The sequence below is a fragment of the Clostridium sp. B9 genome (assembly GCF_050509515.1).
Taxonomy (GTDB): Bacteria; Bacillota; Clostridia; order Clostridiales; family Clostridiaceae; genus Sarcina.
The window spans coordinates 2,702,715-2,933,400 of the sequence record NZ_JBNWKA010000003.1 but is presented as its reverse complement, the minus strand read 5'-3'; the positions used below and the strand labels follow the sequence as shown (position 1 = coordinate 2,933,400).

232 protein-coding genes, 4 pseudogenes and 2 other annotated features (2 of these 238 only partly in view) are annotated in these 230,686 nt (G+C 30.0%); of the genes and pseudogenes, 218 read left to right on the top strand and 18 right to left on the bottom strand.

Annotated features, from left to right (window positions below; translation table 11 throughout):
* From ACQZHJ_RS12995 to ACQZHJ_RS12960, 8 genes are all read left to right on the top strand, one after another.
* Nucleotides 1-728, top strand: the 3' portion of a protein-coding gene (locus tag ACQZHJ_RS12995; protein ID WP_430485978.1) for a DUF881 domain-containing protein. 4 nt of this gene lie to the left of the window's left edge; 728 of the gene's 732 nt are visible here — the last part of the coding sequence; its start codon lies beyond the left edge, outside the window; the stop codon is at nucleotides 726-728.
* Between the two features lie 96 nt (nucleotides 729-824).
* A complete protein-coding gene (locus ACQZHJ_RS12990; RefSeq protein WP_430485977.1) occupies nucleotides 825-1,484 on the top strand; it encodes a YggS family pyridoxal phosphate-dependent enzyme in 660 nt (219 codons plus the stop codon).
* A gap of 19 nt (nucleotides 1,485-1,503) precedes the next feature.
* On the top strand, nucleotides 1,504-1,962 hold the full coding sequence (locus tag ACQZHJ_RS12985; protein ID WP_430485976.1) for a cell division protein SepF: 459 nt from the start codon (nucleotides 1,504-1,506) through the stop codon (nucleotides 1,960-1,962).
* A complete protein-coding gene (locus ACQZHJ_RS12980) occupies nucleotides 1,962-2,723 on the top strand; it encodes an RNA-binding protein (RefSeq protein ID WP_430485975.1) in 762 nt (253 codons plus the stop codon). Before ACQZHJ_RS12985 ends, ACQZHJ_RS12980 begins: the two co-directional genes overlap by 1 nt.
* A gap of 12 nt (nucleotides 2,724-2,735) precedes the next feature.
* Nucleotides 2,736-3,353, top strand: coding sequence for a DivIVA domain-containing protein (locus ACQZHJ_RS12975; protein WP_430485974.1), 618 nt, complete (start codon nucleotides 2,736-2,738; stop codon nucleotides 3,351-3,353).
* A gap of 135 nt (nucleotides 3,354-3,488) precedes the next feature.
* Complete coding sequence (locus tag ACQZHJ_RS12970) at nucleotides 3,489-4,409, top strand: RluA family pseudouridine synthase (protein ID WP_430485973.1); 921 nt, start codon at nucleotides 3,489-3,491, stop codon at nucleotides 4,407-4,409.
* 4 nt (nucleotides 4,410-4,413) lie between these two features.
* Nucleotides 4,414-4,956, top strand: a complete 543-nt coding sequence (gene pyrR / locus ACQZHJ_RS12965) for a bifunctional pyr operon transcriptional regulator/uracil phosphoribosyltransferase PyrR (protein ID WP_430485972.1) — start codon at nucleotides 4,414-4,416, stop codon at nucleotides 4,954-4,956.
* Between the two features lie 13 nt (nucleotides 4,957-4,969).
* Nucleotides 4,970-6,097: a THUMP domain-containing class I SAM-dependent RNA methyltransferase gene (locus tag ACQZHJ_RS12960; protein WP_430485971.1), complete on the top strand. Its 1,128-nt coding sequence runs from the start codon at nucleotides 4,970-4,972 to the stop codon at nucleotides 6,095-6,097.
* Nucleotides 6,098-6,236: 139 nt separating this feature from the next.
* On the opposite strand, the gene ACQZHJ_RS12955 is transcribed toward ACQZHJ_RS12960, so the two are convergent.
* On the bottom strand, nucleotides 6,237-7,964 hold the full coding sequence (locus tag ACQZHJ_RS12955) for an Rqc2 family fibronectin-binding protein (protein WP_430486899.1): 1,728 nt from the start codon (nucleotides 7,962-7,964) through the stop codon (nucleotides 6,237-6,239).
* A 90-nt stretch (nucleotides 7,965-8,054) separates the two neighbouring features.
* Between ACQZHJ_RS12955 and dapF the strand changes: the two genes are divergently transcribed.
* The 44 genes from dapF to ACQZHJ_RS12735 all read left to right on the top strand — a co-directional run bounded on the left by dapF (nucleotide 8,055) and on the right by ACQZHJ_RS12735 (nucleotide 43,227).
* A complete protein-coding gene (gene dapF / locus ACQZHJ_RS12950; RefSeq protein WP_430485970.1) occupies nucleotides 8,055-8,873 on the top strand; it encodes a diaminopimelate epimerase in 819 nt (272 codons plus the stop codon).
* A 17-nt stretch (nucleotides 8,874-8,890) separates the two neighbouring features.
* Complete coding sequence (locus ACQZHJ_RS12945; RefSeq protein WP_430485969.1) at nucleotides 8,891-9,913, top strand: hypothetical protein; 1,023 nt, start codon at nucleotides 8,891-8,893, stop codon at nucleotides 9,911-9,913.
* A 98-nt stretch (nucleotides 9,914-10,011) separates the two neighbouring features.
* Entirely contained in the window at nucleotides 10,012-11,385 is a 1,374-nt protein-coding gene (locus ACQZHJ_RS12940) for a GspE/PulE family protein (protein ID WP_430485968.1), read from the top strand.
* Nucleotides 11,372-12,391 carry a type II secretion system F family protein gene (locus ACQZHJ_RS12935; RefSeq protein ID WP_430485967.1) on the top strand — a complete coding sequence of 340 codons (1,020 nt, stop codon included), beginning with the start codon at nucleotides 11,372-11,374 and terminating at the stop codon, nucleotides 12,389-12,391. Before ACQZHJ_RS12940 ends, ACQZHJ_RS12935 begins: the two co-directional genes overlap by 14 nt.
* Nucleotides 12,384-12,809 (top strand): prepilin-type N-terminal cleavage/methylation domain-containing protein, encoded by a 426-nt coding sequence (locus tag ACQZHJ_RS12930; RefSeq protein ID WP_430485966.1) that lies wholly within the window; start codon nucleotides 12,384-12,386, stop codon nucleotides 12,807-12,809. Before ACQZHJ_RS12935 ends, ACQZHJ_RS12930 begins: the two co-directional genes overlap by 8 nt.
* A 120-nt stretch (nucleotides 12,810-12,929) precedes the next feature.
* Nucleotides 12,930-13,376, top strand: coding sequence for a type II secretion system protein (locus ACQZHJ_RS12925; RefSeq protein ID WP_430485965.1), 447 nt, complete (start codon nucleotides 12,930-12,932; stop codon nucleotides 13,374-13,376).
* A gap of 80 nt (nucleotides 13,377-13,456) precedes the next feature.
* On the top strand, nucleotides 13,457-13,831 hold the full coding sequence (locus ACQZHJ_RS12920) for a hypothetical protein (protein ID WP_430485964.1): 375 nt from the start codon (nucleotides 13,457-13,459) through the stop codon (nucleotides 13,829-13,831).
* Nucleotides 13,821-14,258 (top strand): type IV pilin, encoded by a 438-nt coding sequence (locus ACQZHJ_RS12915; RefSeq protein ID WP_430485963.1) that lies wholly within the window; start codon nucleotides 13,821-13,823, stop codon nucleotides 14,256-14,258. Before ACQZHJ_RS12920 ends, ACQZHJ_RS12915 begins: the two co-directional genes overlap by 11 nt.
* Nucleotides 14,242-14,871, top strand: coding sequence for a hypothetical protein (locus ACQZHJ_RS12910; RefSeq protein WP_430485962.1), 630 nt, complete (start codon nucleotides 14,242-14,244; stop codon nucleotides 14,869-14,871). Before ACQZHJ_RS12915 ends, ACQZHJ_RS12910 begins: the two co-directional genes overlap by 17 nt.
* On the top strand, nucleotides 14,843-15,286 hold the full coding sequence (locus ACQZHJ_RS12905) for a hypothetical protein (RefSeq protein WP_430485961.1): 444 nt from the start codon (nucleotides 14,843-14,845) through the stop codon (nucleotides 15,284-15,286). The genes ACQZHJ_RS12910 and ACQZHJ_RS12905 overlap by 29 nt, the downstream gene beginning before the upstream one ends.
* A complete protein-coding gene (locus tag ACQZHJ_RS12900) occupies nucleotides 15,273-15,626 on the top strand; it encodes a hypothetical protein (RefSeq protein ID WP_430485960.1) in 354 nt (117 codons plus the stop codon). Before ACQZHJ_RS12905 ends, ACQZHJ_RS12900 begins: the two co-directional genes overlap by 14 nt.
* Nucleotides 15,627-15,797: 171 nt before the next feature.
* Nucleotides 15,798-16,355 (top strand): elongation factor P, encoded by a 558-nt coding sequence (efp, locus tag ACQZHJ_RS12895; RefSeq protein WP_430485959.1) that lies wholly within the window; start codon nucleotides 15,798-15,800, stop codon nucleotides 16,353-16,355.
* A gap of 62 nt (nucleotides 16,356-16,417) precedes the next feature.
* Nucleotides 16,418-16,780, top strand: coding sequence for a CD1247 N-terminal domain-containing protein (locus ACQZHJ_RS12890; RefSeq protein WP_430485958.1), 363 nt, complete (start codon nucleotides 16,418-16,420; stop codon nucleotides 16,778-16,780).
* 151 nt (nucleotides 16,781-16,931) lie between these two features.
* Entirely contained in the window at nucleotides 16,932-17,816 is an 885-nt protein-coding gene (spoIIIAA, locus tag ACQZHJ_RS12885; protein WP_430485957.1) for a stage III sporulation protein AA, read from the top strand.
* 60 nt (nucleotides 17,817-17,876) lie between these two features.
* Nucleotides 17,877-18,392 (top strand): stage III sporulation protein SpoIIIAB, encoded by a 516-nt coding sequence (gene spoIIIAB, locus ACQZHJ_RS12880; RefSeq protein WP_430485956.1) that lies wholly within the window; start codon nucleotides 17,877-17,879, stop codon nucleotides 18,390-18,392.
* Between the two features lie 118 nt (nucleotides 18,393-18,510).
* Nucleotides 18,511-18,708 carry a stage III sporulation protein AC gene (gene spoIIIAC / locus ACQZHJ_RS12875; protein ID WP_430485955.1) on the top strand — a complete coding sequence of 66 codons (198 nt, stop codon included), beginning with the start codon at nucleotides 18,511-18,513 and terminating at the stop codon, nucleotides 18,706-18,708.
* A gap of 192 nt (nucleotides 18,709-18,900) precedes the next feature.
* Nucleotides 18,901-19,287: a stage III sporulation protein AD gene (gene spoIIIAD / locus ACQZHJ_RS12870; protein WP_430485954.1), complete on the top strand. Its 387-nt coding sequence runs from the start codon at nucleotides 18,901-18,903 to the stop codon at nucleotides 19,285-19,287.
* 21 nt (nucleotides 19,288-19,308) lie between these two features.
* Nucleotides 19,309-20,481 carry a stage III sporulation protein AE gene (gene spoIIIAE, locus ACQZHJ_RS12865; protein ID WP_430485953.1) on the top strand — a complete coding sequence of 391 codons (1,173 nt, stop codon included), beginning with the start codon at nucleotides 19,309-19,311 and terminating at the stop codon, nucleotides 20,479-20,481.
* A 68-nt stretch (nucleotides 20,482-20,549) separates the two neighbouring features.
* Nucleotides 20,550-21,110, top strand: coding sequence for a stage III sporulation protein AF (gene spoIIIAF / locus ACQZHJ_RS12860; RefSeq protein ID WP_430485952.1), 561 nt, complete (start codon nucleotides 20,550-20,552; stop codon nucleotides 21,108-21,110).
* 8 nt (nucleotides 21,111-21,118) lie between these two features.
* Entirely contained in the window at nucleotides 21,119-21,730 is a 612-nt protein-coding gene (gene spoIIIAG / locus ACQZHJ_RS12855; protein WP_430485951.1) for a stage III sporulation protein AG, read from the top strand.
* A gap of 43 nt (nucleotides 21,731-21,773) precedes the next feature.
* A complete protein-coding gene (locus ACQZHJ_RS12850; protein ID WP_430486898.1) occupies nucleotides 21,774-22,274 on the top strand; it encodes a SpoIIIAH-like family protein in 501 nt (166 codons plus the stop codon).
* 84 nt (nucleotides 22,275-22,358) lie between these two features.
* Nucleotides 22,359-22,748: an Asp23/Gls24 family envelope stress response protein gene (locus ACQZHJ_RS12845; protein ID WP_430485950.1), complete on the top strand. Its 390-nt coding sequence runs from the start codon at nucleotides 22,359-22,361 to the stop codon at nucleotides 22,746-22,748.
* Between the two features lie 118 nt (nucleotides 22,749-22,866).
* A complete protein-coding gene (gene nusB / locus ACQZHJ_RS12840) occupies nucleotides 22,867-23,274 on the top strand; it encodes a transcription antitermination factor NusB (RefSeq protein ID WP_430485949.1) in 408 nt (135 codons plus the stop codon).
* 48 nt (nucleotides 23,275-23,322) lie between these two features.
* Nucleotides 23,323-24,156 carry a bifunctional methylenetetrahydrofolate dehydrogenase/methenyltetrahydrofolate cyclohydrolase gene (locus ACQZHJ_RS12835; protein WP_430485948.1) on the top strand — a complete coding sequence of 278 codons (834 nt, stop codon included), beginning with the start codon at nucleotides 23,323-23,325 and terminating at the stop codon, nucleotides 24,154-24,156.
* A 1-nt stretch (nucleotide 24,157) separates the two neighbouring features.
* A complete protein-coding gene (xseA, locus tag ACQZHJ_RS12830) occupies nucleotides 24,158-25,360 on the top strand; it encodes an exodeoxyribonuclease VII large subunit (RefSeq protein ID WP_430485947.1) in 1,203 nt (400 codons plus the stop codon).
* Nucleotides 25,361-25,483: 123 nt separating this feature from the next.
* Nucleotides 25,484-25,711, top strand: coding sequence for an exodeoxyribonuclease VII small subunit (locus ACQZHJ_RS12825; RefSeq protein ID WP_430485946.1), 228 nt, complete (start codon nucleotides 25,484-25,486; stop codon nucleotides 25,709-25,711).
* Nucleotides 25,701-26,573 carry a polyprenyl synthetase family protein gene (locus ACQZHJ_RS12820; RefSeq protein WP_430485945.1) on the top strand — a complete coding sequence of 291 codons (873 nt, stop codon included), beginning with the start codon at nucleotides 25,701-25,703 and terminating at the stop codon, nucleotides 26,571-26,573. Before ACQZHJ_RS12825 ends, ACQZHJ_RS12820 begins: the two co-directional genes overlap by 11 nt.
* A gap of 20 nt (nucleotides 26,574-26,593) precedes the next feature.
* Nucleotides 26,594-28,453: a 1-deoxy-D-xylulose-5-phosphate synthase gene (gene dxs / locus ACQZHJ_RS12815; RefSeq protein WP_430485944.1), complete on the top strand. Its 1,860-nt coding sequence runs from the start codon at nucleotides 26,594-26,596 to the stop codon at nucleotides 28,451-28,453.
* A gap of 11 nt (nucleotides 28,454-28,464) precedes the next feature.
* Nucleotides 28,465-29,283, top strand: a complete 819-nt coding sequence (locus ACQZHJ_RS12810) for a TlyA family RNA methyltransferase (protein WP_430485943.1) — start codon at nucleotides 28,465-28,467, stop codon at nucleotides 29,281-29,283.
* A gap of 35 nt (nucleotides 29,284-29,318) precedes the next feature.
* Entirely contained in the window at nucleotides 29,319-30,149 is an 831-nt protein-coding gene (locus tag ACQZHJ_RS12805; protein WP_430485942.1) for an NAD(+)/NADH kinase, read from the top strand.
* Nucleotides 30,150-30,169: 20 nt separating this feature from the next.
* Nucleotides 30,170-30,622: an arginine repressor gene (locus ACQZHJ_RS12800; RefSeq protein ID WP_430485941.1), complete on the top strand. Its 453-nt coding sequence runs from the start codon at nucleotides 30,170-30,172 to the stop codon at nucleotides 30,620-30,622.
* Between the two features lie 15 nt (nucleotides 30,623-30,637).
* Nucleotides 30,638-32,335: a DNA repair protein RecN gene (gene recN, locus ACQZHJ_RS12795; RefSeq protein ID WP_430485940.1), complete on the top strand. Its 1,698-nt coding sequence runs from the start codon at nucleotides 30,638-30,640 to the stop codon at nucleotides 32,333-32,335.
* A gap of 196 nt (nucleotides 32,336-32,531) precedes the next feature.
* Entirely contained in the window at nucleotides 32,532-33,701 is a 1,170-nt protein-coding gene (gene spoIVB, locus ACQZHJ_RS12790) for a SpoIVB peptidase (protein WP_430485939.1), read from the top strand.
* A 168-nt stretch (nucleotides 33,702-33,869) separates the two neighbouring features.
* Entirely contained in the window at nucleotides 33,870-34,700 is an 831-nt protein-coding gene (gene spo0A, locus ACQZHJ_RS12785; protein WP_430485938.1) for a sporulation transcription factor Spo0A, read from the top strand.
* Nucleotides 34,701-34,912: 212 nt separating this feature from the next.
* On the top strand, nucleotides 34,913-35,239 hold the full coding sequence (locus ACQZHJ_RS12780; RefSeq protein ID WP_430485937.1) for a hypothetical protein: 327 nt from the start codon (nucleotides 34,913-34,915) through the stop codon (nucleotides 35,237-35,239).
* A gap of 27 nt (nucleotides 35,240-35,266) precedes the next feature.
* Nucleotides 35,267-35,602: a DUF6054 family protein gene (locus ACQZHJ_RS12775; protein WP_430485936.1), complete on the top strand. Its 336-nt coding sequence runs from the start codon at nucleotides 35,267-35,269 to the stop codon at nucleotides 35,600-35,602.
* Nucleotides 35,603-35,644: 42 nt separating this feature from the next.
* Nucleotides 35,645-36,175 carry an NUDIX hydrolase gene (locus tag ACQZHJ_RS12770; protein ID WP_430485935.1) on the top strand — a complete coding sequence of 177 codons (531 nt, stop codon included), beginning with the start codon at nucleotides 35,645-35,647 and terminating at the stop codon, nucleotides 36,173-36,175.
* Nucleotides 36,176-36,416: 241 nt separating this feature from the next.
* Nucleotides 36,417-37,037, top strand: coding sequence for a stage II sporulation protein M (spoIIM, locus tag ACQZHJ_RS12765; RefSeq protein WP_430485934.1), 621 nt, complete (start codon nucleotides 36,417-36,419; stop codon nucleotides 37,035-37,037).
* Between the two features lie 49 nt (nucleotides 37,038-37,086).
* Nucleotides 37,087-37,959: a site-specific tyrosine recombinase gene (locus tag ACQZHJ_RS12760; RefSeq protein ID WP_430485933.1), complete on the top strand. Its 873-nt coding sequence runs from the start codon at nucleotides 37,087-37,089 to the stop codon at nucleotides 37,957-37,959.
* A 307-nt stretch (nucleotides 37,960-38,266) separates the two neighbouring features.
* Nucleotides 38,267-39,568, top strand: a complete 1,302-nt coding sequence (locus tag ACQZHJ_RS12755) for a pyrimidine-nucleoside phosphorylase (protein WP_430485932.1) — start codon at nucleotides 38,267-38,269, stop codon at nucleotides 39,566-39,568.
* Nucleotides 39,569-39,749: 181 nt separating this feature from the next.
* Nucleotides 39,750-41,033 (top strand): D-alanyl-D-alanine carboxypeptidase family protein, encoded by a 1,284-nt coding sequence (locus ACQZHJ_RS12750; protein WP_430485931.1) that lies wholly within the window; start codon nucleotides 39,750-39,752, stop codon nucleotides 41,031-41,033.
* A gap of 381 nt (nucleotides 41,034-41,414) precedes the next feature.
* Nucleotides 41,415-42,161, top strand: coding sequence for a segregation/condensation protein A (locus ACQZHJ_RS12745; protein WP_430485930.1), 747 nt, complete (start codon nucleotides 41,415-41,417; stop codon nucleotides 42,159-42,161).
* Nucleotides 42,154-42,744 carry an SMC-Scp complex subunit ScpB gene (gene scpB, locus ACQZHJ_RS12740; protein ID WP_430485929.1) on the top strand — a complete coding sequence of 197 codons (591 nt, stop codon included), beginning with the start codon at nucleotides 42,154-42,156 and terminating at the stop codon, nucleotides 42,742-42,744. The genes ACQZHJ_RS12745 and scpB overlap by 8 nt, the downstream gene beginning before the upstream one ends.
* A gap of 162 nt (nucleotides 42,745-42,906) precedes the next feature.
* Nucleotides 42,907-43,227 carry a DUF3784 domain-containing protein gene (locus ACQZHJ_RS12735; protein ID WP_430485928.1) on the top strand — a complete coding sequence of 107 codons (321 nt, stop codon included), beginning with the start codon at nucleotides 42,907-42,909 and terminating at the stop codon, nucleotides 43,225-43,227.
* Nucleotides 43,228-43,513: 286 nt separating this feature from the next.
* On the opposite strand, the gene ytfJ is transcribed toward ACQZHJ_RS12735, so the two are convergent.
* Both ytfJ and ACQZHJ_RS12725 read right to left on the bottom strand, forming a co-directional pair.
* On the bottom strand, nucleotides 43,514-43,939 hold the full coding sequence (gene ytfJ / locus ACQZHJ_RS12730) for a GerW family sporulation protein (RefSeq protein ID WP_430485927.1): 426 nt from the start codon (nucleotides 43,937-43,939) through the stop codon (nucleotides 43,514-43,516).
* Between the two features lie 98 nt (nucleotides 43,940-44,037).
* Complete coding sequence (locus ACQZHJ_RS12725; RefSeq protein ID WP_430485926.1) at nucleotides 44,038-44,613, bottom strand: DUF2953 domain-containing protein; 576 nt, start codon at nucleotides 44,611-44,613, stop codon at nucleotides 44,038-44,040.
* A 152-nt stretch (nucleotides 44,614-44,765) separates the two neighbouring features.
* Between ACQZHJ_RS12725 and ACQZHJ_RS12720 the strand changes: the two genes are divergently transcribed.
* From ACQZHJ_RS12720 to ACQZHJ_RS12705, 4 genes and pseudogenes are all read left to right on the top strand, one after another.
* Nucleotides 44,766-45,641, top strand: coding sequence for a D-alanyl-D-alanine carboxypeptidase family protein (locus ACQZHJ_RS12720; protein ID WP_430485925.1), 876 nt, complete (start codon nucleotides 44,766-44,768; stop codon nucleotides 45,639-45,641).
* A 244-nt stretch (nucleotides 45,642-45,885) separates the two neighbouring features.
* Nucleotides 45,886-46,867, top strand: a pseudogene (locus tag ACQZHJ_RS12715) (sulfide/dihydroorotate dehydrogenase-like FAD/NAD-binding protein).
* A 103-nt stretch (nucleotides 46,868-46,970) separates the two neighbouring features.
* The gene (locus ACQZHJ_RS12710) at nucleotides 46,971-48,248 is read left to right on the top strand and encodes an FAD-dependent oxidoreductase (protein ID WP_430485924.1); all 1,278 of its coding nucleotides are present in this window, start codon (nucleotides 46,971-46,973) and stop codon (nucleotides 48,246-48,248) included.
* 297 nt (nucleotides 48,249-48,545) lie between these two features.
* A complete protein-coding gene (locus ACQZHJ_RS12705) occupies nucleotides 48,546-48,971 on the top strand; it encodes a hypothetical protein (protein WP_430485923.1) in 426 nt (141 codons plus the stop codon).
* 141 nt (nucleotides 48,972-49,112) lie between these two features.
* Here ACQZHJ_RS12705 and ACQZHJ_RS12700 read toward each other — a convergent pair whose 3' ends face one another.
* Nucleotides 49,113-49,724, bottom strand: coding sequence for a hypothetical protein (locus ACQZHJ_RS12700; protein ID WP_430485922.1), 612 nt, complete (start codon nucleotides 49,722-49,724; stop codon nucleotides 49,113-49,115).
* A gap of 275 nt (nucleotides 49,725-49,999) precedes the next feature.
* Here ACQZHJ_RS12700 and ACQZHJ_RS12695 point away from each other — a divergent pair, with 275 nt between their 5' ends.
* The 65 genes and pseudogenes from ACQZHJ_RS12695 (at nucleotide 50,000) to spoVM (ending at nucleotide 117,370) form a co-directional block, all read left to right on the top strand.
* Entirely contained in the window at nucleotides 50,000-50,530 is a 531-nt protein-coding gene (locus ACQZHJ_RS12695; protein ID WP_430485921.1) for a PH domain-containing protein, read from the top strand.
* Between the two features lie 296 nt (nucleotides 50,531-50,826).
* Nucleotides 50,827-52,908: a molybdopterin-dependent oxidoreductase gene (locus ACQZHJ_RS12690; protein ID WP_430485920.1), complete on the top strand. Its 2,082-nt coding sequence runs from the start codon at nucleotides 50,827-50,829 to the stop codon at nucleotides 52,906-52,908.
* An 11-nt stretch (nucleotides 52,909-52,919) separates the two neighbouring features.
* Nucleotides 52,920-53,333, top strand: a complete 414-nt coding sequence (locus tag ACQZHJ_RS12685) for a 4Fe-4S dicluster domain-containing protein (RefSeq protein WP_430485919.1) — start codon at nucleotides 52,920-52,922, stop codon at nucleotides 53,331-53,333.
* Nucleotides 53,333-54,556: an NAD(P)/FAD-dependent oxidoreductase gene (locus ACQZHJ_RS12680; protein ID WP_430485918.1), complete on the top strand. Its 1,224-nt coding sequence runs from the start codon at nucleotides 53,333-53,335 to the stop codon at nucleotides 54,554-54,556. The genes ACQZHJ_RS12685 and ACQZHJ_RS12680 overlap by 1 nt, the downstream gene beginning before the upstream one ends.
* Before the next feature lie 107 nt (nucleotides 54,557-54,663).
* Nucleotides 54,664-55,161, top strand: coding sequence for a molybdopterin-guanine dinucleotide biosynthesis protein B (mobB, locus tag ACQZHJ_RS12675; RefSeq protein ID WP_430485917.1), 498 nt, complete (start codon nucleotides 54,664-54,666; stop codon nucleotides 55,159-55,161).
* Between the two features lie 398 nt (nucleotides 55,162-55,559).
* Nucleotides 55,560-56,777: a molybdopterin molybdotransferase MoeA gene (locus ACQZHJ_RS12670; RefSeq protein ID WP_430485916.1), complete on the top strand. Its 1,218-nt coding sequence runs from the start codon at nucleotides 55,560-55,562 to the stop codon at nucleotides 56,775-56,777.
* Nucleotides 56,778-56,855: 78 nt separating this feature from the next.
* Nucleotides 56,856-57,434 (top strand): molybdenum cofactor guanylyltransferase, encoded by a 579-nt coding sequence (mobA, locus tag ACQZHJ_RS12665; protein WP_430485915.1) that lies wholly within the window; start codon nucleotides 56,856-56,858, stop codon nucleotides 57,432-57,434.
* A gap of 82 nt (nucleotides 57,435-57,516) precedes the next feature.
* Nucleotides 57,517-58,530 carry a molybdopterin-binding protein gene (locus ACQZHJ_RS12660; protein ID WP_430485914.1) on the top strand — a complete coding sequence of 338 codons (1,014 nt, stop codon included), beginning with the start codon at nucleotides 57,517-57,519 and terminating at the stop codon, nucleotides 58,528-58,530.
* 125 nt (nucleotides 58,531-58,655) lie between these two features.
* A complete protein-coding gene (moaA, locus tag ACQZHJ_RS12655; protein ID WP_430485913.1) occupies nucleotides 58,656-59,627 on the top strand; it encodes a GTP 3',8-cyclase MoaA in 972 nt (323 codons plus the stop codon).
* A gap of 4 nt (nucleotides 59,628-59,631) precedes the next feature.
* Nucleotides 59,632-60,060 (top strand): MOSC domain-containing protein, encoded by a 429-nt coding sequence (locus ACQZHJ_RS12650; protein WP_430485912.1) that lies wholly within the window; start codon nucleotides 59,632-59,634, stop codon nucleotides 60,058-60,060.
* 236 nt (nucleotides 60,061-60,296) lie between these two features.
* Nucleotides 60,297-61,202 (top strand): GGDEF domain-containing protein, encoded by a 906-nt coding sequence (locus ACQZHJ_RS12645; protein ID WP_430485911.1) that lies wholly within the window; start codon nucleotides 60,297-60,299, stop codon nucleotides 61,200-61,202.
* A gap of 23 nt (nucleotides 61,203-61,225) precedes the next feature.
* Entirely contained in the window at nucleotides 61,226-62,473 is a 1,248-nt protein-coding gene (locus ACQZHJ_RS12640) for a replication-associated recombination protein A (RefSeq protein WP_430485909.1), read from the top strand.
* A gap of 372 nt (nucleotides 62,474-62,845) precedes the next feature.
* Nucleotides 62,846-63,307 (top strand): RrF2 family transcriptional regulator, encoded by a 462-nt coding sequence (locus tag ACQZHJ_RS12635; RefSeq protein WP_430485908.1) that lies wholly within the window; start codon nucleotides 62,846-62,848, stop codon nucleotides 63,305-63,307.
* Nucleotides 63,300-64,499 (top strand): cysteine desulfurase NifS, encoded by a 1,200-nt coding sequence (nifS, locus tag ACQZHJ_RS12630; RefSeq protein ID WP_430485907.1) that lies wholly within the window; start codon nucleotides 63,300-63,302, stop codon nucleotides 64,497-64,499. The genes ACQZHJ_RS12635 and nifS overlap by 8 nt, the downstream gene beginning before the upstream one ends.
* Before the next feature lie 2 nt (nucleotides 64,500-64,501).
* Nucleotides 64,502-64,936: a Fe-S cluster assembly scaffold protein NifU gene (nifU, locus tag ACQZHJ_RS12625; protein WP_430485906.1), complete on the top strand. Its 435-nt coding sequence runs from the start codon at nucleotides 64,502-64,504 to the stop codon at nucleotides 64,934-64,936.
* 25 nt (nucleotides 64,937-64,961) lie between these two features.
* Complete coding sequence (gene mnmA / locus ACQZHJ_RS12620) at nucleotides 64,962-66,041, top strand: tRNA 2-thiouridine(34) synthase MnmA (RefSeq protein ID WP_430485905.1); 1,080 nt, start codon at nucleotides 64,962-64,964, stop codon at nucleotides 66,039-66,041.
* A gap of 305 nt (nucleotides 66,042-66,346) precedes the next feature.
* Nucleotides 66,347-66,829, top strand: coding sequence for a PRC-barrel domain-containing protein (locus ACQZHJ_RS12615; protein WP_430485904.1), 483 nt, complete (start codon nucleotides 66,347-66,349; stop codon nucleotides 66,827-66,829).
* A gap of 14 nt (nucleotides 66,830-66,843) precedes the next feature.
* A complete protein-coding gene (locus ACQZHJ_RS12610; protein ID WP_430485903.1) occupies nucleotides 66,844-67,881 on the top strand; it encodes an AI-2E family transporter in 1,038 nt (345 codons plus the stop codon).
* Between the two features lie 52 nt (nucleotides 67,882-67,933).
* Nucleotides 67,934-68,106 (top strand) — a binding site (T-box leader).
* Between the two features lie 80 nt (nucleotides 68,107-68,186).
* The gene (gene alaS, locus ACQZHJ_RS12605; protein WP_430485902.1) at nucleotides 68,187-70,826 is read left to right on the top strand and encodes an alanine--tRNA ligase; all 2,640 of its coding nucleotides are present in this window, start codon (nucleotides 68,187-68,189) and stop codon (nucleotides 70,824-70,826) included.
* Nucleotides 70,827-70,968: 142 nt separating this feature from the next.
* Nucleotides 70,969-71,226 carry an IreB family regulatory phosphoprotein gene (locus ACQZHJ_RS12600; protein ID WP_430485901.1) on the top strand — a complete coding sequence of 86 codons (258 nt, stop codon included), beginning with the start codon at nucleotides 70,969-70,971 and terminating at the stop codon, nucleotides 71,224-71,226.
* A gap of 48 nt (nucleotides 71,227-71,274) precedes the next feature.
* Nucleotides 71,275-71,688 carry a Holliday junction resolvase RuvX gene (gene ruvX, locus ACQZHJ_RS12595; RefSeq protein ID WP_430485900.1) on the top strand — a complete coding sequence of 138 codons (414 nt, stop codon included), beginning with the start codon at nucleotides 71,275-71,277 and terminating at the stop codon, nucleotides 71,686-71,688.
* 16 nt (nucleotides 71,689-71,704) lie between these two features.
* Nucleotides 71,705-71,959 carry a DUF1292 domain-containing protein gene (locus ACQZHJ_RS12590; protein ID WP_003459598.1) on the top strand — a complete coding sequence of 85 codons (255 nt, stop codon included), beginning with the start codon at nucleotides 71,705-71,707 and terminating at the stop codon, nucleotides 71,957-71,959.
* Nucleotides 71,960-71,979: 20 nt separating this feature from the next.
* Nucleotides 71,980-72,432 carry a Fur family transcriptional regulator gene (locus ACQZHJ_RS12585; protein WP_430485899.1) on the top strand — a complete coding sequence of 151 codons (453 nt, stop codon included), beginning with the start codon at nucleotides 71,980-71,982 and terminating at the stop codon, nucleotides 72,430-72,432.
* Between the two features lie 70 nt (nucleotides 72,433-72,502).
* Nucleotides 72,503-74,170: a ribonuclease J gene (locus ACQZHJ_RS12580; protein ID WP_430485898.1), complete on the top strand. Its 1,668-nt coding sequence runs from the start codon at nucleotides 72,503-72,505 to the stop codon at nucleotides 74,168-74,170.
* Between the two features lie 156 nt (nucleotides 74,171-74,326).
* Nucleotides 74,327-76,159 (top strand): translational GTPase TypA, encoded by a 1,833-nt coding sequence (typA, locus tag ACQZHJ_RS12575; protein WP_430485897.1) that lies wholly within the window; start codon nucleotides 74,327-74,329, stop codon nucleotides 76,157-76,159.
* A 138-nt stretch (nucleotides 76,160-76,297) separates the two neighbouring features.
* Entirely contained in the window at nucleotides 76,298-77,326 is a 1,029-nt protein-coding gene (gene mltG, locus ACQZHJ_RS12570) for an endolytic transglycosylase MltG (RefSeq protein WP_430485896.1), read from the top strand.
* A gap of 15 nt (nucleotides 77,327-77,341) precedes the next feature.
* Entirely contained in the window at nucleotides 77,342-77,986 is a 645-nt protein-coding gene (locus tag ACQZHJ_RS12565) for an O-methyltransferase (protein WP_430485895.1), read from the top strand.
* A gap of 5 nt (nucleotides 77,987-77,991) precedes the next feature.
* Nucleotides 77,992-79,221 (top strand): peptidase U32 family protein, encoded by a 1,230-nt coding sequence (locus tag ACQZHJ_RS12560; protein ID WP_430485894.1) that lies wholly within the window; start codon nucleotides 77,992-77,994, stop codon nucleotides 79,219-79,221.
* The gene (udk, locus tag ACQZHJ_RS12555; RefSeq protein ID WP_430485893.1) at nucleotides 79,221-79,847 is read left to right on the top strand and encodes a uridine kinase; all 627 of its coding nucleotides are present in this window, start codon (nucleotides 79,221-79,223) and stop codon (nucleotides 79,845-79,847) included. The genes ACQZHJ_RS12560 and udk overlap by 1 nt, the downstream gene beginning before the upstream one ends.
* Before the next feature lie 100 nt (nucleotides 79,848-79,947).
* Complete coding sequence (locus ACQZHJ_RS12550; protein WP_430485892.1) at nucleotides 79,948-81,618, top strand: penicillin-binding transpeptidase domain-containing protein; 1,671 nt, start codon at nucleotides 79,948-79,950, stop codon at nucleotides 81,616-81,618.
* A gap of 88 nt (nucleotides 81,619-81,706) precedes the next feature.
* Entirely contained in the window at nucleotides 81,707-82,408 is a 702-nt protein-coding gene (sigK, locus tag ACQZHJ_RS12545) for an RNA polymerase sporulation sigma factor SigK (RefSeq protein WP_430485891.1), read from the top strand.
* A 180-nt stretch (nucleotides 82,409-82,588) separates the two neighbouring features.
* The gene (locus tag ACQZHJ_RS12540) at nucleotides 82,589-83,641 is read left to right on the top strand and encodes a type IV pilus twitching motility protein PilT (RefSeq protein WP_430485890.1); all 1,053 of its coding nucleotides are present in this window, start codon (nucleotides 82,589-82,591) and stop codon (nucleotides 83,639-83,641) included.
* A gap of 77 nt (nucleotides 83,642-83,718) precedes the next feature.
* The gene (locus tag ACQZHJ_RS12535; protein ID WP_430485889.1) at nucleotides 83,719-84,957 is read left to right on the top strand and encodes a cell division FtsA domain-containing protein; all 1,239 of its coding nucleotides are present in this window, start codon (nucleotides 83,719-83,721) and stop codon (nucleotides 84,955-84,957) included.
* A gap of 13 nt (nucleotides 84,958-84,970) precedes the next feature.
* The gene (gene ftsZ / locus ACQZHJ_RS12530; protein ID WP_430485888.1) at nucleotides 84,971-86,110 is read left to right on the top strand and encodes a cell division protein FtsZ; all 1,140 of its coding nucleotides are present in this window, start codon (nucleotides 84,971-84,973) and stop codon (nucleotides 86,108-86,110) included.
* A 310-nt stretch (nucleotides 86,111-86,420) separates the two neighbouring features.
* A complete protein-coding gene (spoIIGA, locus tag ACQZHJ_RS12525) occupies nucleotides 86,421-87,227 on the top strand; it encodes a sigma-E processing peptidase SpoIIGA (RefSeq protein ID WP_430485887.1) in 807 nt (268 codons plus the stop codon).
* A gap of 13 nt (nucleotides 87,228-87,240) precedes the next feature.
* A complete protein-coding gene (sigE, locus tag ACQZHJ_RS12520; protein WP_430485886.1) occupies nucleotides 87,241-87,948 on the top strand; it encodes an RNA polymerase sporulation sigma factor SigE in 708 nt (235 codons plus the stop codon).
* Nucleotides 87,949-88,022: 74 nt separating this feature from the next.
* A complete protein-coding gene (sigG, locus tag ACQZHJ_RS12515; protein ID WP_430485885.1) occupies nucleotides 88,023-88,796 on the top strand; it encodes an RNA polymerase sporulation sigma factor SigG in 774 nt (257 codons plus the stop codon).
* Between the two features lie 197 nt (nucleotides 88,797-88,993).
* Nucleotides 88,994-89,266, top strand: coding sequence for a YlmC/YmxH family sporulation protein (locus ACQZHJ_RS12510; protein WP_430485884.1), 273 nt, complete (start codon nucleotides 88,994-88,996; stop codon nucleotides 89,264-89,266).
* A 61-nt stretch (nucleotides 89,267-89,327) separates the two neighbouring features.
* Nucleotides 89,328-89,777: a transcriptional regulator NrdR gene (gene nrdR, locus ACQZHJ_RS12505; RefSeq protein ID WP_430486897.1), complete on the top strand. Its 450-nt coding sequence runs from the start codon at nucleotides 89,328-89,330 to the stop codon at nucleotides 89,775-89,777.
* Between the two features lie 163 nt (nucleotides 89,778-89,940).
* Nucleotides 89,941-90,645, top strand: coding sequence for a peptidoglycan editing factor PgeF (gene pgeF / locus ACQZHJ_RS12500; protein WP_430485883.1), 705 nt, complete (start codon nucleotides 89,941-89,943; stop codon nucleotides 90,643-90,645).
* Between the two features lie 18 nt (nucleotides 90,646-90,663).
* A complete protein-coding gene (pnpS, locus tag ACQZHJ_RS12495; protein ID WP_430485882.1) occupies nucleotides 90,664-92,379 on the top strand; it encodes a two-component system histidine kinase PnpS in 1,716 nt (571 codons plus the stop codon).
* A 363-nt stretch (nucleotides 92,380-92,742) separates the two neighbouring features.
* Entirely contained in the window at nucleotides 92,743-94,080 is a 1,338-nt protein-coding gene (locus ACQZHJ_RS12490; protein WP_430485881.1) for a DUF512 domain-containing protein, read from the top strand.
* 2 nt (nucleotides 94,081-94,082) lie between these two features.
* The gene (gene der, locus ACQZHJ_RS12485; protein WP_430485880.1) at nucleotides 94,083-95,399 is read left to right on the top strand and encodes a ribosome biogenesis GTPase Der; all 1,317 of its coding nucleotides are present in this window, start codon (nucleotides 94,083-94,085) and stop codon (nucleotides 95,397-95,399) included.
* Nucleotides 95,400-95,403: 4 nt separating this feature from the next.
* Nucleotides 95,404-96,399 (top strand): NAD(P)H-dependent glycerol-3-phosphate dehydrogenase, encoded by a 996-nt coding sequence (locus tag ACQZHJ_RS12480; protein WP_430485879.1) that lies wholly within the window; start codon nucleotides 95,404-95,406, stop codon nucleotides 96,397-96,399.
* Nucleotides 96,400-96,726: 327 nt separating this feature from the next.
* Complete coding sequence (gene spoIVA / locus ACQZHJ_RS12475) at nucleotides 96,727-98,205, top strand: stage IV sporulation protein A (protein WP_430485878.1); 1,479 nt, start codon at nucleotides 96,727-96,729, stop codon at nucleotides 98,203-98,205.
* A gap of 136 nt (nucleotides 98,206-98,341) precedes the next feature.
* Nucleotides 98,342-98,989 carry an N-acetylmuramoyl-L-alanine amidase gene (locus tag ACQZHJ_RS12470; protein WP_430485877.1) on the top strand — a complete coding sequence of 216 codons (648 nt, stop codon included), beginning with the start codon at nucleotides 98,342-98,344 and terminating at the stop codon, nucleotides 98,987-98,989.
* A gap of 265 nt (nucleotides 98,990-99,254) precedes the next feature.
* A complete protein-coding gene (locus tag ACQZHJ_RS12465) occupies nucleotides 99,255-100,238 on the top strand; it encodes an asparaginase (RefSeq protein ID WP_430485876.1) in 984 nt (327 codons plus the stop codon).
* A 257-nt stretch (nucleotides 100,239-100,495) separates the two neighbouring features.
* A complete protein-coding gene (locus tag ACQZHJ_RS12460; RefSeq protein ID WP_430485874.1) occupies nucleotides 100,496-101,896 on the top strand; it encodes an NCS2 family permease in 1,401 nt (466 codons plus the stop codon).
* A gap of 243 nt (nucleotides 101,897-102,139) precedes the next feature.
* Entirely contained in the window at nucleotides 102,140-103,024 is an 885-nt protein-coding gene (locus ACQZHJ_RS12455) for a YicC/YloC family endoribonuclease (RefSeq protein WP_430485873.1), read from the top strand.
* Between the two features lie 13 nt (nucleotides 103,025-103,037).
* Nucleotides 103,038-103,307 carry an extracellular matrix/biofilm regulator RemA gene (gene remA / locus ACQZHJ_RS12450; RefSeq protein WP_003458433.1) on the top strand — a complete coding sequence of 90 codons (270 nt, stop codon included), beginning with the start codon at nucleotides 103,038-103,040 and terminating at the stop codon, nucleotides 103,305-103,307.
* Nucleotides 103,297-103,947, top strand: a complete 651-nt coding sequence (gene gmk / locus ACQZHJ_RS12445) for a guanylate kinase (RefSeq protein ID WP_430485872.1) — start codon at nucleotides 103,297-103,299, stop codon at nucleotides 103,945-103,947. The genes remA and gmk overlap by 11 nt, the downstream gene beginning before the upstream one ends.
* Nucleotides 103,928-104,140, top strand: a complete 213-nt coding sequence (gene rpoZ / locus ACQZHJ_RS12440; protein WP_430485871.1) for a DNA-directed RNA polymerase subunit omega — start codon at nucleotides 103,928-103,930, stop codon at nucleotides 104,138-104,140. Before gmk ends, rpoZ begins: the two co-directional genes overlap by 20 nt.
* Nucleotides 104,141-104,145: 5 nt before the next feature.
* Complete coding sequence (gene coaBC, locus ACQZHJ_RS12435) at nucleotides 104,146-105,333, top strand: bifunctional phosphopantothenoylcysteine decarboxylase/phosphopantothenate--cysteine ligase CoaBC (RefSeq protein WP_430485870.1); 1,188 nt, start codon at nucleotides 104,146-104,148, stop codon at nucleotides 105,331-105,333.
* A gap of 38 nt (nucleotides 105,334-105,371) precedes the next feature.
* The gene (gene priA / locus ACQZHJ_RS12430; protein ID WP_430485869.1) at nucleotides 105,372-107,567 is read left to right on the top strand and encodes a primosomal protein N'; all 2,196 of its coding nucleotides are present in this window, start codon (nucleotides 105,372-105,374) and stop codon (nucleotides 107,565-107,567) included.
* A gap of 14 nt (nucleotides 107,568-107,581) precedes the next feature.
* Nucleotides 107,582-108,025, top strand: a complete 444-nt coding sequence (gene def, locus ACQZHJ_RS12425) for a peptide deformylase (protein WP_430485868.1) — start codon at nucleotides 107,582-107,584, stop codon at nucleotides 108,023-108,025.
* Between the two features lie 19 nt (nucleotides 108,026-108,044).
* Nucleotides 108,045-108,974 (top strand): methionyl-tRNA formyltransferase, encoded by a 930-nt coding sequence (fmt, locus tag ACQZHJ_RS12420; protein ID WP_430485867.1) that lies wholly within the window; start codon nucleotides 108,045-108,047, stop codon nucleotides 108,972-108,974.
* An 18-nt stretch (nucleotides 108,975-108,992) separates the two neighbouring features.
* Entirely contained in the window at nucleotides 108,993-109,688 is a 696-nt protein-coding gene (locus ACQZHJ_RS12415; protein ID WP_430485866.1) for a zinc metallopeptidase, read from the top strand.
* Nucleotides 109,689-109,698: 10 nt separating this feature from the next.
* Nucleotides 109,699-111,017, top strand: a pseudogene (gene rsmB, locus ACQZHJ_RS12410) (16S rRNA (cytosine(967)-C(5))-methyltransferase RsmB).
* Between the two features lie 39 nt (nucleotides 111,018-111,056).
* A complete protein-coding gene (gene rlmN / locus ACQZHJ_RS12405) occupies nucleotides 111,057-112,100 on the top strand; it encodes a 23S rRNA (adenine(2503)-C(2))-methyltransferase RlmN (RefSeq protein ID WP_430485865.1) in 1,044 nt (347 codons plus the stop codon).
* An 11-nt stretch (nucleotides 112,101-112,111) separates the two neighbouring features.
* Entirely contained in the window at nucleotides 112,112-112,831 is a 720-nt protein-coding gene (locus ACQZHJ_RS12400; protein WP_430485864.1) for a Stp1/IreP family PP2C-type Ser/Thr phosphatase, read from the top strand.
* 1 nt (nucleotide 112,832) lies between these two features.
* Nucleotides 112,833-114,962, top strand: coding sequence for a Stk1 family PASTA domain-containing Ser/Thr kinase (pknB, locus tag ACQZHJ_RS12395; protein WP_430485863.1), 2,130 nt, complete (start codon nucleotides 112,833-112,835; stop codon nucleotides 114,960-114,962).
* A gap of 111 nt (nucleotides 114,963-115,073) precedes the next feature.
* Nucleotides 115,074-115,937 carry a ribosome small subunit-dependent GTPase A gene (gene rsgA / locus ACQZHJ_RS12390; protein WP_430485862.1) on the top strand — a complete coding sequence of 288 codons (864 nt, stop codon included), beginning with the start codon at nucleotides 115,074-115,076 and terminating at the stop codon, nucleotides 115,935-115,937.
* Complete coding sequence (gene rpe / locus ACQZHJ_RS12385; RefSeq protein WP_430485861.1) at nucleotides 115,937-116,590, top strand: ribulose-phosphate 3-epimerase; 654 nt, start codon at nucleotides 115,937-115,939, stop codon at nucleotides 116,588-116,590. The genes rsgA and rpe overlap by 1 nt, the downstream gene beginning before the upstream one ends.
* 1 nt (nucleotide 116,591) lies before the next feature.
* Nucleotides 116,592-117,221 carry a thiamine diphosphokinase gene (locus tag ACQZHJ_RS12380; RefSeq protein ID WP_430485860.1) on the top strand — a complete coding sequence of 210 codons (630 nt, stop codon included), beginning with the start codon at nucleotides 116,592-116,594 and terminating at the stop codon, nucleotides 117,219-117,221.
* Nucleotides 117,222-117,286: 65 nt separating this feature from the next.
* Nucleotides 117,287-117,370, top strand: coding sequence for a stage V sporulation protein SpoVM (gene spoVM, locus ACQZHJ_RS12375; RefSeq protein WP_430486896.1), 84 nt, complete (start codon nucleotides 117,287-117,289; stop codon nucleotides 117,368-117,370).
* 92 nt (nucleotides 117,371-117,462) lie between these two features.
* On the opposite strand, the gene rpmB is transcribed toward spoVM, so the two are convergent.
* Nucleotides 117,463-117,654: a 50S ribosomal protein L28 gene (gene rpmB / locus ACQZHJ_RS12370; RefSeq protein ID WP_300346376.1), complete on the bottom strand. Its 192-nt coding sequence runs from the start codon at nucleotides 117,652-117,654 to the stop codon at nucleotides 117,463-117,465.
* 194 nt (nucleotides 117,655-117,848) lie between these two features.
* Here rpmB and ACQZHJ_RS12365 point away from each other — a divergent pair, with 194 nt between their 5' ends.
* The 6 genes and pseudogenes from ACQZHJ_RS12365 (at nucleotide 117,849) to ACQZHJ_RS12340 (ending at nucleotide 123,677) form a co-directional block, all read left to right on the top strand.
* Nucleotides 117,849-118,196, top strand: a complete 348-nt coding sequence (locus ACQZHJ_RS12365) for an Asp23/Gls24 family envelope stress response protein (protein WP_423237550.1) — start codon at nucleotides 117,849-117,851, stop codon at nucleotides 118,194-118,196.
* A gap of 13 nt (nucleotides 118,197-118,209) precedes the next feature.
* Complete coding sequence (locus tag ACQZHJ_RS12360; RefSeq protein ID WP_430485859.1) at nucleotides 118,210-119,856, top strand: DAK2 domain-containing protein; 1,647 nt, start codon at nucleotides 118,210-118,212, stop codon at nucleotides 119,854-119,856.
* Between the two features lie 129 nt (nucleotides 119,857-119,985).
* On the top strand, nucleotides 119,986-122,019 hold the full coding sequence (recG, locus tag ACQZHJ_RS12355; protein ID WP_430485858.1) for an ATP-dependent DNA helicase RecG: 2,034 nt from the start codon (nucleotides 119,986-119,988) through the stop codon (nucleotides 122,017-122,019).
* A 64-nt stretch (nucleotides 122,020-122,083) separates the two neighbouring features.
* A pseudogene (rsmD, locus tag ACQZHJ_RS12350) lies at nucleotides 122,084-122,642 on the top strand (16S rRNA (guanine(966)-N(2))-methyltransferase RsmD).
* Between the two features lies 1 nt (nucleotide 122,643).
* Nucleotides 122,644-123,138: a pantetheine-phosphate adenylyltransferase gene (gene coaD, locus ACQZHJ_RS12345; protein ID WP_430485857.1), complete on the top strand. Its 495-nt coding sequence runs from the start codon at nucleotides 122,644-122,646 to the stop codon at nucleotides 123,136-123,138.
* A gap of 8 nt (nucleotides 123,139-123,146) precedes the next feature.
* Nucleotides 123,147-123,677, top strand: coding sequence for an ATPase (locus tag ACQZHJ_RS12340; RefSeq protein WP_430486895.1), 531 nt, complete (start codon nucleotides 123,147-123,149; stop codon nucleotides 123,675-123,677).
* On the opposite strand, the gene ylbJ is transcribed toward ACQZHJ_RS12340, so the two are convergent.
* Both ylbJ and ACQZHJ_RS12330 read right to left on the bottom strand, forming a co-directional pair.
* Nucleotides 123,660-124,820 (bottom strand): sporulation integral membrane protein YlbJ, encoded by a 1,161-nt coding sequence (ylbJ, locus tag ACQZHJ_RS12335; RefSeq protein WP_430485856.1) that lies wholly within the window; start codon nucleotides 124,818-124,820, stop codon nucleotides 123,660-123,662. The two genes, ACQZHJ_RS12340 and ylbJ, sit on opposite strands and share 18 nt — an antisense overlap.
* A gap of 64 nt (nucleotides 124,821-124,884) precedes the next feature.
* Nucleotides 124,885-126,093: a nucleotidyltransferase gene (locus ACQZHJ_RS12330; RefSeq protein ID WP_430485855.1), complete on the bottom strand. Its 1,209-nt coding sequence runs from the start codon at nucleotides 126,091-126,093 to the stop codon at nucleotides 124,885-124,887.
* A gap of 226 nt (nucleotides 126,094-126,319) precedes the next feature.
* On the opposite strand from ACQZHJ_RS12330, the gene pta reads away from it, so the two are divergent.
* The 19 genes from pta to ACQZHJ_RS12235 all read left to right on the top strand — a co-directional run bounded on the left by pta (nucleotide 126,320) and on the right by ACQZHJ_RS12235 (nucleotide 143,366).
* Entirely contained in the window at nucleotides 126,320-127,321 is a 1,002-nt protein-coding gene (pta, locus tag ACQZHJ_RS12325) for a phosphate acetyltransferase (protein WP_430485854.1), read from the top strand.
* Nucleotides 127,322-127,432: 111 nt separating this feature from the next.
* Nucleotides 127,433-128,629 carry an acetate/propionate family kinase gene (locus ACQZHJ_RS12320; RefSeq protein ID WP_430485853.1) on the top strand — a complete coding sequence of 399 codons (1,197 nt, stop codon included), beginning with the start codon at nucleotides 127,433-127,435 and terminating at the stop codon, nucleotides 128,627-128,629.
* Nucleotides 128,630-128,748: 119 nt separating this feature from the next.
* Nucleotides 128,749-129,246: a YceD family protein gene (locus ACQZHJ_RS12315; RefSeq protein ID WP_430485852.1), complete on the top strand. Its 498-nt coding sequence runs from the start codon at nucleotides 128,749-128,751 to the stop codon at nucleotides 129,244-129,246.
* Between the two features lie 15 nt (nucleotides 129,247-129,261).
* A complete protein-coding gene (rpmF, locus tag ACQZHJ_RS12310; protein WP_003449428.1) occupies nucleotides 129,262-129,444 on the top strand; it encodes a 50S ribosomal protein L32 in 183 nt (60 codons plus the stop codon).
* Nucleotides 129,445-129,518: 74 nt separating this feature from the next.
* The gene (gene plsX, locus ACQZHJ_RS12305; RefSeq protein WP_430485851.1) at nucleotides 129,519-130,538 is read left to right on the top strand and encodes a phosphate acyltransferase PlsX; all 1,020 of its coding nucleotides are present in this window, start codon (nucleotides 129,519-129,521) and stop codon (nucleotides 130,536-130,538) included.
* Between the two features lie 76 nt (nucleotides 130,539-130,614).
* Nucleotides 130,615-130,845: an acyl carrier protein gene (acpP, locus tag ACQZHJ_RS12300; protein ID WP_430485850.1), complete on the top strand. Its 231-nt coding sequence runs from the start codon at nucleotides 130,615-130,617 to the stop codon at nucleotides 130,843-130,845.
* A gap of 86 nt (nucleotides 130,846-130,931) precedes the next feature.
* On the top strand, nucleotides 130,932-131,657 hold the full coding sequence (gene rnc, locus ACQZHJ_RS12295; protein ID WP_430485849.1) for a ribonuclease III: 726 nt from the start codon (nucleotides 130,932-130,934) through the stop codon (nucleotides 131,655-131,657).
* Nucleotides 131,636-132,709 (top strand): elongator complex protein 3, encoded by a 1,074-nt coding sequence (locus ACQZHJ_RS12290; protein WP_430485848.1) that lies wholly within the window; start codon nucleotides 131,636-131,638, stop codon nucleotides 132,707-132,709. Before rnc ends, ACQZHJ_RS12290 begins: the two co-directional genes overlap by 22 nt.
* Nucleotides 132,710-132,891: 182 nt before the next feature.
* Complete coding sequence (gene smc / locus ACQZHJ_RS12285) at nucleotides 132,892-136,449, top strand: chromosome segregation protein SMC (RefSeq protein ID WP_430485847.1); 3,558 nt, start codon at nucleotides 132,892-132,894, stop codon at nucleotides 136,447-136,449.
* A gap of 14 nt (nucleotides 136,450-136,463) precedes the next feature.
* Complete coding sequence (ftsY, locus tag ACQZHJ_RS12280) at nucleotides 136,464-137,378, top strand: signal recognition particle-docking protein FtsY (protein ID WP_430485846.1); 915 nt, start codon at nucleotides 136,464-136,466, stop codon at nucleotides 137,376-137,378.
* A 174-nt stretch (nucleotides 137,379-137,552) separates the two neighbouring features.
* Nucleotides 137,553-137,891 (top strand): putative DNA-binding protein, encoded by a 339-nt coding sequence (locus ACQZHJ_RS12275; protein ID WP_430485845.1) that lies wholly within the window; start codon nucleotides 137,553-137,555, stop codon nucleotides 137,889-137,891.
* 11 nt (nucleotides 137,892-137,902) lie between these two features.
* Nucleotides 137,903-139,261, top strand: coding sequence for a signal recognition particle protein (ffh, locus tag ACQZHJ_RS12270; RefSeq protein WP_430485844.1), 1,359 nt, complete (start codon nucleotides 137,903-137,905; stop codon nucleotides 139,259-139,261).
* A gap of 33 nt (nucleotides 139,262-139,294) precedes the next feature.
* Nucleotides 139,295-139,540: a 30S ribosomal protein S16 gene (gene rpsP, locus ACQZHJ_RS12265; protein WP_430485843.1), complete on the top strand. Its 246-nt coding sequence runs from the start codon at nucleotides 139,295-139,297 to the stop codon at nucleotides 139,538-139,540.
* A 44-nt stretch (nucleotides 139,541-139,584) separates the two neighbouring features.
* The gene (locus tag ACQZHJ_RS12260; RefSeq protein ID WP_430485842.1) at nucleotides 139,585-139,812 is read left to right on the top strand and encodes a KH domain-containing protein; all 228 of its coding nucleotides are present in this window, start codon (nucleotides 139,585-139,587) and stop codon (nucleotides 139,810-139,812) included.
* A gap of 56 nt (nucleotides 139,813-139,868) precedes the next feature.
* Nucleotides 139,869-140,366 carry a ribosome maturation factor RimM gene (rimM, locus tag ACQZHJ_RS12255; protein ID WP_430485841.1) on the top strand — a complete coding sequence of 166 codons (498 nt, stop codon included), beginning with the start codon at nucleotides 139,869-139,871 and terminating at the stop codon, nucleotides 140,364-140,366.
* Entirely contained in the window at nucleotides 140,356-141,066 is a 711-nt protein-coding gene (trmD, locus tag ACQZHJ_RS12250) for a tRNA (guanosine(37)-N1)-methyltransferase TrmD (protein ID WP_430485840.1), read from the top strand. Before rimM ends, trmD begins: the two co-directional genes overlap by 11 nt.
* A gap of 116 nt (nucleotides 141,067-141,182) precedes the next feature.
* Nucleotides 141,183-141,533 (top strand): 50S ribosomal protein L19, encoded by a 351-nt coding sequence (rplS, locus tag ACQZHJ_RS12245; RefSeq protein WP_430485839.1) that lies wholly within the window; start codon nucleotides 141,183-141,185, stop codon nucleotides 141,531-141,533.
* A gap of 147 nt (nucleotides 141,534-141,680) precedes the next feature.
* Nucleotides 141,681-142,526 carry a ribosome biogenesis GTPase YlqF gene (gene ylqF, locus ACQZHJ_RS12240; RefSeq protein ID WP_430485838.1) on the top strand — a complete coding sequence of 282 codons (846 nt, stop codon included), beginning with the start codon at nucleotides 141,681-141,683 and terminating at the stop codon, nucleotides 142,524-142,526.
* A 15-nt stretch (nucleotides 142,527-142,541) separates the two neighbouring features.
* Complete coding sequence (locus ACQZHJ_RS12235) at nucleotides 142,542-143,366, top strand: ribonuclease HII (RefSeq protein WP_430485837.1); 825 nt, start codon at nucleotides 142,542-142,544, stop codon at nucleotides 143,364-143,366.
* Here the strand turns inward: ACQZHJ_RS12235 and ACQZHJ_RS12230 are convergent.
* Entirely contained in the window at nucleotides 143,361-143,729 is a 369-nt protein-coding gene (locus tag ACQZHJ_RS12230) for a YraN family protein (RefSeq protein WP_430485836.1), read from the bottom strand. The genes ACQZHJ_RS12235 and ACQZHJ_RS12230 overlap by 6 nt on opposite strands.
* Nucleotides 143,730-143,983: 254 nt before the next feature.
* On the opposite strand from ACQZHJ_RS12230, the gene ACQZHJ_RS12225 reads away from it, so the two are divergent.
* From ACQZHJ_RS12225 to ACQZHJ_RS12015, 43 genes and pseudogenes are all read left to right on the top strand, one after another.
* Nucleotides 143,984-145,507 (top strand): YifB family Mg chelatase-like AAA ATPase, encoded by a 1,524-nt coding sequence (locus tag ACQZHJ_RS12225; protein ID WP_430485835.1) that lies wholly within the window; start codon nucleotides 143,984-143,986, stop codon nucleotides 145,505-145,507.
* A complete protein-coding gene (gene dprA / locus ACQZHJ_RS12220) occupies nucleotides 145,508-146,590 on the top strand; it encodes a DNA-processing protein DprA (protein WP_430485834.1) in 1,083 nt (360 codons plus the stop codon).
* A 44-nt stretch (nucleotides 146,591-146,634) separates the two neighbouring features.
* Nucleotides 146,635-148,737 (top strand): type I DNA topoisomerase, encoded by a 2,103-nt coding sequence (topA, locus tag ACQZHJ_RS12215; protein WP_430485833.1) that lies wholly within the window; start codon nucleotides 146,635-146,637, stop codon nucleotides 148,735-148,737.
* Nucleotides 148,738-148,879: 142 nt separating this feature from the next.
* Nucleotides 148,880-149,656, top strand: a complete 777-nt coding sequence (gene codY / locus ACQZHJ_RS12210) for a GTP-sensing pleiotropic transcriptional regulator CodY (RefSeq protein WP_430485832.1) — start codon at nucleotides 148,880-148,882, stop codon at nucleotides 149,654-149,656.
* A 318-nt stretch (nucleotides 149,657-149,974) separates the two neighbouring features.
* A complete protein-coding gene (rpsB, locus tag ACQZHJ_RS12205; RefSeq protein ID WP_430485831.1) occupies nucleotides 149,975-150,676 on the top strand; it encodes a 30S ribosomal protein S2 in 702 nt (233 codons plus the stop codon).
* 79 nt (nucleotides 150,677-150,755) lie between these two features.
* Entirely contained in the window at nucleotides 150,756-151,667 is a 912-nt protein-coding gene (tsf, locus tag ACQZHJ_RS12200) for a translation elongation factor Ts (RefSeq protein WP_430485830.1), read from the top strand.
* Between the two features lie 90 nt (nucleotides 151,668-151,757).
* A complete protein-coding gene (gene pyrH, locus ACQZHJ_RS12195; protein ID WP_430485829.1) occupies nucleotides 151,758-152,471 on the top strand; it encodes a UMP kinase in 714 nt (237 codons plus the stop codon).
* 13 nt (nucleotides 152,472-152,484) lie between these two features.
* The gene (frr, locus tag ACQZHJ_RS12190; RefSeq protein ID WP_430485828.1) at nucleotides 152,485-153,042 is read left to right on the top strand and encodes a ribosome recycling factor; all 558 of its coding nucleotides are present in this window, start codon (nucleotides 152,485-152,487) and stop codon (nucleotides 153,040-153,042) included.
* Between the two features lie 65 nt (nucleotides 153,043-153,107).
* Nucleotides 153,108-153,872 (top strand): isoprenyl transferase, encoded by a 765-nt coding sequence (locus ACQZHJ_RS12185; protein WP_430485827.1) that lies wholly within the window; start codon nucleotides 153,108-153,110, stop codon nucleotides 153,870-153,872.
* A gap of 14 nt (nucleotides 153,873-153,886) precedes the next feature.
* A complete protein-coding gene (locus ACQZHJ_RS12180) occupies nucleotides 153,887-154,681 on the top strand; it encodes a phosphatidate cytidylyltransferase (RefSeq protein ID WP_430485826.1) in 795 nt (264 codons plus the stop codon).
* Between the two features lie 177 nt (nucleotides 154,682-154,858).
* Entirely contained in the window at nucleotides 154,859-155,566 is a 708-nt protein-coding gene (locus ACQZHJ_RS12175) for a LytR/AlgR family response regulator transcription factor (protein ID WP_430485825.1), read from the top strand.
* Between the two features lie 13 nt (nucleotides 155,567-155,579).
* Complete coding sequence (locus tag ACQZHJ_RS12170; protein WP_430485824.1) at nucleotides 155,580-156,890, top strand: sensor histidine kinase; 1,311 nt, start codon at nucleotides 155,580-155,582, stop codon at nucleotides 156,888-156,890.
* 11 nt (nucleotides 156,891-156,901) lie between these two features.
* Entirely contained in the window at nucleotides 156,902-157,645 is a 744-nt protein-coding gene (locus ACQZHJ_RS12165) for a YhfC family intramembrane metalloprotease (protein ID WP_430485823.1), read from the top strand.
* Nucleotides 157,646-157,647: 2 nt separating this feature from the next.
* Nucleotides 157,648-158,040, top strand: coding sequence for a DUF3887 domain-containing protein (locus tag ACQZHJ_RS12160; protein WP_430485822.1), 393 nt, complete (start codon nucleotides 157,648-157,650; stop codon nucleotides 158,038-158,040).
* 62 nt (nucleotides 158,041-158,102) lie between these two features.
* Nucleotides 158,103-158,417, top strand: a complete 315-nt coding sequence (locus ACQZHJ_RS12155) for a DUF3784 domain-containing protein (RefSeq protein ID WP_430485821.1) — start codon at nucleotides 158,103-158,105, stop codon at nucleotides 158,415-158,417.
* A 369-nt stretch (nucleotides 158,418-158,786) separates the two neighbouring features.
* Nucleotides 158,787-159,941, top strand: a complete 1,155-nt coding sequence (locus ACQZHJ_RS12150; protein WP_430485820.1) for a 1-deoxy-D-xylulose-5-phosphate reductoisomerase — start codon at nucleotides 158,787-158,789, stop codon at nucleotides 159,939-159,941.
* 11 nt (nucleotides 159,942-159,952) lie between these two features.
* The gene (gene rseP, locus ACQZHJ_RS12145) at nucleotides 159,953-160,960 is read left to right on the top strand and encodes an RIP metalloprotease RseP (protein ID WP_430485819.1); all 1,008 of its coding nucleotides are present in this window, start codon (nucleotides 159,953-159,955) and stop codon (nucleotides 160,958-160,960) included.
* Nucleotides 160,961-160,976: 16 nt separating this feature from the next.
* Nucleotides 160,977-162,029, top strand: a pseudogene (gene ispG / locus ACQZHJ_RS12140) (flavodoxin-dependent (E)-4-hydroxy-3-methylbut-2-enyl-diphosphate synthase); the annotation flags it as partial.
* Nucleotides 162,030-162,093: 64 nt separating this feature from the next.
* Nucleotides 162,094-166,431 (top strand): PolC-type DNA polymerase III, encoded by a 4,338-nt coding sequence (locus tag ACQZHJ_RS12135; RefSeq protein WP_430485818.1) that lies wholly within the window; start codon nucleotides 162,094-162,096, stop codon nucleotides 166,429-166,431.
* Between the two features lie 232 nt (nucleotides 166,432-166,663).
* Nucleotides 166,664-167,128, top strand: a complete 465-nt coding sequence (rimP, locus tag ACQZHJ_RS12130) for a ribosome maturation factor RimP (RefSeq protein ID WP_430485817.1) — start codon at nucleotides 166,664-166,666, stop codon at nucleotides 167,126-167,128.
* A gap of 17 nt (nucleotides 167,129-167,145) precedes the next feature.
* The gene (gene nusA / locus ACQZHJ_RS12125; RefSeq protein WP_430485816.1) at nucleotides 167,146-168,261 is read left to right on the top strand and encodes a transcription termination factor NusA; all 1,116 of its coding nucleotides are present in this window, start codon (nucleotides 167,146-167,148) and stop codon (nucleotides 168,259-168,261) included.
* Nucleotides 168,262-168,289: 28 nt separating this feature from the next.
* A complete protein-coding gene (gene rnpM / locus ACQZHJ_RS12120) occupies nucleotides 168,290-168,553 on the top strand; it encodes an RNase P modulator RnpM (protein WP_430485815.1) in 264 nt (87 codons plus the stop codon).
* Nucleotides 168,546-168,848 carry a ribosomal L7Ae/L30e/S12e/Gadd45 family protein gene (locus tag ACQZHJ_RS12115; RefSeq protein ID WP_430485814.1) on the top strand — a complete coding sequence of 101 codons (303 nt, stop codon included), beginning with the start codon at nucleotides 168,546-168,548 and terminating at the stop codon, nucleotides 168,846-168,848. The genes rnpM and ACQZHJ_RS12115 overlap by 8 nt, the downstream gene beginning before the upstream one ends.
* Nucleotides 168,849-168,877: 29 nt before the next feature.
* On the top strand, nucleotides 168,878-170,917 hold the full coding sequence (gene infB, locus ACQZHJ_RS12110) for a translation initiation factor IF-2 (RefSeq protein WP_430485813.1): 2,040 nt from the start codon (nucleotides 168,878-168,880) through the stop codon (nucleotides 170,915-170,917).
* 21 nt (nucleotides 170,918-170,938) lie between these two features.
* Nucleotides 170,939-171,289 (top strand): 30S ribosome-binding factor RbfA, encoded by a 351-nt coding sequence (rbfA, locus tag ACQZHJ_RS12105; RefSeq protein ID WP_430485812.1) that lies wholly within the window; start codon nucleotides 170,939-170,941, stop codon nucleotides 171,287-171,289.
* A 2-nt stretch (nucleotides 171,290-171,291) separates the two neighbouring features.
* Nucleotides 171,292-172,245 (top strand): DHH family phosphoesterase, encoded by a 954-nt coding sequence (locus ACQZHJ_RS12100; RefSeq protein ID WP_430485811.1) that lies wholly within the window; start codon nucleotides 171,292-171,294, stop codon nucleotides 172,243-172,245.
* Nucleotides 172,246-172,248: 3 nt separating this feature from the next.
* On the top strand, nucleotides 172,249-173,133 hold the full coding sequence (gene truB / locus ACQZHJ_RS12095; RefSeq protein ID WP_430485810.1) for a tRNA pseudouridine(55) synthase TruB: 885 nt from the start codon (nucleotides 172,249-172,251) through the stop codon (nucleotides 173,131-173,133).
* 3 nt (nucleotides 173,134-173,136) lie between these two features.
* A complete protein-coding gene (locus ACQZHJ_RS12090; protein ID WP_430485809.1) occupies nucleotides 173,137-174,066 on the top strand; it encodes a bifunctional riboflavin kinase/FAD synthetase in 930 nt (309 codons plus the stop codon).
* A gap of 117 nt (nucleotides 174,067-174,183) precedes the next feature.
* Nucleotides 174,184-174,447, top strand: a complete 264-nt coding sequence (gene rpsO / locus ACQZHJ_RS12085) for a 30S ribosomal protein S15 (RefSeq protein ID WP_322502685.1) — start codon at nucleotides 174,184-174,186, stop codon at nucleotides 174,445-174,447.
* Nucleotides 174,448-174,537: 90 nt separating this feature from the next.
* Nucleotides 174,538-176,646: a polyribonucleotide nucleotidyltransferase gene (locus ACQZHJ_RS12080; RefSeq protein WP_430485808.1), complete on the top strand. Its 2,109-nt coding sequence runs from the start codon at nucleotides 174,538-174,540 to the stop codon at nucleotides 176,644-176,646.
* Nucleotides 176,647-176,780: 134 nt separating this feature from the next.
* Nucleotides 176,781-177,056, top strand: a complete 276-nt coding sequence (locus ACQZHJ_RS12075) for a YlmC/YmxH family sporulation protein (RefSeq protein WP_430485807.1) — start codon at nucleotides 176,781-176,783, stop codon at nucleotides 177,054-177,056.
* A 13-nt stretch (nucleotides 177,057-177,069) separates the two neighbouring features.
* Complete coding sequence (gene dapG / locus ACQZHJ_RS12070) at nucleotides 177,070-178,266, top strand: aspartate kinase (protein ID WP_430485806.1); 1,197 nt, start codon at nucleotides 177,070-177,072, stop codon at nucleotides 178,264-178,266.
* Nucleotides 178,267-178,320: 54 nt separating this feature from the next.
* Nucleotides 178,321-179,031: a ClpP family protease gene (locus ACQZHJ_RS12065; protein WP_430485805.1), complete on the top strand. Its 711-nt coding sequence runs from the start codon at nucleotides 178,321-178,323 to the stop codon at nucleotides 179,029-179,031.
* 130 nt (nucleotides 179,032-179,161) lie between these two features.
* Complete coding sequence (locus ACQZHJ_RS12060) at nucleotides 179,162-181,552, top strand: DNA translocase FtsK (RefSeq protein WP_430485804.1); 2,391 nt, start codon at nucleotides 179,162-179,164, stop codon at nucleotides 181,550-181,552.
* Nucleotides 181,553-181,620: 68 nt separating this feature from the next.
* On the top strand, nucleotides 181,621-182,955 hold the full coding sequence (gene rimO, locus ACQZHJ_RS12055) for a 30S ribosomal protein S12 methylthiotransferase RimO (protein ID WP_430485803.1): 1,335 nt from the start codon (nucleotides 181,621-181,623) through the stop codon (nucleotides 182,953-182,955).
* Nucleotides 182,939-183,529, top strand: coding sequence for a CDP-diacylglycerol--glycerol-3-phosphate 3-phosphatidyltransferase (pgsA, locus tag ACQZHJ_RS12050; RefSeq protein ID WP_430485802.1), 591 nt, complete (start codon nucleotides 182,939-182,941; stop codon nucleotides 183,527-183,529). The genes rimO and pgsA overlap by 17 nt, the downstream gene beginning before the upstream one ends.
* A 136-nt stretch (nucleotides 183,530-183,665) precedes the next feature.
* Complete coding sequence (gene recA / locus ACQZHJ_RS12045) at nucleotides 183,666-184,712, top strand: recombinase RecA (protein WP_430485801.1); 1,047 nt, start codon at nucleotides 183,666-183,668, stop codon at nucleotides 184,710-184,712.
* 360 nt (nucleotides 184,713-185,072) lie between these two features.
* Nucleotides 185,073-186,608, top strand: a complete 1,536-nt coding sequence (rny, locus tag ACQZHJ_RS12040; protein ID WP_430485800.1) for a ribonuclease Y — start codon at nucleotides 185,073-185,075, stop codon at nucleotides 186,606-186,608.
* A 218-nt stretch (nucleotides 186,609-186,826) separates the two neighbouring features.
* Nucleotides 186,827-187,087 (top strand): stage V sporulation protein S, encoded by a 261-nt coding sequence (locus ACQZHJ_RS12035; RefSeq protein ID WP_003459803.1) that lies wholly within the window; start codon nucleotides 186,827-186,829, stop codon nucleotides 187,085-187,087.
* A 236-nt stretch (nucleotides 187,088-187,323) separates the two neighbouring features.
* Nucleotides 187,324-188,517, top strand: coding sequence for a pyridoxal phosphate-dependent aminotransferase (locus tag ACQZHJ_RS12030; protein WP_430485799.1), 1,194 nt, complete (start codon nucleotides 187,324-187,326; stop codon nucleotides 188,515-188,517).
* Nucleotides 188,518-188,611: 94 nt separating this feature from the next.
* The gene (locus ACQZHJ_RS12025; protein ID WP_300350211.1) at nucleotides 188,612-188,872 is read left to right on the top strand and encodes an HPr family phosphocarrier protein; all 261 of its coding nucleotides are present in this window, start codon (nucleotides 188,612-188,614) and stop codon (nucleotides 188,870-188,872) included.
* Nucleotides 188,873-189,208: 336 nt separating this feature from the next.
* Nucleotides 189,209-190,639, top strand: coding sequence for an adenylosuccinate lyase (purB, locus tag ACQZHJ_RS12020; RefSeq protein WP_430485798.1), 1,431 nt, complete (start codon nucleotides 189,209-189,211; stop codon nucleotides 190,637-190,639).
* A gap of 263 nt (nucleotides 190,640-190,902) precedes the next feature.
* Nucleotides 190,903-191,241 carry a single-stranded DNA-binding protein gene (locus ACQZHJ_RS12015; RefSeq protein WP_430485797.1) on the top strand — a complete coding sequence of 113 codons (339 nt, stop codon included), beginning with the start codon at nucleotides 190,903-190,905 and terminating at the stop codon, nucleotides 191,239-191,241.
* 100 nt (nucleotides 191,242-191,341) lie between these two features.
* Here ACQZHJ_RS12015 and ACQZHJ_RS12010 read toward each other — a convergent pair whose 3' ends face one another.
* Nucleotides 191,342-191,956 (bottom strand): 3'-5' exonuclease, encoded by a 615-nt coding sequence (locus ACQZHJ_RS12010; RefSeq protein WP_430485796.1) that lies wholly within the window; start codon nucleotides 191,954-191,956, stop codon nucleotides 191,342-191,344.
* 218 nt (nucleotides 191,957-192,174) lie between these two features.
* On the opposite strand from ACQZHJ_RS12010, the gene ACQZHJ_RS12005 reads away from it, so the two are divergent.
* From ACQZHJ_RS12005 to ACQZHJ_RS11995, 3 genes are all read left to right on the top strand, one after another.
* A complete protein-coding gene (locus tag ACQZHJ_RS12005; protein ID WP_430485795.1) occupies nucleotides 192,175-193,554 on the top strand; it encodes a PhoH family protein in 1,380 nt (459 codons plus the stop codon).
* A gap of 281 nt (nucleotides 193,555-193,835) precedes the next feature.
* Nucleotides 193,836-194,459: a site-2 protease family protein gene (locus ACQZHJ_RS12000; protein WP_430485794.1), complete on the top strand. Its 624-nt coding sequence runs from the start codon at nucleotides 193,836-193,838 to the stop codon at nucleotides 194,457-194,459.
* A 181-nt stretch (nucleotides 194,460-194,640) separates the two neighbouring features.
* Nucleotides 194,641-195,864 (top strand): CapA family protein, encoded by a 1,224-nt coding sequence (locus tag ACQZHJ_RS11995; RefSeq protein ID WP_430485793.1) that lies wholly within the window; start codon nucleotides 194,641-194,643, stop codon nucleotides 195,862-195,864.
* A gap of 69 nt (nucleotides 195,865-195,933) precedes the next feature.
* Here ACQZHJ_RS11995 and ACQZHJ_RS11990 read toward each other — a convergent pair whose 3' ends face one another.
* The gene (locus ACQZHJ_RS11990; protein ID WP_430485792.1) at nucleotides 195,934-197,442 is read right to left on the bottom strand and encodes a Ppx/GppA phosphatase family protein; all 1,509 of its coding nucleotides are present in this window, start codon (nucleotides 197,440-197,442) and stop codon (nucleotides 195,934-195,936) included.
* A 222-nt stretch (nucleotides 197,443-197,664) separates the two neighbouring features.
* Nucleotides 197,665-197,865 (top strand) — a binding site (T-box leader).
* 102 nt (nucleotides 197,866-197,967) lie between these two features.
* On the opposite strand from ACQZHJ_RS11990, the gene argS reads away from it, so the two are divergent.
* Nucleotides 197,968-199,665 carry an arginine--tRNA ligase gene (argS, locus tag ACQZHJ_RS11985; protein ID WP_430485791.1) on the top strand — a complete coding sequence of 566 codons (1,698 nt, stop codon included), beginning with the start codon at nucleotides 197,968-197,970 and terminating at the stop codon, nucleotides 199,663-199,665.
* Nucleotides 199,666-199,790: 125 nt separating this feature from the next.
* On the opposite strand, the gene ACQZHJ_RS11980 is transcribed toward argS, so the two are convergent.
* The 3 genes from ACQZHJ_RS11980 to ACQZHJ_RS11970 are packed head-to-tail and all read right to left on the bottom strand — an operon-like array spanning nucleotide 199,791 to nucleotide 201,988.
* A complete protein-coding gene (locus ACQZHJ_RS11980; protein WP_430485790.1) occupies nucleotides 199,791-199,943 on the bottom strand; it encodes a FeoB-associated Cys-rich membrane protein in 153 nt (50 codons plus the stop codon).
* A gap of 19 nt (nucleotides 199,944-199,962) precedes the next feature.
* On the bottom strand, nucleotides 199,963-201,726 hold the full coding sequence (feoB, locus tag ACQZHJ_RS11975; RefSeq protein ID WP_430485789.1) for a ferrous iron transport protein B: 1,764 nt from the start codon (nucleotides 201,724-201,726) through the stop codon (nucleotides 199,963-199,965).
* A 43-nt stretch (nucleotides 201,727-201,769) separates the two neighbouring features.
* Entirely contained in the window at nucleotides 201,770-201,988 is a 219-nt protein-coding gene (locus ACQZHJ_RS11970) for a FeoA family protein (RefSeq protein ID WP_430485788.1), read from the bottom strand.
* Between the two features lie 186 nt (nucleotides 201,989-202,174).
* On the opposite strand from ACQZHJ_RS11970, the gene ACQZHJ_RS11965 reads away from it, so the two are divergent.
* On the top strand, nucleotides 202,175-202,858 hold the full coding sequence (locus ACQZHJ_RS11965; protein WP_430485787.1) for a ribonuclease H-like domain-containing protein: 684 nt from the start codon (nucleotides 202,175-202,177) through the stop codon (nucleotides 202,856-202,858).
* A 118-nt stretch (nucleotides 202,859-202,976) separates the two neighbouring features.
* Here ACQZHJ_RS11965 and ACQZHJ_RS11960 read toward each other — a convergent pair whose 3' ends face one another.
* Nucleotides 202,977-203,831 carry a ComEC/Rec2 family competence protein gene (locus ACQZHJ_RS11960; protein ID WP_430485786.1) on the bottom strand — a complete coding sequence of 285 codons (855 nt, stop codon included), beginning with the start codon at nucleotides 203,829-203,831 and terminating at the stop codon, nucleotides 202,977-202,979.
* A 205-nt stretch (nucleotides 203,832-204,036) separates the two neighbouring features.
* Here ACQZHJ_RS11960 and ACQZHJ_RS11955 point away from each other — a divergent pair, with 205 nt between their 5' ends.
* Entirely contained in the window at nucleotides 204,037-205,782 is a 1,746-nt protein-coding gene (locus ACQZHJ_RS11955; protein ID WP_430485785.1) for a phosphoenolpyruvate carboxykinase, read from the top strand.
* 112 nt (nucleotides 205,783-205,894) lie between these two features.
* Here ACQZHJ_RS11955 and ACQZHJ_RS11950 read toward each other — a convergent pair whose 3' ends face one another.
* Together ACQZHJ_RS11950 and ACQZHJ_RS11945 are read right to left on the bottom strand one after the other, a co-directional pair.
* The gene (locus tag ACQZHJ_RS11950) at nucleotides 205,895-206,098 is read right to left on the bottom strand and encodes a DUF378 domain-containing protein (RefSeq protein ID WP_430485784.1); all 204 of its coding nucleotides are present in this window, start codon (nucleotides 206,096-206,098) and stop codon (nucleotides 205,895-205,897) included.
* A 99-nt stretch (nucleotides 206,099-206,197) separates the two neighbouring features.
* Entirely contained in the window at nucleotides 206,198-206,668 is a 471-nt protein-coding gene (locus tag ACQZHJ_RS11945) for an Lrp/AsnC ligand binding domain-containing protein (protein WP_430485783.1), read from the bottom strand.
* A gap of 237 nt (nucleotides 206,669-206,905) precedes the next feature.
* Here ACQZHJ_RS11945 and ACQZHJ_RS11940 point away from each other — a divergent pair, with 237 nt between their 5' ends.
* Nucleotides 206,906-207,238, top strand: coding sequence for a hypothetical protein (locus ACQZHJ_RS11940; RefSeq protein ID WP_430485782.1), 333 nt, complete (start codon nucleotides 206,906-206,908; stop codon nucleotides 207,236-207,238).
* A gap of 25 nt (nucleotides 207,239-207,263) precedes the next feature.
* Here ACQZHJ_RS11940 and ACQZHJ_RS11935 read toward each other — a convergent pair whose 3' ends face one another.
* Entirely contained in the window at nucleotides 207,264-208,265 is a 1,002-nt protein-coding gene (locus tag ACQZHJ_RS11935; RefSeq protein WP_430485781.1) for a CehA/McbA family metallohydrolase, read from the bottom strand.
* Nucleotides 208,266-208,429: 164 nt separating this feature from the next.
* Between ACQZHJ_RS11935 and ACQZHJ_RS11930 the strand changes: the two genes are divergently transcribed.
* The 3 genes from ACQZHJ_RS11930 (at nucleotide 208,430) to ACQZHJ_RS11920 (ending at nucleotide 210,708) form a co-directional block, all read left to right on the top strand.
* The gene (locus ACQZHJ_RS11930; protein ID WP_430485780.1) at nucleotides 208,430-208,930 is read left to right on the top strand and encodes a gamma carbonic anhydrase family protein; all 501 of its coding nucleotides are present in this window, start codon (nucleotides 208,430-208,432) and stop codon (nucleotides 208,928-208,930) included.
* 15 nt (nucleotides 208,931-208,945) lie between these two features.
* Entirely contained in the window at nucleotides 208,946-209,788 is an 843-nt protein-coding gene (locus ACQZHJ_RS11925; RefSeq protein WP_430485779.1) for a CvfB family protein, read from the top strand.
* Between the two features lie 122 nt (nucleotides 209,789-209,910).
* Entirely contained in the window at nucleotides 209,911-210,708 is a 798-nt protein-coding gene (locus tag ACQZHJ_RS11920) for a hypothetical protein (protein WP_430485778.1), read from the top strand.
* Nucleotides 210,709-210,780: 72 nt separating this feature from the next.
* On the opposite strand, the gene spoVB is transcribed toward ACQZHJ_RS11920, so the two are convergent.
* Nucleotides 210,781-212,310, bottom strand: a complete 1,530-nt coding sequence (gene spoVB / locus ACQZHJ_RS11915; RefSeq protein WP_430485777.1) for a stage V sporulation protein B — start codon at nucleotides 212,308-212,310, stop codon at nucleotides 210,781-210,783.
* Between the two features lie 139 nt (nucleotides 212,311-212,449).
* Between spoVB and ACQZHJ_RS11910 the strand changes: the two genes are divergently transcribed.
* From ACQZHJ_RS11910 to ACQZHJ_RS11820, 19 genes are all read left to right on the top strand, one after another.
* Entirely contained in the window at nucleotides 212,450-213,742 is a 1,293-nt protein-coding gene (locus ACQZHJ_RS11910) for a hypothetical protein (RefSeq protein ID WP_430485776.1), read from the top strand.
* 121 nt (nucleotides 213,743-213,863) lie between these two features.
* The gene (locus ACQZHJ_RS11905) at nucleotides 213,864-214,442 is read left to right on the top strand and encodes a hypothetical protein (RefSeq protein ID WP_430485775.1); all 579 of its coding nucleotides are present in this window, start codon (nucleotides 213,864-213,866) and stop codon (nucleotides 214,440-214,442) included.
* Nucleotides 214,342-216,018, top strand: a complete 1,677-nt coding sequence (locus ACQZHJ_RS11900; protein WP_430485774.1) for a B12-binding domain-containing radical SAM protein — start codon at nucleotides 214,342-214,344, stop codon at nucleotides 216,016-216,018. The genes ACQZHJ_RS11905 and ACQZHJ_RS11900 overlap by 101 nt, the downstream gene beginning before the upstream one ends.
* Nucleotides 216,019-216,289: 271 nt before the next feature.
* A complete protein-coding gene (locus tag ACQZHJ_RS11895; protein ID WP_430485773.1) occupies nucleotides 216,290-216,616 on the top strand; it encodes a V-type ATP synthase subunit H in 327 nt (108 codons plus the stop codon).
* Nucleotides 216,603-218,549: a V-type ATP synthase subunit I gene (locus ACQZHJ_RS11890; protein WP_430485772.1), complete on the top strand. Its 1,947-nt coding sequence runs from the start codon at nucleotides 216,603-216,605 to the stop codon at nucleotides 218,547-218,549. Before ACQZHJ_RS11895 ends, ACQZHJ_RS11890 begins: the two co-directional genes overlap by 14 nt.
* 52 nt (nucleotides 218,550-218,601) lie before the next feature.
* Nucleotides 218,602-219,096: a V-type ATP synthase subunit K gene (locus tag ACQZHJ_RS11885; RefSeq protein ID WP_011592554.1), complete on the top strand. Its 495-nt coding sequence runs from the start codon at nucleotides 218,602-218,604 to the stop codon at nucleotides 219,094-219,096.
* A gap of 30 nt (nucleotides 219,097-219,126) precedes the next feature.
* Nucleotides 219,127-219,723 carry a V-type ATP synthase subunit E gene (locus ACQZHJ_RS11880; RefSeq protein WP_430485771.1) on the top strand — a complete coding sequence of 199 codons (597 nt, stop codon included), beginning with the start codon at nucleotides 219,127-219,129 and terminating at the stop codon, nucleotides 219,721-219,723.
* 12 nt (nucleotides 219,724-219,735) lie between these two features.
* A complete protein-coding gene (locus ACQZHJ_RS11875; RefSeq protein ID WP_430485770.1) occupies nucleotides 219,736-220,743 on the top strand; it encodes a V-type ATP synthase subunit C in 1,008 nt (335 codons plus the stop codon).
* Nucleotides 220,730-221,047: a V-type ATP synthase subunit F gene (locus tag ACQZHJ_RS11870; RefSeq protein ID WP_003449642.1), complete on the top strand. Its 318-nt coding sequence runs from the start codon at nucleotides 220,730-220,732 to the stop codon at nucleotides 221,045-221,047. Before ACQZHJ_RS11875 ends, ACQZHJ_RS11870 begins: the two co-directional genes overlap by 14 nt.
* A gap of 16 nt (nucleotides 221,048-221,063) precedes the next feature.
* Nucleotides 221,064-222,839 (top strand): V-type ATP synthase subunit A, encoded by a 1,776-nt coding sequence (locus tag ACQZHJ_RS11865; RefSeq protein ID WP_430485769.1) that lies wholly within the window; start codon nucleotides 221,064-221,066, stop codon nucleotides 222,837-222,839.
* Complete coding sequence (locus tag ACQZHJ_RS11860) at nucleotides 222,832-224,214, top strand: V-type ATP synthase subunit B (RefSeq protein WP_430485768.1); 1,383 nt, start codon at nucleotides 222,832-222,834, stop codon at nucleotides 224,212-224,214. The genes ACQZHJ_RS11865 and ACQZHJ_RS11860 overlap by 8 nt, the downstream gene beginning before the upstream one ends.
* A 2-nt stretch (nucleotides 224,215-224,216) precedes the next feature.
* Entirely contained in the window at nucleotides 224,217-224,861 is a 645-nt protein-coding gene (locus tag ACQZHJ_RS11855) for a V-type ATP synthase subunit D (protein ID WP_003449608.1), read from the top strand.
* A gap of 217 nt (nucleotides 224,862-225,078) precedes the next feature.
* On the top strand, nucleotides 225,079-225,645 hold the full coding sequence (locus tag ACQZHJ_RS11850) for a helix-turn-helix domain-containing protein (RefSeq protein WP_430485767.1): 567 nt from the start codon (nucleotides 225,079-225,081) through the stop codon (nucleotides 225,643-225,645).
* A 146-nt stretch (nucleotides 225,646-225,791) separates the two neighbouring features.
* A complete protein-coding gene (locus ACQZHJ_RS11845; protein WP_430485766.1) occupies nucleotides 225,792-226,751 on the top strand; it encodes an MraY family glycosyltransferase in 960 nt (319 codons plus the stop codon).
* A gap of 153 nt (nucleotides 226,752-226,904) precedes the next feature.
* Nucleotides 226,905-227,372, top strand: a complete 468-nt coding sequence (gene def / locus ACQZHJ_RS11840) for a peptide deformylase (protein WP_430485764.1) — start codon at nucleotides 226,905-226,907, stop codon at nucleotides 227,370-227,372.
* Between the two features lie 141 nt (nucleotides 227,373-227,513).
* Nucleotides 227,514-228,434 carry a ribokinase gene (gene rbsK / locus ACQZHJ_RS11835; RefSeq protein WP_430485763.1) on the top strand — a complete coding sequence of 307 codons (921 nt, stop codon included), beginning with the start codon at nucleotides 227,514-227,516 and terminating at the stop codon, nucleotides 228,432-228,434.
* A gap of 14 nt (nucleotides 228,435-228,448) precedes the next feature.
* Nucleotides 228,449-228,844: a D-ribose pyranase gene (rbsD, locus tag ACQZHJ_RS11830; protein ID WP_430485762.1), complete on the top strand. Its 396-nt coding sequence runs from the start codon at nucleotides 228,449-228,451 to the stop codon at nucleotides 228,842-228,844.
* A 73-nt stretch (nucleotides 228,845-228,917) separates the two neighbouring features.
* Nucleotides 228,918-230,423: a sugar ABC transporter ATP-binding protein gene (locus ACQZHJ_RS11825; protein ID WP_430485761.1), complete on the top strand. Its 1,506-nt coding sequence runs from the start codon at nucleotides 228,918-228,920 to the stop codon at nucleotides 230,421-230,423.
* Nucleotides 230,424-230,435: 12 nt separating this feature from the next.
* On the top strand, nucleotides 230,436-230,686 hold the beginning of the coding sequence (locus ACQZHJ_RS11820; protein WP_430485760.1) for an ABC transporter permease. Its footprint extends 685 nt past the window's final position; only the first 251 of its 936 coding nucleotides appear in the window; the start codon lies at nucleotides 230,436-230,438; its stop codon lies off the right edge, out of view.

Sequence of the window (230,686 nt, the reverse complement as noted above, 5' to 3'; positions counted from 1 at the left end):
AAAATAGGGAGTTTACTATTTTTATATTTATAGCTTCTATTATAGTTGGGCTTTTGATATCAATGAACATTAGTTTTGATGGTACAGAAACAACTAAGGTATTAAGTGCTAGGGAATATCAAGAAGCATATAATAAGAGAAATGATCTTTATAATGAAATATCAAAATTAAAGGAAAATAATCGAGACTTACAAAAGAAGATAAATAATTATTCAAGAAATGATGAAACTAGTAATAAAATCTCAAATGATATGATTGAGGAATTGAATAAAAATTTAATGCTTTCAGGGCTAACAGAGGTTAGAGGACCAGGACTTAAAATTGTATTAGAAGATGGTGGAGAAGCCTTTGATGGTGAGGTTGTAGATGACTTCATGAGACTTCTTAGAACAATTCATGATGATGACATGATTCAAGTTATAAGTGAGCTGAAAGCAGCTGGCGCAGAAGCAATATCTATAAATAATCAAAGAATTATTTACACTACAGAAATTTATTGTGGAGGGCAATTCTTAAGGATGAATGGTGTTAAAATACCAGCTCCATTCTATATCAATGTTATTGGAGATCCAGAAAAAATGGAAAACCAAATAATGAGAGATGGTAGTTATATGAAAAAACTTATGAGTAGAGGAATAAAGGTTCAAATAACTAAGAGTAATGATATTGTTATGCCAGCATATATAAGTGATATGGATCCAAAGTATATGGTTCCAAATGAAAAATAATAAAGTTTTTTTGTAAAAAAATTGTACAAAAAAGAGGATTTTCTATTCCTATAGAGAATAATATAATGTAATATATAATTAAAGGAGACAGTAAAAGTGGAAATTAAAGAAAACTTAGTAAAAGTAACACAAAAAATACCAGATAATGTTCAACTTATTGCTGTATCTAAAACAAAAACTATTGAAGAGATGGAAGAAGCTTATGATTTTGGCATAAGAAAGTTTGGTGAAAATAAGGTTCAAGAAATAATAAGAAAATTTGACGAATTTCATCAAGATGTAGAATGGCATTTGATAGGGCATCTTCAGACTAATAAAGTAAAATATATAGTTGATAAAGTCCATCTTATACAATCATTAGACAGTGTTAAATTATTAAAAGAAATAGAAAAAGTATATGGTAAACATAATAAAATTGCTAATACTTTAATTCAAGTTAACATAGGAAGAGAAGAACAAAAATATGGTATCTTGGAAGAGGAATTAGATGAACTTATAGAGGCTGTTGAAGATTGCAATAGCGTCAATGTTTTAGGTATTATGACTATAATTCCAAAGGGAACAGAAGATGAGAATAGAGCCTATTTTAAAAAAGCACATAAATTATTTTGTGAGCTTAAAGAAAGAAAATTAAAAAATATAAAAATGGATATTCTTTCAATGGGAATGTCAAATGACTTTGAAATTGCCATTGAAGAAGGAAGTAATATGGTTAGAGTTGGCCAAGGAATATTTGGTGCAAGAATATATAAATAGTGATTAGGAGGATGTAATTATGTCTAAAGTTGTTAGCAAAATGAAGAGTTTTTTAGGTTTTGATGAATTTGAAGATGATGAAGTTATGGATGAAGTAGTTGATGAAGAGGTAATGGAAGAGGACGAAGCTTTCGCTCCTGTATTATCATCTTCTAAAAAAGGAAGTAAAGTTGTAAATATACATACAGCTAATACAGCTAAATTAATGATAACTAAACCATTAGTTTATGATGATGCAACTGAAATTTGTACTGCATTAAAAAACAGAAAAATCGTTGTTATAAACACAACTTCACTAGAGCTTAGAACAGCTCAAAGATTAATAGACTTCGTTGGAGGAGCTTGCTATGCATTATGTGGAGAGCTTCAAGAAGTTGAAAAAGGTGTATTTATAGTATCACCTTCAAATGTTGAAGTAACAAATGAATTAAAAAGTGAATTAACTAATAAAGGAATGTTCAACTGGGCTTCAAAATAATGAATAAAAAAGATTTTTTAAATTTATTAAATTTAGAAGAATATGAAGCTGTAAAACTTTATGAGAAGTTTAATTTAGCAAGAACAAGAAATATTACTGTATTTACTGATGAATTTTATACTCCAGATGTATGGAGTACTCTGCAGGAAATTAAATTTTTTGATATAACTGTAGAGAGTTATGGTGTTTTTGAAGATGGGGATAGGAGAGTCATAGCTTTTAATAAAGAAGAATATGATCAATTCCCAATAAGTCTTTTGAAAATTCAATGCAATACTAAATTTTCTAAATTAGAACATAAGGACTATTTAGGATCTATTATGGCTTTAGGCATAAATAGAAATAAAATAGGCGATTTAATTTTAAAAGAAAATGGCTGTTACGTTGCGGTTCATCATAGTATAATTGATTATTTGATTGCTAATTTAAGTAAGGTAAAAAACTTAAATTGTAAGTGTGAAATAATTTATGATTTAGATGAAACACCTAAACCAAGCTATGAAGAAAGAAGCGTTATTGTAACTTCTAAGAGATTAGATTGTATAGTAGCAGCTTTAGGAAATATATCAAGAAGTAAGGCTTTAGATAACATAACTTCTGGAAGCGTACTTTTAGACTATAGGATAACTAAGGATAAGAGTAAAGAGGTTTCTGAAAACTCTAGGCTTACAATAAGAGGCTTAGGAAAATTCAAAATAAGTAATATTTTCGGAACCACTAAGAGTGGAAGATTAAAACTGACAGTATTTAAGTATACATAGGAGTGTGATTATATGAAGTTGACCCCAATGGATATTAACAATAAGGAGTTCAAAAGGGTTTTAAGAGGTTATTGTCCGGAGGAAGTAGATGAATTCTTAGACCAAATAGTCGAAGAATATGAGATTCTTTTTAAAGAAAACACTTCATTAAAAGAGAAGCTTGAAAATTCTACAGACAAAATAGAGCACTATACTAAGATTGAGAATACAATCCAAAATACATTGCTTTTAGCTCAAAATACTGCTGAGCAAGCTAAAGCTAATGCTCAAAAGGAAGCTGATGTAATAATAAAGAGTGCAAATGATACGGCTCAAAGAATACTAGATAAAGCTCATAACGATGTTATACAAATCAATGATGAGTATGATAGAGTTAAGCAAGAGTTTACTAAGTTTAGAGCTAAATTTAGAAGTTTTATGAACTTCCAAATAGATACTTTTGATGATTTAGAGAAAGATTTCGTTAAGAATTTTAATATAACTAAGCCAGAAGAGGAAGTAGAAGAGCAGCCTCAAAAAGGAATTAAGGTTGACTTTGAAGAAGAGAAAACTGAGCTTAAAGATATCTATGAAGAAGAAACTAACTTTGATGACGTAAATGAAATCAAAAGTTTCTTTGCAGAAGAGTAATCTATTAGAAAATCTCACTTTAATTAAGGTGAGATTTTTCTTTTTGTTATAATTAGTTGTTGAAATTTAATATGTAATTATATAATATTTAAGATATAGCTTTAAATATTTACTTTAGAATGGAGCAAATAAACTATGAGTTTAAATAAAGAAGTGATAAAAATAACAGAAGAAGAAAAAGGCATAAGAGCAGATAAATTTTTAGCTCTTAAAATTGATGGAGTTTCAAGAAACTTTATTCAAGGACTTTTTGATGATGGAAAAATTTTAATAAATGGAAAAGCGCAAAAAGGAAAATACAAGCTTTCAGTTGGTGATGTTGTAGAAGTAGAGATACCAGAACCAGAAGAATTAAAGGTTGAGGCTGAAGATATTCCATTAGATATAGTTTATGAAGATGAGGACGTAATAGTAGTTAACAAACCAAAAGGTATGGTTGTACACCCTGCACCAGGAAACTATAATGGTACTCTAGTTAATGCCTTATTACATCATTGTGATGATTTATCAGGTATTAATGGAGTTATAAGACCTGGAATAGTACACAGAATAGATAAAGATACTTCGGGAATATTAGTTGTTGCGAAAAATGATAATGCTCACCAAAAGTTAGCAGAGCAATTTAAAGACCATAGCATCAAAAGAGAATACTATGCTGTTGTTGAGGGAAGATTTAAAAAAGAAGGTGGCACAATTGATGCACCTTTAGGAAGACATCATAGAGATAGATTAAAGTATGCCGTGGTACAAGATGGTAAGAGAGCAGTAACTCATTATGAGGTTCTTAAGGTGTTTAATTCATGTTCATTAGTTAAATGTACTTTAGAGACTGGAAGAACACATCAAATAAGAGTTCATATGGCTTTCATAGGTCACCCATTACTTGGCGATACTGTATATGGATTAAAGAAGCAGAAGAAGTTAAGTCAGGAAGGGCAAGTTCTTCATGCTAAAACATTAGGATTTATTCATCCTACTACTGGGAAATATGTTGAGTTTACATCAGACTTACCAGAATCTTTTGAGAAAATATTAGAAAAATTAGGAGGTTGTTAGTTTTATGCATCTTAAGGCAAGTTTATTAGATGAAAATGCTATAAGAAGAGCACTTACAAGAGTTTCACATGAGATAATAGAAAAGAACAAAGGTGTAGATAATATTGTTCTTGTTGGGGTTAAAAGAAGAGGATATCCATTAGCTGAGAGAATATCACAGCTTATAGAGAAGTTTGAAGGAGTTAAAGTGCCTGTTGCTAGTGTTGACATAACATTATATAGGGATGATTTAACAAAGATTAGTGAAAAACCTAATATAAATGATCCTAAGATAGCCCTTGATATTAAGGGTAAAAAAGTTATTATAGTTGATGACGTTTTATATACTTGTAGAACAGTTAGAGCAGCTATTGATGCTATAATGGATCAAGGAAGACCAGAGTTCATTCAATTAGCTGTTTTAGTTGATAGAGGACATAAAGAGTTACCAATAAGGGCTGATTACGTTGGTAAAAATATTCCTACATCAAAGGATGAGATAATAAAAGTTCAAATTCAAGAGATAGATGGAAATGATTCAGTTGAAATATACGAAAATGAAAACTAAGGAGTAAAGTTTTATGGATTACAATTTAATAGCCACTGCAACATTTGGCTTAGAAGCTGTTGTTGCAAAGGAATTAAAAGCATTAGGATATGAAGATTTAAAAACTGAAAATGGAAGAGTTCACTTTGAAGGAGATGAGATGGATATAGCTATCTCAAACCTTTGGCTTAGAACTGCTGATAGAGTTTTAATAAAGGTAGCTGAATTCAAAGCTGAAAGTTTTGAGGAGTTATTTAATAAAACTGTTGAAATTGACTGGAGTCAATATATACCTATAGATGGTAAAATGCATGTTACAGGAAAATCTGTTAAGTCAACACTTTATAGTGTACCGGACTGCCAATCAATAGTTAAAAAAGCTGTAGTTAAGAGCATGAGCAGAAGCTACGGACAAGAATGGTTCACAGAAGATGGTCCAGTTTATAAGATTGAGGTTGGAATATTAAAAGATGTTGTTACTTTAACAATAGACACATCAGGAGAAGGTCTTCATAAAAGAGGGTACAGAGAGAACTCAGGTCAAGCGCCACTTAAGGAAACATTAGCAGCAGCAATGGTTTTATTATCTAAGTGGAGAGGGGAGCAAACTCTTATAGATCCATGTTGTGGTTCTGCAACTATATTAATAGAGGGTGCTATGATAGCTAGAAATATAGCTCCAGGATTACATAGAAAATTCGTTTCTGAAACATGGCCTTCAATAGATAAAGAGATATGGGATCAAGTTAGAGAGGGAGCAGAAAAATCAATTAAGAAAATTCCTCTAGATATAACTGGTTACGATATAGATAGCTGGGTATTAAGTACAGCTAAAAATAACGTAAGAAAAGCAGGATTAACTGACTGTATAACTTTAGAAAAAAGAAACTTCTTTGATTTCTCAACTAAAAAGAAATATGGATATATGATTGCAAACCCTCCATATGGTGAGAGAATAGGGGAGAAAGATGTAGTTTCTAAGCTTAACAAACACTTTGGAGAAGTTAAAGAAAAGTTAGATACTTGGGATTTCAATATTCTAACAGCTTGCCCAGACTTCCAAAAAGAATTTGGTAGAAAAGCTACTAAAAACAGAAAACTTTATAATGGTAGACTTTTATGCTACTACTACCAGTACTTAGATAATAATCTTAAAAAGTAATATGATGAGATAATTTAAATAAATGGCACTATTTTAAGTTTGGAGTGTATATCTTCAGACCTCACTTAAAAATAGTGCTAAATAAAAGGCTATAAATAGTAAGAAACTATTTATAGCTTTTTTGCATATGTTTTATGTTTTATTTTATTCTTTCAATAGTTATTTCTTTTGGTGAGTCCATGTAAACTGTTTTGTTAGTTGCGTATATTACCATTCCAGGTTTTGAACCAGATGGCTTTTTAACGTTCTTAACTAGAGTATAATCTACTGGAATCTTAGAGCCGCCTTTTCCTTTACTATAGAAAACAGCAAGGTTAGCAGCCTCTTCTAAAGTTTTATCTGGTACATCTGAAGTTTTAACAATTACGTGAGAACCAGGTATGTCTTTGGTATGAAGCCAAGTGTCATATTTATCTGCAAACTTTAATGTTAAGTAATCATTTTGAATATTATTTTTACCTACATAAATATCTATTCCATCAGATGAAACATAATGATAAGGCTTAGATTGTTTTTGTTTTTTCTTATCCTTACCATTTCTTCTGAATCTTACATATCCTGTTTCTATAAGTTCATTTTTTATTGCATCTATATCTTCATAGTTATCCGCAACTTGTATGCTTGATGAAACTGAGTTAAGATATTTAAGTTCATCTTCATTTATCTCTAATTGCACTAAAGCAGCTTCTTCGGCCTTCTTTAATTTATTATATTTTTTGAAGTAGAATTGTATATTCTCTGATGGAGTTTTATTTTCATCAAGTTGAATAGTTAAGTATTCTTCTTCCTCACTATAATAATTTAAAAGATCTACTGATTTATCACCTTTATTTATGCTATAAATATATGAAGTAAGAAGTTCACCTTTAATTTTAAAGTCTTCTTTTTTCTCGCATTCTTTTAAAGTGCTTTCTAAAACTCTAATTTTCTTCAAGCATCTATCTATATTAGTATTTATAAGTCTTTGTATATCAGCACTCTTAGCATGAAGTCTATCTTGCTTATCTTTATTAGCAAAGAAAGCATCTAAAAGACTGCTGCTATCCTCATAAACTTCTTTTCTACAATTACCTAATATTGATAAATTCTTAAAGTAGAAATCTATTATTTTATCATTTTCATAAAAAATAGTGTTTTGTTCATTTACAAATATATTTTTAAAGTATTCTGTTATGAAATTAAAGATATCATCAAAAACATAAGAGTCTCCAAATTTATTAGTAAATAAAGAATACATTTCTAGAGAAAGATTTTTACCAACACCAGTTAATATTCTAGAGAATACTTTATCATTGATTTCATTATCTATTTTTACTAATTCTTCTTTTAAATCATCTTTTGAAAAATCAAAAGGATTTAATTTATCAGAAGCTGGAGGGAATACGTAGCTGACTCCAGGATATAAAACTCTAAAGCTATTTTTATTAGCTGTTATATGTTTTATTGACTCCATAATTTTATTATCTCTTTTTCTAACAAGAGATATATTACTGTGTCTAGCCATAATTTCTACAACCAGCGTATAAACACTATCGAATCCCATTTCATCTTTGTTTGCTATATCAATTGAAACAATTCTATCTGTAGATTGTTGATATATGTCAATTATTCTTCCACCAGTTAAATATTTTCTTAAGACCATACAAAAAACTGGAGGTTGTAATGGATTATTCTTACTTATTGTAGTAAAATGTAATCTAGGGTACTTGGAACTAGAAGAAATTAAAAGTTTTTTATTTTCTTTTCCACGTACGTTTATTATTATTTCATCCTTTTCAGGTTGATTTATTTTGTCAATTCTAGAATTTATTAATGAATCTTTTAGTTCATTTATTAAGTTATATAAATAAATACCATCTAAAGCCATGATTTTCTTTCCTTTCTGATTGTTTAAACTTACAGTTAGTATACATCTTATGAACAAAAGTATCAATAATAGGTAAATTGAGGTGATAATATGGACTTTTCAAAAATGCATGGAAATGGAAATGATTTTATAGTTATAGAAGATTTGAATAATGAGTATTTAGGTAAAGAGGGAGAAATTGCTCAGAAAATGTGCCATAGAAGATTTGGAATTGGTGCAGATGGAATCTTAATAGTAAGAAAGAATGAAAATTGTGATATTGAAATGGTAATAATAAACTCAGATGGGTCTTATGCAGCTATGTGTGGAAATGGAATAAGATGCTTTGCTAAGTATGTTTATGAAAAAGGTATAGTTAAGAAACCTGTTTTAGATGTTTTAACTGGTGATGGAGTTAAGAGAATATTTTTAGAGATAGAGAATGATAAAGTAAAGACAATTAATGTGAATATGGGCTTTGGAGATTTTAATCCAAAGAAGATACCAGCTTTATGTGATGAAGAGATAATAGAAAAAAAAGTAAAAATAGGAAATGAAAATTATGTTTTAACATCTTTACTTATGGGTGTTCCTCATACTATCATATTTGAAAAGGAGAACTATCCAATAGAATTTGGTAGAGGAATAGAAAAGTATGAATTATTTCCTCAAGGAACAAATGTTAATTTCTGTAGAGTATTAGATAGAAACACTATGGAAGTTAGAACTTGGGAAAGAGGAGCAGGTCCAACTTTAGCCTGTGGAACAGGAAACTGTGCTTCTGTTATAGCAGCTAATAAATTAGGTTTAGTTGATAAGGAAGTAAAAGTAATAGTTCCAGGAGGAGAGTTAAAAGTTAATATCGAAGACGATGGAGTAAAAATGATAGGTGATGCATCATTTATTTGTGATGGCACATATTTATTTTAGAGAGGGAATGTAAGTAAATGAGGAAAGCTGCTGCTTTTAGTTTAGTATTAGTTATTTTATCAATGGCTCTTGTAGGATGTAATTTTAACAAAAAGGATGGAGATTCTAAGGAGAAAAAGTTGGAACTTCCTAAGAATATCATATCTGTTATTTCTGGTGATGATGTTGAATATTACGGAATAGAGGGAGAAAAGCTGAAAAAACTTAATATTGATTCAAAAAATCATATAGAGGTTTTCAGTGAAGAATTAGGTTTAATAATTTATAGGGATTTTACTGATAAGGGTACAGACTTAATAATTACTGATGGTGAGAAAGAACATAAAATATCAGTAGATGGAAATATAGAAGATTTACTTGTTAGCCCAGGGGGTACAAAACTTCTATATAAATATGATTCAGGGGATAAAATAGGATACAAGATTTTAGACTTACAGAATTTTAAGGAATTTGATTTTAACTCTAACTTAGCTATTTCTGGGGAAAATGTTGAGTTTTTAGGTGAGAATCAATTAGTTTTATATGGTGTTGACTTAGGTGAAAAGAAAAGTGGAATTTTCCTATATGATATAGAAAACGGTAAATATACTTTAGAAAAACCTATAGTTGGTGCATTTATTGACTATATTGACTTAATAGAGAATCAAGTTATCTTATACACTCAAAGCAGTCTTGAAGGAAATAAAGAATGTTACGTTTACGATTTAAATAGCAAAGAAGATTCTGCTATATCAACAGATATTATGCAGATAGAATATTCTATTAAATCAGGTGATAAAGTATATTTTATTGGAACTAAGAATGAAGGAATGAGAAGTTTATATTCTATAGATATAAAAACTCATAAGTTAGATAGATTAATTTATGATTTCCCTAAAAATATTTCTAAGGATACAAAGTTATTAGAAGTTGATGGGAATATATACTTTACTGGATTTAATGATGATGAAGAGAAAAATTCAGTGTATATGTATAGTCCAACTGAAAAGAGCGTTAAGCTTATAGATGGGGGAAAAGGACTATATATGATTATGGAATAATAAAAGTTCTAGATTATTAAAATTTTTTAATAATCTAGAATTTTTTTTGTTTAAAAATTAAATCAATTGTCAATTATTATTTATGTGGAGGTGAAGATATGAATTTTAAAATCAATGATATTGATATGTCACTTATGAGGGAGATACCAAGTAAAACTGCTTTAGAGATGAATATAATAGCCTTGAAAAGTAATGACGATGGAATTTTATTTTATACAGATGAGGATGGATATGAAAAGAAAGATTACCTTTCATTAATATTTAGAGGAAGAAATATCAATTTTGTTATTGGAGAAGGAAATGAAGTAAAGGCTTTAGTAGAAGCTTGCTATGGTAGAAAGGAAATATCAAAGGACAAGCTTGTGGAAGAGGAATTTATAAACTTAATTTTAAATGGCATAGAAAGTAGTACAAGTGATATACATATTGAGCCTTTAGGTGAATTTGCAAATGTTAGATTTAGAATTGATGGAACATTAAGGTTAGTTAAGAAGTTAAAGAAGGATATATATGATAATTTAGTAAATAAGATAAAGTTAAAAGGTGATATGAATATAGGGGATAAGTTAAGAGCACAGGATGGAAAAATAAATTTTAAGGAAGGTTATTGTGAGTGTGATTTAAGAATATCTACAATACCTACTATTTGGGGAGAAAAGGTTGTAATAAGAATTTTATATAAGAAAAATGAACTTATAAATATTGATAGTTTAAGTTTAATTAATGAACAAAAGGAGAAAGTTAAAAGATTATTAAAGCTTAGACATGGAATGGTAATTGTAAATGGACCAACAGGAAGTGGAAAATCTACAACATTATATGCATTATTAAATTCTATAGATAAGGATGGAATAAATATAAGCACAATAGAAGATCCTGTTGAGTTTAGTATAAAGGGGATAACTCAAATTAATGTTAATGAGAAGGTAGATTTAACTTTTGCTAATGGATTAAAGCATATTTTAAGACAAGATCCAGATGTGATATTAATAGGAGAAATTCGTGATGAGGACACAGCTAAGATAGCAATAAGGGCTTCAATAACTGGTCATAAAGTTTATTCAACTATTCATTCAAATAGCGGTAAGGAAATATATGATAGGCTGTTTGATATGGGGGTTGCAAAATACTTAGTCAAGGAAGGGGTTGTTGCCATAATAACTCAAAGGTTAGTGAGAAGAACTTGCGATAAGTGTAAACAAAAATTACCTTTAGAAGAAGTTGAGTTAAAGAGTAAAAAAATTGACTTCCATTTTAAAGGTATAGGATGTAGTGAATGTAATTATACTGGATTAAAGGGAAGAAAGGCAGTTTGTGAAATAATATTTCCTAAAGAATATAAATCTATTGAAGATATTCCATGGGGAGATGAACTTTTAAAATCTTGTTTAAATCTTGTTAGTGAAGGAGAAGTATCTTTAGATGAATATTATCTTCTAAAGGAGTGTGAGGGATTAGATGTTTGGTGTTAAAGATGAAGCTTGTTATATATGCTTGAATTTAAGCACTTATATAAAGTCTGGAATACCCATAAGTAGAGCATTACAACTTATAAAGGGAACTATAAAAAATAAAGATTATAGAAAATCTTTGGAACGTATAGAAGAGAAGGTTGCAAGAGGTGATAATCTGTCAGAAGCATTTAAACATGAAGGAAAGCTCTATCCAAGTATTATGGTTGATATGATAAAAATAGGAGAAGAAAGCGGAAACTTAGAAAATGTTTTAGAGAAGTGCTCTAAAAACATAATGAAAGAAAGAGAAATTAAGAATAAAGTTATTAAAATGCTTAAATATCCAGTAGGACTTTTAGGGGGATTAATAATAATGATATTTTGTTATGGAACATATATATTACCTCAATTTGTTGATATGTACGATTTAGATAAAGGCGATAGTTCAGCTTTAATAACTCTTTTAAACTCTTATGTTACTTTTGTTGAAGAAAATGAGAATATAGAGTTTATAGCTTTCTCATACTTGATATGTTTTTTTATACTGATTTATTTAGGAATTAAGGTTATTAATTTAGAAAAAATATTCTCTAAATTTGAAGCTTATAGAATGTATTATGAAATAAGAATTTTATTTTTAATAAATATGGTTATGGAAAGTGGAGTTTCTTTAACGAATACTTTAGAGATTTTTGGTGAAAACTTAAGTGATAAAAGGGTTAAAGTATATATATGCGATATAAATGAAGAGCTCATAAAAGGAGAAACTTTAAGTGATAGTATTGGAAAGATAGATGTAATATCAGATGTCTCTAGAGGATTCTTAGTAACTGGAGAAGAGAGTGGGATGTTTAATAAAAATGTAGAAGAGCTATTGGGCATAAGAGAAAAAGACTTTGATAGGAGCCTTAATAAGTTGGTGGGAATAATAGAGCCAGCTATGTTTGGAATTATAGGTATTGTTCTTTCTGCTATGATGTTATTAGTTTTAGTTCCTACTTTTGAAGGTATGAAGCATGTATAAGAATAAAGGCTTTACCTTGAATGAGTTAATAGTATATTTAGGAGTCATGAGTTTGGTTGTATCACTACCTACAGGATTTCTTGTTGTACGGGAACGTGGATATGAACTAAAAGTAGAAAATGATATTAATCTTATACATAGCTTTCTTATGGAAGTAAAACAGTTATCAAGAAATGATAACTCATATGGAGAAATAACAATTGATAGTATAGGCAGTGAGTTTATTTATAAAAATAAAGAGAGAATGGCTTATTTAAAATTAGAGAATGTAAAGGTAATGAATAATATGAATGGAACTATTGCTATAAGCAACATGGGAATGATAAAAACAGCAGGAACCCTAACTATTATAGATAAAAATAATAGGCAAAAGAAAATCACCATAGAAGTTGCAACTGGAAAAGTAAATGTTAAATAAGCTTATTAACTAGAATCTTTTTTTAGTTAAGATTAATCAGCTATATCTATAATCAATACTGGCTTAAAATATAGTCGTTAACTGAATAATTATTATGTTAAATCATGGTTTAGGAGTTTTATGAGAAGGAAAAGAAAAGGATATTTACTTGTTGATATAGCGTTGGCATTATCATTAATTTCACTACTATTTTTGGGTATAGGAAGAAGTTTTAGTATATACCTAAATAATAAAAAATATAGTATATCGCTCATTGAAGTAGGAGAAATAATGAATTCTCTTATTTTAGAACTTAAGCATAACATTGATTATGATATTTTGGATAAATATGAAAAAGGAATGTACTTATTTAGTGAGTTAACAATAGAGAATATTATTGATAATAGCATAGTGGAAATTTTAAAGGGTAGTACATATATAGGTAAAACAAAAAGCATAAAAGAGGGATGGTCCCTTGTTTTGAAAAATTATGATGAGCAGTCTATAGGATTACGAATTAATTATAGAGATGATAAAATTCCAATAAGTAAAAGTCAGGAGGAAGTTATATACAAATTTCTAGAGTAAATAAAAGAATAAAGAATAGAGGATATCTCTTAATAGAGTTATGTATATATTTAGGCGCTTTAGGTATTATAACTCTATCATTGACTAAAAATCTTATTTTTTATGTTAAAGAATATAGGAATGAATTAGAGAAGAATAAAGGATTTAATTACTTATTAAACGGAGAAATGTATATAGATTACAGAGTGAATGATAAAAATGTTGAAGAGATTATAATAAATGAAAATACAGATAGTATAACAATTAAGTTTAAGGAAAATGATAAACTATACGAAGATAGGATAGAAAAAGGAATTACGTCTTTAAGGGTTCTATATTCAAGATATGGAGAACATTATATACATTCAATAATAGATAATGTTGAATATTTTGATGTAGTTGATAAAAACAATATATTTTATATAAAGATTAAAGTGATTGGAGAAAAAGAAAGAATATATTGCTATGAAAAATAATATACTTTTTAATTTATTTAAAAATAAAACTTTTAAGAAAAAAGGATTTGTATCTATAGAGGTTATGATAATATCTTTAGTTTGTAGTATTCTAGTAACTATACTTATGGAGAATTCATTTAAAAATAGAGCTACTATGGAAAGAAGATATGACTTAATAGACACATCTTTATCAATAAATGATGAAGAGGAGATTTTTCTTAAAAAGTTAATAGAAAAAGATGTTATAAATAAAGAAACCATTAAGGGTTTAGATTTTAGTGAGGGAAATTTAAAGGCAACCTATGATGAGTCAAAGGATGCTTTAAGGGTAAGTAATAAAAATCAAGATAATGGAGTATATAAACAGAGCTATTATGATTATAGATTTGATAGAGAAAATAATATTTTATTAAAGAGAAGGAGATATTATGAATTTACTAACTAAAAAAATAATTTTAGATAGTACAAATGATATTTCAGTTTTGAAAAATACAAAAGAAGAGCGAATTAAGGTGATTCTTTTAAATGAACATATATTTATAAAAGTATTTAAGATAACTAAAGGAGAGAATAGTGAAAAGAAAATAGATGAACTAATAAAAAATATGTTTTCAATAGATAAACCCTTAGTACATTATGAAAGAATATGGGTAACAGGAAAATGCTATTTGATTGTTTATTTAATTAGATGTGATAAAAGATTTGAGAGGCTTATTAGAGGTAAAAAGAGCTTTAAGCTAATATTAGAAGACTTAATACTAAGTAGGTATATATCACTAAATAAAATTAGAATAGTAATTAGTAGTATGAAAGACTCTTTAAAAATAAAGGCTTATTTTAGGTGTAAGCTTGTTTCTTTAAAAATAGTTAGAGAAGAAAATTATATAGCTGATATAAAGGAAGAACTTGATAAGATTAAAAATGTATTTGAAATTAATATTGAAAAGTTTGATCTAATAGTTCCAAAGGAATATATCAGTGAAAATTTTAGTGAGAATTTTAAGGGCGCAAATATAAAAGAAGCTAGAGGTGATAAATATTTATATAGCAAAGTATAAAAATTTTCTGCCAATAGATTATGTTGAAAGAAAAAATATTGAGAATAAAAGAAAAATAAATATTTATATTTGGCTTATTATATTTTTGAATATAGTTATGTGTGTTGAGATTTCTAAGGAAAATAATAAGTTTGAGAAGTTAAAGTATGAATTTTTAAGAAATAGAAGCAAAAAAGAAAGCTCTTTGGCTGAAAAGGCAATAGATAAAGGTAAAAATATTGAAATATTGCTCAATAATTCAGGAGTATTAGATTTTAAAATAGAAAATGATAGTTTTGATATTAAAGTGAATGAGTTTAGTTTTAATTATGTAGTAAGCAAATTAAGTGATATTAATGGTGTTATAAATGAAATAACTTATGATGAAAATGTGGGAGTAAGAACTTTAAAGGGTGAATTCAATGAAAAATATTAAAATAAACATAGGTGTTTTTCTAATACTATTAATATTTGCTATATTACAAGCAGACAGACTTGTAACTTTGAGGAGTTATAATCAGATTGATTTTAACGAAAATGATAATAGAGAATTAAATTTAAATAAAATGTTATTTCTACTTGAAAATAAAGAATGTAATATATTAAATTTAAAGTATAGTGGTGAATACTGGCAAGGTGAGGTAGTTTTTGAAGGGAATTTAGAAGATTTTATAGTTTACATAAATAAACTCAAAGACAATAATATATATGTAAAGAGTTATAGATTTGAAAAAGTAGAGGAATTGAAGTGCTTTTTGGAGATAAAGGCATTCTAGTCTTGTAAATTTAATGAAAATAATTGCATTTATTATCTTGTTTTGATAAAATATGATTGTTCTTTTACGCTTTAAATAGTAGATAAGTAACAAGATAACCTGGGAGGGTATTAATTTTATCTAAAAAGGTTATAATATAAAATGAATTAATAGATTTTGGAGGGATACTTAATGATATCAGGAAGTGATTTAAGAAAAGGAACTACTTTTGAATTAGATGGACAAGTATACACAGTTATAGACTTCTTACACGTTAAACCAGGAAAAGGTGCTGCTTTCGTAAGAACTAAGTTAAGAAACGTTATAATGGGAGGAGTTACAGATAGAACTTTCAACCCAACTGATAAATTACAAGAAGCTATAATAGAAAGAAAAGAAATGCAATACCTTTACTCAGATGGAGAATTATACTACTTCATGGATCAAGAGACTTTCGAGCAAATTCCTTTAAACTATGAAAAAGTTGAAGATGCTATAAAATTCTTAAAAGAAAACATGAACGCTATAATCAAATTCTACAAAGGAGAAGCTTTCTCAGTAGAAGCTCCAAACTTTGTTGAATTATTAATAACTGAGTGTGAGCCAAGTGTTAAAGGAAACACTGCTACTACAGCTATGAAAACTGCTGTTGTTGAAACTGGTGCTACAGTTATGGTTCCAATGTTCGTTGAAGAAGGAAATACTATAAGAATAGATACTAGAACTGGCGAGTACATGGAAAGAGTTTAATAAAAATAAATTTATGCTAAGTCTTTTAGACTTAGCATATTTAGCATAAGGAAGTGATTTCAGTGAAAGATATTAGAGAAAACATTAGTACTTTACTTGAAGCTATGAACAAAAACACTGAGTTGGATAAAGAATTCAAGGATTCCTTACTTAATGTTATTTCATCTTTAGTTGAAAAGGTTGAAGAGTTACAAGTAAATGTTGAAACTTTAGATGAAAATATTGAATTATTAAATGATGATTTAAGTGGAGTGCAGGATGAGTTATTTGAAGAACTAACTTTAGAAGAGCTTGAAGAATACGAAGATGAATACTGTGAAGTAGTTTGTGATAAATGTCATAAAGCTATATACATAGAGAAAAATATATTAGATAAAGCTGAAAGTATACCTTGTCCTTATTGTGGAAATGAATTTGAAGTTTAATAGATTGTGCCTTTAAAAGGTACAATCTATTTTTTTGTCCTATTTTATTAATTTAAATAGGACTATTTTTATATTCATATCAAAAAAGTTTTTTTCAAAGTAATAATTTCTTATGTAAAGTAATAGATTTAAATAGAAAGGAGAGAGGGACTTGAAAGAAATATTTGCAGTGTTACCAGATAGAGTTAGTATGTGCCTTAAGGATAAAGATAGTCTTAATAAACTTCAAGAGGTTAGAGTTAAGATTGGTAAACCACTTAGCATTGTTATGGATAATAATGAAACAATCTTTAATTATGTAATAACAAGGGAAGATATCAAAACTATTATTCAGAAGATAAGTAATTATTCATTATATGCTTTTGAAGAAGATATAAGACAGGGATATATAACTATTCAAGGAGGGCATAGGGTTGGACTAGCTGGACAATGTGTTATACAAGATAATTCAATAAAGACCATAAGAAATATAACATCTTTGAACATAAGAGTATGCAGAGAAGTAATAGGATGTTCTAATAATCTTATGAATCATATTGTTGAAAATGATATAGTAAGTAATACTTTAATAATTTCTCCGCCTAAGTGTGGGAAGACAACTCTTCTTAGAGATATTACAAGAAATATATCAAATGGTGTTTCTCAACTTGGATTCAGAGGGAAAAGAACAGTGGTAATTGATGAGAGAAGTGAAATAGCAGCTTGTTATAATGGTATTCCTCAAATGAATGTTGGCATAAGAACAGATGTATATGATAACTGTATAAAAAGTGATGGAATGATGATGGCAGTTAGAGGATTATCACCGGAAGTTATTATATGTGATGAGATTGGAACATATAAGGATATGGAAGGGTTAATAATGGCATATAACTCTGGTGTAAGTATAATTGCAACTCTTCATGGTAGGAATATAGAGGAACTTTATAAGAGACCTGTGTTTAGAGAAATTGTGGAGAATAACATTATAAATAAGGTTGTTATTTTAAGTAATAAAAGAGGGGTAGGAACCATAGAGGATATCTATGATGTTTAATTCAATTGTTATATTTTCATGATTTTAAAAAGATAATAATTGATTTGAAAGGAGAGAAATATGAAAATTTTTTTTCTTATAGTTATAGTTCTACTTAGCTCTTTAATTGGATATTTATATGGTGAAGGATTTAGAAATAGATTGATTCAGCTGAGAGAGCTTAAGAGAACTCTGATAGATTTTGAAAATGATATAGTTTATGCCTATACTCCTTTACCAGATAGTATAGATAGAATTGGGGAAAAAGCAAAAAGTCCTATTAAAGAATTATTGATAACTATTTCTAAAAAGCTTAAAAATAATGAGGTTAATAATGTATATATAGCTTTTTATGAAAGTATAAATGAACATAAGAAAAATATGAGTTTAAAAAATAAGGACTATGAAATACTTTTAGATCTTTCAAAGTCTTTAGGAGAAACAAATATTGATGGACAAGTTAAAATATTTAATCTAGCAAAGGAAAAATTAGATTATGAACTTGCTATTGCGGAAGAGGAATGCAATAAGAATACAAAGGTATATAGATATTTAGGAGTTGGGGTTGGAGCTATGATAGCTATATTTCTTGTATAGTATATAGTTTTTGAGTTTAAATTTAACAATTCATTTGAATTAGATTTGGGTTAGTTAGTAGTTAAGTATTTAAAGATATGGAATTTTTTTGAGAGATTTTTATGTGGGGAGGAGAAATATGGCGGATTTATCTTTAATATTTCAAATTGCAGGTGTAGGAATAATATTAGTTATACTAGATAAAGTCCTAGATCAAAGTGGAAAGAAGGAATATGCAGCGTTAGCTAACTTAGTAGGAATAATAATAATACTTACTATGGTTATTCAATTAATAAGTAGACTCTTTTCTTCTGTTAAGACTATGTTTCTATTCTAGAAAACACTGGTTTGTAATTAACTTAAAAAGAATCTTGTTAATTCAAAGCATTAATTTTAAAAATTAAATTAATCTTTGAATTAAACAAGAAGGGTTTTGTAATAGAAACTTAATAAACAGAAGGAGGTGAACTAACACGGCAATATATACAATACATAATAAAATGTATGTATTTTACTGTGGATTATAGTTATGGATGTTTTGATTCAAGTAATTTGCTTTTCTTTAATAACAATGTTTTTATATTTGTTTTTAAAAGAAACTAAAAGTAACTTTGCGGTTATGCTTTTATTAGCTGGTGGAATTATAATTTTTCTATTTGTAATGCCTTATGTAAATGAAATAATAGCTTTTATGCAGGAGATTGCAAAAGAGTCTGGCATGGATTCAACATATATTTCTATAGTTATGAAAATTATTGCCATAGCATATCTTTCAACATTCTGTAGTTATATATGCAATGATGCTGGAGTATCAGTTCTAGGCAAGAAGGTAGAGTTTGCAGGGAAGATTATGATATTACTATTAGCTATACCAATAATGGTTAATATTTTGAATTCTATATTGAGCATAATGTAATTAGATTTTAGGGGCTAAGATATGAAAAAAATAATAAACATAATATTATTATCGATTACTTTTATAATTTGCTTCAACGTAAATGTTTTTGCAAATGAAAATTTAGAAAGCTCAAAAGAAAAAATAGAGAATGATTCAAGAATAGAAACTTTTTATGATTATATAAATAATCTAGAGACTGAAGAAGATGTGTTAGGGAATATGACGGCAAAGGAGTATATCAGTGCATATTTAGAAAGTGGAGAAGATCCAATAACTTTAAAAAAGATAGGCAAGTCTTTAGTTAGTTACATGTTTAGAGAATTAAGTTTAGTTCTTAAGTTTATAGCATCTATTTTAGTAATAGCTCTTTTAAGTGCTTTACTTAAAAATTTACAAGATGCGTTTGGACTAGATGAAGGAGTAACTCAGGTAGCATTTTTTGCGTGCTATGCCTTGCTTATAATGATACTTACTAAATGTTTCTTTATATCTTTAGACTTAGGAAAGGAAGTATTGCAATCAGTTATAGATTTCATGAATGTTATTGTACCAGTAATTATAATGCTTATAGCAACATCGGGAGGAGTAACATCAGCCGTTACAATAGATCCTATAGTATTAGGTGCTGTGACAATAACTCCTAGGATATATACGTATTTCTTATTTCCACTAATATTAGCTTACTTCACATTACAGTTTGTAAATAATCTTTCGAGTGAATTTAAGATTGATAGAATGTGTAAGTTTCTTAAACAAACAGTAATGGTTTCGCAAGGGTTTATACTTACAGTTTTTGTTGCCATATTAACAATAAGAGGCATGACGGCAGATACGTTAGATGCAGTTACTGTTAAGACTGTTAAGTTTGCAGTTGATAATTTTATACCTATTGTAGGGAAAGCTTTTTCAGATGCTATAACAACAGTAGCTGGATATTCTTTGGCATTGAAGAGTGTAATAACATCTTTGGGGTTAATTGTTTTAGTAGTTATTGTTCTTTATCCAATAATAAAAATTGCCTTGATGGGAATTTGCTTTAAGTTAACGGCTGCCGTAATAGAGCCAATGGTAGATTCCAAGATATCTAGTAGCGTAGAAGTTGTTGGTGAAGCATTATTTATGATTTTATCATGCATTATAAGTGTTAGCATAATGTTTTTCATAATGGCATCTATGATGGCTTCTGCTGGTAGTTTTATTGTAGGAGGTTAGAGACATGAAGCTTATAGTGACTGAAAGTATAGACTTTTATAATTTATGTATTAGGAGGGTGAGAGTTTATGATGGAGCTTCTTAAAAGTTGGATTTCTACCTTGTGTGTGGTAATAGTTATCGTATCAATAGCTCATATAATCTTACCTAATGCATCCATAAAGAAACATGTTAAGTTTACATTTTCTTTAATAATACTATCAGTGATGTTATCACCAATAATAAATATATTAACTTTCAATAAAGATATAGATGAAAAAATTTTTGATGAGCATATAAGTAGTGCATTTAAGGATGATGAGGAGAATCCATCTTTATATGATGAGGAGATTATGTGGGAAAGTGTTGAAGAGAATTTAGAGACTGTATTAAAAGATGAATTTTATGAAAATGACTTTGAGGTTAATTTAAAGGGAAATATGAATTTAAATTCTATGGATGTAAATATTCAAAGGGCAGAAATTAAGGTTTTTGATGAAAAAAAAGTGAAAAAGGTAGAGAAGGTTGTAATTGGTGAAGAAAAGCTTGAAAAAGAGGAGAGTAAAGATCCTTTCTTAGAGAAGGTAGAAAAATTTGTTGAAAAGGAGCTTGAAATTTCTCGTGAAAATATAATTGTTTCATATTCATAGGAGGTAATATGGGGGTAAATGGGTTGAAAGACGGTATGTCTAAGATTTTGAAGCAAAAGAATATTGGTAATTTAATAATAGCACTTTTAGTAGTCATAATGTTTTATTTAGTTGTGTCATATTTCACAAGTGTAAACAATATACCTAAGAGTGAGAGTACTAATTCAACCGATATGGTTGAAGAGGAAAGTAAAAATAAAAGTCCAAAGGACTCAGAGGTATTAAATTACCAAGAGAAACAAGAGAGCGACTTAGAAGAGATATTAGGAAAAATAAGTGGAGTTGGAGAAGTAGACGTAGTAATAAACTTTGAAAGCAGTGAGGTTAAGGTTCCTGCTATAGATAACTCTTCTCAAAAAAGTACAACTGAGGAAACTGATAGTGAGGGTGGAACAAGAGTTAATTCACAAGAAACAGAGGGAGATAAAATAGTTATGTCAAATAACTCAGATGGAAGTGCACCAGTTATATTAAGAACGGATAAACCAAATGTTATAGGAGTCATGGTTGTGGCTGAGGGAGCAGAGGATAGTAAAACAAAATATGAAATAACAAAAGCAGTATCTAGCTTATATAACATAAGTGTTGATAAAGTAAATGTATTGCCAATGGAGAAATAAATTAAAAGAGTTTTGGGAGGTTACTATGAATAAATTTAGTGGTATTAATGGAAAACAAGCAGGTATAATATTAACACTATTAGCATTAATAGTTTGTACTGGAGTTTTAGCAACTAGAGTTAACAATCAAATAAAAGAGAGTATGGGAGAAGTGCCAACAGCTTTTGGTGAAAGTGATGCGGAAGAGACTGTGGAAACATCTTCAGATTATTTTTATGAGTCAAGAAACTTAAGAGAGCAAAAAGATTCAAAAACTATTGCTAACTTAAAAGCTATTGTAGAAGATAAGAATACTTCACCAGAGCAAAAAGAAGAGGCTGAAAAAGAGTTAACTGAAAAGACTATGGCAAGAGATTATGAAACAAGAATAGAACTTAGCATAAAGAGTAAAGGTTATGAAGATGTAATATGCTTTATAGATGGAGATAATGCTAAGGTTGTAGTTAAAACTGATGAAGAATTAACTCAAGAGAAAATGGTTGAAATCCAAGACATAGTTATGAATGTATCAAAAGTATATGACGTTGATATAGAAAAAAAATAATTAATTGTATTGTATTTAGTTATTTGCTATAATGAACCTATAACTAATTAAGTTTCGTGAAAGATTAGTAGGAGGTTCAGCTTTATGAATGAATTGAATAGAGATGAAGCTAACTTAGGTATAGTTAATATATCTGATGAAGTTATCGGTGTCGTAGCTGGTATAGCTGCATCTGAGATAGATGGAATACTTGAGATAAATCATAACAATAGCACTGGAATAGGACATAAATTTTCAAAGAAAAGTTTAGGTAAAGGCATAAAGGTTCATGTAGAGAATGGTGAGGCCGTTATAGAAATGGGAGTTACTGTTCAATATGGAATCAAAATTCCTGATGTAGTTTCTCAAGTGCAGGAAAACGTAAGAAGGACTGTTGAAGCTATAACTGGACTTAAGGTGGCACTAGTGAACATATATGTGCAAAACATAATTATCTTAAAAGACGAAGATAAAAATGAAATAGTGAAAAAATAGTAGTCACCCTCTGATTTCAGAGGGTGTTTCATTGTGTTAAATCATTAACTATATGATTAATAATATAAATTAAGACAATAATACTAAAAAGAGTATTTTTAAAACATAGGAGGATATAATGAATAGAGTAAAATCAAGAGAACATTTATTACAATTAGCTTACCAAATGGAAATAACTTCAGAATCTGCATTAGAGACATTCAATGATTTCGTGGAAAATGAAGAAATCCTTAAAACAGATTTAGATTTAGCGTACATAAAATCAGGATTATTAGGAATCGAAGAACATAAAGAAGAGTTAAATGCTTTAATAGAAGCTCAACTTGTAAAATGGAAGTTAAACAGAATATCAAAGGTTAATTTATCAATCTTAAGAATTTCTACATATGAAATGTTATTTGCAGATGACGTTCCAGGAAAAGTATCAATAAACGAAGCTATAGAATTATGTAAGAAATATTCAGATAATAAATCAGTTTCATTTATAAATGGTGTTTTAGATAAAGTATACAAAAATATGAACTAGTAGAGGTTTTGATTTACTAGACTAAGAAGATTTGGAGGGGCAGGTATTTTGGATAAAATTTTAAGCGGAAAAACAGTTGCTGTAGACATAAAGGGGCAAATAGAAAGTTATACAGAAGCACTAAAAGCTGAAGGAAAGACTTTGAAAATATCGTCTATATTAGTTGGAAATGATGGGGGCTCCGTATATTACCAAAACTTCCAAGAGAAATTAGCAAATAACTTAGGAATAGAATTTAACAAAATAAAGTTAAATGAGGATATTTCAGAAGATGAATTGAAACTTAAGATAGAAGAATTAAATAGTGATGAAAGTGTAAATGGAATAATGCTTTTACTTCCATTACCAAAGCATATTGATGAAAGAGTTGTTACGAACTTAATAGATCCAGAGAAGGATTTAGATTGTCTTTCAGAAACTAGTGTAGGTAGATTTTATAAGGGAGAAAAATGCTTTAAGCCATGTACACCAAATAGTGTCATAACTCTTTTAAAATCTTATAATATTGAGATTGAGGGGAAAGAAGTTGTTATCATAGGAAGAAGCAACATTGTTGGAAAACCTCTTTTTCAAATGTTCTTAGATGAGAATGCTACAGTTACTATTTGCCATTCAAGAACTAAGAATCTAAAAGAAGTTTGTAAAAGAGCTGACATATTAGTTGTTGCTATTGGAAGAGCTAATTTTATAGATTCTTCTTATGTTAGAGAAGGAGCGGTTGTTATTGATGTGGGAACTAGTGAGGTTAACGGCAAGATAACAGGAGATGTTAACTTTGATGATGTTTATGAGAAGGCATCATTTATTACACCAGTTCCAGGAGGGGTAGGTTCTTTAACTACAACTCTTCTTTTAAAAAATATTTGTAAGGAGCTAGATTAGGATGAAACTAAAGACATTATCTGTAGGTGAAGTTAATGACTACGTAAAAAGAGTAGTTGAAAGTGACTTTATATTAAAGAATCTTAATGTCAAAGGTGAAATATCTAATCTTAAATTCCATTCAAGTGGTCATATTTATTTTTCATTGAAAGATGAAAATAGCAAGATTAACTGCATTATGTTTAAAAATAATGCAGTTAATTTAGATTTTAGACTAGAAGAGGGAATGAAGGTCGAAATAAAGGCTAGATTAGGTGTTTATCATAAAGAAGGAACTTATCAGCTTTATTGTGAAAATATAAAAAAGGCTGGTGTTGGAGAGCTTTTTGAGGAATTTCACAGACTTAAGAAGGAGCTTAGTGCAGAAGGTATATTTGACGAAAAATATAAAAGAGACTTACCAAAGTTTCCAAAAAGAATAGGTATAATAACAGCTAAAACAGGAGCTGCGGTAAGAGATATAATAAATGTTATACAAAGGAGAAATTCTACATTAGACATTGTATTATATCCAGCAAAAGTTCAAGGAATTAATGCAGCTGAGAGCATAATTGATGGAATAAGATATTTCAATAATGAAGATTCTGTTGATGTAATAATTCTAGGTAGAGGTGGAGGTTCCATAGAGGAACTTTGGGCATTTAACAATAAAGATTTAGCTTATGAGATTTTTAATAGTAGAATTCCTACTGTATCAGCTGTTGGGCATGAAGTAGATTTTACTATTAGTGATTTTGTTAGTGATATGAGAGCACCTACACCATCAGCGGCAGGGGAATTAGTTTCTCCATCACTTAATGAAATGCTTAATGATTTAAGCAATAAAAAAGAGTTTTTAACAAGAGCTATAGATAGAAAGTTTCTATATGCAAAAAATAATGTAGATTTATTATACAAAGAGTTAAAAAGTAATAATCCTAAAAGTATTATAGAAAAGAGAATTAAAGAGGTTAATAGATTAGAAGAAAAACTTAATTTCTTAGGAAAGAGAAAAATAGATAAAGCAAAAGATGAATTAATTACTTTAAACAGTGTGCTACAAACGTTAAATCCATTAAATACACTAGGTAGAGGATATTCTGTTATAATGGATAAAAACAGTAAGGTAATAAATGAAATAAGTGAATTAAAAAAGAATAATATGGTAAAAGTGATAATGAAGGATGGTTCCGTTAATATAGATATAAAAGTTCAACAGGACTAAATTAAAAATAATAAAATATTTATTTCAATTTAGTTTTATTTATGACTAAAAGGTTTTACTTAAAAAAGAGAAAATAATAAAATTTTAGTAATAAATAAATTTTTGTTAGTAAGGAGCGGGAAGATGGCTAGAAAAGAAACTAATTATGAGAGTATGGTTAGTGAATTAAATGAAATCGTAAGTAGACTAGAAAATGGAGATTTATCTTTAGAGGAGTCTATAAAAAGCTATGAAAATGGCGTTAAGATAGTAAATAAATTATATAAAAAGCTTAACACTTTAGAAGGAAAGATAAAGGTTGTTGAGGAAGAAAAAGAGGAAGACTTTGGAGGATACAGTAATGAATATTAGTAGCTTAAAAGTGGAGGTTGACCAGTCTTTAGAAGCGTATTTTGATAAAGAAAGAGAGTACAATAAAGTTTTATATGATTCAATGGCATATAGCGTTAATGTAGGTGGAAAGAGAGTTAGACCTATACTTATGCTTTTAACTTATAGTATATATAAAGATGATTATAAAAAAGTTATGCCTGCAGCTATGGCTATTGAAATGATACATACATATTCTTTAATACATGATGATTTACCGTGCATGGACAATGATGATTTAAGAAGAGGAATGCCAACTAATCATAAGAAGTTTGGAGAGGCTATTGCCGTTTTAGCTGGAGATGCACTTTTAAATGAAGCTATGAAAGTTTTAATTGATTATTCTTTAGAATATGGAAGAGATTCTTTAAGAGCAACTAAGATAATTGCTGATGCTGCAGGATCAGATGGGATGATAGGTGGCCAAATTGTTGATATAATAAATGAAGAAAAGGAAGAAATTTCTTTAGATGAATTAAACTATATGCATTTAAAGAAAACTGGTGAGCTTATAAAAGCATCTATAATGTCAGGAGCCGTTTTGGCAGGTGCTTCTGAAAGAGATATTACAAAATTAGAGGACTTTGGATATAAACTAGGCTTAGCATTTCAGATAAAAGATGATATATTAGATGTAGTAGGGAATGCTGAAGACCTTGGAAAGAATGTTCATAAGGATCAAGACTGTAATAAGAATAATTATATAACTATTTTTGGATTAGAAGAATGTAAAAATAAGTGTATAAGCTTAACAGAAGAATGTATAGAGATATTAAACTCAATAGAAGGCAATACAGAACCTATTAAAGAATTAACAAGAAAGCTTCTAGAGAGAAAATTTTAGAAATAAAGGATTTGGTTTTAATGAGTGATATTCTACAGAAAATAACTGATCCTAATCAGATAAAGGATTTTAGCGAAAAGGAATTAGAAATATTAGCTGGAGAGTTAAGAGAGTTTTTAATAGAAAGTGTTTCAAATACTGGAGGACATTTAGCATCTAACTTAGGTGTTGTTGATTTAACAGTTTCACTTTTTAAAAATTTTAATTTTAGTGAAGATAGAATTATATGGGATGTTGGACATCAATCATATGCTTACAAAATATTAACTGGAAGAAAAGAAAAGTTTGATACTTTAAGACAATATGAGGGATTATGTGGATTCCCAAAGAGAGTAGAAAGTACATATGACTTTTTTGCTACAGGACATAGTAGTACATCTCTATCAGCTGCAGCTGGTATGGCAAGAGCACAAAAATTATTAGGTAAAGATAATCAAGTGCTTGCTGTTATAGGAGATGGAGCTTTAACAGGTGGTATGGCTTTAGAAGCATTAAATGACATAGGATATAGAAAAGATAATCTTATAATAATATTAAATGATAATCAGATGTCTATATGCAAAAATGTTGGTGGATTAGCTACATACTTAAATAAGCTTAGAATGGGTCAAGGATATAACAAATTAAAGTCTGATATTGGTTCAACTTTAGATACAACATCTATAGGAAAGAGTATAAAGCATTCTCTTTCAAGAGTTAAAGATGGTATAAAGAAGTTTGTTGTACCTAGTATGTATTTTGAGGATATTGGATTAAAATATTTTGGGCCTGTGGATGGACATAATATTAAAGAATTGAATGAAGTATTAAGAACGGCAAAAAAAATAAAAGGACCAGTTATAATACATACTGTAACTAAAAAGGGAAAAGGGTATGAATTAGCTGAAAAAAATCCTAATAAGTATCATGGTGTATCACCATTTGATTTAGAGCAAGGCGTTGTATCTAAGTTTGCAAGTAGAAATTATTCTTCTGCATTTGGAGAAGAGATGATAAATCTTGCTAAGGAAGATAAAAGTATTGTAGCAGTTACAGCAGCAATGCCTGACGGAACAGGGTTAAAAGAATTTAGAGAGGTATTTCCAGAAAGATTCTTTGATGTTGGAATAGCAGAACAACATGCTGTAACATTATCAGCTGGAATGGCAGCAGAGGGATTAAAACCGTTCTTTGCTGTCTACTCGACATTTTTACAGAGAGCTTATGATCAGGTATTGCATGATGTTTGCATACAAAAGTTACCTGTTACACTTTGCTTAGATAGAGCTGGTATAGTTGGAGAAGATGGAGAAACTCATCAAGGTATTTTTGATATTTCATTCTTATCACCTATACCTAACATGACAATAATAGCACCAAAATGCATAGATGAAATGAAAGTTATGCTAAAGTGGGCTAGCGAATTTAATGCGCCTTTAGCAATACGCTATCCTAGAGGTGGAGATTTAGATATTAATTTAACACCTCTTAAAGCGATAAAGTATGGTAAGTGGGAAAAGATACAAGATGGAGAGAAAATAGCAGTTATAGCTACAGGAAAGATGGTTCAACACGCTATTTTAGCTGCTAAAAGATTAAAAGAAGAGAAGAACGTAGATGTTTTAATAATAAATGCAACCTTCATAAAGCCAATGGATACAGAAATTTTAAGAGATTTATCAAGAGATAAATTTAAAATATTAACTGTTGAAGATAATATTAAAAAAGGTGGATTTGGAGAAGGTGTTTTAGAATTCTTAAATGAAATTGGACACAAAGAAGAGGTTGTAACTTTAGCATTTAATGATAAATTCGTAGAGCATGGTAAGCCAGATATTTTATATAGAATAAATGGATTAGATGCAGATGGAATAAAGAACAAGTTGATTGAATTACTTTAAAGGAGAACGGTATGGCTGAAAAAAAAGAGAAAAAAGAAAGATTAGATGTGCTTCTTGTTGAGCAAGGTATTGCTGAATCAAGAGAGAAAGCAAAAAGATATATAATGGCCGGAATGGTATTTATAGGAGAACAAAGGGTTGATAAGGCGGGAGAAAAGGTTCCTGTAAGTTCAAATATAATATTTAGAGGAGAAAAATTACCTTTCGTTAGTAGAGGTGGATTTAAACTAGATAAGGCTATTAAGTCATTTGGAATAAATCTTGAAGGAAAAAGATGCTTAGATATTGGAGCTTCAACTGGTGGATTTACTGACTGTATGCTTCAAAATGGTGCAGTAAAAGTATTTTCTATAGATGTTGGGTATGGACAATTTGCTTGGAAACTAAGAGTAGATCCAAGGGTTGTTTGTATGGAAAGAACTAATGTAAGATATGTAACTCCAGAGCAGATTGGAGAAGCTTGTGATTTTGCATCAATAGATGTATCATTCATATCATTAACAACTGTAATGCCTGCTGTTTTAAATCTTCTAAATGAAGAGGGAGAAGTTATGGCACTTATAAAACCTCAATTCGAAGCTGGAAGAGAAAAGGTTGGTAAAAAAGGTGTTGTAAGAGAGGCTTCTACTCATAAGGAAGTAATCAAGAAAATAGTTGATTTTGCAATTGCTAACAAATTAAATATATTAGGACTAGACTTTTCACCTATAAAAGGGCCAGAAGGAAATATAGAGTACTTAATATACTTAAAGAAAACTAACAATAAGGTAGAAGAATTTGATTATAATAAAATAGATGAAGTAGTAGATAAATCTCATAGTGATTTATAAGCTAGAGTGAAATATAAAGGTTGTGAATATGGGGCATGAGAAATATAGGTATTATAATTAATAAAAAGAAAGATAAGGATAATAAGATTTTAGACCTAGTAACATCAAAGGTTAAGCAGCATTTAAATCCAAAGGAGATAAAGCTTATAGACCAATTTTTTGATGGTGATTATGAAACTATTAAGGATATAGAACTTTTAATTGTGCTTGGTGGAGATGGAACTCTTTTAGGTGTAGCAAGAAAGTTTTCAAGAGTTATAGATGCACCTATTTTAGGAATAAATATAGGAAATTTAGGATTCTTAGTTACAGCTGAGATAAATGAGTTAGAAGAGGCTTTAGAAAGAATAAAGCTTGGAGATTACAGTGTTCAAGAAAGAATGCTTCTATCATGTACAATTGAAGATGGCTGTTGTAAAGAAGATAGAGCTTTAAATGATATAGTTGTTGCAAGAGGAACTTTATCTAGAATGGCTCAATATGAGGTTTATATAAATGATGAACTTTATGCAACATTTAAAGGTGATGGAGTTATAATTTCAACTCCAGTAGGTTCAACAGCATATTCATTTTCTGCTGGAGGTCCTCTTATTATGCCAGATTTACAAATTATATCAATAGTACCTATATGTCCTCACACACCAAATTCAAGACCCATGATAATAGATGGAAACAATAAGATAAGAGTTAAACCTGTTATTCATGAATCAGATGTTTTTGTTACAATAGATGGACAAAAAGCAGTAAAGCTAGAAAAACATAATACTGTGTTAATAGAAAAAGCAAAAGAATTTTTCAAAATAATATCTTTTGATAATAAGAGCTATTTTAGAGTTCTTAGAAAAAAAATATTTAGAATAGAATAAAGTGTGAAGGTGAGTTGAAAATGAAATCTAAGAGACATTCTAAGATAATTGAAATAATAAAATCAATGGCGATAGAAACTCAAGAAGAATTGGCAGAAGAGTTAAAAAAGGCTGGCTTTGATGTTACTCAAGCTACAGTATCTAGAGATATAAAAAATTTAAAACTTGTTAAGAGACAAGATAATAATGGAAACTATAGATATACAGTTATTCAAGAAGAAAAAAATGAAATGGTTGATAGATTAAGCAGTATATTAACTAATACAGTGATTTCAGCAGAAAATGTTGATAAGATGGTTGTTGTAAAAACACTTCCAGGTTCAGCATCAGCAGCGGCAGAAGCTATAGATAGTTTACACTTAGGTGAGATAGCTGGAACTATAGCTGGTGATAACACAATATTTATAATGGTTAGAACATTAGAAAAAGCAGAAACTCTAGTTTCTAGAATACTAGAAATGATAGAAGGGTAGTTAAGGAGGGGGAGTATGCTTTTACAATTAACTATAAATAACTTTGCTTTAATAGAAAAAGCATCTTTAGATTTTAAAGATGGATTTACTATTTTATCTGGAGAAACTGGAGCAGGTAAGTCTATACTTATAGATGCTATAAATTACGTTCAAGGAAGTAAGTTCAATAAGGACTTAATAAGAACTGGAGAAGAAAAGACTTTTGTAGAGGCAATATTTTCTATAGATGATAATGAGAGATTGAAAGAGGTTCTAGATGAATTAGAGATTGAATATGATGATACTTTAATAATTGCTAGGGAAACTTTCACAAATGGTAGAAGTAACATAAAAGTAAATGGCAAGAGTGTAATTGTATCTACTTTAAAAAGAATAAGTTGTACACTTTTAGATATTCATGGTCAACATAATAATCAAAATTTATTAAATAAAGAAAATCATATAATATATTTAGATGATTTTGGAGATAGTAAATTAAGTGATGAATTAAAAGTGTATTGCGAAAAATTCTCAGAGCTTAAGGAGTTAGAAAGAGAAATAAATGAATTAAGTAATGAGGGTAAAGATGAAAAACTTTTAAATTACTTAGAATATCAGCTGAAAGAGATAGAAGACGCTAAACTTAAAAAAGGTGAAGAAGAGGAGTTAACTGAAAGATTTAACATTTTATCCAATGCAGAAAAAATAAAAAAATCTCTAGGAATCTCTTATAATCTTTTAAATGGTGTTGAAAGTAGCGTTCTAGATTCCTTATCAGTTGTAAATAGAGAACTTTCAAATGTTGAAGATCATTTAGAAAAAATAAAAAATATAAATTCTAAAATGATGGAAATGTATTATGAAATACAAGAAATAGCTATTGAACTTAGAGATATATGTGATGAAAGTGTTTATGATGATAATGAATTAGAGGATATAAATAGTCGTATGTTTAAAATTGCTGCTTTAAAGAAGAAGTATGGAAACAGCATAGAAGAGATATTAGACTATAAAAATAATATTGCATCTCAAATAAACAATATAAAAAATTCAGAAAAAATAATAGAAGAGTTATTACTTAAAAAGAAGAATATAGAGCTTGTATTAGATAAAATAGCTAGAGGAATACATGAGAAAAGAATAGAGCTTGGTAAGCTTTTAGAGGAGAATATACATAGAGAGTTAGCTTATGTTGGTCTTGGAAAATGTAGATTTGAAGTTCAGATTGAAGAGGATGAGAATTTTAACTCTAAAGGTAAGGACAAGGTTCAATTTCTTATTGCAACAAATCCAGGAGAGCCTTTGAAACCAATGGAGAGAATAGTTTCTGGAGGAGAACTTTCAAGAATAATGCTTGCTTTAAAAGCTGTATTTATAGATAAGGATAAAATTCCTACAGTTATATTCGATGAGATTGATACAGGTATAAGTGGAAGAATAGCTCAGTCTGTTGGAGAAAAAATGTATGAGATTGCAACAAAGCATCAAGTATTCTGTATAACCCATTTACCACAGATAGCAAGCATGTCTGACAATCATTATATGGTGAAAAAAGATGTGGTTGATAATAAAACATTTTCAAAGGTCGAACCTATAGGTTTTGACCAAAAAGTTGAAGAGGTTGCTAAAATGTTAGGTGGAGTTGAATTAACAAGCAATACTTTGTTAAGTGCTAAAGATATGATTGAACTTGCAAATACAAAAAAAGAAACAATTAAAACATTTCATACATAATAATGTGGATTTTAATACAAAATAGAACTGTTAAACAGTTCTATTTTTTTTATTTTAAAACTAATTATGAGAAATTTAGTATATAATATGAGAATTTTAGTATATTTTAAATTGATTTGGCTACAATAACAAAGTTAATACAGGATATTATGATTTTGAAAGGGGCAAATTAAGAATAGAAAAGGAGGAGATATGAATGAATAATATGAACAAAAGAATAAAAAGTATATTAATACTGATGGTTTCTTTAATATTACTTTTATCCTCTGTATTATTTGCAAAGGATTTTTGTGGAAGCGACAATGTTTTTGCAAGTAGTAATTTCTATTCCTTAAATTCTAAAACTAATAATAAGGATGAAAAATTTAAAAACAGATATGGCGTAGCACTTGTAAATAGTGAACAAGAGAAGAAAGATATGGAGCTATATGCTGGAGGAAATTCAGTTGGTGTAAGGGTATCTACAAACGGAGTTTTGGCAGTTGGGTATTCAGACTTAACAACAATTAGTGGCGAAATAACAAGTCCAGCCCAAAATGGTGGCATAGAAATTGGAGATAGACTTTTAGAGGTTAATGGCAAAAAGATAAAAAGTTCTAAAGATTTATCAAAGCAAATAAATGATAGTAAATCAGAAAATGTTGAAATATTGTTAGAGAGAGATGGAAAAGAGATAAGAAAAAATATAAGCTTAACTAAAAATAACGATGGTGATTATAAAATAGGATTGTGGGTTAGAGATTCTACAGCAGGAGTAGGAACACTTACTTTCTATGATAAAGAAAGTGGAAAATATGGAGCAATAGGACACCCTATTACAGATAGTGAAACAGATAAAATTTTATCTATTAAAGATGGAGATCTTTTAAATTCTTCAATAATTAGTATTAAGAAAGGTGTTAAGGGTAATCCTGGAGAATTAAGAGGTATTTTTTCTAGTGATAAAATTTCTATTGGAGATGTAACTGGTAATACTCAATGTGGAATTTTTGGTAGTATGAATAAAGAGCAATTTAGAAATGTTAATAGCACTAAAAAATATAAGGTCGGTTGGAAAGAAGATATTCAAGAAGGACCGGCTCAAATAATTACTACTATTGATGAAAATGGTCCTAAATTTTATGATGTTGAAATTGTTAAACTTACTAAACAAAATGATGTAAGTACTAAAAGTATGGTGATAAAAGTCACCGATGAAAGACTTTTAGAGAAAACTGGTGGTATTGTTCAAGGAATGAGTGGAAGTCCTATTATACAAAACGACAAAATAATTGGTGCTATAACTCATGTTTTAGTTAATAAACCAGAGGTTGGATACGGGATTTACATAGAATGGATGTTGAAAGATGCCGAAATTATACAATAGAAAATAAGTGTGATTACTGTAAATATGTGTTATAATAAATACTAGAAAATTAATTGGATTTTCTAGTATTTATTTTTTTTAGAAGGAAATGAATACGATTTGTCGAATATATTAATTGTAAATAAATGTAATTTAATGGATATAGTGAATTGTTAAGGAGAGGAAAGCATGAAAGAATCAAAAATATCTGTACTGATAGCTGATGATAACAAAGAATTTTGCAATATTTTAAATGACTATTTATTAAGTCAGAGAGATATTGTTGTTACAGGAATAGCAAAAGATGGATTAGAAGCTTTAAAACTTATAGAAGAAAAACAACCAGATTTAGTTGTATTAGATATAATTATGCCACATTTAGATGGATTAGGAGTTCTTGAGAGAATTAATTCTTTAGGATTAGAAAATCCACCAAGAGTAATAGTACTATCTGCAGTTGGACAAGATAAAATAACTCAAAGGGCTATATCTTTAGGTGCTGATTACTATGTTGTAAAACCTTTTGACATGGATGTTTTCACTGAGAGAATAAGACAAATGTTTAATAATACAATAACTGAAGAAGCAGTTTCTAATAAGCCTTCTGTTAGCATTGCTGATGGAAATAGGGGAGAAGATGCATCTTCAGAAGATAGTAAAGAGCCTATGGATTTAGAAGTTGAAATAACTAGTATAATACATGAAATAGGTGTTCCAGCTCATATAAAAGGATATATGTATTTAAGAGAAGCTATAACAATGGTTGTAAATGACATGGAGTTATTATCAGCTATAACTAAGGAACTATATCCTTCAATAGCTAAGAAATATAATACCACTGCAAGTAGAGTTGAAAGAGCAATTAGACATGCTATAGAGGTTGCTTGGGGAAGAGGACAAATAGATGCAATAAATAAAATATTTGGACATACTATCCACAATGATAAGGGCAAACCAACAAACTCAGAGTTTATAGCTATGGTTGCAGATAAATTAAGACTAAAGAATAAAGTATCATAATATAGCTTATGATAAAGTTAGGTTATAAATTGAAATTAAATTAATATTTAAGTTGATTTTGATGATTTATAACTAGCTTTAAAATAAGTGTAAAACACTTTTTATCATCTAAATTTTGCATGGTAAAAAGTGTTTTTCTTTATAATAATTTTTATTACTCTGTTTATAATGTATTGTAAAGAAAATTTGAATCTAGATTGGTGGGATTAAAATTGAGGAAGGCTTCATATAAATTTGGAGATAAAGAAGAAATTATACTGGCTAATTGTATAAGTAAGTCTCAATATGACAAAAAGTATAAAGGTAATATAACATGTCCTATGAAAGGGTGTAATGCTAAGTTAGGGTTTAGAGAAGTTAAAAAGCATAAAGATGGGAAATATTTTTATACATTACCTAAAAACAAACATATTGAAGGGTGTATAAATAAAGTAGAGAAAAAGAGCAAAAGAAGAAATAGACACTTAAAAATAAACACTCAATCTTTATATGAAAAGGAAATAGATATAAATTCAGAGCAGTTAATATTTGATATTTAATATCACTATGGTTTAGGAGGGTTAAAAATGGCTAAGGATAGTTTTTTAGTTAATATATCACCATTACAGGTTAAAAAGATCATTGAGAAAGAGTCAAATTTAGATAATTTTGATTGTGATGAATATGATTTAGGAAATGGGAAAAATATAATTGTAATAATACTTGAAAAATATTATTGGAGAAATAGTAGTAGAGCTGGGTTAGTCGTTGTATGTGATAATGTTAAGAATGAAAATACTTTAGTTAAGGTAACATCAACAGGAAGTTCTGAGGGGATTATATTTTCTTTTGATTGGGGAGCTGGAGAAAATTTTGTTAATCTTATAAAAAGTATTTTAGTTGATTATATAGTTGAGAATTAAGAGAATTTAATTTTTATGGATAATATAAGGGTGGTCGAAGATATGAATTTATATGAAAAAACTTTAAGTGAAGAAAGTATATTTAAATGTTCTTTTATGGAACTTGTAAAACAACAAGTTCTATTACCAGATGGAAATAAAGTTGAACGAGATTTGGTTAAACATTCTGATGGAGTAGCAGTAATTGCTTTTAATGAAAAAGGAAATGTTCTTATGGTAGAGCAATTTAGAAAGCCTTTTGATAAAAATTTATTAGAATTACCAGCCGGCAAGGTTGATTATGGTGAAGATATAGATAAGGCTGCCTTTAGAGAGTTAGAAGAAGAAACAGGGTATAAAACAGATAAAGTGACATACTTGGGAAAAGTTATACCTTCACCAGGATTTTGCGATGAAGTAGTTTATCTTTATAAAGCCCACGAGCTTAAAAAGAGTAAAACTAACTTAGATGATGATGAATTTTTAAATTTAAAAGAATATTCATTGGAAGAACTTAAAAAAATGATTATAGAAGGAAAAATAATAGATGCTAAAACAGTAGCTTGTTTATTTTTCTATGAAAATTTAAAGTGATTTAGATTTTAAAATAAAAGTTATGAAAGCTATAGGATGTAAGGTTTTATATTCTATAGCTTTTATTTTTTTGAAAGTTTACTCGTCTATAAAAAACAAAATTAAATAATAACCCTATCAAAATGAAAATAAGACTAATAAACATAAATGAAAAAAGTTTTTATGATTTTTAGAAATCATGTATCTTTTTATTATGTTAATCATATTCTTTAATAAATAGCTTAATGGGGGGAGAAAAAATATGAAAATGTTTTTAAATGGGCTTATGGAGTCTTTAAAAGAAAATAAAATAACTTTTTTATGGGTGCTTTTATTCTTTTTAGTAGGTATAGTACTAGGGTCATATACAGTTTATTATATGAATGATTTTAATAGAGTTGAAATTACAAGTTATTTTACAAACTTTTTAGGATTTCTTGATGAAAATTCAGTATCCTACACAAGCATTCTTATTGATAGTATTAAAGGGATAGTGCCTATGATAGCAGTAATAATTTTATTAGGTTACACTGCAGTTGGAATTCCTATAATACTTATGATGGATTTAGCTAAAGGTTATGTAATTGGATTTACTTTTTCCTTAATTATAAGCATATTAGGAAGCAAGGGATTAATGATAGTTTTAGCTGGACTTCTGGTTCAAAATTTAATATTTGTTCCAATAATAATGTTAATTAGTATTTTAGCTATAAAGAATGCAACAACTAAATTAAGAATTGGGGGTTCTAGAGATAGAATAAAACTTGATGTTAGTAAGACATATTTGAATTTTCAAGGGGCTTTGAGCCTGATAATGATAGCTGGAGTATTTATTGAAACATATATCTCACCTAATTTGATAAGATTAGTAATTAGTAGGTGATTTCTGTAATATAAATAATTATGTAATAACATTTTGGTTAGGAGTTAATATGAAAGAGTTAGTAAGCAAATACGAAGTATATCTAGGATCAATAGGAAAGAGAAAGAATACCGTAAGTGCATACATTACAGATGTTTCTATGTATTTAGATTTTGTAGATGAGAAGGGATTAAAAGTTAATGAAGACGGGTATCCTTTACTATCTTATGTACAATATCTAAAAGACAGTCACAAATCTCCATCATCAATCCAAAGAACAATCATATCTTTAAGAAATTTTTATAATTTCTTAGTTGCAGAGGAATATTTAAAGAAAGTTCCTGATTTAACAATGAAAAAGGAAAGAGTAGAAAAGAAGAAACCTTTAGTTTTAACTGTTGATGAAATTAATAAGATAATGAACTCAACAAATGCTTTAACTGAGAAAGGGATTAGAGATAAAGCATTATTAGAACTTATGTATGCAACTGGAATGAAGGTTTCAGAACTTATATCATTAAGAGTTGAAGATGTTAATTTGGATTCATCCTTTGTAAGCTGTAGAGACAGTAGAGGGTATGAAAGACTTATACCTATAGGAAATGCAGCTAAGGAATCCTTAAAAAGGTATATTGTTGTTAGAGAGGATAATTCAAAAGGTTCAGATAAGTTATTCTTAAATATGAGTGGAGAGCCTATAACAAGACAAGGAGTTTGGAGAATTGTTAAGGAATATGCTGTAATTGCTAATATAGGAAAGGACATAAACTTAAATACTTTTAGACATTCTTTTGCGGTGCACTTATTACAAAATGGGGCAAATGCTAAGGTGGTACAAGAATTACTTGGAAATCAAGTGATGACTTATATAGATATGTATTATGATATTATAAATAATGAGAAAATTAACAATATATATCGTAAGGCTCACCCTAGAGCATAAATTTTTAAGCAGTGATTTTCTGTAACAGTAAATATTTTATCTGTTATAGGAGAAAGCTGCTTTAAATTTTTAGCTATTAAGAAAAGGCTTTCACAAGAAAGTCTTTATTTTTTTAAATTTTATGTCTTATTGTAAATATAAGGGGGATTAAGTGTGAGATATTTATTTGGATTTACTTTTATATATAGTTAATTTTAAAGAAATATGCATAATTTCTAAAATGCTTGTAAAAAATCTTTTTATTTGTTAAAATTAAGTTGTGAAAAGGTTACCATAATATTAAAAGATGATATGGAGGAAAGAACTTATGAGAATGTATGATTTAATATTAAAAAAGAGAAACGGTGGAGAATTAAGTACAGAAGAAATTAATTTCTTTATAGATAAATATACAAAAGGTGAAATTCCTGATTATCAAGTATCAGCTTTATTAATGGCTATATACTTCCAAAAAATGAATAAGAGGGAAACTTCAGATTTAACTATGGCTATGGTTAATTCAGGTGATATATTAGATTTAAGTGAAATTCACGGAGTTAAAGTGGACAAACACTCAACAGGAGGAGTTGGAGATACAACTACTTTAGTTTTAGGACCAATGGTAGCAGCTTTAGATATACCAGTTGCTAAAATGTCAGGAAGAGGACTTGGACATACGGGTGGAACAATAGATAAGTTAGAAAGTTTTGATGGATTCTCAGTAGAAATGACTAAGGATCAATTTATAAATAATGTTAATACTATTAAATTGGCTGTTGGAGGACAAACAGGAGATTTAGCTCCAGCAGATAAAAAATTATATGCTTTAAGAGATGTTACTGGTACTGTAGATAATGTATCATTAATAGCTTCAAGTATAATGAGCAAAAAGATTGCAGCAGGGGCTGATGCTATAGTTCTAGATGTAAAAGTTGGAGATGGAGCATTTATGAAAACTCCAGAAGCAGCTAGGGAACTTGCAACTGAAATGGTTAATATAGGTAAGCATGTTGGAAGAAATACAGTTGCTATTATTTCTGATATGGATCAACCTTTAGGATTTGCAATAGGAAATGCTTTAGAAGTTAAGGAGGCTATTGAAACCTTAAAAGGAAATGGACCAAAAGATTTATTAGAGCTTTGCTTAACTTTAGGAAGTAATATGGTATTTTTAGCAGGAGCTGCTAAAGATACTGATGAAGCAAGAGAAATGTTACTTGGAACTATAAAATCAGGAAAAGCAATTGAGAAGTTAAAAGAATTTGTAACTGCTCAGGGAGGAGATGCATCAGTAATTGATGATACTTCAAATTTCCATAATGCAAAATATGTTATGCCAGTTAAGGCCAATAAAAATGGTGTAGTAAGCAAAATTCATGCTGAAAACATAGGATTAGTTGCAATGGAATTAGGTGCAGGAAGAGCTACTAAGGAAAGTATAATTGACTTAGCAGTTGGTATAGTGCTTGAAAAGAAAAGAGGAGACCAAGTTTCAGAAGGCGATATAATAGCATATGTTCATGCTGATGATGAGGAAAAAGGAAAGAAAGCTATAGAAGGAATATTAGCTAATTACGAAATTTCAGACTCAGTAAAAGAAATTCCTTTAATATATGATATTGTTAAATAATTCAAAATGATATAAAATGTTTTATATAAATTGAATTGAGTTTTGGGGAATTAAAAACTTCATAAGTAGAAGTCTATTGGATAAGATTAAATTTTTGTCTAATAGACTTTTTTATTATTTTCTTTTTTGCTTATAATTTATCTCTTTTAGGAGAAAATAAGCAAGAAAGGAGGAAGAGATTATGAAAAAATACATAAGAAAAATAGCAGCATTTACAATGGCTCTATCATTATTTAGCATATTTACATCAATTTCTGTAAAAGCAGAAGAAGCTATTGAGGTAGAAGCAAAATCAGCACTTTTAATGGAAGCTAGTACAGGAAAAATTATTTATGAGAAAAATGCTAATGAGAAATTTGCACCTGCTTCAGTAACAAAGATAATGACCATGTTACTTGCTATGGAAAAAGTAGATAGAGGAGAAATGAAGCTTACAGACCAAATAACAGTTAGTGAAACAGCTAAAAAAATGGGTGGAAGTACCATGCTTTTAGATACTGGTGAAGTTAGAACTGTTGAGGAAATTATAAAAGGAATTGGTATTGCATCTGGAAATGATGCAGCTGTAGCTATGGCAGAATATCTTGGAGGTAGTGAAAGTGGCTTTGTTGAAATGATGAATAAAAGAGCACAAGAGCTAGGAATGAAAAACACTACTTTTAAAAACTGCACAGGGCTTCCAATTGAAGGACATCTTTCAACTGCTTATGACATTTCAATAATGTCTAGAGAACTTTTAAAACATCCTACTATATTAAAGTACACAGGAACTTATATGGAAACTATATCAGAGGGAAGAAAGAGTCCTATAGAACTTGTTAATCATAATAAGCTTGTTAGATTTTTTAAAGGTTGCGATGGTTTAAAAACAGGCTTCACAAATGATGCTAAATATTGCATCTCAGCTACTGCAACTAGAGATGGAGTAAGAATGCTTTCAGTTATCATGGGTGCTCCTACTTTTAAAATAAGAAATAGAGATGCTAGTATGCTTATGAACTATGGCTTCTCTAAATATGAAAGTAAAAAAGTTGCAGAAAAAGATGGTGATGTAGAACAAATTCCTATGAGTAAATCAGGAGATAAGTTCATAATAGGAAAAGCTAAAGAAGACTTAGTTTTAGTTTGTCCTAAGGGAATGAGTGAAAAGATAGAGAAAAAAGTAGTTTTAGATGAAAGTAAAACTAAAGTTAAAGAATTTGAGACTGTTGGATACTGTGAATACTATTTAGATGGTGAACTTTTAGGAAAAGTAGAACTATATTCAGATAGAGATATGAAAAAAGGTGGAATTATTGACAGTGTTAAATTTAAAGTTAAAGAATTCTTTAATGATGGAGAAGAAAATGTAGAAGAAAAAGATAAGAAAGAAGATAAAGCTTCTACAAAAAAAGTAGAGGAAAAAACAGAGAATAAAGATTTAGAAAAAAAGACTGAAGATAAGAAAAATGAATTGAAAGAGTAAAACATACTATTAGAATAAACAAAAGGTATAAAATATTTGTAGATTTATATTTTGAAGATAGGATAAAGTTATGGTGAATAATAAAAAAGATAAATCAAAAGAAGAAATAGAAACTTTTGTTGAAATCTTAAATAAGAGATTAAAAGATAAAAGGATTTTAAGAGAAAAGTAATAATTTATGGTTTGATTAGGATTTTGAGTGATAAATAAGCTGAAAGAGAAGCAACTGGTATAATCCCCTTGTACTAGTTGCTTTTTTATATGGAAAAGTTTTTGCTAAACATCTTATAATATAGCTTAATAAGTGGTGTTCGTTGCTTTTTTTAGGGATAGTTGTTATGATATTATGTGAAGTTTTGAATAGTAGGAGAAAAATAATTTATGGAAATGCCAATTATCAAACTTAAAAACTTTGATGGACCTTTTGATTTGCTTTTGCATTTAATCAAAAAGAATGAAATGAGTATTACTGATATAAAGATTCATGAAATCACCAAACAGTATTTAGAATATATATCCTTAATGAAGGAGCTTGACCTGGAAATAACTTCAGAGTTTATAGTTATGGCAGCTACCCTGATTGAGATAAAGTCAAAATCTTTACTTCCAAAGGTAAAGGTTGAAGAAGAAATTGATGAAGAAGATCTACAAAAGATGTTAATGGAAAAACTTCAAGAGTATAAGAAGTTTAAAAAGATAAGTGCTTATTTAAGAGAAAGAGAACTTTCTACCGGAGAAGTATTTACTAAAAAGGCAGAGATAATAGAAGTTGAGATTGATAATAAACTTGATGAGGATTATTTCAAGAATATAACAATGTTAGATCTTTATCAGCTATATAACAATTTAATGAGAGTTTACGGTGAAAAACAAAACGTAAATGTAATGGAAAAGAAGATTAGTGTAGATAAGTATAAAATAACTGATAAAATTAACTTCTTAAAGGAGAGATTAACGACTAAAAGTGTTATTAGATTCTCAGAATTTGTTCATGAGTGTGAGTGTAAACTAGAAGTAGTTGTTACATTTATGGCTATGCTTGAGCTTATAAAAAGAAGTGAAATTAAAATTGTTCAGTATGAGAACTTTGGTGAAATTATAATGGAGAAGGTGGAAGTTAATGAGTGATATAAATCAAATAGAGTTTAGTGAGATTTCTAGAAAAGATGAGTTAAAGTCTATTATAGAATCTCTTTTATTCGTTAGTGGGGAACCATTAGCCTTAAGAGATATATGTAGAATTGTAGAAGAAGATTTTAAATATATTGAGGATTTAATGCATGAGTTTATGAATATATATAATGGAGATGGATTAAGAGGAATAAAGCTTATTAGCCTAAATGGAACTTATCAACTTGTTACCAAAACCAAAAATAGTGAATATGTTCAAAAGCTTCTTAAAAAGAATGTTAGACAATCACTTTCACAGGCTTCTCTAGAGAGCTTAGCAATAATTTGTTATAAGCAACCAATTACTAGAGTTGAAATAGATGAAATAAGAGGAGTTAAAAGTGAAAGTGCTATACAAAGGCTTGTAGAGAAGAATTTAGTAGAGGAAACAGGAAGATTAGAGGTTCCTGGAAGACCAATACTTTATGGAACTACAGATGAATTCTTAAGACACTTTGCGCTAAATGATTTGACTGATCTTCCATCAATAGAACTTTTTAGTGATGATGAAGAAGTTGCTTTAGATGAAGAAACTGAATAATTATGTGAGTTAAATATTTATATAAAAGAGTAGATTATGCAAAGATTTACTCTTTTATATATTAATAAGCTTAAAATAAAGTGTTAATAATATTGAAAAAATGTAATAAATGGTTTATAATTTCATTAATAACATAAAAAGTAAAAAATAGGGGATGATGTAATGGAATTATCAATAATAATTAATATTATAATAGTTATTCCATTTATAGTATTAGGCATTTATTTTATGAATGGAAAATGGGTTCATTTTCTAGAAAAGTATACAATTATTAGTGAAGACGAAAAAGAAGAGTATGATATGAAATCATTTGGAAAGTTTATAGGAGTAATTCTATTTGTTATAGCTTTATGTATAAGTCTTTGGGGAATTAGTGAAATAGAAAAAATAGAAGAATTATTTACATTGGGTACATGCCTATTTTTCATGACATTAATTTGCGCTTTAGTATATTTGAATGCTGAAGAGAGTTTTAAAAGATAGTTTTATGAAATCGTATTAAATGATACAGAGATTTAATAGAGTAAAATAATTCAAATTTATTATTTATTATTTAGAATATAATTTTAAACTTTAAATATTATAAAAGGTGGAGAAAACTCTCCACCTTTTTATCTTAAATAGCAATAACTTACTAAATATTCTTAATATAATGCTTTAAAATTAAGCAACATTTTAAGAAAGTTTTATTATGGAATTTGGTTAAGTGACTTCATTAGCGTAACAATAAGATTAATTAGTAAGTTATGAAAAGCTATAGCTTACGATACTATTCAAAATTACAATGATCTTTTTTTGATTCTTTATCATCACATTTTTTATTGCTCATATCTTTAAAAATATCTATTATTTGTGGAATATTATCAACAATTCTATCATATGTATTATTTTGATTTACTGGAAGAAGTCTTACAGAATCACCTTTAAGCACTAAAAATGCTACAGGTTTTACACTAACACCAGCCCCAGAACCACCTCCAAAGGCAAATCTATCCTCTAACTTTTCTAGTTCTTTATTAGGTATTTCTGATCCGCCTGAGGCGAAACCAAAAGAAACTCTAGATATTGGTATTATATAACTACCATCTTTAGTTTCTATAGCGTCACCTATTACAGTGTTAACATCTATCATGTTACGAAGATTTTCCATTGTTGTACCCATTAAATTTTCTATTGGGTGATTTGATTTAATCATGATTTAAACCTCCTAATCTCTTAAGTATTCTTAAGAGCCTATGTATTTTGTATAAGTTCTGAAAATAAGTATTTATTTTAAGCCTATAATAAGGCTAATTATCTCTTTCTTTGGGGAATTAGGTATAAAAAACCTATATATATAATTTGAGCAAAACTTATGGTGATTATACTATCAATTTCAAAGAATATTGAATTTATATCATTAAATTTAGGGTTAATTTCCTTGGAAAATTTTTTTAACCTGAAAAATGAGTCAAACATTAAATATAAAATTGAAAAAAATTGTTGTATAAGTCCATAGGATATAGCTGTTAAAGCAGCATCTTCTGTTGAATAAGTCATATCTAAAGAAAATTTAAGTGAAGGTTTAAATCTATTGTAGTAAAGTATGCTTATTAATTTTTTTACATTAAAGCTTATAGATTTCTTTAATTTTTCTTTCTTTTTCACTTTTTTATCTTCTTTAATTTCATTACAATTATCTTCACAGTTTTCATTACAGGATTTTTCTTTCTTTTTTTTTATTAAATTTGAAAGAGAAAAAATATTGTATTTATAGAAAAATACTTGTAAGTCTTTTTCAGAAAGTATTATTTTTATTTTAAATTTTATTGGGCAAAATATTAAAACTATTAGTAGGAATAATATAAAGAATAAAAAGAACTTAAGCACCACAAAAACCTCCTTAATACATATACATTATTGTCAATAATAGATTAAATTATCCAAGAATATACTAGGTTATTAAATTTATAACTAGGTAAGCTAAGAAAAGAGGGTTAATAAAGAAGTGATTAGTTTTTAGAGGAGGTAAATTTAGTAAGATGAAAAAGAGTATTGCTATTTTAATGACTACTTTAATGATTTTATCCATAAATATAAATGTTATGGCTTTAGAAAATATTAGTGAAATTTCAGAAGAATATTCTATTGAAACCATAGATATTAAGGATGGAGAAGGGAAACAGTGCAAAGATATTACACCGGATGCTCATTTTGCCATTGCTTATGATTCAAAAAACAAAAAAGTATTATATGAAAAAGGAGCATTTAGATGTGTACCAATGGCAAGTACAACGAAGATTCTTACAGCTTTAATAGCTATAAATTATTCTAATTTAGATGATGAGGTCACAATTTCAAAAACTGCTGCTAGTATTAGAGGTTCTAAGGTTGGGTTTAGGGCTGGAGAGAAGGTTAAAATGAGAGAGCTTCTTTTTGGTCTTATGTATAAGTCAGGAAATGATGCGGCTATTGCAATTGCGGAACATATTGGAGGAAGTATAGAAGGCTTTTCAATTATTATGAATGATTTTGCTAGAATGATAGGGTTAAAAGACTCTAATTTCCAATCACCTCATGGTCTAGATAGTCAAATGCACTTTTCATCAGCTTATGATTTAGCTATTTTAATGGCTAAAGCTATGGAGGAACCTTTCTTTAGAGAAATATCAGGAACAAAGGAAACACAAGCTGCAAAGTATGGATTTACTAGAAGCTATAATAATATAAACAAAATGCTTTGGAAACTTCCCAATGCTAATGGAGGAAAAACAGGATATACTGGTCAAGCAGGAAAGTGTTTGGTGAGCTCTGTTGATCATAATGGAAGAAATATAATTATTGTTGTACTAAACTGTCCTACTAGATGGGAAGCTACGGAAAGAGTATATAATTATGTGAAAGAAAATTATTCTTAATATATATTTATAAATAGATTTAAATCTTTTAGATAAAAGTATTTAAGTCTATTTTTTTGTGAGAATTTAAATTTAATAACTTGTTTTAAGATAGTATTAATTTTTAGCTAGGTCTAAAGATATGACTAGAAATCAACATTAACTTAAAAAGAGGAAATTTTAAAGAAATATTTATAAGTAAGGTGTAACAATTTTGTTTAATTAAGGATATTTTAGTAGTAAGAACTTATATGGGAGGGTTTTTATGGATTATGAAGTTATTGATTGTATAGATGCTGGTACGGAATTTTGCCCTTGTCATCTAGCAGAAGAAGGGGAGTGCATACTCTGTTCGCAACTTCATGGAAAATGCTTTTGTGATTGTGTGAATTGGAAGGGAGTTTGTATATATGAGGAGTTTGCTAGCAACGGCTATAAAGCTAAAGCAGGAAGAAAGACTTTTATCTGTGATGTAATAGATTCCTTAGAGGTTGAGGAAGGTCTTTTATATATTGAGTTTAGAGCACCTCACAAACTTTGCATCGATTTACTTGGACCGGGTAAATTTATTTTTATAAGAACTAAAGATAATCCATTCTTTGATGTACCTATATCTATTTTAGAATCAGATGCTGATAAAAATATAATAAAAGTACTTATTGAAGTTAGAGGAATAAAAACTAAAAGGCTCTTAAACACCGAGATTAATGGAGAAATAACTATAAGAGGGCCTTATTTTAATGGAGTTTTTGGGATTAAGAACATAAATGCTACAAAGAATGGTGATGTTTTAGTACTTTGTAGAGGAATTGGGTTAGCGCCGGCAGCTCCCTGTTATTAAAAAATTAGTTAATGATGGGAATAAGGTTAAGATTCTTTTAGATAAAGCACCTTTTAATAAGAGTTACTTAGAGGAATATCTTGAAGGATATGATGTTGAGTATGTTTATATGAATCTTATTAATAAAGGAGAAATATCAGAAGAGGGAAAAGAAGTTATTAAAAATGGAAACTTTGATTTGATACACTCAGCAGGAGCAGATATATTAACATTTAAGCTTATTGAATATTTAAATGAAATAGGAGATGAGGATACAAAGGTGTCTTGTTGCAATAATGCTAAAATGTGTTGTGGAGAAGGTGTGTGTGGAAGTTGTACTGCTAGGTTTGCAGGACATAAAGTTAAGAGACTTTGTAAGGTTCAAAGTGATCCAAGAAAGATTTTTGAGGACAGAAGGTTTATATAAATTTATTTTAAGTTGATTAATAGAAATAATGACTTTTAAAAATAATTTTAAATTATCTTTTTAATTATTTTCATTAAGAGAGAGTTTTGAAGGGAGTGTTTTTATGAAAGTTGTTGTAATAGGTGGTGGATGGTCAGGTGTAGCAGCTGCCATTGAAGCGAAAAAAATGGGTGCTGATGTTATTATTTTTGAGAAAACAGATTTGCTTTTAGGACTTGGTAATGTTGGCGGGATAATGAGAAACAATGGAAGGTATACAGCCTCTGAAGAGCTTATTGCTATGGGTGGAGGTGATTTAATAGAAATAACTGATAGAGTAAGTAGACACAAAGATATACCTTTCCCAGGGCATGAGCATGCTTGGTTATATGATGTAAATGTTGTTGAAGGGGAAGTAAAAAGATATGTAGAGAGTTTGGGGATTGAAACTAGGATGGTTTCTAGAGTTATAGATATTAAGCAAGAAGGAGACAAGATTTTAGGTATATATACAAGTGACGGGCAGTATTATCCAGGAGATGTATTCATTGAGGCTACAGGTTCTACAGGTCCAATGGGAAATTGTTTAAGATATGGTAATGGATGTTCTATGTGTATATTAAGATGTCCAGCTTTTGGCCCAAGAATAAGTATTAGTGAAAGATGTGGTGTGGAAGATATACAGGGAGAGAGAGTTGGAGATGAACTTGGAGCGTTTAGTGGTTCTTGTAAACTTGCTAAAGAAACACTTTCTGAAGAAATAAGGAAAGAACTTGAGGAAAAGGGGTGTGTAGTTGTAAAAATACCTCAAGAAGATATAAATTATGATAAGCTTAGTGCTAAGGTTTGTCAGCAATATGCGCTTAAAGAGTTTGCAGAAAATGTAGTGCTATTAGATACTGGACATGCTAAGCTTATGACTACGTATTATCCATTAGAAAAATTAAGAAAGATAGAAGGATTTGAAAATGCTAAGTATGTTGATCCATATGCAGGAGGTAAAGGAAATTCAATAAGATACCTTTCTGTAGCTCCAAGGGATGATAATATGAAAGTTAAGGGAGTAAGCAATCTTTTCTGTGCTGGAGAGAAAGCAGGGCTTTTTGTTGGGCATACAGAGGCTATAGTTACAGGAACTTTAGCAGGACACAACGCTATAAGACATTATCTAGGTATACCGTATTTGATTTTGCCTAGAGCTACGGTTTTAGGTGATATAATAGCTTTTGCTAATGAACAGTCAAAATCAAGGGAAGGTAAGAAGAGTAGATATACATTTGCAGGATCAGTTTATTTTAATAGAATGAAGTCTCTTGGAATGTATACAATAGATAAAGATAAAATTAAAAATAGAGTTGCTCAGCTTAATTTAGATGGCGTATTTAGTAAAAAGCTTATTTAGAAAAGATTATAACAATTACAATTAGAAATGCTTAGAAAGGTATTTAGGTGGTAAATTGAGAAGGTTAAAATTTTGTAGATTAATTAAGATTTTAGCTTTTTTAGAATACCATTTGGATACCTTTCTTTATATAAAATGAAGGAAAGAAAAATTAATAATAAATTTACCTAGGGAAATATGTAAAAATATTATTAAGTTTAGAAATAAATAGAGATTATAAAAGTAATATTAAGTAGAATTTAAATACAGGAAAATTTATTTTATACGTTGTGTGATAAATTAAAAGGGGGGGGTTTCTTGAAGGTATGTAGGAAGTGTAAGGAAGTTAATGAGGATGGAGCTCCTATTTGTAAAAATTCAAATTGTGCTAGTAGTAGTTTTGAAGATTACAAAGAGGTTAGCACTGAAGCTAATAAAGAACTAGAAAGAAAAAGAGCGATTAAAAATAAAATTGCCTTAGCAATTGTAACTATTTATACAATAGTCTTTCTAACAGGTATGGTTTTAAATATTAATAGGTTAGGAGTTATTGATATTATTGTAGCAGGGAGTTTAACTATTTTAGGTATTGCATGTCTAAAGTTCACTGGAGCAATATTCATGTTTAGACATATGTTTTCAGTTAAAGATGTGGATGAAAGTGATATGTCGGATATGTATGATACTTATATAAAATTATTAGGCGTTATAGCATTGATATATTCTTTATTTATTCTATTTTAGAAGATTAATGGTCATAAGATTAGCAAAAGGTTGTATAAATAATTGAAGCGACTTTAAGTATGATAGGGGCTTCATTATATACAACCTTTTTATATGTGCAACTAGAAAAAGAATAAGTTCTAAATATAGTTAATAAAAGTTCTAGTTATCTAAATCTCTTCTTTCAGCTTCTGATAAAGAAAGTAGATATACAACTATAAATGGAGTTATTATAAAGTTTAATAACTCTCCAACCATAGGTATTAAGTTAATCCAAAAAATAAATATCATAGATATAACTACATAAATATAATTCTTTTTATTAACAATAGCATGTCCTGATATAGAAATAATCATAAGTGGAGTTATAATTGAGGTTATAGCTAATGCGCTTAGTATAATTACTATAGGACTTTGAATTGATGGTACAAGTGAAATAACAATTCCAAGCATAGCGTTTAAAAATGCCATTAATAAATACCAAAATAAGCCTAGCTTTAACTTGGATTTACTAAGAATAAATATATCTAGTGGATTAAAGGAAGTAGTTTCTTTAATAGATTTATTTAAAGCAACAATTACTCCACAATTAATTGAAATTGTTAGTGCAATAACAAAAAGGCTAAAAACAATGTTCTGTATTCTTATTGAGCCACTTGCCAATATGTATAGGATAAAATAATCTAAAACACATGAAAAGAATATAGTTTTTTTATTATTTAGTATGGTTTCTTTGAATATGTTCATTATGTTTGAAAATTTAACTTTATTCATTTTTGTTCTCCTTAAAGTGAAAATTTGAGTTTGTTTATTATTAATTATAAAGTATTAAAAATAATAGTGCTAATATAATTTAAATTATATTTTAATAGCTTTTATTATAAAAATTAAATAAATGTAAAATTATACTTGTTTATAAATTTGCTTTATAAGAGTCATGAAGTTTAGCAAATATCAGAAAAATAATTATATTTTAGTTTTTATTAATTTAAAAAAATTCCATATAATGTTATAATAGTTAATAAAGAGTTAATAAAGGGGGCTATAGTATGAGGAGTTTTGGAGATGAACTAAAGAAGAGTGAATCTAAAAAAGATTTCTTTACTGAAAGTATTAAAAGAAGAGAAAATAATGAGGTGCTAATAAAAATTGAAAAGAGTCTTAATGAGGGTGAAAAGGTTCAACATTTTATATCAAATTTATATGGCAATAATAAAAAGACAATAGTTTTTACAACTTCAAGACTTATATATTTAGAACATGGCTATGGCAAAGAAGAAAAGAAAGAAGTTGTTTTGAGTCAGATTAAATACATAGAAAGTGATTTTGATTTGGGTTATGGAAAAATAAGAATATGTTCTGATGATTTGTTTTTAGAAATTGATGAAATTACAGAGAGTACTCTTAGAAGTATACTTTTTATGGTTAAAGAGTCAAAAGACTTTGAAGAAGAAAAAAGTAAAAATAAAAGAACTGCCTTTAATCTTGGGGAAGAGATTGAAAAGTTAAATATATTAAAGGAAAAAAGAATCATTTCTAATGAGGAGTTCAAAAAAGCAAAGATGGCGTTGATTCATTAAAGTAAATTATTATAGATGTATGGTAGTATAAATTAAAGCAAGTATAGGTTGAATTCTATACTTGCTTTTAATATTTTTATGATAAAGAGTTAGTTATAATAATGTTGTGATGAATTTAATATTAGAAAGTATTCTGTTTGATAAAATAAAAACAGGTAGAAATATAAAATTTAAGTCTATATACAGAAAAGTGTGATAATTATCATATTACTTTGGGTACTATAGTGTTATAATCCAATTAATTATGATAAAAAATTAACAAAGTTTAGTTATGTTTATGAACGGAGGAAGAAAGTATGAAAAGAATACAGTCTACTTGTAACTATTGTGCTCTTGCTTGTAATTTAGATTTTTACACAGAGGATGGAAGTATTAAAAAAGTAGTTCCAACTCCAAACTATCCAGTAAATAAGGGGTTTTGTTGTATAAAAGGGTTAAATTTAGATAAGCAATGTACTAAATTTAAAGGTTCAAGAAAACCATTAGTTAAAGGTGAAAATGGAGAAAGAAAAACAATGGAGTGGAAAGAAGCATTTGATTTATTCGCTAAAAAAATGACTTCTATCCAAGAAAAATATGGTAAGGAAAGTGTTGCTTATATAAGTACAGGACAATTACCAACTGAAGAGATGGCACTTTTGGGTCATGTTGGAAGAAGTTATATGGGGATAAATGGTGATGGTAATACAAGACTTTGTATGGCTTCAGCAGTTGTAGCATATAAACAAAGCTTTGGTTTTGATGCTCCTCCATATACATTAAATGATTTAGAACTTTCAGATACTATATTCTTTATTGGAGCAAATCCGGTTATAGCTCATCCAATAGCTTGGGGAAGAGTAAGAAAGAATAAAGATGCAAAGATAATAACAATAGATCCAAGAAAGTCTGAAACTGCTATAAATTCAGATATATGGGTAGATGTTAAGACAAAAGGAGATTTAGCATTATTTTATACTATAGCTAATGTTCTTATAGAAAAAGGTTGGATTGATGAGAATTATATAAATAATTATACTGAAGGATTCGAAGGCTTCAAGGAGCATGTAAAGAAATATACTTTAGATGATGTTGAAGAAAGAACTGGAATTTCTAAAATGAGAGTTTTAGAATTAGCAGAAATAATCCATGAAGGAAAAAGAGTTTCATTCTGGTGGACAATGGGTGTAAATCAAAGTTATGAGGCTGTTAGAACTGCTCAAGCTATAATAAATCTTGCTTTAATAACTGGAAATATGGGAAGAGAAGGAACTGGAGCAAACTCACTAACAGGACAATGTAATGCTATGGGATCAAGAATGTTTAGTAATACAACTGGTCTTTATGGTGGAGGAGAATATAATAATCCAGAAAGAAGAAAAGTTGTTGCTGATATTTTAGGTATGGATGAAGACATGCTTCCAGTTAAACCAACTTTAGATTATGAGCAAATAATAAGAAAAGTAAATAGTGGAGAGATTAAAGGATTATGGATTGTTTGTACTAATCCAAGACATTCTTTCTCAAATAATGAGGAATTTAAAAAAGCCATGGATAACTTAGATTTTTTAGTTGTTCAAGACATATATGAAGATACAGATACTTCTAAAGAGTGTGATTTATATTTACCAGCAGCTCCAGCTATTAAGAAAGAAGGTTTCTTAATAAATACTGAGAGAAGACTTTCAGCTTTAGTGCCTGTATTAGAAAAAGAAGATGATGAATTAAGTGATTATGAAATATTCTTAGGAATAGGTGAGGCTTTAGGTATGGGAAGTCTTTTAGATAAGTGGAGAACTCCTGAGGATGCATTTAAGTTATTAAGAGAATGTAGTAAAGGAATGCCTTGTGATATAACAGGAGTTACTTATGAAAGATTAAGAGATTCAAAAGGACTTCAATGGCCTTGTAGAGAAGGGGAAGAGTTAAAGTCTGATGAAAGAAGATTATTTGAAGATGGAAAATACTATACTCCTAGTAAAAAAGCTAAATTTATATATGAAGATGTTAAAGAAAATCCAACAATGAAAAATGAGGAGTTCCCATTTAACTTAAATACAGGAAGAGGAACAGTTGGTCAATGGCATACTGAAACTAGAACTAGAGAGATAGAGCCTGTTACTAAGATTGTTTCTGATAAGATTGCATATATAGAAATAAACAAAGATGATGCTAAGAATCTTGGAATAAATCAAAATGATGAGGTTTTAGTTCATTCATCAAATGGAATGACATCTAAGTTTATAGCAAAACTTACTAAGAATTTAAAAGAAAAAGATTTATATGCTCCAATGCACTATATAGAAACAAATGCATTAACACCTTCTATATTTGATCCATATTCAAAGGAGCCTTCATATAAGACAGTTCAAGTTAATATAGAAAAGGTGCAAAAATAGGGGGGATTACTTTGAAAAGAATTAAAATAGATAGAGATAAATGTGTAGGATGTTTAACATGTACAACTGCTTGCAGAGTTGCTCATGATTCTGAGGATACAAGAAGTAGAATTACCATAACAAGTGAAGGAAAATATACTCCTATATTTTGCAGACACTGTGATAGACCAGAGTGTGTTTATACTTGTATGAGTGGAGCTATGAGAAAGGATAAAGAAACTGGTTTTGTATTATATGATAAATCAAGATGTGCAAGTTGCTTTATGTGTGTAATGGCTTGTCCTTATGGTGTTTTACAAGCTGAACATGAAATGAATAAATATATCATGAAGTGTGACATGTGCATAAATACCCCAGAAAAAACTCCTCAATGCGTTGCAAAATGCCCAATGGGAGCAATAACTTTAGAGGAGGTAGAGGAATAATGAAATATGTTGTTGTAGGAGCATCAGCAGCTGGTATAAGTGGAGCTAAGTCACTTAGAGAATGTGATAAGGATGCAGAAATAATATTAATTTCAAAAGACGAAAATGTTTATTCAAGATGTATATTACATCATTATATAAGTGGACATAGAGATGTTAAGGCTTTAGATTTCACTGAGAATGATTTTTTTGAAAAATACAATATAGAGTGGAAAAAAGGACTTGAAGTTGTTTCTATTGATGCAATGGCACATAAATTAGTTCTTTCTAATGGAGAGGAAGTAAGCTATGATAAAGTATTATTAGCAACAGGGGCATCAGCTTTTATTCCTCCTATAGAAAATTTAAGAGAAGCTAAAAATGTAATTGGATTAAGAAATTTAGATGATGCTGTTAAAATAAAAGAAGAATCAGAGAAGGTTAAAAATATAGTTGTTTTAGGAGCAGGTCTTGTAGGAATAGATGCCATAGCAGGGTTAGTTGGAAAAGCGTTAAATGTAACTTTAGTTGAAATGGGAGATAGAGTTTTACCAATTCAGTTAGATAAATATTCTTCATCAAAATATGAAGAGAGATTCTCCAATGCTGGTGTAAGCTTAAAACTTGGAGTTAAGGCTGAAAAAGTTATTATGGACGAAAATAATAATCCAAAAGCTTTAAGAATAAATACTGGGGAGGAAATTCCTTGTGAACTTATAATAGTTGCAACTGGAGTAAGATCAAATGTAGCTTTCTTAAAGGATAGTGGAGTTGAAACAGATAAATTTGGATTAATCATAAATGAAAAAGGCGAAACAAATGCTAGAGATGTTTATGGTGCTGGAGATATAACTGGAAGAAATCCAATATGGCCAACAGCTGTTAAGGAAGGTATAATAGCTGCAAGCAACATGACTGGAACAGAGATTTTTATGGAAGATTTCTTTGGAAGTAAAAATACAATGAATTTCCTAGGGCTTACAACGATGTCTTTAGGTAATGTAAATCAAATAGATGATTCATATACTGTTGAAATAGAACAAGATGGTGAGAACTATAAGAAGATAATTCATAAGAATGGAATGATATATGGAGCTATAGTTCAAGGAGATTTATCTTATGTTGGAGTTTTAACTCAGCTTATAAAAGAAAAGATAAATGTTTCAAAGGTTAAGAAACCATTATTTGAAGTGGATTATGCTGATTTCTTTAATATAAAAGAAAATTTAGAGTACACTTATTAGTATTTTATAATTAAAGTTGTTTCTAGATGGAATAGACTAGCAAATACATGGGTTCTATATAAAAACTTTAAGTGAAACATAAGAGTGATAATTAGGAGGTGATAGCTTTGGCTAAGATTGTTAATGTGGTGGCTAGTTGTTCTAATACTGGGAAAACTGTGCTTATAGAAGGGCTTATCAAAGAACTTAAAAGTAGAGGAAATAGTGTCGCAACTATAAAACATGATGTTCACGGTTTTGATATAGATAAAGAAGGAAAAGATACTTGGCGTCATAGAAAATCTGGAGCTGAAGCTGTTATAATATCTTCTAAAAATAGAATGGCTCTTATAAGAGAGCTAGAAGAAGAAATTCCTTTAGAAAAATTAATAGAACAGGTTAAAAGCTTTGATTTTATAATTATAGAGGGATATAAGAATAGTGATTATAGAAAAATAGAAGTTTTTAGAAGTGGAGTTAGTAATGAGATTATTACTCCTAAGAGCAAACTCATAGCTATTGCTAGTGATGTTTCTTTAGATTTAGAGGATATAGAAGTAATTAATTTAAATGATTATAATATGATAGCAAATGTTATAAGTAATGAAAAAGATTTTGAGTTTTAAAATATAGTCTGAAAAAAGTATAAAGTTTTATTATAAAAAATTGAATATCTCCAAGCTTAAAATTTCTAAGGAGAAATCTATGAGGTTTAAGCCTGAATTAATAGTATTAATTCACATGGTAATATTTGAAAGGAAATTGCCACCACGTATTTTGGGAAGGAGAAGCAAAAAGATTAGCTTAGTATTAATAAGAATATATCTTATATATTTTCTTATTAATATAAGATTACCTTTTAACAAGGTTTATTTAAGTGAACTTAAACTGCTTGCCAATATTATTTTGAAATTATGGTAAGCAGTTTTTATTTTGATAAGAGATTAACTTAGAAATAAGATTCGAAATCAAAAAATAAAAGTAAACTATCAATAATAATTAGTAAGAGGGGAAGGTGTTGACTTTGAAAAAATTTATAACTTTAGAAGAGGCTGTTGAAATATTAGACAAAGAAAGCAATGTATTAAAAAGTGAGGTTGTTAGCATAGAGAATTCTCTAAAGAGAGTTTTATATGGTGATGTTAAATCGAAAATAAATAATCCCCCTTTTAATAAATCTGTTTTTGATGGGTATGCTTTTAGAGCTGATGATTCTATTGGAGCTTCAAGAGAAAATCCTGTAGAACTTGTTATTATAGATGAAATATTCGCAGGGAAATGGCCAAAGAAGGAAGTTTTAAAAGGAAATGCAGTTAGAATAATGACTGGAGCTCCAATTCCTATGGGAGCAGATTGTGTCTTAAAGCAAGAAGAGACATTAAGGGAAGGTAATTTTGTTAAGATTTTTAAGGAGATGAAAGTTTGTGAAAATATTTCTTTTATTGGAGAGGATATAAAAGAAGGTGAAGTATTAATCAATAAGGGGAAGAGACTAGATTATGCTGATATTGGAATAATGGCTAGTTCTGGAATAACGGAAGTTTCAGTTTATAGAAAGCCTAAAATTTCTATAATAAGCACTGGTGATGAAGTTTGTGATATTTATGAAAATTTAAGCTCTGGTAAAATTTTTGATAGTAATTTGTATAGCTTAAGTGCGAGAATAAAAGAACTTGGATATGAAGTGCTTTCTATGGAGCATGTTGGTGATGTTACAGATGAAATAGGAGAGGCTATATTAGAAGCTTTTAAAGACTCTGATGTAGTATTTACAACAGGGGGAGCTTCTGTTGGAGATAGAGATCTTATGCAAGAAGTTGCAGAAAGTATAGGCTTTGAAAAGTTATTTTGGAAAATAGAGATTAAGCCCGGATCAGCTGTGGTTTGCAGTAAAAGAGATAATAAATTTTTAATAAGTCTGTCAGGTAATCCTAATGCAGCATTAACAACTTTTGAACTTTTAGGAAAAACCCTTCTAAGAAAATTAGAGGGATGTGGAAAGATGGAAATAAAAAGAGAGAAAGCAATTTTAGATTGTGATTTTAGAAAAAGTAGTCCACAAAGAAGATTTTTGAGAGGAAATGTTATAAATGATGGATTAAGATCAAGAGTAAGTATAACTCAAGTAAAGAATGGAAATGGAATATTAAGTTCACTTTTAAATTCAAATTGCTTAATAGAAATAGAGTCTGGAAATGATGGGATAAAAAAAGATGAAATGGTTATCATAATAAGACTTTAAATTGAGTTATATATAATGTATATTTAAAATGTAGGAAATTTTTTGCAAAATAAAATACAAAAATAAGAGGGTGTAATTGTGATAAAGAAGACAGCAGCTATTTTAGCCGGGGGAAAAAGTAGTAGAATGAATTATAAAAATAAGGCCTTCTTGAGATATGAGAATAGTTGTTTTATAGAAAAAATAATAAAGGAATTAAGAGATTATGATGAGGTAATTATTGTTTCAAATAATCCAGAAGAATACAAGGGACTAGGTGTTAAAGTTATAAAAGATGTATATCCATCACAAGGGCCTTTAAGTGGTATTCACTCAGCTTTAAGCCATATGGAAAATGAGTATTGCCTAGTTGTGGCGTGTGATATGCCATTTATAAATAGGGATATAGTTGATTATTTGGGAAGTATTAGAGAAGATTATGAAATTTTGATTCCTAGAGTTAATGAAAGATTACAACCACTTTGTGGAATTTATAAGAAAAGCATAAAAGAAGAATTAGAAAAGAAGCTTTTAAAAAAAGAAAACAAATTAATTGCTGTTTGTTATGAATTTAAACTCAAGATTATTGGTAATCTTGATGGGGCAAATAAAGATTTAGAGAAAAATTTTCTAAATATAAACACTGAAGAAGAGTATAAAGCACTTATAAAAAAATAGTTTTTTTAGGATTGTTAGTAGGAGGTGAAACGGTTGTAAGAATTTGAATTTAATAGCAAATTTCTTATAGTACCGAATTAGTATGAAGAAAATTAGAGTTGAGGATGCAGTAGGAACTATTTTATCTCATGATGTAACTCAAATAATACCAGGGAAATTTAAAGGGAGAGCTTTTAAAAAAGGACATGTAATTAGAGAAGAGGATATAGAAAAGTTATTGTCTATAGGAAAGGAGCATGTTTATGTTTGGGAAAAAGAAGAAGGCATGCTTCATGAAAACGAAGGCGCAGAAAGACTTAAAAATTTAGTTTGTGGTGAAGGTCTAAGTTTTGGAGAAATAAAAGAAGGAAAGATAGAATTTATTGCGGCCAAAGATGGATTACTAAAAATAAATAAAGAGAAATTACTAGAGCTTAATATGCTAGGAGAAATAATTGTTTCTACTATTCACGGAAATTTCCCAGTTAAAAAGGGAGAAAAGGTAGGAGCAACAAGAGTAATACCTTTAGTTATAGATGAAAAGAAAATAATAGAAGCTGAAAACTTAATAAAAGAAAAGATAATAGAGGTTAAGGATATAAAAAAGAAAAAGACTTTTGTTATAACTACAGGTAACGAAGTTTACAATAAAAGAATAGAAGATGCTTTTGGTCCTGTTTTAAGAGATAAGTTAAAAGCTTTTGATATAGAGATGGAAAGACAAGTTATACTTCCAGATGATAAGGAAAGAATAACTGAGGAAATAAAAAAAGCACTAGATGAAGGAGCTGAACTTATACTTTGTACAGGGGGAATGTCAGTAGATCCAGATGATGTTACTCCTAGTGCTATAAAAGATTGTGGTGGAGAGTTAATAACTTATGGTTCACCAATATTACCAGGTGCAATGCTTTTATTAGCTTACTATAATGGCATACCTATATTAGGAATACCAAGTTGTGCTATGTATTCAAAAAGAACAGCTTTAGATTTAGTGTTGCCAAGAGTTTTAGCAGATGAAAGATTGAGTTTAAGAGATATTGCAGAATATGGACATGGAGGTTTGTGTTTAAATTGTCCAACATGTACATTCCCACATTGTTCTTTTGGTAAATAGGAGTTTTTATATAAATAAGTTTGTAAAATGTACTAGGTCTTTAAAATTATATGCTTAAAATAGTTTTACATACTTTACATAATAAATTATAAAGACATAAAAGATTTTGCTTAGTAGGTGATAAAGTGAAGGATAAATATGGGAGAGAGATTGATTATTTAAGAATTTCTCTTACAGATAAGTGTAATCTAAGATGTGCTTATTGCATGGAAAAAGATTTTAATAACTTTCTTGAAAAGGATAAGTTGATGACTTTAGATGAAATTCTTAAAGTTGTTAAAGAATGTGCTTCTCTTGGAATAAGAAAAGTTAGACTTACAGGGGGAGAACCTCTTGTTAGAGAGGGTGTTATAGAGCTTATAAAAGACATAAATAGGATTGAGGGTATAGAAGAAATATGTCTTACAACTAATGGAGTACTATTAGGAGATAAGGTTGAAGAATTAAGTAATTATGGATTAAGTAGAGTTAATATAAGTTTAGATACATTGAATAAAAAAAGGTTCAAGGAAATAACACGAGTTGGAGATTTAGATAAGGTATTATATTCAATAAATAAATGTTTGGAAAATAATATAAGAGTTAAAATAAATTCTGTTATTTTAGAGGATTTTAATAAGGATGAGATTTTAGACTTAGTGGGTTTAATAAAAGACAATCCTATTGATGTTAGGTTTATAGAACTTATGCCTATAGGTGAAGGTAAAAATTTCAAGGGTGTAAGTAATGAAGAAATTAAATCTATAATTAGTGATAAATACTCAATAGAGAATGAAGGTAGAAATCTAAGACTAAATGGGCCAGCTAAGTATATAAAACTAAATGGATGCAAAGGTAAAGTTGGATTTATAAGTGCTATTAGTGATTGTTTCTGCGAAGAGTGTAATAGAATAAGAGTAACTCCAGAAGGTTTTATGAAGCAATGCTTACATTGGAAATATGGAGTTAACTTAAAAGACAAAATTAGAAGTGGAATAAGTGGTGAGGAACTAAGAGAAATAATAAAGAAAAGTATCTTTGAAAAGCCTGAAAAACATAATTTTAAAGAGAAACAAGAAGATGAAGATAAGAGATTTATGTATGAAATAGGAGGATAAATAAATGAGTAAAGTTAGGGCAATATGTGTTAGTGAAAAGAAGGGAACAGCAAAGGTTCAAGTTGAAAAGGCTAACTTTATAAAGGATTTTGGAATAGAAGGAGATGCACATGCAGGTAAGTGGCATAGACAGGTAAGTTTATTAGCTTTTGAAAAGATTGAGGAGTTTAGAGCTGATGGGGGGGATGTGGATTTTGGCGCTTTTGGAGAAAATTTAGTTGTAGATGGAATAGAGCTAAATAAACTTCCTATAGGACAAGAAATAAGAATAGGTGATGTACTTTTAAAGGTAACTCAGATAGGAAAGAAGTGTCATGATAAATGTGCTATATACTATCAAGTAGGAAGATGCATAATGCCTGCTTATGGTATATTTACAGAAGTTATAGAAGGTGGAGCGATTTCACTTGGTGAAGAGGTTATTCTTTTGTAAAATTAAAATATTAGAGTGTATATAATACTATGTAGTTTAAAGAACAAATAAAGAAAAAGGATTCTAATAATTTTTACTAGAATCCTTTTTGTTGTATAATTGTTGATATATAGTATATGGTTGGAAAATATTTTAAAAGAAAATAAATATTTAATAATTGATCGATTTTCTTTTAAATAGTTTGTTAGTAAGGGGCAAGATTTTATACTTAAATTAAAGTATTGGAGGACGATTAATTGGATATTTTATTAGATATTAAGAATAGGTTGTCTTTATTCAAGAATTTTTATGATACTGTGAGAGTTGTTGACCCTATTAAAAATAAGGTATTATCAAATGATAAGGATGAAAAAATATGTAATCACATTGAAACAATAAGCAATGGTTTTTTAGTTGTTGATTGTCATGATATATGGAAAAAGAATTCGGTTTGTAAAAATTGTATATCAAAAAAGGCTTATTTAAATAATGATACATTTGTAAAACTAGAACATAATAATGGGAAAATATTTTTAGTTATAGCATCTCCTATAGAGATTGAAGAAAATAGATATGTGGTGGAAATTCTAAAAGATATAACAAGTAATGGAGAGATAGTTGATATGAGTGGAGAAATTGCTTGTCTAGATCTTAATATGGAAAATATAGGAGAAAGCATAGCGAGAGACTACTTAACAGGTGTATATAATAGAAGATATATAAGCCAAAGGTTAGAGACAGAAGTTGAAAGAAGTTTAAAAAGAGACATGCCAGTGACAGTGATAATGGCAGATATAGATTTTTTTAAAAAGATAAATGATACATATGGGCATATAATAGGTGATAAAATTTTAAGGGATTTTGCGCAAACATTAAAATTAAATATACGAGCTAGTAGTGATTGGATTGGTAGATATGGGGGAGAAGAATTTCTAATAGTTTTAAATAATACTGACCAAAGAGTAGGAACTATAGTTTCAGAGAAGCTTAGAAATATAATAGAAGAAAAGGATTTTATATATGATGGTATAAAAATAAATATTACTGCAAGTTTTGGAGTTTATGAGGTTGCAAAAGAAGAGGATGTATCTGATATAATAAAGTATGCTGATGATAAGCTTTATGTTGCAAAGACTACAGGAAGAAATAAGACAGCTTTTTAATTAGATATTGAGGTGGTGAAATTTTGAGACCTTTAGCAGATATAATGCGTCCTAAAAATTTAGAGGATATGGTTGGACAAAGACATATTGTAGGAGAAGGCACTCCTTTAAATAAACTTATAAAGAGCAAAAATATAATGAATTGTATATTTTATGGACCACCAGGAGTTGGGAAAACTACTTTGGCAAACATAATTTCAAATTATACAGATAAGAAGTTTTATAAGATAAATGCTACTACATCGTCTATAAAAGAAATTCAGAGTATTACATCTGATATTGATAATTTATTAAATTTTAAAGGGATAATACTTTATATAGATGAACTTCAACATTTTAATAAAAAACAACAACAGGCTTTGCTTGAATTTATTGAAGATGGCAGAGTTATATTGATAGCTAGTACTACTGAAAATCCATATTTTGCGATTCATAAGGCTATATTAAGTAGAAGTACAATATTTACTTTTGAGCCTGTTAGTACAGAGGATATAGTAATTGCACTAGAAAGAGCTGTAGTTAAGTTAGAAGAGGAAGGATATAAATTTGTAATAGAGGAAGGGGCTCTAGTATATATTGGAGAAATTTCTCAAGGGGATGTAAGAAAAGCTTACACTGTTTTGGAATTAGCAGTTAAATCGCAAAATAAAGAAGAAGTTGTAGTAAGCAAAGAGTATATAGAATCATTAGGACAATCTAACTTAAAATCAGATGCTTCTGGTGATGATTATTATAATCTTTTAAGTGCACTTCAAAAAAGTATAAGAGGAAGTGATCCAGATGCTGCTATTCATTATTTAGCAAGACTTATTAAAGGTGGAAATATGGATAGTATAGTAAGGCGAATAGGAGTAATTGCAGCAGAAGATATAGGACTTGCACACCCTAATGCTCTGCAGGTTGTAAATAGTGGAATAGATTTATGTTTGAAAATTGGAATGCCTGAGGCAAGAATAATACTTTCAGAGCTTGTGATATATTTAGCTACGCTTCCTAAGTCGAATAGTGCATACATTGCTATTGAGGAGGCAATGAGGGATCTAGAAAAAGTTAATGCTGGAGATGTTCCAAAACATTTAAAGGATGCTCATTATAGTGGAGCATGTAAGTTAGGGGGAGGTGGATATATGTATCCTCATAACTATCCTAATAGTTATGTACCACAAGAGTATATGCCAGATAATATGAGAAATAAAGAATACTATAAGCCAAAGGATAATAAGTATGAAAGCAGTATAAAGGCTTATTGGGGAAATATAAAAAGTAAATAAGATTAACATGATATATGGTTCTAGTAAGATAAAATTATACTAGGACCACTTTTTTGATTGAAAATAGTGAATTATTGATAGTGATAATTTTTAAGGATTTATATTGAAAAAAAGTAGCTTATAATACATAATAAAAAACGAAATTTATTATTTAAAGAGAAAAATAAATTTAAGGGTTTTATATTTTTATTTAATGATTAAAATGTTAGAAATCAAGGTATTTCAAGACTTAAGTATTAATAAAAAGCAGTTGGATATATACTGTAAAGTGCAAGTGAAAAATATGTGAATATTATTGTTGACAAAATTACTCGGTTTTGATATTATTATCACATAAAGTACATCGAATTAGTCAGATTTAGAGGTGATTAAATGAAATTATCTACCAAAGGAAGATATGGTGTAAAAGCTATGGTTGATTTAGCCATACATTATGGAGGATCACCTGTATCAATTAAATCAATATCACAGAGACAAAATATATCAGAATATTACTTAGAGCAATTATTCAGTTCTTTAAGAAAAGCTAAGCTTATAAAGAGTATAAGAGGTGCTCAAGGAGGATATATTTTAAATAGATTACCAGAAGAAATAACAGTTGCAGATATTATGGAGGTTCTAGAAGGACCGATAGAAATATCTGAATGTTTAGAAGGTGTAGTTTGTAACAATGTAGATTGTTGTGCAACTAGACTTTTATGGAAAAAGATAAAAACAAGCATAGATGAGGTTACAAATTCAGTAACTCTTAAAGATATAGTAGATGACTATAAAGTCATGAAAGAAAAAAATGACGCTTTAAAAATTGTTAGTAGGAGTGAAGAAAATGAATAATAACAAAGTAGTTTACATGGACTACTCAGCAACTACATATGTTAAACCAGAAGTATTAGAGGAAATGTTACCATACTTCACAAATAAATTTGGAAACCCATCAGCATTCTATGGAGTTTCAAGAGAATCAAGAATGGCTGTTGATAATGCAAGAGAACAGGTTGCTAAGGTTTTAAATGCAGATACAAATGAAATCTACTTCACTGGTGGCGGATCAGAGGCAGATAACTGGGCAATCAAAGGAATAGCTTTTGCTCATAGAAATAAAGGAAATCATATAATAACTACAAAAATTGAGCACCATGCTGTTTTACATACTTGCCAATGGCTAGAAAAACAAGGATTTGAAGTTACTTACTTAGATGTAGATAGCGAAGGATTCATAGATTTAGAAGAATTAAAAAATGCAATAACTGATAAAACTATCTTAGTTTCTGTAATGTTTGCAAACAATGAAATAGGAACTATAGAGCCAATAAAAGAAATCGGTAAAATCTGTAGAGAAAGAAAAGTATTTTTCCACACAGATGCAGTTCAAGCTGTAGGAAATGTTAAAATCGATGTTAAAGATATGAATATCGACTTACTTTCATTAGCTGGACACAAAGTTTATGCACCAAAAGGAATTGGAGCACTATACATCAGAAAAGGTGTTAGAATAGATAACTTAATTCACGGTGGAAGTCAAGAGAGAGCTAGAAGAGCTGGTACTGAAAACTTACCAGGAATAGTTGGATTAGGAAAGGCTATGGAGATAGCAGGAAACAATTTAGAAGCTCATGCTAAAAAGATGAGTGCTTTAAGAGATAGATTAATAAATGGATTATTAGAAATACCATTTACAAGATTAAATGGACCAAAAGATGGAAGCAAGAGATTACCAGGTAATGTTAATGTGTGCTTCGATTTCATAGAGGGAGAAGGAATACTTCTTTCATTAGATTTTGAAGGAATATGCGGTTCAAGTGGAAGTGCTTGTACATCAGGATCATTAGATCCATCACATGTGTTATTATCAATAGGTTTACCTCACGAAATAGCACACGGTTCATTAAGATTAAGCTTAGGTGAAGCTACTACAGAGGAGGATGTTGATTACGTAATAGAAAAATTACCTCCAATCATCGAGAGATTAAGAAGTATATCACCATTATGGAAAAATCATTTAAAAGAAGTTGAAGGAGAGAATTAATCATGATATATAGTGAAAAAGTTATGGATCATTTCAGAAATCCAAGAAATGTAGGAGAAATAAAAGACGCTAACGGAATCGGAGAAGTTGGTAATGCTAAATGTGGAGATATAATGAGAATATATCTTAAAATAGAGAACAACATAGTAGAGGATGTTAAATTCGAAACTTATGGATGTGGATCAGCTATAGCTTCATCAAGTATGGCTACTGAATTAATCAAAGGAAAAACTGTAGAGGAAGCTTGGGAATTATCAAATAAAGCAGTTGCAGAGGCTTTAGATGGTCTTCCACCAGTAAAAATGCACTGTTCAGTATTAGCAGAAGAAGCTATACACAAAGCTATAAACGACTATAGACAAAGAGAAGGCTTAGAAGCTTGGGATATGAAAGAACATTCACATGATATACATGAGCATGTTCACGGGGCAGAATAATAATTAAAATTAAAGTGGTGATTTTGTGACAAAGAAAAAGGTTGTTATAGGTATGAGTGGCGGAGTTGATAGCTCTGTTGCTGCTTACCTTTTAAAAGAACAGGGATATGATGTAATTGGTATTACAATGCAAATATGGCAGGAGGATAAGGAGTATGAGGAGAGAGAAGGCGGATGTTGTTCTCTATCAGCAGTTGATGATGCAAGAAGAGTTGCTCAGAAATTAGATATTCCTTTCTATGTTTTAAACTTTAGAGAAAGTTTTAAAAGAAATGTAATAGATTATTTTGTAGATGAATACATAAATGGTAGAACTCCAAATCCATGTATAGCATGTAATAAATATCTTAAATTCGATGAGCTTTTACAAAAAGCTAGAAGTATAGGTGCAGACTATGTAGCTACTGGACACTATGCTAAAATCGAAGAAAGAGATGGAAGACATCAACTTATCAGATCAAAAGATGATAGAAAAGACCAAACATATGCTTTATATAACTTAACACAAGATCAATTAGAGCACACTCTAATGCCTTGTGGAGAGTACACTAAGGATAAAATTAGAGAGATAGCTAAAGAAATAGGTCTTGATGTTCATAACAAAAAAGATAGTGAAGAGATTTGTTTTATTCCAGATAATAATCATGGAAGATACATATGTGAAGCTGCTCCGAACAAAGTTAGAGAAGGAAACTTTGTTGATAAGTTCGGAAATGTCTTAGGTAAGCATAAAGGTATTGTTTACTATACTATTGGTCAAAGAAAAGGCTTAGGATTAGCTCTTGGAAGACCAGTATTTGTTACAGATATAAATCCTGTAACTAACACAGTTGTTGTTGGACCAGAAGAAGATATCTTTAAAACTGATTTAGTATGTAAAGATATTAATTTAATTTCTATAGATAAACTTGAAGGGCCGATGGAGGTTGAAGCTAAGATAAGATACTCAGCTAGACCAGCAAAGGCTACAATAAGTCCTATGGAAAATGGAAGAGTTAAAGTTTCGTTTGAAGATAAGCAAAGAGCTATAACTAAAGGTCAATCAGTTGTGTTCTATAAAGATGATTTAGTTGTAGGTGGAGGAATAATCGAAAGCCTACTTTAAAAAAAACTCCCTTAGGGGAGTTTTTTTTGTTCTTAAAATTAGTATTTGAGTGTTGTTAAGTTCTATCTTTTATTATTTTTATTTAGGTTCTGTTTTAAATAAGTGTTGATATTTAGAAATCAATATTTTTAACAAAGCATTTATTTATAAATTTAAAAATAATGAATTTTTTGGAGTGATAGAGATAATAATAAAAGTATTAATAATATTTTCCAGTATGGGTAAGTGTTTATATGATAATGAGGAGTTAGTTAAAATGTAGATTGGGGTTTGATTTTATAATTTGGGAAAGGATGACTTTTAAGATGTATAGAGTTAGAGATTTAATTGGTCTTAAGGTTTTTGATTCTAATGGTAAGAAGTTAGGCATAGTAAGTGATTTATCTATTGATTATTTTAATGGGAAAATTATAGGATTCATAATGACTAAAAAGCTTTTTTCAAAGTTAGATTATGTTGATTTAAGCAATGTTATTTCTCTAAATGAAAACATAGTTGTTCAAGGAGTTCATGTTCATAGAGGGCTTAAGTTTAGTGAAATTAAGAACTTTGATCTTATAAATAAAGATGGTCATATGCTTGGGATACTTGAAGATATTCTTATAGATTATGACTTTTATATTAAGGGATTGATTATAGTGGGTGGATTTTTTGATAAGTTCAAAAGGGGGAAAAGAGTTATACAACTTAAAGAAACTATTTTAGGTGAAGAAAATATACTTTTCTTTGGTAATAAAAATATAAGTATGAGAATGCTTCCATCTGGGGTTAAGGAAGAGGAGTCATAAGGAGGAATTTATATATGCTTGAAACTTTAAAGAATAGAAGGAAGCTAATTGGAAATATAGGGATAGTACTATTATCTGCTTTTGTTATATATATACTTTATAAATTTGAAGCCTTAAGAGATATTATATTTATAATAATAGCATCAGGAGTTTTTGCATACATATTAAAACCTTTTTATAAATTTTTATGTAAGAAAACAAAGTGGAATAAAAAATTCTTGGCTATGCTTATAGTATGTGGTGTTATATTATTTATAATATTTTTTATATTTTTCTTGATTCCTAGTATGTTTAAGGAAGTAGAGAATTTTGAGGGATTAATAACTAATGTTGAAAATTTTATAAATGATTTAATAGTTAAGTTTAAAATTTTGGATTTGGGAATTTTTGATGCCGTTGAGAGTCAAGTTACAGAGAAGCTTAATATAATTATATTAACCTTCGCAGGTAACACTATAAATGCCTTGATAGGCTTTTCAGAGAATATATTAGCTTTTGCAGTAATTCCAGTTTTGGCATATTATTTTTTAGCATATGGGGATTTGGTGACTAATAAATTTTTATATTTTTGTCCAATGGATAAAAGACATTTAATAAAAAGTTTAGGAACGGATGTAGATAAAATTTTAGGGAAATATATTTTGAGTCAATTGCTTTTAAGTTTAGTGGTTGGGATTATGACTTTTATAGGTATGCTTTTGTTAGATTTAAGGTTGCCTTTATTATTGGCAGTGCTAAATGCCTTACTTAATATAGTTCCTTATTTTGGAGCAGTTTTAGGGGCGGTACCCGCCATATTAGTTGCTATGGTTGATGGTCCTAGTAAAATATTGTGGGTAATAATAACATTTATAATTATTCAGCAAATAGAAGGAAATTTGGTAGCACCTAAAATTACAGCAGAGAGTATAAATATGCACCCTATATTGATAATAATATTGCTTTTAATTGGTGAGCAAATAGGTGGTCTTATAGGGATGATATTTATAGTTCCTATAGCTGTAATTATAAAGGTGCTATATGAAGATTTAGATTATTATCTATTTGTTTAAATATATTGACATTAGTAGATTTTTTTTTTATAATTTGCCTATAATAACTAAATGAAAAGCGTTGACGAGAATGAGTAGACATTTTACTTTTATTCAGAGAGAAAGTGGTTGGTGTGAACTTTCTAAAAGGGATGTTGAAGCTATCTTTGAGCTATGATTTTTTTTGAGTGATGTAGTTTTACATAATTAGGGTGGTACCGCGGAGCATAGGCTTTCGTCCCTTTAGATTTAGGGATGTTTGATTTTATGTTCTTTTTTTATGTGTAAAACTAATGATAAATAATAAAATTTGGAGGTAAAGAATTATGAAATTCATGGGAGCAAATGAATTAAGAGAGAAGTATTTAAGCTTCTTCGAAAGTAAAGATCATTTAAGACTACAATCATTTCCACTAGTACCTAAAAACGATAAGAGTTTATTATTAATAAACGCTGGTATGGCACCACTTAAGCCTTACTTTACAGGTTTAGAGCAGCCGCCAAGAAAAAGAATAACTACTTGTCAAAAGTGTATAAGAACTGGTGATATAGAGAATGTTGGAAAAACTTCAAGACATGGTACATTCTTTGAGATGTTAGGTAACTTCTCATTTGGAGATTACTTCAAGGGAGAAATAATTCCTTGGGCTTGGGAGTTCATAACTGAAACTTTAGGAATTCCAAAGGATAAATTATATGTAACTATATACTTAGAGGATGATGAAGCTTTCGACATCTGGACTAGTAAGACAGATGTAGATCCAAGTAGAATTTTTAGATTAGGCAAAGATGATAACTTCTGGGAAATTGGAGTAGGTCCATGTGGTCCGTGTACAGAAATTCACTTCGACAGAGGAGAAGGAAAAGTTGAAACTGTAGAAGAGTTCTTAGAAGCAGCAGATGCTGATAGAATAGTTGAGTTCTGGAACTTAGTGTTCACTCAATTTGATAAAGATGAAGAAGGAAACTACAATGAGTTAGCTCAAAAGAACATCGATACAGGAATGGGTCTTGAGAGAATAGCTACAATAATGCAAGGTGTTGATAACATCTTTGAAATAGATACAGTTAAAAACATATTAAATAAAGCATGCGAATTAACTGGTGCTAAATATGGAGAAAATAAAGATACTGATACATCATTAAGAATAATAACTGACCATGGTAAAAGTGTTACTTTCCTAATCTGTGATGGAGTTCAACCATCAAATGAAGGAAGAGGATATGTTTTAAGAAGACTTCTTAGAAGAGCTGCTAGACATGGAAGACTTTTAGGGGTTAAGGGAATATTCTTAAATGAAATGGTAGATGCAGTAGTTGAAAATTATGGCGCAGGATACCCAGAACTAAAAGAAAAAGCTAGTTATATCAAGAAGATAATCAAGTTAGAAGAAGAAAGATTCAATGAAACAATTGACTCAGGTATGGATATATTAATGGGTTATATTGCTGAAATGGAAGAAAAGAATGAGATGGTTTTATCAGGATCTAAAGCATTCAAATTATATGATACATTTGGGTTCCCACTAGAGCTTACTCAAGAGATATTAGAAGAGAAAGGCTTAGAACTTGATATAGAAAACTTTAATAAAGAGATGAAAGAGCAAAGAGAAAGAGCTAGAAATGCTAGAGGCGAAAGCAGCTACATGGGAAGCGAAGAAAGTCCAATAAATAAAGTTGAAGCTTCAATAGTTACTGAATTTGATGGATATGTAAACTTAGAGCTTAACTCAAAAGTTATAGTTTTAGGAAACGATGAAGATTTCAAAGCAGAACTTTCAGAAGGCGAGGAAGGATTCTTATTAACAGAGAAAACACCATTCTACGCTGAAATGGGAGGTCAAGTTGGAGATAGAGGTAATATAACTTCAGAAACTGGTATGGCAATAGTAACTGACTGTAAGAAAAATGTTGGAGGAAAATTTGTTCACCATATAAAAGTTATAGAAGGAACTATAAAAGAGGGTCAAGAGGTTAAATTATCAGTAGATTCTTCAAGAAGATCAAACATCTGTAAGAACCATACTGCAACTCATATGTTACATGAAGCTCTAAGAGAAGTTTTAGGAGATCATGTAAACCAATCAGGTTCATATGTTGATGCAGAAAGATTAAGATTTGACTTTACTCATTTTGCTGCCCTAACTGAAGAAGAGTTAGAAAAAGTTGAATTATTAGTAAATGAGAAAATAATGACTGTAGCAGCTGTTAATACAGATGAAATGTCATTAGATGAAGCTAGAAATAGTGGAGCTACTTGTCTATTTGATGAGAAGTATGCAGAGAAAGTAAGAGTAGTTTCAGTTGGAGAGTTCTCAAAGGAATTATGCGGAGGAACTCACGTTGCTAACTCAGGAGAAATTGGATTATTTAAAATTGTTTCTGAATCAGGAGTTGCTGCTGGTATAAGAAGAATAGAAGCTGTTACTGGAATAAATGCTTTAAGATTCATGGAAATTAAGAATAATCTTCTTAAAGAAGCTGCTTCAATGCTTAAATGTAATGAAAAAGAAATAGCTAAGAAAATTTCAGCTCAAGCTCAAGAGTTAAAAGATAAAGAGAAAGAAATAGCTGAATTAAAAGCTAAATTAGTTCAAGGTGCTGAAGATGACATCTTAAACAATAAAGTTGATATAAATGGAGTAAGCTTAGTTACTGCAGAACTTAAAGATATCGATGGAAACTCATTAAGAGATTTAGCTGATAAAGTTAGAAATAAATTAGATAATGGAATAGTTGTATTAGCAAGCGAAATGGGTGGAAAAGTTAACCTAGTAGCAATGGCAACTAAAAATTCATTAGCTAGCGGAGTTCATTGTGGTAAGGTAATCAAAGAAGTTGCAGCTGTTGTTGGCGGCGGCGGTGGCGGAAGACCTGACATGGCTCAAGCAGGTGGAAAAAATCCAGAAAATATAGCTAAAGCTTTAGAAAAAGCACAAGAAGTTGTAGAAATACTTGTAAAATAGTTGTACTTTTATGCAAATATAGTTTATAATGATTATAAAGTAAAGCGTGAATAAAAACTAATTTAAAAGATAATAATAAATGTAGATATATAAATAAAATATATTTACTGTAAGGGGGTGAGCTGCTATAAGCAGCAAGGTTATGAGTAACAATTTTGACCACACAATGCAGTTCGATTTTAGTAAAAATAAGGAAGATTTAACTAAAACAATTTTAACTGATGTATACAACTCACTAAAGGAAAAAGGCTATAACCCGGTTAATCAGCTAGTTGGATACTTAATTTCAGGTGACCCTACTTACATCACTAATTACAACGGGGCAAGAGCTTTAGTAAGGAAACTGGAAAGAGATGAAATACTTGAAGAAGTTATAAAATCTTATCTAGAGATAAAATAACAAAGAGTGCCCATTAGGGTACTCTTTCGTTTATATAAGGAGATTCTAATGAGAATTTTAGGTTTGGATATCGGAAGTAAAACAATAGGGGTTGCGGTAAGTGATCCATTAGGATGGACGGCACAGGGTGTAACAACTATTAAGAGAGATTGCTATACTAAAGATGTAGAGGCAGTTATAAAAATATGCAAAGAATATGGTGTTGAAACAATAGTTGCAGGTATGCCAAAAAACATGAATGGAACAATCGGACCATCAGGTGAAATGGTAAAAGGATTATGTGAACAAATAGCCAAGTCTTTTGATGGGAAAATAGAGTTTTGGGATGAAAGACTTACAACTGTAGCAGCACATAGAGCGATGCTTGAGGCGGATTTATCAAGAGCAAAAAGAAAGAAAATAGTCGATAAAATAGCGGCTACTTATATATTACAAGGATACTTAGATAGAATATCAAAGTAAAAAAGGAGAAATTAATATGAATAACGATTTACAACCAATAGTTTTAGTTGATGAAGAAGGAATAGAAACAACATTTAATGTAGTAACTAAATTAGATATAGAAGAAAAAGAATATTTCTTATTATCACCAGAAGGTGAAGAAGATGTAGTTATAGCTATGCAAGTTGTTCAAGACGAAGATGGAGAAGAAACATTAGCTCCAGTTGAGAATGATTTTGAAATTGAAATGATAGAAGAAGCTTATGCAACTTTATTCGCAGAAGAAGAATAACGGTAAAGTGAGGTTTTAATATGACAAAGGTAGCTTCAGTAGATTTTGATGCTTTGAAAGAAGAATTAAAGAAAAAGGGATATAAGTTAACTCCTCAAAGAAGAGCTATAGTAGATACTATAATACAAAATGAGGGTAAGCACTTAACGGCTGAGGAAATTTATGACGAGGTTAAAAAGAACTGTCCAGAGATTGGATTAGCTACCGTATATAGAACAATAATTCTTTTAGAAGAAATGGGTGTAATTTATAAACTGGATTTAGAAGATGGATGCAGTAGATATGAGTTAGCACATGATGATGAACATCATAGACATCATCATCTAGTTTGTAATAAATGTGGAAAAGTTTTTGAAGTTGAAGCGGATCTATTAGATGAGCTAGAAGAAGAGATTGAAACTAAATACGGTTTTAAAATATTAGATCATACAGTAAAGTTTTTCGGAATATGCAAGGATTGTAAAAATGAATAGAGAAATTTTCTCAAATGAGGAAACCTCTTTTATACATAAGCGTACTACTACAAAAAAGAGGAGGGAAAATATGAAACGTGAGAAACTAAAGGTTAAAATAATACCTTTAGGTGGGTTAAACGAGATAGGTAAGAACCTAACTGTTATCGAGTTTAAAGATGATATAATCATAGTTGATTGTGGTCTTAAATTCCCAGATGAAGATATGTTTGGTATAGATATAGTTATTCCAGATGTATCATATCTAGTGAAAAATGCAGATAAAGTTAGAGGTATATTCTTAACTCATGGACATGAAGACCATATTGGAGCTTTACCATATGTGTTAAAGAATTTAAATGTACCTGTTTATGGAACAAAACTTACTTTAGGTATAGTTGAGACTAAATTAAAAGAACATGGCTTATTAAGCACAACTGAGCTTATAAGAGTTAAGCCAAGAGACATTATAAAACTAAATTCATCATCAGTTGAATTTGTAAAAACTAATCATAGCATAGCAGATTCAGTTGCTATAGCAGTACACACACCATTAGGAGTTATACTTCACACTGGTGACTTTAAGGTTGACTATACGCCAACTGATGGAGAAGTGATGGATTTTGCTAGATTTGCAGAACTAGGAAGAAAAGGGGTTCTAGCGCTTATGGCTGACTCTACAAACGTAGAGAAACCAGGATATACTATGTCAGAAAGAGCTGTTGGAGAAAATCTTAAAAAGATATTCATGGGAGCAAAAGGTAGAATAATAATAGCAACATTTGCTTCAAACATTCACAGAATACAGCAAATTGTAGAAGCTGCTCAAATGACAGGAAGAAAGATTGCTGTATCAGGAAGAAGTATGGAGAATATAGTTCAAGTTGCTATAGAATTAGGCTATTTAACAATAGACAGTGATTCTTTTGTTAGCATAGATGCTATAAGTAAATATCCAAGTGAGCAAGTAACAATAATAACTACTGGAAGCCAAGGAGAGCCAATGTCAGCTTTAGCTAGAATGGCATCTTCAGAGCACAAAAAAGTTAATATCATTGAAGGTGACACTGTAATACTTTCTGCTACACCAATACCAGGAAATGAAAAATTAGTTTCTAAGGTGATTAATCAGCTTTTCAAAAAAGGAGCAGATGTTATATATGGTAAGTTAGCAGATGTCCATGTTTCAGGTCATGCTTGTCAAGAAGAGTTAAAGCTTATGCAAGCTCTTACAAAGCCAAAATTCTTTATACCTGTTCATGGTGAGTATAGACATCTTAAACAACATGCAGAGCTTGCTGTTGATGTGGGTCTATCAGATAAGAATTTTATGATAGCTGAAAATGGAGATGTAATAGAAATCACTAGAGATTCAATTAAGAAAAATGGATCTGTTACTTCAGGACAAATCTTTGTTGATGGACTTGGAGTAGGTGATGTTGGAAATATAGTTTTAAGAGATAGAAAGCATCTTTCACAAGATGGAATACTTACAGTTGTAGTTACTATTTCAAAAGAGACTGCATCAGTTGTAGCGGGTCCTGATATTATCTCAAGAGGATTTGTTTACGTAAGAGAGTCAGAAGACTTAATGGATGAAGCTAAACAAATAGTAAAAGATGTTTTAAGAGACTGTGAGAAAAAAGGAATTTGTGATTGGGCTACTATGAAATCTAATATAAGAGATGGACTTAGAAGTTTCCTTTACGAAAAAACAAAGAGAAAACCAATGATATTACCAATAATAATGGAAATATAAAAATTTTTAGATAAGAATGTATAATGTAACTGTTTAAGTAAAAAATGTTGTGTTGACTTTTTTCAAGCTTAACAGTAGAATCTAATAAGGTAAAGAAAAATTGGGTACTTCAAAAGTATCCAATTTTTTATGCACATAAAATTGGAGGAATATATAATGAGTAACGAATTCGTAAGAGATGATATTAGAAATATAGCAATAATAGCCCACGTTGACCACGGTAAGACTACTTTAGTTGATGCATTATTAAGACAAAGTAATGTTTTTAGATCAAACGAAAAAATCGAAGAGAGAGTAATGGACTCAAATGACTTAGAAAAAGAAAGAGGAATTACAATCCTTTCAAAAAATACAGCAGTTCACTACAATGGAAAGAAAATAAACATCATAGATACACCAGGACATGCTGACTTCGGTGGAGAAGTTGAACGTGTACTTAAAATGGTTGAAAGTGTTTTACTTGTAGTAGATTCATATGAAGGGGCTATGCCTCAGACAAAATTCGTTTTAAGAAAAGCTCTTGAGTTAGGATTAAAACCAATCGTTGTTATAAATAAAATTGATAAGCCAGATGCTAGACCGGAAGAAGTTATAGATGAGATATTTGAATTATTCTTAGAGCTTGGAGCAGATGACGAGCAATTAGATTTCCCAATAGTTTATGCTTCAGCAAGAGATGGAGTAGCTACTATTGATATAGATGAGCCAAAGGATAACATGAAAGACTTATTCGATACTATAATTGAAAAAGTTGAAGCACCAAAAGGTTCAGTTGAAGAAAGCTTACAAATGCTTGTTACAACATTAGACTCAAGTGAGTACGTTGGTAAAATAGCTATCGGTAAGATTACTAGAGGAGTAGCTAAGAAAAACCAACAAGCTGCTGTTGTAAGACAAGATGGAACAGTAACTAAGTTCAAAATATCAAGCCTTTACACTCATGATGGATTAAAGAGAGTAGAAGTTGATGAAGCTCAATTAGGAGATATAGTTGCAATAAGTGGTATATCAGATGTAAATATTGGAGAGACTATAACAGATGCACAAAATCCAGAAGGATTACCATTTGTTAAAATAGACGAGCCTACATTAAACATGAATTTCATGGTTAATGATTCACCATTCGCTGGTAAAGAAGGAGACTTCGTAACTTCAAGACACTTAAGAGATAGATTATTAAAAGAGTTAGAAACTAACGTAAGTTTAAAAGTTAATGAGATAACTCCAGATTGTTTCGAAGTAAGTGGTAGAGGAGAATTACACCTTTCAATACTTATAGAAACTATGAGAAGAGAAGGATTTGAATTCCAAGTTTCTAAACCAAACGTTATAACAAAAGTTGATGAAAATGGTGTTAAGGTTGAGCCAATGGAGCACTTAACAATAGACGTTCCAGAAGAATTCATGGGACCTGTAATGGAAAAATTAGGACCAAGAAAAGCTGAGATGGTAAACATGACTTCAGCAGTTAATGGATACTCAAGATTAGAGTTCAGAGTACCTGCTAGAGGACTTATCGGATTCAGAAATGAATTCATGACTGATACTAAAGGTAATGGAATAATGAACCACGTATTTGATGGATTTGAGAAGTACAAAGGTGAAATTCCAGGAAGAAGTAGAGGATCAATCGTAGTATTCGAATCAGGAGAAGCTGTTACATACGGATTATTCAATGCTCAAGAGAGAGGAACTTTATTCATAGAGCCAGGTACAGAAGTTTATGCTGGAATGGTTTGTGGAGAATGTTCAAGAGCAGAAGACATAGATGTTAACATATGCAAAAAGAAACAATTAACAAACACAAGATCATCAGGAGCCGATGATGCTTTAAAATTAACTCCAGTAAGACAAATGTCACTAGAGCAATGTTTAGAGTTCATAAACAATGATGAGTTAGTTGAGGTTACTCCTGTAAATGTAAGAATGAGAAAGAGAATCTTAGATAGCGCAGAGAGAAAAAGAGCTATAAACAGAAGTAAAAAATAATTTCTTTTAAATTATATCTATAAATTACAATATTGAGATAAATTTTAGTAAAAACAAGTTTGTTTTTATTTAAAAAAGATTTATAATTAGATAAATGGCTTCCCGGCCATTTATCTTTAAATATAAGGGGGTACTACTGTGAAAAAGCTAAAAAGCTCGAAAAGTATAGTATTAATAACTATATTTTTGATTTTACTTTTAATTAACTTAGCTGTATTTGTAGTAAAATATAACTCTATAAAAAATAACCCTTTAGAATCTGATAAAGCCAATATAACATTTAATGTTGAAAAGGGAGAGTCACTTCATGGTCTTTTTGATAGATTAAACAATGAAAATGTTCTTAGAAGTTCATTTTTTTCTAAGATATACATAAAGTTTAATAATGTAACAGAAAGTATAAAACCAGGTACATACACTGTTAAAAGTGATATAACATTCCCAGAGTTTCTTACTGTGTTAACTGAGGGAAAAGTATCAGAAACTAAGGTAACCTTCCCTGAAGGATATACAGTAGAGGATATGGCTAAAAAGTTTGAAGAGAGTGGAGTGTGTACTAAAGAGGCATTTTTAACAGCGGTTAAAGAATATCCATTACCATCTTATATAAAACCTAATAGTGAGAGAAAATATGAATTAGAGGGATTTTTGTTCCCAGATACATATTCAATTCCAAATGGAACAACTCCTAAGCAAATCGTTGGGATGATGCTTAATAGGTTTGAAATGGTGATGAGTGAAATTCAGAGTGAATTAGGCATTACTATTCCAGATGCAGATTATGAGAAATATGTAACTATAGCTTCAATGATTGAAAAGGAAGCAAGAGATGATAGTGAGCGTCCAGAAATAGCTTCTGTTATATATAACAGACTAGAAAAGGGTATGCCAATGCAGATTGATGCAACAGTTTTATATGCTTTAGGAGAGCATAAGGATGTAGTTCTTTATAAAGATTTAAAGGTGGATTCACCATACAATACATATAAAATTAAAGGACTTCCAGTAGGACCTATATGTAATCCTGGAAAACCATCACTTATGGCAGCTATAAGACCGGCAAAAACAGACTACATATACTATTTATTGAATCCAAAGGATAATAAACACTATTTCACTAATAGTTACGAGGATTTCTTAGCTAAAAAGAAAGAGTTTGGATACTAAGATTTGGAGGAGCAAATGAGTGGAGTAACCTTTGACTATATGGAAACTTATTTAAGAGATTTGATTCCAGATAGAAATGACGAATTAAAAGAGTTAGAAGAATTTGCACAAGAAAATAAAGTACCTATAATTCAAAAAGAAGGTGCAAAGTTTCTTGAATTTATGGTAGCCATGAATAAGCCAAAGAAAATTCTAGAGCTTGGAACAGCGATAGGTTATTCTTCAATACTTATGAATAAGGCTGCTAATGGAGATTGTCATATTACTACAATCGAGAGAGATGAAAATATGATAAAATATGCTTCGGAGAATATCAAAAGATTTGGATATGATGATAAAATCAAGATTTTACAGGGAGAATGCTTAGAAGTATTAGAAAGTCTTGATGATCAATTTGATATGATCTTTATGGATGCAGGAAAAGGTCATTATAATCACTTCTTACCAGAATGTTTAAGATTACTTAAACAAGATGGGATTATAATAGCCGATAATGTTTTGTTTAGAGGAATGGTTGCTTCTGATGACTTAGTGAAGAGAAGAAAAATAACTATTGTTAAAAGAATGAGAAAGTATTTAGATATGGTCTCGAATGATGAAAATTTAATAACAACTGTTATTCCTATGGGAGATGGAATTGCGTTAACTAAGAGGAGGTAGCAAACATGAGAAAACCAGAAATATTAGCACCAGCAGGGAGCTTAGAAAAATTAAAAACAGCTATAGATTTTGGAGCAGATGCAGTTTATATTGGAGGAAGTAAGCTTAACTTAAGAGCTTTCGCTGATAATTTTACTAATGAGCAAATAGCTGAAGGAGTAAAGTATGCACATGATAGAGGAAGACTCGTTTATGTTACTATGAACGTATTCCCACATAATGATGATTTAGTTGGATTAGAAGAGTACATAGTTGGACTATATGAATTAAATGTAGATGCTATAATAGTTTCAGACCCATCAATCATAATGACTGCAAAAGAAGTTGCACCAGATTTAGAAATACACTTAAGTACTCAAGCTAATAACGTAAACTGGAAGTCAGCTAAGTTCTGGCATAGTTTAGGTGTTAAGAGAATAGTTTTAGCTAGAGAACTTGGATTTAGAGAAATTGAAAAGATTCATGAAAACTTACCAGAAGACTGTGATTTAGAAGCATTCGTTCATGGTTCAATGTGTATGGCATACTCAGGAAGATGTTTAATTTCAAACTACATGACAGGAAGAGATTCAAATAGAGGAGCTTGTTCACAAGCATGTAGATATAAGTACTACTTAATGGAAGAAAAAAGACCTGGAGAGTACTTCCAAGTTATAGAAGATGATAAAGGAACATACATAATGAACTCAAAAGATTTATGTATGATAGAATATATCCCAGAACTTGTTAAGAGTGGAATATACTCATTCAAGATTGAGGGAAGAATGAAGAGCCCATACTATGTTGCAGCAATAGTTAAAGCTTACAGAGAAGCTTTAGATAAGTATTGGGAAGATCCAGAAGGATATGAATTTGATCAAAAATTAATGGATAACTTATTAAAGGTTAGTCACAGAAGATATCACACAGGATTTTATTTTGGAAAATCAGGAGAGCAAGTTTATGAGTCATCATCTTATATAAGAGATTATGATATCGTAGGAGTTGTTAGAGATTATAACGAAGAAACTCAAGTTGCAACTATAGAACAAAGAAACAGATTATTCGAAGGAGATACTGTTGAAGTATTAAGCCCAGTTGGAGATTATTATGAAATCCAAATGAATGATATGAAAAACGAAAATGACGAAAAAATAGATGTTGCTAACAGAGCTCAAATGATATTCAAGGTTAAAATAGATAAACCTGTTAAGATAAATGATATGTTAATTAAGTGCAAGGAGGCAAACAGCTAATGAAGAGACCAATTTTTATAGGAATAACAGGTGGTACTGGTTCAGGTAAAAGTACAATAGCAAAAGAAATATACAGACAATTTGGTGAAGATTGCATAGCAATGATTGAGCAAGATTCATACTACAAAGATCAAAGCCATTTATCAATGGAGGACAGAGTTAAAACTAACTATGATCATCCAAATGCTTTTGATAACACACTTTTAGTAGAGCACTTAGACTCACTTTTAAATGGACAGTCTATAGAAAAGCCTAGCTATGATTTCTCAATACACAATAGAGTTGAGGAAACAACTACAGTTGAGCCAAAGGAAATTGTTATTGTAGAAGGAATTTTGATACTAGAAGATCCAAGAATAAGAGAACTTTTAGATATAAAGATTTACGTTGACACAGATGCTGATGTTAGAATCATAAGAAGAATGGTCAGAGACATGAATGAGAGAGGAAGAACTATGGAGTCTGTTATAAATCAGTACTTAAACGTAGTTAAGCCTATGCATAACCAATTCACAGAGCCTACAAAGAAATTTGCAGATATAATAATACCAGAAGGTGGACATAATAAAGTTGCTATAGATATTATTGTTGCAAAAATCAAAGAGGTTCTAGGACAATACGAATAATATATTAGTTGATTCCTAAGTCTTAGATTAACTAATAAGATATCGGTATGAATAAAACACCCCTAACTTGGCTAGAATTTAAGCCAGGAGGGGTGTTTTTATGTTTAGAAATAAAAGAAAGTTAGAACTTAAAAATAGATTAATAGGATTAGTATCATTATTTTTGTTAATTCTCATACTACTTAATGTGCGGATTTATTATGTTCAAAAGAAATATAGTACAAGAGAAACAGGTGCATTTAAAGGGAATCATAAACAATATGAAAAAATATCAGATTATAATTATTCACTTCTAGATACGAATGGTGAATCTTTATTTGAATATGAAACAAAATATAAGGTTGTAATAGATTCTATGGCATTTCAATTAAATAACTTAAATCAAAACATGGAGAATATAATAGCTTTTAACTACATAATGAAGAGAGAGGATGAGGATTTTTCTTTTGACTCAGTAGTTAAAAGCGGAGGAAAGCTTTATTATGATATTTCAAAAGAAAATTTTGATAAGATAAATAGTTTAAATGATATAAAGGGAGTATATACTTATTTTGCTAATGAGAAAAAAGTAGATGAAAGTTGGAAAGTAGAGAATATGATTACTGCTACTACTGGTTTTGCACAAGTTAAAACTAGTGGTATTACTGGAAAGGTAGAAACAAAGGAAGTTGAAAAAAGTAAAAATTCTTTGGAGATGCTTATAAACAATCAGTTGGAAGGTAATACTGATTCTAAAGTTATTTTCGAGAGAAATCATGATGGACTTTATGGTGATGGAATTTACTCAACTCCAGATAGTAATTTAAATGTTAAGCTAACATTGGATAGAGATATTCAAAAGATGATGAGGGAAGTTTTAAATAGAGAAGCTTATAAAAGCTTTAGTAATGCAGGGGCTATTTTAATAGATAGTGAAAGTGGAGAAATATTAGGGTTAGCTCAGAAAAATGAATCTATGCCTAATGTTGTTTTAGGAGCAGGCAATATAAATGGGTATGAAGCAGGTTCTATATTTAAAATACTTACATTAGAAGCTGCTATGGAGTTAAAAGGAGTTAAAATAGATGATAAACTTACTTGTGAAGGAATTGTATGTAAGGATGAAAAAATACATGGGAAAATAAGCATAAGAGAGGCTTTTGAAGTTTCATGTAATGATGTTTTTTCAAAGTTAGGGGCTGAGGTAGGTACAGAGAATTTATTAGATTTTGCAAAAAAGCAAGGTGTATTTTCAAGTGTATTAGACTTAGATAATTCCACAGGAATGGAGACTAAAGGATTTGTGCCTAAAAATGTAAGTATAACCAATCTATCTATAGGACAGTCTATGCAAACAAGTTTAATTCAGATGGCGGGAACTATATCTCCTATTGTCAATAATGGAATATATGTTAAACCAACTATTTTAGAAGGGTTTGAAGACCAAAATGGAAATATGAAAAAGAGGTTAAAAGGTGTTGAGAGAGAAGTTATTTCTAAGAGTACAGCAGATGAATTGAAAAGTGTTATGAATTCAACAGTAGAAAATGGAACAGCTATAATTACTCAAATAGAAAATGTTGAAGTAGGTGCTAAAACTGGAACCGCTGAAACTACAGGTGACCAACTTCATGGGTGGTTCTTAGGATATTTTAATTACGGAGGAAAGTATTATACTCTAGGAGTAATGGTTCCTAATATTAAAGGGGTTTATGAGGATAGAAAACCTGGTGGAGGAAATACTGCTGGTCCCATATTTAGAGATATAGTATTGGAATTTACAAAAAAATAGAGTTTTTATAAATAAAATAACTAGAAAAGGAAATATTTCAACTACCAACTCATATTATAATAATAAGCATTATTAGGGGGAACATCAATTGTTCATGTTACAATACTTATTAGAATTAGTTGGTAGTAAAATTTTTTTAACAGGCTATGTAACAGGAAATTCAACCTTCCCGAAGCCTTTAAATGAAAAGGATGAAAAGATGTATTTAGAAAGGTTGAAAACTGGAGATTTTGAAGCCAAACGAATACTAGTTGAGAGGAATTTAAGGCTAGTAGCACATATAGTTAAAAAGTATTCTTCAAATTATCAGAATACAAAGGAAGTTGATGACTTAATATCTATAGGTACAATAGGGTTGATAAAGGCGATAGATTCTTTTGATACAAGTAAAGGTATAAGGCTTGCTACTTATGCGGCTAAGTGTATAGACAATGAAATATTAATGTTATTTAGAAATAATAAAAAAATAAAGGGAGAAGTGTTCCTTCAAGATCCTATAGGTGTTGATAAAGAGGGAAATGAAATATGCTTAATAGATATTTTAAGTAGTGAAGCAGACTCAGTTTTAGAGACCGTTGAAAATTCATTACAAGTAAAGGCACTTTATAAAAAAATGTCTGATGTTTTAAGTGATAGGGAGAAAGAGATTCTTGAAATGAGATATGGTCTTTTGGATGGAGATATAAAAACACAGAGAGAGATAGCTGGAATACTTGGAATATCAAGATCATATGTATCAAGAATTGAGAAAAAAGCCCTAAAAAAATTAAATAAAGAATTCAAATATTAAATAGCACTTTAAATAGCAGTATAAATGAAAATAAGTTTTATAAAATTATGGAATTGAGATATCATATGGTTTATAATATTTATTATATGATAAAAAAGATGAATTCTTTAAAGTAGTTTGTTCATTTCGTTTTGAAATGGACAAATTACTTATATGAAGGATTACGCTTAGGAGGAGATTATGCAAAGTTTGACAGAACTTTTAGAATTGACAGTTAAAGAAGGAGCATCTGACTTGCATTTAACAGTAGGCATTTCTCCGATAATAAAGGTTAATGGAAAATTAATAAGATTAGAAGAAGAAATATTACGTCCTGAAGATACTGATGCTTATGCAAGAGAAATACTTCAAGAATCATATGAAAAATATGATGCTATTGGAGAGTATGATACCTCTTACTCATTGCATGGTAAAGGTAGATTTAGAGTTAATATATATAAGCAAAGAAATAGTACAGCTTTAGCTATTAGAGTTATTTCTTTAGATATGCCAACCCTAGATGAACTAGGATATCCTGATGTTTTAAGGGAAGCTTGCAATTTGAAAAGGGGTTTAGTTTTAGTTACAGGGCCAACTGGTAGTGGAAAGAGTACCACATTAGCTGCTTTAATAAATGAAATAAACACCAATAGAGAAGCACATATTATAACTGTAGAAGATCCAATTGAATTTTTACATAAACATAATAAATCAATTGTAAATCAAAGAGAAATTGGAAAAGATACTTTAAGTTATGAAAGAGCTTTAAAAGCTGCATTAAGAGAAGATCCAGACGTAATATTAATAGGAGAAATGAGAGATTTAGAAACTATATCCACAGCAATTACAGCAGCTGAGACTGGACACTTAGTTTTTTCTACGCTTCATACAATCGGAGCAGCTAAAACTATTGATAGAATAGTGGATGTATTTCCACCACATCAACAGGAACAGATAAAAATTCAATTATCATCTGTTCTTCAAACTATTGTTTCTCAACAATTAGTGGAAAAAGTTGATGGAAATAGAACTGCTGCTTTAGAAATAATGATTGCGACACCAGCAATAAGAAACTTAATAAGAGAAGGTAAAACTCACCAAATAGAATCATCAATACAAACAGGAAGTAAGTATGGGATGAAGACTATGGATATGGAGTTAGCTAACCTTTACAGAAATGGCGACATAACAGAAGAAACTGCGCTAAATTCTGCAATAGATAGGGAAATTTTAAGTCGATTATTGATGTATTAATTATAAAGGGAAAATGAAATAATAATAGAATATATATAATATTACAAATTTTAGATAGGGAGGTACACGGAGAGGAAATGCCTAAAAACATAGTTGGGCTAGATATTGGCAACAGAAGTGTGTGTGCAGTAATATCTAGTGAAAATGAAAATGGAGAATTTGAAATTTTAGATTTCGTTGTAACAGATGTAGATGGTGTATCTAAGGGTAAAATAATAGATGAAGAATCTGTTATAAAATCCGTAAAAGAATGTCTAAAAGAACTAGCAGATAAGACAGGACATAATATTCAGGGTGTTTACCTAAGTTTAAAGAATCAAGGGTGTAGAATAGTAGAAAACAAAGGGTATTCATATACAGACAATGAGGATTCTTTAGTATTTAAAGAAAATATAGAAGAAGCTTATATAGAAGGAAGAACTTTAAAAGTAGATGATGATGAATGTGTAGCAGATAGTACTATTAATTCATTTTATACAGAAGAAGTTGGATTTATTGAAAATCCAATAGGAATGAAAACAGAAAGAATAGAGATAAATGAAAATTTAATAGTGGCTTCAAGAGAACAAATAAGCATATTAAATAAAATAGTTTTAAGTGCTGGATATGAGGTAATTGGAACTGTTGGTTTAGGATACGGATTTAAAAATATATTTTTAAATGAAAAAACAGAAACAAGCAATGTTGTTATAATAGATGTTGGAGCAGAGGAAACACAAATATTTAGTTATAAAGGAAATGTTCTTAAGAATATGGAGTATATACCACTTGGTGGAAGAAATATAACTAAGGACTTAGCTATATGCCTTTCAATATCTGAGGAAGAAGCTGAAAGATTAAAATTGCAATATTCTTCAAAATATTATAGTATTAGAAAGGATTATAATAATATTTCCTTTGAAGAACACATATTAGATACCTATTTAATTCACGACATAATAGATGCAAGGTTAAGTGAAATGTTAGATATTGTTAATAATAAATTATCAGAAAATGATATTTTAAGTACTACAGATATGATAATATTAACTGGTGATGGAATTAGTTATTATGAGCATATTAGAGAGAGATTAGAATACATAAGTGATAAAGAGGTAAAGATTTTTACTAAAAAACAATTTTTATTTGATAATTCTTCGATAATTAATGCAATTGGTATTGTTAAAGAGGTATATGATAGGTTAAAATTAATATGTGATGAAGCGTTACTTTCAGGGAAAAAAGTGATTGTTGATAAAGAAACTAAATTTGAAAATAAAAGTGTAAAAAAGAGAGGGCTTTCAAAAATAATAGCATTCTTAGAGGAGCTTTTCTAAAGGAGGAATTGGTTTGTTAGATTTTGATGTAGATATACAGTCATTTACTAATATTAAGGTAATTGGATGCGGAGGCGGAGGCGGAAACGCTGTTAATAGAATGATTCAAGAAGGACTAAGAGATGTTGAATTCATAGCTATAAACACAGATAAGCAAGCATTAACATTATCTCACGCACAAAATAAAATACAAATAGGTGATAAACTTACTAAGGGATTAGGAGCAGGTGCTAATCCAGAAATAGGTAAGAAAGCTGCCGAGGAAAGCAGAGATGAGATAACTGAGGCTATAAGTGGTGCTGATATGGTATTCATAACTGCTGGTATGGGTGGTGGAACTGGTACAGGTGCTGCACCAGTAGTTGCTGAAATAGCAAAATCAATGGGAATATTAACTGTAGGTATAGTAACTAAACCTTTCCCATTTGAAGGAAGAAGAAGAATGACTCATGCTGAAATGGGTATAGCTAACTTAAAAGAAAAGGTAGATACTTTAGTTACAATACCAAATGAAAGACTTCTATCAATGGTTGATAAGAAAACAACATTATTAGAGTCATTTAAGAAAGCCGATGATGTATTAAGACAAGGTGTACAAGGTATATCAGATCTTATAACTAACCCTGGTTTAATAAACTTAGACTTTGCAGACGTTAGAGCTGTAATGTTAGATAAAGGTTTAGCTCATATGGGTGTTGGATATGGTAAGGGAGAAAGCAGAGCACAAGATGCTGCTAGAGAAGCTATCTCATCTCCATTATTAGAAACATCAATAGTTGGAGCTACTGGAGTTCTATTAAACGTAACAGGAGATTCAGAGCTTGGATTATTAGAAATAAATGAAGCAGCTGAAATTGTTCAAGAAGCAGCTGACCCAGATGCTAACATAATATTCGGTACTGTTATAGATGAAAATCTGAAAGATGAAATTAGAATAACAGTTATTGCTACTGGATTTGAAAAAGAGCGTCAAAGAATGGGAATGTCTTCACAAGGAACAGTTACAAGAGAGTCTCAAGTACAACAAGAAGTTGTTACTGAAAGAGCTCAAGAAACTGTTGCACAACAAGAAGTTGCATCAACTTCAGAACAAGAGAATAGATATAATGATGATTTAGAAATACCTATGTTCTTAAGAAGAGGAAGAAGATAATATTTTTAAATAAAAAACACTTCTAGTAATTATACTAGAAGTGTTTTTATTTTATTCCAGTTAAATATGGAAATTATTATTTAATAATATGTTCGAAACTTTAAGAAAATATGAAATTATATTTAATGGATATATTTTTATTACAAGAATAGACAAATGGAAAATAATTATAATGTTAAAAAACAAATATATACTAAATTATTGTAGAAAAATGTTGAAAAAGAGTGAAAGAAAATATGCATAATTCATATATAATGACAAAATTTTAGAAAAAGAAAGATTATAATTATAACTAGGGAGTGAGTTATTTATGACTGTGTATATAGATATTGTCATATTAGAAAATTTTTTAATTAATTTTTTTCTACTATATTTAACTTTGCAGACCTTAAAGGAAAGGATAATTTACAAGAGAATAATACTAGCAGCTTTCTTAGGTGCAATATACACTTTATTAGTGTTCGTTCCGAATCTAAATATACTAACATCGTTGCCTTTTAAACTGCTTTTTTCTTTAGGTATGATTTCCATTATCTTGGAAAAAAGAGATATTAAGTCAATAATTAAAAGTTTTATATCATTTTTAGTAATAACTTTTGCTTTTTCAGGAGTTTGTCTTATGTTTGCTTTAGCTGAAAATGAATATGATATTTTAGACTCTTTTATAATAAGTGATTATTCAACAAAGGCAGTTATATTTTCATTGATTATAAGCTATGTGCTTGTAAGTGGAGTTATGAATTATTTCAAAAATAGAGCAATAATAAATAATTTTATATATGATTTAGATGTTTGTATTGATTCAGAAGTTATAAGTCTAAGAGGTTTTTTAGATACAGGAAATGGATTGGTTGAACCAGCTACTGCGCTTCCTGTAATAATAGCAGAACGGGATAAATTTAAGGGGATAAACATTAAGGGGAAAAATCAATTTAAGATACCGTATAAGGTGGTTGATGGAAATTCAGGGTATATGAATGGGATTAAGATTGATAATATAAAGCTTTCTAATTTTAAGGGAGAAATAATGACTAGAGATGTTATATTATGCTTTTGTGATAACAAATTAAGTCAAGAAGGAGATTATGAAGCTTTATTGTCTAGAGGAATTATATAGGGGTGATTAGGTTATGTTAAATATAAGACTTTTACTTAATAAGTTATTTACTAAGTTAGATATTACAGTAGAACCAATATATTATGTTGGTGGAAACGATGTTCTTCCAGCTCCACTTAGCAAGGATGAAGAGGAGGAGCTTGTTAATAAGTTAGGAGAAAATGATGAAGCTATTAGAAGTATCCTTATAGAAAGAAATTTAAGGCTAGTAGTTTATATTGCTAGAAAATTTGAAAATACTGGCGTTGGAGTAGAGGATTTAATTTCAGTTGGGACAATAGGACTTATAAAAGCTGTTAATACGTTTAATCCAGAAAAGAAAATAAAGCTTGCTACTTATGCGTCAAGATGTATAGAAAATGAAATACTTATGTATTTGAGAAGAAATAGTAAGGTTAAAGCAGAAATATCTTTTTATGAGCCTTTAAATATAGATTGGGATGGAAATGAGTTGTTGCTATCTGATATTCTTGGTACAGATGATGATATTGTTTACAATATGATAGAGGATGAAGTGGATAAACAACTTTTATTTACTGCAATGAAAAATTTATCAAATAGAGAAAAAGAAATTGTTGAGTTAAGATTTGGATTACATGGTTATAAAGAAAAAACTCAAAAAGAAGTAGCTGATATGCTAGGTATATCACAATCGTATATATCAAGATTAGAAAAAAAGATAATAAAAAGGTTAAAGAAAGAAATTAACAAAATGGTTTAAAGGTATAAAATTAACCTCTACAGGTAATAATTAAAATGCGGAAGGGAATTACTTCGAAGGGGTTGATTTCAATTATGATGATAAATAAAGTAGAGATATGTGGAGTCAATACAGCTAAATTACCAGTTTTAAAAGAAAAAGAGATGAAAGAATTATTACTGCAGATGCAAGGTGGAGACAATAGTGCGAGAGAAAAATTCATAAAGGGGAATCTGCGACTTGTACTTAGTGTTATCCAAAGATTCAATAATAGAGGCGAAAATGTAGATGATTTATTTCAAGTTGGTTGTATAGGACTTATGAAATCTATAGATAACTTTGATTTATCACAAAATGTTAAATTTTCAACTTATGCTGTACCCATGATAATAGGAGAAATAAGAAGATATTTAAGAGACAATAATACAATTAGAGTTAGTAGATCTTTAAGAGATATAGCTTATAGGGCTCTATTGGTTAGAGATAAACTAGTAAATGAAAATAATAAGGAACCTACAGTATCTCAAATAGCAAAAGAACTTAAAATTCCAAGAGAAGATGTTGTTTTTGCATTGGATGCTATACAGGATCCAGTATCTTTATTTGAACCTATATATCATGATGGTGGAGATGCTATATATGTTATGGATCAAATTAGTGATTCGAAAAACCAAGATGATAGTTGGCTTGAAAACATAGCTATAAAAGAGGCTATGAAAAAGTTGAATGATAGAGAAAAGCTAATTCTTAATCTAAGATTTTTTAATGGAAGAACTCAGATGGAAGTGGCTGATGAGATAGGAATATCCCAGGCTCAAGTTTCAAGGTTAGAAAAAATAGCATTAAAGCACATGAGAAAATATGTATAGAGCTCTTTTGAGCTCTATTTTTTTGAGCATATTAAAAAATATATAACAATTATATAATTTAGTTTATATAATTTAATACAAGGTAATTGCATAAATATTTGTTATGTTATTTTAGAAAAAAGCTTTCTTCTATTAATAAATAAGAAAATAAAACATATAAATTAATTATAAGATATGTTTTGGGAGGAGAGTAATTTATGGAAGAAAGTTTGTTTTCACTTAATAATTTAAGATCTATGGAAGTTATTGATATAACTGAAGGAAAGAGGCTAGGGCTTATTTCAGATGTGAAGATTGATTGTGATGATAATAGGATATTATCTATAATAATACCGGGAGAAAAAACATCTTTTTTTAGTAAATCAGAAGATATAGAAATTGACTGGTCTGATGTTTATAAAGTTGGTATTGATGTTATATTAATTGACTCAAAGGGGAAAAATATACTAGATGTTCAAAAATATATATAGAAATTGGCTTGAAAAGAAGGTATAATGGTATTACAACTTAGAGAAAGGCGTGGAATTTAAAATGAGATGTCCTTACTGTTCTTATGAGGAAAGTAAAGTTGTGGATTCAAGATCTGCAGAAGATTATAATGCGATTAGAAGAAGAAGAGAGTGCTTAAAATGCTCTAAGAGATACACAACTTATGAAAAAGTAGAAGATATACCAATACTTGTTATAAAAAAAGATTTAAGCAGAGAAAGTTTCAATAAAGAGAAGATAATAAGTGGACTTATTAAGGCATGCCAAAAAAGACCTGTATCAAGAGCTCAAATTGAAGAAATTGCTGCTGATATAGAGCGAAACATAAGTAATAAAATGATGGTTGAAATAAAGTCTGATTACATAGGTGAGATGGTAATGGAAAGACTTAAATCTATTGATGAAGTTGCATATGTAAGATTTGCATCTGTATATAGACAATTTAAGGATATTAATACTTTTATGGAAGAAATAAAAAGTTTAATGAAGTAATTTATGAGCTATCTTAAAGGATTTCCTTTAGGGTAGCTTTTGTTATATGTAATAATATTTAACTAGAATTTAATTTAATAAAGAATTGAAATATGGTAATATGAAAAATAAATATAGTTTTTAGAAATGATTAATGAGATATATAAATATAAGAGGTGATAGTATGAATAGAGAAGTTATAAATGAAAAAGAATTTATTTCATATGAAGATGGAAATATAAAGGTTAAATTTTCTACAGCTTACAATAGTGTTAATTATAAAAAAGAAGATGAAGATGGAAAGAAAAATCTTGACGATTTAAAAGAGTTGTTTGATTTAGAAAAGGTTGTTTATGTAAATCAAATACATAGTAGTGATTTTATTGATGCTACTGGTGAAGATTTTAAAGGGGATAGAGATTGTGATGCTATAGTAACTAAGGATAAAAATACATTAGTTGGAGTTTTTACAGCAGATTGTGTTCCTGTAATTGCCTATGATAAAGAAAAAGAAGTCATAGCAGCTATTCATAGTGGATGGAAAGGTACTTTTAATAAAATAGTTAGAAAAACTTGTGAGTATATGAAAGAAGCTTATGGATGTAATGATATTAAAGTTATAATAGGACCTCATGTTAGAGAATGTTGTTATGAAGTTAGTGTTGAACTTGCAGATAAATTTAGAGAGGAATTTGGCACTAAAGTTTGTAATGGAAGAATGCTTAATTTAGAAAAATGTGTTGAGATTCAATTAGACGGAATAGTTAAAGATGAGAATATAACTTCAGTTAATTTATGTACTTGTTGTGAGAAGAAAGTAAAACTTCATAGCTACAGAATTAATCAGGAGAAGGCAGGAAGATTATTCTCTTCAGTTTTTATAAAATAATTTAAGGATGGAAATCAAATGAAGAAAAGAATTATTATATTTACAACATTGATAATAACCTTTTTCTTATCTATAATGACGGCTTTATATTTAGTAATATCAAATCATAAATATTTAGAAGAAACTAAAAGTGTTTTAAATGAATATAATAAGGTTATTGCTGTTTTATTAGAAAATGATAGAGGGAATATAAAAAGTGAATTGCAAAAAATAGAATTAAGTAGTGATATGAAAAATATAAGAATAACTTATATAGATAAAGAAGGTAATATAATATTTGACACTCATAAAAAACTAAAGCAAGAAGAAGAAAGTTATCTTCAAAGACAAGAAATTAAAGAAGCTTTATCAAATGGATCAGGAAGTAGTGTTAGATATAGTGATGATTTGCACAAAAATATGATATATAGTGCATTGAAGCTTAAAGATGGTTCAATAATAAGAACGTCTATCGCTGTTGAAAATACTAAGCTATTGGATGGATCTAATACTAAGTATTTAGCTGTGGGGATTATAGTAGCATTAGTTATAGCATTAGTTTTAACTGTGAAAATAACTAATATAATTTTAAATCCATTAAAAGAGCTAGAAGAATTAACAGCTACAATAGCTAATGGAGATTTTCACAAGAGAGTAGTAATAAACTCTAAGGATGATGAAATTGAAAGCTTAGGAAAAAGTTTTAATCATATGGCTGAACAATTAGAAATAACTATAGAACAATTTAAAGATAAGCAAAATGGTCTTGAAGCGATATTAAAGAGTATGGATAGTGGAGTAATTGCTTTTGATAGAGATATGAATATTTTAATGATAAACCCTTATGCTAAAAAAATATTTGGAATAAGTGGAGAGATTGTTGGGGACAAGCTTTTAGATTATATAACTGATAAAAAAATATTAAAAGCATTCTTTAATTCAACTGATAAGGTTGAAATAGAAGTTAATTATAATAATGACCCTAAGATTTTAAAGATAAGAACTGCAAGTATAATAAATGAACCAGAAATAATAGGAACAGTTGTGGTTATTCAAGATATAACTGATATAAGAAAATTAGAAAATATGAGAAGTCAGTTTGTTGCTAATATTTCTCATGAACTTAAAACTCCACTTACATCAATAAAAGGCTTTGCGGAAACATTGAGATATGTTGATGATGAAGAAACTAGGAATAAATTTTTAAGTATAATTGATGAAGAATCAGATAGACTTGCAAGGCTTTTAGAGGATATTTTATCACTTTATGAAATAGAACAAAAAAGAACTACAGAGCTAAAAGAATTTAATGTTGATAGAGAAATAGAAAAAGTTAATATGCTTTTAACTGAACAAGCAAAGAAAAAAGGGGTAGAAATATTCCTAGAGACTAATAGCGGTTGCACATTATTAGGTGATAAAGATAAATTCAAACAAATGCTTTTAAATATAATTAGTAATGCTGTTAAGTATACAGAAAAAGGTGGCAAGGTAAAAGTTAAGAGTTACACTAAAGATATGAATTTAGTTATGGAAGTTCAGGATAATGGGATTGGAATAAGTGAAGAGGATTTACCAAGAATATTTGAAAGATTTTATAGAGTAGATAAAGCTAGAAGTAGAGAAAGCGGAGGCACTGGTTTAGGACTTGCTATAGTTAAACATATAGTTAAGCTTTTCGAAGGGGATATAATTGTAACTAGTGAATTAGAAGTTGGAACTAAGTTTGTAATAACTATACCTATAAATTTTTAGTAGAAACTAAATGTATAGATTAAAATAAATTTATTTTATGGTGTTAACACTTTAAAATAAAAGTATTTATCTTGAAGTCTAAATTAGTAGATAGTTTTTAATTATTATAGTAGAATATACTTATAATTAAGATTAAAAGAAAAAAAGTAATCTTCTAAATATATTTGGAGGATTACTTTTTGACGTTAAGGTATTGTTGTTGTTTAGATAAATGATAAAAAGTCAATAATTAAAAAGATTCCTAAAGTAATTAGTTAAAAAATATACAAAATCTTATTATAGCAACATAATTCTAATTAAGTTGACTACGTTATTTAATTAAGGTAATATAACATAGATAGTACTAAAATAGGAGTGAAGCATATGAAGAGTAGAATTGCTGAAGTCTTACCAGGTGGAATTGGTGAGGAACTAGGCTTTGAAAAGGGAGATATACTATTAAGCATAAACGGTACTAAAGTTGAAGACATACTTGATTATAGATTTTTATTAGCAGACGAATATATTGAAGTGGAAATATTAAAACCAAATAAAGAAATTTGGGAGTTTGAAATAGAAAAAGATTATGGTGAAGATTTAGGAGTAGAGTTTGAAGAAGCTATCCTAGATAAGGCAAAAAGTTGTACCAACAAATGCATATTTTGCTTCATTGATCAATTACCAAAAGGAATGAGAAAAACTCTATACTTTAAAGATGATGACTCAAGACTTTCATTCTTACAAGGTAACTTTGTTACTTTAACAAATATGAAAGATGAAGATATAGACAGAATCATAAAGTATAGAATAAGCCCAATAAATGTATCTGTTCATACAACAAATCCAGATTTAAGAAAGAAGATTCTTAATAATAGATTTGCAGGAAATGTATATGAAAGATTACAAAGGTTAGCTGAAGCAGGAATAACAGTAAATGCTCAAATAGTTGTTATGCCTGGGATAAATAATGGGGATGAATTAGAGAGAACTATTAAGGATCTTTATAAATTACGTCCTTCAGTAGAGAATGTAGCTGCAGTTCCAATAGGAATCACTAAGTTCAGAGAAGGATTAGCTGAACTAGAAATATATAACAAGGAAACAGCTAAAGAAGAAATTGATAGAGTAAGAGTTCTTCAAGAGCAATTCATAAAAGAAACTGGAAGTCCATTTATTAGACTATCAGATGAATTTTATGTTATGGCTGAAGAGGAAGTTCCAAATGATGAGTTTTATGGTGGATATGAGCAATTAGAAGATGGGGTTGGAATGATAAGACTTCTAAGAGACACTATGGAATATGATATAAAAGAAAAGTTAACTAAAAAGGGAAAAGGTAAGTTTACTCTTATAACTGGAACATCAGCTTTTAAAGAATTAGATAAGGTGTGTACAGATATAAGAGAAGCAAATAATAGTATAGATATAAAATGTCAAGCTATATTAAATGACTTTTTTGGTCATACAATAACAGTAGCTGGACTTTTAACAGGCCAAGATGTTATTAATCAGCTTAAAGATACAATTGATAGCGATTATTTAATTATGGCAGATAACATGTTTAGAAAAGGCTATGAGCCAGGAGACACAAGTGTCAGAATAATGTTAGATGATTTGACAGCAAAGGATATTGAAGAACAATTAGGAGTTAAGGTTATAGTTTGTAACTATACAGGGGAAGACCTAATAGACTTAATAAATGAACACTGTGAGGAGGAATAAGAATGAGTAAACCAATAGTTGCTATGGTTGGAAGACCGAACGTAGGTAAATCGACTCTTTTCAATAAATTAGCAGGAAAAAGAATTTCAATAGTACAAGATACACCAGGTGTTACAAGAGACAGAGTGTATGCAGAATCAGAATGGTTAAATAGAAAATTCACAATGATAGATACAGGTGGAATTGAGCCAGCAAGTAGTGATATCATTGTTAAACAAATGAGAAGACAAGCGCAAATAGCTATAGAGATGGCAGATGTAATAGTATTTGTTGTTGATGGTAAAGAAGGAATGACAGCTGCTGACCAAGAAGTTGCACAAATGCTTAGAAAAAGCAAGAAGCCAGTTGTTTTAGTTGTTAATAAAATAGATAGATTAGCTTTAGAAGAAAATAGTTATGAGTTCTATAATCTAGGAATTGGAGATCCTGTAACTATATCAGCATCTCAAGGTCTTGGATTAGGAGATATGCTAGATGAAGTAGTTAAGTACTTTAATGATCCTTCAGAAGAAGAAGAAGATGATGAGTATATAAGAATAGCTATGATTGGAAAACCTAATGTTGGTAAATCATCACTTATAAATAGATTATTAGGTGAAGAGAGAGTTATCGTAAGTAATGTTCCAGGAACAACTAGAGACTCAATAGATAGTTATTTAGAAACAGAAGAGGGCAAGTTCATACTTGTTGATACTGCCGGTTTAAGAAGAAAAAGCAAGGTTAAAGAAGAAATAGAAAGATATAGTGTAATCAGAACTTACGCCGCTGTAGAAAAGGCTGATGTAGCTATACTTGTAATAGATGCTGAGCAAGGAATAACTGAGCAAGATGAGAAAATAATAGGATACGCTCATGAAATGAACAAAGCTATTATGGTTATTGTGAATAAATGGGATTTAATTGAGAAAGATGATAAAACTTTACTTAATTACCAAAAAGATTTACAACAAAAACTTAAATTTATGCCATATGCTAAATACTTATTCATATCAGCATTAACAGGACAAAGAGTACATAAAATATTATCAACAGCTAAGTACTGTTATGATAACTACTCAAAGAGAGTATCAACAGGATTATTAAATGATGTTATAAGTAGAGCGGTTCTAATGAAAGAGCCACCTATAGTTGCATTAAAAAGATTAAAAATATACTATGCAACACAGGTTGCTACAAAACCGCCTAAATTTGTATTCTTTGTAAATGATCCTAACTTATTACATTTCTCATATGGTAGATATTTAGAAAATCAATTAAGAGAAAGTTTTGATTTTGATGGTACAGGAATAGAAATAGAATATAGAGCTAGAAAGGAGTAATTTTATGAGTAAAGTGACTTTTATAGGAGCAGGTAGTTTTGGAACTTCTTTAGGAATATTATTGGGGAATAAAGGAGTTACGGTATCTCTTTGGGATAGAGATGAAAATGTAATACATGATATTAACGTAAATAGAAAAAATGATAGATATATTAAAGATCTAGTTATTCCTAAAAATGTCACTGCTTATAAAGACTTAGATGAAGCTTTAAGTGGGGCAGAATATGTAGTTCTTGCAGTTCCTTCTCACGTTATAAGAACTGTTTGTAAAACATTAAAAGGAAAAATCAGCGATGATGTAATTTTAATTAATATTGCAAAAGGAATAGAGGAAGGGACTAACCTAAGATTATCTCAGGTTATAAATCAAGAATTACCAAATAACAGAGTAGTAGTTTTATCAGGACCAAGTCATGCTGAAGAAGTTTCAAAAGGAATACCTACAACTTTAGTTGCAAGTTCAGAGTGTATGAAATGTGCAGAGAAAGTTCAAGACTTATTTATGGATAAAAACTTCAGAATATATACAAATGATGATATCGTTGGTGTAGAAGTTGGAGGCGCTGTTAAAAACATCATAGCTTTAGCTGCTGGTGTTTGTGATGGAATAGGGTATGGTGATAACTCAAAAGCTGCCTTAATGACTAGAGGTATGGCTGAGATAGCTAGAATAGGAATTAAGATGGGTGGAAGAGCTGAAACTTTCTTTGGCCTTACAGGTATGGGAGACTTAATAGTTACTTGTACAAGTATGCACTCAAGAAATAGAAGAGCTGGAATACTTATTGGACAAGGAAAAACTGCTGAGGAAGCTACAAAAGAAGTAGGTATGGTTGTTGAAGGTATAAAAGCCTGCAAAGCTTTCTATGAATTAAAAGAAAAAGAAGGCGTAAGAATGCCTATAACTGATATAGCTTATAAAGTTTTATTCGAAGGAGTAAATGCAGAAGAAGCTGTTGTTTTCCTTATGGATAGAGATAAGAAAAAAGAAGAAATATAAGTAAGTACGCTTAGAAGAGATAGAGTTTAATCTATCTCTTCTTTTTTATATTATTATTTAGTTACATAATTAAAGGTTGGATTTTAGATAAGTATTTATAATAAATAAAATAAATATATAAGTATTAAAAATAAATAGCATTTAAATTGCTGCTTTCGAATAAATAATATTAATACATAATATTAGAATAATAAAATCTTGTATAAAAAGAAAATATAGAAAAATATTAATGGGAATTAAAGTTAAAATATATTTTTCTAAACAGTATACTTTTTTCAGATTTCTAATATATATATAGTGTTAATAATATTTATAGGAGGTTGTATCTTGGAAGATTTCAATATATACAAAGATATAGCAGAGAGAACTCAAGGAGACATTTATGTTGGAGTTGTAGGACCAGTTAGAACTGGAAAATCTACATTTATAAAAAGATTTATGGACCTTATGGTTATACCTAAAATTGAGAATAGCTACAAAAAAGAAAGGGCTAAGGACGAACTTCCTCAAAGTGGTTCAGGAAAAACTATTCACACTACTGAACCAAAATTCGTTCCAAATGAAGCAGTTGAAATTTCACTTGATGATGGAATTAAATTTAATGTAAGAATGGTTGATTGTGTAGGTTATATTGTAAAAGGTGCTTATGGGTACTTTGATGAAGGAGAATCTAAAAAAGTTCATACACCTTGGTTTGACTATGAGATTCCTTTTGAGGATGCCGCTGAAATAGGTACTAGAAAAGTAATAACAGATCATTCAACTATAGGTTTAGTAATTACTACAGATGGTAGTATTACAGGGATAGATAGAGATGATTACTTAGAGGCTGAAGAAAGAGTTATAGCTGAATTAAAATCAATAGATAAGCCATTCATAATTGTACTTAATTCATTAGAACCAAGAAGTGAGGAAACTCAAGATCTAAAGCAAGAACTAGAAATAAGATATGGAGTTCCTGTTCAGATAATGGATGTTGCAAATATGAATGAAAGTGACATAAACGGTTTATTTACAAGAGTACTTAAAGAGTTTCCTATTAAGGAAATTAATATAGACATGCCTGAATGGATAGAAAAGTTAGAACCATCTCACTGGTTAAAGGCTAATTTCATAAACATAGTTAAGGACATGTGTAAAAACATATCAAAAATTAGAGACGTTAAGGATCTACTTAGTACTTATGGGGAAGAAGATTTCTTAGGAATGGCTGATATAAATGAGATGAATCTAGGAGATGGTACTGTTAGGGTTAAAATGTCTCCTAAGAACGGAATATTCTATAAGATAATTAGTGAAATGTGCAATGAGGAATTAAATAACGAAAGTGATTTAATTTCTTTAATAAAAGACCTTCATAAAGCTAAGGTTGAATATGATAAAGTTGCGGATGCTATAAATGATGTTAAAGAGACGGGTTATGGACTTGTTGCTCCTCAATTATCAGAAATGAAGTTCGAAAAGCCAGATATTGATAAGCAAGGTTCTAAGTATGTCGTTAAGCTTAAAGCTAGTGCTCCAAGCTTACATTTAATCAAGGCGGATATACAAACAGAGATTTGTCCAATTATGGGGACAGAAAAAGAGACTCAAGAAGTATTTAAAACATTACTTGAGCAATTTGAAAGTGATCCAGAAAAATTATGGCAAAGTAATATGTTTGGTAAGTCTTTAGAAACTTTAGTTCAAGAAGGATTAAGAAGTAAGCTTTATAAGATGCCAGATGATATTCAAACTAAGATACAGAAAACTCTTCAAAGAATTATAAATGAGGGTGAGGGGAACTTAATCTGTATTATATTCTAAATATAAATAATTTAAACAAGCATAGAAATTACTTCTATGCTTGTTTATTTTTTATAAATATTTTTTTTGTAAGTTAATTTTATTCTCAATAAAACATAAGTTAATTATAGAGAATGATTAAAAACGAGGTGATTTTATGTCTAGGTGGTTACTTGATCCAGGTCATGGTGGAACTAATCTAGGGGTAGCTTATGATGATAATGTTGAAAAAGATGACAACTTAAAAATAGCCTTAAAAGTTGGTCAAATCTTAAAAAATTATGGTGAAGATGTGTTTTTTACTAGGGTTGATGATTCAGAACTTAGTCTTAAAGAAAGAATAGCAATAGGGAATAGTACAGAGTTTGATTATTTTATATCATTCCATAGAAATAGTTTTTCTCCTGAGAGTAATAAGGGAGTAGAGATATTTTATTATAAAGGAACTCCTACGGTAAGAAGATTTTGTGAATCATTAAAGTTTGAACTTGAAAATATATTTGATTATAGAGGAACAAATCAAGCTGAATTATCTTTGTTAAAAAAGATAAATGCTAATGGGGTTCTTATAGAACTTGGGTTTATAGATAGTAGTTCTGATAATCAAATATTTAATAATAGGATAGATGAAATTTCAGGAGCTATATGTAGGGCGTGTTTAAAAGAGGTTGGCAAAGTTAATGAAGATAAGCTTATATGGAGAGTTTGTATAGGAGAGTTTGAAGGATATGAGGAAGCAGAAAAATTAATGAAAGAAGTTAAAAATTTAGGATATAATGCTTGTGTAATACCTCTTAATGAATAATAGTTTGCTTGAAAATCTTTAATTATAGTGATAATAATTAAAGATTTTCTTTTTGTAAATTTTGGAATAAAATATATATTTAACTTTAGGAATAAATTGAGTGTAGTTATTGAATAGTGATTTGGGGCTTAAAGAGTTAAAAGTTAGCTGTATATATTTTAGTAATGATAAATATCCAATCATTGAAGAAAATAAGTAAATTAAGTATAATAGGCAATAGGACGAATGATGTTAAATAAGAAATAAAATAGATTCGGAGGTACCTATGAAGAAGATAGCTGTAATTTTTAATGGTGGAACAATATCAATGAAGGTTGATGATAGAATAAAGGCGGCAGTTCCAAGTTTAACGGGTGAAGAAATAATGGCTATGGTAACAGGAATAGAAAGTTTTGCTACTATAGAGTCACATAGTTTCTCATCTTTACCAAGTCCGCATATTACTCCAGAAATAATGCTAGAGTTATCAAAGTTTATAAATGCATTAATAGATAGAGACGATATAGACGGAGTAGTTGTAACTCATGGTACAGATACTTTAGAAGAGACATCTTACTTTGTAAATTTAACTACTAAGACAAGCAAACCTATAGTTTTCACTGGAGCCATGAGAAGTGGTTCAGAATTAGGATATGATGGGCCAGCTAATTTAGCAGCAGCAATATGTACTGCGGCATCAGATGAAGCTAGAAATAGAGGTGTATTAGTTTGTTTTAATGGAGAACTAAATAGTGCATCAGAAGTTACTAAAGCAAATTCTATGGCTTTAAATGCATTTAGAACACCAAACTTTGGACCTATAGGAATAGTAGATAACAATAGAGTAATATTTGATAGAAGAGTTCCACAAGAGGATTTTATACCTTTAGAGGTTATTGATAAGAAAGTTGCAATAATAAAATGTGCAGCTGGAATTGATGGCGATTTTATATATCACTGTATAGAAAAAGGATATGATGGGATAGTATTAGAAGCGTTAGGAAGAGGGAATGTTCCACCAACTATGGTAGAGGGAATAAAGCTTGCTATAGAAAAGGGGATAGTAGTTGTATTAACTTCAAGATGTTTTGAGGGAAGAGTAGGAGATAGCTATGGATACCTTGGAGGTGGAAGAAACCTTAAAGAACTTGGCGTAATATTCGGAGAAAGTATGCCAAGTCAAAAAGCTAGAATAAAGCTTTTAACACTGCTTGGATTCAATAAAGACCATAGATATATAAAACATAGTTTTGAAAAAGAAAGATACTAAACACATATAATTTATTAATAAGTTATTAAAAATGTTCGATTTTACTTGAATATTAACCTTGCATAGTGTAGAATAACATTCGTAGACAAATAAAAAGCTCATAAATATTAAAAATGTTCGTGTTTTGGGTTTTGTATGGGAATGTTAGTAAACTTTAAAGGGTTATTATTCGAGAGAAATAAAAGCTATTTTAAGTTTACTAAGGCTTAAAATAGCTTTTTTATTTTTATGATCTTAAGATGAGTGTGGAGGTTTTTATGGAAAATAAGGTTCATGTTTTACATGATGAAAGTAATTTACGTATCTTACCAGAAAACAAGAGTGAGTACAAAAGAGAAATATTAGCGGGAACAACAAGTTTCTTAGCTATGGCGTACATAATAGCAGTAAACCCATCAATATTAAGTGCAGCTGGTATGCCCGCAGGGGCAGTGGTAACAGCTACTTGTTTATCAGCAGCTATAGCATGTATCTTTATGGGGATTTACGCAAAATTACCATTTGGACTAGCACCAGGAATGGGATTAAATGCTTTCTTTGCATTCTCAGTTGTTATAGGTATGGGAATATCATGGGAAGTGGCACTTACAGCGGTATTTGTAGAAGGTATTATATTTATACTTTTATCACTATTTAAGATTAGAGAAGCAGTAGTAGACGCTATTCCAATAAATTTAAAATATGCAGTTACTGCAGGTATAGGATTATTTATAGCATTTATAGGATTTAATGGAGCTGGAATTGTAATAGCAAATCCAGACACAATGGTTTCTATGGGACAAATTATAAGTCCTAAAGTTATAGTAGCAATGATAGGTCTTTGTATAATAGTAATTTTAGAAAAGAAAAAAATTAAAGGATCAATGCTAGTTGGTATAGTAGTTTCAACACTTTTAGCTTGGGGCTATGCAATGATTAATACAGAAGCAGCAGCTAGTATGGGGATTTATTTACCAAATGGAATATTTAAGTTTGAATCATTAGCGCCTATAGCAGGTAAAGTTGATTTTTCATACTTAACTTCACCACAGCACATATTTAATTTCATAACAATAGTTTTAACATTCTTATTTGTAGATTTCTTTGATACAGTAGGAACTTTAATAGGTGTAGCTTCAAGAGCTAACATGTTAGATAAAAAAGGTAGAGTACCTAATGCGGGAAAAGCTTTAATGGTAGATGCTGTAGGTACTACAATCGGAGCTTTATTAGGAACTTCTACAGTAACAGCTTATGTAGAGAGTGCTACAGGAGTAGAGGAAGGTGGTAGAACTGGATTAACAGCTATCACAATCGGAGCTTTATTCTTTATAGCAATGTTCTTTTCACCAATATTCGTAGCAGTGCCAGCTTGTGCTACTGCACCAGCTTTAATATATGTTGGATACTTAATGTTAAGCAGTGTATTAAAAATAGATTTTAGTGATATCACAGAAGCTGTACCAGCCTTCTTAATAATAGCTTTAATGCCACTAACTTATAGTATAGGTGATGGATTAACAATTGGAGTTTTAGCATATGTGTTCTTGAATCTTCTTCATAACATCTTTGTTAAAGATAAGAAAGATAAGAAGGAGTTATCAGTAGTAATGATGATACTAGCAGTAGTATTCATATTCAAGCTTTGTATGCCATTCGTAACAGCAATGGTTGGATAATTAATAAAAGCCATATAGAACCTTATAATATTAAAATCTGTAAGTGGATAAATATTCACTTGCAGATTTTTTTATTTATAAGTAATGTATTGTTATGATAAAGGTTTGAAGAAATTTAATTAAGATGTAAATTTGCATTATAAAGTTAAGAGAATAAATGTTAATATTTTGTTAACAAAATATTGTTATTAAGAGGAATTTATATTAAAGTATATCTATATTATTTTCAAGGAGGCTCTCTTTATGGTTAGAAGCATGACAGGTTTTGGGAGAGCAACTAGTGAAGAAGGAAAAGATAGAATATTTTCTTTAGAAATGAAAAGTGTAAATCATAGATATTTAGACATGAACATAAGAATGCCTAGAAGTATGGTTTCTTTAGAAGAAAAGATAAGAAATATAGTTTCTTCTAAACTTAGCAGAGGAAAAGTTGATATCTTCATAAATTATAAAGATTATGCTAAGAATCAAGGAGAGGCTGTTTTAAATGAAGAATTAGCAAAAAGCTACGTGAATTCTTTAGAACAGTTAAAATCTTTGTTTCCTAATATTCAAGATGATTTAAGCTTATCACTAGTAGCTAGATACCCAGAAGTAATAACAATAGAAGAAAAATCAGAGGATTTAGAATCTATTTGGGAAGAAATTAGCTTATTATTAAACGCTGCAGTAGAAAATATGATTTCTATGAGAAATGTTGAAGGCGAGAAATTAGCTGGTGACATTTTATTAAAGTGTAATGTTATTGAAGAGATAGTAGCTTGTATAGAGAAAAAAGCTGATGTGATTGTTGGTGCTTACAAGCAAAAATTAGAAGATAGACTTAAGAATTTATTAGGAGAAGTTCCTGTTGATGAAAATAGAGTAGCTATGGAAGTTGCTGTGTTTGCTGATAAGGCTTCAATTGATGAAGAAATAATAAGATTAGGAAGTCATATTAATCAGTTAAGAAAGACTTTAACTTTAAATGAGCCTATAGGTAGAAAGTTAGATTTCATAGTTCAAGAAATGAATAGAGAAGCTAACACTATAGCATCAAAATCTACAGATTTAGAAATAACTAACAAAGTTATTGATATAAAAAATATTATTGAAAAGATTAGAGAACAAGTTCAGAACATAGAATAAGAGGAGGTAGCAAATGAGTATAAAGTTAATTAATATTGGTTTTGGAAACATAGTTTCAGCTAATAGATTAGTAGCAATAGTAAGTCCTGAATCAGCACCTATAAAGAGAATCATACAAGAAGCTAGAGATAGAGGTATGCTTATAGATGCAACTTATGGTAGAAGAACAAGAGCCGTAATAATTACAGATTCAGATCATGTAATTCTTTCAGCTGTTCAACCTGAGACAGTGGCTCACAGATTATCAACTAAGGAAGAAGTAGTTGTAGAAGATGATGAATAAAATACATAAAGATAATAAAGGTGTATTAATAGTTATTTCAGGTCCTTCAGGTGCAGGTAAGGGAACTATTTGTAAAGCTTTATTAGAAAAGAATGATGATATATTCATATCAGTTTCAGCTACAACTAGAAGCCCTAGAGTAGGAGAAGTTGATGGAGTAAACTATCATTTTTTAACAAAAGAAGAGTTTAAGCAAAGAATAGCTGAAGATGATTTCTTAGAGCATGCTGAAGTTTATGGAAACTATTATGGAACTCCTAAATCAAGTGTTGAAAAAATGCTTAACGAAGGAAAAAACGTAATATTAGAAATAGATATACAAGGTGCTTTAGAAGTTAAAGAAAAAGCTACTGATGGTGTATTCATATTTATATTACCTCCATCAATGGAAGAGTTAAAGCAAAGAATAATTAAAAGAGGTAGCGAAACTCCAGAAAGCTTAATGACTAGATTTAAGTCAGCTTACAAGGAGATAAACTATGTTTCAAAGTATAACTACGCAGTAGTTAATGACAATGTTGAAGATGCAGTTGAAAAAATAGAAGCTATATTATTAGCTGAAAAATGTAGAGTAGACAGATTAAAAGAAAATATATTAGAGTCAAAGGAGGACGAAATGCATGAACAACTCTATGATTAATCCATCAATCGTTGAATTATTAAAAAGGGTAGAAGATAGATATTCTTTAGTATTATTAAGCTCAAAGAGAGCTAGACAAATAATTGACGGAGCAGAGACTTTTGTTGATGTTGAGTCAAACAAACCATTAACAATAGCTATAAATGAAATAGACAGAGGATATGTAACTTATACTGAACTTGGGGAGAAGTAAGAGACATGAAAGATAAGAAATGTGTTGTTGTAGGAGTAAGTGGAGGAGTAGCTGTTTATAAAGCTTTAGATGTTATAAGTAGGCTAAGAAAAAAAGATGTAGAAGTACATGTAATAATGACTAAATCCGCTACTGAGTTTGTAACACCATTATCTTTTCAATCATTAAGTCAAAACATGGTTATAACAGATATGTTTGCTGAACCAAAGGCTTGGGAAATTCAACATATTTCATTAGCTAAAAAAGCTGATTTAATGTTAATTGTTCCAGCTACAGCAAACATTATAGGAAAGGTTGCAAATGGAATCGCTGATGACATGTTATCCACTACTATAATGGCAACAAAGGCACCAGTGGTATTCTGTCCAGCCATGAATACTAACATGTATGAAAATCCTATAGTTCAGAGAAATATAAATCTTCTTAAAGAGTTAGGCTATGAATTTATAGAGCCTGCTAGTGGAAGATTAGCATGTGGTGATGAGGGAAAAGGTAAACTTCAAGATACCGAAATTATTGCAGAAGAAACAGTGAGAAGGTTACATTCTACTAGAGATTTAGTAGGTAAAAAGGTGGTTGTTACTGCAGGTCCTACTGTAGTTCCAATAGATCCAGTAAGAATTTTAACAAATAGATCTTCAGGAAAAATGGGATATTCAATAGCAGAGGAAGCTAGAGATAGAGGAGCTGAAGTTGTTTTAATTTCAGGACCAACTTCTTTAAGTAAACCTCATGGGATTAAAGTTATAAATATCAAAACAAATGAAGATATGTTTGAAGCCATAAAGGAAGAGTTTCATGATGCTGACATAGTTATAAAATCTGCAGCAGTTGCCGATTATAAAGCTAAAGAGTATAGCAATGAAAAAATTAAAAAAACTGGAGACGATTTAAGCTTAATCTTTGAGAGAGATAGAGATATTCTACAAACTCTTGGAGAAATGAAGAAAGATCAAATCCTAGTTGGTTTTGCAGCGGAAAGTAGTAATGTATCAGAAAATGCAAAAGGTAAATTAGAGAGAAAATCTTTAGATTATATTGTAGCAAATGATATAAGTGGAACAGAAACTGGTTTTGCTAGTGATGAGAACAAAGTTACTATATTTAGCAGATTTGGTGATGAAATATCACTAGAAAAAATGACTAAAAGAGAAGTTGCAAAAAACATATTTGACATTATAAAAGGGCGCTAATTGCGCCTTTTTATTCTATATGAACAAGGGTGATTATTTTGGAGAAATTTGCTGAAGTAATTGTAAATAGTGATGCTGTTACAATTGATAAGCCTTTTACATATAAGATTAAAGAAGATTTAATCCATAAGATAGAGGTTGGACATAGAGTTTTGATTCCTTTTGGAAATGGGAACAAAAAAATTGAAGGTTTTGTTTTAAAAATATTAGATGATGTTGAGAATAGAAATATACGATATAAGGCTATATATGCTATTTGTGATGAAGAACCCTTATTAAGTGATGATTCATTAAGGTTAATTGAATTTTTAAGAGAAAAGTATTTATGCAAGTATATAGATGCTATTAGAGTTATGATACCACCTAGGATAATGAGTGGTAATAAAGAAAAAACAAAGCAAGTAATTGTGTTTAAGGAATATAAAGAAGGGTTAAGTGAGCCACAAGAAAAAGCTTTATCCTTAATAGAAGAAAAGAGTGGCGGATTTACAAAGGCTGAATGGAATAAAATTTTTAGTGTATCAACATATATGATAAATAAGTTGATTGAATTAGAATGCGTTTCAAGTGAAGAAGTTAGAGTTGGAAGAGAAAACTTAAGAGAGTTTAAACCTTATCCACCAAAGAAATTAAATGAAGAACAAGTAAAAGCATATGATACTATTTTAGATAGTAATAAAAATATGTTTTTATTAAAAGGGGTAACTGGTAGTGGAAAAACTGAAGTTTATATGAATCTAGTAAGTTACATGCTTCTTTTTGAAAAAAGTTCTTTAATTTTAGTTCCTGAAATAGCTTTAACTCCTCAGATGATAGAGAGATTCAAGGGGAGATTTGGAAAAGATGTAGCAGTATTTCATAGTAGACTTTCTGATGGAGAAAGATATGATGAATGGTATAGGGTTAAAAATGACAATGTGAAAGTTGTTATTGGAGCTAGATCAGCATTGTTTTTACCTTTTAGTGATTTAGGATTGATAATTGTTGATGAGGAACATGAAAGTAGTTACAAATCAGATATGAACCCTAAGTATAATTCCATAGAGGTATGTGAATACTTAAGTTATTTAAAAAATTGCAAAGTTGTATTAGGGTCTGCAACTCCTAGTGTTGTAAGTTTTTATAAGGCTTTAAGAGGAATGTATGAGCTAGTTGAACTTAAAAATAGGGTTAATAATGTAGAATTACCTGAAGTTTCTCTTGTAGATATGAGAGAGGAATTGAGGGCAAATAATAAAACTATGTTTAGTAGAGATTTGTATCATAAGATAAAAGATAGGTTAGCGAAAAAAGAACAAATAATTTTGTTTTTAAATAGAAGAGGATTTTCATCCTTTGTTTCTTGTAGAAGTTGTGGATTTGTTTTTAAATGTAACAATTGTGACATATCTATGACTTATCATAATAATGGATACTTAGTTTGTCATTATTGTGGAAATACTGCAAGAATTCCAAAGACTTGCCCTAAATGTGATAGTACATATGTTAAACATTTTGGTGTAGGTACAGAAAAAGTAGAGGCAGCAGTTAAACATTACTTCCCAGAAGCAAGAGTTTTAAGAATGGATGTTGACACTACTAGAAAGAAGAATTCTCATGAAGAGATATATAATTCTTTCAAAAATAAGGAAGCTGATATTTTAATAGGTACTCAAATGATAGCAAAGGGATTAGATTTTCCGGATGTAACTCTAGTTGGAGTTATGGCAGCGGATATGTCATTAAACTTACCTGATTATAAGTCTAGTGAAAAGACTTTTCAACTTATAACTCAAGTAAGTGGAAGAGCTGGTCGTGGAGATAAAAAAGGTGAAGTAGTAATTCAAAGTTATTCTCCAGAGCATTATGCTTTGACTTGTGCTAAAAATAATGATTATGATGATTTCTTTAAAAGAGAAATTGCAATAAGAAAAGTTATGGGTTATCCTCCTTTTGATGATTTATTTTTAATAAATTTAAGTGGAAAAGGAGAAATAAAAATAAAGCTCTTTGCTAAAAAATTAGAGAAGTATTTACGTAAAATATTAGAAGAATATGATAATATATTTATATATGAAGCATGTCCTTGTTCTATAAGTAAAATAAAAAATGTTTATAGATGGCAAATATTAATCAAGGGAACTCTTGATTCGGAGGTATGCAACAAAATTAAAAAAGGGGTTTATGAATTATCTAAAGATGTTTATAATGAGATTAAGATTGGTTTAGACATAAATCCTAATAGTTTGATGTAAGGGAGGAAACTATTTTGGCAATAAGAAACATAAGATTTAATGATGATGAAATACTAAGAAAAAAATGTAGAGTAGTTGATGACATTAATGATAGAATGAAAACTTTAATAAATGATATGATAGAAACTATGTATGAGAACAATGGAGTAGGATTAGCTGCACCACAAGTTGGAATACTAAAGAAAATATTTGTTGTTGATGTTATGGATGGAGAAGGTCCAAGAGTATTCATAAATCCAGAAATAACAGAAATGGCTGGAGAACAAACAGATGAAGAGGGATGTTTAAGTTTGCCAGGAAGACATAAGCCTGTTAAGAGGGCCAATAATATAAAAGTGAAAGCTTTAAATATTGATGGTGAAGAGTTTGAGTTAGAAGCCGAAGGATTCTTAGCAAGAGCTATTCAACATGAGAATGACCACTTATATGGAGTTCTTTTCATTGATCACGAGATTTAGGACTTAGGAGGAAGAAGACATGAAGATAGTATTTATGGGAACACCAGATTTTGCAGTTCCATCATTAAAGAGTTTAATAAAAGAATTTGGAGTTGAGGCTGTTTTCACTCAACCAGATAGACCAAAAGGTAGAGGAAAGAAACTTGGTATGTCACCAGTTAAAGAGGTTGCATTAGAACATAATATACCAGTTTACCAACCTTTAAAAATCAAAAATGAGCCAGAAACTATAGAAGAATTAAGAAATATGGAGCCAGATTTCATAATAGTTGTAGCTTTTGGTCAATTATTACCTAAGGAAGTATTAGATATACCTAAGTATGGATGTATAAACTTACATGCTTCACTACTTCCTAAATATAGAGGAGCAGCTCCTTTAAACTGGAGTATAATCAAAGGGGAGAAGGTAACAGGAAATACAACTATGCTTATGGATGTAGGTCTTGATACTGGAGATATGCTTTTAAAAGATGAAGTTGAAATTACAGATACAATGACCTGTGGTGAGTTACATGATATCTTAATGGAAAGAGGAGGAGATTTACTAATTAAAACTATTTATGGAATAGTTAATAATGAAATAACTCCAGAAAAACAAAATCATGAAGAAACTTGTTATGCTTCAATGCTTAATAAGGAAATAGCTAAGATTGATTGGACTCTTTCAGCTCAAGATATTCATAACTTAGTTAGAGGATTAAACCCATGGCCAGTAGCTCTAACTTCATATGATGATGTAACAATGAAAGTTCATCAAACTAGAGTTGAAAAGGGAGAAAGTAACAAAGAACCAGGAACAATAATAGCTGTAGATAAAACAGGTATTAAGGTTTCAACAGGAAAAGATATTCTAGTAATAGAAAAATTACAATTCCCAAATAGTAAACAATTATTTGTTGAGCAATTTATAAATGGTAATTCAGTAGAAATAGGGAAAATATTAAAATAATTAATAGAAGGTGATGGTATGTTTTATCCTTTTTATTTTGATCCAACATATTTAATTCTTATACCAGCGATATTAATATCAGGATGGGCACAATTAAAGGTATCAAGTACTTTTAATAAATTCAGTACAGTAAGAAGTGTTAATGGATATACTGGAGCACAAGTTGCAAGGATTCTATTGAATGATGCAGGGCTTCAAGATGTTGAAATTCAACAAGTAGCTGGAAGGTTAAGTGACCATTATGATCCAAGGGCTAAGGTTTTAAGATTATCATCAGATGTATATGGAAGTACTTCAGTAGCATCTATTGGAGTAGCAGCCCATGAAGTTGGGCACGCTATACAGGATAAGGAAGCTTATGCAGCTTTAGTTTTTAGAAATACAATAGTGCCAGTTGTAAATTTTGCATCAAGTTTATCATGGATAATATTCTTTGTAGGAATATTATTTAGTTACTCAAGTTTAGTTAATATTGGTATAATATTATTCTCAGCAGTAGTTTTATTTCAATTAGTAACATTACCAGTAGAGTTTAATGCTTCTTCAAGAGCATTAAAGCTTTTAGAATCTAAGGGAATACTTTATGATAATGAAGTAGAAGGAGCAAGAAAAGTGCTAAGTGCAGCAGCATTAACATATGTGGCAGCAACACTTATGGCTATATTACAATTAGTAAGACTTATAGCTATAAGCAACAGAAATTCAAATGATTAGAGGTTAGAGTATGAATGCAAGAAAAATAATAGTCGAAATATTAGATAATGTTTTATTAAATGGAGCATATTCAAATATAGAAATAAACAAGCAATTTGCAATGAATGAGATAGATCCAAAAGATAAGGGATTAATAACAGAAGTTGTTTATGGAACAATAAAATACAAAAAGATGATAGATATAATTCTTTCAAACTTTGTTGCTGACATTGGAAAAATAGATGATAGTGTAGTAAATATACTAAGAAGTGCTATATATCAAATGAAGTTCTTAGATAGAGTGCCACCTTATGCAATAGTTAATGAGGCTGTTAATTTAACTAAGGAAAAGCATCAAACTTAACTAAGTTTGTAAATGGAGTTTTAAGAAACTACTTAAGAAATGAAAATAAAAACTTCAAAGTTGGATTAAGAAACAATGAAGCTTTATGTTATGACTTCTCATTTGATAGATGGATGATAGAAATGTTTACTAAGCAATATGGAAAAGAAGATGCTTTAAGAATACTTAGAGGATTAAATACAGTTCCATACATGACTGTAAGAGTAAACACTTTTAAAGCTGACTATGATGATGTTTATGATAGACTTGTTGAAGAAGGATATGATGTTGAAGAGGGAGCATTCTCTCCGGAAGCTATAATCATAAAAAAAGGTAGTGCAATAGAAAAGAATAAACTTTACCAAGAAGGATTAATAACAGTACAGGATGAAAGTGCTATGTTAGTTGCTCCATTATTTGATTTAGAAGGTAAAGAGCAAGTAATGGATCTTTGTAGTGCACCAGGAACTAAAGCTACTCATATAGCTGAGTTAATGATGAATGAAGGTAAGGTTATGGCGTTTGATGTGCATGAACATAAATTAGCTTTAATAAAAGAAAATGTAGATAGACTAGGTTTAACAAATGTTGAAGTTGAATTAGGAGACGCTACAAAAATAAGTTCTAAGTATATAAACTGGGCTGATAGAGTATTATTAGATGTACCTTGTTCAGGACTTGGAATAATAAGAAAGAAACCGGAAATAAAATGGAACAAGAAGAATAATGACTTAACAGAGGTTGTTAAAGTTCAAAAAGAAATCTTAAAGAATGCATGGAACTATCTAAGAGAAGGTGGAGAATTAATTTATTCAACTTGTACTTTAAATAAAAAAGAAAATGAAGAAGTTATAGATTGGTTCGTAGAAAGAAATTCAGATTGTGAAATAGAAAAAGTATTTTTAGGAAAAGCAGATAATGTAATATACAATGAAAATGGAAGTGTTACAATATTACCTAACAAATACATGGATGGTTTCTTTATTGCTAAGCTTAAGAAAAAATAATAAGTCAGCAAAAGAGATGAACATGGAAGGTGAGACTATATGAAAAACATCTTAGATTTTACATTAGAAGAGTTAAAAATATGGATGAAGGAAAATGGAGAAAGTGCTTTTAGAGCAAAGCAAATCTTTGATTGGATATATAAAAAAGAAGTATTTGATTTTGAAGGTATGAAAAATATACCTAATAATCTTAAAAGTAAGCTTTCAGAGAATTTTTATATAGGTATTCCCGAAGTTATAGATTCTTTATCATCTGGTGAGGATGGAACTAAAAAAATCCTTTTAGGATTAGGTGATGGAAACATAATTGAATGCGTTATTATGAGATATAAATACGGTAATTCAATTTGTGTTTCCACACAAATTGGTTGCAGAATGGGATGTAAATTCTGTGCGTCTACATTAGAAGGAATGGTAAGAAACTTAACAGCTGGAGAAATATTATCAGAAGTTTTAATAGGTCAAAAGCTTTTAGGAGAGAGAATATCTAATATAGTACTAATGGGAAGTGGAGAGCCGCTAGACAACTATGATAATGTCATGAAATTCTTAGAATTAGTAAATGCTGACTATGGATTAAACATAGGACAAAGACATATTACATTATCAACTTGTGGATTAGTACCAAAAATTAAGGATATGGCAGATAAGGAAATGCAAGTTACACTAGCTATTTCATTACATGCTGTTTCTGATGAAAAAAGAAAAACAATAATGCCTATAGCAAATAAGTATTCAATAAGTGAAATATTAGATGCTTGTAACTATTATATTGAGAAGACTGGAAGAAGAATAACTTTTGAGTATTCTTTAGTTAAAGGAGTAAATGATACTAAGGAAGATGCTAAGAGTTTAGGAAAATTACTAAAAGGCATGCTTTGTCATGTAAACTTAATTCCTGTAAATGAGATAAAAGAAAATGAGTTCAAGAAATCTTCTAAGAAAGATATAGAGGCGTTTTTAAATACTCTTAAAACATATGGAGTAGAAGCTACAGTAAGAAGAGAAATGGGTTCAGATATAAATGCAGCCTGTGGTCAATTAAGAAGAAGTTATATTAAGTCAAAAGGGTTAGAGCTGTAGGGGGAAATAATATGTTAGGATTTGTAACAGACAAAGGTAATATTAGAGAATTAAATGAGGATTTTTTATCTTATTCTAGAGAAAATGAATTTTCTATATATGTTGTAGGAGATGGTATGGGAGGACATAATGCTGGTGAGGTAGCTAGTAAGAGAGCTGTTGAAAGTATTATATCTTTTGTTAAAGAAAACTATGGAGTAGTATCTTTAGATGAGTTGTTAAAAGATGCTATATTATATGCAAATTCAAAAATATATAATATGAGCCAAGAGAGTAGTGGTTTATCAGGCATGGGAACAACAATAACTGCTATTTTAGAAGTTAAAAACATAATTTATGTTGCCAATGTAGGAGACAGTGCTTGTTTTGGTATAAATGAGAGTGGTATAAAGAAATTAACAAAGGATCACTCATTAGTTCAAGAACTTATAGATAGTGGATGTATTACTGAAGGGCAGGCAAAAAAACACCCTAGAAAGAATATAATAACTAGAGCTATAGGAACTAATTCAAATGTTGATGTTGACATATTTAAGTTAGATAAGCATGAATACAAAGCTTATCTACTTTGCACTGATGGGTTAAGTAATGATGTTGATGAAGAAGAAATATGGAATGAAGTAATAAAATCTGAAAACTTTGATAAAACATGCAAGGATTTGGTTGACATGGCTAAAGCAAGAGGAGGCAGAGACAATATTACAGTGTTAGTTTTTGGAGGAGAGAAATAGAATGATAGGTAAGATCTTAGGGAATAGGTACGAGTTACTTGAGCGCGTAGGCGAAGGGGGAATGTCCTTCGTATATAAGGCGAGATGCAGAAAATTAAATAGATTCGTAGCTGTTAAAATATTAAAAGACGAATTTAAAAATAACGAAGAAATTGTTAAAAAATTTAAAAAAGAAGCTACAGCTATTGCTAACTTATCCAATCCAAACGTAGTTAATGTATTAGATGTTGGAACACAGGATGATATGAACTATATTGTTATGGAATATATAGAAGGTAAAACATTAAAGGATATTATAAAAGATAAAGGTGCTTTACCATATGAAGTTGCCATAAGCATAGGTATAAAAGTTGCTAAGGCTTTAGAATGTGCACATAAAAATGGAATTGTACACAGGGATGTTAAACCACAAAATATTTTAGTTACTGAAGAAGGTGTTGTTAAAGTAACAGACTTTGGAATAGCTAAATCTATGGATTCATCAACAATAGCTCATACAAATAGCGTTATGGGTTCTGCACATTATTTTTCTCCGGAACAAGCTAAAGGAACTTATACTGATTATAGAACAGATTTATATTCTTTAGGAATTGTTTTATATGAAATGGTTACAGGAGTTGTACCTTTTGATGGTGATTCTCCAGTTACAGTAGCTGTAAAACATATACAAGAGAAAGCAATACCTCCTAAAAATATAAATAGGAGTATCCCAAATAGCTTAAATGATTTGATATTAAAGGCTATGGAAAAAGATGCAGTTAATAGATATCAGACAGCTAGAGAAATAATAAGTGATTTGGAAAAAATAAAGAATAATCCTGATGTAATAATTTCTCCTAAATCTTCAGAAGAAGAGGAGCAGTTTACAAGAGTTATGGCACCAGTAGTTGTACCTGATTTAGATGAAACTAAAAAGCCGTTAAGTGATATTGATGATGAAGATGAATATGATGAATATGACGAAGATGAAGATGAAGACGATGACTATGAGGAGCCACAAAAGGTAGTTGAAACTCCAAAGAAGCAAAATAATCCAAAGGGTAAGAAAAAGAGTTCAACAGCAGTAATTATTGTGGCAACTATTTTAGTTGTAGCCTTAGGTATATCTTTAGGTTTCTTTGGAATGAAGAAATTTGTTGAAGGTGGTAAAGGCGTAGCTGTTCCTAATGTTGTAGGAGCTAAAGCTGATGATGCGAAAGCTGAGTTAGAAAAACTAGGATTTAAAGTTCTAGAAGTTACTGAAGAAAGTGACCAAGAAAAAGGAATAGTTTTAAGCACAGATCCAGCTGCAAATACTTCAGCTAAAAAAGGTTCAGAAATTAAACTAACAATAAGCGGTGGTGTAAGCCAAGTAAAGGTTCCGAACTTTGAAGGTATGGATTTAGATTCTGTTAAAAATACTCTAGGAACATTAAACTTAGAACTTGGAAATGTTGATTATGAATATAGTAACAGTGTAGCTAAGGGACAGGTTATTTCACAAAGTCCTAGTGCAAATGTTGAAGTGGATAAGAATTCTAAAGTTGATATTGTTATAAGCAAAGGACCAGAAATTAAGGTTGCTAAGGTTCCTAATTTATCAGGAAAAACTGTAGATCAAGCTAAGAGTGAGTTAGAAGGTTTAGGGTTTAAAGTAAATGCTACTAAAGGTGATAATGCTGATAGTGCAGATAAATCAGGAAAAGTTTATAAACAAGATCCAGCTCCAGGATATGAAATGAGACAAGGAACAACTATAACAATAGTTTACTATGGAGATTATAGTAAACCTAAGCATAATGCAGGTGAGCTTGTTGGAATGACTGGAGCACAAGCTAAGGAGTGGGCTTCCAAGAATCATATAACTGTAAATGGTATTACAAGTGATACTGCTAAAGTTAAATCAGTAAGTAATTCTGGTGAAGTTGAAGAAGGTTCATCAGTTAGTGTAACTATGGAAGAGGAAAAGAAACCAGAACCAGATAAAAAGCCTGATCAAGGTGGAGACTCAACTGATGGTGGTCAAGGTGGCGATACAACAGATGGAGGCAACCAAGGTGGAGATCAAGGTGGAAACAGTGGTCAAGATCAACAAGGCAACAATCAAAATAATAATCAACAAGCAAGCCATAGTCCAAATAAAAAATCATAGTTTTTAAACTTTATAATAAGAAGCTTAAGGAAGAAAATCCTTAAGCTTCTTGCATTTTATATGAAAATCTGTTTATTATAAGAATATACAATTAAAAGATACGGAGGAAATATGGAAGGAATTATAATCAAAGGAATAGGTGGATTCTATTATATAAAAACAGAAGAGGGAGTTATTGAGTGTAAAGCTAGAGGGAAATTTAGATATAACTCATTAAAGCCCATGGTTGGAGATAGAGTTACTATAAAAGTTGAAAATGGAAAAGGTGTAATTGAAGAAATACACGAGAGAAGTTCGGAGCTTATAAGACCAACAGTTGCAAACGTAACACAAGCTTTTGTTGTTTTTGCAATTAAAAATCCGGATATCAATTTGGATTTGTTAAATAGATTCTTAACCCTTTGTGAGTACAATGATATACATGCTGTTGTATGTTTAAATAAAGAGGATTTATGTACTGAGGAAGAGAAGGATGAATTAAAGGCTATAATAAATGATATTGGATATGAGGTTCTGTTCATAAATGCTAAAGAGGGAAAGGGCTTTGATGCTTTAAAAGAGAGATTAGAAGATAATATAACAGTTCTTTGTGGTCCTTCAGGAGCAGGGAAATCTACACTTCTAAATTCATTTATTGATAGAGAACATATGGAAACAGGAAGTGTAAGTGAGAAGATTGGAAGAGGTAAGCATACAACTAGACATAGTGAGCTTATAGATATAGATAATGGATATCTAGTAGATACACCAGGATTCACTACTTTAGATGTTACTTTCATAAATAGAGATAGTCTTAAATATTGTTTCCCAGAGTTTAATGACTATAACAACCTTTGTAAGTTTAATGGATGTAACCATTATAAGGAGCCAAAGTGTGCAGTTAAAGAGGCTGTAGAAGAGGGTAAAATAAACAAGCTAAGATATGAATTTTATATAAAAACATTAGAAGAGATATTAAATAGGAGGGGTAATTAATGGTTAAAATAGCACCATCAATATTATCAGCAGATTTTAGCATTTTAGGAGAACAAGTAAAAAGAGTAGAAAAAGGTGGAGCAGAATTCTTACATATAGATGTAATGGATGGTCATTTTGTTCCTAATATAAGCTTTGGATTCCCAATAATGAAAGCTATAAGAGGAATGAGTAATTTAGTTTTTGACGTTCACTTAATGATAGAGGAACCAGGGAAGTATGTGGATGAGTTTATAGCTTCAGGAGCAGATTTAATAACAGTTCATTATGAATCAGATAGACACATAGACAGAACAGTAAACTACATAAAGAGTAAAGGATGTAAAGCCGGTATTGCTTTAAATCCAGGAACTCCAGTTTCGATGTTACAAAACTTAATACCTTCACTAGATATGGTATTAATTATGTCTGTTAATCCTGGTTTTGGAGGACAAAGCTTTATATCATATAGCTTAGATAAAATAAGAGAAGTTAAAGAGATGGCTAAAGCTTGTGGAAGAGAAGACTTATTAATCCAAGTTGATGGAGGAGTAGGTGCAAATAATATTAAAGAAATAGTTGAGGCAGGGGCTAACGTATTGGTTGCAGGTTCAGCTGTATTTAAAGAAGATAAGATAGAAGAAAATATAAAAGCTCTAAGAGAGGCTCTATAATATGAAAGCTCTTATAATAGCTGGAGGAGAAAAACCAAGTAAAGAGCTGTTAGAAAGTGAAGCAAAAAATAGTGATGTATTAATAGCAGCTGATAAAGGGGTTGAAGCATTTTTAATAAATGGATTTACTCCAGATTATGCTTTAGGCGACTTTGATTCAATTTCAGAAGAATTTAAAGAGCGATTAAAAGATTTAAATATAGAAAGGTTTAATCCAGAAAAGGACAATACAGATACAGAGATAGCGTTTTTAAAGGCGATTAACCTTGGAGCTACAGAAATAGCCTTTTTGGGAGTCACTGGGACAAGACTAGATCATGTTCTTGCTAATTTAGGTCTTTTAAGAAGTTCCTTAGAAAAGGGAATAGAGGCATATATTATTGATAATAATAATAAAATTATGTTAAAGAATAAAAGTACGATTCTAAAAAATGAATTTGGTGATTATATATCATTTCAAGCTTTTGGAGAATCTGTAGATAATTTTTCTATAAAAAGTTCTAAATATCCACTTAGTAATCATAAACTCTTATTAGGAGATTCATTATGTGTTTCTAATGAGTTTGTTGATGAATATATGGAGATATCATTTGAAAAAGGTGAGGTTCTAGTTATATATTCAAGAGATTAAACACAGTTTGAGATTCTTCTGCATAAAATATTTTGGGTAATAAATAAAAAGGTAGGAGATAGTTTATGAGAATAATGACTATTAAATTGCCAAAATTCTTAGGTAAGATTGTTAGGATTTTTAAAGGCAATAAAAAATCAAATACATAAGATGGAAAAACAAGGGATAAGCATAGCTTATCCCTTAATTTTGTGCAAAATAAAAATGCAGTCTAAATAACTGCATTTTTGCCAAAGATTTCTTATATAGCTCTTTGAACTTTTCCAGATCTTAAGCATCTTGTACAAACGTGAACAGTTTTTGGTGTTCCCTTAACTATTGCTTTAACCTTTTTTATGTTAGGAGCCCAAGTTCTCTTTGATTGTCTGTGTGAGTGGCTGTACTGTGTACCAGCAACAACTCCTTTGTTACAAATCTCGCATCTTCTTGCCATTAAAAACACCTCCTTTAAAATGAAGATAAAATCTTCAATAGGACAGATAATATTCTATCATAATATATATGAGTTGTGCAAGTATAATATTAAAATAAATCTTTAAAAATATGTTGCCATACATATATAGTTCTTGAATAATCAATGTATTTAATATAGAATATAGTATATGTAATAGTTGAGGAGGAATCGCCATGATAGGATATTCAAATGAATATGGAAATGTATCTTACACTGATGACGTTTTAGCAAAAATTGTTGGATTATCAACAATGGAGTGCTATGGAGTAGTTGGAATGGTTTCTAAAAGTGCAACAGAAGGTCTTTGGGAATTAATGAGAATAGAAAATTTAACAAAAGGCGTAAAAATAGATAATAAAAATAATAAGTTAACAATAGAAGTATTTGTTATGGTAGAGTATGGAACAAAAATATCTGTAATAGCAAACAATATAATTCAAAAGGTTAAGTACAATGTTGAAAATTATACTGGGCTTAAGGTATCTAGCATAACAGTAAATGTTCAAGCGGTTAGAGTCTAGGAGGTAAAATAGAATGAAATTTAATAAAATAAATGGGGAACATTTGTATTATATGATGAGTAATGCAGCAACTAAGTTAGAGTTACAAAGTGAATATGTAAACTCACTTAACGTTTTCCCAGTTCCAGATGGAGATACAGGAACAAATATGTCTATGACATTTAGAGCTGCTGTTAAGGAAATCGAAGGAATGAATAGCCAAAATATTGGTGAAGTTTCTAAGAAGTTAGCTAAGGGGGCACTTATGGGTGCTAGAGGAAACTCAGGAGTTATTCTTTCACAAATTCTTAGAGGTATTTCAAAAGGACTTGAAGGCAAGGATGAAGTAGATGCAGCAGAATTTGCTAATTCTCTTTTAGAAGGAAGTAAGTCAGCTTATAAAGCTGTAATGAGACCTACAGAAGGAACAATACTTACAATAGTAAGAACAGCTGGAGAGGTTGCAGTAGCTTTAAAAGAAGATGATATAACTGAACTTATGAGAGAAGTTTGTAGAGAAAGTAAGATAATGCTTGATAAAACTCCAGAGATGCTACCAGCATTAAAAAAAGCTAAAGTTGTTGATTCAGGCGGAATGGGATTATTAATAATCCTTCAAGGAATGCAAGAAGCTTTAGAAAATGATTTAAAAATAACTACAGAGAAACCACAAGCAGTTAAAACTTCAGTTGCTCAAACTCAAAGAGGAGAAGCTATGAGTGAGGCTGATATTAAGTTTGGTTACTGTACTGAGTTCATAATATTAGGAGATGCAACTCATGCAGAAGACTTTAGAGCTAAGGTTATAGAAAAAGGAGATTCTCTAGTTGTTGTTGGATATGAAGATGTAATAAAAGTACATATTCACACTAATAATCCAGGTAGCGTTTTAGAAGAAGCTGTTAAGTTTGGAGAGCTTTCTAAAATAAAAATAGACAACATGAGAGAAGAGCATAGAGAAATGCTTGAGGGAATGAGTGAAGGATACTCAGAACCAGAAGAAGATGTTGCGGCTAGTGAATTTAAAAAATATGCATTCATATCAGTAGCTATGGGTGAAGGTATGAAAAACATATTCAAGGACTTAGGTGTTGACTACGTAATAGAGGGTGGTCAAACTATGAACCCAAGTACTCAAGATATGTTAGCGGCTATAGACAAATTAAATGCTGAGCATATATTTATTTTACCTAATAATAAGAATATAATCATGGCAGCTAATCAAGCGGCTGAGATTTCAGATAAAGATATAAGAGTTATACCAACTAAAACAATTCCTCAAGGAATAACTTGTATAACTATGTTTAACCCAGAAGCAGAAGTTGAAGAAAATGTTGATGAGTTAAATGAAGCTATGGAAATGGTTAAGACAACTTCAGTAACATATGCTGTTAGAGATACTGAGATTGATGGAAAAGAAATCAAAGAAGGTAATATCTTAGGTTTAGTTGAAGGTAAGATTAAAGAAGTTGGAGAAGATCCATACAAGGTTGCAGAAGACTTAATAGGATCATTAGTTGATGAAGATTCAGAGTTAATTACTATCTTCTATGGTAAAGACTGTGATGAAGAAAAAGTTGATGCTTTAGTTGAAATGTTAGAAGAGAAATATGATGACTTAGATGTTCAGTGCTATAATGGAGAACAACCATTATACTACTTCATAATGTCAGTAGAATAGTAGTTTTTATTAAGAGTGATTAATTAAAGCTGATAGGAATAGAAATCTTATTAGGGGGTTATAGCTATATTTATTATGGTTATAATCCTTTAATTTTGCAATTTTATATTAGAGAAGGAGGGTAGAACTATGAACATATATGATGATATAGGTTTTGTAAAGGGTGTTGGGCCTAAGCTTAAAGAAAAGCTTAATAAGGTTGGAATATTTACAGTTTTAGATTTGCTATTATACTTTCCTAGAGATTATGAATTCTTAAATGATGAAGTCGATTTAAATAATCAAAATGGAGATGAGAAGGCAATAATAAAATGTACAGTTCAAAGTTATGGAAGTTCAGTTAGAACTAGAACAGGAAAAACTCTTACTTCTATTAATTTTACGTATAATAATTTTAAGGTTGTTGGGAAGTGGTTTAATCAACCTTATATAAAAAGAAATTTTGCTTTAGGAAAAGAATATAATCTTATGGGTAAATTCAAAAAGGTTGGAAATACTTTAGAAGTTATAAATCCAATAATACCTTGTAAGGAAGCTAATAAAAGTGAAATACTTCCTATATATGTGTTGAAAAATGGATTAACAAGCAAAGTTATAGTTAAAGTTATTAATGAAATATTAAAGAATATGATTATTAAAGAGAATTTACCTAAAGAAATTGTTGATAAGTATAAATTGATATCTTTAGATGAAGCCATAAGAAGCATACATTTTCCAACTGGGAGAGGAGAGCTTCAAAATGCTATAAATAGATTGAAGTTTCAAGAGTTATTTACATACTCATTAAAAGTAATAATGATGAAAGCTCATATAAAAAAAGAAAATAGTGGTATAAGTTTTAAAATGAGTCCTCTTCTTAAAGATTTAAAGGAATCATTACCGTATACATTAACTAATGCTCAATCTAGAACCCTTAGAGAAATACTTATGGATCAAAAGAGAAATATAGCAATGAATAGATTAGTACAAGGAGATGTTGGTTCTGGAAAGACTTTAGTAGCACTTATATCGATGTTTAATGTTTATATGAATGGATACCAAACAGTTTTAATGGCTCCAACGGAAATATTAGCAAATCAGCATTATGCTGAGGCTAAAAAGTACTTGGAACAATTTGGTGTTGATATAGAACTTCTTACTGGAAGTACTAAGGAAAAAGAAAAGAAAAGAATAAAGGAAAAGATTGCTACAGGAAAAGAGATAATGGTAATAGGAACTCATGCTGTTATACAAGATGATGTAGAACTTAATAATCTAGGACTTGTTGTAACAGATGAACAACATAGATTTGGAGTTGAGCAAAGAAGTAGACTTATAAATAAAAACAAGAGATCGGATGTTTTAGTTATGACAGCTACTCCTATTCCAAGAACTTTATCATTATACCTTTATAGTGATTTGGATATTTCAATCATAGATGAACTTCCGCCAGGAAGAAAACCAATTGATACTATATTAGTTGATATGAATAGTAGGATGAAGGCTTATAACTTTGCACTCAAGGAAGTTGAAAAAGGAAGACAGTTTTATATAGTTTCTCCTTTAATAGAAGAAAATGAAAAACTAAAGCTTAATTCAGTAGAAAAAATTTATGAAGAACTTAAAAATGGAATATTTAAAGATATAAATATCGAAATACTTCATGGAAAAATGAATGGAAAAGAAAAGGATGAAATCATAAATACCTTTAAAAATGGGGAAATAAAAGGTATAATATCTACAACGGTTATAGAAGTAGGTGTTAATGTTCCAAATGCAACTATGATGATTATAGAGAATGCGGAGAGATTTGGTTTAGCACAACTTCATCAACTTAGAGGAAGAGTAGGTAGAGGAGAACATAAGTCTTCGTGTATTCTTATAGCTAATACAAAAAATGATGTTACTAAAAGAAGAATGGAGATTATGACAGAGAGTTCAGATGGATTCTACATTGCGGAAGAAGATTTGAAACTTAGAGGTGCTGGGGAAGTATTTGGTATGAGACAGCATGGTGATGAAGGGTTTATCTTAGCTAATGTAGTTGATGATATAAAAATACTAAAGTGTGCAAATCATGAAGCAAAATTAATAGTAAACAACATTAATGAAGAGAATGAAAAACTTTGCTCTGAAATAATGAGAGGAATTGAAAGAAATAGCAAGTATATTTGTTTTAATTAGTAAATTGTTCAAAAACTAGTAATGTGATAAAATAATTAAGGAAAATCAAAGGAGGACGTTAAAAATGAGAATAATAGCAGGAAAAGCAAAAGGAAGAACTATATTATCTCCACCAACACATGAAACAAGACCAACACTAGATAGAATAAAGGAATCAATATTCAGTATGATTCAATGGGAAATTCCAGAAGCAGTAGTTATTGATGTTTTCGCTGGAACAGGAAGTTTAGGATTAGAGGCTGCAAGTAGAGGAGCAGAAGAGTGTTACTTAGTTGATAAAAGCCCAATAACTTTCCCAGTTTTAAAGAAGAATATAGAAAACTTAGGGTTTGGAGATTTCTGTCATGCTTTAAATACAGATGCTTATTCTGCATTAAGAAGTTTGGCTTCAAGAGGAAAAGTGTTTGATTTAATGTTTATAGTATCCTCCATATATGAAAAATCTTATTCCAGAGGCTATGGAAATAATAGATGAGAAAAAATTACTTCAAGAAGATGGATTAATAGTTACAAAGATAGATTCAAAAGAAGATATATTTGAAGGAACTGAGAATATAAAACTTACAAAAGTTAAAAAGTACGGAAATACAACAGTTTGTCTTTATAGAATAAAGGAGGACTAAAATGAGAATAGGGGTTTATCCTGGGAGTTTTGACCCTATTACTAAAGGGCACCTAGACCTTATTGAAAGAGCAGCAGGCAAGTTTGATAAGGTCATAGTGGCTGTTCTAATAAACATAAATAAAAAAGGTATGTTTTCTATAGAAGAAAGGGTTAATCTTATAGAGAAATGTGTAGCTAAATATGATAATGTTGAGGTTAAGAGCTTTAATGGACTTTTAATTGATTTTATGAGAAAAGAGAAGGCTGATGTAATTATAAAAGGTTTAAGATCAGTTACTGACTTTGAATATGAGTTCCAGATGGCGCTTATGAATAGAGAGTTGGCAAATGAGGTTGAAACTGTATTTATGGTTACAAGTCCTAGTTACTCATATATAAGTTCATCTGCTATAAAGCAGGTTGCAAGTTTCAATGGAGAGGTTAAAAACTTTGTTCCAGAAGAAATAGTTGAGGATTTACAAGAAAGGATTAGTTTATTGAGAAGGGAGGGATAATTATGAATATGGACTCAGAAGTTATGGATACTTTAGATTACTTAAGAGATACTGTTGAGGGAGCTTCAAAGGTTCCTATAACAGGAAAAGTTGTAGTTGATAGAAAAGAAATTCTTGAACTTATAGACCGAATAGCTAATTGTCTTCCAGATGAGATAAAGAAATCACAGTGGGTATTAAGTGAGAAAGAAAGAATCTTAGCTGAAGCAAGAAAAGAAAATGAGAATGTTAAACATGAGACTTATGAAATGATGAAAAAAAGAGTCGAGAATCATAATATAGTAAAAGAAGCAGAATTAAGAGCCCAGGAGATAATAGCTAATGCACAAAGACAGGCAAAAACTATTAGACTAGGCTCAAGAGAATATGCTGATGAAGTTTTATCTCAACTTGAAAATGAAATACAAGAGAGAAGAGAAGTATTTCTTAACCATATGAAAAATAATATGGAGAAGTTCGCCATGGATTTCACTGAGGATTTAGATAAAACAACTTTTGAAATAAGAAGCAATATTAAGGAACTAAGAGGCGATAAGTAGTTTATATAGTAAGGCTAGTCCAAGTGTTATTCCTATTATAAGTATTAGTGGAGAAAGAGTTAAGAAGAAACTGCTTTCTATCAAGAATACTGAAATATTGTTCTTAAATATTATATAGGTAAAAAACATTATTACAAAAGCTACAATACCCTGTAATACTTTATAAAGAAAGTATTTAGTCATAGATACATTTTCTTTATAGAAGAAAGAGGCTGTTTGAGCTATTATTGAAAGACCTCCAAATGAACTTAAGAAAGCAAGTAAGCATAATTTGAAGACTAAAGGTATATTGCTAGATGAAATAATATTACATCCATTAGTAACTTCTATACTTCCAAGAAAAACTCCGCTTAATATATCCTCAGGTATATTTAATAGCTGACAAAGATTAGATAAAGTACCGGTAGATATAAAGAGGGTTTTTATCATGCTTATTATAACTGAAAAAATAATTACGTAACCACATAGGACAAGGATGTTAAATGTTGCATCTTCAATAGATTTTTTTATTACTTCACCTATATTTTGGTGTTTGGATGAATTAGTGGTTTCTTTATTGGGAAGAGGGAAGTGTTGCCCTCTTTTTTTGTTTTTCGTTAATATTCCTATTATAATAGTAGAAAGGTAGCTTGGTATAAGTAAGAGATATCCTAAAGTTGAATTATCAAGCATGGATGTACCGACAGCTCCAATTAAGAATAATGGACCTATGTTTGAAGCTATATTAAGTAATCTTGAAAATTCTTCTTCGCTTATTACTCCTTTCTTATATAAGTCTGTAGAATATTTTGCACCAAGTGGATAACCACAAAGAAAACTAGCAACTAAAGCAAAACTACAAGAGTTGCTTAAGCCTAATGGTTTACAAAGTAGTGGGCCTAAGATTTTTGAATATAATTTTATGCCATCTAGGTTTATAATCATATTACATATAACCATAAATGGAAACATTGTAGGGAGTATAGAGTTAAAAAATAATTTTGCTCCTGATAATGATGCTTCCATAGAAAGTCTTGGATTAACTATGAAATAAACAACTGTTAAGGTAAGGAGTACAGAAAAAATAACATTGCTTTTTATATTCAATAACTTAACTAAAATTATACTGAGTATTATTATAAGAAAAAATAAAATACTATACATGCTTTCCTCCTTTAATGAAATCATATATAGTATTTATATTTTATGAACTATAATATTATTATTGTTATCTTAAAATAATAGGACTATTTAAATAATCGCTATTTATTTTCACTCCATCATTTAAAAGGCTAAAAATATTAGTGGCTTTTATGTCAAATTCTAACATTGAATCTGGCTTAATTTTTGATAATTTATTAACAAGAATTATATCGGAATTTTTTTTGATTTCTTTAATTATTTCTCTTCCTTTATTATTAAAACCTAATATTCTTAAATATGTTGGAGGAGTTTTTCTAAGTGATAAAACTTCTTTATTTATACATAGAAGAACGTGGCAGAGTATTCTGTTTAATCTAGTATAGGAATATCTTTTACTTTTGCATAGATTTATAAGTTCATCTATTGAATTGGCTTTACCTATATTTTGAATAATCTTATTATCAATACCTTCAGAAGCTTCGGGTATATTTTTAAGTATTTTTGGATTGCTTAAAATAGCATATCTAACTAATTCGAACATCTTGTTTAAATCACTAAATTTAGCTTCTTTTAATAGATTATATGTATATTCGGGCATAAATTCTAAGCTTTCTTCTAAGGAAGCTGAATAGATACTTTTTCTTATAGCTGATGCAGATGCAATTTCATCTTTAGAAAGATCTTCTTCATTATAATCGGCACCAAGTCTTTTTATAGTAAATGGAGTTATTGAACTTTTAAGTCTATATAAACTTTTACAATATTCAATTGCTAATATATTATTAGAAGAATTTAATATGCTTTCTAAGTTTGAAATATCTATTTCCTCATAGTTTTCTTTAATATATTTTATTAAAGCCTTACTTCTGGCTTTGGGAAATGGTAATCCTTCATCTAAAAAAACTTTTAGATACTCTTTAAATTCTAATGGTTCATTGACAATAATTTCACTAAGTTTCTTTATTAGTTCTATATCTCCAGATTCGGAACCAAAGCATAAATTATTAACAACATTTAAAGAGTTAAGTAAGGAAACAGCACCAAAAGCAAAGAACTCTGCAGAGGAAGTTGCAAAGACAGTTGGTAATTCAACTACTAAGTCAACACCTGCATTAAGTGCCATTTTTGTTCTAGTCCATTTATCAGTTAGAGCAGGAAGACCTCTTTGAACAAAGTTACCACTCATAACGCATATAACTCCATCACATTTTGTTATATCCTTTGAAGATTTAAGGTGCAGTTCATGCCCTAAATGAAAAGGATTATATTCAGTTATTATCCCTGTTATATTCATGTAAATCACCGCTTTTCCATAGATTGATAAAAATATAATACCGTAATATGTAAAATTAATAAAGGGGATAAAATAATTAGAAAATTCAGATAATTTTTAATATAAAAAAATATTTTGATACCGTTTTTTTTATTTGTTATATGTTGAAAAATATATTAGTATAGGAGTATAGTATTATATGTATATTATACGTAATATCTGCTTTGACTTGAAAGGAGAAATGAACATGGAACTTATGAAACAAATATGGGATAGTGCTAAAAATAATAGAAAAAAGATAGTACTTCCAGAAGGTGATGAGGAGAGAACTCTTATTGCATCACAAAAAATAAAAGAAGAAGGACTTGCTGATATCTACTTAGTAGGATCAGAAAAAGTTATTAGAGAAAAAGCTGAAAAATTAGGAGTAAACTTAGACGGAGTAAATGTAGTTGATCCTGAGACTTCAGATAAATTAGATACTTACGTAAACGAGTTTTACGAGTTAAGAAAAAATAAAGGTATGACAGTTGAAAAAGCTGGTAAAATCGTAAGAGACCCTCTATACTTCGGTACAATGATGGTAAAAATGAATGACGCGGATGGAATGGTATCAGGTGCTGTACATACAACTGGAGATCTTTTAAGACCAGGTCTTCAAATAATAAAGACTGCTCCAGGAGTATCTGTAGTATCAAGTTTCTTCATAATGATGGTACCAGGATCAGAATATGGAGAAGGTGGAATGTTATTATTCTCAGACTGTGCTGTTAATCCAAATCCAAACTCAGATCAATTAGCTGCAATAGCAATAGCTACAGCTGATACTGCTAAGAATCTTTGCAAAATGGATCCTAAAGTTGCGATGCTTTCATTCTCAACTATGGGAAGTGCAGATCACGATTTAGTAACTAAAGTAAGAGTTGCTACTGAAAGAGCTAAAGAATTAAGACCAGACTTAGACATCGATGGAGAATTACAATTAGATGCTGCTATCGTTGGAAAAGTTGCGGCTCAAAAAGCTCCAAATAGCAAGGTTGCAGGAAACGCTAACGTTTTAGTATTCCCAGACCTACAAGCAGGAAATATCGGTTATAAATTAGTTCAAAGATTTGCTAATGCAGAAGCTATTGGACCAGTTTGTCAAGGTTTTGCTAAGCCAATAAATGACCTTTCAAGAGGATGTAGTTCAGAAGATATAGTTAACGTTGTTGCAATAACTGCTGTTCAAGCACAAGCAACTAAGTAATTATACTTAAAATTAAGTGATTAGAATTTATATGAATGTATAAAGTTAATGTGAATAAAGCTTAATATGAATCAAGCTTAACAAGCTGAGTTTACGTAGGAGGATTTTAAAATGAACGTATTAGTTATAAATTGCGGAAGTTCATCATTAAAGTATCAATTAATAGATATGAGAAATGAAGAAGCACTAGCAACAGGATTAGTTGAGAGAATCGGATTAGAAGGTGCTAACTTAACTCAAAAGGTTGAGGGAAAAGATAAATATGAAATAGTAGAAACTATGAATGATCACCAAGATGCAATAAGATTAGTTTTAGGTGCATTAGTTGATGAAACTCATGGTGTTATAAAATCACTAGATGAAATAAATGCTATAGGACACAGAGTTGTTCATGGTGGAGAAAAATATGCTGAATCTGCTTTAGTTACAGATGAAGTTATGAAAGATTTAGAAGAGTGTGCTAAGTTAGCTCCACTTCACAACCCAGCAAACATAATAGGAATAAATGCTTGTAAAGCATTAATGCCAAATGTTCCAATGGTAGTTGTTTTTGATACAGCTTTCCATCAAACAATGCCTGAGAAATCATTCGTATATGCATTACCATACGAGTTATATGAAAAAGAGCATATAAGAAAATATGGTTTCCACGGAACTTCACACAAATATGTTTCAGCTAAAGTAGCAGAAGCTATGGGTAAAAATATAGAAGATTTAAAAATAATAACTTGTCATTTAGGAAATGGAGCAAGTATAGCTGCAATTCAAAATGGTAAATGTGTAGATACTACTATGGGATTCACTCCACTTGAAGGTTTAGTAATGGGAACTAGATGTGGAAGCATAGATCCAGCTGTAGTTACATACTTAATAGATGAATTAGGATATACTTCACAAGAAGTTAATACTTTAATGAACAAAAAATCAGGAATATTTGGAGTTTCAGGAGTAAGTAGTGATTTCAGAGATGTTGAAGCTGCTGCTGAAAAAGGAAGCAAGGAAGCTCAAATAGCTTTAGATTTATTCAGAAATTCAGTTAAAAAATACATAGGATCATACATTGCAGAAATGAATGGATGTGACGTAATAGTATTTACTGCTGGTGTTGGTGAAAACTCAATCATCGAAAGAGGAGCTATATGTAGAAACTTAGAGTTCTTAGGAATAGAGTTAGATGAAGAGAGAAATAATGTAAGAGCCAAGGTTGCTGAAATAAGTAAAGATGGTTCAAAAATTAAACTTTTCGTAGTTCCAACTAACGAAGAATTAATGATAGCAAAAGATACAGTAAGTATTGTAAGCAAATAATCATAAAATACTTGACTTTTAAATAGGTAATCAATATAATAGGATATGTGTTGTTCAGGAATGAACGATGCATATCTTATGTTAAGGAGCGTGAAAGTAGTTATTTAACTACGTAAATTATGAAATTAAATTTTTCAGAATTATGCTCAAAGAGAGAAAGAAGAAAATCTTTAGATTTTGTTCTAGAAGATGTAAAAAGCTTTGAATTTGAAGGCGAAAATATGAAGGTTGTAAAGCCTCTACATTTTACTGGTGAAGTTATATCTAGTGAATCTTTTATAGAATTAGTAGGTAACATTACTGGAGAGCTTCAAATGAAGTGTTCAAGATGCTTAACAAATTTCTCTTATGAAGTATCAGTAGATATGGATGAGAAATTTACAAATAATTCAAATCAAGAAGATGATTCTATTGCTTATGTAGAAGGCGACGAATTAGATGTTGCTGAAGCGGTAGTAGAAAACGTAATTTCAACCTTACCTATAAAAAGACTTTGCAGCATAGACTGCATGGGGCTTTGTCAAAAATGTGGTATTGATTTAAATAAAGAAACATGCCAGTGTGACAATCAAGAAATTGACTTAAGAATGGCAAAGCTAATGGACTTGTTTAAGTAATAAGGAGGTGTAACAATGGGAAATCCAGCTAGAAAAACGTTCAGAGCAAAAAGAGATTCAAGAAGAGCTCAAACTTTCAAGGCAAGCTTACCAGGTATCGTAGAATGCCCACAATGTCATGAAATGAAAATGGCTCATAGAGTATGTAAAAACTGCGGACACTACAAAGGTAAAGAAGTAGTATCAGTTGAAGAATAAAAGAAAGTCTTATGACTTTCTTTTCTTTATATATAGGAAAAATTTATATATAAGAAAATAAAGGGGGTAAACTCATGAGGATTGCTGTAGATGGAATGGGTGGAGATAACTCCCCACATGCAGTAGTTGAAGGGTGTGTTCAGGCATTAGAAGAATTTAAGGACATAGAAATAAGTATAACTGGTCCAGAAGATGTTTTAAAAGAAGCATTTTCTAAATTCAAATATGATAAGGAAAGAGTTAAGTTCATAGATGCAAAAGAAGTAATATCTACTAATGAGCATCCAGCCATGGCTGTTAAAAAGAAAAAAGACTCAAGTCTTGTAAAATCTCTTAGACTTGTTAAGGATAAAGAGTGTGATGCTGTTATATCAGCAGGTAGCACAGGAGCTTTCTTAACAGGATGTACACTTATTGTAGGAAGAATAAAAGGGGTTGAAAGACCTGCTTTAGCGCCTGTTATGCCTGGTAAAAATGGTCCTTTTATGATAATCGATGCTGGAGCTAATGTTGATTCTAAACCTTCTTATTTGGTTCAGTTTGCTAAGATGGGTGAAGTTTATTTTAAAACCGTTATGGGTGTTAATGATCCTAAGGTTGGCTTAGTGAATATTGGTGAAGAAGAAGAAAAAGGAAATGAGCTTACAAAAGCTACTTATCAGCTTTTAAAAGAAGAAAAGAATATTAATTTCATAGGGAATGTTGAGCCGAGAGAGGTTTCAACAGGAGATGTTGATGTTTTAGTTTGTGATGGTTTTGTTGGTAATACTGTACTTAAAATGTATGAAGGTGTAGCTTCTACAATATTAAGTATGATAAAGTCCGAAGTGAAATCATCATTTTTAGCTAAATTAGGAGTACCTTTCCTAGCACCTGCTTTATTAAATCTTAAGAAAAAGATGGATTATAAAGAGTATGGTGGAGCGCCATTTTTAGGTGTAAAGGGAATATGTGTAAAAGCACATGGTAGTTCTGATGCAAAAGCATTCAAAAATGCTATCAGACAGGCAAGGAAATTTCATGAAAATGACTTAATTGGAAAATTAAGTGATGAAATTAGCAAAAAAAGCTTTGATAATCAAAAAAATATTTAAAAATTACGTAATGTATATTGACTATGCATTTTATATATAATAATATTTTATTAGATTGACTTAGGAGGTGAATTGAATGTTTGATAAGTTAAAAGTAATTATCGCTGATAAATTAAGCGTAAACGAAGATGAAATAACTATGGAGTCAACATTTATAGATGATTTAGGTGCTGATTCTCTTGATATAGTTGAATTAATAATGGCTCTTGAAGAAGAGTTAGAAATGGAAATCCCAGATGAAGATGCTGAGGGCTTCAAAACAGTTGGAGATGTAGTAGAGTACATCACAGAACATACAGAGAAGTAATAAAGTCCCGCATTAAGCGGGATTTTTAATTTAAGTTTATTCTTGAATTTGTTTGGGGAACAACTTGAAGAATAAACCTTAAGGAGATGAATATTAAGGTGAAAGATGTAAAAATAACAGAAGTTGAAAAACTCATAGGAGTTGAGTTTGAGAACAAGGGCTTTTTAATAACAGCTTTAACACATAGTTCATATGCTAATCAGTTTAAAGATGTTAAATACAACGAAAGATTAGAGTTTTTAGGAGATTCAGTTCTTCAGCTTTGTGTAACAAAGTACTTATTTAATAATTATAAAGATAAGTCAGAAGGTGAATTAACTAAAATAAGAGCTTTAGTTGTTTGTGAAAATTCATTACATAAGGTTTCAAGAAAATTATCTCTTGGAAAATTCATAAGAATGAGTAAAGGAGAAGAATTAACTGGTGGAAGAGAAAGAACTTCTATTCAAGCAGATGCTTTAGAAGCGTTACTTGCAGCTATTTACTTAGATAAAGGAATAGAGGTTGCTGATGAGTTCATATTAAAACATTTTAAAACTGTTATAGATCAGGCTATAAATGAAGAAATAATCTTAGACTTTAAAACAAGATTACAAGAAGTTCTTCAAAAAAATGGAGAGGTAAATATTGCGTACAACTTAGTTAAGCATGAAGGGCCACCACATAGAAGAAAGTTCTATACTAATCTTATGATAAACGATAAGGTTATGGGTGAAGGTGTTGGATATAGCAAGAAAGAAGCTGAGCAAAATGCAGCTAAGGCAGCACTACAAAGGTTAGGTGAAATTAAATGGGAAAAAGACACTATATAATACCTATATTTGTTCCGCATGAAGGATGTCCTCATGATTGTGTTTTTTGTAATCAAGGGAAAATCACAGGAGAAAATAAGGAAGTTATATTAGGGCCAAAGTTTAAACAAGAAAATAAAGTTAATGCTGACTTTGTTAGAAAAACAATTGAAGAATACTTGGAAACAATTGGAGATGGAGATAGGGTTTTAGAGGTATCTTTCTTTGGAGGAACTTTTACTGCTATTGATATAAATAAACAAAGAGAGCTATTAGCTGTTGCAAAAGAGTATAAAGATAAAGATGTTATAGATTATATAAGATTGTCTACTAGACCAGATTATATAGACGAGTTTATTTTAGATCACTTAAAAAGTTACAGAGTTGATATAATAGAACTTGGAGTACAATCTTTAGATCAAGAAGTATTACATAAATCAGGTAGAGGTCATGGATATGATGAAGTATTAAAAGCATCAAAGCTTATAAATGAGTATGGATTCACATTAGGTCATCAAATAATGGTTGGTCTTCCAGGAGATACTTTTGATAAGGATATAAAAACTGTAGAAGAATCTCTTAAAATGAACCCAGATATATGTAGAATATATCCAGCGCTTACTGTTAAGAATACTCCTATGGAGGATATGTATATAGAAGGAACTTATGTACCATATACTTTAGATGAGGCTGTAGAAATAAGTGCTAAGATATATGAAATGTATAAGGAAAAAGGTGTTCATGTAATAAGAATAGGACTTCAACCAACTGATAACATAGCTCTAGGAAAAGATATTGTTGATGGACCATTCCATCCTGCTTTTAGAGAGTTAGTTGAAAGTAGTATCATAAATGAAAATATTTATGATATATTAAAGGATAAAAGTGGAGATGTTCTCATAAAGATAAGCAACAAATCAGTTTCTAAACTTTATGCAGATAAAAAGAGATACTTTAATGAACTAAAGAACAAGGCTAAAAATTGCGACTTGAAGGTTAAAGTTGATAATTCTATGGAAGTAGATAAAATTATTATAGAAGTAGAATCAAAAGTGTATAATTTAGATTTATAAAATATATGCCTTGGAGTTAATTCTCTAGGGCTTTTTTTATTGATATTTTATTTATCATAATATAAACTTATACCATAAGGAATGAAACATAGTGGGAAAAAACATAAAGAAAAAGGTAATATATAAAATAGTACTTAAGTGTTTATTGCCAATTATGTTTATGTAAGGATAGGAGTGAATATATGTTTTTAAAATCTCTTGAAATAAGGGGATTTAAATCATTTGCTGATAAAACGGAATTGAACTTCAAAAAGGGAATAACAGCTATTGTTGGTCCAAATGGAAGTGGTAAGAGTAATGTATCAGATAGTGTTAGATGGGTTTTAGGAGAGCAGAGTGCTAAAACTTTAAGAGGTGCTAAGATGGAGGATGTAATCTTCACTGGTACAGAATATAGAAAAGCTATAGGATATGCTCAGGTTTCTTTAACTTTAGATAACTCTTTAGGGGAATTACCTTTAGATTATTTAGAGGTTAAGGTTACTAGAAAGTTATTCCGTTCTGGAGATAGTGAATATTTAATCAATAATTCTCCTTGTAGATTAAAAGATGTGGTAAACCTATTTATGGATACAGGAATAGGTAAAGAAGGGTATTCGCTTATTGGTCAGGGTAAAATAGATAGTATTCTAAGTGGTAAGCCGGAAGAGAGAAGAATCATTCTAGAAGAAGCTGCAGGTATTGTTAAGTTTAAGTCTAGAAAGGTTGAAGCTGAGAGGAAGTTAAAGAATACGGAAGAAAACTTAGTTAGAATAAATGATATAATCTTTACTTATGAGGAAAGATTAGGGCCTTTAGAAGAAGAGAAAAATAAAGCTTTAAGATATTTAGAACTTTCTAATGAACTTAAGCATAAGGAAATTTCATCTATTATGAGTGAGTTACATAATATTGAGGGAGTTATATTAAAGCAAAAAGAGAAAATTCAGGAATTAATAGATTTTAATGAGAAGCAAAAAGAAAAATATAAGCTTGAAAGAGAAAAATTATTCTCACTTAAAAATGAACTAGATACTTTAGAGAATAATCATTCTGAAAAGCAAGAAGAATACTTTGCTAAGAAGGAAGAGATTAATAAAAGTTTAGGTAAAGTTGATTTATTAAATGAAAGAATTAAAAATATAGATGAATTAGTTACAAAGAATAAAGAGGAGCTAGAAGAAAATAAGAAAAAATTAGCTTCTTTAATGAAAGAAAAGAGCTCTATTGAAAAAGATTTTAATTCTAATAAAGAAAAGTTTTCTAAGGAATTAGAGGCTATAAATGAATTAGAAGAGGAAGTAAATTCTTTAAATAGTAAACTTGTAGCTAAGGAGAAAGAAGTTAAGAGAATAAAAGATGAGGAATTAGATCTTTTAAGAAAGGTTTCTTCATCTAAAAATAAGAAAACTATGCTTGAGAGTGAATTGAATAATTTGAATGAAAAGCTTGAATCATCAAAGGGAAAGCAGTTAAATTATGATAATTCATTGAAGATAAATTTAGCGACTAAGTTAACTCTTGAAAAGGAACTTCAGCATATACAAGAAACTAAATATGAAAAAGAGAAGGAACTAAGAGCGAGGGAACTAGAGTTTAAGGATGGTTTAAATAAAATTAAAGAAACTCAAGTTAAATTAAATCAAGTATTATCAAAAAGCAATAAGCTTGAAGCTAACAAAGAAATGTTAAACAAGCTAGAAAAACAATATGAAGGATATAATGTTTCAGTTAAGAAAATAATGTCTAGTGTAGATGCTGGTCGTGTAAAGATAAATAAGAATAAGTGTAAAGTCTTAGGAGAAGTATTAGAAACTAAAGAAGGCTATGAAACTGCTATAGAAATAGCTTTAGGTGGAAGTATTTCTAATATAATAACTGAGGATGAAAATGTAGCTAAGATTCTTATTAATCACTTAAAACAAAATAAGCTAGGAAGAGCAACATTCTTACCTTTATCAATTATTAGAGGAAAGAAGCTAGAGCTTAGCAAAAATATTATTGAAAGTGAAGGGTTCTTAGGAATAGCTTCTGATTTAGTTAATTTCAATGATGTTTACACTAATGTAATAAATTATGTTTTAGGAAAAACAATAATATGTGATAATATAGATAATGCAATAAAAATTGCCAAAATGCTAAATTATAGACATAAGATTGTTACACTATCAGGAGAAATAGTAAATGCAGGTGGTGCTCTTACTGGAGGTAGTGTATATCAGAAAAATACTGGTATAATGTCTAGAAAGAATGAAGTTAAATCTCTAGAGGATGAACTTGTTAATATTAAAAAAGAAGAAAAGATTTTAGTTAAAGAGCTAGAAGATTTAAATAATGCACAAGAAGATTTAACAAGATTAAAGAAAGAGATTACAGATAAGATATATGAGAAGAATTTAGAGTTAGCAGATTTAAACAATAAAATTAAAAATGTTAATGATGAAACTTTCAAAATCAAAAATTCAATAAAATCTTTAGAGTTAGAATTAAAAGATGTTGATGTTAGAAAAGCTAAGATTGAGAAAGAGATTGATTTAGTTAGTGAAAAGATAAGTCAAGTTGAAGATAAAGAGGTAGCTAATGCTCAAAAAGTAAAAGAATTTGAAAAAGAGTGTGCTGAATTATCAAGAGGTCTTTCAAAATCTAAGGATAGACTTACTAACATGAAGATAAATAAGGCTAAACTTCAAGAGATTATTGAAGGAAGAGAAAAAGAAAGTTTTAGAATAAATACATCTATAGAAGAGATTGAAGAAAAGATAGTAAGTGTTACTAAGTACTTAGAGGAGATTAAGTCTAATAAGGAAGATAGCAAAAAAGAAATAGTTTTATGCGAAAAGTTTATGAAATCAGAAGAGGCTAATTTAATTACTCTTGAAGAAAATTTCAAATCTTTTGAACTTAAAAAAGGTAAAATAAAAGAAAGTATTAATTCTGTAGAAAACTCTTTAGAAGTTCTTTCTGTAGAAATTGCTAAGAAAGATGATGAGATTCATAGAAATGATATAACATATACTAAGCAAGAGAATGAAAAGAATATACTAAACAAGAGACTTTCAGAAGAATTTAATACAAATTTTGATGAAGAAAAGCATAGATTTAAGCCTATAGAAGATATGGGAGCTCACAAATCAAGAATTTCAACTCTTAAAGCTAGAATAACAGGGTTAGGAACTGTTAATGTTAATGCTATTGAAGAGTTTAAAGAAATATCTGAGAAATATACTTTTATGGCAACTGAGAGAGATGACTTAGAAAAGGCTAAGGAAGAACTTTTAAATGTTATAGAAGAGATGACTTCAAAGATGAAGGTCGTATTTAGACAAAACTTCAACGTGTTAAATAAGCTGTTTGATGAGACTTTCAAAGAATTGTTTAAAGGTGGAAGTGCGAAGCTTGTCTTAGAAGATGGTGATGAACTTACAGGTAATATAGATATAAATGTTCAACCACCAGGTAAAAAACTTCAAAATATAAATCTTATGTCTGGAGGAGAGAAGGTTTTATCTGCTATAGCATTATTATTCTCTATATTAAAGATGAAACCAACACCATTCTGTATTTTAGATGAGATTGAGGCAGCACTAGATGATGCCAATGTAAGAAGATATGCAGAATTCTTAAGTAAGTTTAGAGATAATACTCAGTTCATAGTAATAACTCATAGAAAAGGTACTATGGAAGCAGCTGATATTATGTATGGAGTTACTATGGAAGAGAAAGGTATATCTAAGATTGTTTCAGTAGACCTAGACAAATAGAGGAGGAACCAAAGATGTTTGGAAAATTATTTGATAAATTAAAAACTGGATTAACAAAAACAAGAGATAACTTAACTGATAAGATTAATGAGGCTTTAAATTTAGCAGTTACTATAGATGATGATATGTATGAAGAGTTAGAAGAGGCTCTTATAATGTCTGATATAGGAATGGACACAACAGTTGAAATTATAGATAGATTAAAAGTTAAAATAAGAAAAGAAAAAATTAATGAGGTAGAAATGGTTAAGCCTGCATTAAAAGAAGTTATTGCAGAAATGATGTTAGAGGGAGATTATGACGACCAAGAAGATGATGATGAGAAGAAAGTTATGCTTATCATTGGAGTAAATGGTGTTGGTAAGACTACTTCTATAGGAAAAATAGCTGCAAGAAATAAAAACAATGGTAAAAAAGTATTATTAGCTGCGGCAGATACATTTAGAGCAGCTGCTATAGATCAATTAGATATTTGGAGTGAAAGAGCTCACGTAGATATAGTTAAGCATCAAGAAGGATCAGATCCAGCAGCGGTTGTTTTTGATGCCGTACAGGCAGCTAAGGCTAGAGATGTGGATTTATTAATTTGTGATACTGCTGGAAGACTTCATAATAAGAAAAATCTTATGGATGAGTTAGCTAAGATTAACAGAATAATTGATAGAGAACTAGGAGATAGAAAGAAGGAAACTCTTTTAGTACTAGATGGAACAACAGGTCAAAATGCTGTTATACAAGCTAAACAATTTATGGAGGCTTGTCCTATAGATGGAATCATTTTAACTAAGCTAGATGGTACAGCTAAAGGTGGAGTAGTTATATCAATCAAAAATACTTTAAATATTCCAGTTAAATATATTGGAGTGGGTGAAGGAGTAGAAGATCTACAAAAGTTCAATGCAAAGGAATTTGCTGAAGCTCTATTATAAAATAAAACATAAAAATATTTTTATAAAAATTTAATCATAAATGAATAGATAGTATTCTAAATAAGCAATCATCGGGTTTTTAAGCATAAATATCAAAAATATAAGTGTTAAGTGAAAGTACTTGACACTTGTTAAATTATTTGTTATTATCTTATTCGTGAGCAAGGTGGTTATATGGAAAATAGATTTGAAATATCAATGTTAATAGATTACTATGGAACATTGCTTACGGAAAAGCAGTTTAATGTTATGACCCTTTATTACAATGAAGATTTGTCACTAGCAGAGATTGCTGAGATTAATAAAACCAGTAGGCAAGCAATTTATGATTTAATCAAAAGATGTTGTAAGCAACTTCACTCTTATGATGAAAAACTTAAATTATCAAAGAAATTTGATAAAAGGTATGGAATTAAAGAGGAGCTTATGGCAGAATTAAATAAGAACTCTAATTTAGATGAGGATACAAAAAGATATATCGATGAAAAATTAGAGGAAATTATAAACGCTTAGGAGGGTTAAGCATGGCTTTTGATGGATTAGCGTCTAAATTACAAGATACGCTTAAAAAATTAAAGGGTAAAGGTAAGCTAACAGAAAAAGATATAAAAGAAGCCATGAGAGAAGTAAAGCTTGCACTTTTAGAGGCAGATGTTAACTTCAAGGTGGTAAAAAAGTTTATATCTAGTGTAAAAGATAAATGTGTTGGTGAGGAAGTATTAAATAGTTTAACTCCAGGTCAACAGGTTATTAAAATCGTTAATGAAGAACTTACAGCTCTTATGGGAGAAACTGAGAGTAAGTTGAAATACTCAGATAATGGACCAACAGTGTTCATGTTAGTAGGTCTTCAAGGTGCAGGTAAAACTACTATGGCAGGTAAACTTGCATTACACTTAAGAAAGAAAAACAAAAAGCCATTACTTGTGGCTTGTGATATATATAGACCTGCAGCTATAAAACAATTACAGGTTGTAGGAAAACAAATTGATATACCAGTTTTCTCAATGGGAGATAAGGTGAAGGCCGTTGACATTGCTAAGGCAGCTATAGAACATGCTAAAGACAATGGAAATAATGTTGTTATCATAGATACAGCTGGTAGACTTCATATAGATGAAGATTTAATGCAAGAGCTTAAAGATGTTAAAGAAGTTTCAAATCCAAGCGAAATACTTTTAGTAGTAGACGCAATGACTGGTCAAGATGCTGTAAATGTTGCTGAAACATTCAATAGTTCATTAGACCTTTCAGGAATAATATTAACAAAGCTTGATGGTGATACTAGAGGTGGTGCTGCTCTTTCAATAAGAGACATTACTGGTAAACCAATCAAATTCGTTGGTGTTGGAGAGAAGATGAGTGACATCGAAGTATTCCACCCGGATAGAATGGCTTCAAGAATATTAGGTATGGGAGATGTACTTTCTCTAATAGAAAAGGCTCAACAAGCTATTGATGAAGAAGAGGCTAATAAGTTAAGTGAAAAAATGTTAAGTCAAGAATTTAATTTTGATGATTACTTATCAGCTATGGATCAAATGAAAAAGCTTGGACCAATAAATAAATTAATAGAAATGATTCCTGGTGTGAATTCAAAAGAACTTGAAGGCATTGATTTCTCTCAAGGAGAAAAACAGATGGTTACAGTTAAAGCAATCATACAGTCAATGACAGCTAAGGAAAGAAAGCATCCTTCTTTAGTAATAGGAAATGGTTCAAGAAAAAGAAGAATAGCTAAAGGTGCTGGTGCAACAGTACAAGAGGTTAATAAAGTCTTAAAAGGCTATGAAATGATGAAAAAGCAAATGAAGCAAATGAAATCATTCCAAAAAAATGTTAATAAAAAGGGATTTTTAAATAAACTTCCTTTTATGAAATAAATTGAACACACTTTTGAAGGAGGTGAAAATGTAATGGCAGTTAAAATAAGATTAAGAAGAATGGGTGCTCACAAAGCTCCTTTCTACAGAGTAGTTGTTGCTGATTCAAGAAGTCCAAGAGACGGAAGATTCATCGAAGAAATTGGATACTACAACCCAATCGCTAAGCCAGAAGCTGAAGTAAGAATAGACGCTGAAAAGGCTGCTAAGTGGTTAGGAAATGGTGCTCAACCAACTGATGTAGTTAAAAAGTTATTCAACCAAGCTGGTATAAAATAGTTTTCCTTAGGAGGTGAATCTACTTATTAATTAAGTAGGGTAATATGAAAGAGTTAGTTGAAATACTTGCTAAGTCACTAGTAGATAAACCTGAGGATGTTCATGTAAATGAAGTCGCAGGCAAGGAATCAATCATATTAGAACTAAAGGTATCACCTGAAGATATGGGAAAAGTTATTGGAAAGCAAGGTAGAATTGCCAAAGCTATCAGAACAGTGGTGAAAGCTGCTGCAATTAAAGAGAATAAAAAAGTTGTAGTAGAGATCATTTAAAAAAGAGTTAGGGGAATACCTAACTCTTCTTTTATATACAGAAAAGGGGTGCAATGATGAACGATTTATTAGTAGTTGGTCAAATAATAAATACTCATGGATTAAGAGGGGAAATGAAAGTTATGCCTCTAACAGAAGATATGAGAAGATTTGATGACTTAGAGTTTGTTCTATTAAAAGGAAACAAAGTAAAAGTAGAGGGCGTTAAATACTTTAAAGATAAAGTTATTCTTAAGCTAGAAGGAATAAACTCAATAGAAGAAGCAGAAAAATTAAAAAGAACTTACTTAGAAATAGACCGTGAGCATGCTATTGAACTTGAAGAAGATGAATATTTCATAGTTGATTTAATTGGATGTAAGGTTGTTGACACTGAAGGATTTGAGTACGGAAAAATCAAAGATGTTATACAAACTCCAAGTAATGATGTGTATTGGGTTCAAGGGAATAAAGAAGTTTTAGTTCCAGTTTTAAAGGATATAGTATTAGACATCAATATGGATGAAAAACTAATAACTATTAGACCTTCTGGAGAGTGGCAATATGAAGATTAATATTCTAACTTTATTTCCAGAGATGTTTGACATATTTGGTCATAGCATAATAGGAAGAGCTCAAGAAAGTGGGATTTTACATATAGAAGCAACTAATATAAGAGATTACACTTTAAATAAGCATAAGAAAGTTGATGATTATCCATATGGCGGTGGTGCAGGTATGGTTATGACTCCTCAGCCAGTTGTAGATGCTATAAGAGCAACTAAAGAAAAGAACAAAGGAAAAGTTATATTTTTAGGACCAAGAGGTAAGACTTTTAATCAAGAACTAGCTAAAGAACTTTCTAAGGAAGAAGAGCTTATTTTTGTTTGTGGCCATTACGAAGGAATAGATCAAAGAGTATATAAACACTTTGATTTAGAAATATCTTTAGGAGATTTTGTACTAACAGGTGGAGAAATGGCATGCATACCAGTTATTGATAGTATTGCCAGATTAGTACCTGGAGTTCTTGGTAAAGAAGAGAGCTTTCAAGATGAAAGTTTCTATGATGGAGCCTTAGAATATCCTCAATACACAAGACCGGTTGAGTTTGAAGGAGACAAGGTCCCAGACATTCTTATGTCAGGTCATCATGAGAATATAAGAAAGTGGAGAAGAAAAGAATCGCTTCTTATAACAAAAGAGAGAAGAAGGGATTTATTTGACAAAATAGAACTTTCAAAAGAAGATAGAAAATTGTTAAAATCAGAATAAATATATTGATTAAAGAAAACAAGTATGATAGAATAAACTTCGTGCTAGTACCGGCGGTCCTCTGTCACAGTCAGTGTTAAGAACGTCAAAATTTTATTATCAAGGAGGAATGCACAATGAACGAAATCATAAGAGCAATCGAAAAAGAACAAATCAGAGAAGATTTAACTCAATTCAACATAGGTGACACTATAAAAGTTCACGTTAGAATTAAAGAAGGTAACAGAGAAAGAATCCAAGTATTCGAAGGTACTGTTATAAAAAGACAAAACGGTGGATTAAGAGAAACTTTCACAGTAAGAAGAGTTGCTTACGGTGTAGGTGTTGAAAGAACTTTCCCAATCAACGCTCCAATAATCGATAAAATCGATGTTGTAAGAAGAGGTAAAGTAAGAAGAGCTAAGTTATTCTACTTAAGAGATAGAGTAGGAAAAGCTGCTAAAGTTAAAGAGTTAACTGTTAGATAATTTAAACATAAACTGGGACTAGTGAATAGTCCCATTTTTTGTTTGTATAAAAATATTTGAAGTTTTACGTTAAACAATATTGATTTAAATTGTTTAAGATAATATATTATATATAACCTAAAATAAGACAAGGAAGGGTGATTTATTATGGCGATTAACTGGTTTCCTGGCCATATGGTCAAAACAAAAAGAGAGATACAGAACAACCTAAAGCTTGTAGATGCTGTTATAGAGATTAGAGATGCTAGAATACCTAAATCTTCTAAGAATCCAGATATCGACACATTATGTGCTGGAAAGCCTAGGGTAATACTTCTTAATAAAAGTGATTTAACAGATCCTAAGATTACTAAAGCATGGAAAGACAGTCTAACTAATGATGAGACTATTGTTTTAGAAGTAAACGCTTTAAAAGGTGAAGGGCTAAACGCTATAAAACCAGCTCTTTTAAAACTATTAAAAGAAAAACATGATAGATTAAGAGCAAAAGGATTAGCAAAAATAACTACTAGAGCTATGGTTGTTGGAATACCTAACGTTGGTAAATCAACATTCATAAACAAAATGGCTAAAAATAATATAGCTAAAACTGGAGATAGACCAGGGGTTACTAAGAATAAGCAATGGATCAAAACTAAGTTAGGTATAGAACTTATGGACACACCAGGAGTTTTATGGCCTAAGTTTGAAGATGAGATTGTTGGATTAAATTTAGCTTTCACTGGAGCTATAAAGGATGAAATAATGGATACAGAAGAGTTAGCACTTAAATTAGTTGAGAGACTTCAAGAAACTAATCCAGAAGAGTTAATGACTAGATATAAGCTTACAGAGCTTCATGAAAATCCATTAGACAACTTAGATGCCATAGCTAGAAAAAGAGGAGCTATAATGGCTAGAAACCAAATAGATTATAATAGAATAGCTGGAATAATCTTAGATGAATTTAGAGGCGGAAAAATAGGAAGAATATCTTTAGAGAAGCCAGAGTAGGAAGTGAATTCAATTATGGAAGATTTAATAATGGATATTAAAGAAAATCTAAGTTCATACTCTTTTAAAACTATAAGTGATTTAGTTAAAGCTATAGAAATAAAAAGAGATAATAAGTCAGAGATTAAAGAAATAGCTGATTTATTAAAATTAGATAAAAGAAAAAATGTATCATCTTTAGGAATTAGAATAGAAAAGAATCTAAATAATCTTATTAAAGAAGAGGAAAGAGTCAAGGATATGTACCTTTTTGATAAGAGTTTTGGAGATTATAAATATATTGCTGGAGTTGATGAAGTTGGAAGAGGTCCACTAGCAGGCCCTATAGTATCAGCTTCCGTAATATTAGATTCAAGTGACTTAGATGACATAATTCTTTACATAAATGACTCTAAGAAGTTATCAGAGCATAAGAGGGAAGAATTAAGTGAAATAATAAAGGAAAAAGCTTTAAGTTATTCAATTGCTATGTGTGACAACAAGGAAATAGACGAAAAGGGCATAGGATATTGTAACAATGAAGTCTTTATAAAAGCTTGTAATGGCTTAAATATAAAGCCAGACTTAGTTCTTTCAGACGGATATTTAATAAAAAACTTTCACGGAGAAAATAAGCATGTAATAAAAGGAGATACAAAGAGTGCTTGTATAGCATGTGCTTCAATTATTGCAAAAGTTTATAGAGATAACATCATGAAAGAATATCATAAGAAATATCCAAAGTATGACTTTGAAAAAAACGTTGGATATGGAACTAAAACTCATGTGGATGCATTAAAAGAAAATGGTCCTACGGAAATACATAGAATGAGCTTCTTAAAGAGTATATTAGAACTATAATCTAAAAGCGTCTTTAAGAAATTCAATTTCATATTTAGAACAATCAAAGTTGAAGATTACTTCGATGACATCAAATCGAATATAGTAGTCGTAGAGTTTTTTACGATGCAAATAATATTTTGCTGAATTTATAATTCTACGTTGTTTATAGCAGGTTACAGATTCTTTTGGATTACCAAAGGAGTTTGTGAATCTGCTTTTTACTTCTATAAAACTTAAAATATTATTTTTAAATACTATAATATCTATTTCTCCAGAGGAGCAATTAAAATTTTTTTCTAAAACTTTATATCCTTCATTTCTAAGAAAATCAACACTAACCTCTTCACCATAGAACCCGATATCTTTATTGTAGCTTCTCATTATTTAACTCCTATATATTAATAAATTTATATAACACTACTTTGAGTCTAGACATTTAACAAGCTATTTAAACAGCTATTATCAATAGTAAATTGTTTTTAATGTATATTTCTTATTTAAATTTTATTTAGGTAAATTTAATCATATGTTTAAGAGTTTAAAAACTATATAAACAATAGGAGAACATGTGTTTAAAAATATAAAAATATGGATAGTATCAAATTTGAAGTATATCTTTTTAAGAGGGTGAAATAATGTCTGTAAGTTTGATAAGTTCAACGTTAAATGGAATAGATGGAGTGATTGTTAATATAGAAGTTGATATAAGTAAGGGGTTACCGAGTTTTACTTTAGTCGGTTTAGCCGATATTTCGGTTAGAGAAGCTAAAGAGAGGGTAAGGGCAGCTATTATTAATAGTGGTTATGAATTCCCTTTGGGAAGAATAACTATAAACTTAGCACCTGGTAATTTAAGAAAGGTAGGTACATTTTTTGATTTGCCTATTGCTATAGCTATTCTTATGGAGAGTGGGCAGGTTGAAAGGAATTTTGTTAATGATACTGTGTATCTTGGAGAATTATCTTTAGATGGACATATAAGGGGAGTTAATGGTGCTTTATGTTCAGTTATAGCAGGAATAGAAAATGATAATAAAAACTTTATAGTGCCAAATGAAAATTTAGAAGAATGTGCTTGTATAGATAAAGGAAATTTATATGGATTCTCACATTTGAAAGAGGTTATAGGATTTTTAACATATGAGGATGTTTTACCTTATAAGGGAGAGAAAATACCACTAGTAGATAAAGAGGATACATCATTTATAGATGTTTGCGGACAAGAGAGTGCTAAAAGAGCTTTAAGTATTGCAGCCGCTGGAAACCACAATGTATTGCTTCAAGGACCTCCAGGGTCTGGTAAAACTATGCTTGCTAAGGGGGTTAAGTCAATACTGCCAGATTTAACAGAAAAAGAAGTGCTTGAAACAACAAGAATATACAGCGTGTCTGGGTTGCTTAATAAAAGAGGCGGAAGAGTAGAAAGACCATTTAGGAATCCACATCATACTGCTACCAGGATATCTTTAATAGGAGGCGGAAGAGATTTAAAAGTTGGTGAAGTAACATTAGCTCATAATGGGATATTGTTTTTAGATGAAATACTAGAGTTTGATAGAAGGACATTAGAGTGTTTACGAGAACCTATGGAAAATGGTGAAATAACAATATCTAGAAATATAGGAAGTGTTACATATCCAGCTCAAGTTATGCTTATTGGTGCTTTTAATCCTTGTCCATGTGGAAATTATTTAAGTGGATATGAAGGGAGAACTTGTACCTGTAGTGAATATGAAAGGATAAAATACAGAAATAGACTTTCGAAAGCCATGTTAGATAGGATAGATATTTTTACATCTGTAAGATATGCGTCTTATGAAGAGTTGAATGCTGATAGAAAAAAAGAAAGTTTAAAAGAAATTAGAGAAAAAATAAAAAATGCTAGAGAGATTCAAAGTAAAAGATTTAAAGAAATAGGGATAAGTTATAACTCTCAGATGAGTCATAAAGAAATAAAAGACTTTATAAAGCTTGATGATAAATGTCATGAGATTTTAAATAGTATATATAATAGGTTTTCTCTAAGTAGTAGGGCTTTGGATAGGATAATTAGAATATCTAGAACAATTGCTGATATTAATGGAGAAGAGGACATAAGTAAGCGTAATATTTATGAAGCTCTAAATTATAGAAAAAACTTAGAGGGAGAGGTTATATAAATGAAAGATGTTGATTTAAATTACAAGCTTTGGTTTGGAAGTTTAAATATTTCAAATAATATTAAAATAGAACTTATTAATCAGTTAGGTGACGAAGAAAATATATATCTTCACAGGAAAGATATAGAGGAAACAGGGATAAAATGTGCTAACAAATTCAAATGTGATATTGACAGAAATTTGAATAGTAGAATAATTAGTGATATAACTAAGAAAGACTATAAAATAGTAACATTTTTAGATGAAGACTATCCAGAAAGATTGAGATACATAGATGAGGCTCCATATATTCTTTTTTATAAGGGTGATTTAAAAGGAGCTGAAAATACGAATGTATCTATTGTAGGATCTAGAAAGTGCGATGTATATGGCAAGAGGTGTACTCAACTTATAACTTCTAGTCTAGGTAACTTGGGAGTTGGTATTGTAAGTGGAGGAGCTTTTGGCGTGGATACAGAGGCACATAGGAAGTGTGTTGAGGGAGATTTTTATAATGTTGCTGTGTTTGGTTGTGGAATAAATGTAGATTATCCTGTTTATAATAGAGAATTGTATAAGAAAATAATTGAAAATGGATGCATAATAAGTGAGTTTTTTCCGGACACTCCACCATTAAGATATAATTTTCCGAGAAGAAATAGAATTATAAGTGGGTTAGGTGATGCTTTAATAGTTGTTCAAGCAGGTGAAAAAAGTGGTTCTTTAATAACTGCTAACTATGCTGTTAATCAAGGAAAAGATGTATTTGCAGTGCCAGGAGATGTATTTTCTAAATGGAGTGTAGGGTGTAATAATCTTATAAAAGATGGAGCTAGTATTTTTACAAATGTAAGTGATTTATTAAATTCCATACCTTTTAATATGAAAAAGGAAGGAAAATGTAATAAAATAGATAAAAAGCAAGAAAATGCAGGGATTAATGATTTGCTTTTAAAGATATTAGATAATAATATCCTACATATAGATGATATTATAAGAGTAACAAATATTGACACATCTATAATATATGAGTTATTATGTGAATTGCAATTTGAAAATAAAATAGAAGTTATACCAGGAGATTATTATACAAAAATAATATGATAGTTTGAGGGGGTGAACACTCTGAATTAAATTCGGAGTTTACGATGGGTCAAAAGTTAGTAATTGTTGAGTCACCAGCTAAGGCTAAAACAATAGAGAAATATTTAGGTAAGAACTATGTAGTCGAAGCGTCAATGGGACATGTGAGAGATTTGCCAAAAAGCCAGTTAGGCGTTGATATAGAAAATGATTATAATCCAAAGTATATAACAATAAGAGGAAAAGGTGAGCTTTTAAGCAAACTTAGAAAGTTAGCTAAAAAAAGTGATAAGATATATCTAGCAACTGACCCCGATAGAGAGGGAGAGGCTATATCATGGCATCTAGCTAATATATTAAAAATAGATGAGGATGAAAATTGCAGAATAGAATTCAATGAAATAACAAAAGATGCGGTAAAAAACTCTATAAAACATCCTAGAAAAATAAATTCAAATTTAGTAGATGCACAACAAGCTAGAAGAATACTAGATAGACTGGTTGGATATGAGATAAGTCCATTGCTTTGGAGAAATGTAAAGTGGGGACTAAGTGCTGGTAGAGTACAGTCAGCGGCATTAAAACTTATATGTGATAGAGAAGAAGAGATTAAAAAGTTTAATCCTGAAGAATATTGGACAGTTGATGTAAAACTTAAAAAAGGAAGAAAGTCATTTCCTGTTAAGTTAACAACTAAAAATAAGAAAAAAGTTGAAATTAAGAATAAAGAACAAGCTGATTTAATAATAAATGAGTTAAATCAAAATGATTATGTAGTAAGTAAGATAAAAAAAGGAGAAAAAAATAAAAATCCTTTAGCTCCATTTACTACAAGTACACTTCAACAGGAAGCTAGTAAAAAGCTTAACTATATGACAAAGAAAACAATGTCTGTAGCACAGCAACTTTATGAAGGAGTTGAGGTTAAAAAGTTTGGAACAGTAGGTTTAATAACTTATATGAGAACAGATTCTGTAAGAATCTCATCAGAAGCTCAAGAGAAAGCTCTAAACTTCATAAAAGAGACTTATGGTGATGAATATATTCCAAGTGAAGCAAGAGTATATAAAGGAAAGAAAAATATACAAGATGCCCATGAAGCTATAAGACCTACATATGTAGAAATTACACCAGAGATTGCTAAAGCAAATTTAAGTAATGATCAATATAAATTATATGCTTTAATATGGAAAAGATTCGTAGCTAGTCAGATGGCAACATGTATATTAAATACAAATAGCTTAGAAATAAAAAATGGCGACTATACTTTAAGAGCTAGTGGATCTACTATAAAGTTTGATGGTTTCATGAAAGTTTATGAATATATTTCAGGAGAAGAGGAAGAAGCAGTTCTTTTACCAGAACTTGAAGAGAATGAAGTGTTAAAAGAAGAGTCAATTGAAGGAAAACAACACTTTACTCAACCACCAGCAAGATATTCAGAAGCAGCTTTTGTTAAATTGTTAGAGGAAAAGGGAATTGGAAGACCAAGTACTTATGTTCCTACAATATCAACTTTAATAAGTAGAAAATATGTTGATAGAGAAAAGAAAATTCTTATTCCAACAGAATTAGGATTTATCGTAAATGATATAGTATCAACATACTTTAAGCAAATAGTAGATACTGACTTTACAGCTGGAATGGAAGTTAAGCTTGATAATGTTGAAGCTGGAAAGGAAAGTTGGACACATATAGTTGATGAATTCTTTACTCCTTTAAAGAAAGATATAGAAAAAGCTGAAAGTGAAATTTCAAAAGTTATTATAGAAGATAAGGTAAGTGATGTTCCATGTGATAAGTGTGGCAGACTTATGGTTATAAAACATGGTAGGTTTGGAGATTTTTTAGCTTGTCCTGGATATCCAGAATGTCAAAATACAAAGCCTATAGTAGAAGAGGTTGATGCAAATTGTCCATTATGTGGTGGAAAAATATTAGTTAAAAGAAGTAAGAAGGGTAATAGATTCTATGGATGTAGTAACTATCCAGAATGTAACTTTGTAAGTTGGTATGAGCCTACAAATAAGAATTGCCCAGAATGTGGTTCATATATGGTTAAGAGATATTCAAAGAGTAAAGGTGAATATCTACAATGTAGTAATAAAGAATGTAAGCACGAAGAAAAGATAGAGAAAAAAGAAGAAGAAAATAATTCAGAAAAGTAGTGAAAATGGCGTTATATTCCCAGTGAATATTTGGTTGAAATGAAATAGGTACTATGTTAATATTTAAATAATAGGTTATTATAAGAATATTTTAAAAATTCTGAAATTTACATCTTTTGTAAAATGGTGCGAGGAGGATATAATGTCGACACTACTTAGTAAAACTAGAAGGTTAAATAAGATTTTACAAAAATCAGGGACTGAGGCTATAGCTTTTGGAGATATATGCGGATTATTAAGTGACGTTATGTTATGTAATGTATATTTAGTAGGCAGAAAAGGAAGAATACTAGGCTATTCATTCTCAGAAAAATTCGAATGTGACATAATGAAAGAAAAGGTTGTTGTTGATAGAAAGTTCCCAGAGGATTACAATGCTAAACTAATTAACATTCAAGATACATTATCTAATATTTCAAATAGAGGATTTTGTGTATTTGAGGGTGTTGGAGAGTGTGTAATATCAAAGAAAATATCAACTATTGTTCCTATAGTAGGAAATGGAGAAAGATTAGGAACTTTATTACTTGCTAGATTTGGAGAAGAATTCAATGAAGATGATTTAGTATTAGCTGAGTATAGTGCTACAATTGTTGGAATGGAGCTTTTAAGAGCTAGACAAGGTGAGATTGAAGAAGAGGCTCGTAAAAAAGCTGTTGTTCAATTAGCAATAGGAACTCTTTCATATTCTGAATTAGAGGCTGTTGAACATATTTTTAGTGAGTTAAATGGAGATGAGGGGTTATTAGTAGCTTCAAAAATAGCTGATAAAGTTGGAATAACAAGATCAGTTATAGTAAATGCATTAAGAAAATTTGAAAGTGCTGGAGTTATTGAATCAAGAAGTCTTGGAATGAAAGGTACTCACATAAAAATATTAAATGAAAAATTAATGGATGAACTTAAGAAGATTAAATAGAGGAGATGCAGATGCATCTCCTTATTTTTTTGAATAAAATAAAAAACTGTTTTACTACTTAATATATAGTATAATTTAAAATATAATATATATAGGTATAAAATGATGAAAATAAGAGATAGGGAGAGATAAATGTTCATTAAGAATCATTTTTCAAAAAACTTTGAAAATCTTGTTGATACTTTTATAACCCTATGTTATACTATCAAAGGTAAGAAAATACACACATTATCGAATCTATAGACCGGTGCTACTGTTGAGTAGTGTCTATAGCAAGGAAGATAGTGGAGGAAATAACCAATCTAGGAGGAAATAATAATGTCAGTAATTTCAATGAAACAATTATTAGAAGCTGGTGTTCATTTCGGACATCAAACAAGAAGATGGAACCCTAAAATGGCTCCATACATCTTTACAGAAAGAAACGGTATATACATAATCGATTTACAAAAAACTGTAAAGAAAGCTGAAGAAGCTTACAACTTCATAAGAGAAGTATCAGAATCAGGTAAAGACGTAATATTCGTTGGAACTAAGAAACAAGCTCAAGAAGCTGTTAAAGAAGAAGCTGAAAGATCAAACATGTACTTCGTTAACCACAGATGGTTAGGAGGAATGTTAACTAACTTCTCAACAATCAAAACAAGAATCAACAGATTAAACAAATTAGATGAAATGGAGCAAGACGGAACTTTCGAAGTTTTACCTAAGAAAGAAGTAATCAAGTTAAAACTTGAAAGAGAAAAATTACAAAGAAACTTAGGCGGAATCAGAGAATTAGACGCTTCAAACGTAGGAGCTATGTTCGTTGTAGATCCAAGAAAAGAAAAGAATGCAATAGCAGAAGCTAAAATATTAGGAATCCCAGTAGTAGCTATAGTTGATACTAACTGTGATCCAGAAGAAGTTGACTACGTAATTCCAGGAAACGACGATGCTATAAGAGCTGTTAAATTAATAGCTGGTAAAATGGCAGACGCTGTAATCGAAGGAAGACAAGGCGAGCAATTAGCAGAGTAATATTAACATAAATACTGAAAAGGTAGATGGAGCTCTGTGCTTCATTTACCTTTTAATTAAATAGTCAGGAGGAATTTCAATGATAACAGCTAAAGCAGTTAAAGAGTTAAGAGAAAAAACTGGCGCAGGTATGATGGACTGTAAAAAAGCGCTAACTGAAACTAATGGAGATATGGAAAAAGCAGTTGAAGTTTTAAGAGAAAAAGGATTAGCAGCTGCAGCTAAAAAAGCTGGAAGAGTAGCCGCTGAGGGTATCGTTAAAACTTATGTATCAGAAGATATGAAGAAAGGTTCAATAGTTGAAATCAACTGTGAAACTGACTTCGTTGCTTTAAATGAAGAATTTATAGGATTCGCTGGAAGAGTAGCAGAATTAGTTGCTAACTCAAACGTTTCTACTATAGAAGAGTTATTAGCAGAAAAGTTAGAAGGAGACAAAACTGTTCAAGAAGTTTTAACTGAGTTAATAGCTAAAATCGGTGAAAACATGAGCGTAAGAAGATTCGAAAGATTCTCTGTTGAAAACGGATTAGTTCAAAGCTACATCCACGGTGGCGGAAGAATCGGTGTTATGGCTGAGTTAGGATGCGAAGCTTCATCACCAGTATTAGCAGAAGTTGCTAAAGATGTATGTATGCAAATAGCTGCTGCTAACCCACTATTCTTATCAGAAGCTGATGTTGATCAAGTAGCTTTAGAGAAAGAAAAAGAAATATACAGAGCACAAGCTCTTAACGAAGGTAAACCAGAGCACATCGTTGATAAGATGGTAATGGGAAGAGTTAAGAAATACTGTAAAGAAGTTTGTCTTTTAGAGCAAGCTTGGGTTAAAAATGGCGATATGTCAATATCAAAATTATTAGCAGAAAAATCTAAAGAAGTAGGTTCTCCGATAACTATCAACAAATTCGTAAGATTCGAAAGAGGAGAAGGTATCGAAAAGAAAGAAGAAAACTTCGCTGAAGAAGTAGCTAAAATGGGCGGAAAATAATAACATAAGAGAACACTTTGTGTTCTCTTTTTTTTAGAATATATATAAAAATTAACAAAAATAGATATTTCAGCGTTTTGGAGGTTTGAAATGGGAACTTGTAAATACAAAAGAGTTATGCTTAAGTTATCAGGTGAAGCTTTAGCAGGAGAAAATGGTTTTGGAATAGATTTCAATGTAGCAATGAGTATAGCTAAGGCTGTAAAAGAGCTAGTTGATATGGGTGTAGAAGTTGGTGCTGTCGTAGGTGGCGGAAACATATGGAGAGGTAGAAGTGGTGAAGGTATGGACAGAACTACTGCTGACTATATGGGAATGTTAGCTACTTCAATAAATGCATTAGCACTTCAAGATTCACTAGAATCTTTAGGTGTTCATACTAGAGTACAAACTGCTATCGAGATGAAAGAAATCGCAGAGCCATACATCAGAAGAAGAGCTATGAGACACTTAGAAAAAGGTAGAGTAGTAATATTCGGAGCAGGAACAGGAAACCCTTATTTTTCAACTGATACTGCAGCAGCTTTAAGAGCAGCTGAAATCGAAGCTGATGTTATATTATTAGCTAAGAAGGTTGATGGAGTTTATGATAAAGATCCGCATAAATACGATGATGCTAAAAAATATGATGAGTTATCATATATAGAAGTACTTGAGCAAGGATTACAAGTAATGGATTCAACTGCAACATCACTTTGTATGGATAATAACATTCCTATATTAGTATTTGCTTTAGATCAGCCAGAAAATATTAAAAAGGCTGTTTCAGGTGAAAAAATAGGAACAATAGTAAGTAAAAAATAAGGAGGATTTTTAAATGATTAAAGATGTTCTAAAACAATTAGACGTAAAAATGAATAAAACTATAAATTCTTTAACTTCAGAGTTAGCTACAATGAAAGCTGGAAGAGCTAACCCAACTATGTTAGATAGAATACAAGTTGAGTACTACGGAAGTATGTGCCCTTTAAACCAAGTGGCTAATATATCATCACCAGAACCAAGATTATTAGTTATAACACCATGGGAAAAACAAATGCTTAAGGATATTGAAAAAGCTATATTAAAGTCAGATTTAGGAATAAACCCTAACAACGATGGTGCTATAATCAGACTTTTAGTTCCAGAATTAACTGAAGAAACAAGAAAGAATTTAGTTAAGAATGTTAAGAAAGCTGGAGAGCAAGCTAAAGTTGCTATAAGATCTATAAGAAAAGATGCAAACGACAAGATTAAAAACTTCAAAAAAGAAGGAACTTTAACTGAGGACGAAGTTAAAAAAGGTGAAGAAGACGTTCAAAAAGTTACAGATAAGTTCGTTAAAGAAATAGATACTATAGTGGCAGCTAAAGAAAAAGAGATTATGTCAATTTAATTTAAAAAACCTGCTCTTTAGCAGGTTTTTTTGTTTTATAATTGTATTATAAGGAGGAACCTTCTATGTTAGATTTTTTTAATAAAAAAGGAAAAGAAGATTCAGAAGAAATAGTTTTAGTAGAAGATAAAATGCCAAAACACATAGCCATAATTATGGATGGTAACGGAAGATGGGCTAAGAAAAGAGGCCTTCCTAGAACTATGGGACATAGAGCAGGTGTTAAAACTATAAAAACTATTGTAAAAGAGTGTGATAAATTAGGAGTTAAATATTTAACTCTATATGCTTTTTCTACTGAAAACTGGAAGAGACCAGAGGATGAAATAAACGCTCTTATGAAATTAGTTGTAGAATTTATAAAAAATGAAATTGAAGAACTACATAGTAATGGAGTACAGGTCAAAACTATAGGAGATTTATCAAGATTTCCTGAGGAGCCTAAGAAAGCTATATTGGGAGCTATAGAGAAAACTAAGAATAATACTGGAGTAGTTTTAAGCTTAGCATTAAACTATGGTGGAAGAAATGAAATAATAAGAGGGGTAAAATCTTTAGTAGAGGATGTTCAGGCAGGAAGAATAAACTTAGATGATATAGATGAAACTATGTTTGATAATTATCTTTATACTAAAGGTATGCCAGATCCAGATTTTATAATAAGACCAAGTGGAGAGCAAAGATTAAGTAACTTCTTATTATGGCAATGTGCATATTCAGAATTCTGGTATTCACAAATAAATTGGCCAGATTTTACTGGTGAAGATTTAAGAAGAGCTATCTTTGATTATCAAAACAGAGATAGAAGATTTGGTGGATTAAAAAAATAGTGAGGTGATTTTTAGTGAAGTCTAATAGCAGATATCTAGGGGCGCTTATAATAGCTCCATTTATTGCTTTTATATTCTTAGGTGGAGTCTGGCTTAAATGGTTTACTATCGCTTTATCAGTTGCAGGTTTATATGAATATTATAAAACTGTAAAGGTAGCAAAATTAAAGCCTATATCTATTGCAGGATATATACTTTTAGCATTATATTATTTAACTTCAAATAACTTTGAAATGTTATCATACTTAATTATAATAGGAACATTTATTTTATTATGTGTTCCAATACTTGACATTAAATACACATTTATTGATGTTGCAGTAACTATCTTAGGATTTATATATGTAGGAGTATTTTTTAGCTTCATACATTTAGTAAACATAAAAGAAGGTGGACAATACCTAGTTTGGTTAATATTCCTATCATCATGGTTATGTGATACTTCTGCTTATTACTCAGGAAGGTTCTTTGGTAAGCATAAATTATGTCCAAAGGTTAGTCCTAAGAAAACTATAGAAGGTTCTATAGGAGGAATATTAGGTAGTACATTAGCGTGTGGAATATTTGGTATAGCAATATCAGGAAGCTTCTCTTTAATACCAGTTTATCACTACTTTATAATAGGAATATTATGTGGTATATTCTGTCAGTTTGGTGATTTGGTTGCATCATCAATAAAGAGATATGCTGGAATAAAAGATTATAGTAACTTAATACCAGGTCATGGTGGAATACTAGATAGATTTGATAGTATATTATTTGCTGGAACAGTAGTATTCTTCTATTTAACACTTGTATTAAAATTTTAATGCTTTAGATTTCTAAAGCATTTTTTTTATGCAAAAATTTTTAGTTATTAATGAAGTCTGTATTTTATGTTAAAAAAACTATACCTTATGTATTTCGTATTGTAATAGGCTTTTTAGGAATATATAATTTAAATAACCTAGGATACAAAATTTAGAAATACACCGGTGGAGAATTTTATGATAAGAATTGGGATATGTGATGATGATAAAAGCGTTATTGAAAGAACAAAAAGCTATATAGAAAGTTTTGAAGGAATTAGATTTGAAATAATTACTTATTTTAGTGGAGAAGAACTTATAAGAGAGTGTAAGAAATTTGATTTAATATTTTTAGATATTGATATGCCCAATATGGATGGGATTGAAACGGCTAAAAAAATAAGATTGTATGATAAGTCAGTAAAGATAATATATATAACAAGTTACACTGATTATACAAATTTAGCTTTTCAAGTGCATGCCTTTGGGTATTTAAATAAACCAGTGGATGAATTAGAAATACATAAGCAGTTGAAGGAGGTAATTTCTTATTTAAAGGAAGAGAAAATAGGAGAGAGCATAAAGTTTGTTACTACAGAAGGAATATTACAATTGGAATTTAAGGATATATACTATTTTGAATATTTGGATAGAAAGGTCTATATACACTTAAAAGAAAAGGTATATGTTATAAAAGAAAAAATAACTAGTGTTGCAGAAATTATGGAAAAATATAATTTCCTTATGCCTCACAAGAGTTTTGTTGTAAACTTGCTATATGTTAAATCTATAAAAGGATATGATATTTTCATGATGGATGGAAGTATTATTCCTTTATCTCAAAAGAAGGCTACTTACTTTAGAGATAAATTAAATATATTTTTAGAAAGTTGTATTTTACTTTAAGGTGGGGATAAAAATGAATAGTTCAATTGAGATATTAGCGAGTTTAATGAATGTTTTACTGGGGTTCTTTTCTACTTTTATAATATTTGATTTTTTGAGTAGATTTAAAAGAAATAAATTCTATCCAAAGTACGTTTATTTAATAGCATATTTTATATTTACTTTTGCTTTATTTGGAGTAAATATAATTTTAGCAAATGGATTTATAACCTTAGGGATAACTTTTTTTGGAACTGTATTAGTAGGGTATTTTCTATACAATAGAGAAAAGATTTCTATAATTTATTATTCAATTTATGTAGTAGCCTTACTTATAACTCAAAGTGTTGTTAGTTTATTATTTAATCTGGCTTGTTCTTATTTTGGAATTGATTTTTATAGTCCAATAATTTACATTGCTACATTATCATTAATAGTGCAGTTTTCATATTTAGGAATTTCAAGATTGTTTATAATTTGCTTTAAAAATAAAAATATTAGAAATATAACAAAGATTCAGTATTTTAATTTCTTAGTTATGCCAATGTTTAGCATAATTTATATAACTACTTTAATGATGTATCTTCAAACTTATATTGGATTAAGTGATATGCTTTGGATAATGATTAATATAGTTTCTATAATTATTTTAAATTTATTTATTACTAATATATTTGAGTCCATATCAAAGAATAATGAACTTAAAAGTAAGCTTTTGCTTTATGAAGAAAAATCAAGAATTCAATATGAATATTATAGTTCCTTAGAAGATAATTATAAAAATTCTAGAAAGATAATTCATGATATTAAAAATCACATTCAGACAATAGAAAATTTATATAAGTCAGATCAATGTGAAAAGGGAAAGGCATATACTGATGATCTGTGTAAACTTTTAGAATCATTTTCTCAAAAGAAATATGCAGAGCATAGAACTTTAAATCTTATAATAAATGATAAAATGCTTAAAGCTAATAAATATAATATTGATTTTGTGTGTAAGGTTGGTGATGTGGATTTAGAATTTATTAAAGATATAGATTTAACAACTATTTTTACAAACTTATTAGATAATGCTATTGATGAGACAAGCTTAGGAGAAATAGAACAGAAAATAATATTGAAGATAGATTCTTTCAATAATTTTATAATCATTAATATTATAAATTCATTAAATGGTAATCCGAAAAGAGATAAGAAGTTTTTTAAAAGTACTAAGAAGAACCATAGTGGATTTGGATTAGAAAATGTAAGTAGAGCTTTGGAAAAATATGATGGTAACATGAGAATAGATTTTAATGAGGATGAATTTAAAGTTAATATAATTATTCCAATTAATAATTAGAGGGGTGTTATATGGAATCAGCAAGTATAATTATATATCTTTTAATAAATATAATAATCAGCTTTGGAATACCAATAGGAGCATTAGTTTATTTTATAAGAAAAAGGAATAGGTGTGTAAAGCCATATTTTATAGGAATGTTAGTATTTGTTATATCTCAAATGTTTCTAAGAATACCTCTTATTAACAATGTAATAAGTAATATGGATTGGTATATAGAGATATCAATACTTTATCCAGTATTAGCTATGTTATTTATTGGTTTAACAGCTGGAATATTTGAAGAGGTAGGAAGATATTTAGGTTTTGAAATAGCTCTGAAAAATAATAGAAGATGGATAGATGGAATTGCTTTTGGAATTGGTCATGGAGGGATAGAAGCTATGCTCTTATTAGGAGTTACTAGCTTAAAAAATTTATTCATAGTTATTTCTAAAAGTAATGAAAGTGTTTTAAATATTTTAAATGCAAATCGACCATATATTTTACTCGGTGGATTTGAAAGGTTTTTTGCAATGATGCTTCATGTAGGATTAACGATGCTAGTCTTATATGGAATAAATAAAAAGAGGTTAAGATATTTAGCATTAGCAATTATAATTCATGGATTTGTTGACTTTATAGTTGTGTTACTATCAAGTTTAGGAGTAAATATACTTTTAATCGAGGGATTTATAGGGGTGTGTGGTTTAATAGGATTAGTATTTACTATTAAGTGTAAAGAAATATTTAAGAAAAATAAGGGAGGGTATTAAAAATGAAAAAATTAATGTCTATTTTAATGGTGGTTTTTTGTGGTGTTTTATTTATTGGGTGCGGAGCTACGAAATTGAGTGATGATTACAATGAAGAAGATTTAAAGGCTAAATCAGAAGAAGTTGTAAATTATTTAGTGGATGGAAAATACGAAGATATAGTTGAAATGGGAAGTGATGATTTAAAGAAGATATTGACTAAAGAACAGATAGAAGAGGCTTATAGTGGATTAGCTTCTAAATTAGGTAGTTATGAAGAAATAAAGAAGATAGTTTTTCAAGAAACTGAAGAGGGTGTAGCTGTAGTTGTTATAGCTAATTATGAAGATGGAAAGGCTCAATTTACATTAGGGTTCAATAAAGATATGGAGTTAACAGCTATTTATATGAAATAAGTTAAAGTTACTTAGTGAAAAATGGAGTTAGGTAAAGTGAATAGTGGGTTTAGAGGTGGATGATGATTATATATTTTTTAGCACCAATACTTTTGTGGGGATTAGCCATAGCAATAGGATCTGGGAAAGCGAATTTTTTAATTGCTGGATACAATACTGCAAATAAAGAAGAAAAAGAAAAAATAGATGATAAAAGATTAAGTAAATTTATGGGGAAGTTTTTATTTGTTTTAGGGTTAATTCAATTAATTTTGCCTATTACTGAAATTTTAGAAATTAAAATTAAAGGGCTTACCACTTCAGTAAGTATAATTTTCTTTATTGTTACAATAGGTGGAGTTATATATATGAATACTGGAGAGAGGTTTAAAAAATAAGGTAGAAGCATGGATGAGTTCCGTGCTTTTTATTTTGTTTGTTTATATTAATAAATATTTAGAGTAAAATTGTTTATATAGAATATTCAAAAATAAAAATAATATATTTATTATGTAGATAATTATGTGTAGAATATGGAGGATATTTGGTTAGAATTTAAATTAACACTAAGTAGATTTATTGTATTTAAGCGAACGAATTTTGAATAAAAAAATAAGATTAATAGAGAATATATAAATCTTTGTTAAAAGAATACATAATAAATGTATATTATTGTATTTGTGGGTATAATGATATAAAATAATATAATAGGCTAAGTTGATAATTTTAGTCTAGTATGTTTAAGGAAGAACTTAGGAGGAAAGAATATGAAGAGAATATCTATACTAGGGGTAACTGGTTCTATAGGAACTCAAACTTTAGATGTATTAAGATTTCACAAGAATGATTTTGAGTTAGTTGGAATAACAGCTAATAGAAATATAGATTTAACACTAGCTATAATAAAAGAATTTTCACCTAAATATGTAGCTATAAACCATAAGGAGTCTTATGACAAATTAGTTGCTTTAGTTGAAAAGGAAGGTTTAAAATGTGAAGTTATCTATGGTATGGAAGGGTTAATTAAGATAGCAACTTTAGATGAAATAGATATAGTTGTAACTTCTGTAGTTGGTATGATTGGTTTAAGACCAACAGTAGAGGCTATAAGAAAAGGTAAGGATATTGCTTTAGCAAATAAAGAGACTCTAGTTGTTGCTGGAGAACTTGTAATGAGAGAAGCTAAAGAACATGGAGTTAAGATACTTCCGGTTGATTCAGAGCATAGTGCAATATTCCAATCATTACAAGGAAATGATCATAACAAAATCGATAAAATACTTTTAACTGCATCAGGGGGACCATTCAGAGGATTTACTTTAGATAAGTTAAAAGAAGTAACTCCAGAAAAGGCTCTTAAGCATCCAAAATGGAATATGGGTCAAAAAATATCAATAGATTCTTCTACTTTAATGAATAAAGGGTTAGAAGTAATTGAAGCTCATTGGTTATTTAACTGTCCATATAGTGATATAGAGGTTGTTGTTCATCCTCAATCAATAATTCATTCAATGGTGCAATATACTGATGGAGCTGTTATTGCACAGTTAGGTGTTCCAGATATGAAACTACCTATTCAATATGCTTTAAATTATCCAAATAGAGAGGGAAACATAAGTGAAAAGTTAGATTTATTTAAGATTAGAGAGTTAACTTTTGAAAAACCTGATTTAGATACATTTAAATGCTTAAAGTTAGCTTATGAGGCAGGAGAAAAGGGAAAGCTTATGCCTACAATTTTAAATGGTGCTAATGAAGTTTGTGTAGAGCTGTTCTTAAGTAAGAATATAACATATTTACAAATACCAGAAATAATAGAAGAGTGTATGAATAAGTTTGATTACAACCAAGAGGTAACTCTTGATAATGTAATAGAGTTAGATAAAACAGTAAGAAAATATATATATGATAAATATAACTAGGAGGGGAAAGGGTGTATATAATTTTTGCGTTATTAGCATTTAGTGCTTTAATCTTAGTTCATGAGCTAGGGCACTTTATTGTGGCTAAATTAAATGGAATTTATGTTGAAGAGTTTGCGATTGGTATGGGTCCAAAGCTTTTTGGAATAAAGCATGGAGAAACAGAGTATAACTTAAGAGTTCTTCCTTTTGGAGGATTTGTAAAAATGCTTGGTGAGGAAGAGGAGAGTGATGACTCAAGAAGTTTAAACTCAAAAACACCAATCCAAAGAATATTAGTTATGGGAGCGGGAGCTTTCATGAACTATATACTAGCTCTTGTAATATTCGTTGGTCTTGCGATGAGTTCAGGATTTGCAGTGAATAATGTTGCAAGTGTTGTTCCAGATTCACCAGCTCAAGAAGTAGGAATTCAAAAGGGAGATGAGTTTCTAAAGATAGATGGACATAGAATTTATACAACTGATGATTTTAGAATGGGGTTAGCTTTAGCAAAGGGGAACCCTGTAGAAGTTGAGATAAAAAGAGGAAATGAAGTATTAGTTAAAACAGTTAAACCGGTTGCTAATGAGAGTGGAGTTTATCAAGTAGGAATAGGATATAGTGTTAATCAAAATCCGAGCTTACTTCAAGGAATAAAGCAAGGATTTAATGAAACAAGAAGCCTTGTATCACAAGCATTTATAGCACTTAAAACTATAGTTACAGGAGAGGCTAATTTAAAGACTGATGTAGGTGGTCCTGTTACTATTATAAAAATGTCAGGTCAAGCTGCTAAGGCTGGAGCCAATACACTTTTATGGTTTATGGCATTTTTAAGTGTTCAGTTAGCTGTATTTAATCTTTTACCATTCCCAGCATTAGATGGTGGTAGAATATTTATAGAGCTTATACAGATGATTACAAGAAAAGAGATACCGGCAAAGTATGTAGATGCTGTTAATACAGTAGGATTCATGCTCCTTATGGGACTCATGGTGCTGGTAACTATAAAGGATATAATATTCCCGATACTATAAAAATCAGGAGGAATTACTAGTGAATAGAAAAGAAACTAGAAAAGTTAAAGTTGGAAATATATATGTTGGAGGAGACTTTAGGGTTTCTGTTCAATCTATGACTAACACAGATACAAAAGATGTAGAGGCAACAGTTAATCAAATAAAGGCTCTTGAAGAGGCTGGCTGCGATATAGTTAGATGCGCAGTATTAGATATGGAAGCTGCAGAGTCAATAAAAGATATAGTGGCAAAAATAAATATACCATTAGTTGCTGATATACATTTTGATTATAGATTAGCTTTAAAGGCTATTGAAAATGGAGTTTCAGCTATAAGAATAAATCCAGGTAATATTGGAAGTAGAGAAAAGGTTGAAGCTGTAGTAAAAGCTTGTAAAGAAAAGAATATTCCTATAAGAATAGGAGTTAATTCAGGCTCTTTATCAAAAGAACTTTTAGCAAAGTATGGTAAACCTACCCCAGATGCACTAGTGGAAAGTGCTTTAGAACATGTTAAAATATTAGAAGAGTTAGATTTTCATGATATAGTAATATCAATGAAATCATCTAATGTTGAAACAATGATAGAAAGTTACAGAATTGCTTCACAAAAAACAAGTTATCCTCTTCATTTAGGGGTTACTGAGGCTGGTACACCTTGGAGAGGAACAATAAAATCAGCTATAGGAATAGGTACATTACTTGCTGAGGGTATAGGTGATACCATAAGAGTTTCATTAACAGGAGATCCAGTTGAGGAAATTAAAGTTGGTAAAGAAATTCTTAAAAATTTTGGATATGTTAAAGAAGGAATAGAGTTTATATCATGTCCTACATGTGGAAGAACTCAAATAGATTTAATAAACATAGCTAAAGAAGTAGAAGAAAGATTAGCTAATTGTGATAAGCAAATAAAAGTTGCTGTAATGGGATGTGTAGTTAACGGACCTGGAGAAGCGAGAGAAGCTGATATCGGAATAGCTGGAGGTAAGGGAGAAGGTCTTATCTTTAGAAAAGGTGAAGTAATAAAGAAGGTTAAAGAAGAAGATTTAGTTGAAGAGCTTATAAAAATAATAGAGACATTATAATTAAAGGAGGGATTCATTCCCTTCTTTATGTCGTATATAGAGAAAAGAATAGGAGGCTTAGATTTTGAGTAATGAGTTTGTTAAAAAAATTAATAGAGCTATAAAATCAGATGATAATCTTAGCGACTTAGAATTTGAAATAACTAAGTTTCAGCTACTAAAGAAGAGTAATTCATTAAGAACTTTAATAAAAAGTAAAGAACAATTATCAGAAGAACAGAAGAATCTTATTAAGCAATATATAAAAAAGGCAATAGGATTTGATATAAATATAGAAATTATGTATTACATAGATATTTCTGATATAAGTGTTAAGGAAGTTGTTGATAAGCATTGGGAACATGTTTGTGAGAAAGTGTTAAACAACCATCCTGTGCTGAAGGGGATACTTTTAGAATCGCCTAGAGTAGTTGAGGGAGAAAGAATTATAATAAGAAATGGTTCTGAGTTCTTAAATAACTTAGTTAATAGAAAAGGAATTGACAGAGAGATTAAAGGATATATAAAATCTTTCTTTGGAATTGATTCTATTATAGAGTTTAAATTTGATGAGGAACTTACAAATAAGAACTATCATGAAGAAAAGTTGAATGAAAACAAAGAGATAGCTAAAAAGGTTATAGAAACTATGAAATCTCAGGCAGCTCAATCAAAGGCTACTAAGAAAGAGAGTTCAGAAAACAGACCTAAAGCTAAGGGTGGATATGAGAAAAAATCATATAAAGATGAACCTAAAAATGAAAATACTATTCTTGGAAGAAATATTCAAGGTGATAGCATAGAAATTTGTAAGATTGATATGGGTTCTGGAATAGTAACTGTTACTGGAGATGTATTTAAAACTGAAATATTTGAAACTAAGACAGGAAGAATAATACTTACATTCTTTATAACAGATTATACAAGTTCCATAGCTGTTAAATGTTTCTTGAGGGATAAGGATAAGGAACATGTTTTAGAAAATGTTAAGAAAGGTCTTTATTGCAAAGTAAGAGGGGAAGCTACACTGGACCCTTATGCTAAGGAAGTTGTAATAATGGCTAGAGATATAAATAAGCTAACTAAAATTGAAAGAATGGATACTGCTGAGGAAAAGAGAGTTGAACTTCATATGCATACAACAATGAGTTCAATGGATGCTGTAACATCAGCAAGTAAGATAGTGGAAAGAGCTGCTAAATTTGGTCATAAGGCTGTAGCTATAACAGATCATGGAGTAGTTCAGGCATTTCCAGATGCTCAGATAGCAGCTAAGAAAAATGGAATAAAAGTTATATATGGAGTTGAAGGATATTTAGCTGACAATGGAACTCCTATAGTTATAAATGGACATGATGAAAGCTTTGATGATGAATACATAGTATTTGATATAGAGACTACAGGGTTCTCAAGTAAAAATGACAAGATTATAGAGATAGGTGCCGTTAAATTAAAAGATGGAGAGATAGTAGATACTTTTAGTTCCTTTGTAGATCCAAAGGTGTTAGTACCATATAAGATAACAGAGCTTACTAGTATAACTCAAAATATGGTTGATGGTCAGCCTACCATAGATGAAGTTTTACCGAAGTTCATGGAGTTTGTTGGTGATGCAGTATTAGTAGCACACAATGCAGCTTTTGATGTTGGATTTATAAAGAAAAACTTAGCAGATATGGGGAGAGAACTTGAAAATCCAGTTATGGATACTGTTCCTTTAGCAAGATATCTTTATCCAGATTTGAAAAAGGTAAAATTAAACCTTGTAGCTAAACATTTAGGAATAAATTTAGAGAATCACCACAGAGCTGTTGATGATGCTGCAGCTACTGCTGAAATATTAAAGATTTCCTTTAAAAAGATGAAGGAAGAGATGGATATTCATGATGTTAAGGCATTAAATGAGAAGTATTTATCCAATATAGATGTAAGAAAATTACCTCTTCATCACATAATAATTCTAGCTAAGAATCAAATTGGAATTAAGAATCTTTATAAACTTGTTTCTATGGCTCACTTAGATTATTTTGCAAGAAGACCAAGACTTCCAAAGAGTATTATAGCTGAATATAGAGAAGGATTAATAATAGGTTCAGCTTGTGAGGCAGGACAACTATATAAGGCTGTTTTAGAAGGTAAGACAAATGAAGAATTGAAGGAAATAGCATCATTTTATGATTACTTAGAAATTCAGCCAATACAAAATAATGAATTCCTTATAAGAAAAGGCAATGTAAAAGATGAAGCTGAGCTTGAAGAGTTAAATAGAAAGATATATAACTTAGGAAAAGAAATGGATAAACCAGTAGTTGCTACTTGTGATTGTCACTTTTTAGATCCTAATGATGAAGTGTTTAGAAGAATAATAATGGCTGGTCAAGGATATGGTGATGCAGATAATCAACCGCCACTATACTTTAGAACAACTAATGAAATGTTAAAAGAATTTGAGTATTTAGGAGAAGAGGCTTGTAAAGAAGTTGTAATTGAAAATACTCAAAAGATTGCTGATATGGTTGAAGTAGTTAAACCGATACCAAATGAAACATTCCCTCCAAAGATTGAAGGAGCAGAAGATGATATAAGAAATATGACGCTTAATAAGGTTCATAGCATATATGGGGATAACCTTCCAGAGGTTGTTCAAAAGAGACTTGATAAAGAGTTGAATTCTATTATAAACAATGGATACGCCGTTCTTTACCTGATAGCTCAAAAACTAGTTGCCAAGTCTCTAGAAGATGGATATTTAGTTGGTTCTAGAGGATCAGTTGGTTCATCCTTCGTTGCGACAATGTCAGATATAACAGAGGTTAATGGATTGCCGCCTCATTATGTTTGTCCAAATTGTAAGAAATCTGAGTTCTTCTTAGATGGTTCTATAAGTTCAGGCGCAGATTTACCTGATAAAGATTGCCCAGATTGCGGAACTAAATATATTAAAGATGGTCATGATATACCATTCGAAACTTTTCTAGGGTTTGAAGGAGATAAGGAGCCAGATATCGACCTTAACTTCTCTGGAGAATACCAAGCTGTTGTACATAAGTACACAGAGGTTCTTTTCGGAAAAGGATATGTATTTAAGGCTGGTACTATAGGTACAGTAGCTGAAAAAACTGCTTATGGATATGTTAAAAAATATCTTCAAGAAAGAGATATTGTAGTATCACAAGCTGAAATAGAAAGACTTACAATTGGGTGTACAGGAATAAAGAGAACTAGTGGTCAGCATCCTGGTGGAATAATGGTTGTACCTAGTGATAATGAAATATATAATTTCTGTCCGATTCAGCATCCCGCTGATGATGTTAACACAGATATTATAACTACTCACTTTGATTACCACTCAATAAGTGGTAGACTTCTTAAACTTGATATACTTGGACACGACGACCCTACCGTTCTTAGAATGCTTCAGGACTTAACAGGATTAGATCCTAAAACAATACCTTTAAATGACCCTAAGGTTATAAGTTTGTTTACATCACCAGATGCTCTAGGCGTTACTAAAGAAGAATTAGGATGTGAAGTTGGTAGTTATGGGCTTCCTGAGTTCGGTACTAAATTCGTTAGACAGATGCTTGTTGACACTCAGCCAAAGAGTTTTGCTGACCTTGTGAGAATATCAGGACTTTCTCACGGTACTGATGTTTGGCTTAATAATGCACAGTACTTCATAAAAGAAGGTTATACAACACTGAAAGACTGTATCGCAACAAGAGACGATATCATGGTTTATCTAATGTATAAGGATTTACCACCAAAGACTGCCTTCACAATAATGGAGAAAGTAAGAAAAGGAAAAGGCCTTAGTGAAGATGATGAAGCTTTAATGAGAGAAAAACAAGTTCCAGATTGGTACATTGAATCTTGTAAAAGAATCAAATACATGTTCCCAAAGGGGCATGCTGTTGCATATGTTATGATGGCTGTTAGAATAGCGTACTTCAAAGTTTATTATCCACAAGCTTATTACACTACATACTTTACAGTTAGAGCAGATGATTTTGATGCTGATTTAATATGTAAGGGTGAGCAGGCAATAAGAGCTAAGATGGAAGAGTTAAATGCTTTAGGTAATAATATATCTGTAAAGGAAAAAGGGCTTTTAACTATTTTAGAAATTTCTTATGAAATGAATAAAAGAGGATTCAAATTCTTAAAAGTTGATTTATATAAATCAGAAGCAACTAAGTTTAAAATTGAAGAAGAAGGGATAAGACCTCCTCTAAATGCACTTCAAGGTGTTGGAGATAATGCTGCAAAAAGTATTGTTGAATGTAGAGTTAATGGAGAGTTTATTTCTAAGGAAGATTTAAGACTTAGATCTAAAGTTTCAAAAACTGTTATAGAAACTTTAGATCATCACGGATGCTTAGAAGGAATGCAAGAAAGCAACCAGCTTAGTTTATTTGGCTAAACTTAAAAAAATCTTGTAATATAAAATATACTATGTTACTATAGTAGTATAAAGTTTTTACTAATAGTTTGAAGTAAAGGAGTGGGACAGAAAAGCCCGCTCTTTCTATTTGTAACGCAACTTAGAAAAAAGTTGCGTTTTTGCATACCTATTATTATATAAGTTAATAGGTATTTGCTTTATTGGATACAATAAAGATAAGACTTAAAACTTAATAAGGGAGGGAAGTAATATGAAAAAAGAGCAACTTGTAGCTGATCTTGAAGCACTTTGTGCTCCTATAGTTAAAGAAAAAGGATATGATTTATATCATGTTGAATATGTAAAAGAGAACAATGAATACTATTTAAGAATATATATAGAAAAGCCAGAGGATAGAATTTCTCTAAGAGATTGTGAAGTAGTAAGTAGAGGATTAAGTGATATGCTTGATGTAGAGGATCCAATAAAGGATGCTTACTTCTTAGAGGTTTCATCACCAGGATTAAACAGAAAGTTACATACTGATGATCATTTTAATAGATTCATTGGAAGTGAAGTTTTCGTTGGATTTAAGAGTTCTTTAAGTGGAAGAAAAAACGTAAAAGGTATTCTTAAAGATGTACAAGAAGACGATATAATAGTTGAATTTGAAGGAAATGATGTAAAAGTTCCTAAAGATAAAATTAAGACAGCTAACCTTGAAGGGGAGATATAATTAAGGAGGGTTTAAAAATGAATGAAGAATTTCTAGGGGCATTAACTGAAATAGTAAAAGAGAAAGGTATTTCAGTAGAGGCTTTATTAGAAACTATAGATGATGCTATAATAGCAGCATACAAGAAAAACTTTTCAAACTCAGGTACAACTGCACAGAATGTAAAAGTAAAGCGTGATGAAAAATCAGGTGAAATACATGTTTACGCTCAAAAAGTTGTAGTTGACGAAGTTTATGATGATGTAACAGAAATAAGCTTAGAGGATGCTAAAGCATTAAATCCTATATATCAATTAGATGATATAGTTGAAATAGAGGTAACTCCAAAGAACTTTGGAAGAGTTGCAGCTCAATTAGCTAAGCAAATGGTTATTCAAAGAATAAAAGAGTCTGAGAGAAATGTAATATACTCAGAGTTTGCAGAAAAAGAATTCGACATATTACCTGGTACAGTAATAAGAAAAGATAAAGGTAATGTATTTGTTGATTTAGGAAAAATAGAAGGTGTTTTAGGACCAAACGAACAAATGCCTACAGAGAAGTATAACTTCAATGAAAAATTACAATTATATGTAGTAGAAGTTAAGAAAACATCAAAAGGTGCTTCAGTTTTATGTTCAAGAACACATCCAGGATTAGTTAAGAGATTATTCGAACTAGAAGTTCCAGAAATATATGAAGGAATAGTAGAAGTTAAGAGCATAGCTAGAGAAGCTGGTTCAAGAACTAAGATAGCAGTATTCTCAAATGATGAATCTGTAGATGCTATGGGAGCTTGTGTTGGACCTAAAGGTGTTAGAGTTCAAAACATAGTTGATGAACTTAAAAACGAAAAGATTGATATAATTAAGTGGAGCAGTGTTCCAGGAGATTATATATCAAATGCTTTAAGCCCAGCTAAGGTTATAAATGTAGAAGCTGATGAGGAAACTAAATCAGCTAAGGTTATAGTTGAAGATAATCAATTATCATTAGCTATAGGTAAAGAAGGACAAAATGTTAGATTAGCAGCTAAATTAACTGGATGGAAGATTGACATAAAGAGTAAATCAAAAGCGGAAGAATTAGCAGCTGAGGAATTATTAAACGAAGAGCCTGTTGTTGTTGAAGAAGAGGTAATAGTAGAAGAATAAAATTTTTCTACACTTTGGAGGTGACAAGATGAAGCCAAAAAAAATTCCAATGAGAATGTGCAATGGTTGCATGGAAATGAAGCCTAAGAAAGAAATGATTAGAGTTGTTAAAAATGCTGAAGGTGAAGTTTCAGTAGATTTAACTGGTAAAAAGTCAGGTAGAGGGGCTTACATTTGTAAAGATACAGAATGCTTAGAAAAGGCATTTAAAGCAAGAAGATTAAATAAAAATCTTCAAACTAATATAGACAATGAAGTCTACGACAGATTGAGAGATGAGATAAATGAATAAATTTCTTAATTTTTTAGGACTTGCAAAAAGAGCAGGAAAACTTTTGGAAGGTTATAATAAATGTGAGGAAGAAATAAAAAGAAGCAAGATATATCTTTTTATATTTTCAGATAATATTTCAAGCCGTTCAAAAGAGAAGTTTATAAAGTACTGTGAACAGTACAACATACCATACATTGATAGTTTTTCAAAAGAAGAATTAGGATATAGTATTGGTAGATATGAAATTAATATACTAGGAGTAACTGATGAGAATATGGCAAAAAAACTTTTATCATATTCTAATAATAATTAGTTCATCTAAAATTTTTCGGGGGTGAATATATGTCAAAAATAAGAGTTTATGAATTGGCAAAAGAGTTAAGAGTTCCAAGTAAAGTTCTTATAAATGTATTAATGGATGAGTTCGGCGTTGAGGTTAAAAACCACATGAGCGTTATAGAGGACGAAGATGCTGCATTAATAAAAGAACTTTTAGCTGGTAGTGAAGGAAAAAGTGAGTTAGTTGAAGAATATGAAGCTGAGCTTGCTGAAGAAGTAAATAATGCTGCTAAGAAGAAGAAGAAGAGAAAAAAAGGTGATGAAGATGATTCAATGGATCAAACTGTTGAAGTTATCGAAATCGGAAAAACTATAACAGTTAAAGAATTAGCTGAGAAGTTAAATAAACCAGTTAATGATGTTATAAAAACTCTTATCTTCACAGGAGTAATGGCTGCTATAAACCAAGAAATCGACTTTGAAACAGCTGAGAAAGTTGCTGAAAAGTATGAAGTTGCAGCTTATGAAAAAGAGGAAGAAAATACTTTAGAAGAATTCGAAGAAGACTTAGAAGTAGAAGAAGAAAATTTAGCTAAGAGACCACCTATCATAACAGTTATGGGTCACGTTGACCATGGTAAGACTTCATTACTTGATGCTATAAGAAAAGCAAAAGTAACAAGTACTGAGGCTGGTGGAATTACTCAACATATAGGTGCTTACACTGTTGATGTTAATGGAGAAACTTTAACATTCTTAGATACTCCAGGACATGAAGCTTTCACAGCTATGAGAGCTAGAGGAGCACAAATAACAGACGTAGTTATCTTAGTTGTTGCTGCTGATGACGGAATAATGCCGCAAACTGTAGAAGCTATAAACCACTGTAAAGCTGCTGGAGTTCCAATGATAGTAGCTATCAACAAGATGGATAGAGAAGGTGCTAACCCAGATAGAGTTAAACAAGAGTTAACTGAGCATGGATTAGTTGTTGAAGACTGGGGTGGAGATATAATTGCAGTACCAGTTTCAGCTAAAACTCAAGAAAATATAGATACTTTACTAGAAATGGTTCTTATAACTTCAGAAATGCAAGAATTAAAAGCAGATGCTAGTAGAAGAGCTAAAGGTACAGTTGTTGAAGCTAAACTTGATAAAGGTAGAGGAGCAGTTGCTACATTATTAGTTCAAAATGGTACATTAAACATGGGAGATTCAATAGTAGTTGGTTCAACTTATGGAAGATTAAGAGCTATGTTTGATGATGCTGGTAACAAAATAAAATCAGCTGGACCATCAATCCCAGTTGAAATATTAGGTCTTTCAGAAGTACCTGCTGCTGGAGATAGATTCACAGTAGTTAAAGATGAAAAGACTGCTAGAAACATGGCTGAAGCTAGAAAAGAAAAATTAAGACAAGAAAACTTTGCTACTTCACATAGAGTTTCATTAGAAGATTTATATAGCCAAATTAAAGAAGGTTCAGTTAAAGAACTTTCAGTTATCGTTAAGGCTGACGTTCAAGGTTCAGTTGAGGCTATAAAAGCATCATTAGAAAAATTATCAACTGATGATGTAAAAGTAAGAGTTATCCATGGTGCTGTTGGAGCTATAAGTGAAACAGATATCACTCTAGCTGCTGCATCTAATGCTATAGTTATTGGATTTAACGTAAGACCAGACAACAATGCAGTAACTGCAGCTGAGAAGGATGGCGTTGAAGTTAAAACTTATAGAATAATCTACGATGCTATAGAGGATATAAAATCAGCTATGATAGGTATGTTAGAGCCAGAGTACAAAGAAGTTGTATTAGGAACTGCAGAAATCAGAGCTACTTACAAAATATCAAACGTTGGAACTATTGCTGGTGGATATGTATTAACTGGTAAATTAGTTAGAAACGCTGATGTAAGAGTAATAAGAGAAGGTATCGTAATATTCGAATCTAAATTAGCATCATTAAAGAGATTTAAAGATGATGTTAAAGAAGTAAATGCAGGATACGAATGTGGATTTAGCGTAGAGAAGTTCAACGATATCAAAGAAGGCGATATCATAGAAGCATATACTATGGAAGCTATCGTAAGAAAAGAACTTTAATTTTATAAAGAGGTGATTCCTATGGCTAACTTCAGAGGAAAAAGAATTAACGAAGAAGTAAGAAAAGAAATAAGTGATATCATAAGAAATCAGATAAAAGACCCTAGACTAACAGCTATGGTAAGTGTAACTCAAGTTGAGGTTACTAAAGATTTAAGATACGCTAAAGTTTTTGTTAGCCTATTCGCTAAAAATGAAGAAGAAAAAGAGGAAAGCTTAAAAGCTCTAAAAAGTTCAGCTGGCTTCATAAGAAGAGAAGTTGGAAATAGAGTTAAGCTAAGAGTTACTCCTGAAATATTATTTGAAGAAGATAATTCTATAAATAATGCAATGTACATAGAATCATTGCTAAACCAAATCAAGGAGAAATAAAAATGAGATTTCATGATGTAATATCAATTATAGATAAAAGCAAAAAAATTGGTATAACATATCATGTATCTCCAGATGGTGATGCCTTAGGTAGTGTATTAGGACTACTTCAAGGCATCAGAAATTATGGTAAAGAAGCTTATGTTATCTCAAAAGACCTAGTCTCAGATAACCTAGGCTTCCTACCATATTCAGAGGAAATAACTGGAGAAGTTGTTAAGCCATCAGAAGATACTGACTGTGTTATAGTTTTAGATTGTGGAAATGTAGAGAGAATTTCCGCAGACTTAAGTGAATTTAAAGGAGATATAATGAATATAGACCATCATTTATCAAATGATAAGTATGGTGTTGTTAATTATGTTGATACAGAAGCAGCTGCTACAGCTGAGATAATATATATGTTATTAAAAGAAATGAATGTTGAAATGACTTCAGATATAGCTAAATGTCTATATACTTCTTTAGTAACAGATACAGGCTCTTTTAGATATTCTAATTCAACTGAAAGAACTCATATAGTTGCAGGAGATTTAGTTACTTATATAAAACATGATGAGGTTCATAGAAATATATTTGATAATAAGCCTTTTGTAAAAATGAAATTAATGGCTTTAGTTTTAGGTGATATGAAGTTAGTTTGTGATAACAAAGTAGTTCTTATGAGAATAACTAAAGAAATGCTAGATTCAATAGGTGAAGAAGTTCAAAATAGTTCTGATGTTGTATCTTTAGGAAACCAGATAAAAGGAGTTGAAGGTTGTATACTTCTTAAAGAGGTTGACGAAGGTGTAAAGGTTAGTTTTAGATCAAAGGATACATTAGATGTTAGAAGTATTGCTGAGAATTTTGGTGGTGGTGGCCATACAAAGGCAGCAGGAGCTTTCATAAAAGGTGTAACTATAGAAGAAGCTGAAAAGCAAATTTTAGAAATATTAAAAAAAGAGATGGTGTAATAGATGAATGGAGTAATTAACATATATAAAAATACGGGAATGACTTCATTTGATGTTGTAGCCAGAGTAAGAAAAGTGGCTAAGATGAAAAAAGTTGGGCATACAGGAACTCTAGATCCAGAGGCATCAGGGGTTCTTCCGGTTTGTCTTGGAAAAGCTACAAAGATTATAGATTATATAATGGAGAATAAAAAAGTTTATAGAGTTAATCTAAAACTTGGAATTGTTACTGATACATATGACTTGGAAGGAAAAGTGTTGGAAACTAAGGATGCTTCACATATAACTAAAGAAGAGATAATGGAATGTATAAACTCTTTTTTAGGGACAATAGATCAAGTTCCTCCAATGTATTCAGCTTTAAAGCAAAATGGAGTAAGATTGTATGAACTAGCTCGCCAGGGGATTGAGGTTCATAGAGAAGCTAGGAAAGTAACTATTCATTATATAGAAAATATTAATATTGAATCAGTTGATAATATTCAAATGGATGTTTGTTGTTCAAAGGGAACTTATATAAGAAGTCTTTGTTATGATATTGGAGAGAAGCTTAATGTAGGTGCAACAATGACTGCATTAGAGAGAATACAAAATGGACCATTTACGAAGGAAGAGGCAATAAATATAGATGATTTAACTGAAGAGTTATTAGAGAAATATCTAATATCTATAGAGGATGCTTTAGATTCTTTTGAAAAGATGGTTGTAAATCAGAAATATGGTAAGCTTTTAAGAAATGGTGTTAAAGTCTTTGATAACAGAATATATAATTCTGAAATTGCTTTTGATACTCTTTATAGAGTTTATGAGGAAAGTGGTTTATTCTTAGGACTTGGTAAAAGGGATAAAGAAGGATTTAAATTAGAGAAATTACTAATAGAGGAGTAGTCAATGATTTTAATTAATAATGATTTTAAGAGGATAGTACAAAAGAACACCTATGTAGCATTAGGAAGTTTTGATGGAATTCATAAGGGTCATTTAGCTTTAATAAATAGAAGTATTGAGTTAGCTAAGGAAAATAATGCATTAAGCATGGTTTATACTTTTAAAAATCATCCAAGAACTCTTATAAATAAGGGGAATGCTCCAAAACTTATAATGACTTTAGATGAAAAAATAAAAACTCTTGAAAATCTAGGTATAGATTTAAGTGCTTTTGTTGAGTTTAATAAAGAATTTATGAAGCTAGAGCCTGAAGAGTTTATAAATAATCTTGTTGAGGATTATAATGTAAAAGGAATAATAGTTGGTTTTAATTATAGATTTGGCCACAAAAACAAGGGAGATGTTGAACTTTTAAAAAAAATAACTGATTTAAAAGGAATAGAGCTTTACATAATAGAGCCATTTACCTACAAAGATGAGGTTGTTAGTTCAACTAGAATAAGAAAATCATTATTAAGTGGAGAGTTAAAGGATGCTACTAAGATGTTAGATAGATATTTTGATTTACAGGGTGAGGTAGTAGGAGGAAAAAGAATTGGAAGAACAATAAATTTTCCAACTGCTAATATGAAGATTGATGATAGGGTTATATTACCTAAAATTGGAGTTTACTATACTAATGTGGAAATAGATGGAGAAATTTATAAAGGAATAACCTCTGTTGGGAATAATCCGACTGTAAATGGTAAGAATATAACAGTAGAAACTCACATATTAAATTTTGATGAAGATATATATGGTAAAATAATAAAGCTTTATTTCATAGAAAAAATTAGAGATGAGAAAAAATTTAATTCTCTAGATGAACTAAAGCAACAATTAATAAAAGATAAAAACTTCGCGGAAAAAAGTGACATAAAAATTTCTTTGTAATAAAGATTTACAAGAAAAGCGAGTTTTGATATAATCATATAGAACCTAACTCTAAGATTAAAGGGTAACCGTCTTTTTTCTTGGAACTAGGGGATAATTTTTCGGAGGTGTAACTCAATGGATAAAATGAGAAAACAAGAAATAATAGCTAAGCACGCAAGACACGAAGGAGACACTGGTTCACCAGAGGTTCAAATCGCGTTATTAACAGAGAGAATAAACTCTTTAACTGATCACTTAAGAACACACAAAAAAGACCACCACTCAAGAAGAGGTCTTTTAATGATGGTTGGACAAAGAAGAGGTTTATTAAACTACTTATATGAGCAAGATATCGAAAGATACAGAGCTATAATCAAAGAATTAGGTTTAAGAAGATAATTTAGTAGAGCGGGTTTTTACCGCTCTATTATTTTAAAAATATTAATATTGTAAAATTTTAGTTTTTATATACCGAGAGGAGGTATTTATATGAATCATACACATGAAGTTATGATAGCGGGAAGACCAATGAAGGTTGAGTTCGGAAAACTAGGAATGCTTTCAGATGCAGCTATTTTAATGAGTTATGGTGATACAGTAATATTAACAAACGTAAATGCATCAGAAAAACCAAGAGATGGGATTGACTTTTTCCCACTAAGTGTTGAATATGAAGAAAGATTATATTCAGTTGGTAAAATACCAGGTGGATTTATAAAGAGAGAAGGAAGACCTTCAGAAAAAGCTATACTAAATGGTAGAGCGATTGACAGACCTTTAAGACCTTTATTCCCAAAAGGATATAGAAATGATGTTCAAGTAGTATGTACTGTTGTTTCTGTAGAAGATGATAATCTTCCAGAAATATTAGCTACAAATGCTGCGTCTATGGCATTATGTTTATCAAGCATACCTTTCACAACTCCAGTAGCTACAGTTCAAGTTGGATTAATTGACGGAGAGTTCATATTAAATCCTACTTCAAAACAAAGAGAAGAAAGTACACTTCAATTAACTGTTTGTTCAACTAAAGAAAGAGTTATGATGATTGAAGCTGGCGGAGATGAAATCCCAGAAGAAACAATGATCAACGCTATCAAATTTGGTTTTGATAAGGGTCAAGATATAATTAAATTCCAAGAAGAAGCTATAAAAATGTTTGGTAAAGAGAAAAAAGTACCAGAGTTACATAAGGTTTCTGAGGAAATATCAGAAGCAGTAAGAGAATTTGCTACTGAAATGATTACTGAAACTATGCACATTACTGACAGAGATGAAAGAAATGCTGCTATGGATGAAGTTAAAAATAAAATAAATGAAGAGTTCGCTGAGAGATTCCCAGATAATATGTCTGACATTGGTGAAGTTGTTTACGACATGCAAAAAGAAGTTGTAAGACACATGCTTTTAAAAGAAGGTAAAAGACCTGATGGAAGAGCATTTGATGAAGTAAGACAAATTGGTTGTGAAGTTGGAATACTTCCAAGAACTCATGGAACTGGTGTATTTACAAGAGGACTTACACAAGTAATGACTGTTGCAACATTAGGATCAGTGAGCGAAATTCAAATATTAGATGGTATTGGTGAAGAGGAATCAAAAAGATACATGCATCACTATAACTTCCCAGCTTACTCAGTAGGAGAAGTTAGACCATTAAGAGGACCAGGAAGAAGAGAAATTGGTCACGGAGCTTTAGCTGAAAGAGCTTTAGAACCACTTATACCTTCAGAAACTGAGTTCCCATATACTATAAGATTAGTATCAGAAGTTTTAAGTTCAAATGGATCAACTTCACAGGCCTCAGTTTGTGGAAGTACATTAGCTCTTTTAGATGCAGGTGTTCCAATAAAGAGACCGGCAGCTGGTATAGCTATGGGATTAATAACTTCAAAAGACTTATCAGAAGAAGAAGTTATAACTGATATACAAGGCTTAGAAGATTTCTTCGGAGATATGGACTTTAAAGTAGCTGGAACAGAAGAAGGAATCACTTCAATTCAGGTTGATACTAAAATAGCAGGACTTTCAGAGAAAGTTATACACGATGCTATATATGGTGCTAGAAAAGCAAGATTAATGATTTTAGATAAAATAAAAGAGTGCATACCAGCTCCTAGAGAAGAAGTTTCTGAGTATGCTCCTAAGACATCAACATTACAAATAGATCCTGAGAAAATCAGAGATGTAATTGGTGCTGGTGGAAAAGTTATAAATAAAATTATAGCTGATACAGGCGTTAAGATAGACATTAAAGAAGATGGATTAGTTTATGTTTCATCACCTGAGTCAGAAGGCGTTAAAGAAGCTATAAAGATAATCGAAGGCTTAACTAAAGAAGTTAAAGCAGGAGAAATTTACTTAGGTAAAGTTACAAAGATTGCTCAGTTTGGTGCTTTTGTTGAAGTATTACCTAACAAAGAGGGATTAGTTCACATTTCTAAGTTAGATAATAAGAGAGTTGAAAAGGTTGAAGATATAGTATCTGTTGGAGATGAGATACTAGTTAAGGTAACAGAAATAGATTCTCAAGGTAGAATAAATCTTTCAAGAAAAGATGCAATAAAAGAAGCTGAAGAAGAGAATAAAGAGCAATAGAAAAAAGGCAATTTTATTGCCTTTTTATTTTTATTCTTATTCATAAAGCCTACCTCTTTCAAGATAATATGAATAAAGAGTCTTTCTTTAACATATTATTTAGTATTTTAATAGAATAGTAGGAGGTATGTTTTATGAGTAATAATGTTAAATATTTAAGTGAAATAGAAAGATATGAAATTATAAATATAAATGATGGTGAAAAATATAGCGGACTTATAAATAATGATGTTATTATAGATGAAGAGGGCAAACTGAAATATTTAATAGTTAATTTAGGTGGAGGTAAGTTTAATCTTTTTAATTCAGAAGAATACTTAGAAATTGAGTGGGAGAATGTAAAAAGAATAGGAGCTAAAACCATAATATTAGATGTTGACAGTGAAATGATAAGAAAAACAAAGCTATAGGAGCGTGGGGATTTTGAAAATAGTAGTACAAAAATTTGGGGGTACTTCTGTATCAACTAAAGAAAGAAGAGAAATGGTTGTAGGAAAAGTAAAAGACGCAATAAGTAATGGATTTGCACCAGTAGTTGTTGTATCTGCTATGGGAAGAAAAAAAGACTCTTATGCAACTGATACTTTATTAGGGTTAGTTTCAGAAGAGTTTAAAAAAGAAAATAAATTAGCTACAGACCTACTTATGGGGTGTGGAGAGATAATAAGTACTGTTGTAATGTGTGATGAATTAAAATCAGTAGGAATAGATGCAATACCATTAACAGGTGGGAATGCAGGAATACTTACAGATGATAACTATTCAAGCGCAGATTTTATAGATATAAATCCAAAACTTATTCTTGAGATAATCAAGGAAGGAAAAGTTCCAGTAGTAGCTGGATTCCAAGGAGTAGATAGAAATGGATTCTTAACTACTTTAGGAAGAGGGGGAAGTGATACCACTGCCGCTGTTTTAGGAGTTGCTTTAAAGGCAGAAGAAGTGGAAATATACACTGATGTAGATGGTATAATGACTGCTGACCCAAGAATCGTTACAGAGGCTGAGCTTATAAATAAAATAAGCTACAATGAAGTATTCCAATTAGCTGATCAAGGAGCTAAAGTTATACATCCAAGAGCTGTAGAAATAGCTATGAGAGGAAATGTTTCTTTGGTTATTAAGAATACTATGAACTCATGTGAAGGTACAATAATTGATAACTTAGGAGATATAAGTGATTCTAGATTTATAACTGGAATTACACATCAAGCAGACAGAATACAAGTTTCAATAAAATCTGCTGAAAATCAAGGAAATGATAATTATAAAACTGTATTAGAGATATTAGCTAATAACAAAATTAGTTTAGATTTAATTAATATATTCCCTAAGGAAAAAGTGTTTACTATAGATGCTGAAGTTAAGGATTTATTCCAAAATATCATGAAAGAGTGCAACTTAAATTACACTATAGTTGAGGAGTTAAGTACTATTGCTATAGTTGGTTCAAGAATGAGAGGGATACCTGGAGTAATGGCTAAGATTGTTGGTGCTTTAGACACAGAAAATATAGAAGTGTTACAAACTGCAGACTCTCATATGACTATATGGTGTCTTGTTGAAACTAAGAATGTCAATGACGCTATAAAGGCACTTCATAGAGCATTTATGAAATAATGTATATAAATTTTCTTCTTGTGCAAAATAACATTAGCATAAGGAGGGATACACATGGAACATAATAAAGAAAATGAAAATAAAGATGAAAAAAATAAGAATAAGAGTATAGAAGAAATAAAAGAGGTTGGAGCAGTTTTGCCTGAAGAAAAGAAAAAGGACAATGGAATACAAGTTCTCACAATAATAGGGCAAATAGAAGGACACAGTGTTCAACCACCACAAACCAAAACTACAAAGTATGAGCATATGATTCCTCAACTCATAGATTTAGAGCAAAATGATAAGATAAAAGGTATATTATTTGTTTTAAATACTGTAGGTGGAGACGTAGAAGCTGGGCTTGCGATTGCTGAGATGATTAGAAGTCTTAAAAAGCCTACTGTATCATTGGTTATTGGTGGAGGGCATTCAATAGGTGTTCCATTAGCAACAGCTTCACAATACTCCTTTATATCGCCATCAGCAACTATGATTATACACCCTATAAGAATGAATGGACTTGTAATAGGAGTTCCTCAAACATTTAAATACTTCAATAAAATGCAAGAAAGAATAAATGATTTTATTATAAGAACATCAGGAATAAAGTTAGAAGTTTTAAAAGAAATGATGATGCAAACAGATGAGCTTTTAAATGATATGGGAACAATATTAGTTGGAGAAGAAGCTGTAGAGTGTGGATTAATAAACGAAGTTGGTGGAGTTAAAGAGTCACTAGATAAGTTAAATAGCTTAATAAAGGATAATGAAATAGAACCATAGAATCTCTATGGTTCTATTTATGTAATTTAAAAATATTTTGACAATTCATACTCTTTTATGTATATAATATTTTTTGGTATAAGTATTTTACCACTTAAAATATAAAATAGGTGAGGTGATTTATTTAAATATGGCTGGGGGAAAGAAAAAGACCACAACTAAGAGTCAAAAAAAGAAAAATCAAAGCCAAGTAAAAGTTAATGAAGAAATATATGCATTGGTAGCTATATGTGTATCTTTAATAGTTATGTTTAGTTTATATACAGATAAGGCTGGATATTTAAGTGTTATATCAAGAACTTTATTAATAGGATTTTTCGGGGTTGGAGCTTTTGTTATTCCGATTTACATAATATTTTTATGTACAAAACTTTTCTTATTTAAAAAGGAAGTTTTATTTTCAAGGGTTGGACTAGGTATAACAATAGCTTTGATAACAACTGTGTTACTTATTCAAACGGTAAATATAAATGATTACTATGTGCAAGGTAGTATATGGGGGTCAATGAAGCAAATATGGAATTCATCAAGTGAATGGCATGGAGGAATAGTAGGATTTTTAATAGTATTACCTTTATTCAAATTAGTAGGTAAGATAGGACTTTTTCTTATTTTCATAACTTTATATTTAATATCTTCAATGCTTATATTTGATTATAACTTAGTTTCAATAAAAAATTTCCTTGGTGGATTTAAGGAAAGAGTTTCAGATGTTAAGTTTATGGATAAGAAAAACAAAGAAGATGATTATATAAATATCAATAATAGTAAGGAGAAGGCTCCTTCTAAAAATAAAGATATCAAGGGAAATGAAAATAAAAGTGATGTCAAAGATGATGATAATAAAATAAAAATATTAGATTTTATGAAGAATTCATCTTTAAATGATGTAAAAGAAGAAACAAATAATCCAAAGGTTAATGATGAGATAAAAGTTAATCAATTTAAGCAAGAAAGTAAAATGCCTAGAGATTTAAGTTTAGACAATACTAGGATAGAACAAAACGGTTTTAATTTAGAAGAAGAAGCTAAAGCAGGAATAAATGATGAAATAGCTAGCAACATGTCTGGAAAAGCTTCTGTTGGGGCCAGTTATGTAGCTCCAAAGGCTGATTTATTAAATTTTAATGATGATAATGAACTAGATAAAGATGATAAGAAGGCTTTATTGGCTAATGCAGCTAAGCTGGAAGAGACTCTTATGAGTTTTGGAGTAGAGGCAAAAATACTTCAAGTTACTAAAGGGCCATCTGTTACTAGATTTGAACTTCAGCCTAAGGCTGGAATAAAGGTTAGTAAAATAGTTAACTTGTCGGATGATATAGCTTTAGGATTAGCGGCTAAGGGGGTAAGGATAGAAGCTCCTATACCAGGAAAGGCAGCTATAGGTATAGAGGTTCCTAATAAGGAGCAAACACCAGTATTCTTTAGAGAAATAGTTGAGTCAAAAGAATTTATAGATAATAAATTTAAAGTAGCCTGTGCATTAGGAAAAGATATCACAGGTAAGTCAGTAGTTACAGATTTAAGTAAGATGCCACACGTTCTTATTGCAGGGGCAACTGGTTCTGGTAAGAGTGTATGCATAAATACTTTAATTGTAAGTATTTTATATAAATATTCACCTGATGAGGTTAAGCTTTTAATGGTAGACCCAAAGGTTGTTGAATTAAATGTTTATAATGGAATACCACACTTATTAATACCAGTAGTTACAGAGCCTAAAAAGGCAGCAGCGGCATTAAACTGGGCAGTTAATGAAATGACTAGAAGATATAAGCTTTTTGCTGATAATGGAGTAAGAAATATTGAATCATATAATGCATTGTTTACTAAAGGAGAGGTTCCAGAGAAACTTCCATATGTAGTAATAATAGTAGATGAGCTTGCTGACCTTATGATGGCATGTCCGCATGATGTTGAGGATTATATATGTAGGTTAGCTCAGATGGCTAGAGCAGCTGGTATGCACCTAGTAATAGCAACACAAAGACCTTCTGTAGATGTAATCACAGGAGTAATTAAAGCTAATATACCTTCAAGAATATCATTTGCAGTTTCAAGCCAAATTGACTCAAGAACAATATTAGACTCAGCTGGAGCAGAAAAGCTTCTAGGAAGAGGAGACATGTTATTCTACCCTGTTGGTGAATCTAAACCTCAAAGGGTTCAAGGTGCATTTATATCAGAAGAAGAAGTAGAGCATGTTGTATCATTTATAAAAGAGTCTCAAAATGATGCTAAGTACGAAGAAGATATATTAGAACATATAAATTCAGCATCAGTTTCATCAGAGGGTAGTGAAGGTGATAGAGATGAGCTTTTAGATGAAGCTATAGGTATAGTTGTTGAAAGTGGGCAAGCTTCTGCATCATATTTACAGAGAAGATTAAGAATAGGATTTAATAGAGCGGCAAGAATAATAGAAGAATTAGAAGAATGTGGAGTTATTTCTAGAAGAGAGGGAAGTAAGCCAAGACAAATTCTAATAAGTAAAGATGAATTAGAAAATATGAAATAAAAACTTGTTTAATTTTAAAAAGAGATTTAAAATAAGAAATATATATTTAAACGTAGGAGGAAGTAGATTTGGCAAAATATAAAGTAGGAATGGTGAGTTTAGGTTGTGATAAGAATAGAGTAGACTCAGAGATCATGCTTGGTATGGTTCAAAATGAGTATGAACTTACAAACAATCCAAAGGAAGCTGACATAATAATAGTAAACACTTGTGGATTTATTGAAAAAGCTAAACAAGAATCAATAAATACAATATTAGATATGGCAAAATACAAAACAAGTCACAACTGTAAGCTACTTATAGCTACAGGATGCTTAACTCAGAGATATGGCGATGAATTACTAGAGTTAATGCCTGAGATAGATATAATGCTAGGTGTTAATGATTACGCTAAAATAAATGAAGCTATAATGAATTTCATAAACGGTAAGAAGAAAGTAACCGTAACTAACTATAGTGATACTTCAATAAATGAAGGCTTAAGGTTGATAACAACAGATAAGAAGACTGCGTATTTAAGAATTGCAGAAGGTTGTGATAATTTCTGCACTTACTGTATAATTCCGAAAATTAGAGGGAAATTCAGAAGTAGAGCTTTAGAAGGAATAGTTAAAGAGGCTAAGAGATTAGCGGAGAGTGGAGTTAAGGAGTTAATATTAATAGCTCAAGATACAACTAACTATGGTATAGATATATACGGAGAAAAAAGACTTCACATAGTTTTAAGAGAGTTAGCTAAGATAGAAGGCATCAAGTGGATAAGAATACTTTATTGTTATCCAGAAGCTATATATGATGAATTAGTTCAAGAGATAGCTTCAAATGACAAGGTATGCAACTATCTTGATTTACCAATACAACATATAAGCAATAATGTTTTAAAAAGAATGGGTAGAAAAACAACTAAAGAAGAAATAATAGGTAAGATTAATAACTTAAGAGAAAATATACCTAATATAGTTTTAAGAACTTCTTTAATAGTTGGTTTCCCAGGAGAGTCAGAAGAAGATTTCAATGAATTAAAAGACTTCATAAAGACAATAAAATTAGATAAGGTTGGAGTTTTCACTTATTCAAGAGAAGAAGGAACACCTGCGGCTATAATGGAAGATCAAATAGATGAAGAAGTTAAAAAAGCAAGAGAAGAAGAAATAATGTTACTTCAAAAGGATGTTTCAGAAGAAGTTAATAAGAGCAAAGTTGGAAGAGAGTACGAAGTTCTTATAGAAAGATTCAATGGAGAATATTATGTAGGAAGAAGTTATGAAATGGCTCCTGATATAGATGGTAATGTTTTTGTAAAGGGTAATGGAGCTAAAAAAGATGAATTCTGCAAAGTTAAGATTGAAAAAGCTTTAGAATATGATTTAGTGGGAGTTGTATGCAATGAATTTGGCAAATAAATTAACTTTAATTAGAATAATTTTAGTGCCTGTATTTCTAATATTTATTGCTTTTCAAAATTTACCATATGGTAGTATAATTGCTACACTGATATTTATAATAGCATCTATTACTGATCAGTTAGATGGATATATTGCAAGATCAAGAAATGAAGTAACTAATTTTGGTAAATTTATGGATCCATTAGCAGATAAATTATTAGTGACGTCAGCTTTAATATCTTTAGTTGAATTACAATTAATACCTTCATGGGCAGCAGTTGTAATAATAGCTAGAGAGTTTGCTGTATCAGGATTAAGAACTATAGCAGCATCAGAAGGAAAAGTAATTGCTGCTAGTTGGTGGGGAAAAATTAAAACTGTAATTCAAATAATAACTATAATCTTATTATTATTACAAGTTAATATAATTAATTCACCTGGAATAAAAGAATTAGTAGTAGAAAGCAGTTTCTTAACTAATTTCTTCACATATGTTCCTGACATATTTTTGTATTTAGCTGTAATTATAACGATATTATCAGGAATAGATTACTTTGTAAAAAACAAAAATGTAATAAATACTTACAAATAAATGTTTAAAAAGTAAAATAATAGTCAAATATTAAAACATGAAGTTTGATTTTGAGCTTCATGTTAATATTGACTTTTTTTTTCTATATATTATAATAATAGTAGAACTTATGTTCGGTTATTTAAGGAGGTTACTTATGGCAAATATAGATAAAGATAAATTAAAAGCTATTGAGATGGCTATGGGTCAAATAGAGAAGCAATTTGGTAAAGGATCAGTAATGAAGCTTGGAGAGCAAAGCGCTCCTCAAATGGATGCTGTTTCAACTGGATGTTTAGATTTAGATATAGCTTTAGGAATTGGTGGGGTACCAAGAGGAAGAATAGTTGAAATATATGGACCAGAGAGTTCAGGTAAAACAACAGTAGCTTTACATATAGTTGCTGAGGCTCAAAAATTAGGGGGAAGCGCTGCATATATAGATGCTGAGCATGCTTTAGACCCAGTATATGCAAGAAGATTAGGTGTTAATATAGATGACTTAGTAGTTTCACAACCAGATACAGGAGAACAAGCTTTAGAAATAACAGAAGCTTTAGTTAGATCAGGTGCTATAGATGTATTAGTTGTTGACTCAGTTGCTGCTTTAGTTCCAAGAGCTGAGATTGAAGGAGAAATGGGAGATTCACATGTAGGTCTTCAAGCTAGATTAATGTCTCAAGCTTTAAGAAAGTTAACTGGTACAATAAATAAGTCTAACTGTGTTGTAGTATTCATCAACCAGTTAAGAGAAAAAGTAGGTATAATGTTCGGAAATCCAGAAACAACACCAGGTGGTAGAGCTCTTAAGTTCTATGCTTCAGTGAGAATGGATATAAGAAGAATAGATTCAATTAAACAAGGTGATGGAATAACTGGTAACAGAACAAGAGTTAAAATTGTTAAGAATAAAGTTGCTCCTCCATTTAAGCAAGCTGAATTTGATATCATGTATAATGAAGGAATATCAAAAGAAGGTAATATAGTTGACGTTGGAGTAAAAGAGAACATCGTTCAAAAGAGTGGAGCTTGGTTCTCATACGGAGATATAAGATTAGGCCAAGGTAGAGAAAATGCTAAGCAATACCTAAAAGAAAATCCAGCAGTTGCATTAGATATAGAAAACCAAATAAGAGAAAAGCATAGTCTTCCTCTAGCTAAAGCTGTAGAAGTAGCGGCTGTTACTGAAGAGAGTGCAGAGTAAAAACAAACAAAAAGGCAAGGATATCCTTGTCTTTTTTTTTGTTTCCTAATATTTAAGATTTTATTGGAATAATTGAGTGGTTTTTAATAAAAATGAATATGTTAACATTAAATAAAACTTTATATTTATTTATCATAAACAAATATGCTTAAAAGCCCACAATAACTATGTAAAATCAAGAATATTTCAGCTTTTTAAGCATATAATATACGCAGGGGCTTATCTTGACATAAGAATAAAATTACTATACAATAATAACAAATACTGGTTTATCATATTCAAGAAATTACAGTGCGAATAGTATGACACCTTTCTACGCGACTGTTGTTATATATAGAGAATAAGCGAGGAGGTGTTTATATGGTAGTAGAAATACTTGTGATTATAATAATATTAGGGGTTTTAGGATTTATCCAATATACTCTTATACAAAAAGCTTCAAAAAATAAGGTTGAAGGCTTAGAAAGAGAAGCAAGTGCTACTCTAGAGGAGGCAAAAAGAACAGCTGAATCTACTAAGAAAGAGGCCATATTAGAAGCAAAGGAAGAGGTACACAAACTAAGAGCAGATCTTGATAAAGAAACTCGTGACAGAAGAAATGAGATTCAAAGATTTGAAAGAAGACTTATCCAAAGGGAAGAGTCATTAGATAAAAAAAGTGAAATGCTTGAAAAGAAAGAAGAAAGCATGAGCAGAAAATCTATAGAGATTCAAGGACTTGAAGAGCGTGTGCAAAGTTTATACAGTGAACAGAGAGCTGAACTTGAGAGAATATCAAATCTTTCAAGTGAAGATGCAAGAACATTGTTATTAGATGAAGTAAGAAAAGAAATAAAACATGAATCAGCTATGCTGATCAAAGAACTTGAGACTAAGGCCAAAGAAGAAGCTGATAAGAAATCAAGGGAAATAATAACTACTGCTATTCAAAGATGTGCAGCAGACCATGTTTCTGAAACTACAGTGCATGTTGTTGCTTTACCTAACGATGAGATGAAAGGAAGAATCATCGGTAGAGAAGGTAGAAACATTAGAACATTAGAAACATTAACAGGAGTTGATTTAATAATTGATGATACTCCAGAAGCTGTTATTCTTTCAAGCTTCGATCCAATAAGAAGAGAAGTTGCAAGAATAGCTTTAGAAAAATTAATTGTAGATGGAAGAATTCATCCAGCTAGAATTGAAGAAATGGTAGAAAGAGCTATGAAAGATGTAGAAAATGACATTAAGGAAGAGGGAGAACAAGCAACCTTCGAAACTGGTGTTCATGGATTACATCCAGAAATAATTAAGCTTCTAGGAAGACTAAAGTACAGAACAAGTTATGGTCAAAATGTTTTAAAACATTCCATAGAGGTTTCATACTTAGCGGGATTAATGGCATCTGAATTAGGATTAGACGTTAACCTTGCGAGAAGAGCAGGTCTTTTACATGATATAGGTAAAGGCGTTGACCAAGAGTATGAGGGTCCTCATGCTGTTATTGGTGGAGAGCTTGCAAAGAAATATCATGAGTCACCAGCAGTTGTAAATGCAATAGGTGCGCATCATGGAGATGAAGAAATGCAAACTCTTGAAGCTATACTTGTTCAAGCAGCAGATGCTATATCAGCAGCTAGACCTGGAGCAAGAAGAGAAACTTTAGAAGCTTACATTAAGAGATTAGAGAAATTAGAAGAAATAGCTACTTCATATGAAGGTGTAGAAAAGTCATATGCCATTCAAGCTGGAAGAGAAATCAGAATTATGGTTAAACCAGATCAAGTTGATGATGCAGGTGCAATTGAAATGGCGAGAAATATTGTTAAGAATATAGAGGAACAATTAGAGTATCCAGGTCAAATCAAGATAAATGTTATTAGAGAAACACGTGCAGTTGACTATGCTAAATAAATGAATATATAAAATACATTTTGTTTACAAAATGTATTTTTTTAATTAACTCTACTGAATTAACTCAGTAGAGTTTTCTTATTGTAAAATGTTTTAAAAAATTTTTTATAATAAGAAGGATTTTAAATGTTTATAGAGAATATTATTAGATAAAGGAAAACGTTAACTGTCTAAATGTAAACGTATCCTAAAAGGAAAGGGACTAGGAGGGTTATATAATGGAAGTATTAAAAGTATCAACAAAATCAAATCCGAATTCAGTAGCAGGAGCACTAGCAGCTATAATAAAAGAGAGAAATACTGTAGAAATCCAAGCCGTAGGAGCTGGTGCAATAAACCAAGCTGTTAAAGCTATTGCCATAGCAAGAGGTTTTGTAGCACCAAGTGGAAAAGATATAGTTTGTATTCCAGCATTCACAGATATAGAGATAGATGGTGAAGAGAGAACAGCTATAAAACTTATAATACAGCCAAGATAAAAATTTAGAGGAGATCTAAATTGGATAAATATATGGGTTGTATCAAAGTGTAATTTTATTTTGCTTATATAATACCTTAATAAAAGATTTATTAAGGTATTTGCGAGTTTAATATTTAATTACTTTTGATACGACCTATTTTTATTGGTTTACTTTGAATTCTAAAAGTGATATATTGGAAGCGTAATTAATTATGATAGTATTTAATTAAAAATAAGCAGTAAAGAGGGGATTAGATGATATTATCTAAAAAAGCACAAGGTATTGGGGCATCTTTAACTTTAGCTTTAACAGCTAAGGCAGGAGAGCTAAGAAAACAAGGAATAGATGTAGTTAGTTTTGGAGTTGGTGAACCAGATTTTAATACTCCACAAAATATCATAGATGCTGCTAACAAAGCAATGATTGAAGGAAAAACAAAATATACAGCTACATCTGGTATAGCTGAGTTAAAAGAGGCTATAGCTAAAAAATTATATGATGATAATGGTTTAAAATATGAAAGTAAAAATATAATTGTATCAACTGGTGCAAAGCAATCTTTAGCAAATGTATTTATGGCTATATTAAATCCAGGAGATGAGGTTATAATACCTGTACCATATTGGGTGAGTTACCCTGAACTAGTGAAATTAAATGATGGAGTTCCAGTGTTTATAGAAACAAAGAAGGAGAATGACTTTAAAGTAACTTATGATGAGTTAAAGTCAGTTGCAAGCGAAAAAACAAAGGCATTAGTACTGAATACACCTAATAATCCTACAGGAACAGTTTATTCAAAGGAAGATTTAGAGGAAATAGCTAAATTTGCAAAAGAACATGATATTATATTGATTTCTGATGAGATATATGAAAAACTTATATATGGGGATGAAGAGCATATAAGCATTGCTTCATTAAGTGAGGATGCATTTAGAAGAACTGTAGTTATAAATGGATTTTCAAAGGCATATGCTATGACTGGTTGGAGAGTAGGATATGCAGCTTGTTATAATGAAGAGTTAATTAAAGTAATGAATAATATACAAAGTCATATGACTTCAAATACAAATAGTATAGCTCAGTTTGCAGCTTTAGAGGCTTTAACTGGTGAACAAGAAACTCTTAAAGATATGGTAAAAGAATTTTGTTCAAGAAGAGAACTTATGATAAATATTATCAGTAAAATAGAGGGACTAAGTTTTATAAGTCCGAAGGGTGCTTTTTATGTAATGGTAGATATATCTAGAGTGTTAGAAAAAGGTAATATGGAAGGTTCAATGGAATTTGCCGATTTATTACTAAAAGAAGAAGGTGTTGTCGTAATACCAGGAATAGCTTTTGGGGAAGATAGATTCATAAGATTATCTTATGCTACTTCTAATGCGGAAATTGTCAAAGGCTTAGGAAAAATTGGGGATTTTGTTAATAAAATAATGAATAGAAATTAATCTTTTCTTAAGTTGTTGAAATTTTCTAAAAAAATGAGTATAATTAAGAAGTTAGTATTATTAAATAACAAATATAAGTAAAGAGGTGTTTATAATGGTAACTAAAGAGGTTTTAGTTAAAAATTCAACAGGCTTACATGCTAGACCAGCAACTTTACTAGTTAAAAAAGCTTCAGCTTTCAAATCAGACATAAGCTTAGAGTTCAACGGTAAAAAAGCTAATGTTAAAAGCTTAATCGGAGTTTTATCATTAGGTGTTTCTAAAGACGCTAATGTTAAGGTTATCGCTAGCGGTGACGATGAAGCTTTAGCAGCTGAAGAAATAGCTAAGTTAATCGAAAATTTAGAAGAGTAATCTTCGTAAAAGGATTCCTTGTGGAATCCTTTTATTTTTTTAAAAATTATTTAGTTTAAATAAGGCGTATATTTTAATGGATTTATTAAAATACTTATATTAGTTTTAGCCAATAAATATAAGGTTAATATTAATTGGTCTTAGGATATAAAAGGTGATATTATTAATGAATTAATTAAAAATACGTACAATGAAATGAAAAATATATTCAGTTTACGCTTTAAAATGGCTAATATACGAATGATAACTAAAAAAAATATAAATTTATTTATAAATTAGGAATCTTATGGTATAATATAGCTATAATTTAGTATTGCTGCTTTAGGAGGGTACAAAGTGAAAAATTTATATAGCACACCGTTAAATTCAAGATATGCATCAAAGGAAATGTCATATATTTTCTCAGATGATATGAAATTCTCAACATGGAGAAAGTTATGGTTAGCTCTTGCAGAAGGTGAAAAAGAATTAGGATTACATATCACTGATGAGCAAATAGAAGAGCTTAGAAGCCATATTTCAGATATAAATTACGAAGAAGCAATAAAGAAGGAAAAAGAAGTAAGACACGATGTTATGAGTCACGTTTATGCATATGGTCTTCAATGTCCTTCAGCAAAAGGAATCATACACTTAGGAGCAACTAGCTGCTATGTTGGAGATAACACTGATGTAATAATAATGAGAGATGCATTGTTATTAGTTAAAAAGAAAATTGTTGCAGTTTTAAATAACTTAAAGAAATTTGCATTAGAATATAAGGATATGCCTACTTTAGGATTTACTCATTTCCAACCAGCTCAGCTTACTACTGTTGGTAAGAGAGCGACTTTATGGATGCAAGATTTAGTAATGGATATAGAGAATATAGATTTCTTATTATCAACTCTAAAATTAAGAGGAGTAAAAGGAACTACAGGAACTCAAGCAAGTTTCATGAACCTTTTTGAAGGTGATGAAAGTAAAGTTAAAGCTTTAGATAAAATCGTTGCTGAAAAAATGGGATTTGAAAAGAGCTTTGGAGTTACTGGTCAAACGTATCCAAGAAAATTAGATTCAATAATCTTAAACACTTTATCTGAAGTAGCACAAAGTGCTTATAAATTCTCAAATGATTTAAGATTACTTCAAAGCATGAAAGAAGTAGAGGAGCCATTTGAAAAGAATCAAATAGGTTCATCAGCAATGGCATATAAGAGAAATCCTATGAGAAGTGAAAGAATGGGTGCCTTAGCTAGATATGTTATAGTTGATGCATTAAACCCAGCTATCACAGCTTCAACTCAATGGTTTGAAAGAACACTAGATGATTCAGCTAACAAGAGAATATCTGTAGCAGAAGGATTCTTAGCATTAGACGGAGTATTAAATCTTTATATAAACATAGCAGAGAGCATGGTTGTTTATGATAAAGTAATAGCTGCTCATGTAAATAATGAGTTGCCATTTATGGCTACTGAGAACATAATGATGGAATCAGTTAAAAAAGGTGGAGATAGACAAGAACTTCATGAAAAGATAAGAGTTCTTTCAATGGAAGCTGCTCAAAGAGTTAAAGGTGAAGGACTTAACAATGACTTAATTGAGAGAATTATAAAAGATGGTTCATTCAATCTTTCAGAGGAAGAAATACTTTCAATAATAGATCCAGTTAAATTTGTTGGAAGAGCTCCAAGTCAAGTTGTAGAGTTCATAGACGAATATGTAGATCCTATAATAGAAGCAAACAAAGAGGCATCTACTTTAAGTAGTACAATAAGCGTTTAATATAAATAAAAAAGCTATTAGATATTAATCTAATAGCTTTTTTGTTTAGTTTCTATTTTGACTAAACTGTAATTTAAATATATTTTATCCGTTTTTATAAAGAGAGTATTAATTATTTAAATTAGTAAATAATTAAATAAACATACTCTTTACTTTCATGATACAAAAATAAATTTGTTAAAAAATATTTACAGAACATATGTTTGAGATTCTAATATTTGGTCAATACTTTAGGTAGTTTAAAAGAAGGAGCGTGAAGCTAAATGAATAAAGTTGATCTTATAGGAAGAGTTGCAACTCAAATAGAAGTTAAAGAATCAAAAAATAAGAAAAGATATGTTAGATTTAGAATTGCTGTTAATAGTTTTAATGGCAAAGAGGAAACTACAACTTTTCTTAGTGTAATAACTTGGAGTAAATCTACAGTTGATTTCTTAAATAACTATGTCCAAAGAGGAGATTTAATATCTGTATCTGGTGAAGTAACTGAGAGTAGATATGAAAGTGAAAGTGGAGAGGTAAGATATTACACTAATATAAACACATCTAACATAAATCTTTTGAGTAAAGCTAAAGAAAAAGAAGAAAAAGAAATATCTTAATATAAAAGAGTAATTTAAGTTTTTAGATATGCAAAGGATAAATAAGAAAATTTAATATGTTTTTATATAACAAAAAAAGATATATGTAAATATATCTTTTTTATTTGTTTTCTAATAAAGCTGTAAAATAGTTTCTAGGAATTATTCCTTTTTTAATTCCATTTATAACAGTTAAATAAGTAGCTGCTGTATCAAATCTAGCATCATGATAATTTCCACTACCATGGAAGTATTTATTAGCAGTTTCGCTTATTTCTTGGTCTGTTATTTTTAAGTGCTTAATAACCTCTTCTAATTTAGGATTCTTATAGTCTCCAGTAGGTCTTAATATTTTGCAGATATCTCTATAGTATTTCATTGTGCAGAATACATTTTTAGGTTCAAAGAATTCTCCAAGACCTAACATTTCGTGTTTTAAGAATTTGATATCAAATTGAACATTATGTCCTATTATAAAGTCAGCATCTATAAAATCTTGAATAAAGTCTTCAAAAAGATCTTCAAAATACATTCCTTCACTTAATTCATAAAGTTTCTCTAATGAAAAACCATGAATTCTTTCAGCCTCTGGCTCCATTTCATCTACTGTGAAGAAGATGTTCTTTCCTATAGTTGTTTGAGGTTTAGTTGAAGTATCAACAAGTATATAGCTAAGTTGACATATACTTCCTGGTTTAACTCCTGTAGTCTCTGTATCAAAAAATAGTAGTTTCATTATATAAAACCTCCAATACGATTTATACATATATATAATAATATAAATTAAAAAACCTATCAATTGTATAAAATTAATAATTTATAACTTATATAAATTTTGTTTAGCTAAATATCAATATTTAAGAATTATATTGAGTATTCTTAAATATTAATATATAAACAAATGAAAATCAAGTTTGCTTAGTATAGCTGTATTATTCTAAAGGAGTGATTATTTTGAAGAAAACTTATATATTAGATACCAATGTATTATTGTATTCACCAGGAGCTATATACTCCTTTGATGATAACAACGTTATTATTCCAGAGGTTGTTCTGGAGGAATTAGACAATATAAAGAAAATGAATAATGATTTAGGCGCTAATGCAAGAAATGTAGCTAGAGAACTTGATAAGCTAAGATTAAGCGGATCTTTGAGTGAAGGAGTTGAACTACCTAAGGGTGGGAAACTTAGGGTTATAACAAATTTTTATAACACTGAAATACCAGAGTCATGGAATATAAGTAAACCAGATAATAGAATAATACAAATTTGTAAGGCTCTAAAAGAGCGTGGAGAGGATGTTTGTTTAATAACCAAGGATATATTTGAGAGAATAAAGGCAGATACTGTAGGAATCAAATCTGAGGATTTCTATGAAGTGGTTGTACCAGAATTTGAAGAACAGTATTCTGGTAGAGAAGATGTGTATACTACTTCAGAGTGTTTGGGCAATTTCTTTAAAAATAAAGTTATAGAGAAAAAAGATTTAACTGTGTATGATGAGGGAACTAAAACTTATATTGAGCCAGAATTAGTTGTTAATCAGTTCTTAATAATACATTGTAATGATAATGATAAACAGACAGCTTTAGGAAGATATGATGGTAAGTTTATAAGACCACTTATGTATAAAGATAGTAACAATATAATGGGAATATCACCTAGAAACGTAGGACAAAAATTTATGCTTGAATGTTTAAGTATGGATGCTCAAAAGGCACCTTTAGTTATAATAAAAGGGCCAGCAGGTACAGCAAAAACATTATTTTCTTTAGCTGTAGGTCTTCAAAAAATAATAGAAGAGGAAAGTGGGCAGTACAGAAGAATATTAGTTTGTAGACCTAATGTAACAATGGATGAGGAAATTGGATATTTGCCTGGAACCGAGCAGGAAAAGATAGCTCCATTTATGAGACCTATTTATGATAACTTAGAAATTTTAATAGATTCTGATGAAAAGGCTAGGTATTCAAATGAGAGAGAGTTAAATGATAAGATTGAAGAATTATTTGAAAGAAAGATTATAACAACAGAGGCTGTAGCATATCTAAGAGGAAGAAGTATAATAAAGAATTGGATTATAATAGATGAGGCTCAAAACTTAACTCCAAAGCAGGTTAAGGCTATTATAACTAGAGCTGGAGAAGGCTCTAAGATTATACTTGTTGGAGATCCAGAGCAAATAGATCAAGCATTCTTGGATTCAAGAAGTAATGGATTGTGTTATGCTTCTGAAAAAATGAAAGGAAGTCATCTTTGTTATCAAATAACATTGAAGTATGATGAGTGTGAGAGAAGTGACTTAGCTTATGAGGCGGCTAAGAGGTTATAATTTATAGTATTTGATTATATGTTTTATAAAGAGAGTAAACCCTATATTTTAGAAGATATAGGGTTTATTTTTATATTTATTATTTAAATAGATAATATTTGAATATTGGAGGTTAAAATAGACTTGAAGTTATGTTTAATTATTAAATTTATATTAAAATACAGGAAGGAAATTAATTAGTCTTAATAATAGAAAAGAGTTTAATAAAATAATAAAATTTATTACATATAAACTAAAGGAATTTATGGTATAATTTAAAAATATAATAAGGAGGTTTAACTATGAGTTTTTTATTAAATGTATTTCTTAAAATTCCAGCTATTTTAGTTGCTTTTTCAGTAAAAGAGTACACTCGTGCAAAAATGGCCGATAAGTTAGGAGATAAGACACCTAGGTTTAGAGGACAGTTAACTTTAGATCCACTTAAGCATGTAGATATAATGGGTGCATTAATGATGGCTTTTGTTAACTTTGGATGGACTAAGTCTGTAGAAATAAACAAATATGCTTTCAAGAATCCTAAGAAAGATGCAATAAGAGTTAATGTAGCTGCATGGCTTTCAAACTTAGTTGTTGCTGTCATTGGAGCTGTAATATGGGCTTTATACATTAAAATCTTTGGCTTAGGAAGCGATATATCTCAAATAATAAGCTTAGTACTTCAATATATAATAGTATTAAATGTCAACTTATTTGTATTTAATATATTACCATTACCGGGATTAGATTGTTTTAGAATTTTAGAGGATGCTAAACCAAAGTTATTCTACAAGATGGCTAATACTATATATGAATATTACTGGGTTATACTTATAGCTATAATTTTCTTAGGAAGAGGAATTCTTGCTATACCTTCAAATATAATCATGGGGTTTATAAGTTCTATAGTGGGAATAATACTATAATAATGATTTAAAAAGAGAATATTATTTAAGTAGGTTAGAATGAAGATTTTAATTAGGAATGTGGTTAATGGTGAATTAAACATATTTTGAAAAAAGTAAAAGCTTCATATCTAACCTATTTTTATATAAAGATAATTGAAATAAAATGTAAAAATATGGTAATATAGAGAGGGGTGAGAATATGGTAAAAATGTCTAATACAATAAAAATATTATTAGGGTCGCTAGCAGTGGTATGTTCTACAGTTATTGCCAATAGTTTGATAAATAATAACATAGTAACAACAAGTGGTGCTAATATTAAAGAAAATAATGAAGAAATAAAAAAAGAAAAGAAGAGTTTCTTTGATAGGTTTAGTTTTGGTAGGGAGATTAAGATAAGTGCGGTAGGCGATATAATAGTTCATGATGAACAAATATGGTCAGCATATAATGATGAGGATAAGACTTATAATTTTACTCCTAATTTTAAGTATATAAAGAGCTTTATTGAAGAGAGTGATATTTCATATGGAACTATAGAGGGAACTTATAGTGGAAAAGAGAAGCAATATTCAGGGTATCCAAAGTATAATGCACCAGATTCAATGTTAGATGCTTTAAGTGATAGTGGATTTGATATTATAAATATTGCTACTGATCATACTTTAGACAATGGGGAAGAGGGACTAAATAGAACTATAGATAAAGTTAATGAAAATATGAGTGCAACAGGTAATAAGGGATATATAATAAAAGAACTAAAAGGAATGAAGATAGGGTTCACGTCCTATACTTATGAGAGTAGGGAGGGAGAACTTAATGAAAATAAAATAGGTGAAAATGCTAATGTAAATACTTTTAGTTATAATACTCTTGAAGAAGATTTAGAGAAAATGAATGAATCTATTAAGAAAATGAAAGAGGATGGAGTAGACTTCATTATTTTTGGAATGCATTGGGGTGCTTCTTATAGTAGTGAGCCAAGTGAATATCAGATAGGGATAGCAAATAAATTAAATGAACTAGGAGTTGACTTAATAATAGGGAGTAATCCTCATGTAGTTCAACCTATAGAGGAGATTGTGAATGAAGATGGGCATAAGACGTTGGTTGCTTATTCTTTAGGTAACTTTATATCAAACCAAAGAGAGGAAACTATGGGAGATAGAAGAACAGCTGATGGAGTAATTTTAAATGTAACTTTAGATAAAGGTAGAAAGGGAGTAGAAATTGAGGAATGGAGTTATACTCCAACTTGGGTTTATAAAATTCCAATTGAGAATAAGAAATCAGAATACTTTATATTACCTATAGAAAAAACGCTAGCTAGCGAAGAGGGAAAAGCCTTAGATACTAGTGTGATAAATGAATTAAATAAGTCTTTGGAATCAACAAATAAAATAATTGGAGCGGTTAAAAAATAGCTTGAAATTAAAATCGTTAATATAAAATAAAAGTCAGTATGCTTCCATTTAGTATACTGACTTTTAATTTTAAGCTTTTTCTATTATTAACTCTTTATTATAAATTTCTAAGAATGCTTTAGAGCTTCTTCTAGCTTGACGTATTTCTAATTCTAGGTCAAAGTCTGAGTAAAGCTTTAGGGTAACTGTATCTTCCTCTATTAATACATCTAAATCTCTAACATGACCAGTAAGACCTCTATCCAATCCTTCTGCAAGTTTTAAAATAACCCCTATGAATTCAACATGTTTAACATCTAATTTATTTATTATAGATGAATATTTAGCAAGTGGAGCTTGGAAAGAATTGTTTCTATGGTAAGCTGCACATAATGCACTCAATAAGATTTCTTTATGAGTTAATCCGTTTATATGAGAATTTAATATAACATAGAATGAGTGAATATGATGGTCATAGTATCTTATACTTATTCCGCAATCATGCAATAAGGATGCTGTTTTCAGTATATTTTTAAAATCATTTCCTAGGTGGTGAAGTGGTTTTAATTCATCAAATAAAGTATTAGCTAATCTATATACATTTTCAGCGTGAGGAATATTTATGTTAAGAGTATCCATTATTCCTTTTAAACTTATATCTAATATATCATCATCATTATGGAAGGTATCTGTTATATATTCATATATAAGTCCTTCTCTAAGGCCACGTCCACAAATAATGACTTCACTTGTATCAGTAAACTTTAAAACTTGTTTTATAATGTTAGAAGAAGCAACTATAACATCGGCTCTAGCTGGTGAAAGTCCTTCTATTTTCTTTCTTTGACGCAAGTTTTTACTTTTAAGAGCATGAGACATTTCATCTATATCGTAATCATACATAAGGTAATTATGAACTATGTCTATAGGATATCTTTTTCTACGTCTATCCATTTTACCAAGATTTCTAAAGGAACCACCTACACCAATAAGTGAGTTGAATTTATTTTCACTTAACCAATCAATTTCAGATAAGTGTTCTTTTATATAGTTAACACAGTTTGTGTTGTTTTCAAAAGTAACCATATCGTCCAATTCAAACATTGAAGTTAATGTAACATATCCAAATGGAAGAGTTACTTCTTTATATATATTATTATTTTTAATCCAACATACATGAGTATTATTACCGTTAATATCTAAAAGAAGAGAATCATCTATATAAAGTGAGTTTTTAGCTCCTAAAAAGTTATAATAAATTTCTTCTTCATTTGAAAGAATTCTAAGGTTTAAATCTAATTCAGTTTTTATTATTTCTTTTAAGTTAACTTCATTATTTACTTCTCTGATGCTTTCAGCACCTATAAGCATTATTTTTGATGCTCCACAAGATTGACACATTGATTTAAAAGCTTTTATAGATGATATTGTAAGGTCTATTTTTTCTTGACTTAAAATAGAACATGCAAATAAATCAGAACCAAGTCTTATATGCTCTTTTAATTCGTCAATTATTCTAAAATATCCAGAGTTCTCAACTTCTGCAAGTGTAAGTCTTACAGAGTTAGATCCGATATCTATAACTCCTATTCTATCCATTTCTTTTCCCCTCTACTTGTTTAAAATATAATTTGATTATAATACTCATAGTATAGAATTTCAAAGAAGTTTTCAAGGAATTTAAAAAATAAGCATTTATTAGAGAATAAATCAAAGATAATATTGACAGTATTTAATATAAAATACTATAATGAGTTAGTAACATAATTAATTAGTGTTTTTTTAGTGTTAATTATGTTTTATTTAATAAAAAATAAATATGAAAAATCGATGAAGAGAAGAGTAGTTTTTATGATTTCTTAAGCGAGTAAGGGATGGTGTAAGCCTTATAGAATAGTAGATATGAAGAGAGCCTCGGAGATGCATTTTGATCTAATAAGATTTAAATGTCGCTTATGCGTTATTTTGTAAAGTGGGTTTTTAACCAATTAGAGTGGTACCGCGGATATATCCGTCTCTTTATTTTTAAAGAGGCGGTTTTTTATATTGTAAAAAAATAAATATTTTGAGAATAATGTCAATATGATGTTTTCTTAAATTAGTATATAAATAAGGAGGATAATTATGGATTACAAAAAGTTAGTTGCAGAAAGAATAAAAGAGCACGTTGACTTAGAATTAGAGAACATAGAAAAGCTTATAGAAATACCACCTAAGCCAGAAATGGGTGATTTTGCTTTCCCTTGCTTCCAATTAGCTAAGGTTATGAGAAAAGCTCCTAATATGATATCAGCAGAATTAGCTGAGAAGATAAATAAAGAAGGATTTGAAAGAATAGAGTGCTTAGGTCCTTACTTAAACTTCTTTGTTGATAAAGTTGCATTTTCAAAGAATGTAATAGAAAAAGTTTTAGAAGAAGGAGATAAGTATGGTTCTTCTAAAATAGGAGAGGGAAAAAATGTTGTTGTTGAGTATTCATCACCTAACATAGCTAAGCCTTTCCACGTTGGACACTTATTCACAACAGCTATAGGGCATTCATTATACAGAATGTTAAACTTCGAAGGGTATAACACTGAAAGAATAAACCACTTAGGAGACTGGGGAACTCAGTTTGGTAAGTTAATCTCAGCTTATAAGAGATGGGGTAACGAGGAAGCTTTAGAAGAGGCTCCAATAAGTGAGTTATTAAGAATATATGTTAAATTCCATGATGAGGCAGAAAGCAATCCAGAGCTTGAAGATGAAGGAAGAATGTACTTCAAAAAGCTTGAAGATGGAGATGCTGAAGCAGTAGCTTTATGGGAAAGATTTAAAGAGTTATCATTAAAAGAATTCAATAGAATATACGATATGCTAGGTGTAGACTTTGATTCTTGGGCTGGAGAGAGTTTCTACAATGATAAGATGGATGTAGTAGTTGAAGAATTAGAAAAAGCTAACATCTTAACTGAAAGTAATGGAGCTAAAGTTGTAATGCTTGATGAATACAATATGCCACCATGTATAGTTGTTAAATCAGATGGAGCTTCAATATATGCAACAAGAGATTTAGCAGCAGCTATGTACAGACATAAAACTTATGATTTTGATAAGTGTATTTACGTAGTTGGTAAAGACCAAATATTACACTTCAATCAAGTATTCAAAACTTTAGAATTAGCAGGAAAAGATTGGGCTAAAAACTGTACACACATTCCATTTGGATTAGTTAAATTTGCAGATAGAAAGCTTTCAACAAGAAAAGGTAATGTAGTATTACTAGAAGATCTATTAAACGAAGCTATAGAGAAAACTAGAGAGACTATAGAAGAGAAAAACCCAGCATTAGAAAACAAAGAAGATGCAGCTAAGAAAATTGGTATAGGAGCAATCTTATTCACATACTTAAAGAACTCAAGAGAGAGAGACATAGTATTTGATTGGAAAGAGATGCTAAGCTTTGAAGGGGAAACTGGTCCTTATGTTCAATACTCATATGCAAGAGCTAAGAGTATTTTAAGAAAAGCAGCTGAGCAAAACATAACAGCTGAGCCAGACTTTACTAAGTTAACTTCAAAAGAAGAGTTTGAGTTAGCTAAGACTTTAGAAGGATTACAAAAAGCTATACTTTTAGGTATAGATAAACTTGAACCTTCGGTAGTAACAAGATACTCAATAGAAGTTGCTAAGGCATTCAACAAATTCTACAACAATCACACTGTATTAAATGTAGAAGATGAAGGATTAAAAGCTGCAAGGTTAGCTCTTATAAAAGCCACTGCACAAGTAATCAAAAATTCTTTATACTTAATCGGAATAAACGTAGTAGAAAAAATGTAATTTATATAAGGAGGCCTACTTTAATAGTAGGCCTTTTAATTTTATAAATTAAAGTAAAGTGTCGATTGTTTTTTTAGATTTAAATAAAAAAAGTCAATTCTTTTGAATTGACTTTTTTATTCTAATTAATGTTTTTTACTTGGACAACTTCCGCAAGTTTTGTTATTTTTTGAACATCCGCTACAGCCACTACATTGTCCCTTTGATGATTTTTTAAAGTTTTTGTATAGTATAAATATTACAGCTAATATTATTAAGCCAGTAATTAAAAATTCCATTTATAACACCTTCTTTAGTTTAGAATAGTAGTAAACCTAGGTTATAAACTATAAATGCTCCAATCCAAGCTACTACAAATTGGAATATTACTGATAATATTGTGAATTTGCCACCATATTCTTTCTTTAAAACTCCAATAACACTTATACATGGTGTATAAAGTAATACAAATACCATGAATGAGTAAGCTGATATTGAGTTGAAGAAGTGAGGTAACATATTCATTAAATCACCTTTATATATAACTTCCATTGTTGATATTATAGTTTCTTTAGCCATTAATCCAGTTAATAACGAAACTGATGCTTGCCAGTTACCAAATCCTAATGGAGAGAATATAGGAGCTATAAATGAACCTATATTGTATAAGAAACTTTGAGATACTTCATCAACCATTCCAGTGAAGTTAAAGCTTTGTAAGAACCAAATAATAACACTCATTGCAAAGATTATTGTTCCAGCTTTCTTTAAGAAGTTCTTTGATTTCTCCCAAAGTTGTCCTAAAACAGCTTTAGGCTCTGGAATTCTATATTCAGGAAGCTCTATTATAAATGGCTCCTCATCTTTTTTAAATATTGTATTTTTAAATATTAAACCTAGTAAGAATGCAGTTAAAATACCTAGTATGTATAGTGATGCAACAATTAATGATGCGTTGTTAGGGAAAAATATTGCTGCAAATATTATATAAACAGGTAGTCTAGCATTACATGACATAAAAGGAGCTAAAAGAGCAGTTAATTTTCTATCTTTTTCACTCTCTAAAGTTCTTGCTGACATAATAGCAGGAACTGTACATCCGAAACCAGTTATCATTGGTAAAAATGCTTTACCAGAAAGACCTATTTTTCTCATGAATTTATCCATTAAGAAAGCAACTCTAGCCATATATCCACTGTCTTCTAATATTGATATACATAAGAATAAAGCTAATATAATAGGTAATAAAACTATTATTCCACCAACACCAGCAACTATACCATCAACTAGTAATGATTTAAACCATGGTGAAGTACCTGCTAATAAATTACTTAAATAAGGTATTATGCTATCGCCTAAGAAACCATCTAAAGCATCAGATATAGGTTGTCCAACCCAAGCAAATGTAAATTGGAATACTAATACCATTAAAGCTAGGAATAATGGATAAGCAAGCCACGGATTTAGAAATATCTTATCAAGCTTGTCTGTTAAACTTGTTGAAGAACTTCCATCTCTATCAAAACAATCTTTAAGTTTATCTTCTATAAATTTATAAGTACTTGATTCATTTTCGAATGAATAAGTTTTGTCATCTAAATATTTACTGAAATCTTCTTTCTTTAAGAAACTCTTAACATCATCTAAGCCTTCCTTTTTAGAAGCTGTTATAGGAATTACTTTAAGATTAAAAGCTTTTTCTAATTTCTTAGGATCTATTTTTATACCTTTCTTTTCAGCTATATCATTCATGTTAAGAAGTAAAACGATAGGTTTTTTAAACTCCTTAAGTTGCATAGTTAGATAAAGGTTTCTATCTAAGTTAGATGCATCAACTATGTTTAAAATAAGGTCAACATCTCCAGATTCTAAGAATTTCTTAGATACTTTTTCCTCGTTTGAAAATGTATCTAGGGCATAAATACCAGGTAAATCAACTATTTTAGCTGAGTTGAAAAATCCTTCCTTTTTATCAACTGTAACACCTGGCCAGTTACCTACATGCTGGTTAGAGCCAGTTAAAGCATTAAATAGAGTGGTTTTACCAACATTAGGATTGCCGAGTAAAGCTATTGTTGTCATTAGTTTTCCTCCTAATTAAATTATTCTATTTTATTGATTAATTTTATTTTAAAATTATATTTTTAGCATCTTTTTTTCTTATTGCTAAATCAAATCCTCTTAAATTCACTATTAATGGATCTCCAAGTGGAGCAACTCTTTTTAATTTTATTTCTGTTCCTTCTATGCAACCTAATGCAAGAAGTCTTTTTGCGAGACCATTATGTCCACAAATTTTATCTACAACACCGGATTCTCCGATTCTTAAATCATATATACTCATTTTAAGCACCTCATCAATGAAAATCATTATCAAATTCAATAAGATTATATCAATTTACTCGGAATTTGTCAATTGATATAAAACATAAAAGTAAAAAAATGATTAATAGTTTATTAAGACTTAACTAAAGATGAATATAATGATATAATATTTTTGTTATAAGTTTATATAGAAAAGAGTGATAAAGTGATCATAAAAGAGCATGAAATAGAGATAAATGATTTAGATCTTAGTAATGCCCTATCTTTTAATGAAAATTATGATATATATAAACAGGCTGTATATTTTGACTTAGAACACTATGTATATAAGAAACCTAAATGTATAGGTGTTTTTGGTGCTGGATATTATGATGAGGAGAAATCTAAATTCATAACTACACAGTATATGATAGAACATAAAGGTGAAGTAAGAGATATTCTTTACTTAGCAAAAAAATATTTTATAATGATTGCTGCCGAAAAGAAAAAGAAGTATATAGTAACTTTTTCAGGTAACAATGATTTCACAGTAATAAACTATTTATTTGACAAGTATGGAATAAACTTTGATTTTAATAATTACTTTAGATCTGTTGATATACAGAAAATTTATGAGCATACTTTTAAGCAAGGGATAGGTCTTAAGGCTTTAGAGAAAAAGTTTGGTATCGTGAGAGAAGGGGATGTACTTTCAGGTTCAAACTTAGCTAAAACATTCCATAAGGTTTTAAAGGATAGAGAGTATTTTCAAAGAATGCCTAAGGAAAAGGTAGAGAAGATACTTGTTTATAATGAGCAGGATGTTGTAAATTTATTTTACATATTATTAAGTTGGAAAAAAATATTGGTAGAAGAAGAAATAGAAGAAGTTAAAGACGATTCTATTTAGTATAGTTATTATAGCCAAGATAGCTATAAAAACTAAAGGCACTCTATAAAAGGGTGCCTTTAGTTTTTTTTCTTAATAAAAAGCTAATGCTTATTCATGGGAGAAGTTATTAATATTATTAATGATTTAAAACATTGATATTATTTCCATTTGAAGAAATAACTATAGTTCCATCTTCATCAGTTCTTAAGACTCTTACATTATTATCATTTAGCTTTTGTAATGTTATATAATTTGGATGGCCGTAAGAATTATCAAGACCAGCAGATATAATTGCAACTTGAGGTTGAATCTCTTTTAAAAATTCTTCAGAGGTAGAAGTGTTACTTCCATGATGGCCAATTTTTAATACGTTAGCTTTTAAAATGAAATTTTCACTTAAGACTTCATTTTCTAATTCTTCTTCAGCATCACCTGTAAACAAAAATGAAGTTTTGCCATAATATATTTTTATAATAGGAGAATAATTGTTTATATTTTCATAATCCTTATCGGTAGGAGCAAGGATTTTTATATTGGTGTTTTTTCCTAAGTCTATAGAAATATCTTTTTTAGAATTTAATATATTAATAGGAAGGTTTTTATTTTTTAGAGAAGTTATCATAGATTTAAAACTTTCGTTTGTGTGACTAACTTTAGGGGCAAAAAAGCTACCCACATTAAATTTATCTATTATAACATTCATTCCACCTATGTGATCTGCATGAGGATGAGTAGCAATAATATAATCAAGTTTTTTTACCTTAGATTTTTTCAAGTATTTAACTAAATGGTCAATTGAATCTTCTGTACCTGAATCTATTAGCAAATTTTTATTATTAGCTTGTATAAGTATGGAGTCGCCTTGACCGACATCTATAAAATGAACTAGAAAATTATGTTTTTCTAGTGGAGAAACTATTTTATAAGAGAAAATAGCGAATGATAATAATATGATAAGAAGAAAACTAAAGTTTTTAGTTGTAAGTTTCAATGTATAAAACTCCTTTTAAAATAATATAGTTAATTAAAATTATTAACCATAATATCAATTTTAAACTGAATAATTGGAGTAAAATGATATAATTACAAAAAAATAAATATATGGAATATTTTGAAAAGATACAACTTTAGTGTTATAATTAAATTGGGGATAATACAGTTTTTAAACTTGTATTAATATGAAAAGGGGGCTTAATATGAAAAAAGAATTTTGTCTAAAGCATGGAAAGGTAACTATGAATTTCACAGCAAAATATTGTGATAGTTTTGAATCAATAATAAATAGCGAGGGATTCAGAAGGATATTAGAAGCTTATTTAAAGAAAGCTGAAAAAAAGAAAAGTCATAACTTCAGATTCTTAAATGAAGCATCTGGAACTGAAGATATCAAAGTTATATCAAGATACCTTATAAGTACATTAAAATTATTATCTATGATGGGGGCTGATGAGGTAATAGTTGTTAATGAAGCTTTTGAAGGATTACTAGAAGATAAAAAATCATTTGCAAGTGTAATTGATGATGTATATTCGTTCTGGAGAAGATTAGAAAGATATACAGTAATACAAAATAATAAGGTTAAAGATGGAATAGCAGCGGTAGGGTTTGTCGATGCAAATAGAGAGTTTAATGATTTGGTCTTAAGATTCTATAGAAGAATACAGAAAAACCTTCTAGGGAGTATGCCAAATATATTAAGACAAGTTTCAGCAGGAGGAAATGCAGGAATAATGGTTAGCAATACTATTTGGCCAAGTCCAAGGGAGTATGCTATATTAGAGAACATACCTTTTATAGATTCAATATCTTTAGAGGCACCATTTATAACATATCCAAACAAAAATACTAGAGATGGTATTTTCTCTGAAACAACAGAGAATCCTTTAAGAGGAGCACACATAAATAGTGAGGAGTGGTTCTGCTATCCAGCTAAGGTTGGGGAACTATTAGCTTATGTGTATTTCCATAGAGATTTTATGTCTCATGGAATAAGTTTATGCAATCTATTTGATTTAGCTACACCAGAAGAGTGTAGAGGCGTAAAACCTGATATAGTTTATGTTTTTGGTGCTAAGGATGATGACGATGATGTTAAAACTTGCTTCTATGATGATGAAGTAAATAATATAATGTTAGGATATGTTAATTATAGTGAAGAAGTAGATTATTTTGGATATATGAAGAAGATGATTTTAACACTTCACAACTTAATAATGATAAAAAGAGGATATATGCCAATTCATGGAGCTATGGTAAATGTAGTTCTTAAAAATGGTAAGGAAGCTAATGTGGTAATAATGGGAGATAGTGGAGCTGGAAAGTCAGAGAGCTTAGAGGCCTTTAGAACTCTTAGTGAAGATTATATTAGTGATATGACTATAATTTTTGATGATATGGGATTATTTAAAAATATTGATGGTGTTATAAAAGGTTATGGAACAGAAATTGGAGCTTTTGTAAGACTCGATGATTTAGATCAAGGTTATGCTTTTAAAGAAATAGATAGAAGTATCTTTATGAATCCTGATAAGATAAATGCAAGGCTTGTTATGCCGGTTTGTAAATTTGATGAGATTATAAAAGGGTACGAAGTGAATCTTTTCCTTTATGCAAACAATTATACTAGGGTTGATAATGATGAGAAATCAATTGAATATTTCAATAATTCAGAAGAAGCAAAAGCTATTTTTAAAGCTGGAGCTAGAATGGCTAAAGGTACGACTACAGAAAATGGATTAGTTGAATCTTATTTTGCAAACCCATTTGGACCAGTTCAGAAAAAAGAGGAAATGGATAAAATTATAGATGCTTATTTTAAAGTTATGTTTGATAATGGAGTTAAAGTTGGGCAAATAAAGACTTGTTTAGCTGTTCCTGGCTTTGAGAAAGAAGGACCTAAAAAAGCAGCCATAGAGCTTTTCGATATAATAGAAAATATGTAATTTAAAATAAAGCGTATAAATAGATTTATAATAAAACTTATAAATAATCTAAGTTATTAGAGTTATTTATAAGTTTTATTTTTAATGTAAAAATAAGGTTGAAACAATTAAATTAATCATTTAAGCGGTTAAAGTAACCATAAAATGATAAGCAGTAAAGACCAGAAAGGCCTACAAGTACATATATGCTTCTACTCCAGATAGAGCCTATTCCGAATATTGAGTCAACTAAGTTGAAGCTCATTATTCCTATAAGACCCCAGTTAAGTGCTCCTATTATTACAAGAGTAAGAGCAATTATTCCTAATGTTTTCATAATAAACACATCCTTTTCTAAGAATATGTAATTAGTATTAGTATAAGATTAAAAAAATATACACAAATAAAAAAGAAATAGCACTAAGCTATTTCTTTTTTATAAAGTTATGTTTCTATCTATTGGTTGTGATAAAGATATAAAAGTATCAGTTCCGCTAATTCCTTCTATATGATTTATCTTGTTCATTAAAATATCTTGAAGATCTGAAATGTTTTTGCATATAACTTTAGCAAAAATAGCATAGTCGCCAGTTATTAAATGAAGTTCTACAACTTCTTTAATTTTTGATAATTCATCAAAAACATAAGTATATGATGAAGTTGAATTAACATGTATACCGACAAAGCAAGTTACATCGTAACCTAATTTAGGTAAATTTAAAAGGATTCTTGTCCCTTTTATTATTCCTAAATCCTCCATCTTTTTCATTCTAACATGAATTGTACCACCTGAAACGTGACATATTCTAGCGATTTCTAAGTAAGGAGTTCTACAATCTTTTATTAAGATATCTAAAATTTGTAAATCTAATTCATCTAAATGAGTTGATGTATTTATTAAAGACATAATCTCACCTCTTTAAAATTTGAATAAAATGATAATTCTATTCTAGCAAAACTTTTATAAAAATACTATATTTATTTTTGAAAATAATAAAATTAATTTTATTATTTTAACACATTAACAAAAATGATATTTTAATTGTTAACTTTTAAAGAACAAATTTAAAAATTAAAAACTTGAAAATACATGATTTTTAGACTAATATATTATATAAGGAATATTATGCAAGGAGGTATAATTATGCTAAACGCATTGATGTTTATTTTACAAATAATTGTTTTAGCAGTGGTGATTTTCGGTGGATTCTCACTATTAAGTAGATATGTATTTAATAGAGTTAGAGTTAATAAATGGATAATATTAGCTGCGGCTGTAATAATATTCTGTATACCAATGTTTATACCAATGAATCAATGGATTATGCTAGGACTTTCAGCTATAGCAACAATACTATTCTTCTGGTTTTTAGATGTTCTTAGAAATGGATATCCAAAACTAAAAAAAGAAAAGAAAGTTGTTATAAAGCCAAAGGCTAAGCCAAATAGAGTTAAACATGATAAATTAAAAAAATAAACTCCATATAATATGGAGTTTATTTTTATTCATAATTAATAAATATTGGCGAACTAATGGCTTCTTTTTCATTTGCAAGAAATACTTTAGCTACAAACCAAGTTTCATCAATTGATGGAGTAGTCTCAAATATATATTTAATATTGTGCAAATCTATATCATCTATTTCTTTGATAACTTTTCCTTTATTACTTACAAAATGTATCTTCATTATTTTATTAAAAGCATCTTCTACTTGAAGACGTATGCTTATTTTAGATCCAGGATGTAAGTTAATAGTATCTCCCATAAAGGTAGAATTTAAAAAAAATAGCATTTTTAAGCTTCTAGATTCTGTGGAAAATACATGTCGATTTTTTAGTGAGCTCATAATAGAATGTTTATCTAACCTGTATGAAATTACACAAGTTAAATTATCAGTATCTCCAAAATTTAATTTGTGATTATCTTGGGCATTTATTGCACCTAATTTAAAACCCTTATCTAGAAGGTTAAAAAATTGAGCTTGATATCTTTTATAATTTTCAGGTGGAATTCCATTACCAACTTCTATTGAACAAAGGAGTTTGTCTAGAAGTGGAGAAAATTCTATTTTTTTACCAATAGAAGCTTTAGGATGATTTATACTAAGTATTGCGTTATGATCATTTATAAGCCAAAGCAAAAGATGATTTATGTCTGAAATAACTCCAGTAAAAAAAGTGTTTGGAGCTATTATATTAAGATGACCAAGTAATGTAGATTTAGCTTCGAATCCGGGTAAAGCTAAAAAATCAGAATGTTTTTTGTTGAATTTAGCTATACATTTATTTAAATATGACCATTTAGAAACCTCTTTATTTTTATCATTAATATTTTCACTTAAATATTTATTATGGTCAGTTATTATTAAAAAATCTAACCCTCGATTTCTAGCATGTTCTAAAGCTTCCATTGGAGAACTTTTTCCTGTTGATAGCGATGTGTGAGAATGAGGAATTCCATAATAAAACCTAAGCTTATCAAAGGATATATTTTTTTTCTCCATTAATACCTCTTATAATATATTAGTATAATATATAATATTAATGGAGTGATGATTAAATGTCATACTTTTATGTGTATATATAAAAGATTTATATTAAAATGCATAAGTAGACATAAGTCGCTTTGTTATGATAAAATTACAAGAATGATTAAGAGGTGATCCATATGTTAGTTGAAATCAATGGGATGAAACCAAAGTTTGGAGAAAAAACATTTGTAGCTCAAAGTAGTGATGTGATTGGAAATGTTACTATTGGAGATGATTGTGGAATTTGGTTTGGTTCAGTGATACGAGGAGATGAAAACTCAATCAAAATAGGAAATGAAACTAATATACAAGATAATGCGGTATTGCACATTGACAAAGAATATTCTATTGAAATTGGAGATGGAGTTACCATAGGTCATGGGGCTATAATTCATGGTTGTAAAATAGAAGAAAATTGTTTGATAGGTATGGGGTCAATAGTACTAAATGGAGCAAAAATAGGAAAAAATACTATTATTGCTGCTGGTGCTTTAGTTAGCCAAAATAAAGAGATACCAGAGGGTGTTTTAGTTGTAGGTGTTCCAGGAAAAATTCTTAGAAAACTTACAGATGAAGAAATTGAGAGTATAAAAAAATCAAGAGAAAATTATGTAGAGCTTAAAAATCTTTACATATAGATAGAGGAGGATCTTATGATAATTAACGTAGGACAATTTAATAAAATGAAGGTAGTCAGAGAAGCAGATTTCGGATACTACTTAGATAGAGGAACTAGAAATACTTCTGACGATATATTAATACCAAGAGGAAATTTAGATGGTAAAGAACTTAAGATTGGAGAAGAAGTAGAGGCATTCATCTATAGAGATTCAAGAGATAGATTAATAGCAACTTTACAAACTCCTTTAGCAGTGGTAGGAGATGTAGCTTTATTAGAAGTTAAATCAGTTACTAAAATAGGAGCATTCGTTGATTTTGGATTAGAAAGAGATATTCTTGTTCCATTAAAAGAGAAAAAATACAATATGGAAGAAGGTAAAAAATATCTAGTTTATATCTATGTTGATAAAACAGGAAGATTAGCAGCGACTACTGATGTTGATAAGTATTTAGATGAATTAGAAGAGCCTAAGTTAGGGGCCGAAGTTACAGGAACTGTTTATGGATACCAAACAAATGATTCATTAAGAATTGCTATAGATAATCAGTATAGAGGAGTAGTTCTTAAGAATGAATACTTCACAAACATAAAACCAGGAGATACTATAAAAGGTAAGATAATAAAGGTCTATGAAGATGGTATAGTTGGATTATCTTTAAGAAATCATAAACTGAAAGAAAGAAATGATTTAGGAGATACAATATTAGAGTACTTAAAAGAAAATGGTGGAGCTATGAGATTTAATGATAAGAGTACACCAGATGAAATAAGAAATACTTTTAAAACTTCTAAGAATTATTTCAAAATGGCTTTAGGTGGATTAATGAAAAAAGGTCTAATAGAGCAAGATGAATTTGGAACAAGATTAAAATAATTAAATTTATTAAAAGCAGAATAATATTATTCTGCTTTTTTTCTTTTTTAGAATATATATATTATGAGTGGTATAAATAAATCTAATAATGGGAATTTTATGTATTAGAGGAAGGTGAAGTTATGAAAGGTTTATGGTATAAGATTTTGCTAATACTTTTTTTGGTGATTGGAGGAATAAGTCTTTCAACAAATAATCTAGTTTTGTCAAATAATAATCCTAATAGTATAAGGTTTCTAGATGATGAAAATGAAATGTTGATTTTAAATACAATAAATGAAAGGGCAATTATTTGCGAAGGAAGAAATGCCTTAAGAAATAATGTTATACAAAGGATTTTAGATGAAAAGGTGGAAGAGGTTGATTTGCTTGTTTTAAGAACTGCAGATTTGGAATGTAATGATTTTCTAAAAGGCGTGGTTAAAGCTGTTAAAATTAAAAAAATAGTAGTCCCAGATACTAAGATTTTAAGTGAGGCAACTAAAGATTTCTTAAAACGAAGTGATGTAGAGCTAGCATCGTTTAAAGAAGGTTTAAATTATAATATTGGTAATCTAGATATTAGAGGTGAGGGTGTTGAAGGGCTTAAAAATGAAGGGATACTATTTATAGAGGTAGATAATATAAAGGTTGGATTGTTATCAAGAGGAGCCTTTAATAAAGCACAAAAGCAATGTGAGTCTGTAAACAGTAAAGTTGATGTACTTAATTTAAGAGGGAATAGTGACTTTGAAAAATCTGAATTTAAAGATATGATAAAGACACTAAGTCCTATTGCTGTTATAGGTAATCAAAAAAACGTAGCTTATTATAATAGTGAATCTAGAAAAAGAGGAGTGAAATATTATTCTTTAAGAGGGTATGGAGATCTTAGTTTGCAAAGGGTAATGGGAGAAACAAAAGAGTTTGTTATTAATTAGATTTTAATATAGAAGTTTAAAATATTATATAAAGATAAAAGCTAATCTCTTTATTGAGGTTAGCTTTTAGTGCTAACTTGCTTTTATAGAAAATCTTTTAAAATGTGAAAAGATTTTATCTTTTAATATTAAGATAGAAAAAATTAAAACTGCTATAAATGTAATTACTAAAGCTTGTAGTCTATAATCAATATATGAAAGTGTAAGAGAGAGCGGACTTAAGCAAATATAAGTTAGTACTCCAGTTAAGGTATATATAAATAAGTTTGAAATTGAAAAGCCTATATTTATACTCTTGAAAATTTCATATATATTTAGACAAAGTGATAAGCTAGAAACTAATAGCATAGTTATTGCATATCCATATATATTTATTGAAGGAATAGCAGTTAAAAAGAAAAGAGAACTTACTTCTAAAATTTCTGTAACAACTGTATTTCTTAAGATAATATTTTGTTTTCCTAAACCATTCAGTATTCCATACATTGTGTTAGAGGTAAATACTATAGGCATTATTAAAGAGGTAACTCTTATATACTCGCCTAAGTCATCTCTGCCAAAAAATACTTTTCCTAGGGCATCTGGAATGCAAAGACCTAATACTGTAGTACAAACCCCTATCAAGAATGCTATCTTTATAACATCTCTTATTCTTTTAGCTGCAGAGTTATAATGTTTTCTACTTAAGGTTTGTGACAGGTCTGGAATTAGCATTGTATTAATTGAAGAAACTATTATTATAGGAAAGGTTACTATGGACATTGCCATTGCAGAATATTTTCCTATTAAAGAAAGAGCTTGTGCATAGGTAAAACCAGCTACCATTAATCTTTTTGGAACTAATAGAGTTGATATTACACTAAATATACTCATTAGAAACCCATTTAGACAAAGTGGAACGGATGTCACAAGAACATCAAATAATAGCTGAGCTCTACTTTCTCCCTTAGTATTTTTCTTAGGAACTCTTTTTACTGTATATTTGAAATATCCAAATAAAAGTATTAAGCTTTGAAGTTCACCTAAGCAAAGAGCTAAATAAGCAAGGGTTACTAAACTTTCCAAAGTTTCTGCTTTGAATATGAATATTAATATAGCAAGAACTACTATACGTAGAGATTTTTCAAGTATATCAATAAATGAAGGAACTGTTATTTTTGAGGTACCATAGAAAAATCCTTTTAATATATTTGAAAGTGCTATGAAAATCATAGCTGGACAAGTAACCATTATAGCTTTTATTATTCTAGGATCTTTAGCCCAAAAATGACCTATTATTGGGGATAAGAAAAAAACAAATATTCCTATTATAAAGCACCATATAAAGTTGAACATGGCTACAACTTTCATTGTTCTAATTATGTTGTTGTAGTCATTTTCTCCAGAGTACACAGCTGTTATTTTTGAAATTGCAGCTATTATACCTGCGGTCATAATAGATATAAATAAATTATAAATAGGCATTATTATTCCATACAATCCCATACCTTCTGGCCCTAGTATTTTAGAAAGGTACATAGAAAATATGAAACCTAATATACCAGTAGTTAAGTTAGAAGCTGTAAGCATAAAAGAGTTTTTATAGAAATCATCTCTACCCAATGAATCACCACCTTACGAAAAGTTCAATAATAATGAATATTCATAAGTTATGTTAAATATTCATTATATAGGAGGTAATTCTTTAATTGCCTAAAGTTCTTTTAAGAAAGAAAATATTTATTGGTGATTAGGAGGAGAGATGAAAAGTGGAATAAAGTTTATAAGTTTGATTTTATTAAGTGTTTTTTTTGCGTGGATTATTTGTTTCTTCACTAGCAAAGATGGTAAATATCTTTATAGTGAACGTTTTGAAGGAGAATTGTTATTAAGGGGCCTTAAGGGAGCAGAAGCGATGTGTAGTGATGGAAAAGGGAATTTATATATCGCAATAAAAAATAATATATTTAGTGTGGATAAGAATTCTAACATGAGGCTTGAGCTTAGAGAAGAGGCTAATAATATATATGACTTAGAATATTATGAAGGAACTTTATATTACACAGTAGATGGAAAATTGATTTCTTATAAAATAAGTACAAAAGAAAATAAGACTTTATTAGATGGTATACCTAACAATGGAATAAATAAGATGGATACAATGATTCTTTTAAAAGATGGGAATATATATTTAACAATACCTTCTAACACAAATTCTGGAGTTGTTGATTCAGAAGGTGGGGGAGAAGATATACCTCCAGTTGATACAGTGTTGAATGGACGTAATTATGATGAAAATAGAAAGGGTGTTTTTTCGCCTTTTAATACTAAGACATCTAAGGGACAAGTTATAAAGGGAGGAGAAGTTGGAAATGCCTCTGTTTATAGAATAGACTTAAAAACTAATAAGAAGGAATTATACTCTTATGGCCTAAGAAATATTAAGGGGATTGATTATTCAAATGATGGAGATGTGTTTATAATTGTTGGAGGTATTGAAGAAAGTGGGTATAGACCTCTAAGTGGAGATTGTGATTATTTATATAAATTAGATAAAAATACGTGGTATGGGTGGCCAGACTATAGTGGGGGAGATCCTGTAAGCTCTCCAAGATTTAGAGAGGAAGGAAAACCAAAAGTCAATTTTGTAACGGATCAACATAAAAGTTATATCATGCCAAGTCCTATTTATCAAAATGAAAGTGTAGGTTCAATAAATTCCCTTTTAGTAGATAGGGAAGGCATAGTTGGTGAAAAAGATTCATTTATAATATTTGATAGCGAAAAAAATTCGATTATCGGTTTACTTAGCACAGGGGAAGAAAAAGAAATTATTATTTTTGAAAATGGAGCTTATGTAGATGATATGAAGTTTATAGGCGACTCACTATATTTACTTGATGGAGAAAAGGGACTGCTATTTAAAGTTATAGAAAAAAACAATGGGTTTAATGATAATTTAAAATCATATATAATTTTAATATTTGTTAATAGTATTTTTATTTGTTCATTGGGTGTTAAGTTAGTTATTTCATTAAGAAAGAATAAAATGTAAGTATAAGAGTAATTTTTTCTGTTTATAGGATAGAAGAAATTACTCTTTAAATGTATAATAGATAATATAAAATGGAATAAAATGGGAGATGATTTGTTTGATTAGAGAAATTAGCTTAGATATGAGTAACATAAATTTTAAAGGTAATACATTAGATGTAGGAATAAATAATTATGGAATCATTTATAATATTTTAAAGGAGACAGAAGATGAAATAAGTGTTGATTATTATATTGAAGATTTTAATGAGGAATATAGAAATCAATATGATAATGGAGTATTGTTCTTTTCTTTAAGTCAAATTGATAAGAGAGAGGTTGAATCAGTAATAAAAAATTTATGGAACAATGTACGTTTTGGAGGCAATCTTTATCTTTGGGATAGAGAAAAAAATAAAAAAGAAACTATAAATGATAAAATAAATATATTAATGCCTAATGGCAAAGAAAAAGAGATTGTTTTTGTGGATAATAGTATTTCAAGTGAATTTACAATAGACTCATCAAAAAAAATACTTGAAAAATATTTTGAAATACAGGAAACTAAAGTTTGTGATAAAATAATATTTATGAAAGCAATAAAGAGAGGAAGTATAAAAAATGAAGATACTACTGACAGCAATAAACTCGAAGTATATTCACAGCAATCTAGCGGTGAGATACCTAAAGGCGTTTACAAAGGATTTAGATTTCCAAGGTGATATAAAAGAGTTTTCAATTAACGATAGAGTTGAGAATATATTAGAAGGCATTATTGAGGAGAAACCAGATGTAGTGGCTTTCTCCTGTTACATATGGAACATGGAGTTTGTAAACAGAGTAGCAGAACTTATAAAACTTGTAGATCCTAATATAGAAATACTTTATGGAGGACCAGAAGTTTCTTATGGGGTAAAAGATTTTTTAGAAAATCATGTTGGAGAATATGTAATTGTAGGAGAAGGAGAGAAAACTTTTAGAGAATTTGTACTTTATAAGCTAGGACAAGGAAATTTAGAAAATATAAAAGGGCTAGTTTATAAAAAAGGAGAAAAAGTTTTTGAAAATCCTTTAAGACCAGAGATGGATATGAATGAATTGATATTCCCATATACGTATGAAGAGGATATAGAAAATAAAATAGTTTATTATGAAGGATCAAGAGGTTGTCCATTTAAATGTAAATATTGTCTTTCATCTGTTGCACATGGGGTTAGATTTTTAGATTTGCACAGGGTAAAAGAAGAATTAAAATATTTTATGGACAAAAAAATAAAATTAGTTAAATTTGTTGATAGAACATTCAATTGTAATAGAGAATACACAGCAGAATTATTAAGATATTTAAGTGAACAGGATACAGAAACAAGATTCCACTTTGAAATAGCAGCAGATCTTTTAACAGAAGAACAAATAAAAATACTTAATAATTCCCCAAAAGGAAGATTTCAATTAGAGGTTGGTGTACAAACTACCAATAATGAAGTTTTACATAATATAAATAGATATATTACATATGAAAACATAAAAGAAAAAGTGTTAAAGGTTGCAGAAGGAAATAATGTAATGCAACATTTGGATTTAATAGCAGGACTACCAGGAGAAGATTTAGAATCATTTAAAAAATCTTTCAATGATGTTCATGCTATAAGGCCTGATGAAATACAATTAGGTTTCTTAAAATTGTTAAAAGGTTCATCAATGAGAGAAGAAGCTGAAAAGTGGGGAATAGTTTATTCACCATATGCGCCTTATGAAATTATAAGAAGTAAAGACATAAGTTATGAGGAACTTCTACTTCTAAAAAAAGTTGAAGCTATGGTAGATAAATATTATAATTCATGCAAATTTAATAATGTAATTAAATTCTTCTTAGATATATATGAAAAGCCATTTGATTTTTATTATGATTTAGCAATGTTCTTTGAAGAAAAGGGGAATTTCAAGAGAAGCATAGGAAATGTTGAATATTATAAGATTTTATTAGATTTTTATACTGAAAAGCTAAAAGGCGAGGATGAGGGTCTTTTAAAAGAAGTTTTAAAATTTGATTATTTATGCTTTAATAAGAAGAGATGGTTACCAGATTTTCTTATTAGAACTATTACAAAGGAAGAAGAGCAAGAAATAAAAGATAGTTTTGATAGAAATTTACCATATAAAAAATCTCACATAGAAAAATTTGAGTTAGATATAATTAATTACATAAAAAATGGGGAAATTAAATTTGAACCTAAGTATATTATATTTGATGAAATGAATTTTTCTTATGATTCATATATAGAAGTTGAAAAATAATTAAATTGAAATTTATGTATATTAGTCACATTAATATACAATATATAGATAAATTAATGTGGCTTTTTATTGAAATGTAAATAATATTAATATTTTATTCAAAAAAATGTAATGCAGATTTTTGAATAAAAACCTGTGAAAATGTATACATGAGTAAAATTATGTTGAATTAAGTTGATTTTCATGTATAATTAATAATAAGGGTTAATTAATACTATATAAAGTATTAATATATATTTTATAAAATTCCTTATATAAAGGTGGTGAAACTTTGGCAATAGAAGCAATAAAAGAAATTAAAAAAGTAGAAATGCAAGCTGATGAAATGATTAAAAAATCTCATGAGCAAAGCAAAAAGATAATTTCAGATGCAACAATTGAAGGTGACGAAAGATATAACTCCATCATAAAAGAAGCTAGAAATGCTGCACAAGAAATTATGAATAATGCAGAAGAAGCCGGAAGAAAAGAAGCAGAAATAATACTTTCAGAAGGCAAAGGACAATGTACTAATGTGTCAAATCTTACAGGTGATAGAATTAACGACGCAGTAAATTTAGTTATTGAGAGGATTGTGAAAACTAATGGCAATAGTTAAGATGAATAAATTCACCTTACTTGCCTTTGAATCAGAGAAAGAAAAGCTTCTTAAAAAAATTCAAAGTTCTTCAGAGGTTGAGTTTATAAACCTACAAAGTGAAGAAAAAGCTGAAAGCAACGAAGTTTTTGAGACTCTTAATAAGGATGATCTGGATTCAGAAGCATTACATATTGAAGAAAATGTTTCAAAGACAAGATCAGCATTAGACTTCTTAAAAGAGTACGTTGCTGAAATTGGAGGAATAAAAGCTTTAAAAGCTGGTAAAGAAAGCTTAACTTTAGATGAATTAGAAGTGAAGGTTGAGAACAGCAACTGGGAAGTCGTTTATTCAGAGGTTAAGAAGATGGAGAGAGAGCTTGCTACTCTAGAAAATGAAAAGACAAAACTTGTAGGTGAAATAGAAATCTTAGAGCCATGGCAAAGTTTCGATGCTCCACTAGGTGAATTAAATAATTTTAAAAGAGTAGTTACATTCTTGGGAGTTATTTCAAGTCAAAATCTTGAAAATATGAAGAATGAAATTGAAAGTGAATTAAAGGAAAGTTATATAGAAGTAATTTCTAATACTGACCAAGATTCATATGTCTTTGTAATAGGAATGAAAGAAAATGCAGAGGAAATAGATGAGATATTAAAGAAATTTGGTTTCTCAGCATTCCAAAGTAAGTATAAAGAAAAAGCATCTGTTCTTGTAGAAAATTTCAAAGCTGAAATTAAAACTATAGAAGAAAAGAAAGCTGATTTAAGAGCTACACTTTCAAATTACAGAGAAGAAAAAAGAACTTTAGAATTAGCTTTTGAATATTACAGCAATGTAATGGTTAGAAAAGAAGCAAGTGAAAACTTCTTAAAGACTGATAAAGTAGTGGTAATTCAAGGATGGATTCCTGAAAAAGAGAATTCGGACTTAGAAGGAATTATAAAAGCTTCAGTAGGAGATATGTATTATCTTGAGTTTGATGAAGTTAAAGAAGAAGAAATTGCAGAGGTTCCAGTTAAGTTACATAACAAAGGACCAGCAGCAGCTTTTGATTCTATAACTGAGATGTATAGTTTACCAAGATATAATGAAATAGACCCTACACCACTTTTAACACCTTTCTATTTAGTATTCTTCGGAATGATGGTTGCAGATGCTGGATACGGACTAGTACTGTTCTTTGCATCAATACTAGCGATGAAGCTATTTAATTTAGATGAAGGACAAAAGAAATTTGCTAATTTCTTTATGTACTTAAGTTTAGCTACAACAGTAGCTGGAGTAATATTTGGTACTGCTTTTGGATTTGAGTTACCATTTGGATTAATAAATCCAAGTAAAGATACAAATCTATTGTTATTATTATCAGTTGGATTTGGTATAATTCAAATATTCTTTGGATTATTTGTTAAAGCATACATGCTTATAAGAGATAAACAATACTTATATGCTCTATTTGATGTAGGATCATGGGTAATGCTTTTAATAGGTCTTCCAATGATATTCTTTGGTGGAACTATAGGATTAGTTGGTAAAATACTATCAATAGTAGGTTCAATACTAATCATAGCAACACAAGGTAGAGATGAAGAAACAAAAGGTGCTAAAATAGGTCAAGGTCTATATGCTTTATACGGTATAACTGGATATGTGGGAGACTTAGTATCTTACACAAGACTTATGGCATTAGGTGTAGCAGGTGGATCAATAGCAGCTGCTCTTAACCTAATAATAGGTATGTTCCCAGGAATAGCAATTATAGTAATTGGACCACTATTCTTCTTAGCGGCTCATACTTTCAATATGCTTTTATCATTATTAGGAGCATACGTTCATACAGCGAGATTACAGTACGTTGAGTACTTCTCAAAGTTCTATGAGGGTGGTGGAAAACCATTTACACCATTTAGAACAATCAATAAATTTATAACAGTAAAAAGAAATAAATAATTATAGTTAAATTAAAATTAAAATAACATTATATTTCAGGAGGAATTAAATTATGGAAAACTGGATTTCATATTTTATGGCAAATTATGGAGGATTAATATTTGGAGCGTTAGGAATAGCTTTAGCAGTTGGTATGTCAGGTATCGGATCAGCTAAAGGTGTTGGTATCGTTGGTGAGGCAGCAGCAGGATTAGTAACTGAAGAGCCAGAAAAGTTTGGTAAGGCATTAGTTCTAGAACTATTACCAGGTACACAAGGTCTTTATGGATTCGTTATAGGTTTCTTAGTATTTAACCAAATCAGTAATGGAGATGCTTCATTAGCAAAAGGATTATACTTATTATTTGCATGTTTACCAATAGCTATCGCAGGTTTATGGTCAGGAATATCTCAGGGTAAAGCAGCAGCTGCTGGTATCCAAATATTAGCTAAAAGACCAGAGCACAACACTAAAGGTATCATATTCGCAGCTATGGTTGAGACATATGCATTATTAGGATTCGTTATATCATTCTTATTAGTAAATGGTGCTAGCGTAATAAAATAATAGTAAGCAAAGATTGGAGAAGTGAAAGGAATGTCAAATTTAAATAATTTAACTTCCAAGATTCTAAATGATGCTGAAGAAAAGAAAAAGTATATATTAGCTGACGCTGAAGCACAAAAAGAAAAGATAATAACTAAAAAAGTTAATAGAGCTGAAGCAGAAAAAGAAGAGATAATAAAAAAAGCTAATATAGAAGCTGAAGTTAAAAAGGCAAGAATAATTTCAAATGCTAAATTATCAGTAAGAAATGATATGTTAAGAGCTAAGCAAGTAGTTATATCAAATGTATTTGATAAAGCTATCGAAAGCTTACAACATCTTTCAAGTGGAGATTATAAGTACTATATAATTTCAACTTTAGATTCTCTAGAGTTAGAAGGTACAGAAGTTATTATAATCAATGAAAAAGATAAAGATATATTTAGCAATGAGTTCTTGGAAGCATTAAATAAAGAACTTGAATCTAAAGGAAAAAAAGGAAGTATTACGTTAAATATGGAAGGCAAATTTAATGGTGGCTTCATATTAGATAGAAATGGAATACAAATAAATAATACCTTCGAGGCTTTAATCAACTCTTTAAGAGGAGAGTTAGAGTTTGAGGTGAATAAAGTATTATTTGATTAAGGAGGATGAAGAATGGATTCAATGCAATTTTTGCAATTAATTCCTAGAATCAGAGTATACGAAAAGAAACTCCTTGATAAAGCTCAAATAGAAAGAATGATAGATGCAAACAGTTCAGAAAGCGCATTAAAAGTTCTACAAGAAACAGAGTATGCAGCATTTATGAATGAAGTAAGAAGACCGGATGATTATGAAATTCTTTTATCAAATGAGTTAGTTAGATTATATAAAACTATGTATGAAGCTAGCCCATTAAAAGAAATCATTGATGTTATGGCTTTAAAATATGACTATCATAACATAAAGGTATTAATTAAGGGAAAAATCTTAAATAAAGATTTTTCCCAAATGTTAATCCCAGTTGGAATGGTAGGAGTAAATGATTTAAAATCTGCAATAAATGGAGAGGATTTTGGTAGACTTCCTAAGAAAATGGAAGAGTGCTCAAAAAAGATATTTGAAAAATATGAGGAAACTAAAGATCCACAAGTTATAGATTTAATAGCAGATCAATACTTATATGCTCATATTCATGAAATAGCAAACAAGAAAAATATAAAAGATAAGGCTTTAGATAGATATTTAACTAACCTTATAGACTTAAATAATGTTAAAACATTATTAAGAGCTAAGAAGCAAGATAAGAATGTTAACTTCTTCTTAGATGCTATAGTACCAGGTGGTAGTATAGATGCTAGTAAGTTTAGAAGTATATACCTAGATACAATAGAGAATATTCCAAACAATTTAAGTAGTAAAGAGTATTCACAAGTTGTAAGAGAAGGCATAGCTAGTTACATAGAAACTTCATCAGTTAGTGAGTTTGAAAAGCTTATTGATAACCACATAATGAGTATAATGAAGGAAGCTAAAATAGTAACTAAAGGTTTAGAGCCAGTTCTAACATATATGTATGTTAAAGAGAATGAAATAAAGCAAATAAGAACTATCATGGTTGGTAAATTAAACAATATTACTAAGGAAGTAATAAGAGAAAGGCTGCGTGATGGATATGTATAAGAAGATTGGAGTTGTAGGTGATAAAGACTCAGTTTTAGCATTCAAAGCACTAGGAATAGATGTTTTTCCAGTAGTTGAGGATGAGGAAGCTAGAAAAACAATTGATAAGCTTGCAATGACAGGTTATGCAGTAATCTTTGTTACAGAGCACGTGGCTAAGAATATAGAAGAAACTATCGAGAGATATACAAGACAAGTACTTCCTGCTGTAATATTAATTCCAAGCAATCAAGGAACTCTAAATATAGGAAAACAAAGAATATCAGATAACGTTGAAAAAGCGGTCGGCGTTAACATTTTATAGAAAGTAGGTAGATAACTTGAAAACGGGGAAAATTATCAAAGTTTCAGGTCCTTTAGTTGTAGCTGAGGGTATGGATGAAGCTAATGTATATGACGTTGTAAAAGTTGGAGAAAAAGGTCTTATCGGTGAGATCATTGAGATGAGAGGAGATAAGGCTTCAATCCAGGTATATGAAGAAACATCAGGTATTGGACCTGGGGACCCAGTTATAACTACTGGAGAACCACTTTCAGTAGAATTAGGACCAGGACTTATAGAGTCAATGTTCGATGGAATACAAAGACCACTAGACGCTTTCATGAAAGCAGCAAATTCTGCTTTCTTAAGTAAAGGGGTAGAGGTTAAATCTTTAAATAGAGAAAAGAAATGGACTTTCGAACCAATCGTTAAGGTTGGAGACAGCGTATCTGCTGGTGACGTAATTGGAACAGTTCAAGAAACTGCAGTTGTTCTTCATAGAATAATGGTTCCTTACGGAGTAGAAGGTACAATAAAAGAAATAAAAGCTGGAGAATTCACAGTAGAAGAAGTAGTTGCTATAGTTGAAACTGCTAAAGGTGAAAAAGAATTAACTCTAATGCAAAAATGGCCTGTAAGAAAAGGTAGACCATATGCAAGAAAGTTAAACCCAGTTGAGCCAATGACTACAGGACAAAGAGTTATAGATACTTTCTTCCCAGTAGCTAAAGGTGGAGCAGCTGCTGTACCAGGACCTTTCGGAGCTGGTAAAACAGTAGTTCAGCACCAGGTTGCTAAATGGGGAGATACTGAGATAGTTGTTTACGTTGGATGTGGAGAGCGTGGTAACGAGATGACAGACGTTCTTAACGAGTTCCCAGAGCTTAAAGACCCTAAGACTGGTGAGAGCTTAATGAAGAGAACAGTTCTTATCGCTAATACATCTAACATGCCAGTTGCTGCCAGAGAAGCATCAATATATACTGGTATAACAATAGCTGAGTACTTCAGAGATATGGGATATTCAGTATCAATCATGGCTGACTCAACTTCACGTTGGGCAGAGGCTTTAAGAGAAATGTCAGGAAGACTTGAAGAGATGCCAGGAGACGAAGGTTACCCAGCATACCTAGGATCAAGACTTGCTGATTACTATGAGAGAGCTGGTAAAGTTGTAGCTTTAGGTAAAGATGGAAGAGAAGGAGCCGTTACAGCTATCGGAGCCGTTTCACCTCCAGGGGGAGATATATCTGAGCCAGTAACACAGTCAACTTTAAGAATAGTTAAAGTTTTCTGGGGACTAGATGCTCAATTAGCATATAAGAGACACTTCCCATCAATCAACTGGTTATCATCATACTCATTATACCTAGATAAAATGGGTGAATGGATGGATGAGAATGTAGCAGAAGATTGGTCAGCTTTAAGAACAGAAGCTATGGCTCTTCTTCAAGAAGAAGCTAACTTAGAAGAAATAGTAAGACTTGTTGGTATGGATGCACTTTCAGAAGGCGATAGATTAAAGCTTGAAGTTGCTAAGTCAATAAGAGAAGACTATTTACAACAAAACGCATTCCATGAGAATGACACATACACTTCATTAAATAAACAATACAAAATGTTAAACTTAATCATAAGCTTTATGCACGAAGCTAAGAAGGCTCTAGAAGCTGGAGTTTACTTAGATAAGATATTAAAGCTTGAGGTTAGAGATAGAATAGCAAGAAGTAAGTACATCTCAGAAGAAGAAATCGGTAAGATAGATGAAATCTTAGTTGAATTAAAATCAGAGATGAACAAGTTAATCAGCGAGGGAGGTGTTCTTAATGCTTAAAGAATATAAAACAGTTACTGAAGTTGTAGGGCCCTTAATGGCTGTTGAAGGCGTAGAAGGTGTTAAATACGACGAACTAGTTGAAATAGAAATGCAAACTGGTGAGTTAAGAAGAGGTAAAGTTCTTGAGGTAAACGGAGATAAAGCTATGGTTCAGCTTTTCGAAGGATCAGCAGGAATCAACCTTAAAAATACAAAAGTAAGATTCTTAGGAAGACCACTTGAAATTGGTGTTTCAGAAGATATGTTAGGAAGAGTATTCGACGGTATGGGAAGACCTAAAGATAAGGGTCCAAACATAATACCAGAGAAGAGATTAGATATAAACGGAGAGGCTATAAACCCTGTTGCTAGAAACTATCCATCAGAGTTTATCCAAACTGGTATTTCTGCAATCGACGGTCTTAACACTTTAGTTAGAGGACAAAAACTTCCTGTTTTCTCAGGATCAGGTCTTCCACACAAAGAGTTAGCTGCTCAGATCGCAAGACAAGCAAAAGTTTTAAACTCAGATTCTAAGTTCGCAGTTGTATTCGCAGCTATAGGTATCACTTTCGAGGAAGCTGAATTCTTCGTAGATGAGTTCACTAAGACTGGAGCTATCGACAGATCAGTTCTATTCATGAACTTAGCATCAGACCCAGCTATCGAGAGAATAGCTACTCCAAGAATGGCATTAACTACTGCTGAGTACTTAGCATATGAAAAAGGAATGCACGTTCTTGTTATCATGACTGATATCACAAACTACTGTGAAGCTTTAAGAGAAGTTTCTGCAGCTAGAAAAGAGGTTCCAGGAAGAAGAGGATATCCAGGATACCTATATACTGACCTTTCAACATTATATGAAAGAGCAGGAAGATTAGTTGGAAAAGAGGGTTCAATCACTCAAATTCCAATATTAACAATGCCTGAGGATGATAAAACTCACCCAATTCCAGACTTAACTGGATACATCACTGAGGGACAGATAATCCTTTCAAGAGAACTTTACAAGAAAGGTATCATGCCTCCAATAGATGTTTTACCATCACTATCAAGACTTAAAGATAAGGGTATTGGTAAAGGAAAAACTAGAGAAGACCATGCTGATACAATGAACCAGCTATTCTCAGCATATGCTCAAGGTAAACAAGCAAAAGAACTTGCTGCTATCTTAGGAGAATCAGCATTATCAGATGTAGATAAATCTTACGCTAAGTTTGCTGAAGCATTTGAAAATGAATATGTTTCACAAGGTTTCACAACTAACAGAACAATAGAGGAAACTCTAAACCTTGGATGGAAATTACTTAAGATCTTACCTAGAACAGAGCTTAAGAGAATTAGAGATGAGTATCTTGAGAAGTATATGCCTGTTGGAGAGGATGAGTAAGAATGGCACAAAGATTAAATGTCAATCCTACTAGAATGGAACTCTCAAAGCTAAAGAAAAGATTAGCAACAGCAACAAGAGGTCATAAATTATTAAAAGATAAGCAAGATGAGTTAATGAGACAATTCATCAATCTTATAAAATATAATAACCAGCTAAGAGATGAGGTTGAAAAGGAGCTTGGTAGCTCCTTAAAAGACTTCGTTATGGCTAGAGCTGTTATGAGTTCAGAGTTCCTAGAGGAAGCTATAGCATACCCTAAAGAAGAGATTGAGGTTGAAGTCGGTAATAAAAACATAATGAGTGTAAATGTGCCTATAATGAACTTCAAAAGAAAATTAGAAGGTGATGAAGGTAGTATTTACCCTTATGGATTTATGAATACTTCAGCTGAACTTGATGATGCAATTTCAAAACTATATGGAATATTACCAAAGTTATTAGAACTTGCTGAAGTTGAGAAATCTGGTCAGCTTATGGCAGACGAGATTGAAAAAACAAGAAGAAGAGTTAATGCTCTTGAATATATGACAATTCCTCAGCTTAAAGAGACTATCAGATACATCAGAATGAAACTTGATGAGAATGAGAGAAGTGCTTTAACAAGACTTATGAAAGTTAAGTCTATGATTGAACAAAGAGGATAATGATATAGATTAATAAAAAAGGCAATCTTATGTTAATAAAACATCAAGATTTGCCTTTTTTCTTTACTATTTTAAAAATAGAAGGTATAATCTTATTAAGAAAAATAGATTTTTTAATATGATAAAATTTATTTATAATATTTTAAAATATGTAAATTATCTATAAAATATGGTATAATAAGTAAAATATCATATGCATAATAAGGGGGGGCTTAAAATGAAAAGTGTTATGAATTTAACAACTTTAGAACAAATAAAAGCATATTCTGATCCATATAGGCTGAAGATAATAACTTATCTTAGAAATAATCATGAATCTGCTACGGTAAAAGAAATTGCTGATTTTTTTGGGGAAGTACCAGCAAAAGTTCATTACCATATTAAAAAATTAGAAAAAGCAGGTATTTTAGAGTTAGTCAAGACTAAGGAGATAAAAGGAATAATAGCAAAGTATTATTATTTAACTGCAGAAAGCTTTAATATTGAGGGTAATCAAATAAAAAAAGAAGCAAAGCAGGTGTATAAGTCTCAAATACTTAATATATTAAGTGAGTATTATGATAGCTCAAAGGAACAAACTATGAAGAAGATATCTGAGAGAGTTGATGATGGGAATGCAGAAGATTCAATAGGATTCAACTACAAGAATATCTACTTAAATGAAGAAGAGTTTAAAGAAATAAACAAACAAATAAGAGAACTTGTGAAAAGATATGAAAGAAAAGAGGAGGGAAAAATCCCTTGTCATGTTTTTTCAGTTTGCTTAAAACACGATAAAGAATAAATTTTTTTTGATTGATTAAATAGTCTTTAATGTGAAATAATAAATATATGAAGAATTTTAATTAAAATGTCATTCTTATGACTTATTAATTTACTAGAATAAGATATGTAAGATTAAATAATGCATTTAGAACAGAGGGAGAAAATATGGTTAAGTATTTAGTTGTAATGCTTATTCCTTTTATGATAGTATATCTATTAATGCCAAAGTTTATTGACTTTGCTATTGAAAAGGGTTTTGTAGATAAACCAACAGGAAGAAAAAAACATGATAAATTAACACCCTTAATAGGTGGAGTAGTAATGTATATAGGTTTTTTTATAACTTATTTATTTGTAGTAGATTCTGCAAGACAGTTATCAGAAACATTTATAATATTTTTAGCTTCAACTATGGTAATTATAATAGGTGTAATAGATGATTACTATAAAGGAAAAGGAAAAGAGTTTCCTATATATCCTAGAGCTTTTATACAAATTTTAGCCGCTACTATGGTTTTTAAAGCTGGAATTGTATTTAGAGGGATTAGTAATCCTTTCACTGGAGAGTTCATGTTGTTTTCGCCTTGGATTCAGTATATTCTTACAGTAACTTGGATTTTTGGAGTTACAACAGTAGTAAACTGGTCTGATGGTATGGATGGTTTAGCAGGGAGTATATCTGTAATATCAGCTATGACAATGTTCGTAGTAGCTCTTGCTAAAGGTCAATTTAACTCTGCATATATGTCAATAACCTTAGTAGGTGCAATACTTGCTTTCTTAAGATACAATAGGCATCCAGCACGGGTTTTTATGGGAGATTCTGGAGCAAACTTTTTAGGTTTTATCTTATCCATAATAGCCTTAGAAGGGGCTTTTAAACAAGCAACGGTTCTTTCAATTCTAGTACCAGTACTTGCTTTAGGAGTACCAATTTTCGATAATATATTTGTTATTTTGAAAAGATTTCAATCAGGAAAACCAGTATATGCTGCTGACAGGAGCCAGATTCACTATAGACTTCAAGAAAAAGGAATGACAGTGAAGCAAATAGTATCATACATATGCATACTAAGTGGCTGTTTGAGTTTAGTATCATTATTAATAATTATGATAATATTATAGTATTGGCTGTCTTTAAAGTATAATAAGTACTAACTTAAATGCTTTAAAGACAGTCAATACTATTTTTAACGTAATATTATATATAAATTACTAGTGAAAATTCTATTAATTTATGTTTTAATATATGTATAGAGATTTGAAAGGAGAAATTAAATGGCTGTTAGAAAAATTGTTCAATTAGGACATGAAGCTTTAAAGAAAGTTTCAGAACCTGTTAAGGACGTTAATGAAGTTAAAGATTTAATTCAAGATTTAAAGGATACATTAGCTACTGTTGAAGGTATAGGCTTAGCTGCTCCACAAATAGCAGTTAATAAAAGAGTTGTTTATATAAATTTTGAAGATGGAGAGAACGAATATGTTCTTATAAATCCAGAAATAATAGGAGCATCAAAAGAAACTTATGAGGATTATGAAGGATGCTTAAGTTATGTTATGCATGAAGGATTAGTTGAAAGACCAAGAGCGGTAAGAATTCAAGCTTTAAATGAAAAGGGTGAATTAAAAGTTTACGAAGCTCAAGATCTTTTAGGTAGATGCTTCCAACATGAAATAGACCACTTAGAAGGTATAATGTATGTTGATAGAGCTAAAGAGATGTATGAATTAGTAGAAAAATAAGAGAATATAAAAAGAGTGTAGATTCTAATTTCTATACTCTTTTTTTTATTTTTTTACAAAAACACTTGCATAACGTTTACAAAAGTATTATTATATAGTTAATCGGTTTAGTAAAACGGTTAACTAAGGAGGGAATAAAAAATGAATAAGATATGTGTACTTGGCAGTATGAATATGGACTTAGTTTTTAAAGTTAAAGATATGCCAAAAGTAGGAGAAACTATACTTTCAAAATCCTTTGAAAAAATAGCTGGAGGAAAAGGTGCTAATCAAGCAGTAGCAGCTAGAAGAAGTGGATCAGAAGTATTTATGATATCTAAAATAGGACAAGACGAGAATGGAAGAGAATTAAAGGATAAATTAATACACGATGAAATAGATGTTAGATATGTGTTTGAAGATAGTAAAGAGCCAACAGGGATGGCTTTAATAATGGTTAATGATAATGGAAATAACTCAATAATAGTAAATTCAGGTTCAAATATGACTTTAAATAGTGAAGAGGTAAGGTCTGCAGAAGAAACTATTAAAGAAAGTGATATTTTAATATCACAATTTGAAACTCCAGAGGATATGACAATAGAAGCTTTCAAAATTGCTAAAAAGTATAAAAAAATTACAATATTAAATCCAGCTCCAGCTAAAGAAATAAAGGACGAACTTTTAAAGTATACAGATATAATAGTTCCAAATGAAACTGAAGCTGAAGTTTTAACAGGAGTTAAGGTTAAAGATTTAGATGATGCTAAAAAAGCAGCTAAAGTATTTAGAGAAAAAGGAGTTAAGTTTGTAATAATAACTTTAGGCGAAAAAGGAGCAGCTCTAATAGGAGAAAATTTTTGTGAAGTAATTCCGGCTTTCAAAGTTGATGCAATAGATACAACAGCTGCTGGGGATAGTTTCATAGGAGGATTAAGCTCAAAGCTAGATATAAACAATATTACGAAGGAAAGCTTATGTGATGCTATTAGATTTGGAAATAAGGTTTCTTCAATAGCTGTTCAAAGAAAAGGTGCTCAACCATCAATACCTTATTTAGATGAAGTCTTAAAGGTTTATTAAAGGAGATTAGAATAATGAGAAAAACAAGTTTATTAAACAGCAATATAAGTTCAGTAATTTCAAAAATGGGACATACTGATATGTTAGCTATAGGGGATTGTGGATTGCCTATCCCTAATGAGACAGAAAGAATAGATTTAGCTTTAATAAAAGGAGTTCCGGGATTTATAGAAACTTTAAAAGCTACTTTAGATGAGTTACAGGTTGAAGAGGTTATTATTGCAGAGGAAACTGAAAACGTAAGTGAAGAGTTATTTAATGAAATAAAGGAAGTAATAAAAGATACTAAAATAACATTTGTAACCCATGAGGAACTTAAAAAGGCATTAAAGGAATGTAAGGCAGTAGTGAGAACAGGAGAACAAACTCCATATGCAAATATAATTCTTAAATCAGGAGTTGTTTTTTAATATAACTTAGAGAAATTCTACTTAGTACCCAAAGTAGAATTCTCTGGTTAAAGTATTTTGGGAGGTGTATGAAATGAAGGAAAGAACACCAATGTTGAAAATGGAGGGTGTATCAAAATCTTTTCCAGGTGTTAAAGCTTTGGATAATGTTAGTTTAATGGCCTATGGTGGAGAAGTAACAGCCTTAATGGGAGAGAATGGGGCAGGAAAGTCCACACTAATGAAAATACTAAGCGGTGTGTATAAAAAGGATGAAGGAAAAATATTTATTGAGGGAATTGAAGTTGATATTAAAGGAATAAAGTCTGCTGAGGATGCAGGAATAACAATAATACATCAAGAACTTAGTGTTATAAATAATTTAACTGTAGCAGAAAATATATTTTTAGGAAATGAAAAACATAGTAAATTTACAGGGAAAATCAACAAAAAGCTTCTAGACGAAAGAAGTAAGATGTTTTTAGAGCAGATAGGATGTAATATAAGTCCTAATAGACTTGTTAGCACTTTAAATGTAGGAGAAAAGCAAATGATAGAAATTGCTAAGGCTCTTACTAAAAATGCCAGAATTATAATAATGGACGAGCCAACTACTGCTTTAACTGATGTTGAAACTGAAAACCTTTTTAAAGTTATAGAGAGTTTAAGAGAAAAAGGAATTGCGATAATATACATATCTCATAGAATGGAAGAAATATTTAAAATATGTCATAGAGTAGAGGTTTTAAGAGATGGGAAATATGCAGGAAGTGCAGAAATAAAAGATATAGATAATGATCAGCTTATAGCTATGATGGTTGGAAGAAAGATAGAAGATCAATTCCCATATAGAGATGTTAAAATGGGAGATATTGCTTTAGAAGTAAAAGACCTTAGCTGCAAGGAAGGCGTAAAAAATGCTTCTTTCAAAGTTAGAAAAGGAGAAATATTAGGAATCGCAGGACTTATGGGTTCTGGAAGAACAGAGCTTGCTAAAACTATTTTTGGTGAATATAAGAAAACCAGTGGAACAGTTAAGTTAAATGGAAAAGAACTTAATGTTAAGAATATAAATGATGCTATAAGAAATGGGATTTGCTACTTATCAGAGGATAGAAAAAAAGAAGGATGTGTACTTGGACTTTCAGTTGGAGATAACATGACAATATGCAATCTTGATAAGTATGAAAATAAAATGAAGGTATTAGACAGAAAAAAAGAATCTGCAGATATTGACTACTATATAAAGAAAATAAATATAAAAACTCCAAGTAGTAAGCAATTTATTAAAAATTTAAGTGGTGGTAATCAACAAAAGGTTATCTTAGCAAAATGGCTTATGCTGTCACCAGAAGTTTTAATAATTGATGAGCCAACAAGAGGTATTGACGTAGGTGCTAAAAAAGAAATTTATGAACTTTTAAATGAACTAAAAGCAAGTGGAAAGGCAATAATAATGGTTTCTTCAGACTTACCAGAGGTACTAGGAATAAGTGATAGAATAATGGTAATGAGTGAAGGAAAAGTATCAGGTGAGCTAAGTAGACAAGAGGCAAATCAACAAAGCATAATGAAATTAGCTGTTGGAATGGATAATTAGGAGGGTTACATAATGAAGGCAAGTGTTAAAGAAAATATATCAAAATATAAATCTCTTATAGGATTGGTGCTACTATGTTTAGTAATAACAATGGTTACTCCAAAGTTTTTAACTATTTCTAATATAACAAATGTATTTACTCAAGTTTCAGTTAACGCAATCATAGCAATTGGTATGACTTTTGTAATATTAACTGGTGGAATAGATTTATCAGTTGGATCAACTTTAGCTATTAGTGGAGCTTTAGGAGCATCTATTATTAA

Coding starts and splice junctions, on each gene's coding strand:
- ACQZHJ_RS12985 (WP_430485976.1), top strand. CDS start 1,504: ATGTCTAAAGTTGTTAGCAAAATGAAGAGTTTTTTAGGTTTTGATGAA.
- ACQZHJ_RS12980 (WP_430485975.1), top strand. CDS start 1,962: ATGAATAAAAAAGATTTTTTAAATTTATTAAATTTAGAAGAATATGAA.
- ACQZHJ_RS12975 (WP_430485974.1), top strand. CDS start 2,736: ATGAAGTTGACCCCAATGGATATTAACAATAAGGAGTTCAAAAGGGTT.
- ACQZHJ_RS12970 (WP_430485973.1), top strand. CDS start 3,489: ATGAGTTTAAATAAAGAAGTGATAAAAATAACAGAAGAAGAAAAAGGC.
- pyrR (WP_430485972.1), top strand. CDS start 4,414: ATGCATCTTAAGGCAAGTTTATTAGATGAAAATGCTATAAGAAGAGCA.
- ACQZHJ_RS12960 (WP_430485971.1), top strand. CDS start 4,970: ATGGATTACAATTTAATAGCCACTGCAACATTTGGCTTAGAAGCTGTT.
- ACQZHJ_RS12955 (WP_430486899.1), bottom strand. CDS start 7,964: ATGGCTTTAGATGGTATTTATTTATATAACTTAATAAATGAACTAAAA.
- dapF (WP_430485970.1), top strand. CDS start 8,055: ATGGACTTTTCAAAAATGCATGGAAATGGAAATGATTTTATAGTTATA.
- ACQZHJ_RS12945 (WP_430485969.1), top strand. CDS start 8,891: ATGAGGAAAGCTGCTGCTTTTAGTTTAGTATTAGTTATTTTATCAATG.
- ACQZHJ_RS12940 (WP_430485968.1), top strand. CDS start 10,012: ATGAATTTTAAAATCAATGATATTGATATGTCACTTATGAGGGAGATA.
- ACQZHJ_RS12935 (WP_430485967.1), top strand. CDS start 11,372: ATGTTTGGTGTTAAAGATGAAGCTTGTTATATATGCTTGAATTTAAGC.
- ACQZHJ_RS12930 (WP_430485966.1), top strand. CDS start 12,384: ATGTATAAGAATAAAGGCTTTACCTTGAATGAGTTAATAGTATATTTA.
- ACQZHJ_RS12925 (WP_430485965.1), top strand. CDS start 12,930: ATGAGAAGGAAAAGAAAAGGATATTTACTTGTTGATATAGCGTTGGCA.
- ACQZHJ_RS12915 (WP_430485963.1), top strand. CDS start 13,821: ATGAAAAATAATATACTTTTTAATTTATTTAAAAATAAAACTTTTAAG.
- ACQZHJ_RS12910 (WP_430485962.1), top strand. CDS start 14,242: ATGAATTTACTAACTAAAAAAATAATTTTAGATAGTACAAATGATATT.
- ACQZHJ_RS12900 (WP_430485960.1), top strand. CDS start 15,273: ATGAAAAATATTAAAATAAACATAGGTGTTTTTCTAATACTATTAATA.
- efp (WP_430485959.1), top strand. CDS start 15,798: ATGATATCAGGAAGTGATTTAAGAAAAGGAACTACTTTTGAATTAGAT.
- spoIIIAB (WP_430485956.1), top strand. CDS start 17,877: ATGAAAATTTTTTTTCTTATAGTTATAGTTCTACTTAGCTCTTTAATT.
- spoIIIAC (WP_430485955.1), top strand. CDS start 18,511: ATGGCGGATTTATCTTTAATATTTCAAATTGCAGGTGTAGGAATAATA.
- spoIIIAD (WP_430485954.1), top strand. CDS start 18,901: ATGGATGTTTTGATTCAAGTAATTTGCTTTTCTTTAATAACAATGTTT.
- spoIIIAE (WP_430485953.1), top strand. CDS start 19,309: ATGAAAAAAATAATAAACATAATATTATTATCGATTACTTTTATAATT.
- spoIIIAF (WP_430485952.1), top strand. CDS start 20,550: ATGATGGAGCTTCTTAAAAGTTGGATTTCTACCTTGTGTGTGGTAATA.
- spoIIIAG (WP_430485951.1), top strand. CDS start 21,119: ATGGGGGTAAATGGGTTGAAAGACGGTATGTCTAAGATTTTGAAGCAA.
- ACQZHJ_RS12845 (WP_430485950.1), top strand. CDS start 22,359: ATGAATGAATTGAATAGAGATGAAGCTAACTTAGGTATAGTTAATATA.
- nusB (WP_430485949.1), top strand. CDS start 22,867: ATGAATAGAGTAAAATCAAGAGAACATTTATTACAATTAGCTTACCAA.
- xseA (WP_430485947.1), top strand. CDS start 24,158: ATGAAACTAAAGACATTATCTGTAGGTGAAGTTAATGACTACGTAAAA.
- ACQZHJ_RS12825 (WP_430485946.1), top strand. CDS start 25,484: ATGGCTAGAAAAGAAACTAATTATGAGAGTATGGTTAGTGAATTAAAT.
- ACQZHJ_RS12820 (WP_430485945.1), top strand. CDS start 25,701: ATGAATATTAGTAGCTTAAAAGTGGAGGTTGACCAGTCTTTAGAAGCG.
- dxs (WP_430485944.1), top strand. CDS start 26,594: ATGAGTGATATTCTACAGAAAATAACTGATCCTAATCAGATAAAGGAT.
- ACQZHJ_RS12810 (WP_430485943.1), top strand. CDS start 28,465: ATGGCTGAAAAAAAAGAGAAAAAAGAAAGATTAGATGTGCTTCTTGTT.
- ACQZHJ_RS12805 (WP_430485942.1), top strand. CDS start 29,319: ATGAGAAATATAGGTATTATAATTAATAAAAAGAAAGATAAGGATAAT.
- ACQZHJ_RS12800 (WP_430485941.1), top strand. CDS start 30,170: ATGAAATCTAAGAGACATTCTAAGATAATTGAAATAATAAAATCAATG.
- recN (WP_430485940.1), top strand. CDS start 30,638: ATGCTTTTACAATTAACTATAAATAACTTTGCTTTAATAGAAAAAGCA.
- spoIVB (WP_430485939.1), top strand. CDS start 32,532: ATGAATAATATGAACAAAAGAATAAAAAGTATATTAATACTGATGGTT.
- spo0A (WP_430485938.1), top strand. CDS start 33,870: ATGAAAGAATCAAAAATATCTGTACTGATAGCTGATGATAACAAAGAA.
- ACQZHJ_RS12775 (WP_430485936.1), top strand. CDS start 35,267: ATGGCTAAGGATAGTTTTTTAGTTAATATATCACCATTACAGGTTAAA.
- ACQZHJ_RS12770 (WP_430485935.1), top strand. CDS start 35,645: ATGAATTTATATGAAAAAACTTTAAGTGAAGAAAGTATATTTAAATGT.
- spoIIM (WP_430485934.1), top strand. CDS start 36,417: ATGAAAATGTTTTTAAATGGGCTTATGGAGTCTTTAAAAGAAAATAAA.
- ACQZHJ_RS12760 (WP_430485933.1), top strand. CDS start 37,087: ATGAAAGAGTTAGTAAGCAAATACGAAGTATATCTAGGATCAATAGGA.
- ACQZHJ_RS12755 (WP_430485932.1), top strand. CDS start 38,267: ATGAGAATGTATGATTTAATATTAAAAAAGAGAAACGGTGGAGAATTA.
- ACQZHJ_RS12750 (WP_430485931.1), top strand. CDS start 39,750: ATGAAAAAATACATAAGAAAAATAGCAGCATTTACAATGGCTCTATCA.
- ACQZHJ_RS12745 (WP_430485930.1), top strand. CDS start 41,415: ATGGAAATGCCAATTATCAAACTTAAAAACTTTGATGGACCTTTTGAT.
- scpB (WP_430485929.1), top strand. CDS start 42,154: ATGAGTGATATAAATCAAATAGAGTTTAGTGAGATTTCTAGAAAAGAT.
- ACQZHJ_RS12735 (WP_430485928.1), top strand. CDS start 42,907: ATGGAATTATCAATAATAATTAATATTATAATAGTTATTCCATTTATA.
- ytfJ (WP_430485927.1), bottom strand. CDS start 43,939: ATGATTAAATCAAATCACCCAATAGAAAATTTAATGGGTACAACAATG.
- ACQZHJ_RS12720 (WP_430485925.1), top strand. CDS start 44,766: ATGAAAAAGAGTATTGCTATTTTAATGACTACTTTAATGATTTTATCC.
- ACQZHJ_RS12710 (WP_430485924.1), top strand. CDS start 46,971: ATGAAAGTTGTTGTAATAGGTGGTGGATGGTCAGGTGTAGCAGCTGCC.
- ACQZHJ_RS12700 (WP_430485922.1), bottom strand. CDS start 49,724: ATGAATAAAGTTAAATTTTCAAACATAATGAACATATTCAAAGAAACC.
- ACQZHJ_RS12695 (WP_430485921.1), top strand. CDS start 50,000: ATGAGGAGTTTTGGAGATGAACTAAAGAAGAGTGAATCTAAAAAAGAT.
- ACQZHJ_RS12690 (WP_430485920.1), top strand. CDS start 50,827: ATGAAAAGAATACAGTCTACTTGTAACTATTGTGCTCTTGCTTGTAAT.
- ACQZHJ_RS12680 (WP_430485918.1), top strand. CDS start 53,333: ATGAAATATGTTGTTGTAGGAGCATCAGCAGCTGGTATAAGTGGAGCT.
- ACQZHJ_RS12660 (WP_430485914.1), top strand. CDS start 57,517: ATGAAGAAAATTAGAGTTGAGGATGCAGTAGGAACTATTTTATCTCAT.
- ACQZHJ_RS12650 (WP_430485912.1), top strand. CDS start 59,632: ATGAGTAAAGTTAGGGCAATATGTGTTAGTGAAAAGAAGGGAACAGCA.
- ACQZHJ_RS12635 (WP_430485908.1), top strand. CDS start 62,846: ATGAAATTATCTACCAAAGGAAGATATGGTGTAAAAGCTATGGTTGAT.
- nifS (WP_430485907.1), top strand. CDS start 63,300: ATGAATAATAACAAAGTAGTTTACATGGACTACTCAGCAACTACATAT.
- nifU (WP_430485906.1), top strand. CDS start 64,502: ATGATATATAGTGAAAAAGTTATGGATCATTTCAGAAATCCAAGAAAT.
- ACQZHJ_RS12615 (WP_430485904.1), top strand. CDS start 66,347: ATGTATAGAGTTAGAGATTTAATTGGTCTTAAGGTTTTTGATTCTAAT.
- ACQZHJ_RS12610 (WP_430485903.1), top strand. CDS start 66,844: ATGCTTGAAACTTTAAAGAATAGAAGGAAGCTAATTGGAAATATAGGG.
- alaS (WP_430485902.1), top strand. CDS start 68,187: ATGAAATTCATGGGAGCAAATGAATTAAGAGAGAAGTATTTAAGCTTC.
- ACQZHJ_RS12600 (WP_430485901.1), top strand. CDS start 70,969: ATGAGTAACAATTTTGACCACACAATGCAGTTCGATTTTAGTAAAAAT.
- ruvX (WP_430485900.1), top strand. CDS start 71,275: ATGAGAATTTTAGGTTTGGATATCGGAAGTAAAACAATAGGGGTTGCG.
- ACQZHJ_RS12590 (WP_003459598.1), top strand. CDS start 71,705: ATGAATAACGATTTACAACCAATAGTTTTAGTTGATGAAGAAGGAATA.
- ACQZHJ_RS12585 (WP_430485899.1), top strand. CDS start 71,980: ATGACAAAGGTAGCTTCAGTAGATTTTGATGCTTTGAAAGAAGAATTA.
- ACQZHJ_RS12580 (WP_430485898.1), top strand. CDS start 72,503: ATGAAACGTGAGAAACTAAAGGTTAAAATAATACCTTTAGGTGGGTTA.
- typA (WP_430485897.1), top strand. CDS start 74,327: ATGAGTAACGAATTCGTAAGAGATGATATTAGAAATATAGCAATAATA.
- ACQZHJ_RS12565 (WP_430485895.1), top strand. CDS start 77,342: ATGAGTGGAGTAACCTTTGACTATATGGAAACTTATTTAAGAGATTTG.
- ACQZHJ_RS12560 (WP_430485894.1), top strand. CDS start 77,992: ATGAGAAAACCAGAAATATTAGCACCAGCAGGGAGCTTAGAAAAATTA.
- udk (WP_430485893.1), top strand. CDS start 79,221: ATGAAGAGACCAATTTTTATAGGAATAACAGGTGGTACTGGTTCAGGT.
- ACQZHJ_RS12550 (WP_430485892.1), top strand. CDS start 79,948: ATGTTTAGAAATAAAAGAAAGTTAGAACTTAAAAATAGATTAATAGGA.
- ACQZHJ_RS12540 (WP_430485890.1), top strand. CDS start 82,589: ATGCAAAGTTTGACAGAACTTTTAGAATTGACAGTTAAAGAAGGAGCA.
- ACQZHJ_RS12535 (WP_430485889.1), top strand. CDS start 83,719: ATGCCTAAAAACATAGTTGGGCTAGATATTGGCAACAGAAGTGTGTGT.
- spoIIGA (WP_430485887.1), top strand. CDS start 86,421: ATGACTGTGTATATAGATATTGTCATATTAGAAAATTTTTTAATTAAT.
- sigE (WP_430485886.1), top strand. CDS start 87,241: ATGTTAAATATAAGACTTTTACTTAATAAGTTATTTACTAAGTTAGAT.
- sigG (WP_430485885.1), top strand. CDS start 88,023: ATGATGATAAATAAAGTAGAGATATGTGGAGTCAATACAGCTAAATTA.
- ACQZHJ_RS12510 (WP_430485884.1), top strand. CDS start 88,994: ATGGAAGAAAGTTTGTTTTCACTTAATAATTTAAGATCTATGGAAGTT.
- nrdR (WP_430486897.1), top strand. CDS start 89,328: ATGAGATGTCCTTACTGTTCTTATGAGGAAAGTAAAGTTGTGGATTCA.
- pgeF (WP_430485883.1), top strand. CDS start 89,941: ATGAATAGAGAAGTTATAAATGAAAAAGAATTTATTTCATATGAAGAT.
- pnpS (WP_430485882.1), top strand. CDS start 90,664: ATGAAGAAAAGAATTATTATATTTACAACATTGATAATAACCTTTTTC.
- ACQZHJ_RS12490 (WP_430485881.1), top strand. CDS start 92,743: ATGAAGAGTAGAATTGCTGAAGTCTTACCAGGTGGAATTGGTGAGGAA.
- der (WP_430485880.1), top strand. CDS start 94,083: ATGAGTAAACCAATAGTTGCTATGGTTGGAAGACCGAACGTAGGTAAA.
- ACQZHJ_RS12480 (WP_430485879.1), top strand. CDS start 95,404: ATGAGTAAAGTGACTTTTATAGGAGCAGGTAGTTTTGGAACTTCTTTA.
- ACQZHJ_RS12470 (WP_430485877.1), top strand. CDS start 98,342: ATGTCTAGGTGGTTACTTGATCCAGGTCATGGTGGAACTAATCTAGGG.
- ACQZHJ_RS12465 (WP_430485876.1), top strand. CDS start 99,255: ATGAAGAAGATAGCTGTAATTTTTAATGGTGGAACAATATCAATGAAG.
- ACQZHJ_RS12460 (WP_430485874.1), top strand. CDS start 100,496: ATGGAAAATAAGGTTCATGTTTTACATGATGAAAGTAATTTACGTATC.
- ACQZHJ_RS12455 (WP_430485873.1), top strand. CDS start 102,140: ATGGTTAGAAGCATGACAGGTTTTGGGAGAGCAACTAGTGAAGAAGGA.
- remA (WP_003458433.1), top strand. CDS start 103,038: ATGAGTATAAAGTTAATTAATATTGGTTTTGGAAACATAGTTTCAGCT.
- gmk (WP_430485872.1), top strand. CDS start 103,297: ATGATGAATAAAATACATAAAGATAATAAAGGTGTATTAATAGTTATT.
- rpoZ (WP_430485871.1), top strand. CDS start 103,928: ATGAACAACTCTATGATTAATCCATCAATCGTTGAATTATTAAAAAGG.
- coaBC (WP_430485870.1), top strand. CDS start 104,146: ATGAAAGATAAGAAATGTGTTGTTGTAGGAGTAAGTGGAGGAGTAGCT.
- fmt (WP_430485867.1), top strand. CDS start 108,045: ATGAAGATAGTATTTATGGGAACACCAGATTTTGCAGTTCCATCATTA.
- ACQZHJ_RS12415 (WP_430485866.1), top strand. CDS start 108,993: ATGTTTTATCCTTTTTATTTTGATCCAACATATTTAATTCTTATACCA.
- rlmN (WP_430485865.1), top strand. CDS start 111,057: ATGAAAAACATCTTAGATTTTACATTAGAAGAGTTAAAAATATGGATG.
- ACQZHJ_RS12400 (WP_430485864.1), top strand. CDS start 112,112: ATGTTAGGATTTGTAACAGACAAAGGTAATATTAGAGAATTAAATGAG.
- pknB (WP_430485863.1), top strand. CDS start 112,833: ATGATAGGTAAGATCTTAGGGAATAGGTACGAGTTACTTGAGCGCGTA.
- rsgA (WP_430485862.1), top strand. CDS start 115,074: ATGGAAGGAATTATAATCAAAGGAATAGGTGGATTCTATTATATAAAA.
- rpe (WP_430485861.1), top strand. CDS start 115,937: ATGGTTAAAATAGCACCATCAATATTATCAGCAGATTTTAGCATTTTA.
- ACQZHJ_RS12380 (WP_430485860.1), top strand. CDS start 116,592: ATGAAAGCTCTTATAATAGCTGGAGGAGAAAAACCAAGTAAAGAGCTG.
- spoVM (WP_430486896.1), top strand. CDS start 117,287: ATGAGAATAATGACTATTAAATTGCCAAAATTCTTAGGTAAGATTGTT.
- rpmB (WP_300346376.1), bottom strand. CDS start 117,654: ATGGCAAGAAGATGCGAGATTTGTAACAAAGGAGTTGTTGCTGGTACA.
- ACQZHJ_RS12365 (WP_423237550.1), top strand. CDS start 117,849: ATGATAGGATATTCAAATGAATATGGAAATGTATCTTACACTGATGAC.
- ACQZHJ_RS12360 (WP_430485859.1), top strand. CDS start 118,210: ATGAAATTTAATAAAATAAATGGGGAACATTTGTATTATATGATGAGT.
- recG (WP_430485858.1), top strand. CDS start 119,986: ATGAACATATATGATGATATAGGTTTTGTAAAGGGTGTTGGGCCTAAG.
- coaD (WP_430485857.1), top strand. CDS start 122,644: ATGAGAATAGGGGTTTATCCTGGGAGTTTTGACCCTATTACTAAAGGG.
- ACQZHJ_RS12340 (WP_430486895.1), top strand. CDS start 123,147: ATGGACTCAGAAGTTATGGATACTTTAGATTACTTAAGAGATACTGTT.
- ylbJ (WP_430485856.1), bottom strand. CDS start 124,820: ATGTATAGTATTTTATTTTTTCTTATAATAATACTCAGTATAATTTTA.
- ACQZHJ_RS12330 (WP_430485855.1), bottom strand. CDS start 126,093: ATGAATATAACAGGGATAATAACTGAATATAATCCTTTTCATTTAGGG.
- pta (WP_430485854.1), top strand. CDS start 126,320: ATGGAACTTATGAAACAAATATGGGATAGTGCTAAAAATAATAGAAAA.
- ACQZHJ_RS12320 (WP_430485853.1), top strand. CDS start 127,433: ATGAACGTATTAGTTATAAATTGCGGAAGTTCATCATTAAAGTATCAA.
- ACQZHJ_RS12315 (WP_430485852.1), top strand. CDS start 128,749: ATGAAATTAAATTTTTCAGAATTATGCTCAAAGAGAGAAAGAAGAAAA.
- rpmF (WP_003449428.1), top strand. CDS start 129,262: ATGGGAAATCCAGCTAGAAAAACGTTCAGAGCAAAAAGAGATTCAAGA.
- plsX (WP_430485851.1), top strand. CDS start 129,519: ATGAGGATTGCTGTAGATGGAATGGGTGGAGATAACTCCCCACATGCA.
- acpP (WP_430485850.1), top strand. CDS start 130,615: ATGTTTGATAAGTTAAAAGTAATTATCGCTGATAAATTAAGCGTAAAC.
- rnc (WP_430485849.1), top strand. CDS start 130,932: ATGAATATTAAGGTGAAAGATGTAAAAATAACAGAAGTTGAAAAACTC.
- ACQZHJ_RS12290 (WP_430485848.1), top strand. CDS start 131,636: ATGGGAAAAAGACACTATATAATACCTATATTTGTTCCGCATGAAGGA.
- smc (WP_430485847.1), top strand. CDS start 132,892: ATGTTTTTAAAATCTCTTGAAATAAGGGGATTTAAATCATTTGCTGAT.
- ftsY (WP_430485846.1), top strand. CDS start 136,464: ATGTTTGGAAAATTATTTGATAAATTAAAAACTGGATTAACAAAAACA.
- ACQZHJ_RS12275 (WP_430485845.1), top strand. CDS start 137,553: ATGGAAAATAGATTTGAAATATCAATGTTAATAGATTACTATGGAACA.
- ffh (WP_430485844.1), top strand. CDS start 137,903: ATGGCTTTTGATGGATTAGCGTCTAAATTACAAGATACGCTTAAAAAA.
- rpsP (WP_430485843.1), top strand. CDS start 139,295: ATGGCAGTTAAAATAAGATTAAGAAGAATGGGTGCTCACAAAGCTCCT.
- ACQZHJ_RS12260 (WP_430485842.1), top strand. CDS start 139,585: ATGAAAGAGTTAGTTGAAATACTTGCTAAGTCACTAGTAGATAAACCT.
- rimM (WP_430485841.1), top strand. CDS start 139,869: ATGAACGATTTATTAGTAGTTGGTCAAATAATAAATACTCATGGATTA.
- trmD (WP_430485840.1), top strand. CDS start 140,356: ATGAAGATTAATATTCTAACTTTATTTCCAGAGATGTTTGACATATTT.
- rplS (WP_430485839.1), top strand. CDS start 141,183: ATGAACGAAATCATAAGAGCAATCGAAAAAGAACAAATCAGAGAAGAT.
- ylqF (WP_430485838.1), top strand. CDS start 141,681: ATGGCGATTAACTGGTTTCCTGGCCATATGGTCAAAACAAAAAGAGAG.
- ACQZHJ_RS12235 (WP_430485837.1), top strand. CDS start 142,542: ATGGAAGATTTAATAATGGATATTAAAGAAAATCTAAGTTCATACTCT.
- ACQZHJ_RS12230 (WP_430485836.1), bottom strand. CDS start 143,729: ATGAGAAGCTACAATAAAGATATCGGGTTCTATGGTGAAGAGGTTAGT.
- ACQZHJ_RS12225 (WP_430485835.1), top strand. CDS start 143,984: ATGTCTGTAAGTTTGATAAGTTCAACGTTAAATGGAATAGATGGAGTG.
- dprA (WP_430485834.1), top strand. CDS start 145,508: ATGAAAGATGTTGATTTAAATTACAAGCTTTGGTTTGGAAGTTTAAAT.
- topA (WP_430485833.1), top strand. CDS start 146,635: ATGGGTCAAAAGTTAGTAATTGTTGAGTCACCAGCTAAGGCTAAAACA.
- codY (WP_430485832.1), top strand. CDS start 148,880: ATGTCGACACTACTTAGTAAAACTAGAAGGTTAAATAAGATTTTACAA.
- rpsB (WP_430485831.1), top strand. CDS start 149,975: ATGTCAGTAATTTCAATGAAACAATTATTAGAAGCTGGTGTTCATTTC.
- tsf (WP_430485830.1), top strand. CDS start 150,756: ATGATAACAGCTAAAGCAGTTAAAGAGTTAAGAGAAAAAACTGGCGCA.
- pyrH (WP_430485829.1), top strand. CDS start 151,758: ATGGGAACTTGTAAATACAAAAGAGTTATGCTTAAGTTATCAGGTGAA.
- frr (WP_430485828.1), top strand. CDS start 152,485: ATGATTAAAGATGTTCTAAAACAATTAGACGTAAAAATGAATAAAACT.
- ACQZHJ_RS12185 (WP_430485827.1), top strand. CDS start 153,108: ATGTTAGATTTTTTTAATAAAAAAGGAAAAGAAGATTCAGAAGAAATA.
- ACQZHJ_RS12175 (WP_430485825.1), top strand. CDS start 154,859: ATGATAAGAATTGGGATATGTGATGATGATAAAAGCGTTATTGAAAGA.
- ACQZHJ_RS12170 (WP_430485824.1), top strand. CDS start 155,580: ATGAATAGTTCAATTGAGATATTAGCGAGTTTAATGAATGTTTTACTG.
- ACQZHJ_RS12165 (WP_430485823.1), top strand. CDS start 156,902: ATGGAATCAGCAAGTATAATTATATATCTTTTAATAAATATAATAATC.
- ACQZHJ_RS12160 (WP_430485822.1), top strand. CDS start 157,648: ATGAAAAAATTAATGTCTATTTTAATGGTGGTTTTTTGTGGTGTTTTA.
- ACQZHJ_RS12155 (WP_430485821.1), top strand. CDS start 158,103: ATGATTATATATTTTTTAGCACCAATACTTTTGTGGGGATTAGCCATA.
- ACQZHJ_RS12150 (WP_430485820.1), top strand. CDS start 158,787: ATGAAGAGAATATCTATACTAGGGGTAACTGGTTCTATAGGAACTCAA.
- rimP (WP_430485817.1), top strand. CDS start 166,664: ATGAAAAAAGAGCAACTTGTAGCTGATCTTGAAGCACTTTGTGCTCCT.
- nusA (WP_430485816.1), top strand. CDS start 167,146: ATGAATGAAGAATTTCTAGGGGCATTAACTGAAATAGTAAAAGAGAAA.
- rnpM (WP_430485815.1), top strand. CDS start 168,290: ATGAAGCCAAAAAAAATTCCAATGAGAATGTGCAATGGTTGCATGGAA.
- ACQZHJ_RS12115 (WP_430485814.1), top strand. CDS start 168,546: ATGAATAAATTTCTTAATTTTTTAGGACTTGCAAAAAGAGCAGGAAAA.
- infB (WP_430485813.1), top strand. CDS start 168,878: ATGTCAAAAATAAGAGTTTATGAATTGGCAAAAGAGTTAAGAGTTCCA.
- rbfA (WP_430485812.1), top strand. CDS start 170,939: ATGGCTAACTTCAGAGGAAAAAGAATTAACGAAGAAGTAAGAAAAGAA.
- ACQZHJ_RS12100 (WP_430485811.1), top strand. CDS start 171,292: ATGAGATTTCATGATGTAATATCAATTATAGATAAAAGCAAAAAAATT.
- truB (WP_430485810.1), top strand. CDS start 172,249: ATGAATGGAGTAATTAACATATATAAAAATACGGGAATGACTTCATTT.
- ACQZHJ_RS12090 (WP_430485809.1), top strand. CDS start 173,137: ATGATTTTAATTAATAATGATTTTAAGAGGATAGTACAAAAGAACACC.
- rpsO (WP_322502685.1), top strand. CDS start 174,184: ATGGATAAAATGAGAAAACAAGAAATAATAGCTAAGCACGCAAGACAC.
- ACQZHJ_RS12080 (WP_430485808.1), top strand. CDS start 174,538: ATGAATCATACACATGAAGTTATGATAGCGGGAAGACCAATGAAGGTT.
- ACQZHJ_RS12075 (WP_430485807.1), top strand. CDS start 176,781: ATGAGTAATAATGTTAAATATTTAAGTGAAATAGAAAGATATGAAATT.
- ACQZHJ_RS12065 (WP_430485805.1), top strand. CDS start 178,321: ATGGAACATAATAAAGAAAATGAAAATAAAGATGAAAAAAATAAGAAT.
- ACQZHJ_RS12060 (WP_430485804.1), top strand. CDS start 179,162: ATGGCTGGGGGAAAGAAAAAGACCACAACTAAGAGTCAAAAAAAGAAA.
- pgsA (WP_430485802.1), top strand. CDS start 182,939: ATGAATTTGGCAAATAAATTAACTTTAATTAGAATAATTTTAGTGCCT.
- recA (WP_430485801.1), top strand. CDS start 183,666: ATGGCAAATATAGATAAAGATAAATTAAAAGCTATTGAGATGGCTATG.
- rny (WP_430485800.1), top strand. CDS start 185,073: ATGGTAGTAGAAATACTTGTGATTATAATAATATTAGGGGTTTTAGGA.
- ACQZHJ_RS12035 (WP_003459803.1), top strand. CDS start 186,827: ATGGAAGTATTAAAAGTATCAACAAAATCAAATCCGAATTCAGTAGCA.
- ACQZHJ_RS12030 (WP_430485799.1), top strand. CDS start 187,324: ATGATATTATCTAAAAAAGCACAAGGTATTGGGGCATCTTTAACTTTA.
- ACQZHJ_RS12025 (WP_300350211.1), top strand. CDS start 188,612: ATGGTAACTAAAGAGGTTTTAGTTAAAAATTCAACAGGCTTACATGCT.
- ACQZHJ_RS12015 (WP_430485797.1), top strand. CDS start 190,903: ATGAATAAAGTTGATCTTATAGGAAGAGTTGCAACTCAAATAGAAGTT.
- ACQZHJ_RS12010 (WP_430485796.1), bottom strand. CDS start 191,956: ATGAAACTACTATTTTTTGATACAGAGACTACAGGAGTTAAACCAGGA.
- ACQZHJ_RS12000 (WP_430485794.1), top strand. CDS start 193,836: ATGAGTTTTTTATTAAATGTATTTCTTAAAATTCCAGCTATTTTAGTT.
- ACQZHJ_RS11995 (WP_430485793.1), top strand. CDS start 194,641: ATGGTAAAAATGTCTAATACAATAAAAATATTATTAGGGTCGCTAGCA.
- ACQZHJ_RS11990 (WP_430485792.1), bottom strand. CDS start 197,442: ATGGATAGAATAGGAGTTATAGATATCGGATCTAACTCTGTAAGACTT.
- argS (WP_430485791.1), top strand. CDS start 197,968: ATGGATTACAAAAAGTTAGTTGCAGAAAGAATAAAAGAGCACGTTGAC.
- ACQZHJ_RS11980 (WP_430485790.1), bottom strand. CDS start 199,943: ATGGAATTTTTAATTACTGGCTTAATAATATTAGCTGTAATATTTATA.
- feoB (WP_430485789.1), bottom strand. CDS start 201,726: ATGACAACAATAGCTTTACTCGGCAATCCTAATGTTGGTAAAACCACT.
- ACQZHJ_RS11970 (WP_430485788.1), bottom strand. CDS start 201,988: ATGAGTATATATGATTTAAGAATCGGAGAATCCGGTGTTGTAGATAAA.
- ACQZHJ_RS11955 (WP_430485785.1), top strand. CDS start 204,037: ATGAAAAAAGAATTTTGTCTAAAGCATGGAAAGGTAACTATGAATTTC.
- ACQZHJ_RS11950 (WP_430485784.1), bottom strand. CDS start 206,098: ATGAAAACATTAGGAATAATTGCTCTTACTCTTGTAATAATAGGAGCA.
- ACQZHJ_RS11945 (WP_430485783.1), bottom strand. CDS start 206,668: ATGTCTTTAATAAATACATCAACTCATTTAGATGAATTAGATTTACAA.
- ACQZHJ_RS11940 (WP_430485782.1), top strand. CDS start 206,906: ATGCTAAACGCATTGATGTTTATTTTACAAATAATTGTTTTAGCAGTG.
- ACQZHJ_RS11935 (WP_430485781.1), bottom strand. CDS start 208,265: ATGGAGAAAAAAAATATATCCTTTGATAAGCTTAGGTTTTATTATGGA.
- ACQZHJ_RS11930 (WP_430485780.1), top strand. CDS start 208,430: ATGTTAGTTGAAATCAATGGGATGAAACCAAAGTTTGGAGAAAAAACA.
- ACQZHJ_RS11925 (WP_430485779.1), top strand. CDS start 208,946: ATGATAATTAACGTAGGACAATTTAATAAAATGAAGGTAGTCAGAGAA.
- ACQZHJ_RS11920 (WP_430485778.1), top strand. CDS start 209,911: ATGAAAGGTTTATGGTATAAGATTTTGCTAATACTTTTTTTGGTGATT.
- ACQZHJ_RS11910 (WP_430485776.1), top strand. CDS start 212,450: ATGAAAAGTGGAATAAAGTTTATAAGTTTGATTTTATTAAGTGTTTTT.
- ACQZHJ_RS11905 (WP_430485775.1), top strand. CDS start 213,864: ATGAGTAACATAAATTTTAAAGGTAATACATTAGATGTAGGAATAAAT.
- ACQZHJ_RS11900 (WP_430485774.1), top strand. CDS start 214,342: ATGAAGATACTACTGACAGCAATAAACTCGAAGTATATTCACAGCAAT.
- ACQZHJ_RS11890 (WP_430485772.1), top strand. CDS start 216,603: ATGGCAATAGTTAAGATGAATAAATTCACCTTACTTGCCTTTGAATCA.
- ACQZHJ_RS11885 (WP_011592554.1), top strand. CDS start 218,602: ATGGAAAACTGGATTTCATATTTTATGGCAAATTATGGAGGATTAATA.
- ACQZHJ_RS11880 (WP_430485771.1), top strand. CDS start 219,127: ATGTCAAATTTAAATAATTTAACTTCCAAGATTCTAAATGATGCTGAA.
- ACQZHJ_RS11875 (WP_430485770.1), top strand. CDS start 219,736: ATGGATTCAATGCAATTTTTGCAATTAATTCCTAGAATCAGAGTATAC.
- ACQZHJ_RS11870 (WP_003449642.1), top strand. CDS start 220,730: ATGGATATGTATAAGAAGATTGGAGTTGTAGGTGATAAAGACTCAGTT.
- ACQZHJ_RS11860 (WP_430485768.1), top strand. CDS start 222,832: ATGCTTAAAGAATATAAAACAGTTACTGAAGTTGTAGGGCCCTTAATG.
- ACQZHJ_RS11855 (WP_003449608.1), top strand. CDS start 224,217: ATGGCACAAAGATTAAATGTCAATCCTACTAGAATGGAACTCTCAAAG.
- ACQZHJ_RS11850 (WP_430485767.1), top strand. CDS start 225,079: ATGAAAAGTGTTATGAATTTAACAACTTTAGAACAAATAAAAGCATAT.
- ACQZHJ_RS11845 (WP_430485766.1), top strand. CDS start 225,792: ATGGTTAAGTATTTAGTTGTAATGCTTATTCCTTTTATGATAGTATAT.
- def (WP_430485764.1), top strand. CDS start 226,905: ATGGCTGTTAGAAAAATTGTTCAATTAGGACATGAAGCTTTAAAGAAA.
- rbsK (WP_430485763.1), top strand. CDS start 227,514: ATGAATAAGATATGTGTACTTGGCAGTATGAATATGGACTTAGTTTTT.
- rbsD (WP_430485762.1), top strand. CDS start 228,449: ATGAGAAAAACAAGTTTATTAAACAGCAATATAAGTTCAGTAATTTCA.
- ACQZHJ_RS11825 (WP_430485761.1), top strand. CDS start 228,918: ATGAAGGAAAGAACACCAATGTTGAAAATGGAGGGTGTATCAAAATCT.